General features: G+C 25.0%; 215 protein-coding genes, 11 tRNA genes, 2 rRNA genes, 1 other RNA gene and 6 pseudogenes (2 of these 235 only partly in view). 112 read left to right on the plus strand and 123 right to left on the minus strand.

Annotation, left to right across the window (positions count from 1 at the left end; genetic code table 11):
* The 5 genes and pseudogenes from D9V63_RS01535 to D9V63_RS01555 form a co-directional block, all read left to right on the plus strand.
* Positions 1-865, plus strand: the 3' end of a protein-coding gene (locus tag D9V63_RS01535; RefSeq protein ID WP_158368759.1) for a 2-oxoglutarate dehydrogenase E1 component. The gene continues 1,916 nt to the left of window position 1, outside the view; 865 of the gene's 2,781 nt are visible here — the last part of the coding sequence; its start codon lies beyond the left edge, outside the window; the stop codon is at positions 863-865.
* A gap of 16 nt (positions 866-881) precedes the next feature.
* Positions 882-2,096 carry a dihydrolipoyllysine-residue succinyltransferase gene (gene sucB / locus D9V63_RS01540; protein WP_158368761.1) on the plus strand — a complete coding sequence of 405 codons (1,215 nt, stop codon included), beginning with the start codon at positions 882-884 and terminating at the stop codon, positions 2,094-2,096.
* A gap of 250 nt (positions 2,097-2,346) precedes the next feature.
* Positions 2,347-3,036, plus strand: a complete 690-nt coding sequence (gpmA, locus tag D9V63_RS01545) for a 2,3-diphosphoglycerate-dependent phosphoglycerate mutase (protein WP_158368763.1) — start codon at positions 2,347-2,349, stop codon at positions 3,034-3,036.
* Positions 3,037-3,304: 268 nt separating this feature from the next.
* Entirely contained in the window at positions 3,305-4,267 is a 963-nt protein-coding gene (gene pfkA / locus D9V63_RS01550; protein ID WP_158368765.1) for a 6-phosphofructokinase, read from the plus strand.
* Between the two features lie 97 nt (positions 4,268-4,364).
* A pseudogene (locus D9V63_RS01555) lies at positions 4,365-5,152 on the plus strand (MIP/aquaporin family protein).
* On the opposite strand, the gene tpiA reads toward D9V63_RS01555, so the two are convergent.
* The 7 genes and pseudogenes from tpiA to serS form a co-directional block, all read right to left on the minus strand.
* Entirely contained in the window at positions 5,139-5,924 is a 786-nt protein-coding gene (gene tpiA / locus D9V63_RS01560) for a triose-phosphate isomerase (protein WP_158368767.1), read from the minus strand. The pseudogene D9V63_RS01555 and the gene tpiA overlap by 14 nt on opposite strands.
* 117 nt (positions 5,925-6,041) lie before the next feature.
* Positions 6,042-6,325: pseudogene (gene ihfB, locus D9V63_RS01565) on the minus strand (integration host factor subunit beta).
* Between the two features lie 80 nt (positions 6,326-6,405).
* On the minus strand, positions 6,406-8,079 hold the full coding sequence (gene rpsA, locus D9V63_RS01570; protein ID WP_158368769.1) for a 30S ribosomal protein S1: 1,674 nt from the start codon (positions 8,077-8,079) through the stop codon (positions 6,406-6,408).
* A 104-nt stretch (positions 8,080-8,183) separates the two neighbouring features.
* Positions 8,184-8,849, minus strand: coding sequence for a (d)CMP kinase (gene cmk / locus D9V63_RS01575; protein WP_158368771.1), 666 nt, complete (start codon positions 8,847-8,849; stop codon positions 8,184-8,186).
* A 69-nt stretch (positions 8,850-8,918) separates the two neighbouring features.
* On the minus strand, positions 8,919-10,202 hold the full coding sequence (gene aroA / locus D9V63_RS01580; protein WP_158368773.1) for a 3-phosphoshikimate 1-carboxyvinyltransferase: 1,284 nt from the start codon (positions 10,200-10,202) through the stop codon (positions 8,919-8,921).
* 40 nt (positions 10,203-10,242) lie between these two features.
* Positions 10,243-11,328, minus strand: coding sequence for a 3-phosphoserine/phosphohydroxythreonine transaminase (serC, locus tag D9V63_RS01585; RefSeq protein ID WP_158368775.1), 1,086 nt, complete (start codon positions 11,326-11,328; stop codon positions 10,243-10,245).
* Positions 11,329-11,358: 30 nt separating this feature from the next.
* Positions 11,359-12,642, minus strand: a complete 1,284-nt coding sequence (serS, locus tag D9V63_RS01590) for a serine--tRNA ligase (protein WP_158368777.1) — start codon at positions 12,640-12,642, stop codon at positions 11,359-11,361.
* A gap of 252 nt (positions 12,643-12,894) precedes the next feature.
* On the opposite strand from serS, the gene trxB reads away from it, so the two are divergent.
* The 3 genes from trxB (at position 12,895) to aspS (ending at position 16,140) form a co-directional block, all read left to right on the plus strand.
* Positions 12,895-13,860: a thioredoxin-disulfide reductase gene (gene trxB, locus D9V63_RS01595; protein ID WP_158368779.1), complete on the plus strand. Its 966-nt coding sequence runs from the start codon at positions 12,895-12,897 to the stop codon at positions 13,858-13,860.
* A 101-nt stretch (positions 13,861-13,961) separates the two neighbouring features.
* Positions 13,962-14,180: a translation initiation factor IF-1 gene (gene infA, locus D9V63_RS01600; RefSeq protein WP_158368781.1), complete on the plus strand. Its 219-nt coding sequence runs from the start codon at positions 13,962-13,964 to the stop codon at positions 14,178-14,180.
* 199 nt (positions 14,181-14,379) lie between these two features.
* Positions 14,380-16,140: an aspartate--tRNA ligase gene (gene aspS / locus D9V63_RS01605; protein WP_158368782.1), complete on the plus strand. Its 1,761-nt coding sequence runs from the start codon at positions 14,380-14,382 to the stop codon at positions 16,138-16,140.
* A gap of 5 nt (positions 16,141-16,145) precedes the next feature.
* On the opposite strand, the gene znuB is transcribed toward aspS, so the two are convergent.
* Together znuB and znuC are read right to left on the minus strand one after the other, a co-directional pair.
* Positions 16,146-16,943 carry a zinc ABC transporter permease subunit ZnuB gene (gene znuB / locus D9V63_RS01610; protein WP_158368784.1) on the minus strand — a complete coding sequence of 266 codons (798 nt, stop codon included), beginning with the start codon at positions 16,941-16,943 and terminating at the stop codon, positions 16,146-16,148.
* 34 nt (positions 16,944-16,977) lie between these two features.
* Positions 16,978-17,694, minus strand: a complete 717-nt coding sequence (gene znuC, locus D9V63_RS01615; RefSeq protein WP_158368786.1) for a zinc ABC transporter ATP-binding protein ZnuC — start codon at positions 17,692-17,694, stop codon at positions 16,978-16,980.
* A gap of 427 nt (positions 17,695-18,121) precedes the next feature.
* Between znuC and D9V63_RS01620 the strand changes: the two genes are divergently transcribed.
* Positions 18,122-19,201 carry a peptidoglycan DD-metalloendopeptidase family protein gene (locus D9V63_RS01620; protein WP_158368788.1) on the plus strand — a complete coding sequence of 360 codons (1,080 nt, stop codon included), beginning with the start codon at positions 18,122-18,124 and terminating at the stop codon, positions 19,199-19,201.
* A gap of 53 nt (positions 19,202-19,254) precedes the next feature.
* Here the strand turns inward: D9V63_RS01620 and pyk are convergent, their stop codons facing one another.
* Complete coding sequence (pyk, locus tag D9V63_RS01625) at positions 19,255-20,700, minus strand: pyruvate kinase (protein WP_158368790.1); 1,446 nt, start codon at positions 20,698-20,700, stop codon at positions 19,255-19,257.
* 280 nt (positions 20,701-20,980) lie between these two features.
* On the opposite strand from pyk, the gene zwf reads away from it, so the two are divergent.
* From zwf to tsaB, 5 genes are all read left to right on the plus strand, one after another.
* Complete coding sequence (gene zwf, locus D9V63_RS01630; RefSeq protein WP_158368792.1) at positions 20,981-22,450, plus strand: glucose-6-phosphate dehydrogenase; 1,470 nt, start codon at positions 20,981-20,983, stop codon at positions 22,448-22,450.
* Positions 22,451-22,607: 157 nt separating this feature from the next.
* Positions 22,608-23,483 carry a protease HtpX gene (gene htpX, locus D9V63_RS01635; RefSeq protein WP_158368794.1) on the plus strand — a complete coding sequence of 292 codons (876 nt, stop codon included), beginning with the start codon at positions 22,608-22,610 and terminating at the stop codon, positions 23,481-23,483.
* A gap of 302 nt (positions 23,484-23,785) precedes the next feature.
* Complete coding sequence (cspC, locus tag D9V63_RS01640) at positions 23,786-23,995, plus strand: cold shock-like protein CspC (RefSeq protein WP_158368796.1); 210 nt, start codon at positions 23,786-23,788, stop codon at positions 23,993-23,995.
* A 283-nt stretch (positions 23,996-24,278) separates the two neighbouring features.
* Entirely contained in the window at positions 24,279-25,832 is a 1,554-nt protein-coding gene (locus tag D9V63_RS01645) for a TerC family protein (protein ID WP_158368798.1), read from the plus strand.
* Positions 25,833-25,916: 84 nt separating this feature from the next.
* Positions 25,917-26,579 carry a tRNA (adenosine(37)-N6)-threonylcarbamoyltransferase complex dimerization subunit type 1 TsaB gene (gene tsaB, locus D9V63_RS01650; protein WP_158368800.1) on the plus strand — a complete coding sequence of 221 codons (663 nt, stop codon included), beginning with the start codon at positions 25,917-25,919 and terminating at the stop codon, positions 26,577-26,579.
* Positions 26,580-26,695: 116 nt separating this feature from the next.
* On the opposite strand, the gene minE is transcribed toward tsaB, so the two are convergent.
* The 3 genes from minE to minC are packed head-to-tail and all read right to left on the minus strand — an operon-like array spanning position 26,696 to position 28,528.
* Positions 26,696-26,947, minus strand: coding sequence for a cell division topological specificity factor MinE (gene minE / locus D9V63_RS01655; protein ID WP_158368802.1), 252 nt, complete (start codon positions 26,945-26,947; stop codon positions 26,696-26,698).
* Between the two features lie 2 nt (positions 26,948-26,949).
* A complete protein-coding gene (gene minD / locus D9V63_RS01660) occupies positions 26,950-27,762 on the minus strand; it encodes a septum site-determining protein MinD (protein WP_158368804.1) in 813 nt (270 codons plus the stop codon).
* Between the two features lie 25 nt (positions 27,763-27,787).
* Positions 27,788-28,528, minus strand: a complete 741-nt coding sequence (minC, locus tag D9V63_RS01665) for a septum site-determining protein MinC (RefSeq protein ID WP_158368806.1) — start codon at positions 28,526-28,528, stop codon at positions 27,788-27,790.
* Between the two features lie 234 nt (positions 28,529-28,762).
* Here minC and rsmC point away from each other — a divergent pair, with 234 nt between their 5' ends.
* A complete protein-coding gene (gene rsmC / locus D9V63_RS01670; protein ID WP_158368808.1) occupies positions 28,763-29,776 on the plus strand; it encodes a 16S rRNA (guanine(1207)-N(2))-methyltransferase RsmC in 1,014 nt (337 codons plus the stop codon).
* 5 nt (positions 29,777-29,781) lie between these two features.
* Here rsmC and D9V63_RS01675 read toward each other — a convergent pair.
* From D9V63_RS01675 to murJ, 4 genes are all read right to left on the minus strand, one after another.
* Positions 29,782-29,869: transfer RNA gene (locus D9V63_RS01675), tRNA-Leu, on the minus strand.
* 4 nt (positions 29,870-29,873) lie between these two features.
* Positions 29,874-29,944 (minus strand) — tRNA-Cys (locus D9V63_RS01680).
* Positions 29,945-30,211: 267 nt separating this feature from the next.
* Complete coding sequence (locus tag D9V63_RS01685; protein WP_158368810.1) at positions 30,212-31,237, minus strand: OmpA family protein; 1,026 nt, start codon at positions 31,235-31,237, stop codon at positions 30,212-30,214.
* Between the two features lie 236 nt (positions 31,238-31,473).
* Complete coding sequence (murJ, locus tag D9V63_RS01690) at positions 31,474-33,015, minus strand: murein biosynthesis integral membrane protein MurJ (RefSeq protein WP_158368812.1); 1,542 nt, start codon at positions 33,013-33,015, stop codon at positions 31,474-31,476.
* 151 nt (positions 33,016-33,166) lie between these two features.
* On the opposite strand from murJ, the gene pyrC reads away from it, so the two are divergent.
* Positions 33,167-34,210, plus strand: coding sequence for a dihydroorotase (gene pyrC / locus D9V63_RS01695; protein WP_158368814.1), 1,044 nt, complete (start codon positions 33,167-33,169; stop codon positions 34,208-34,210).
* Positions 34,211-34,519: 309 nt separating this feature from the next.
* Here the strand turns inward: pyrC and D9V63_RS03130 are convergent, their stop codons facing one another.
* A complete protein-coding gene (locus tag D9V63_RS03130) occupies positions 34,520-34,669 on the minus strand; it encodes a hypothetical protein (protein ID WP_187308573.1) in 150 nt (49 codons plus the stop codon).
* Between the two features lie 53 nt (positions 34,670-34,722).
* Positions 34,723-35,379 (minus strand): flagellar basal body P-ring formation chaperone FlgA, encoded by a 657-nt coding sequence (gene flgA, locus D9V63_RS01700; RefSeq protein WP_158368816.1) that lies wholly within the window; start codon positions 35,377-35,379, stop codon positions 34,723-34,725.
* Between the two features lie 291 nt (positions 35,380-35,670).
* Here flgA and flgB point away from each other — a divergent pair, with 291 nt between their 5' ends.
* The 10 genes from flgB (at position 35,671) to D9V63_RS01750 (ending at position 44,041) form a co-directional block, all read left to right on the plus strand.
* The gene (gene flgB, locus D9V63_RS01705) at positions 35,671-36,087 is read left to right on the plus strand and encodes a flagellar basal body rod protein FlgB (protein WP_158368818.1); all 417 of its coding nucleotides are present in this window, start codon (positions 35,671-35,673) and stop codon (positions 36,085-36,087) included.
* Between the two features lie 5 nt (positions 36,088-36,092).
* Entirely contained in the window at positions 36,093-36,503 is a 411-nt protein-coding gene (gene flgC, locus D9V63_RS01710) for a flagellar basal body rod protein FlgC (protein WP_158368820.1), read from the plus strand.
* Positions 36,504-36,513: 10 nt separating this feature from the next.
* Positions 36,514-37,191 (plus strand): flagellar hook assembly protein FlgD, encoded by a 678-nt coding sequence (locus D9V63_RS01715; protein ID WP_158368822.1) that lies wholly within the window; start codon positions 36,514-36,516, stop codon positions 37,189-37,191.
* Between the two features lie 50 nt (positions 37,192-37,241).
* The gene (locus D9V63_RS01720) at positions 37,242-38,438 is read left to right on the plus strand and encodes a flagellar hook protein FlgE (RefSeq protein ID WP_158368824.1); all 1,197 of its coding nucleotides are present in this window, start codon (positions 37,242-37,244) and stop codon (positions 38,436-38,438) included.
* 21 nt (positions 38,439-38,459) lie between these two features.
* The gene (flgF, locus tag D9V63_RS01725) at positions 38,460-39,200 is read left to right on the plus strand and encodes a flagellar basal-body rod protein FlgF (RefSeq protein ID WP_158368826.1); all 741 of its coding nucleotides are present in this window, start codon (positions 38,460-38,462) and stop codon (positions 39,198-39,200) included.
* A 12-nt stretch (positions 39,201-39,212) separates the two neighbouring features.
* Entirely contained in the window at positions 39,213-39,995 is a 783-nt protein-coding gene (flgG, locus tag D9V63_RS01730) for a flagellar basal-body rod protein FlgG (protein ID WP_158368828.1), read from the plus strand.
* 72 nt (positions 39,996-40,067) lie between these two features.
* Entirely contained in the window at positions 40,068-40,784 is a 717-nt protein-coding gene (locus tag D9V63_RS01735) for a flagellar basal body L-ring protein FlgH (protein ID WP_158368829.1), read from the plus strand.
* 180 nt (positions 40,785-40,964) lie between these two features.
* A complete protein-coding gene (locus D9V63_RS01740) occupies positions 40,965-42,074 on the plus strand; it encodes a flagellar basal body P-ring protein FlgI (RefSeq protein WP_158368831.1) in 1,110 nt (369 codons plus the stop codon).
* Positions 42,074-42,388, plus strand: a complete 315-nt coding sequence (locus tag D9V63_RS01745) for a rod-binding protein (protein ID WP_158368833.1) — start codon at positions 42,074-42,076, stop codon at positions 42,386-42,388. Before D9V63_RS01740 ends, D9V63_RS01745 begins: the two co-directional genes overlap by 1 nt.
* A 21-nt stretch (positions 42,389-42,409) precedes the next feature.
* Positions 42,410-44,041, plus strand: a complete 1,632-nt coding sequence (locus D9V63_RS01750; RefSeq protein WP_158368835.1) for a FlgK family flagellar hook-associated protein — start codon at positions 42,410-42,412, stop codon at positions 44,039-44,041.
* A gap of 138 nt (positions 44,042-44,179) precedes the next feature.
* Here D9V63_RS01750 and rne read toward each other — a convergent pair whose 3' ends face one another.
* Entirely contained in the window at positions 44,180-46,903 is a 2,724-nt protein-coding gene (gene rne / locus D9V63_RS01755; protein ID WP_158368837.1) for a ribonuclease E, read from the minus strand.
* A 309-nt stretch (positions 46,904-47,212) separates the two neighbouring features.
* On the opposite strand from rne, the gene rluC reads away from it, so the two are divergent.
* The 10 genes from rluC (at position 47,213) to D9V63_RS01805 (ending at position 54,862) form a co-directional block, all read left to right on the plus strand.
* Positions 47,213-48,157: a 23S rRNA pseudouridine(955/2504/2580) synthase RluC gene (gene rluC / locus D9V63_RS01760; RefSeq protein ID WP_158368839.1), complete on the plus strand. Its 945-nt coding sequence runs from the start codon at positions 47,213-47,215 to the stop codon at positions 48,155-48,157.
* Positions 48,158-48,218: 61 nt separating this feature from the next.
* Positions 48,219-48,383: a 50S ribosomal protein L32 gene (gene rpmF, locus D9V63_RS01765; protein ID WP_158368841.1), complete on the plus strand. Its 165-nt coding sequence runs from the start codon at positions 48,219-48,221 to the stop codon at positions 48,381-48,383.
* A 128-nt stretch (positions 48,384-48,511) separates the two neighbouring features.
* The gene (gene fabD / locus D9V63_RS01770; RefSeq protein ID WP_158368843.1) at positions 48,512-49,441 is read left to right on the plus strand and encodes an ACP S-malonyltransferase; all 930 of its coding nucleotides are present in this window, start codon (positions 48,512-48,514) and stop codon (positions 49,439-49,441) included.
* 6 nt (positions 49,442-49,447) lie between these two features.
* Complete coding sequence (gene fabG / locus D9V63_RS01775) at positions 49,448-50,179, plus strand: 3-oxoacyl-ACP reductase FabG (protein WP_158368845.1); 732 nt, start codon at positions 49,448-49,450, stop codon at positions 50,177-50,179.
* A gap of 42 nt (positions 50,180-50,221) precedes the next feature.
* On the plus strand, positions 50,222-50,461 hold the full coding sequence (gene acpP, locus D9V63_RS01780; RefSeq protein WP_158368847.1) for an acyl carrier protein: 240 nt from the start codon (positions 50,222-50,224) through the stop codon (positions 50,459-50,461).
* Positions 50,462-50,511: 50 nt separating this feature from the next.
* On the plus strand, positions 50,512-51,147 hold the full coding sequence (gene tmk, locus D9V63_RS01785; protein ID WP_158368849.1) for a dTMP kinase: 636 nt from the start codon (positions 50,512-50,514) through the stop codon (positions 51,145-51,147).
* Positions 51,123-52,127, plus strand: a complete 1,005-nt coding sequence (locus D9V63_RS01790; protein WP_261979534.1) for a DNA polymerase III subunit delta' C-terminal domain-containing protein — start codon at positions 51,123-51,125, stop codon at positions 52,125-52,127. The genes tmk and D9V63_RS01790 overlap by 25 nt, the downstream gene beginning before the upstream one ends.
* A gap of 41 nt (positions 52,128-52,168) precedes the next feature.
* Positions 52,169-52,942, plus strand: a complete 774-nt coding sequence (locus D9V63_RS01795; protein ID WP_158368851.1) for a YchF/TatD family DNA exonuclease — start codon at positions 52,169-52,171, stop codon at positions 52,940-52,942.
* Between the two features lie 57 nt (positions 52,943-52,999).
* Positions 53,000-54,436, plus strand: a complete 1,437-nt coding sequence (gene ptsG, locus D9V63_RS01800; RefSeq protein ID WP_158368853.1) for a PTS glucose transporter subunit IIBC — start codon at positions 53,000-53,002, stop codon at positions 54,434-54,436.
* An 81-nt stretch (positions 54,437-54,517) separates the two neighbouring features.
* Positions 54,518-54,862, plus strand: a complete 345-nt coding sequence (locus tag D9V63_RS01805; RefSeq protein WP_158368855.1) for a histidine triad nucleotide-binding protein — start codon at positions 54,518-54,520, stop codon at positions 54,860-54,862.
* A 753-nt stretch (positions 54,863-55,615) separates the two neighbouring features.
* On the opposite strand, the gene D9V63_RS01810 is transcribed toward D9V63_RS01805, so the two are convergent.
* The 3 genes from D9V63_RS01810 to pncB all read right to left on the minus strand — a co-directional run bounded on the left by D9V63_RS01810 (position 55,616) and on the right by pncB (position 59,471).
* Positions 55,616-56,725, minus strand: a complete 1,110-nt coding sequence (locus D9V63_RS01810) for a porin (protein WP_158368857.1) — start codon at positions 56,723-56,725, stop codon at positions 55,616-55,618.
* Between the two features lie 73 nt (positions 56,726-56,798).
* Entirely contained in the window at positions 56,799-58,199 is a 1,401-nt protein-coding gene (gene asnS / locus D9V63_RS01815; protein WP_158368859.1) for an asparagine--tRNA ligase, read from the minus strand.
* A 69-nt stretch (positions 58,200-58,268) separates the two neighbouring features.
* On the minus strand, positions 58,269-59,471 hold the full coding sequence (pncB, locus tag D9V63_RS01820; protein ID WP_158368860.1) for a nicotinate phosphoribosyltransferase: 1,203 nt from the start codon (positions 59,469-59,471) through the stop codon (positions 58,269-58,271).
* A gap of 266 nt (positions 59,472-59,737) precedes the next feature.
* Between pncB and pyrD the strand changes: the two genes are divergently transcribed.
* From pyrD to D9V63_RS01835, 3 genes are all read left to right on the plus strand, one after another.
* Positions 59,738-60,742, plus strand: coding sequence for a quinone-dependent dihydroorotate dehydrogenase (gene pyrD, locus D9V63_RS01825; RefSeq protein ID WP_158368862.1), 1,005 nt, complete (start codon positions 59,738-59,740; stop codon positions 60,740-60,742).
* Positions 60,743-60,810: 68 nt separating this feature from the next.
* Positions 60,811-62,904, plus strand: coding sequence for a bifunctional 23S rRNA (guanine(2069)-N(7))-methyltransferase RlmK/23S rRNA (guanine(2445)-N(2))-methyltransferase RlmL (rlmKL, locus tag D9V63_RS01830; protein WP_158368865.1), 2,094 nt, complete (start codon positions 60,811-60,813; stop codon positions 62,902-62,904).
* A 21-nt stretch (positions 62,905-62,925) separates the two neighbouring features.
* Positions 62,926-64,698 (plus strand): ATP-binding cassette domain-containing protein, encoded by a 1,773-nt coding sequence (locus D9V63_RS01835; protein WP_158368867.1) that lies wholly within the window; start codon positions 62,926-62,928, stop codon positions 64,696-64,698.
* A gap of 36 nt (positions 64,699-64,734) precedes the next feature.
* Here the strand turns inward: D9V63_RS01835 and D9V63_RS01840 are convergent, their stop codons facing one another.
* The 3 genes from D9V63_RS01840 to D9V63_RS01850 form a co-directional block, all read right to left on the minus strand.
* Positions 64,735-65,673, minus strand: a complete 939-nt coding sequence (locus tag D9V63_RS01840; protein WP_158368869.1) for a rhodanese-related sulfurtransferase — start codon at positions 65,671-65,673, stop codon at positions 64,735-64,737.
* A 53-nt stretch (positions 65,674-65,726) separates the two neighbouring features.
* Entirely contained in the window at positions 65,727-68,606 is a 2,880-nt protein-coding gene (locus D9V63_RS01845; RefSeq protein WP_158368871.1) for a valine--tRNA ligase, read from the minus strand.
* A 67-nt stretch (positions 68,607-68,673) separates the two neighbouring features.
* Positions 68,674-70,167, minus strand: coding sequence for a leucyl aminopeptidase (locus tag D9V63_RS01850; protein ID WP_158368873.1), 1,494 nt, complete (start codon positions 70,165-70,167; stop codon positions 68,674-68,676).
* Positions 70,168-70,368: 201 nt separating this feature from the next.
* Here D9V63_RS01850 and argF point away from each other — a divergent pair, with 201 nt between their 5' ends.
* From argF to D9V63_RS01870, 4 genes are all read left to right on the plus strand, one after another.
* Entirely contained in the window at positions 70,369-71,406 is a 1,038-nt protein-coding gene (gene argF / locus D9V63_RS01855; RefSeq protein WP_158368875.1) for an ornithine carbamoyltransferase, read from the plus strand.
* 81 nt (positions 71,407-71,487) lie between these two features.
* Positions 71,488-72,420 carry an aspartate carbamoyltransferase gene (pyrB, locus tag D9V63_RS01860; RefSeq protein ID WP_158368877.1) on the plus strand — a complete coding sequence of 311 codons (933 nt, stop codon included), beginning with the start codon at positions 71,488-71,490 and terminating at the stop codon, positions 72,418-72,420.
* Positions 72,421-72,430: 10 nt separating this feature from the next.
* Positions 72,431-72,889 (plus strand): aspartate carbamoyltransferase regulatory subunit, encoded by a 459-nt coding sequence (gene pyrI, locus D9V63_RS01865; RefSeq protein ID WP_158368879.1) that lies wholly within the window; start codon positions 72,431-72,433, stop codon positions 72,887-72,889.
* Between the two features lie 29 nt (positions 72,890-72,918).
* Positions 72,919-73,311: a Rid family detoxifying hydrolase gene (locus tag D9V63_RS01870; protein ID WP_158368881.1), complete on the plus strand. Its 393-nt coding sequence runs from the start codon at positions 72,919-72,921 to the stop codon at positions 73,309-73,311.
* A 58-nt stretch (positions 73,312-73,369) separates the two neighbouring features.
* On the opposite strand, the gene D9V63_RS01875 is transcribed toward D9V63_RS01870, so the two are convergent.
* From D9V63_RS01875 to greA, 13 genes and pseudogenes are all read right to left on the minus strand, one after another.
* On the minus strand, positions 73,370-75,169 hold the full coding sequence (locus D9V63_RS01875; protein WP_158368883.1) for a DEAD/DEAH family ATP-dependent RNA helicase: 1,800 nt from the start codon (positions 75,167-75,169) through the stop codon (positions 73,370-73,372).
* A gap of 364 nt (positions 75,170-75,533) precedes the next feature.
* The gene (gene pnp, locus D9V63_RS01880; RefSeq protein WP_158368885.1) at positions 75,534-77,657 is read right to left on the minus strand and encodes a polyribonucleotide nucleotidyltransferase; all 2,124 of its coding nucleotides are present in this window, start codon (positions 77,655-77,657) and stop codon (positions 75,534-75,536) included.
* 276 nt (positions 77,658-77,933) lie between these two features.
* A complete protein-coding gene (gene rpsO, locus D9V63_RS01885; RefSeq protein ID WP_158368887.1) occupies positions 77,934-78,203 on the minus strand; it encodes a 30S ribosomal protein S15 in 270 nt (89 codons plus the stop codon).
* Positions 78,204-78,300: 97 nt separating this feature from the next.
* Positions 78,301-79,221 carry a tRNA pseudouridine(55) synthase TruB gene (gene truB / locus D9V63_RS01890; protein WP_158368889.1) on the minus strand — a complete coding sequence of 307 codons (921 nt, stop codon included), beginning with the start codon at positions 79,219-79,221 and terminating at the stop codon, positions 78,301-78,303.
* A gap of 4 nt (positions 79,222-79,225) precedes the next feature.
* A complete protein-coding gene (gene rbfA, locus D9V63_RS01895; RefSeq protein ID WP_158368891.1) occupies positions 79,226-79,606 on the minus strand; it encodes a 30S ribosome-binding factor RbfA in 381 nt (126 codons plus the stop codon).
* A 51-nt stretch (positions 79,607-79,657) separates the two neighbouring features.
* A complete protein-coding gene (infB, locus tag D9V63_RS01900; RefSeq protein WP_158368893.1) occupies positions 79,658-82,264 on the minus strand; it encodes a translation initiation factor IF-2 in 2,607 nt (868 codons plus the stop codon).
* A 15-nt stretch (positions 82,265-82,279) separates the two neighbouring features.
* On the minus strand, positions 82,280-83,767 hold the full coding sequence (gene nusA, locus D9V63_RS01905; RefSeq protein ID WP_158368895.1) for a transcription termination factor NusA: 1,488 nt from the start codon (positions 83,765-83,767) through the stop codon (positions 82,280-82,282).
* 143 nt (positions 83,768-83,910) lie between these two features.
* Positions 83,911-83,992: transfer RNA gene (locus tag D9V63_RS01910), tRNA-Leu, on the minus strand.
* Between the two features lie 54 nt (positions 83,993-84,046).
* Entirely contained in the window at positions 84,047-84,376 is a 330-nt protein-coding gene (secG, locus tag D9V63_RS01915) for a preprotein translocase subunit SecG (RefSeq protein ID WP_158368897.1), read from the minus strand.
* Positions 84,377-84,505: 129 nt separating this feature from the next.
* Positions 84,506-85,839: pseudogene (gene glmM / locus D9V63_RS01920) on the minus strand (phosphoglucosamine mutase).
* Between the two features lie 244 nt (positions 85,840-86,083).
* On the minus strand, positions 86,084-87,916 hold the full coding sequence (gene ftsH, locus D9V63_RS01925) for an ATP-dependent zinc metalloprotease FtsH (protein WP_158368899.1): 1,833 nt from the start codon (positions 87,914-87,916) through the stop codon (positions 86,084-86,086).
* 83 nt (positions 87,917-87,999) lie between these two features.
* Complete coding sequence (locus tag D9V63_RS01930) at positions 88,000-88,620, minus strand: RlmE family RNA methyltransferase (RefSeq protein ID WP_158368901.1); 621 nt, start codon at positions 88,618-88,620, stop codon at positions 88,000-88,002.
* A gap of 60 nt (positions 88,621-88,680) precedes the next feature.
* Positions 88,681-89,160 carry a transcription elongation factor GreA gene (gene greA, locus D9V63_RS01935; protein WP_158368902.1) on the minus strand — a complete coding sequence of 160 codons (480 nt, stop codon included), beginning with the start codon at positions 89,158-89,160 and terminating at the stop codon, positions 88,681-88,683.
* Between the two features lie 513 nt (positions 89,161-89,673).
* Between greA and D9V63_RS01940 the strand changes: the two genes are divergently transcribed.
* From D9V63_RS01940 to cgtA, 5 genes are all read left to right on the plus strand, one after another.
* Positions 89,674-89,925, plus strand: a complete 252-nt coding sequence (locus D9V63_RS01940) for a BolA family protein (RefSeq protein ID WP_158368903.1) — start codon at positions 89,674-89,676, stop codon at positions 89,923-89,925.
* Between the two features lie 33 nt (positions 89,926-89,958).
* A complete protein-coding gene (murA, locus tag D9V63_RS01945) occupies positions 89,959-91,224 on the plus strand; it encodes a UDP-N-acetylglucosamine 1-carboxyvinyltransferase (protein WP_158368904.1) in 1,266 nt (421 codons plus the stop codon).
* 82 nt (positions 91,225-91,306) lie between these two features.
* Positions 91,307-91,627 (plus strand): 50S ribosomal protein L21, encoded by a 321-nt coding sequence (rplU, locus tag D9V63_RS01950; RefSeq protein ID WP_158368905.1) that lies wholly within the window; start codon positions 91,307-91,309, stop codon positions 91,625-91,627.
* A 1-nt stretch (position 91,628) separates the two neighbouring features.
* Entirely contained in the window at positions 91,629-91,883 is a 255-nt protein-coding gene (gene rpmA, locus D9V63_RS01955; RefSeq protein ID WP_158368906.1) for a 50S ribosomal protein L27, read from the plus strand.
* A gap of 107 nt (positions 91,884-91,990) precedes the next feature.
* Positions 91,991-92,992, plus strand: a complete 1,002-nt coding sequence (gene cgtA, locus D9V63_RS01960; protein ID WP_158368907.1) for an Obg family GTPase CgtA — start codon at positions 91,991-91,993, stop codon at positions 92,990-92,992.
* 131 nt (positions 92,993-93,123) lie between these two features.
* Here cgtA and rpsI read toward each other — a convergent pair whose 3' ends face one another.
* Positions 93,124-93,516, minus strand: a complete 393-nt coding sequence (gene rpsI, locus D9V63_RS01965) for a 30S ribosomal protein S9 (protein ID WP_158368908.1) — start codon at positions 93,514-93,516, stop codon at positions 93,124-93,126.
* A 19-nt stretch (positions 93,517-93,535) separates the two neighbouring features.
* Positions 93,536-93,964, minus strand: a complete 429-nt coding sequence (rplM, locus tag D9V63_RS01970) for a 50S ribosomal protein L13 (RefSeq protein WP_158368909.1) — start codon at positions 93,962-93,964, stop codon at positions 93,536-93,538.
* A gap of 288 nt (positions 93,965-94,252) precedes the next feature.
* Between rplM and D9V63_RS01975 the strand changes: the two genes are divergently transcribed.
* The 6 genes from D9V63_RS01975 to rplS all read left to right on the plus strand — a co-directional run bounded on the left by D9V63_RS01975 (position 94,253) and on the right by rplS (position 98,885).
* A complete protein-coding gene (locus D9V63_RS01975) occupies positions 94,253-95,398 on the plus strand; it encodes a chorismate mutase (protein WP_158368910.1) in 1,146 nt (381 codons plus the stop codon).
* A gap of 111 nt (positions 95,399-95,509) precedes the next feature.
* A complete protein-coding gene (gene ffh, locus D9V63_RS01980; protein ID WP_158368911.1) occupies positions 95,510-96,862 on the plus strand; it encodes a signal recognition particle protein in 1,353 nt (450 codons plus the stop codon).
* Between the two features lie 77 nt (positions 96,863-96,939).
* Positions 96,940-97,197 (plus strand): 30S ribosomal protein S16, encoded by a 258-nt coding sequence (gene rpsP, locus D9V63_RS01985; protein ID WP_158368912.1) that lies wholly within the window; start codon positions 96,940-96,942, stop codon positions 97,195-97,197.
* A 44-nt stretch (positions 97,198-97,241) separates the two neighbouring features.
* Positions 97,242-97,721 (plus strand): ribosome maturation factor RimM, encoded by a 480-nt coding sequence (rimM, locus tag D9V63_RS01990; protein WP_261979555.1) that lies wholly within the window; start codon positions 97,242-97,244, stop codon positions 97,719-97,721.
* Positions 97,722-97,735: 14 nt separating this feature from the next.
* A complete protein-coding gene (gene trmD / locus D9V63_RS01995) occupies positions 97,736-98,497 on the plus strand; it encodes a tRNA (guanosine(37)-N1)-methyltransferase TrmD (RefSeq protein WP_158369285.1) in 762 nt (253 codons plus the stop codon).
* Positions 98,498-98,537: 40 nt separating this feature from the next.
* Positions 98,538-98,885 carry a 50S ribosomal protein L19 gene (gene rplS / locus D9V63_RS02000; RefSeq protein WP_158368913.1) on the plus strand — a complete coding sequence of 116 codons (348 nt, stop codon included), beginning with the start codon at positions 98,538-98,540 and terminating at the stop codon, positions 98,883-98,885.
* A 77-nt stretch (positions 98,886-98,962) separates the two neighbouring features.
* Here the strand turns inward: rplS and tldD are convergent, their stop codons facing one another.
* The gene (gene tldD / locus D9V63_RS02005; RefSeq protein WP_158368914.1) at positions 98,963-100,417 is read right to left on the minus strand and encodes a metalloprotease TldD; all 1,455 of its coding nucleotides are present in this window, start codon (positions 100,415-100,417) and stop codon (positions 98,963-98,965) included.
* Positions 100,418-100,583: 166 nt separating this feature from the next.
* Between tldD and aroQ the strand changes: the two genes are divergently transcribed.
* Positions 100,584-101,039: a type II 3-dehydroquinate dehydratase gene (gene aroQ / locus D9V63_RS02010; RefSeq protein ID WP_158368916.1), complete on the plus strand. Its 456-nt coding sequence runs from the start codon at positions 100,584-100,586 to the stop codon at positions 101,037-101,039.
* Between the two features lie 86 nt (positions 101,040-101,125).
* Here the strand turns inward: aroQ and fis are convergent, their stop codons facing one another.
* Both fis and rluD read right to left on the minus strand, forming a co-directional pair.
* Positions 101,126-101,419, minus strand: a complete 294-nt coding sequence (gene fis / locus D9V63_RS02015; protein WP_158368918.1) for a DNA-binding transcriptional regulator Fis — start codon at positions 101,417-101,419, stop codon at positions 101,126-101,128.
* A 105-nt stretch (positions 101,420-101,524) separates the two neighbouring features.
* Positions 101,525-102,475 carry a 23S rRNA pseudouridine(1911/1915/1917) synthase RluD gene (gene rluD, locus D9V63_RS02020; protein WP_158368920.1) on the minus strand — a complete coding sequence of 317 codons (951 nt, stop codon included), beginning with the start codon at positions 102,473-102,475 and terminating at the stop codon, positions 101,525-101,527.
* A 126-nt stretch (positions 102,476-102,601) separates the two neighbouring features.
* Here rluD and D9V63_RS02025 point away from each other — a divergent pair, with 126 nt between their 5' ends.
* From D9V63_RS02025 to gshA, 6 genes are all read left to right on the plus strand, one after another.
* A complete protein-coding gene (locus D9V63_RS02025; RefSeq protein WP_158368922.1) occupies positions 102,602-103,336 on the plus strand; it encodes an outer membrane protein assembly factor BamD in 735 nt (244 codons plus the stop codon).
* Between the two features lie 136 nt (positions 103,337-103,472).
* Positions 103,473-106,127, plus strand: coding sequence for an alanine--tRNA ligase (gene alaS, locus D9V63_RS02030; protein ID WP_158368924.1), 2,655 nt, complete (start codon positions 103,473-103,475; stop codon positions 106,125-106,127).
* 172 nt (positions 106,128-106,299) lie between these two features.
* Entirely contained in the window at positions 106,300-106,482 is a 183-nt protein-coding gene (csrA, locus tag D9V63_RS02035; RefSeq protein WP_158368926.1) for a carbon storage regulator CsrA, read from the plus strand.
* A gap of 134 nt (positions 106,483-106,616) precedes the next feature.
* A tRNA-Ser gene (locus tag D9V63_RS02040) sits at positions 106,617-106,706 on the plus strand.
* 10 nt (positions 106,707-106,716) lie between these two features.
* Positions 106,717-106,790 (plus strand) — tRNA-Arg (locus D9V63_RS02045).
* A gap of 77 nt (positions 106,791-106,867) precedes the next feature.
* Positions 106,868-108,400: a glutamate--cysteine ligase gene (gene gshA / locus D9V63_RS02050; RefSeq protein WP_158368928.1), complete on the plus strand. Its 1,533-nt coding sequence runs from the start codon at positions 106,868-106,870 to the stop codon at positions 108,398-108,400.
* Positions 108,401-108,524: 124 nt separating this feature from the next.
* Here the strand turns inward: gshA and metK are convergent, their stop codons facing one another.
* Complete coding sequence (gene metK, locus D9V63_RS02055; protein WP_158368930.1) at positions 108,525-109,664, minus strand: methionine adenosyltransferase; 1,140 nt, start codon at positions 109,662-109,664, stop codon at positions 108,525-108,527.
* Between the two features lie 218 nt (positions 109,665-109,882).
* On the opposite strand from metK, the gene D9V63_RS02060 reads away from it, so the two are divergent.
* The gene (locus D9V63_RS02060; protein WP_158368932.1) at positions 109,883-110,545 is read left to right on the plus strand and encodes an endonuclease; all 663 of its coding nucleotides are present in this window, start codon (positions 109,883-109,885) and stop codon (positions 110,543-110,545) included.
* A 19-nt stretch (positions 110,546-110,564) separates the two neighbouring features.
* A complete protein-coding gene (locus tag D9V63_RS02065; protein WP_158368934.1) occupies positions 110,565-111,308 on the plus strand; it encodes a 16S rRNA (uracil(1498)-N(3))-methyltransferase in 744 nt (247 codons plus the stop codon).
* A 70-nt stretch (positions 111,309-111,378) separates the two neighbouring features.
* Here the strand turns inward: D9V63_RS02065 and rpiA are convergent, their stop codons facing one another.
* The 4 genes from rpiA to D9V63_RS02085 all read right to left on the minus strand — a co-directional run bounded on the left by rpiA (position 111,379) and on the right by D9V63_RS02085 (position 112,482).
* Positions 111,379-112,041, minus strand: coding sequence for a ribose-5-phosphate isomerase RpiA (gene rpiA / locus D9V63_RS02070; RefSeq protein ID WP_158368936.1), 663 nt, complete (start codon positions 112,039-112,041; stop codon positions 111,379-111,381).
* A gap of 157 nt (positions 112,042-112,198) precedes the next feature.
* Positions 112,199-112,273 (minus strand) — tRNA-Gln (locus tag D9V63_RS02075).
* A 29-nt stretch (positions 112,274-112,302) separates the two neighbouring features.
* Positions 112,303-112,384 (minus strand) — tRNA-Leu (locus D9V63_RS02080).
* 24 nt (positions 112,385-112,408) lie between these two features.
* Positions 112,409-112,482: transfer RNA gene (locus tag D9V63_RS02085), tRNA-Met, on the minus strand.
* Between the two features lie 178 nt (positions 112,483-112,660).
* Between D9V63_RS02085 and glnS the strand changes: the two genes are divergently transcribed.
* The 4 genes from glnS to queE all read left to right on the plus strand — a co-directional run bounded on the left by glnS (position 112,661) and on the right by queE (position 118,196).
* The gene (gene glnS / locus D9V63_RS02090) at positions 112,661-114,370 is read left to right on the plus strand and encodes a glutamine--tRNA ligase (protein WP_158368938.1); all 1,710 of its coding nucleotides are present in this window, start codon (positions 112,661-112,663) and stop codon (positions 114,368-114,370) included.
* 124 nt (positions 114,371-114,494) lie between these two features.
* On the plus strand, positions 114,495-116,144 hold the full coding sequence (locus D9V63_RS02095) for a CTP synthase (RefSeq protein ID WP_158368940.1): 1,650 nt from the start codon (positions 114,495-114,497) through the stop codon (positions 116,142-116,144).
* A complete protein-coding gene (eno, locus tag D9V63_RS02100; protein WP_158368942.1) occupies positions 116,137-117,450 on the plus strand; it encodes a phosphopyruvate hydratase in 1,314 nt (437 codons plus the stop codon). The genes D9V63_RS02095 and eno overlap by 8 nt, the downstream gene beginning before the upstream one ends.
* Before the next feature lie 92 nt (positions 117,451-117,542).
* A complete protein-coding gene (queE, locus tag D9V63_RS02105) occupies positions 117,543-118,196 on the plus strand; it encodes a 7-carboxy-7-deazaguanine synthase QueE (RefSeq protein WP_158368944.1) in 654 nt (217 codons plus the stop codon).
* A 13-nt stretch (positions 118,197-118,209) separates the two neighbouring features.
* Here the strand turns inward: queE and queD are convergent, their stop codons facing one another.
* The 12 genes from queD to D9V63_RS02165 form a co-directional block, all read right to left on the minus strand.
* The gene (gene queD, locus D9V63_RS02110; RefSeq protein WP_158368946.1) at positions 118,210-118,575 is read right to left on the minus strand and encodes a 6-carboxytetrahydropterin synthase QueD; all 366 of its coding nucleotides are present in this window, start codon (positions 118,573-118,575) and stop codon (positions 118,210-118,212) included.
* Positions 118,576-118,607: 32 nt separating this feature from the next.
* On the minus strand, positions 118,608-119,369 hold the full coding sequence (locus D9V63_RS02115) for a peptidoglycan DD-metalloendopeptidase family protein (protein WP_158368948.1): 762 nt from the start codon (positions 119,367-119,369) through the stop codon (positions 118,608-118,610).
* A 344-nt stretch (positions 119,370-119,713) separates the two neighbouring features.
* The gene (gene ispF, locus D9V63_RS02120; protein WP_158368950.1) at positions 119,714-120,190 is read right to left on the minus strand and encodes a 2-C-methyl-D-erythritol 2,4-cyclodiphosphate synthase; all 477 of its coding nucleotides are present in this window, start codon (positions 120,188-120,190) and stop codon (positions 119,714-119,716) included.
* A 20-nt stretch (positions 120,191-120,210) separates the two neighbouring features.
* On the minus strand, positions 120,211-120,921 hold the full coding sequence (gene ispD / locus D9V63_RS02125) for a 2-C-methyl-D-erythritol 4-phosphate cytidylyltransferase (protein ID WP_158368952.1): 711 nt from the start codon (positions 120,919-120,921) through the stop codon (positions 120,211-120,213).
* Positions 120,922-120,974: 53 nt separating this feature from the next.
* Positions 120,975-121,175: a septum formation initiator family protein gene (locus tag D9V63_RS02130; protein WP_158368954.1), complete on the minus strand. Its 201-nt coding sequence runs from the start codon at positions 121,173-121,175 to the stop codon at positions 120,975-120,977.
* 24 nt (positions 121,176-121,199) lie between these two features.
* Entirely contained in the window at positions 121,200-121,835 is a 636-nt protein-coding gene (gene cysC, locus D9V63_RS02135) for an adenylyl-sulfate kinase (RefSeq protein WP_158368956.1), read from the minus strand.
* 19 nt (positions 121,836-121,854) lie between these two features.
* The gene (gene cysN / locus D9V63_RS02140) at positions 121,855-123,273 is read right to left on the minus strand and encodes a sulfate adenylyltransferase subunit CysN (RefSeq protein ID WP_158368958.1); all 1,419 of its coding nucleotides are present in this window, start codon (positions 123,271-123,273) and stop codon (positions 121,855-121,857) included.
* Between the two features lie 31 nt (positions 123,274-123,304).
* Positions 123,305-124,213, minus strand: a complete 909-nt coding sequence (gene cysD, locus D9V63_RS02145; RefSeq protein WP_158368960.1) for a sulfate adenylyltransferase subunit CysD — start codon at positions 124,211-124,213, stop codon at positions 123,305-123,307.
* Positions 124,214-124,236: 23 nt separating this feature from the next.
* Complete coding sequence (gene cysG / locus D9V63_RS02150) at positions 124,237-125,640, minus strand: siroheme synthase CysG (protein WP_158368962.1); 1,404 nt, start codon at positions 125,638-125,640, stop codon at positions 124,237-124,239.
* Positions 125,641-125,786: 146 nt separating this feature from the next.
* Entirely contained in the window at positions 125,787-126,527 is a 741-nt protein-coding gene (locus tag D9V63_RS02155; RefSeq protein ID WP_158368964.1) for a phosphoadenylyl-sulfate reductase, read from the minus strand.
* A gap of 12 nt (positions 126,528-126,539) precedes the next feature.
* Positions 126,540-128,243 carry an assimilatory sulfite reductase (NADPH) hemoprotein subunit gene (cysI, locus tag D9V63_RS02160; protein WP_158368966.1) on the minus strand — a complete coding sequence of 568 codons (1,704 nt, stop codon included), beginning with the start codon at positions 128,241-128,243 and terminating at the stop codon, positions 126,540-126,542.
* A complete protein-coding gene (locus tag D9V63_RS02165; protein WP_158368968.1) occupies positions 128,243-130,057 on the minus strand; it encodes an assimilatory sulfite reductase (NADPH) flavoprotein subunit in 1,815 nt (604 codons plus the stop codon). Before D9V63_RS02165 ends, cysI begins: the two co-directional genes overlap by 1 nt.
* 1,470 nt (positions 130,058-131,527) lie before the next feature.
* Here D9V63_RS02165 and D9V63_RS02170 point away from each other — a divergent pair.
* A complete protein-coding gene (locus D9V63_RS02170) occupies positions 131,528-132,166 on the plus strand; it encodes a DsbA family protein (protein ID WP_158368970.1) in 639 nt (212 codons plus the stop codon).
* Between the two features lie 162 nt (positions 132,167-132,328).
* Complete coding sequence (locus tag D9V63_RS02175; RefSeq protein WP_158368972.1) at positions 132,329-133,204, plus strand: 5'-3' exonuclease; 876 nt, start codon at positions 132,329-132,331, stop codon at positions 133,202-133,204.
* A 14-nt stretch (positions 133,205-133,218) separates the two neighbouring features.
* On the opposite strand, the gene yihA is transcribed toward D9V63_RS02175, so the two are convergent.
* On the minus strand, positions 133,219-133,824 hold the full coding sequence (yihA, locus tag D9V63_RS02180) for a ribosome biogenesis GTP-binding protein YihA/YsxC (protein ID WP_158368974.1): 606 nt from the start codon (positions 133,822-133,824) through the stop codon (positions 133,219-133,221).
* A 181-nt stretch (positions 133,825-134,005) separates the two neighbouring features.
* Here yihA and typA point away from each other — a divergent pair, with 181 nt between their 5' ends.
* Positions 134,006-135,835 (plus strand): translational GTPase TypA, encoded by a 1,830-nt coding sequence (typA, locus tag D9V63_RS02185; protein ID WP_158368977.1) that lies wholly within the window; start codon positions 134,006-134,008, stop codon positions 135,833-135,835.
* Between the two features lie 143 nt (positions 135,836-135,978).
* Here typA and gmk read toward each other — a convergent pair whose 3' ends face one another.
* Positions 135,979-136,602 (minus strand): guanylate kinase, encoded by a 624-nt coding sequence (gmk, locus tag D9V63_RS02190; RefSeq protein ID WP_158368979.1) that lies wholly within the window; start codon positions 136,600-136,602, stop codon positions 135,979-135,981.
* A gap of 92 nt (positions 136,603-136,694) precedes the next feature.
* The gene (gene ygfZ / locus D9V63_RS02195; RefSeq protein WP_158368981.1) at positions 136,695-137,654 is read right to left on the minus strand and encodes a tRNA-modifying protein YgfZ; all 960 of its coding nucleotides are present in this window, start codon (positions 137,652-137,654) and stop codon (positions 136,695-136,697) included.
* 145 nt (positions 137,655-137,799) lie between these two features.
* Between ygfZ and prfB the strand changes: the two genes are divergently transcribed.
* The 12 genes and pseudogenes from prfB (at position 137,800) to tusA (ending at position 150,941) form a co-directional block, all read left to right on the plus strand.
* Positions 137,800-138,898 (plus strand): peptide chain release factor 2 gene (prfB, locus tag D9V63_RS02200; protein ID WP_187308574.1). Its coding sequence is split into 2 segments (ribosomal slippage): positions 137,800-137,874 and positions 137,876-138,898, totalling 1,098 coding nucleotides; the frame shifts between segments, so codons are not numbered across the junction.
* An 8-nt stretch (positions 138,899-138,906) separates the two neighbouring features.
* On the plus strand, positions 138,907-140,385 hold the full coding sequence (gene lysS / locus D9V63_RS02205; RefSeq protein ID WP_158368983.1) for a lysine--tRNA ligase: 1,479 nt from the start codon (positions 138,907-138,909) through the stop codon (positions 140,383-140,385).
* Between the two features lie 57 nt (positions 140,386-140,442).
* Positions 140,443-141,690: a diaminopimelate decarboxylase gene (gene lysA / locus D9V63_RS02210; RefSeq protein ID WP_158368985.1), complete on the plus strand. Its 1,248-nt coding sequence runs from the start codon at positions 140,443-140,445 to the stop codon at positions 141,688-141,690.
* Between the two features lie 40 nt (positions 141,691-141,730).
* Positions 141,731-142,574: pseudogene (gene lgt / locus D9V63_RS02215) on the plus strand (prolipoprotein diacylglyceryl transferase).
* A gap of 6 nt (positions 142,575-142,580) precedes the next feature.
* A complete protein-coding gene (gene thyA / locus D9V63_RS02220; protein WP_158368987.1) occupies positions 142,581-143,375 on the plus strand; it encodes a thymidylate synthase in 795 nt (264 codons plus the stop codon).
* A gap of 68 nt (positions 143,376-143,443) precedes the next feature.
* Positions 143,444-144,763, plus strand: coding sequence for a tRNA (N6-isopentenyl adenosine(37)-C2)-methylthiotransferase MiaB (miaB, locus tag D9V63_RS02225; RefSeq protein WP_158368989.1), 1,320 nt, complete (start codon positions 143,444-143,446; stop codon positions 144,761-144,763).
* Positions 144,764-144,927: 164 nt separating this feature from the next.
* Positions 144,928-145,233, plus strand: coding sequence for an rRNA maturation RNase YbeY (gene ybeY, locus D9V63_RS02230; RefSeq protein ID WP_261979556.1), 306 nt, complete (start codon positions 144,928-144,930; stop codon positions 145,231-145,233).
* 92 nt (positions 145,234-145,325) lie between these two features.
* Positions 145,326-146,189 (plus strand): CNNM family magnesium/cobalt transport protein CorC, encoded by an 864-nt coding sequence (gene corC, locus D9V63_RS02235; RefSeq protein WP_158368993.1) that lies wholly within the window; start codon positions 145,326-145,328, stop codon positions 146,187-146,189.
* Positions 146,190-146,397: 208 nt separating this feature from the next.
* Complete coding sequence (leuS, locus tag D9V63_RS02240) at positions 146,398-148,980, plus strand: leucine--tRNA ligase (protein WP_158368995.1); 2,583 nt, start codon at positions 146,398-146,400, stop codon at positions 148,978-148,980.
* A 135-nt stretch (positions 148,981-149,115) separates the two neighbouring features.
* Entirely contained in the window at positions 149,116-150,024 is a 909-nt protein-coding gene (holA, locus tag D9V63_RS02245; protein WP_261979557.1) for a DNA polymerase III subunit delta, read from the plus strand.
* Between the two features lie 6 nt (positions 150,025-150,030).
* A pseudogene (gene nadD, locus D9V63_RS02250) lies at positions 150,031-150,659 on the plus strand (nicotinate-nucleotide adenylyltransferase).
* Between the two features lie 45 nt (positions 150,660-150,704).
* Positions 150,705-150,941 (plus strand): sulfurtransferase TusA, encoded by a 237-nt coding sequence (tusA, locus tag D9V63_RS02255; RefSeq protein WP_158368999.1) that lies wholly within the window; start codon positions 150,705-150,707, stop codon positions 150,939-150,941.
* Between the two features lie 108 nt (positions 150,942-151,049).
* On the opposite strand, the gene asd is transcribed toward tusA, so the two are convergent.
* On the minus strand, positions 151,050-152,165 hold the full coding sequence (gene asd / locus D9V63_RS02260) for an aspartate-semialdehyde dehydrogenase (RefSeq protein ID WP_158369001.1): 1,116 nt from the start codon (positions 152,163-152,165) through the stop codon (positions 151,050-151,052).
* A gap of 302 nt (positions 152,166-152,467) precedes the next feature.
* Here asd and D9V63_RS02265 point away from each other — a divergent pair, with 302 nt between their 5' ends.
* From D9V63_RS02265 to recD, 7 genes are all read left to right on the plus strand, one after another.
* A complete protein-coding gene (locus tag D9V63_RS02265) occupies positions 152,468-153,055 on the plus strand; it encodes a YhgN family NAAT transporter (RefSeq protein ID WP_158369003.1) in 588 nt (195 codons plus the stop codon).
* Positions 153,056-153,202: 147 nt separating this feature from the next.
* Positions 153,203-154,375: a phosphoglycerate kinase gene (locus D9V63_RS02270; RefSeq protein WP_158369005.1), complete on the plus strand. Its 1,173-nt coding sequence runs from the start codon at positions 153,203-153,205 to the stop codon at positions 154,373-154,375.
* A gap of 44 nt (positions 154,376-154,419) precedes the next feature.
* The gene (fbaA, locus tag D9V63_RS02275) at positions 154,420-155,505 is read left to right on the plus strand and encodes a class II fructose-bisphosphate aldolase (protein WP_158369007.1); all 1,086 of its coding nucleotides are present in this window, start codon (positions 154,420-154,422) and stop codon (positions 155,503-155,505) included.
* 136 nt (positions 155,506-155,641) lie between these two features.
* Positions 155,642-156,493 carry a small-conductance mechanosensitive channel MscS gene (mscS, locus tag D9V63_RS02280; protein WP_158369008.1) on the plus strand — a complete coding sequence of 284 codons (852 nt, stop codon included), beginning with the start codon at positions 155,642-155,644 and terminating at the stop codon, positions 156,491-156,493.
* A 65-nt stretch (positions 156,494-156,558) separates the two neighbouring features.
* On the plus strand, positions 156,559-159,789 hold the full coding sequence (locus D9V63_RS02285) for an exodeoxyribonuclease V subunit gamma (RefSeq protein WP_158369010.1): 3,231 nt from the start codon (positions 156,559-156,561) through the stop codon (positions 159,787-159,789).
* Positions 159,764-163,249, plus strand: a complete 3,486-nt coding sequence (recB, locus tag D9V63_RS02290) for an exodeoxyribonuclease V subunit beta (protein WP_158369012.1) — start codon at positions 159,764-159,766, stop codon at positions 163,247-163,249. Before D9V63_RS02285 ends, recB begins: the two co-directional genes overlap by 26 nt.
* Before the next feature lie 15 nt (positions 163,250-163,264).
* Positions 163,265-165,067 carry an exodeoxyribonuclease V subunit alpha gene (recD, locus tag D9V63_RS02295; RefSeq protein ID WP_158369014.1) on the plus strand — a complete coding sequence of 601 codons (1,803 nt, stop codon included), beginning with the start codon at positions 163,265-163,267 and terminating at the stop codon, positions 165,065-165,067.
* Positions 165,068-165,071: 4 nt separating this feature from the next.
* Here the strand turns inward: recD and argA are convergent, their stop codons facing one another.
* Both argA and D9V63_RS02305 read right to left on the minus strand, forming a co-directional pair.
* Positions 165,072-166,400: an amino-acid N-acetyltransferase gene (gene argA, locus D9V63_RS02300; RefSeq protein WP_158369016.1), complete on the minus strand. Its 1,329-nt coding sequence runs from the start codon at positions 166,398-166,400 to the stop codon at positions 165,072-165,074.
* Positions 166,401-166,618: 218 nt separating this feature from the next.
* A tRNA-Met gene (locus D9V63_RS02305) sits at positions 166,619-166,695 on the minus strand.
* 788 nt (positions 166,696-167,483) lie between these two features.
* On the opposite strand from D9V63_RS02305, the gene ribE reads away from it, so the two are divergent.
* The 4 genes and pseudogenes from ribE to nusB all read left to right on the plus strand — a co-directional run bounded on the left by ribE (position 167,484) and on the right by nusB (position 170,516).
* Positions 167,484-167,963 carry a 6,7-dimethyl-8-ribityllumazine synthase gene (gene ribE / locus D9V63_RS02310; protein WP_158369018.1) on the plus strand — a complete coding sequence of 160 codons (480 nt, stop codon included), beginning with the start codon at positions 167,484-167,486 and terminating at the stop codon, positions 167,961-167,963.
* Positions 167,964-167,966: 3 nt separating this feature from the next.
* Positions 167,967-168,938 carry a thiamine-phosphate kinase gene (thiL, locus tag D9V63_RS02315; RefSeq protein ID WP_158369020.1) on the plus strand — a complete coding sequence of 324 codons (972 nt, stop codon included), beginning with the start codon at positions 167,967-167,969 and terminating at the stop codon, positions 168,936-168,938.
* A 47-nt stretch (positions 168,939-168,985) separates the two neighbouring features.
* A pseudogene (ribD, locus tag D9V63_RS03165) lies at positions 168,986-170,068 on the plus strand (bifunctional diaminohydroxyphosphoribosylaminopyrimidine deaminase/5-amino-6-(5-phosphoribosylamino)uracil reductase RibD).
* A 25-nt stretch (positions 170,069-170,093) separates the two neighbouring features.
* On the plus strand, positions 170,094-170,516 hold the full coding sequence (gene nusB / locus D9V63_RS02330) for a transcription antitermination factor NusB (protein WP_187308577.1): 423 nt from the start codon (positions 170,094-170,096) through the stop codon (positions 170,514-170,516).
* Positions 170,517-170,576: 60 nt separating this feature from the next.
* On the opposite strand, the gene dxs is transcribed toward nusB, so the two are convergent.
* Genes dxs through D9V63_RS02345 form a run of 3 tightly spaced genes read right to left on the minus strand, consistent with a single transcriptional unit; the run spans position 170,577 to position 174,506 of the window.
* Complete coding sequence (gene dxs, locus D9V63_RS02335; protein WP_158369026.1) at positions 170,577-172,337, minus strand: 1-deoxy-D-xylulose-5-phosphate synthase; 1,761 nt, start codon at positions 172,335-172,337, stop codon at positions 170,577-170,579.
* Between the two features lie 19 nt (positions 172,338-172,356).
* Positions 172,357-173,241 carry a polyprenyl synthetase family protein gene (locus D9V63_RS02340; RefSeq protein WP_158369028.1) on the minus strand — a complete coding sequence of 295 codons (885 nt, stop codon included), beginning with the start codon at positions 173,239-173,241 and terminating at the stop codon, positions 172,357-172,359.
* Positions 173,242-173,300: 59 nt separating this feature from the next.
* Positions 173,301-174,506 (minus strand): MFS transporter, encoded by a 1,206-nt coding sequence (locus tag D9V63_RS02345; RefSeq protein WP_261979536.1) that lies wholly within the window; start codon positions 174,504-174,506, stop codon positions 173,301-173,303.
* A gap of 51 nt (positions 174,507-174,557) precedes the next feature.
* Between D9V63_RS02345 and D9V63_RS02350 the strand changes: the two genes are divergently transcribed.
* The gene (locus D9V63_RS02350; RefSeq protein WP_410051811.1) at positions 174,558-174,899 is read left to right on the plus strand and encodes a TusE/DsrC/DsvC family sulfur relay protein; all 342 of its coding nucleotides are present in this window, start codon (positions 174,558-174,560) and stop codon (positions 174,897-174,899) included.
* Between the two features lie 3 nt (positions 174,900-174,902).
* Here D9V63_RS02350 and cyoE read toward each other — a convergent pair whose 3' ends face one another.
* The 5 genes from cyoE to cyoA all read right to left on the minus strand — a co-directional run bounded on the left by cyoE (position 174,903) and on the right by cyoA (position 179,636).
* Positions 174,903-175,757 carry a heme o synthase gene (gene cyoE / locus D9V63_RS02355; protein ID WP_158369032.1) on the minus strand — a complete coding sequence of 285 codons (855 nt, stop codon included), beginning with the start codon at positions 175,755-175,757 and terminating at the stop codon, positions 174,903-174,905.
* Positions 175,758-175,785: 28 nt separating this feature from the next.
* Positions 175,786-176,112, minus strand: a complete 327-nt coding sequence (cyoD, locus tag D9V63_RS02360) for a cytochrome o ubiquinol oxidase subunit IV (RefSeq protein ID WP_158369034.1) — start codon at positions 176,110-176,112, stop codon at positions 175,786-175,788.
* The gene (gene cyoC / locus D9V63_RS02365) at positions 176,112-176,726 is read right to left on the minus strand and encodes a cytochrome o ubiquinol oxidase subunit III (RefSeq protein WP_158369036.1); all 615 of its coding nucleotides are present in this window, start codon (positions 176,724-176,726) and stop codon (positions 176,112-176,114) included. The genes cyoD and cyoC overlap by 1 nt, the downstream gene beginning before the upstream one ends.
* Complete coding sequence (cyoB, locus tag D9V63_RS02370) at positions 176,723-178,702, minus strand: cytochrome o ubiquinol oxidase subunit I (RefSeq protein WP_158369038.1); 1,980 nt, start codon at positions 178,700-178,702, stop codon at positions 176,723-176,725. Before cyoB ends, cyoC begins: the two co-directional genes overlap by 4 nt.
* 94 nt (positions 178,703-178,796) lie before the next feature.
* Positions 178,797-179,636 (minus strand): ubiquinol oxidase subunit II, encoded by an 840-nt coding sequence (cyoA, locus tag D9V63_RS02375; protein WP_158369040.1) that lies wholly within the window; start codon positions 179,634-179,636, stop codon positions 178,797-178,799.
* A 280-nt stretch (positions 179,637-179,916) separates the two neighbouring features.
* On the opposite strand from cyoA, the gene D9V63_RS02380 reads away from it, so the two are divergent.
* The 6 genes from D9V63_RS02380 to D9V63_RS02405 all read left to right on the plus strand — a co-directional run bounded on the left by D9V63_RS02380 (position 179,917) and on the right by D9V63_RS02405 (position 188,176).
* Complete coding sequence (locus tag D9V63_RS02380; protein ID WP_158369042.1) at positions 179,917-180,246, plus strand: BolA family protein; 330 nt, start codon at positions 179,917-179,919, stop codon at positions 180,244-180,246.
* Positions 180,247-180,365: 119 nt separating this feature from the next.
* Positions 180,366-181,670, plus strand: coding sequence for a trigger factor (gene tig / locus D9V63_RS02385; RefSeq protein WP_158369044.1), 1,305 nt, complete (start codon positions 180,366-180,368; stop codon positions 181,668-181,670).
* A 73-nt stretch (positions 181,671-181,743) separates the two neighbouring features.
* Complete coding sequence (clpP, locus tag D9V63_RS02390) at positions 181,744-182,337, plus strand: ATP-dependent Clp endopeptidase proteolytic subunit ClpP (RefSeq protein WP_158369046.1); 594 nt, start codon at positions 181,744-181,746, stop codon at positions 182,335-182,337.
* 92 nt (positions 182,338-182,429) lie between these two features.
* Positions 182,430-183,710, plus strand: coding sequence for an ATP-dependent Clp protease ATP-binding subunit ClpX (clpX, locus tag D9V63_RS02395; RefSeq protein ID WP_158369048.1), 1,281 nt, complete (start codon positions 182,430-182,432; stop codon positions 183,708-183,710).
* A gap of 169 nt (positions 183,711-183,879) precedes the next feature.
* Positions 183,880-186,213, plus strand: coding sequence for an endopeptidase La (lon, locus tag D9V63_RS02400; RefSeq protein ID WP_158369050.1), 2,334 nt, complete (start codon positions 183,880-183,882; stop codon positions 186,211-186,213).
* A 121-nt stretch (positions 186,214-186,334) separates the two neighbouring features.
* Positions 186,335-188,176, plus strand: coding sequence for a SurA N-terminal domain-containing protein (locus tag D9V63_RS02405; protein WP_261979537.1), 1,842 nt, complete (start codon positions 186,335-186,337; stop codon positions 188,174-188,176).
* Positions 188,177-188,258: 82 nt separating this feature from the next.
* Here D9V63_RS02405 and queC read toward each other — a convergent pair whose 3' ends face one another.
* Positions 188,259-188,969, minus strand: coding sequence for a 7-cyano-7-deazaguanine synthase QueC (gene queC / locus D9V63_RS02410; protein ID WP_158369054.1), 711 nt, complete (start codon positions 188,967-188,969; stop codon positions 188,259-188,261).
* A gap of 161 nt (positions 188,970-189,130) precedes the next feature.
* On the opposite strand from queC, the gene D9V63_RS02415 reads away from it, so the two are divergent.
* Both D9V63_RS02415 and D9V63_RS02420 read left to right on the plus strand, forming a co-directional pair.
* Entirely contained in the window at positions 189,131-190,870 is a 1,740-nt protein-coding gene (locus D9V63_RS02415; RefSeq protein WP_158369056.1) for a SmdA family multidrug ABC transporter permease/ATP-binding protein, read from the plus strand.
* Between the two features lie 22 nt (positions 190,871-190,892).
* Positions 190,893-192,635 (plus strand): SmdB family multidrug efflux ABC transporter permease/ATP-binding protein, encoded by a 1,743-nt coding sequence (locus tag D9V63_RS02420; RefSeq protein WP_158369058.1) that lies wholly within the window; start codon positions 190,893-190,895, stop codon positions 192,633-192,635.
* Between the two features lie 18 nt (positions 192,636-192,653).
* Here D9V63_RS02420 and ffs read toward each other — a convergent pair.
* Positions 192,654-192,748: signal recognition particle sRNA small type (gene ffs / locus D9V63_RS02425), an RNA gene on the minus strand.
* Between the two features lie 135 nt (positions 192,749-192,883).
* On the opposite strand from ffs, the gene dnaX reads away from it, so the two are divergent.
* From dnaX to adk, 4 genes are all read left to right on the plus strand, one after another.
* Positions 192,884-193,975 (plus strand): DNA polymerase III subunit gamma/tau, encoded by a 1,092-nt coding sequence (gene dnaX / locus D9V63_RS02430; protein WP_158369060.1) that lies wholly within the window; start codon positions 192,884-192,886, stop codon positions 193,973-193,975.
* Between the two features lie 72 nt (positions 193,976-194,047).
* Positions 194,048-194,380 carry a YbaB/EbfC family nucleoid-associated protein gene (locus D9V63_RS02435; protein WP_158369062.1) on the plus strand — a complete coding sequence of 111 codons (333 nt, stop codon included), beginning with the start codon at positions 194,048-194,050 and terminating at the stop codon, positions 194,378-194,380.
* A gap of 70 nt (positions 194,381-194,450) precedes the next feature.
* Positions 194,451-196,325, plus strand: coding sequence for a molecular chaperone HtpG (gene htpG, locus D9V63_RS02440; protein WP_158369064.1), 1,875 nt, complete (start codon positions 194,451-194,453; stop codon positions 196,323-196,325).
* Between the two features lie 68 nt (positions 196,326-196,393).
* Positions 196,394-197,047 (plus strand): adenylate kinase, encoded by a 654-nt coding sequence (gene adk / locus D9V63_RS02445; RefSeq protein WP_158369066.1) that lies wholly within the window; start codon positions 196,394-196,396, stop codon positions 197,045-197,047.
* Between the two features lie 8 nt (positions 197,048-197,055).
* Here adk and D9V63_RS02450 read toward each other — a convergent pair.
* Positions 197,056-197,129 (minus strand) — tRNA-Arg (locus tag D9V63_RS02450).
* Positions 197,130-197,254: 125 nt separating this feature from the next.
* Here D9V63_RS02450 and folD point away from each other — a divergent pair.
* The gene (gene folD, locus D9V63_RS02455; RefSeq protein WP_158369068.1) at positions 197,255-198,112 is read left to right on the plus strand and encodes a bifunctional methylenetetrahydrofolate dehydrogenase/methenyltetrahydrofolate cyclohydrolase FolD; all 858 of its coding nucleotides are present in this window, start codon (positions 197,255-197,257) and stop codon (positions 198,110-198,112) included.
* 9 nt (positions 198,113-198,121) lie between these two features.
* On the opposite strand, the gene cysS is transcribed toward folD, so the two are convergent.
* The gene (gene cysS / locus D9V63_RS02460) at positions 198,122-199,516 is read right to left on the minus strand and encodes a cysteine--tRNA ligase (RefSeq protein ID WP_158369070.1); all 1,395 of its coding nucleotides are present in this window, start codon (positions 199,514-199,516) and stop codon (positions 198,122-198,124) included.
* A gap of 256 nt (positions 199,517-199,772) precedes the next feature.
* Between cysS and ybeD the strand changes: the two genes are divergently transcribed.
* Positions 199,773-200,036, plus strand: coding sequence for a DUF493 family protein YbeD (gene ybeD, locus D9V63_RS02465; protein WP_158369072.1), 264 nt, complete (start codon positions 199,773-199,775; stop codon positions 200,034-200,036).
* A 129-nt stretch (positions 200,037-200,165) separates the two neighbouring features.
* Here the strand turns inward: ybeD and cspE are convergent, their stop codons facing one another.
* The 7 genes from cspE to D9V63_RS02500 all read right to left on the minus strand — a co-directional run bounded on the left by cspE (position 200,166) and on the right by D9V63_RS02500 (position 206,075).
* Positions 200,166-200,375: a transcription antiterminator/RNA stability regulator CspE gene (gene cspE, locus D9V63_RS02470; protein WP_009874442.1), complete on the minus strand. Its 210-nt coding sequence runs from the start codon at positions 200,373-200,375 to the stop codon at positions 200,166-200,168.
* 279 nt (positions 200,376-200,654) lie between these two features.
* Positions 200,655-200,770 (minus strand): 5S ribosomal RNA (gene rrf, locus D9V63_RS02475).
* Between the two features lie 116 nt (positions 200,771-200,886).
* Positions 200,887-203,797, minus strand: a 23S ribosomal RNA gene (locus D9V63_RS02480).
* Positions 203,798-203,950: 153 nt separating this feature from the next.
* Positions 203,951-204,022, minus strand: a tRNA-Glu gene (locus D9V63_RS02485).
* 144 nt (positions 204,023-204,166) lie between these two features.
* Positions 204,167-204,997 carry a shikimate dehydrogenase gene (gene aroE / locus D9V63_RS02490; protein ID WP_158369074.1) on the minus strand — a complete coding sequence of 277 codons (831 nt, stop codon included), beginning with the start codon at positions 204,995-204,997 and terminating at the stop codon, positions 204,167-204,169.
* Positions 204,990-205,562 (minus strand): Sua5/YciO/YrdC/YwlC family protein, encoded by a 573-nt coding sequence (locus D9V63_RS02495; protein ID WP_158369076.1) that lies wholly within the window; start codon positions 205,560-205,562, stop codon positions 204,990-204,992. The genes aroE and D9V63_RS02495 overlap by 8 nt, the downstream gene beginning before the upstream one ends.
* Positions 205,563-205,601: 39 nt before the next feature.
* Positions 205,602-206,075, minus strand: coding sequence for a DUF494 family protein (locus D9V63_RS02500; protein WP_158369078.1), 474 nt, complete (start codon positions 206,073-206,075; stop codon positions 205,602-205,604).
* A 162-nt stretch (positions 206,076-206,237) separates the two neighbouring features.
* Between D9V63_RS02500 and def the strand changes: the two genes are divergently transcribed.
* Together def and fmt are read left to right on the plus strand one after the other, a co-directional pair.
* Positions 206,238-206,747, plus strand: coding sequence for a peptide deformylase (def, locus tag D9V63_RS02505; RefSeq protein WP_158369080.1), 510 nt, complete (start codon positions 206,238-206,240; stop codon positions 206,745-206,747).
* 16 nt (positions 206,748-206,763) lie between these two features.
* On the plus strand, positions 206,764-207,711 hold the full coding sequence (gene fmt, locus D9V63_RS02510) for a methionyl-tRNA formyltransferase (protein WP_158369082.1): 948 nt from the start codon (positions 206,764-206,766) through the stop codon (positions 207,709-207,711).
* Positions 207,712-207,796: 85 nt separating this feature from the next.
* On the opposite strand, the gene rplQ is transcribed toward fmt, so the two are convergent.
* From rplQ to fkpA, 36 genes are all read right to left on the minus strand, one after another.
* Positions 207,797-208,207 (minus strand): 50S ribosomal protein L17, encoded by a 411-nt coding sequence (gene rplQ / locus D9V63_RS02515; RefSeq protein WP_158369084.1) that lies wholly within the window; start codon positions 208,205-208,207, stop codon positions 207,797-207,799.
* A 62-nt stretch (positions 208,208-208,269) separates the two neighbouring features.
* Positions 208,270-209,259 carry a DNA-directed RNA polymerase subunit alpha gene (locus D9V63_RS02520; protein ID WP_158369085.1) on the minus strand — a complete coding sequence of 330 codons (990 nt, stop codon included), beginning with the start codon at positions 209,257-209,259 and terminating at the stop codon, positions 208,270-208,272.
* Between the two features lie 32 nt (positions 209,260-209,291).
* Positions 209,292-209,912, minus strand: a complete 621-nt coding sequence (rpsD, locus tag D9V63_RS02525; RefSeq protein WP_158369087.1) for a 30S ribosomal protein S4 — start codon at positions 209,910-209,912, stop codon at positions 209,292-209,294.
* A 25-nt stretch (positions 209,913-209,937) separates the two neighbouring features.
* The gene (rpsK, locus tag D9V63_RS02530; RefSeq protein WP_158369089.1) at positions 209,938-210,330 is read right to left on the minus strand and encodes a 30S ribosomal protein S11; all 393 of its coding nucleotides are present in this window, start codon (positions 210,328-210,330) and stop codon (positions 209,938-209,940) included.
* 17 nt (positions 210,331-210,347) lie between these two features.
* Positions 210,348-210,704: a 30S ribosomal protein S13 gene (gene rpsM / locus D9V63_RS02535; protein ID WP_158369091.1), complete on the minus strand. Its 357-nt coding sequence runs from the start codon at positions 210,702-210,704 to the stop codon at positions 210,348-210,350.
* A 106-nt stretch (positions 210,705-210,810) separates the two neighbouring features.
* Positions 210,811-210,927: a 50S ribosomal protein L36 gene (gene rpmJ, locus D9V63_RS02540; RefSeq protein WP_071880116.1), complete on the minus strand. Its 117-nt coding sequence runs from the start codon at positions 210,925-210,927 to the stop codon at positions 210,811-210,813.
* A gap of 26 nt (positions 210,928-210,953) precedes the next feature.
* A complete protein-coding gene (gene secY, locus D9V63_RS02545) occupies positions 210,954-212,273 on the minus strand; it encodes a preprotein translocase subunit SecY (protein ID WP_158369093.1) in 1,320 nt (439 codons plus the stop codon).
* A gap of 10 nt (positions 212,274-212,283) precedes the next feature.
* Positions 212,284-212,718 carry a 50S ribosomal protein L15 gene (gene rplO, locus D9V63_RS02550; RefSeq protein WP_158369095.1) on the minus strand — a complete coding sequence of 145 codons (435 nt, stop codon included), beginning with the start codon at positions 212,716-212,718 and terminating at the stop codon, positions 212,284-212,286.
* 3 nt (positions 212,719-212,721) lie between these two features.
* A complete protein-coding gene (gene rpmD / locus D9V63_RS02555) occupies positions 212,722-212,901 on the minus strand; it encodes a 50S ribosomal protein L30 (protein ID WP_158369097.1) in 180 nt (59 codons plus the stop codon).
* Positions 212,898-213,410, minus strand: coding sequence for a 30S ribosomal protein S5 (rpsE, locus tag D9V63_RS02560; protein ID WP_410051814.1), 513 nt, complete (start codon positions 213,408-213,410; stop codon positions 212,898-212,900). Before rpsE ends, rpmD begins: the two co-directional genes overlap by 4 nt.
* Before the next feature lie 22 nt (positions 213,411-213,432).
* On the minus strand, positions 213,433-213,798 hold the full coding sequence (gene rplR / locus D9V63_RS02565; RefSeq protein WP_158369101.1) for a 50S ribosomal protein L18: 366 nt from the start codon (positions 213,796-213,798) through the stop codon (positions 213,433-213,435).
* 1 nt (position 213,799) lies between these two features.
* Positions 213,800-214,336 carry a 50S ribosomal protein L6 gene (gene rplF / locus D9V63_RS02570; RefSeq protein WP_158369289.1) on the minus strand — a complete coding sequence of 179 codons (537 nt, stop codon included), beginning with the start codon at positions 214,334-214,336 and terminating at the stop codon, positions 213,800-213,802.
* An 11-nt stretch (positions 214,337-214,347) separates the two neighbouring features.
* Entirely contained in the window at positions 214,348-214,740 is a 393-nt protein-coding gene (gene rpsH / locus D9V63_RS02575; protein WP_158369103.1) for a 30S ribosomal protein S8, read from the minus strand.
* A 17-nt stretch (positions 214,741-214,757) separates the two neighbouring features.
* Positions 214,758-215,063 carry a 30S ribosomal protein S14 gene (gene rpsN / locus D9V63_RS02580; protein ID WP_158369105.1) on the minus strand — a complete coding sequence of 102 codons (306 nt, stop codon included), beginning with the start codon at positions 215,061-215,063 and terminating at the stop codon, positions 214,758-214,760.
* A 28-nt stretch (positions 215,064-215,091) separates the two neighbouring features.
* On the minus strand, positions 215,092-215,631 hold the full coding sequence (gene rplE, locus D9V63_RS02585; protein ID WP_158369106.1) for a 50S ribosomal protein L5: 540 nt from the start codon (positions 215,629-215,631) through the stop codon (positions 215,092-215,094).
* 22 nt (positions 215,632-215,653) lie between these two features.
* On the minus strand, positions 215,654-215,971 hold the full coding sequence (gene rplX, locus D9V63_RS02590; protein WP_158369108.1) for a 50S ribosomal protein L24: 318 nt from the start codon (positions 215,969-215,971) through the stop codon (positions 215,654-215,656).
* A 21-nt stretch (positions 215,972-215,992) separates the two neighbouring features.
* Positions 215,993-216,361, minus strand: coding sequence for a 50S ribosomal protein L14 (rplN, locus tag D9V63_RS02595; protein WP_158369110.1), 369 nt, complete (start codon positions 216,359-216,361; stop codon positions 215,993-215,995).
* Positions 216,362-216,470: 109 nt separating this feature from the next.
* Positions 216,471-216,725 (minus strand): 30S ribosomal protein S17, encoded by a 255-nt coding sequence (gene rpsQ / locus D9V63_RS02600; protein WP_261979558.1) that lies wholly within the window; start codon positions 216,723-216,725, stop codon positions 216,471-216,473.
* Complete coding sequence (gene rpmC, locus D9V63_RS02605) at positions 216,722-216,919, minus strand: 50S ribosomal protein L29 (RefSeq protein ID WP_158369114.1); 198 nt, start codon at positions 216,917-216,919, stop codon at positions 216,722-216,724. Before rpmC ends, rpsQ begins: the two co-directional genes overlap by 4 nt.
* A complete protein-coding gene (gene rplP, locus D9V63_RS02610) occupies positions 216,919-217,329 on the minus strand; it encodes a 50S ribosomal protein L16 (RefSeq protein ID WP_158369116.1) in 411 nt (136 codons plus the stop codon). The genes rpmC and rplP overlap by 1 nt, the downstream gene beginning before the upstream one ends.
* A gap of 12 nt (positions 217,330-217,341) precedes the next feature.
* Positions 217,342-218,046 carry a 30S ribosomal protein S3 gene (gene rpsC / locus D9V63_RS02615; protein WP_158369118.1) on the minus strand — a complete coding sequence of 235 codons (705 nt, stop codon included), beginning with the start codon at positions 218,044-218,046 and terminating at the stop codon, positions 217,342-217,344.
* Between the two features lie 23 nt (positions 218,047-218,069).
* Entirely contained in the window at positions 218,070-218,402 is a 333-nt protein-coding gene (gene rplV / locus D9V63_RS02620; protein ID WP_158369120.1) for a 50S ribosomal protein L22, read from the minus strand.
* A gap of 15 nt (positions 218,403-218,417) precedes the next feature.
* A complete protein-coding gene (gene rpsS, locus D9V63_RS02625) occupies positions 218,418-218,696 on the minus strand; it encodes a 30S ribosomal protein S19 (RefSeq protein WP_158369122.1) in 279 nt (92 codons plus the stop codon).
* A 17-nt stretch (positions 218,697-218,713) separates the two neighbouring features.
* Positions 218,714-219,535: a 50S ribosomal protein L2 gene (gene rplB, locus D9V63_RS02630; RefSeq protein ID WP_158369124.1), complete on the minus strand. Its 822-nt coding sequence runs from the start codon at positions 219,533-219,535 to the stop codon at positions 218,714-218,716.
* An 11-nt stretch (positions 219,536-219,546) separates the two neighbouring features.
* Positions 219,547-219,855 carry a 50S ribosomal protein L23 gene (rplW, locus tag D9V63_RS02635; RefSeq protein ID WP_158369126.1) on the minus strand — a complete coding sequence of 103 codons (309 nt, stop codon included), beginning with the start codon at positions 219,853-219,855 and terminating at the stop codon, positions 219,547-219,549.
* Positions 219,852-220,457 carry a 50S ribosomal protein L4 gene (gene rplD, locus D9V63_RS02640; protein ID WP_158369128.1) on the minus strand — a complete coding sequence of 202 codons (606 nt, stop codon included), beginning with the start codon at positions 220,455-220,457 and terminating at the stop codon, positions 219,852-219,854. Before rplD ends, rplW begins: the two co-directional genes overlap by 4 nt.
* A gap of 17 nt (positions 220,458-220,474) precedes the next feature.
* Positions 220,475-221,104, minus strand: a complete 630-nt coding sequence (rplC, locus tag D9V63_RS02645; protein WP_158369130.1) for a 50S ribosomal protein L3 — start codon at positions 221,102-221,104, stop codon at positions 220,475-220,477.
* A gap of 26 nt (positions 221,105-221,130) precedes the next feature.
* Positions 221,131-221,442 carry a 30S ribosomal protein S10 gene (rpsJ, locus tag D9V63_RS02650; RefSeq protein WP_053940444.1) on the minus strand — a complete coding sequence of 104 codons (312 nt, stop codon included), beginning with the start codon at positions 221,440-221,442 and terminating at the stop codon, positions 221,131-221,133.
* 256 nt (positions 221,443-221,698) lie between these two features.
* Complete coding sequence (gene tuf, locus D9V63_RS02655) at positions 221,699-222,883, minus strand: elongation factor Tu (RefSeq protein ID WP_158369132.1); 1,185 nt, start codon at positions 222,881-222,883, stop codon at positions 221,699-221,701.
* A gap of 47 nt (positions 222,884-222,930) precedes the next feature.
* Positions 222,931-225,039, minus strand: coding sequence for an elongation factor G (gene fusA / locus D9V63_RS02660; protein ID WP_158369134.1), 2,109 nt, complete (start codon positions 225,037-225,039; stop codon positions 222,931-222,933).
* An 88-nt stretch (positions 225,040-225,127) separates the two neighbouring features.
* Complete coding sequence (gene rpsG, locus D9V63_RS02665; RefSeq protein WP_158369136.1) at positions 225,128-225,598, minus strand: 30S ribosomal protein S7; 471 nt, start codon at positions 225,596-225,598, stop codon at positions 225,128-225,130.
* A 38-nt stretch (positions 225,599-225,636) separates the two neighbouring features.
* Positions 225,637-226,011, minus strand: coding sequence for a 30S ribosomal protein S12 (gene rpsL, locus D9V63_RS02670; RefSeq protein ID WP_158369138.1), 375 nt, complete (start codon positions 226,009-226,011; stop codon positions 225,637-225,639).
* A 117-nt stretch (positions 226,012-226,128) separates the two neighbouring features.
* A complete protein-coding gene (tusB, locus tag D9V63_RS02675) occupies positions 226,129-226,416 on the minus strand; it encodes a sulfurtransferase complex subunit TusB (protein WP_158369140.1) in 288 nt (95 codons plus the stop codon).
* 12 nt (positions 226,417-226,428) lie between these two features.
* Entirely contained in the window at positions 226,429-226,788 is a 360-nt protein-coding gene (gene tusC / locus D9V63_RS02680) for a sulfurtransferase complex subunit TusC (RefSeq protein ID WP_158369142.1), read from the minus strand.
* A 17-nt stretch (positions 226,789-226,805) separates the two neighbouring features.
* On the minus strand, positions 226,806-227,186 hold the full coding sequence (gene tusD / locus D9V63_RS02685) for a sulfurtransferase complex subunit TusD (protein WP_158369144.1): 381 nt from the start codon (positions 227,184-227,186) through the stop codon (positions 226,806-226,808).
* Between the two features lie 29 nt (positions 227,187-227,215).
* Positions 227,216-227,971, minus strand: coding sequence for an FKBP-type peptidyl-prolyl cis-trans isomerase (gene fkpA / locus D9V63_RS02690; RefSeq protein WP_158369146.1), 756 nt, complete (start codon positions 227,969-227,971; stop codon positions 227,216-227,218).
* Positions 227,972-228,096: 125 nt separating this feature from the next.
* Between fkpA and D9V63_RS02695 the strand changes: the two genes are divergently transcribed.
* The gene (locus D9V63_RS02695) at positions 228,097-228,309 is read left to right on the plus strand and encodes a hypothetical protein (protein ID WP_158369148.1); all 213 of its coding nucleotides are present in this window, start codon (positions 228,097-228,099) and stop codon (positions 228,307-228,309) included.
* Positions 228,310-228,340: 31 nt separating this feature from the next.
* Here D9V63_RS02695 and D9V63_RS02700 read toward each other — a convergent pair whose 3' ends face one another.
* Positions 228,341-229,552 (minus strand): aspartate aminotransferase family protein, encoded by a 1,212-nt coding sequence (locus tag D9V63_RS02700; protein ID WP_158369150.1) that lies wholly within the window; start codon positions 229,550-229,552, stop codon positions 228,341-228,343.
* A 322-nt stretch (positions 229,553-229,874) separates the two neighbouring features.
* On the opposite strand from D9V63_RS02700, the gene tsgA reads away from it, so the two are divergent.
* Positions 229,875-230,686, plus strand: the 5' portion of a protein-coding gene (gene tsgA, locus D9V63_RS02705) for an MFS transporter TsgA (RefSeq protein ID WP_158369152.1). 358 nt of this gene lie beyond the right edge of the window; the window shows 812 of its 1,170 coding nt (coding positions 1-812); it begins with the start codon at positions 229,875-229,877; its stop codon lies off the right edge, out of view.

The following is a 230,686-nucleotide window of genomic DNA, read 5'->3' on the forward strand; positions in this document are numbered from 1 at the left end:
TCAACAAGGAAAATTTGAAATTTGGGATTCTGTTTTATCAGAAGAAGCTGTTTTAGCTTTTGAATATGGATATTCTTTATATCCTTCAAATACTTTAACTATTTGGGAAGCGCAATTTGGAGATTTTGTTAATGGAGCACAAGTAGTTATTGATCAATTTATTAGTTCTAGCGAACAAAAATGGAATAAATTATCTAATCTAGTTATGTTTTTGCCTCATGGTTACGAAGGACAAGGACCAGAACATTCATCAGCTAGAATTGAAAGATTCCTTCAACTTTGTTCACAAAATAATATGCAAATTTGTATCCCTACTTCATCTTCACAAATATTTCATTTATTAAGAAGACAAGTTTTAAATAATATCTATAAACCATTAATTATTTTTACTCCTAAATCTCTTTTAAGAAATCCAAAAGCTGCTTCTTCTTTAGAAAATTTAATAAATAATCATTTTATAAAAGTAATAGATGAATTTAATGATAATCTTCAGAAGATTAAACGTGTTATTTTTTGTTCTGGTAAAATATATTATGATCTTTTAGAATATAGAAAAAGAAATAATATTATAAGTATTGTTATAATTCGAATTGAACAATTATATCCATTTCCAATTAACGAAATATCAAATATATTGAAAAAATATTTTTATATTAAAGATTTTATTTGGTGTCAAGAAGAACCTTGTAATCAAGGGGCATGGTTTTATATAAAAAATTATTTATACGATATGTTACCATTGTCTTCTACATTAAATTATATTGGTCGTTTATCTTCTTCATCTCCCGCAGCAGGTCATATTGTTTTACATAAAAAGGAACAAGAACAATTAATATACCAAGCATTAAATTTCATACATACTTAAATAATAGGAATAAAAAATGAATAAAATTAATATTCTTGTTCCAGATCTACCAGATTCTGTAAGTGATGCAACAATAGCAAAATGGCATAAACAAGTAGGAGAACAGGTATATTGTGATGAAAATATAGTTGATATTGAAACGGATAAAATTATGTTAGAAATATCATCTCCATGCAATGGAATATTAAGTGTTATTTTAGAAAAAGAAGGTTCGATTGTTAAATCATCTCAAATAATAGGAAATATAAATAAATCAAATAATATTGAAAAAAAAAAAATAAATCCAATGATAGATGAAAAACATATTTCCATAAAAAACAATGACACTTCTGACGATAATCATCACATCCAATTCGATATAAATAAATTTTCAAATAATTGCTTGACACCTTCTGCTAGACGCTTTATCAAAAGTAATAATATTGATAAACATTCAATTATATCTAATAATCTAAATTATACGTTTAGAAAACAAGATATTGAAAAAAATATTCAAGATAACTCTAGTTCAAATGATATTTTTGACAAACCGAATAATACATATAGAGTCAAAATGACTAGATTACGTCAAAAAATATCGGAAAGACTATTACACACAAAAAATAATACAGCTATGCTTACTACTTTTAACGAAGTAAACATGCAATCAATTATTTCTTTACGAAACAAATATAATAAATTTTTCGAACAAAAATATAGTGTTCGTCTTGGATTTATGTCTTTTTTTGTAAAAGCAGTGGTAGAATCATTAAAAACTTTTCCAGAAATAAATGCTACTATTGATAAAACAGATATTGTTTTTTATAAAAATTTTGATATTAGTATTGCTGTTTCAACACCGAGAGGTTTGATAACTCCAGTATTAAGAGATGCTGATAAAATGTCAATGGCAGATGTAGAAAAAAAAATAAAAGAATTTTCTATTAAAAGTCTAGAAAATAAAATAAGCATAACAGAACTAATTGGAGGAAACTTTACGATAACTAATGGTGGTGTTTTCGGATCTTTAATTTCTACACCAATTATAAATCCACCGCAAACAGCTATATTAGGAATGCATGCTATTAAAGAACGTCCAATGGCGGTAAACGGAGAAATTAAAATTCTTCCCATGATGTATTTAGCATTATCTTATGATCATCGTTTAGTTGATGGGAAAGAATCTGTTAGTTTTTTAAATAAAATAAAAAACATATTAGAAGATTTTAATCGTATTTTAATTGATATTTAAAAAAATTAAAAAATTTAAACAATTCATTTTTATATATTAAAAGTACAGTTTTTAAAAAATAATAATCTGTACTTTTATTAACGTATATTTGAATTATTTTACTTTTAAAATATAACATTTAATATTTTAATATATTATAACAGTATATAAGAATATTTTATTTTAAAGAAATAATGACAGAGTAAAAAAAATTGATTAAAATATTTTCATAAAACATATATCTTACATATATAATATAGAGAATACAATCATGAATAAAGTAGTCTTAATTAGACATGGTGAAAGTAAATGGAACCAACTAAATAAATTCACTGGATGGCATGATGTAGAACTAAGTGAAAATGGAAAAAATGAAGCTAAAAAAACAGGTTTTCTATTAAAAAAAGAAAAATTTTTTTTTGATCACTCACACACTTCGATGTTAAAGAGAGCAATATATACTTTACAATATATTGCAAAAATATTAAACCAACCTTGGTTATCAGTACAAAAATCATGGCGTTTAAATGAAAGACATTATGGTGCTTTAGAGGGGTTTAATAAAGACGAAATAATACAAAAATATGGATATGAAAAAGTTCTCTTATGGAGACGTAGTTTCGATGTTATCCCTCCTCAAATTGATATAAAAGATAAACGATTTCCAGGAAATGATATACGTTATGCTAATATTGATACTAATCAACTTCCCATAGGAGAAAGTTTAGCAATGACTATAACAAGAGTTATTCCTTATTGGGAAAAATTTATTTACCCACAATTAAAACAAAGAAAAAAAATACTAATTGTAGCACATGGAAATTCATTACGAGCATTAATACAATATTTACATAAAATTGATAATAAAAAAATTATAGAATTAGAAATTCCAACCGCAGTTCCAATTGTTTTAGAATTCAATGAAAAATGCATTCCTACTAAATGGTATTACTTAAAATAAATTATTTTAGATACATTTTTTATTCAAAATCAATATGTATTAATATTTTTTTATCTCTAATGTAAATAAGAGAAAATGTGATTTTGATAAAATATATTTATTTTCAATTATACAATCAGAATTAGTTAAAATTTGTTCATATTTTTAGTTCTCAATTTTAATATAAAATTAATATATTATTTACAATGTAAAAAATATATTTATAGAAATATATTTTTCAAATTAAATATAGAAAATAGTTTTTTATAGTAGTTAAAACGAGATTATCATGATTAAAAGAATTGGAGTATTAACCAGTGGTGGAGATGCTCCTGGAATGAATGCGGCAATTAGGGGAGTAGTAAGAACAGCATTAAGCGAAAAATTAGAAGTATTTGGAATTTATGATGGATATTTAGGATTATATCAAAATCGAATGACTAAGTTAGATAGATATAGTGTATCCGATATGATTAATAGAGGTGGTACATTTCTCGGTTCCGCTAGATTTCCCGATTTTTATAAAAATAAAATACGAAGTGTTGCTATTAATAATCTTCAACAAAGAAAAATAGATGCACTTGTTGTTATTGGCGGAGATGGATCATACATAGGTGCTAAAAAATTAACCAAAATGGGCATGCCATGTATCAGCATTCCTGGAACTATAGACAATGATGTAGCAGGAACTGATTATACTATTGGTTACTTCACTGCTTTAGAAACAGTTGTTGAAGCTATTGATAGATTAAGAGATACTTCTTCTTCTCATCAACGTATTTCTATTGTAGAAGTGATGGGCAGGTGTTGTGGTGATTTAACTTTAGCTGCTGCAATTGCAGGTGGATGTGAGTTTATTGTGCTTCCAGAAATTAAATATACTAAAGAAGAATTAGTTTTAGAAATAAAAGCAGGTATTGAAAAAGGTAAAAAACATGCAATAGTTGCAATTACAGAATATATATGTGACGTAGAAGAACTAGCTAAGTATATTGAAAATGAAACTAATCGAGAAACACGAGCTACTATATTAGGTCATATCCAGAGAGGAGGAGCTCCAGTAGTATATGATCGTATACTAGCTTCTAGAATGGGCGCTTATTCTGTAGAATTATTAATTCAAGGTTATAAAGGTAAATGTGTAGGTGTGCAAAATGAAAAAATGGTTTTTAATGATATAACAAATGCGCTTAAAAATATGAAACGTTCTTTTAAAAAAGATTGGTTAATTACTGCTAAAAAACTTTATTAATATAAAATTAGTGCCGGTTTTTCCGGCGCTCTTAATTTAAATTATAAAATTTTAATTAAAAAATAATTTTATAATAAAATTATATAGGTATTTAAAAATGAATATATGTATTAGAAAAAACATATTTCAACAATGCATTTTTGAATTTTTAGGAACAGGTTTAATAATGTTTTTTGGAGTAGGATGTTTAGCGGCGTCAAAATTAACAAATATTTATTTTAACAGATACGAAATCAGTCTTATTTGGGGTTGTGCAGTATCTTTATCAATTTATTTAAGCATTTCAATATCTGGCGCTCATTTAAATCCAGCTATTACTATTTTGTTTTGGTTATTCTATAAATTTAATAAAAATAAAGTATTTCCATATATTATTTCTCAAATTTCTGGTGCTTTTTTTTTTACAATGTTAATATATTACATGTATTACAACATCTTAATATCATTTGAAAACAAATATCATATTGTTCGAGGAACTAAAGAAAGTCTTCAATTAGCTTCGATTTTTTGTGTTTATCCTCGAAAAAATTATATTGTTATACATGAATTTATAATAAATATAATTATTTCGATAATTTTTGTTATTTTACTTATGAGGATTAACGATAAAAAAAAAATATTTTTATTAAATCAGAATTTAATCCGTGTTTGATAGGAATATTAGTTACAATTATTAATATTTTTTTAGGGTCTAAAAATAATATTATTTTAAATCCAGCGCATGATATAGGTCCTAGAATATTTTTAAGTTTAATCGGATGGGGTAAAATAGCTTTTACTGGTGAAAGTAATAGTTATTTTCCATATTTTTTAATACCAATAATTACACCAATATTAGGTATAAATTTAGGTGGATGGATATATAAAAAATTTATGAGTAATTAATTTGTTCACATGAAATTTCATGTGATATTTTAATAATTTTTAAAAATTCTTCATAGATTAAAGAAGCGCTACCAATTAAAAGACCATCAATATTAGGTTGTTTAAGAAAACTTTTAGCATTTTTAGAATTCACAGAACCACCATATTGAACAATTATTTTTTCTAGATTATTTGCACTTTGTTTATTAACATAATCTTTGATAAATTTATGTATTGATTCTACGTATATAGGATCTGCTGATAAACCTGTTCCGATAGCCCAAATAGGTTCATATGCAATTATTGTATTTAAAAATGCTTTTTTACCTAAATATTCGAAGATAGAATTTAACTGATTTTTTATAATTTCTTTAGTTTGATTTTGTCTTTTTTCGCTTTCACTTTCTCCAATACATAAAATAGGGATTAAATTTAAGCTTTTAATTAAACCAAACTTTTTTGCAATTAATTTATTGCTCTCATGATGGAATAAACGTCTTTCAGAATGCCCAACAATTACATATTGAACGCCAACATCTTGAAGCATTAATATAGATGTTTCTCCTGTAAAAGCTCCTTTTTTATTTATGCCTACATCTTGGGATCCAAGGAAAATATTTATATTTTTTATATTTTGATAAACTCTTTCAAGATATATCGTTGGAGGCGTAATTATAACAGTATTATATTTTAAATAAAGTGATATATTTAATTTTAAATTTTTTAAAAAAATAGTAATATTTTTAATATCACCATTTAATTTCCAATTTGCTACAATAAATTTTTTTTGCATGTTAGTATTCTTTAATAATATTTAAGTAATTTTTATATAAAATATAGTAAATTATAGAAACTAAGTTTTTTATAAAAATCTATTTACTTAGTTTCTAAAATAGGATGTTAAAATATGTTATTTATATATATTAGCTCGATCTCGTAATTGTTTACCTGGTTTAAAGTAAGGTACGTATTTTTCACTTAATTTAACTATTTCTCCAGTTTTAGGATTTCGACCTATACGAGAATTTTTGTAATGTAAAGAAAAGCTTCCAAATCCTCGAATTTCAATTCGTTTTCCATTAGCTAATGCAAGAGACATATGTGCCAAAAGTTCTTTTATAGCAAGCTCTATTGTTTTTTTTTCAATATGAATTTTTTTTTAGCAATTATTTTGAGTAATTCTGACTTTATCATACATCCTCTATTTTAAAAATGCATTTACTTTGGATTGTTTTAATTGTACATATAAAAAATATATTTTTATTTTTAAGTAATTATTCAGTATTTTGAGCTGCTTTAAAAGCTTCTGTCATTACATTAGAGAATCTTTCGTCTTTTTGTTTATGATTCAATTTATTTTTTATATCTTTTTTATCATTGTTATCTACAATATGAATATTTAAACTAATACTTCTGTTTTTGCGATCAAAATTAGATATCTTTACTGAAATATTATCATTAATTTTAAATATTTTTATAAAGTCTTCATATTGGATAGAAGAATCAGAAAATTTGACAGTTCCATCTACACCTTCTGATAATTGTACAATAACTTGTTTATTATCAAAAGATTTAATTTTACCATGAATGATGCTGCCTTTTTTATAGTTTGTAATATATGTATTAAAAGGATCTTCTTCTAATTGTTTTATACCCAATGAGATACGTTCTCTTTCTGCATCTACTTGTAATACTACTGCTGAAATTTCATCACCTTTTTTATAATTTTGAACTGCTTCTTCTCCAGAAAATTTCCAAGAAATATCAGATAAATGCACTAATCCATCAATACCTCCTTTTAAACCGATAAAAATACCAAAATCTGTAATAGATTTAATTTTACCAGCTACATGTACTCCTTTTTTATGGTTTTCAGAAAACTCTTGCCACGGATTAATTTTACATTGTTTTAATCCAAGTGAAATACGACGACGATCTTCATCAATATCCAAAACGATAACATCTACTACATCATTCACAGCAACTACTTTTGAAGGATGAATATTTTTATTAGTCCAGTCCATTTCTGATACATGAACTAATCCTTCTACACCTTCTTCAATTTCAACAAAACAACCATAATCTGTAAGATTAGTAACACGACCACTTAATTTAATTCCTTCAGGATAACGTTTTGAAATAGCTACCCATGGATCTTCTCCTAATTGTTTTAATCCAAGAGATACACGTGTTTTTTCTTTATCAAATTTTAGAATTTTAACATTAATTTCATCACCAACATTTACTATTTCACTGGGATGTTTAACTCTTTTCCACGCCATATCTGTAATATGTAATAATCCGTCTACACCTCCTAAATCTACAAATGCTCCATAATCTGTAAGATTTTTTACAATTCCCTTAATCTTCATGCCTTCTTGTAAGTTTGCAAGTAATTGATTTCTTTCGGCACTGTTTTCCGATTCAATAACAGCTCTACGTGAAACAACTACGTTATTTCTTTTTTGATCTAATTTTATTACTTTAAATTCTAATTCTTTACCTTCAAGATGAATAGTTTCTCTAATAGGTCTAATATCAACTAAAGAACCAGGTAAAAATGCACGTATATCGTTTAATTCAACAGTAAATCCGCCTTTAACTTTCCCGTTAATTACCCCAGTTACTGTTTTTGATGTTTCATGTGCTTGTTCTAAAACTAACCATGCTTCATGTCTTTTTGCTTTTTCACGAGATAAAAGTGTTTCTCCGAATCCATCTTCGATAGCATCTAACGCAACATCAACATAATCTCCAACTTTTACATCAATTAAACCTTGAGGATTTTTAAACTGTTCTAATGGAATTGAAGATTCAGATTTAAGACCAGCATCAACTAAAATTATATCTTTTTCTATAGAAACAATAATCCCTCTAATAATAGAACCAGGGCGTGTTTTAATTTCTTTTAGTGATTCTTCAAATAATTGAGCGAAAGATTCATTCATATTAATAATATTAACAAATTTTTATTAATGTTCATTTTAACTTCATGCCAAAATGAGCTTGTTTTATATATCTTATAACAATCCTTATTATAGGAGTTTATTTTTTAGATTTTAATTTTTATATCATGTAATAATTGTTTTTTAATTTCTGTCATAGAGTATTCAATTACTTCAGAAAGTGTCATATTAGTAGAATCTAATATTATAGCATCTTTCGATGGGTATAAAGGAGAAATTAATCGATTTTGATCACGTTCATCACGAATTTTTAGTTCTTTAAATAATTCTTTATAATTAGTAGATAATCCTATTGTTTTAAATTGTTTAATTCTTCTATAAACGCGCGTTTTTAAGTTAGCTTTTAAAAAAAATTTAATAATAGCATCGGGAAATACTATTGTACCCATATCTCTTCCCTCTGCTATCAAACCAGGTAATTTACGAAAATATCTTTGCTTATAAAGTAAAATTTTTCGAATTTCAGAAAAAGTAGCTAACTTAGAAGCTGTTTCTCCAACTATTTGCAACTGAAGTATTTGAGAAGCATTATGTTTTTTTAATAAAGAAAAATCTAAATTTTTTAAAAAAAAAATTATATTTTTTTCAATAATAGGAACATTCTTGTGTAATATGAACACTGCTAATAGTCTATATATCATACCGGATTCTAGAACATGCCAGTTTAATTTATTTGCTATTATATTACACAAAGTACTTTTTCCAGCGCCACTTGGCCCATCAATTGTAATTACAGGAATTTTATTATTCATATTTTTATATATAAAACATTTCAATAAAAAACATTACTTCTAAGCGTTTTATTTTAAAACTTTATTATATTAGCTTTTACAAATAGTTGAAAAATCTTGAAAATATTTTGGATACGTTTTTATAACACAACTAGGATTAATTATTTTAACACCTACCTTAGACAAACATAACAACGAAAAACACATTGCCATACGATGATCATTATATGTATTAATTTCAGCTAATTTAAAACAATTTGGAGGAGTAATAGATAAAAAATCTCTTCCTTCTTTAACAATTGCACCAACTTTTTTCAATTCATTTGTCATGGCAGATAATCGATCTGTTTCTTTGACTCTCCAATTATATATATTTCTAATAATAGTAGTGCCTTTAGAAAATAAAGCTACTATGGCAATAGTCATAGCTGCATCAGGAATGTGGTTCATATCTAAATCTATTGCGTTTAATTTATTTCGAGTAGATATAATAAAAGAATCACTCCAAGTAATAATTGCTCCCATTTTTTCAAGAACATCAGCAAATTTTATATCACCTTGAATGCTTTGTTTTCCAATTCCAAGAATTTTAACCGATCCCCCTTTGATTGCAGAAGCTGCCAGAAAATATGAAGCTGAAGAAGCATCTCCTTCAATTGTATAATTTCCTGGTGTTTTATATCGTTGATTACCTGTAATATAAAAAGCGGAATAAGAATCATGCTGAATATGTATACCAAATAATTTTATTAAGTTTATTGTAATATCTATATATGGTTTGGAAACTAAATTTCCTTTTATAAATATAGTTGTATTTTTTAATGCTAACGGAGCTATAATTAATAATGATGTTAAAAATTGACTAGAAATACTTCCATCTAAAGTAATCGTGCCGCCTTTAAAACCGCCTTTTGTAGAGATTGGAGGATATCCTAAATTATTTTGGTATTCAATAACAGCACCACCTTGCTGTAAAGCATTAACAAGGTGTTTAATAGGTCTTTCATTCATTCTATTATTTCCAGTTAATAAAACATTATTTTTATACAAAGAAAAAACAGAAAGAAGTGGTCTAATAGCTGTACCTGCATTTCCTAAAAATAACGAAATAGGATGCGATACTTTAAATTGTTTGTTATTGCCTTCGATATGACAAGTTGTGTTATTGTCTGATAAGGAATAACAAATTCCAATTTTTTTTAGAGCATCTAACATGTATTGAGTATCTTCACTATCTAGTAAATTATGAAGAGTAGTAACACCACTAGATAACGCTGCTAATAATAGCGCTCTATTTGAAATACTTTTTGATCCAGGAATATAAACAACACCATTTATATAAGACACTGGATTTAATTTTAAAATTTTTTGCATAATACATCAACACTCTTTATTTTAGAAATAAATAATATTCTTATCCGTATTTCTGTTCAAAAAACAACATAAATTTTACTAATTTTTTTACACCCTCAAGAGGCATAGCATTGTAAATTGAAGCACGTATTCCACCAACTACCAAATGTCCCTTTAAAGCATATAAGCCATTTTTTTTTGATTCTTCTAAAAATATTTTATCTAATTCTGGATTAAATAAATGAAAAACAACATTCATCTGAGATCTATTTTTTTTATTTATATTGTTAATATAAAAATCACTATTATCTATAACTTGGTATAATAAATCTGATTTTTCTTTATTTAATTGTGCAATTTTTTTTATCCCACCTTGTTTTTTAAGCCATTTAAAAACCAACCCTGATAAATACCAAGCAAAAGTAGGTGGTGTATTAAACATGGAATTATATTTATAAATGATGTTATAATTAAAAACAGATGGGCATAGTTTAGAAGCATATCCTATTAAATCTTTTCTAATAATAATAATTGTAATTCCTGAAGGGCCAATATTTTTTTGAGCACTAGCATAAATAAGTCCATATTGTTCAATATCAATTGGTCGAGACAAAATAAATGATGAAAAATCTCCGATCACTATTTTTTTATGAAAGCTAGGTTCTTCATATAACGACAATCCATCTATCGTTTCGTTAGGACAATAATGAATATACGCAGAAATATCACTAATATTCCATTGCGAAGGTTTTAAAAGATAAGTTTGATTATTTTTTATTTTTCTAATTAATATACTCTTAGAAGTACAATATTTTTTTGATTCTAAAAATGCAGAATTAGACCAATAACCACTGTTAATATAATCAGCTCCTGAAAAATTTCTTATTAAATTCATAGGAATAGCTGAAAATTGACCTCTAGCTCCACCTTGACATAATAATATTGTATAATTATCAGATATATTTAATAAATCTCTTAAATCTTTTTCTGCTTCTTTAATAACTTCATAAAACTCTTGAGTACGATGACTAATTTCCATAATGGAACATCCTAAATTATTCCAATTTTTTAATTCTTTTTGAGCTTTACAAAGAACATCTTGAGGAATCATGGCTGGTCCGGCACTAAAATTGTAAATTACATTCATTGTTTCACCAATAATTATCATTAAATATAATTAATTTATAAATTTCATGTTTTTCATATATTTAGTTCGTAATATTTTTGGAATTTTTACTCGACCATCTTCTTGTTGGTAATTTTCTAATATTGCTGCTAATGTTCTTCCTATAGCTAAACCAGACCCATTTAATGTATGAACAAAATTATTATTTTTTTCTAGCTTGTTTCGATATCTCGTTTGCATCCGACGCGCTTGAAAATCACCCATATTAGAACAAGAAGAAATTTCTATATATCTATTTTCCGAAGGAAACCATACTTCTAAATCATATGTTTTAGTTGCAGCAAAACTCATTTCTCCACCGCATAATAAAACTTTTCTATATGGTAATTCTAAAAGTTGTAAAATTTTCTCTGCATGATTAGTTAAAATTTCTAATGTTTGCATAGATAATTCTGGTTTAACAATTTGTACAAGTTCTACTTTATCAAATTGATGTAAGCGAATTAAACCTTTGCTATTACGCCCATAAGAAGAAGATTCTGATCTAAAACAAGGTGTACAAGCAGTTAACATAATAGGTAAATTTTTTTCATCTAATATTTCATTTCTAAATAAATTAGTTAAAGGAACTTCTGCGGTAGGTATTAATACGTACTTTTTTTTATCTATACTACTAATATGAAATAAATCATCACTAAATTTAGGTAATTGTCCTGTACCATATAAAGCATTATGATTTACTAAACAAGGAACATATGTTTCTATATAGCCATGTTGAGTAGTATGAAAATCTAGCATAAATTGACTTAATGCTCTGTATAAAAGTGCAATATTTCCCTGCATAACAACAAATCTTGAGCCTGATATTTTAACTGAAGATTTCCAATCTATTTGATTAATTTTTTCTCCTATTTTTACATGATCTTGAACAATAAAATTATACTGTTTTTTCTCACCCCAATATTTGATTGCTTTATTATGATCTGATTTAGTTCCTTCCGGAACATCTTCAGATGGTATGTTAGGTATAGAAATAGAAAAATTATAAATTTTTTCTTTTAAAATACTCAATTTATCTTTTAATATATTTAAATTTTTAATAGATGTAGAAATCTTATTTTTTAAAGTTTCATTGCTTTCTTTTAAAATTTTTGATTTTTTGAACAAATCTGATAATAATTTATGTTGATATTGTAAATTCTCAGTTTGAACTTGTAATATTTTTCTTTCCTTTTCCATTTTAGATACTAGTGAAATATCTAGTTGAAAACCTTTTTTTAATAATTTTTTTGCAACTACAGATAATTCTTTGCGTAATAAATAAGGATTTAACATGGTTTTATATCTTTTTTAAAATGATAAAATTTTTTTAACTTTTTAACTAATAGATTATATTTTATAATTAACGATTTAATTATATTAATCAAATAAATATTTAAAATTTTTTTCTTTAAAATTTTTTATAAAAAATCATAATAATATTAAAATGAAATGATAAAATTTTTTATGAATTTTATATAATAATCATAAAAATAATTATATTAATAAATTTAATATTTTTAATTTTTATTAAAAAACAGGAATAATATGCAAACTAAAAAACATACTAAAGTAATTATTTTAGGATCAGGTCCAGCTGGATATACTTCAGCTATATATGCAGCACGAGCAAATTTACATCCTATACTAATTACTGGAGATAATAAAGGCGGTCAATTAATGAACACCAATGAGATTGAAAATTGGCCTGGAGATAAAAATAAAATTACTGGCTCAGAATTAATGAATCGTATGTATGAACATGCAATGAAATATCAAACAGAAATTATATACGATAAAATTGTTTCAGTAACATTTGATAAAAAACCATTTTTTTTATTAGGTGAACAAAATAAATATACAGCTGATTCGGTAATTATTGCTACTGGTTCAAACCCTCGTTATTTAGGATTAAATTCAGAAGATAAATTTAAAGGAAGAGGCGTTTCTACTTGCGCTATATGTGATGGATTTTTTTATAAAGATAAAGAAATAGCAGTAGTAGGAGGAGGAAACACAGCTATAGAAGAAACACTATATTTATCAAATTTTGCAAAAACAATACATTTAATACATCGAAGAAATAATTTTAAAGCAGAAAAAATACTAATAAATCGATTGCTAGAATTAGTAAAAAATAAAAAAGTTGTACTTTATTTAAATTATACTATAAAAGAAATATTAGGAAACAGTTTAGGTGTAACACATGTAATAATAAATAATATTAACCCGATAAAAGCTATTCAAAAAAAAATAATTGTATCTGGATTATTTGTTGCAATAGGACATATTCCAAATACAGATATTTTTATAAATCAATTAGAAATAGAAAATGGATATATTAAAATTAAAAGAGAAAAACATGGAAACTACACACAAACAAGCATTCCAGGTATTTTTGCAGCAGGTGATGTTGCGGATCATGTATATAAACAGGCTATCACATCTTCTGCTACTGGGTGTATGGCAGCAATAGATAGTGAACGTTACTTAAATTCTTGTAATCAAATATGAGATCTTTTTATCTTTGGAAAAACATACTAGTCAAAATGACTAGTATCAGTTATAATTAAAATATAAAATTTTTTTATAATTTGTCATTTTAGAGAAAAAAAATGCCTAAAGAAGATAATATTGAAATGCAAGGAATAGTTATAGATACACTACCAAATACAATGTTTCGTGTAGAATTAGAAAATAAACATGTTATTACTGCTCATATATCAGGAAAAATGCGAAAAAATTATATTAGAATATTAACGGGTGATAAAGTCACTGTGGAATTAACACCATATGATTTAACAAAAGGTAGAATTATTTTTAGAAGTCGTTAATTATAAACTTTTAATAATCATTTAATAAATCTCACAAAACTAAGTTGTAAATACATACTATATATATGATAATAATTAATTAAAAATTTTTAATTACATTTTTCATCGTTTCTTCTAAAAACTAATTTCATAAAAAATCAAAAATAAAAACTATATTTTAATAAAATATTATTAAAAAATAAATTTTGACAGAGAATTTATGCGTACTAAATATTGTGGAAATATTAAAATAATTGATTTACATAAATCCGTAATTATATCCGGTTGGGTAAACAAAATAAGAAATTTTGGTCAATTTATTTTTGTAGACATGAGAGATTGTACAGGTATTATTCAAGTTATTTTTGAATTAAATAATCAATTTGTCTTTAAAAAAGCATTAAGTTTGAAAAATGAATCATGCATTCAAATTAAAGGAATTGTAAAAGAAAGAAACGTTAAAAATAAAAATCCCAAATTAAATACCGGAGAAATAGAAATATTAGCTCAAGAAATAAATATTTTTAATATTTCGGATCCTATTCCATTAGATTATTTAAATAATAATAGTGATGATTTAAGATTAAAATATCGTTATTTAGACCTTCGAAAATTTACTTTAATTGAGAATTTAAAAATTAGAAACAAAGTTACTTATTTAATAAGAAATTTCATGACAAAAAGACATTTCTTAGATATTGAAACACCAGTTTTAACCAAATCTACTCCTGAAGGCGCTAGAGATTATCTAGTTCCTAGTCGAAACTATCCAGGAAAATTTTATGCTTTACCACAATCACCGCAATTATTTAAACAATTATTAATGATTTCTGGAATTGATAAGTATTATCAAATAGTTAAATGTTTTCGTGATGAAGATCTAAGATCTGATCGACAACCTGAATTTACACAAATTGATATTGAAGCTTCATTTATGAATAGTAAAAAAATTCGTAATATTATAGAGCAATTAATAAAAAAAATTTGGTTAAAAATATTAAAATATAATTTAAATAAATTTCCTACAATATCTTTTAATGAAGCAATAAAGCGCTATGGATCAGATAAACCCGATTTACGTAACCCCATAGAAATAATTGATATATTGAATATTTTGAATAAAAAAAAATATTTTGATTTTTTTAAAATTAATTCATCAAAAAAAAATAGAATCGCTTTATTATGCTTTCCTGAAGGTGAAAAAATAAGTCGGAAAAAAATTGAAAAATATTGCAATTATGTCAACCAATTTGGTGCAAAAAATTTATTTTATATAAAAATTAAAAAATATGAAATGGGATTAGAAGGTATTCAAAGCTCGATAAAAAGCATTTTAAATGAAATAATTTTAAATAAAATTGTGAAAAAAACAGGAGCTAAAAATGGAGATATTTTATTCATCGTAGCTGATATAGAAGAAGTTGTAAATAAATCTCTCGGTATGTTACGTATAAAACTAGGAAATGATTTTCAAATCTGTAAAAAAAATGTTTGGAAGCCATTATGGGTAATACATTTTCCTATGTTTAAAAAAGATAACTTTGGAAACTTTTCCTCTGTTCACCATCCTTTTACTGCATTTAAAAAAAATCACGAAAATAAAATTTTTAATGATTTAGAACATGCTATGTCAGATAGTTATGATTTAGTAATTAATGGGTATGAAATTGGTGGTGGTTCAGTTAGAATTCATAATGCTAAAACACAAAAAAACATTTTTAATGTTATTGGATTAAATAAAAAAGATCAAGAAGAAAAATTTGGGTTCTTAATAGAAGCATTAAAATATGGAGCTCCACCTCATGCAGGAATAGCTTTAGGATTAGACAGAATAGTCATGCTATTAAGACAAACAAATAATATTCGAGATGTTATTGCTTTTCCTAAAACAACATCTGCTTCATGTCTTATGACTAAAGCTCCGAGTCGAATAGAAAATAAAGATTTAAATGATTTAGGTATAAAGATCTCTCAAGAATAAAAATATTATAATTTTTTATAAAAAAAATTTTTTATAGTGCTTGATAAATAAAGAAAAGAAGAAAATAACACAATAGATGGACTTGTCGGAATATTAAAAAATATAGATAAAACTATTCCTCCTGTAATAGAAATAATACTAACTATAATTCCAATAATCACCATTTTTTCTGGAGAATTAGAAAAATATTGCGCAGTAGCAGGGGGGATAACTAATAAAGAAGTTATTAATAAAGCTCCTACGAATTTAATTGCAATAGAAATAGTTAAAGCAGTCGTTAACATTAAAGTTAAACGTATATAAAAAAGATTAATACCATCAATTTGAGCCAATTCGGGATTAATTGTTACTAATAAAATTGAATTCCAACGAATAATTAAAACAATTAAAACTGTTAAACTTCCTAAAAAAATAACAAATAAGTCAGATATTTGCATGGACAATAAATCACCAAACAAATAATTATTAAAATTTATTTGTTTTGAATTAGAAACAAAACTAATCAATACCATACCTAAAGATAGTGAACTATGTGATATTATCGTTAATATAGTTTCTAACGAAATTGGTAATATTTTTTCTAAAAAAGCTAAAAAAATAGCAAGTAAACTCACAAAACCTAGAATAATATAAAATGAATTCGTTTGTAATATTATAGACATCGCTAATCCAAGTAAAGATGAATGCGATAATGTGTCACCAAAAGATGACATACGACGCCAAACTATAAAAGAACCTAAAGGCCCTGTGGCAAAAGAAAGAAATACTCCAGACAACCATCCAGGGAAAATTAATGCAAACATAATGTAAAATACTCTAAAATTTTATTTAATAACTTTAATATTGATGAATATGATCATGATTATGATGATAAATTGCTATTTCTTGAATTCGTTCTAAACCAAATATTGAAATAAATTCTAAATTTTTGAATACTGTTTTAGGACTACCAGAACAACAAATATGTTTGTTTAAACAAATGACATGATCAGTTCGGGCCATAACAAAATTTAAATCATGAGACACTATTAAGATAGTACAATTTAATTCATCGCGTATAGAATGAATTAAATTATATAAATCTAGTTGACCCATTACATCTACTCCTTGTATTGGTTCGTCTAAAACAAGTAAATTAGGATTATTTAATAAAGCTCTAGCTAATAAAACACGCTGCATTTCTCCACCAGATAATGTTTGCAATGAAAGCTGTCTAAGTGATTCTGCTTTTACGCGTTTTAATATTTTTAAAATATTTGTGGTTTTTTTTCGACAAGACAACTTCATAAATCGTTCAACTGTAATAGGCAATAAATTATTAAGATATAATTTTTGAGGTACATAACCAATAGAGATATATGGAGAACGTAAGACTATTCCTGAATTAGGTTTTATTAATCCTAAAATAACACGTATTAAAGTAGACTTACCAGCTCCATTAGGACCAATTAATGTAATTATACGGTTGGCATTTAAAGATAATGATATATTATGAAGAATAGGTCGATCAGAAAAATTAACATATATATTTTTTAAAACGATAAATTCTAACATAATAAAATAAGCTTTTATATTATATTGTAATTTTTTATATTATAAAATATTTTTTTATAAATGAACATAATTTTTATTTTAAAAATAAAAAATTAAAAAATTCGTAATGTATATTTATAATTATAAACTTATACTTCAATATGATTTAAAGATATAATAATTTTAATCAAAAAATCATAAATAATTTATCAAATTGCATATAAAGTTGATATAATACTTCAAGTATATCTTTAAAAAAATTTTAAAAATTAAATAAATTTTATTTTTGATAAAATATGAAACAGAATAATAAAAGAAAAATTAAATATTTTGTTATTTTTGAGATATTTATATTATTATATCTGTATTATTTAGTTATATTTTGAAATTTATTAAAATTTTCTAATCAACATATCATCTAATCAAAATTATTTAAGGAATTCAAGCAGTGCGGTATATTTATAAAAAAATTTTTTTATATTTAAATGATTTAAATTTAAATTATATATTTAATTTTTATAATATATTTACATTTTTTATAAAAACTATCATTATTTCTTTAATTTTATTAGGTTTTAGTATTATACCAAAAGAAAAAAAAATATTTTTTAATCAATGTTTTAATCTTATAAAAAACAATCAACTAATAAATAATTCGCAAGAAAATATTATATTAAAAAAAAATAAAAAAATTAATGCTCAATGTAATAAAGACTCGAAAATCATTAAAAATGAATCTAATTTAATGCCATATTTACCAAATAATACATTTTTTAAAAAAATAATTTATATTAAAAAAAATTCTAATTTTTTTCAAAGCGCACTTGAATCAGGATTAAATTTTTCTGATATTCAAACTGTTATTAAGGCTATAGAATGGCAAATAAGTTTTCGTAAAATAAATGCTAATAGTATATTTAATTTAATTTTTTTAAAAACAAAAAAAAATTTAAATATATTAGAAGCTATAAAATTAAATAACATAGGAAAAACATACTATGCTATACGAGCAATTAATGGAAACTTTTATGATATCAATGGTTGTAATAAATCAACTATGGTGATGAATTTTTCATTTTTAAAAAAATATCGAGTATCTTCTTCCTTTAATTTACATCGTATTCACCCAATTACACATCGTATAAGTCGTCATTTGGGAATTGATTTAGCAATGCCCAAGGGAACTTTAGTGCTAGCTACTAGTAATGGTAAAATAATAAAAACGGGATTTAATCAAATCGCAGGTTTTTATATAGTTTTAAAAAATTTAAACCAATATATAACTAAATATATGCATCTTAAAAAAATATTAGTTCAAGTAGGTCAGGACATTAAAATAAACCAAAAAATTGCGTTATCTGGAAATTCTGGAAGAACAACTGGACCACATTTACACTATGAAATATGGATTAAAAAACATGCGATTAATCCAATATATGCTCGATCTAATTTTATAGAACCACTGACACACAAAGAATTAATTTCATATTTGAAAATGTCTAAAATAATTTTATCAAAATTAAAATAATATTTTAACATACTTATATTAAATACTGATATTTAATCAATGTAGATTAAAAATTAATAGATAACCTTCAAAATTCTGGTGGTATTTGTTTTTCCTGTTTTTCCCATAATGTCTCCTTGCGTTACAATTACTAAATCATTATTAAATAAAAAACCTCTTTTACATAACAATAATATAGCTTCATTAGCAGCCTCAACTCCATCATGTTGGCTATTGAAATAAATAGGTACTACACCTCTATATAAAGTTGATAAATTTAACGTTTTTTTGTGTTTTGATAAAGCAAAAATAGGAAGTCCAGATGTAATACGAGAAGTCATTAAAGCAGTCTTACCAGATTCTGTCATAGTAATAATCGCTGTAATGCCATTTAAATGATTTGCTGCGTACATAGTTGACATAGCAATTGCTTCTTCTATATCATTAAATTTTATATTAATACGATGTCTAGAAACATTAATACTAGGTATTTTTTCCGCGCCCATGCAAACTTTTGCCATATTTAAAACAGTTTCTGACGGATATTTACCAGACGCAGTTTCAGCGGACAACATAACTGCATCACTTCCATCTAATACAGCATTTGCAACATCCATTACCTCTGCTCGAGTAGGTGATGGATTTAAAATCATAGATTCCATCATTTGCGTTGCAGTAATAACTACTTTATTTAATTTTCTAGCGCTTCTAATTAAATTTTTTTGAATACCTACTAGCTCTGCATCTCCAATTTCTACTCCTAAATCTCCTCTAGCAATCATAATAGCATCGGAAGATAATATTATATCTTCTATTGCGTTTTGACTACTTACAGCTTCTGCACGCTCTATTTTTGCTATAATTTTAGCTTTACTACCAGATTGATTTAATAAATATCTTGCTTTTTTCAGATCTTTTCCACATCTAGGAAAAGATACAGCTAAATAATCTACATCTATTGTAGAAGCAAGTATAATATCCTTTCTATCTTTTTCCGTTAAAGCATGCGCTGATAATCCTCCACCTAATTTATTAATACCTTTGTTATTTGATAAAATACCTCCTATAATAACTTGAGTATATATTTCTAAATCTGTAACTTTTAACACTTTTAGTTGTATTTTACCATCATCTAAAAGTAAGATATCATTAATATTTAAATCGTATGGTAATCTTTTGTAATCAATTCCTACTCTTTCTTGGTTGCCATCAGTGTCTTGTAAACTTGCATCTAATATAAAAATTTCATTTTTCTGAAGTAAAACACTATTTGTTTTAAATTTAGAAATTCTAATTTTAGGTCCTTGTAAATCACCAAGTAAAGCAATATTACAATTTAAATCTAGCATTATTTCTCTTGCTTTTTTAGCTCTGTTTATATGTTCGTTAGGATAACCATGAGAAAAATTTAAGCGAAGAACATTTGCTCCGGATTCAATAATTTTTTTAAGATTATCACCTTTATCTGTAGAAGGACCTAAAGTAGCAACAATTTTAGTTCTTCTTAAACGAGTCAACATAAATACCTCTAATAATTTATTTTATTATAATGTAATTAATTATCTTTTATTTTAAAAGCTACTCTAAAATACAATATAAATAGCATCAAATATTTATTTATATTTATTTATTTAGTAAAATTAATGAAAAATTTTATATTTAATAATCATGATAGCTGATATCAAATAAAAAATCTTAAACAAATTTATTTTAATACATAATTATTTTTAAAAATAGTTTATTAATTGTTTTACATTTTTAAAAAATATAAAATATTATATTCTAAAAAAGAGAAAATTTATGATAAAAATCACTCAAGCTTGCGATTTAGTTATTTTTGGAACTAAAGGAGATTTAGCTCAAAGAAAATTATTACCTGCTTTATATAAATTAGAAATATTAAACAAAATACATCCTAATACGCGTATTATTGGAGCAGGTCGTGCTGATTGGACTCAAGATGAATATATAAAAATAGTAAAAACAGCTATTAAAAAATTTTCAAAAGAAAATATAGATGAAAATACTTGGAATAAATTGAGTTCACGTTTACATTTTTGTAACATTGATGTTTTTAAAGAAGTGTTTTTTAAAAAACTAAAAAAAATATTACATCAAACAAAAAATACAATTATTTATTATTGCGCTGTGCCTCCAAGTGCATTTAATGCCATTTTTCAAGGATTAGGAAAAGTTAATTTAAATTCATTTCCTTCAAGGATAATAATAGAAAAACCATTAGGTGTATGCTTAAAAACATGTAAAAAAATTAACGATCAAATATCTAAGTATTTTTTAGAATCACAAATTTTTAGAATTGATCATTACTTAGGAAAAGAATCAATATTAAATTTACTTTCTCTACGATTTGCGAATGCATTATTTTTTAATAATTGGAATAATAAAATTATTGATCATATTCAAATTACTGTATCTGAAGAAATAGGTATTGAAAACAGGTGGAACTATTTTGACGATATGGGACAAACAAAAGATATGGTCCAGAACCATCTTTTACAAATATTAACTATTATTGCAATGGATCAACCAAAAGATATTTCATCTAAACATATTCAAAATGAAAAAATTAAAATTTTACGAGCATTAAAAAATATTAATATAGAAAACATAAATACAAAAACTGTTCGAGGTCAATATACTGAAGGTAATATTCATGGGAAAAAAGTGCCTTCATATTTAGAAGAAAACGGAGCAAATTCAATTAGTCAAACTGAAACATATGTATGTATTAAAGTTGATCTAAAAAATGATCAATGGTTTGGTGTACCTTTTTATTTAAGAACTGGTAAAAGATTAGCGCAGAAATATTCAGAAATAGTAATTGTTTTTAAAAAAATACCAATCAATCTATTTAAAGATTATAATCATAATTTATCTCAAAATAAATTAATTATACGATTAGATCCTAATGAAAATATTCAAATAGATTTTTTAAAAAAACTATCAGGATTAAATGAAATATATCAATTAAAAAATGAAACAATGCAATCAAATTTGTCGATAGAAAAGCAACACCATCAAATTGATGCTTATGAGCGACTTTTATTAGAAGTAATGAAAGGAGCGCAATCTTTATTTGTATGTCGCGAAGAAATAGAAGAATCATGGAAATGGATTGATCCTATTATAAATGCTTGGAAAAATAATAAAAAAAACACTCTTCAATTATATGCTGCAGGCACATGGGGGCCAAAACATGCAGATGAAATGATTATGAAAGATGGAAGAAATTGGCATAAATTTCGTTAAAATATAATTAATTCATTTATCTTGACTTTTTTGAAAAGAATATGTTAAATTAAAAATATTTTTACATATTTAATTTAAAATTAAATTTTTATATAACTATTATTTAAAAATTAATTTCAAAATACTATTTTTCCTGGATTGAGGAAGATAATATCTTATGATACGTATTATTCTTTTCTTATTAACTAACTTAGCAGTTACATCAATATTTTCTTTAATTCTTGCGTTAACAGGAATTGCTTCGGATAGTATTTATGGTATATTTATTATGTCCAGTTTATTTGGTTTTAGTGGATCTATTGTATCACTTCTTATATCTAAATGGATTGCATTGCGTTCAGTCAATGGAAGAATAATCAGATCTGCTAGTAATGATACAGAACAATGGCTAATTAAAACTGTGCGTAAACAATCAATTCAGAAAGGAATAAAAATACCTCAAATTGCAACATACGATGCTATAGATATTAATGCGTTTGCAACAGGTCCTCGACGTAACTCAGCATTAATTGCAGTATCGTCAGGACTACTAGAAAAAATGACTCGCGATGAAGCAGAAGCAGTTATTGGTCATGAAATTAGTCATATTGCTAATGGAGATATGATTACAATGAGTTTAATACAAGGAGTGGTAAATACTTTTGTTATTTTTATATCTCGTATTATTTCACAAATATTGAATAGTGTACTATCAAGTAATAACGATGAAAACAACACGAATGAAAAAAATTCATTTGTTTTTTTTATAATTTCAACAATATTAGAAATAACATTTGGAATGTTTGCAACTATTATCACTATGTGGTTCTCGAGGCATCGAGAATTTTACGCTGATGCTAGTTCTGCTAAACTAGTTGGTCGCGAAAAAATGATTTCTGCATTAAATAGATTAAAATCAAGTTATGAACCACAAGAATCTGAGAGTATTATTGCTCTTTGTATTAACGGGAAGTCTAAATCAGTAAAATTATTCGCATCTCATCCTTCTTTAGATAAGAGAATACAAGCTTTGAAGAGCGGAAAATATATGTAAAAAAATCGCAAAAAATTTCTCTTAGTAGAAGTATATCTATTAAGAGAAAATATTAAAATAAAAATTATTTTTTATTAAATTCTTTTAAGCTTGTTTTTTTATATAAAAACGTTTATAATCGTTATAAAAATTATAGTTGAAAAAAGCAACAATTCTGTTTATGCATGGAATTTTAAAATTAAACAATTTTAGAGTAGAAGACGTTAAAAACTTTTCTTAAAAATCTTAAATTCATGTTTTACACAGTAATGTTTCTAATTTCTGAAAATAATCAAAAAATTAATAATTTTAAAGGAAAAAAGATGAGCAAGATTAAAGGTCAAGTTAAGTGGTTTAACGAATCTAAAGGTTTTGGTTTTATTACTCCATCAAATGGAAGTAAAGATGTATTTGTGCATTTTTCATCTATTCAAGGAAATGGTTTTAAGACACTATCAGAAGGACAACATGTCGAGTTTGAAATTCAAGATGGACAAAAAGGTCCCTCTGCAATTAACGTGTATTCTATATAAAAATAAATAAAAGATTTTATAAAGACCTCTGTTAAATACCAGAGGGCTTATTTTTAAAAGATAAATTTAAACAACTAAAAACTGTTAAATAATTAGTCATCTATAAAAATTAAGTAAAAATATTTTAACTTCACAGATAAATTCTCTCAAAATCTGTTCATTCAAACATATGATTTAGATGTATCTAAATTATTTTTTAATCTTCTCGAAAATAAAATATGTAATATTTATATAAAATAAATTAAATACTATGCTGTCCTATTTTTTTTACGGAGTTTTGCTGATGGATTTTTTTTTAGAACCGTCAACTTGGGCCGGCTTATTAACACTAGTAGTTTTAGAAGTAGTACTAGGAATTGATAATTTAATTTTTGTAGCAATTTTATCAGAAAAGTTACCTCCCAATCAAAGAGATAAAGCTCGATTAATTGGATTGGGATTAGCACTAGTAATGAGATTGGGATTATTATCGTTAATATCTTGGGTAGTAACTTTAACTACTCCTATTATTAATAATAGATTTTTTTCTTTATCAGTTCGTGATTTAATTTTACTGATTGGTGGTTTATTTTTATTATCCAAAGCAACAATCGAACTACATGAGAGATTAGAAAATGAAGATCATGAAAATACAGAAAATAAAAATTATGCTAGTTTTTGGGCTGTAGTTATTCAAATTATTGTACTAGATGCAGTGTTTTCATTAGATGCTATCATTACAGCGGTTGGAATGGTTAATCAGCTATTCATTATGATGATTGCAGTTATATTAGCTACGACGCTTATGTTATTAGCTTCAAAAGCATTAACTAATTTTATTAATTTACACCAAACGGTGGTAGTTTTATGTCTTAGTTTTTTATTAATGATTGGATTTAGTTTGGTTTCAGAAGCGTTAAAATTTTATATTCCAAAAGGATATTTATATACAGCTATAGGATTTTCGATTTTAATTGAAATATTTAATCAAATCGCTCGACATAATTTCATGAAAAATCAATCTAGAAAACCTATGAGGCAAAGAGCTGCTGAAGCAATTTTACGATTAATGATAAGAGAAAAAAATAAAAACAAAAATATAAAACACAAACCATTTAACAAAAATGAAAAAATACCTATTATTCCTTCATCAGAAACAGAAACTTTTAAAGATGAAGAGAAGTACATGATTAATGGAGTTCTTACATTAGCAGGGCGATCGATTAAAAGCATTATGACACCAAGAAGTAATATATCTTGGGTTAATACAGAAAATAATACTAATGAAATTCGATCTCAATTGCTAGATACACCGCATAGCTTATTTCCAGTTTGTAAGGGTGAATTAGATGAAATTATCGGTATTGTACGTGCTAAAGAATTATTAGTAGCTATTGAAAAAAAAATTGATGTTTATAAATTTGCTTCCCAAATACCACCTATCATTATACCTGATACTCTTGATCCTATAAATCTTTTAGGCGTTCTTCGTCGTGCTCAAGGAAGTTTTGTAATTGTGAGTAATGAATTTGGTGTAGTACAAGGTCTTATTACCCCACTAGATGTATTAGAAGCTATTGCTGGAGAATTCCCAGATGCTGACGAAACACCAGATATTATAAAAGAACAGAATAGCTGGTTAGTTAAAGGAGAGACAGATTTACATTCGTTACAACAATTACTCAACACAAAAGAACTTATTAAAGAAGATGATTGTGCTTCTTTAGGTGGTTTACTAATAGCTCAAAATGGGCAATTACCTATCCCAGGAGAAATAATTAATATTAATTCTTTTTCATTTCATATCGTTAAAGCAACAGAATATCGTATTGATTTAGTTCGTATTATTAAAAACTAAAATATTTATGAAATTTAAAAATAGTTCTAATTTTACAAAAATTTCCAGTTATAAAACAAATAGATTTTTAATATTGAGAAAAGTATGTCTAATACAATTTTAGCAATTGATACTTCAATGAATTATTGCTCGGTAGCTATATATAGAAAAAAAATATATTCATTATCAGATCATTGTAATAAAGAACATACTATAAAAATATTACCAATGATTAAAAAAATACTATTACTTTCAAAAATAACGTTTAAAGATCTTAATTATATAACTTTTTCAAAAGGACCAGGTAATTTTACTGGTATACGGATTGCTATAGGAATTGCTCAAAGTTTATCTTTAAGTTTAAATGTTCCTATTTTGGGAATTTCAACTTTAGCTATTATGGCTGAACAAGCATGGCGCAAGTATCATCAAAAAAAAATATTAGTTGCTGTTCGTGCTGGAGCTGAAAAAATATATTTTGCTCAATATATTAAAGATAAGAAATTATTATGGATTGGGGGAGAAACAGAATCTTTGATCAATTTTTATGAAATTGAAACAAAAATAAAGAATTTAAATAATGATTGGTTTTTCATCGGAAATGGACTTGAAAAATTTAATGATCAAAATTATTTGAACTTTAAAACAATAAAAATCATATCACCTCATGCACAAGATATAATCCCATTTTCTCTATTTAATATAAAAAACAAAAAATTTTTATATACTACTGAAGTAGAGCTTAATTATTTAAATTGTATTTTTTAAATAATGTCAATACTGAAATACTAAAGATACTTCAGTATTGATCTCATCTATTATTATCTATAATATCAATGAAATTTGATAAAACATTTTAATTTTTATATAATTATTTTCAGTTATTAATCTGGCAAAACAACATTCAACTCTAATATCGAAATATCTTTATTTTTTTGTTCTAACTGTATTGTTACCATATTAGGATCTATGTTTACATATTTACAAATTACAGAAAGGATTTCACGTTTTAATTGTGGAAAATAATCTGGTTCATTTTGAAATTTTCTTCGTTCTGCAACAATAATTTGTAATCTTTCTTTAGCTACATGAGCAGTATTTCTGTTCCGGGATAAAAAAAAATCTAATAAAGCCATATCTATCTCCCGAATAAACGTCGTAAAAAACTTTTTTTTTCTTCTTCAATAAAACGAAATTTATGATTTTCACCTAACAATCGATTAACTGTATCAAAATAAGCACGTCCTGCATTTGAACTTTGATCTAAAATCACAGATTCTCCTTGATTTGATGCACGCAATACAGAAGTATCTTCAGGAATAACACCAATAATAGGTATACGAAGTATATCTAATACATCATTCATACTTAACATTTCACCATTTTTAACACGAGTCGGATTATAACGTGTTAATAAAAGATGCTCTTTAATAGGAGTTTTGTTCTGTTCAGATCTTTTTGATTTAGATGATATAATTCCTAATATTCGATCGGAATCTCGAACCGAAGAAACTTCTGGGTTTGTAGTAATAATAGCTTCATCTGCAAAATATAATGATAAAATTGCTCCTTTTTCAATTCCAGCAGGTGAATCACAAATAATAAAATCGAAATCCATTTTAATTAGCTCATTTAAAACTTTTTCGACTCCTAAATATGTCAGAGCTTCTTTATCTCTAGTTTGAGATGCTGGTAAAATAAATAAATTTTTTGTTTTTTTGTCTTTAATTAAAGCTTGATTAATTTTCGCTTCACCTTGAATAACATTCACAAAATCATATACTACTCTACGTTCACATCCCATAATTAAATCTAAATTTCTTAAACCTATATCAAAATCTATAACAACAGTTTTTTTCCCTTTTTTTGCAAAACCAGTTGCAATAGCAGCACTTGAAGTAGTTTTACCTACACCTCCTTTCCCTGAAGTAACTACAATAATCCGTGTCATATAAAAAGTTCCTAAAAATACACTTTTAACTAAGAGAATTTATAGTTAAAATTTTATTACGTAAATAAATTTGAGCTGATTTTCCAACAAATTTTGTTGGTATTTGATCTGATAACCAATATTCACCGGATATTGATAATAATTCGGCAAATAATGCTGTACAAAATATATTACTTGTAATATCTCCGTTAGCACCTGCAAGTACTCTGCCTCGAACTGATCCGTAAACATGAATATTACCATCCGCAACTAATTCAGCTCCTGCGCTGACATTATTTGTGACGATCAAATCAGAATATTTAGCATATATTTTCTGTCCTGAACGTACAGGGGTGTTAATAATATGTGTTTTTTCTTTTTTTTTCTTTATTTTTTTATTAATTGTGTTTGTAAAATTATGAGTTTTATAAAAAAAACTAATATTTTTATTAATATGATTTTCTGTATTTTCTATTTTTTTTCCTTCTAATAATACAGGCAAACCTGAATCAACAATAATTTTTTTAAGATAGTTATCTTTACAACCGGTTACACCTACAATAAAAAAACTATGCGAAATAATAACTTCTTGTATTTTTATCCAATTTGTTTGATTTAATGATAAATCTGATATATTAAGAATAATAGGCGCATTTTTAAAAAATTGAGGATATTCTTGAATTTTTTTATATAACGACTTATCAATTAAGTCTATATTATTACTTTTTAGATATAATACTAATAATGTAAAATTACTACCTTTTATTTCAATGGACGTTTTTTGCATATATATTGCTCAAGTAATTTATATTTATATGCATATTAAATGTACATGTATTATCTTTTAAAAACTAAAAAAATGAATTTAATTAAATTATAGTATAAATATCATTTGATAACAATTTCTATTTTTTAGAGTTTTTAGATAATTGAAAATATTTCAATACAACTAATATAAAATTTTTAATTAATAAAAAATATTAAATATTTCAATATAAAATTTACAAGGAAAATTAAAATTTTGCTTTTTTCTCAAAATAGCCAACTTATATTACGTTATCAAAATATTTTTAAAAATAAAAAAATTTTTTTTTCAGGAAATATACAAGATGAATTACCAAGATATTTATCTAGTATAGAAACAAGCGTGCATGTTAGTGTAAAAAATGATTTCTATACGAATAAAAAAGATAAGATGAACAACATTCATATATATTATGATTTACTTATCTCAAAAAAAGCTGTAGAAAATTATAATACACTTATTTACTATTGGCCTAAAAACAAATCAGAAGCAAGGTTTCAATTATGTAATCTATTATCTTGTTTTGATATCGGGACTGAAATTTTTATTGTAGGAAAAAATTCAAGTGGTGTAAAAAGCGCAATCAAAATACTAAAAAAATGGACCAAACTAAACAAATTAGAAAGTGCAAAACATTCTATTTTATTTACAGGTACTCTCAAATACAACACGAAATTTATATTACAAGATTTTTTTAAAACACATATTTGGAAAGGTTTGTACATCAAATGTTTACCAGGAGTTTTTGGTTATAAAAAAATAGATTTAGGTAGCCAACTACTTGCTTGTACTTTTTCCAAAAAGATGTATGGTGAAATATTAGATGTTGGATGTGGTTCGGGGTTTTTATCAGTATCTCTACTTAGCCAGTCACCAAATTCTTTTGTTACTATGGTAGACAATAAAGAATCTGCGATAATATCTAGCCGAGAAACACTTTTTTCTAATCAACTAACAGCAAAAATTTTGTCTAGTAATCTTTACTCAAGTATATCTAATAAATTTGATTTAATTATATCGAATCCATCATTTCATAATGATTTAGAAGTAGATTTTAATACAATTACAAAGATTATACTTGGTGCTTCAAAACACTTAAAAAAAAGAGGTGAACTAAGATTTGTTGTTAATAGCTGTTTTAATTATGATATTCTTTTAAAGAAAAATTTTAAAAAATTTAATACTATTAAAAAAACAAATTTATATAAAGTATATCAAGCTTTTTGTTAAATTTATGGTACCCGGAGCGGGACTTGAACCCGCAAAGCTTTTAAAGCCGAGGGATTTTAAGTCCCTTGTGTCTACCGATTTCACCATCCGGGCGTTTAGGCGTATCCCGGAATCGAACCGGGTTATACGGATTTGCAATCCGCTACATAGCCAATCTGTCAACACGCCTTTTATGTTTTTTATTATAGAAAAAAAAAAATAAAATTACAAATAAAATTTGATGAATATAAAAATATTTATATAAAAGTTTTAATAAAATAAAAAATTATCTTTACATTCATCAACAGAATGTTTTAACATTGCAATGTTTCATAATTAAAATATATATTTTAGAAGGCAGCGGTCTTGAAAACCGCCGATGAGAAATCATCCGAGAGTTCGAATCTCTCTCTCTCCGAAAAATCAAACAACTAAAAATTTATACCTCAAAAAAAATTATTGATCAGCAGAAACTTCAATTTCTACACGACGATCGGGTGCTAAACAACTAATTAATAAAGGCCTACTCTCTATATCTTTACATATTTGATCAGTTAAAGGATATTGATTACCCATTCCTTGGATATTTATTGTATTTTCAGGCACTCCATGAGAAGTAAAATAATTTTTAATACTATATGCACGATCTTCAGATAACTTTTGGTTATATTCTTTATTACCTATTCTATCTGTATGCCCTGAAAGTGTAATATAAACTTTTTTCGATTTAATATTATTTATTTCATCATTAATTTTTTTTAACTTGTCATAAGATATAGGTCGTAATTCGGTACTGTTGAAAGGAAAATTAATATTTTCATTAAGTGCAATATATTGTTGATTCGATGTTTCTGGTGAATATGATGTAAACATATCATTAATTTTAGACTTTCCAAATTTCCATGCAAAAGAAATCACTGCATCTCCTAAGGTAGGTTTTGATAAGTTCATTATTTTTTCAACACTACTTTTCCATGTGTAATCAAATCTCGTAATAAATTCATCATTAAAAATATATTCGGCACCTAAAGATAAACTAGGGAATACACAACTATGCTTGGTAAAAGTCTTTTTTAAATCTTCTTTAGAAGCTAGATTTTCCCAAAACATCATTCCTCCTAATCGTGTATATAGTCGGAAATCATCTGTAATAGGATAAGATAATTTTGTTGAAATTTGAACATTATTTGCTTGCATATTTTCTTTGGATTTTTGAAACATTAGATGCGGAGAAAATCCAGTTGTGTCATTTTCTATTTCCAAACCAAAATATGGATTAAATTCATATCCTAAAAATAATCCAAACATAGGAGCATTAGTGCTTTGCTCATTTTTTAAACCTTGAATTTCTTTATAGTGTAGAAGATTGAAATTCGACCATCCAACTTTAGCACCTAAGTACCATCCATCATTACTTTTTGATTGAACGCTACTGACTAAACTTACTAATAAAATTAGAATAGTAAGAGCTTTTTTTTTCATTTGAAAACTCCGTTTTGAGATAAATTACTAATAATAAAAACAATTTAAAAGTCTAAAAAACTTAAAACAATCATGATAAATCAAATTATAATATAATCTATTATATAATAAATATTATATTAATAATATAAATCTATATATTTATATTATTTATATAACATTTATAATTTATATATATCTTAAATTATTTATATATATTTTAAATTAGTAAATTTATACATACTTGATTAATAATTTTATTTATTGTTAATAATATTACAATTATTTAAAAAAGATATACCTAAAAAATGTAGACTAATTAAATAAATTATTCCAGTAAAAAATAAGATTGTAAATAAACATATTATTTTAATAAAAAAAGAACTTATATCATACAGAGGTATAAAATATAACATAAAAATTAAAAAAAATGTCATAGAAAATGTTGCAGTTAATAAACGAAAAATAAAAATTAATTGATTAAAATTAAAAGAAATTAACTTTTTTTGATATAATTTCCAATATAATAAAAAAAAGTTGATCCATCCAGCTATGCTAAAAGATAAAGCTAAACCTGCATGTTGTAAATAATAAATTAGAAATGGATTTAAAATTTGTGTTACAGATAAAGTAAAAAGTGCAATGCGTGTTGGGATCTTTATTTCTTGAGATGCATAAAAAGCTGAAGATAAAATTTTAACTAAAATAAATGCAATTAAACCAATAGAATATAATTCTAAGGCTTTTTGTGTCATTAAAACATCAAAATCTGTAAATTTTCCATGTTGGAATAGTATAATAACTAAAGGTTTAGCAAGAATAAATAATATGATAGAAGTAGGTAAAGATAAAATCAAAGCTATTCGACCCCCCCAATGGAGTAATTTTTTATATTCTTTAAATCTGTTTTTTGAATAACTTTTTGACAGAGATGTGAATAAAATTGTACTTAAAGAAACACCTAATACACCTATGGGAAATTCAATTAATCTATCAGCATAATACATCCAAGATATCGAACCTGAATTTAACAATGAATTAAAAATAGCATTAAAAATCAAAGAAATTTGATTTGCAAAAGCTCCAATCAAAGATGGTCCTATTTTTTTTACAACTTTTAAAAGACCAGCATTTTTAAAATTAAATTTTGGAATTATTAGCATTTTTATTTTCAACAAATATGGAAACTGATATATTAATTGGATAACTCCACCTACGATAACAGACCATGCTAATATTAAAATTGGAGGATTAAAGAAATTATTAAAAAAAATAGAAAAAATAATCATAGTAATATTTAAAATACTTGGTGACATCGCAGGAATAGAAAAATAATTCCAACTATTTAAAATAGTAGAATATAACGAAGATAGAGAAATTAATAAAACATAGGGGAACATAATTTCCAATAAAGTAAAAGATACTTGAAATTTGTGAAATGAATGAGTAAAACCTGGCGCACTGAATTCAATTAAATAATTAGAAAATATTATCCCTAATATTATTATAATAGATAAAACTAAAATAATTAAACCTAACAAAGATGCGATAAAATCTTTTGTATGATTTATTTTTTCATTTGATTTATAATATATTAAAATAGGAATAAAAGATTGTGAAAAAGCACCTTCAAAAAATAAGCGACGTAATAAATTTGGAATTTTAAAAGCTAAAAAAAAAGCATCAGTATAAATAGAAACGCCAAAAATATGAGCGATTACAAGATCTCTAAAAAAACCTAATATACGTGAAATTAATGTCATAAAACTAAGAGAAAATAAAGATTTTAAAATATTCATATTAAACTAAAACCTAAACAAATTAAAACACTATAATTTAGAAGATATTTTATTTAAATACAAAAAAATTTTCTTACTTATAAAATATTTACATACTATAAAAGCAAATGACTCTTAAACACATTTACTACATTTAAATTAAATTTGAAAAATGTCTTGTTTAAAAAAAATAAAAATAATCAAACCTGATGATTGGCATGTTCATCTCAGAGATGAGAAAATTTTAAAAAAAATTCTAAGATACACTGAAATGTTTTATCAACGTGCAATAATCATGCCTAATCTTAATCAACCGATTATAGATTATAAGAAAGCTATTTTCTATAAACATAGAATTATAAATGCGACTCAGTTAAATACTAAATTTGAACCATTAATGATTTGTTATTTAACCAAAGAAACATGTTTAAAAGAACTACAATATGGTTTTTTACGAAATATATTTATAGGAGCAAAATTATATCCTAATCAATCCACAACAAACTCAAACACAGGTATAAGTAAAATCAGTGAAATTTTTCACGTATTAGAATTGATGCAAAAAATGAAAATGCCATTATTAATACATGGTGAAGAAAGCAATATTAATATTGATATTTATGATAGAGAAGCTAAATTTATTGAAACAACGATGATCCCATTACGTAAAACATTTCCAGAATTAAAAATCATATTAGAACATATTACTACTAAAGAAGCTGTTGATTATATCGAAGAAAATAATTCATCATATTTAGCAGGAACTATCACACCACATCATTTAATGTTAAATCGAAATAATATGTTTATTAACGGAATTCAACCTAATCTATATTGTTTACCTATTTTAAAAAGAAAAGTACATCAAAATGCTTTAAGAAAAGCTATATCTAATGGAAGCACAAGATTTTTTTTAGGCAGCGATAGTGCTCCACATCTTTATAAGCATAAAATTAATATATTTGGATGCGCAGGAATATTTAATGCTCCATCATCTTTGTTATGCTACATCACTGTTTTTGAAGAAATGAAAGCATTAAAACATTTTGAATCTTTTTGTTCAAAAAATGGACCAAATTTCTATAATTTACCAATAAACCAAAAAACTATCACATTAATAAAAAAACCTTATAAAATTTTAAAAAAAATCAGTATTGGGAAAGATTTTATCATGCCTTTTTTATCTGGAGAAACCTTGGAATGGTCTATTTTATAAATATTAATTCTTAAAATATTACTCATACAATGTTTCAGACTTAATGACATTAATTCTATAATTCCCCATTAATATCATAAATAGTATTATTGTTATAAGATTTATAAAAATTTAAAAAATTCTGATTTAAATAAAATTTATGTTTTATTAATTTTTTATTTTTGAGATTTATTTTATTTAAAGATATACATTTATTTTTTATCTTATTTACATAATAATTTCTTGATTTATTAAATTGCAAATAAGAGGAAGTAATATGATATGTTTTTTCAAGAGATAGCTGTATTTTTTTTAAGCAATTTAATTTATTTAAAAAAAATTTTTTTTTTCTACAATATAAGATAACTTTTTTATATCAGTATGAGAATTTAATAAAATTTCATGTTCTTCATGCATAATTTTATCTAATGTAAGAAGAACATTATCTATTTTTTGAAATACATCAATTAATTTTTTCATTTTTCTATCCATCTTTTAATTTATATTATTACTAAAATATAATATTATTAATTTTATAAAACAACTATTACCTCTCCATTATCATTAATTATTCCAGTAAAAATTTTCCTATCTTTAATTTGTACGCGTATTTTTTCTTTAATACCACCATTACCTAATGCTTTTCCAGTAGTAATAATTTCAAAATTTTTGCCTTCAAACTTAATAGTAACCTCTTTATTTAATGTAACTATCCAAAATGCACGCGTCATAGAAGATGTAATTGGTTGAAAAGGAAGAATATCGTGTAAATTTACTCTATTTATAACATCTTTTTTATTCAGATAAATTCCATTAGGAAGTTTATCTAAACGTCCAAATATAACTTTTAAATCTGATTCACTTATTTTTGTACCGCGAAAAATTTTTTTCTTCGCTACAATATAATGTCCCTTAACTTGTAATTCTAATTTTAAAAATTGATGTTGTTTCCCACAAACATATAAAATATCAAATAAACTAAAATTATAAAAATGATTTGATAATAAAAAATATGGTTTTTTACAAATTTGTTTTTTTTTAAAAGGGGTACGTATTAATATTTTAAAATTTTTTGGATTAAGAGAATATTCTTGCTTGAAAAATTCGTTTAAATGATTTATTAAATCATTAGCATTAATTTTAAAAGATAAAAAAAGTAATAAAATAAAAAAAATTTTTAATAATTTCATTTTTTTCCCTTATTAACTGAGAAAAACTAAAATTTAATCTATTAAAGTTAATTAATAAGTATAATATGTTTTAAAATTTTATAAATTTTATTTTAATATGGAGAAGATTTAATAAAAGTTTAATATAAATCTATTTTAAGTTTAAATTTTTTAGGAATTTATAATATAATCATATTTACAAATTAAATTTTTAAATTTAAATTTTTACAAGTAATTTAAAATAAATTTTTAATACCACTAACAAATATAATTTTAAAAATTTTAAATTCACAATAAAACAAGGATATAAATATGTTTGAAAAAATAAATAAAATGTTTAACTTAAATGAAAAATTATTGAATTTATATGCTACAAGAGAAGAAATTTTATCATCGAATATAGCTAATTCTGAAACACCTCAATACAAAGCAATGGATATTAACTTTAAAGACGCGTTTAAAAAAATACTACAACAAAATAAATCTAATGCTTCAAAAGTTACATTACAAAAAACTTCTCAATATCATTTAACACCAAAACTTAAAAAAAATAATATTCCTTTATTCACAATTAAACCTATTCAAACTAAAAATATTAAAATTGATGGGAATACAGTAGATATGAATCGTGAACGTGTGGAATTCATAAAAAATACTTTAAAATACGAAGAAAATTTAATGTTCATAAAAAATGAAATTAAAAACATCATGCATGTATTAAAAGGATAAAAAATATGTCTTTATTTAATATACTTAATATTGCAGGTTCAGCAATGACTGCACAATCAGAAAAAATAAATATTATTGCTACAAATTTAGCAAATGCAGATAGCATAATATATAAAAATGGAAAATATTATCCATATATTGCAAAAAAAGTTATTTTTAAAGCATCTAATGCAAATCAACAAGGAGTAGGAGGGGTTAAAGTAGCTTTAATAGTTAACGATAAAAATCCTATACAAATGATATATGATCCTAATCATCCTCTTTCTAATGAAAAAGGATATGTTTTAAAATCTAACATTAATCCAATTACAGAAACAATAGATCATATTTCTGCTTCAAGAGCTTATCAAGCTAATATAGAAGTATTAAAAACAGCGAAAAATATGATATTAAAAACGCTTTCTATTGGAGAATAAGGAAGAAGAAATGAATAATATTAATACTAATTCTTCTATAAATAATAATGTTAATGAAAAAAAGACTAATGATTTTAATAACACTACAAATCCATTAGATTTACAAAATAATTTTTTAAGTTTATTAATTGCACAAATTAAAAATCAAGATCCTACTGATCCTATTAAAAACACTGAGTTAACATCACAGTTAGCCCAAATTAATACAGCAACTGGAATTGAAAGGTTGAACAATACCGTAGGAAATTTTTCCGATAAAATAAATCAGAATCAAAATATTCAAATCTCGTCATTAATTGGTCATCGAGTTATGATACCTAGTTCACAAATTGTGCATACTAAAAATATGAATACAGAATTTGGAATAGATCTGATTAGCCAAGCAACATCAGTTGAAATAAAAATATTAGATGGAAATGAAAAAGTTTTACATGTAAAACAAATAAAAAATGTAACACCTGGAATATATAGCTTTACATGGGATGGTTTAGATTTAGACAAAAAAATTGTTTCTACTGGAAAATACAATGTCAATGTAACAGCTAAGAATAAAGACAAAGATGTTCCTGTAGAAATTTTATGTGAAGCATTAGTACATAGTATTATTACGTCTTCTAGAGATCCTATAATAGATTTAGGAGCAATGGGTACTACAACATTATCAAAAATTCGTAAAATTTTTAAATAAACATTCATATATTTAAAAATTTTTAAGATTAATTATTAAGGAATAAAAATATGTCAACAATGGAAGCTATTAGTGGATTAATGGCAAATAGTAACAACATAGATGTTGTATCTAACAATATAGCAAATGCTTCTACTATTGGGTTTAAATCTAGTACTCTTTCTTTTTTTGATATAGTATCTAACTCATTTTATTCTACTCAACTCATTGGATCTGGTGTCGGGGTCTCTAATATGAGGCAAAATTTTAGCAATGGAATATTAATGCAAACAGGTAGAGATTTAGACTTAGGTATTGTACAAGATGGTTTTTTTAGAGTATTAAATTCTAAAGGTTATGTATATTATACGCGGAATGGACAATTTTTATTAGATAAAGATAAAAATATTGTAAATATGGATGGAATGTACTTAACTGGTCAAAATCAATTTGATTTACAAAATAATTTAAACAATATATCTAAATTAGAACCTATTAATTTAAAAAAATCTGATATTCTTAAAGCAAAACAAACAAATACTATTACATTACATGCAGATTTAATTGAAAATAATCATCCTTCTACTAATACTATAACAGGTTCTAATGATGATATATCAAATTCAGAAATAAATAATATTACTGTATATGATAATAATGGACAAGCTCAAAATATAAATATTTCTATTGATAAAAACGAAAATGAATGGACTGTCAAAATTGAGTCAAATGATGAAAAAATAAATGATACTGTTCATTTAAAATTTGATTCTCAAGGCAAATTAATTTCTAATTCAAGTGTGCAGATTAAATCAAAAGCATTTAAAAATCTTGTGTTAAACATGGAATGTACATTAAAAAAATCAGAAAATGATAATAATACAATACAACTTTCTCAAAATGGATATCCAGAAGGTCATTTACAATCTTTTGAAATTTTAAACAATGGTGAAATTATAGGTCAGTATACAAATCAAAAAGTAGAAAAAATTGGACAAATATTTTTATCTAAATTTGTTAATCCAGAAAAACTAAAACCTGAAAGTGGAAACGTTTGGTCTGCTACTCAAGAAGCTGGTAATGAAAATATTGGCATTGCAGGAGACAAAGGATTTGGAATTATGATCTCCAAAACTTTAGAATCATCTAATGTTAATTTAAATAAAGAATTAATTAATATGATTGTAGCACAACGTAATTATCAATCTAGCGCACAAGCTTTCAAAACAGAAGATAAAATAATTAATACATTAATAAATTTAAGATAATTTTAAAAATTAGGTATTTTAATGGACAACACAATTTATCAATCAATGAAAGCAGCTATGCGATTATTAGAAAATCAAAATATTATTGCAAATAATTTAGCAAACATATCCACTAATGGTTTTAAAGAAACATTTAATCTTTTTATAATCGATGAAAATGTAAAGAATTTATATAAAACTCGAACACAAAAATATTATAATTTTTTAGAAGGTATGATAACTAATACGCAAAGAAAACTTGATTTAATTATTAAAAATAATGGTTGGTTAGTAATAAAAGATGCAAATGGAAAAGAAGCATATACAAAAAATGGACATTTACAAACAAATGCACAAGGACAGCTTACTATTCAAAACTATAAAGTAGTTGGCAACCAAGGAGATATAAAAATACCAAACAATGTAAATATAAAAATTTTATCTAATGGTACTATTACAGAAATGCAAGAAAAACAAAATAAAATTTTTGAAAAAACAATAGGATCATTAAAATTAGTATGTTTTAAAAAAAATGATCTTATTCAAAAAGATAATGGATTATTTTACTTAAAAAATAGTATGTTTAATCAGAATTTACAAGTACCACATGATAAAACTGTACGTGTACAATCAGAAATGCTAGAAGACAGTAATGTTAATCCGACTAAAAACATGGTTGACATGATATCCAATGCTCGGCAATTTGAAATGAATATGAAAATGATATCAATGTACGATCAAAACGTAGAACGTGCTAACCAACTATTTAATGTAAACAATTAAAAGGATAAAAGTATGATTCCTTCTTTATGGATTTCTAAAACAGGTCTTGATGCCCAACAAATTAATATGAACGTTATTTCAAATAACTTAGCAAACGTTAGTACAAATGGATTTAAACGGTCTAGAGCAGTTTTTGAAGATTTAATGTATCAAACAATACGACAAGCAGGAACAAATTCATCTATTGATACAACTTTACCTTCTGGATTGCAAATAGGTACAGGAGTAAGACCTGTTGCGACCGAAAGAATTCATAGCCAAGGAAACTTATCTAAAACAGATTCTTCAAAAGATGTCGCTATTAATGGACCAGGATTTTTTCAAGTACAATTACCAGATGGAAATATAGCATATACACGAGATGGTTCGTTTCAATTAGATCAGAATGGTCAACTAGTAACTAATAGTGGATTTGCAGTAGTACCTGAAATTAACATTCCTCCAAACTCTACAAATATTAATATAGCAAGAGATGGCATTGTTAGTGTTACTATACAAGGTCAAACACAACCTATTTCTATTGGTCAATTAAATTTAATTAATTTTATTAATGATTCTGGACTAGAAAGTCTAGGAGAAAACTTATACCAAGAAACACAAGCATCTGGAAGCCCAATAGATACTACACCAGGTCTAAATGGTACAGGTTTGTTGTATCAAGGATATGTTGAAACATCAAATGTTAACGTTGCTGAAGAATTAGTAAACATGATTCAAACTCAACGAGCTTACGAAATTAATAGTAAATCTATAAATACTTCAGATCAAATGTTACAAAAATTATCTCAACTATAAAAATTGATTTTAATACTAAAAATAAATTTAAAATTTATATATTAAAATTTTTTTATTAAGGATTATTTTTCCGTGGTAAAGTTATTTAGTTATAAAATTAAATATTATTTAACTATTCTTGCTTTATTAGCTATTCAAAGTTGCTCTTCTATGGAACATCAGCCTTTGGTTAGTGGAATTACTACTGCTATAGCTCCAAATGTTTTTCCTACAACTGCAAATGGCTCACTATTCCAAGAAACTACACCTATTAATTATGGTTATCAACCACTATTTGAGGATCATCGATCCCATAATATTGGAGATACAATAACTATTGTATTACAAGAAAATATCAGTGCAAGCAACAGCTCTTCTTCTAATATGACTCGAAATGGTACAGCAAATTTAGGAATGACAATCACACCAGGACAATTAAATCCTATGTTAGGCTTTAATATTAATGAAAGTAAAACCGGGTTTGATAGTATAGGAAAAAATGATTTTTATGGAAAAGGTAGTCATTCAGCTAAAAACACATTTACTGGACTTATCACTGTAACTGTAAAAAGAGTACTACCAAATGGAAACTTACAAGTAGTTGGTGAAAAACAAGTTGCTATTAATGAAGGAATAGAATTTATTAGATTTTCAGGAGTAGTCAATCCTCATAATATTAATAAAAATAATTTAGTTGCTTCAACTCAAATTGCGGATACACGTATTGAATATGTAAGTAATAGTCGTATTAATGAAACTCAAAAAATGGGTTGGTTACAACGATTGTTATTAAAAATTTCTCCGATTTAATATTAAAAATTAAAAAATAAAATTCTTAATATCATTTAAACTCATAAAGGATTAAAAAATCCTTTATGAGTAAAATTTTTGTATACAGTTAAAAATTATTGATAAATGACATATTATATATTTTGTATATAATATATATTAAAAAAATAGAACTAATAAAGTAAATGTATAAGGTATTTTATGTTTAAAATAATATCGTTATTAAAATTTATTATTTGTATTTTAATAAGTTTTTATTCTTTTGCTCATGCTGAAAAAATACGTGATTTAACTAGTATTGAAGGTATAAGAGATAATCAGCTAATTGGTTATGGTCTAATAGTTGGACTTGATGGAACTGGTGATCAGTCCACACAAGCTCCATTTACTAATCAATCATTATATAATATGCTTTCTCAATTAGGTGTAACTATACCTCCAGATACTAACATGCATCTAAAAAATGTAGCAGCTGTAATAGTTACAGCAAAATTACCGCCATTTAGTCATGCAGGAGAACAAATAGATGTAGTAGTTTCTTCTATGGGTAATGCAAAAAGTCTTAAAGGAGGAACACTATTAATGACTCCTTTAAAAGGTACTGATAATCAAATTTATGCAATTGCTCAAGGAAATATATTAGTATCTGAAAAAATTAATTCTCAAAAAAAAAATAATTTCATTATGCTTAATCAAGTAAATTCAGGAAGAATTAATCATGGAGCTACTATTGAAAAAGAAGTGAATACTGATTTTGGTAGGAAAAAAATAATTAACCTACAATTAAATCAAGAAGATTTTAGCATTGCACAAAAAATAAGTGATATGATTAACACAAAGTATCCTGATACAGCTATAGCAATAAATTCTAAAACAGTACAATTAAACACATATGCTAATAATACAATACAAGTTCATATGCTTTCTAATATTCAAGATATAGATATTTCTATACCATCACAAGAAGCTAGGGTAATAGTTAACCCTAGAACTGGTTCAATTGTAATGAACAAAGAAGTAAGGTTAGGAACATGCATTATTGCTCATAAAAATTTATCTATAATTATTAATAAAATAATTAAAAAAAATAGTCATTTAAACTTTTTGCAATCAGTTCAAAATAACAAATCAGATTTATTAAAAAATATTAATAATAAAAATTATATTGAAAATGAAACATATAATAATGATAGTTTAAACAACATAATACAAGCATTAAACGCTTTAGGAACAAAACCAGATGAATTAATATCTATTCTTCAATCAATGAAAAGTGCAGGTTGTCTCCATGCTAAATTGGAAATTATTTAATGAAAAATTATTTATCTTTATTTAATATAACAAATTACCATGCTAAATTAGTTGACGATTTAAAATATCAAGTCAAAACCAATCCTAAAAAATATATTTTAGAAACAGCTAAACAAGTAGAAGGTATTTTTATTCATATGTTATTAAAAAGCATGCGATATTCTATCACAGAAGGAAATTTATTAGATAATAATCAAAGTCGCTTATATACTGAAATATATGATGAACAAATTTCAAAAGAATTAACTAAAAAAGGCATTGGATTAACAAATATTATTTTAAAACAAATCGAACAAAAAAAATTATATATATAACAATTTCTTAAGGGAGACTATATGAGTTCTATACTAACTGCTACTATTTCAAGTATTGATGCTATTAAAATATTAATTGACAATACATCAGAAAAAGTTTTAAATCCAAATTATAGAAATTCATCAGAACGTATTTCAATAGAAAATAATGTAGATTCATCTAATGCTAATGCAGGAGTAAAAATACAAAAGGTATATGATGAATATAACAATTTTATTGAAGAAGAAAAGCGAAGAACCAGTGAACGAGTGCAAGATGAAGAAACAAGAATTGAACAATATATAAAACTAGAAGATTTATTTGTTAAAAAAATACATATTTTTAATGACTTAATGAACAAATTATATTCTTCTATTCAAGAAAATATTTCAAATCGAAATCAAAACGTATTTAATGAAGAAATAGAGAGAAATTTAAAAAATGTTGTAGATGAATTGAAAAATTTTAATACCGAATTAACATTTTTAGAAAATGACATTAAAAATATTATATCAGAGAAAATAAAAAAAGCAAATATCTTAATTAATCAAATTTATAATCTTAATATTGATATTCATTATTTTCCAGTCAAGCAAGCTCCTAACGGAATTTATAAATACATTGATCAAAGAGATAAACTAGTTGATGAATTAAATGACATTATCGGTGTTACAGTAGTTAAAGAAAATGATAACTTTGAAGTACGTTTGAATAGTGGAATGTGTCTTATTAATAATGATAAAAAGAAAAATTTAATGATCCTTACATCTGATACTGACAAAAAATATATTAGTGTTGGATATTGGGATGATAACGAAAAAACACTGAAAAAAATGGAACATATGATTCCAAGCGGATCTTTAGGAGGTCTTCTTGCGTTTCGAAGAGAAGAATTACAAAATGCTAGAAACAAGCTTGGACAACTAACTGTAAATTTTGCTGACAGTATTAATGAAAATCATACATTAGGGTATGATATGCTTGGTAATATTGGGAAACAAGTATTCAATATTAGTACACCTGAAATTATATCTAGCTCAAATAACAAATCTAATCCTTTTACATCTATCCAATGGATATCCACAAGTAATGCACAAGATAGTAACTATATAGTATATATGAGAAATAATAATTGGACGGTGCAAAGATTAAGCGATAAAACAACATTTGAACCAGAAATATATCACAATAACAATAATGTATATCTTACCTTTGACGGCATGGAGTTAAAAATTGAGGGAAATAATAATGAAGGTAATATGTATATGATTAAACCATATGATAAAACATTAGATGAACTAGAGTTGTTAATTGTAGAAAATAGTCCATTTGCATTTTCTTCAACAGATGACGTAAGCCAGCAAAATAGAAACAATGCAATTATTATATATAATTTAAACAAAGATAAATTGGTAAATAAAAAAGATACGTTAGGTATGTCTTACCTGAAATTTTTAAAATCTATATCTTATAAATGCAATGACCTTGAAGAAAAAGTTCCCTTTAAGCGTCAAATGATTCAAATATTAAAAAACAAAAAATTGTCAATGTCTGATGATATCAATGAGGATTATCAAAATCTTAGTTACGAACAAAAATGCTATATTGCAAATGTTAAAATTTTAAAAATGGCTGAAAGTATTTTTAATGATATTATTGATTGTTATAGTTAATGTTTATAAAATTTTTTAAAATAAAAACTTACTTTAAAAGTAAGTTTTTATTTTTTTATTTAATGCTTTATATAAAAAATTAATTTTTTAAACAATATTACATATAAAAATCATTAATCTATCAAAAAAATAATTTTGTTAAATTTTAGTAATAGGTGAAGTAGAAACATTAGTTGCAGAATGTGCTCCAGCAGAACTCTTTTTTTTATTTGATTTTTTTAAAAAAATTGAAGATTTTATTGTTTTTTTATTGTTACTAGAAAAAGTATTATTAAAAATTTTAGTAATAGGTGCATGAGCTTTATTTTTTGTTGTTTCTTTTCTAAAATTTTGATTACTTAAAATTTTTTTTTGATTTAATATTAATATATGATTTTTCTTAAGAGATAAGTGAAATTTTTTTCGTTTTCGAATTATGTTTTCATTTGTAAAGTTTTTTTTAATTTTATAAAAATGGCTTTTTTTATTTTCTTTTAAATTATTAATTTTTTTCAATGATATATTTTTTTGAATACTTTTATCGTTTATACAGATAGATGAAATATTTATTTTTTTTTTAATATTTAAGATGTATTTTTGATTTATCATATTCACTGTTATTAATGAATTGTTCAACCAAATTTTTTTCAGCGCTAATTCTAATAAAAAAATAATATTATTTATTTCTTTTGAAGAATTAATAAAATATAAATCAATAAATTGATTTTTTAAAGATGTAATATTTTTAATATTATATTTTTGATAAGTTTTTAAAATAATAGCATTTTCATTTTTAATGAAATTAATATTTTGATTTTTGTTATCACAAGCATTATTTTTCTGAGCAATAATATTTTTAAATAATTTCTCTTTTTTTAAAAAAATATTATTTTTTGTATTATACGAATTCAATTTAAAAAAATTAAATTGTTTTATATAATAAATAATATTATTTTTTTTTAAATACTTATTATTAAAAGGTAATTTATATTTATCATAAAACAAATTTAATTTATTTTCACAATCATTTTTATTATCTATATTTTTTTTAATTTTATTATTTTTAGTATTGTTTATTGAAAAATGCTTTTCTTTCTTAAAGAAAATGTTGTTTTTATAATTAAAAATATTTTTTTTTAATATTTCACTTTTGATAAAAATATTTTTTATAAAACAAGATTCTTTTATCCAAGATATAAAATTAATAAAAACATTATTGTTAATATTTTTTTTAGAAAGCTGGTTTTGAATAATTTTTTTTGAATTAACAGAATAATTAAATAATTTATGATTTTTTAAAAATGGTTTAGATTTAATTTTTTTTTCTACGATGTCCTTTTTATTAATTTTTAAATTTTTGTTCTTTTTAATGCCAGAAAGGTAATAACTCATTGATGGTATCTGTTCTCCTTTTCTAATTCTGGAAACAAGATAATGAGGAGTTTTCATATTTTTGTTAGGAACAATGATTGTTTTTCCACCTGCTTGTCGTTTTTCAATTGCATGTACTGCGTCTCTTTTTTCATTTAATAAATAACAGGCAATTTCTATGGGAACAATCGCATGCACTTCATATGTATTTTCTTTTAATGCTTCTTCTTCAATTAAACGTAAAATTGATAGAGACAAAGATTCATTATCTCTGATAGTACCTGTTCCTGTACATCTAGGGCAAATATGATGACTAGATTCACCTAAAGATGAACTTAATCTTTGTCTAGACATTTCTAATAGGCCAAATCTAGAAATATTTCCAATTTGAATACGTGCTCGATCTTCACGAACAATCTCACGTAGTTTTTTTTCAATAGCTTTTTGGTTACTTAAAGGAGTCATATCTATAAAATCAATTACTATTAAACCACCTAAATCTCGTAATCTCAATTGTCTTGAAATTTCTTCAACTGCTTCTAAATTTGTATTAAATGCAGTTGATTCAATATCTACACCACGTGTAGAACGAGCTGAATTAATATCAATAGCTGTTAAAGCTTCTGTACTATCTACCATAATTGAACCACCAGAAGGAAGTCGTACTTTTCTTTGAAAAGCAGAATTTATTTGAGATTCAATTTGATAATAACTAAATAAAGGAACATCTCCAGTATAAAGTTTGATTTTATTAATAAAATCTGGACGCCCTAAAGCAGCAATATGTTCTCGAGCTATATTTAATATTGAAGGATTATCGATTAAAATTTCACCAATATCTTGGCGTAAATAATCTCTAAAAGCACGAAAAATAACATTGCTTTCTTGGTGAATTAAAAATGGTGCAGATTTTTTTTCTGCAGCTTTTTGAATCGCATCCCAATGTTTTAATCTAAGCGATAAATCCCATTGTAAGGATTTTATAGATTTTCCAACTCCTGCTGTTCTAATAATCAAACCCATATGTTTAGGTAATTTTAAAGATAATAGTAATTCTTTTAATTCGATTCGATCATTTCCCTCAATTCGTCTAGATATACCAGCAATATTAGGGTTGTTAGGCATTAAAACTAAATAACTTCCTGCTAAAGCAATAAAAGTTGTTAAAGCTGCACCTTTATTACCTCTTTCCTCTTTATTTATTTGAACTATAAGTTCTTGTCCTTCTTGTAAGATATTTTTAATATTTAAACGGATATTGCTATTATAATTTCTTGGAAAATATTTTTCAGAAATTTCTTTTAACGGTAAAAAACCATGCTTTTCTATTCCATAGTCTACAAAAGCAGCTTCTAAACTAGGTTCTATTCGGGTAATTTTTCCTTTATATATATTTGATTTTTTTTGTTCTGATCCAGTATTTTCTATATCAAGATCATATAAACGTTGACCATCAACAAGAGCTACGCGCAACTCTTCCTGCTGAGTTGCGTTAATTAACATTCTTTTCATTATAACGTTTTCTCGCTTATTTTTATAAATAAGTAAATGCATCAACAGCAAATATATACTTTTAAACAAATTAATATTTTTTATCTAACTATGATTTTTATTTAAAATATATATAAAAATAAGTTGTTTTAAAATATCATAAAAAATAACTTAAAATTAATGAATAAAATTTTTAAAAAATTAAAAAAATTATTTTTTATAATTTAAAATTATAAATAATTAAATTATTTATACTAATATATTTATATATTTAATTATATTATAATTAATAAAAATTAAAAAAATGACTTAATTACAGAGATTTTTTTAATGACATATAAAATATTATCTTCATCTATTATATATATTAATGAAGACATGATAAATCAACGAATTGATAATTTTTTGAAAAAAAAATTTAAAAATATACCCAAAAGTATGATTTATCGTATTATTAGAACAGGAAAGATTCGAATTAATAAAAAAAGAATTAAACCAAATTATAAATTAAAAATTGGCGATAATCTAAAAGTTCCTTCGATAAAAATTTTTATAGAAGAAAAAAAATGCTTTTATATTAATAATTATGAAAAAAAATTATTAAATAATATACTTTATGAAGATAACTATTTATTAATTATAAATAAACCTTCTGGTATTGCAGTACACGGTGGCAGTGGTATTAATTTTGGAGTTATAGAATATTTCCGAAGTATTCGTCCACTAGACAAATTTCTCGAACTTGTCCATCGTATTGATCGAGATACATCGGGTATATTAATTTTAGCAAAAAAAAGAACATCTCTTATATCGATGCATCAACAAATAAGAGAAAAAAAAATAAAAAAAGAATATATTGCATTAGTGCATGGTTTATGGCCTCATAATTTAAAAAAAATATCAGAACCTTTATTAAAAGTTTGTTTGAAAAATAAACAAAAAAAAATGTTTATTAATAATAATGGAAAAATTTCTGAAACTTATTTTAAAATAAAAAAACAATATTCCTGTACAACATTAATGTCTATTTTCCCAAAAACAGGTAGAACACATCAAATTCGAGCACATACATCGCATGTAGGGCATCCAATATTATTTGATCAGCGTTACGGAAATTCAAATTTAGATCAAATAATAAAAAATAAAATAAATTCTACTAGACTTTTATTACATGCTTTTTCAGTTGATTTTGTACATCCAAGTAGCAGCAATATATTACATATAGAAGCGCCATTAGATATGAATGTTAGAAATTTTTTACAAAATCTTGTATAATGTATTACATATTAAAAAAAAAATTCATTTTAATTTATAAATATGTATAGAGAAAAATTATATGGCTGTTCAAAAAAATAAACCTACTCGCTCTAAAAGAGGAATGCGTCGATCACATGACAGTTTAAAATATATGACATTATCTATAGATAAATCGTCTGGAGAAACACATATTCGACACCATATCACTCAAAAAGGGTTTTATAAAGGTAAAAAAGTTATTTAAAAATATATAATAACGGTATTTTAAAAAGTACCGTTTTATAAAAATAAATTATTCGATTATAATTTATTTTACTCATAAAATTTACTTACTTATTTTAAAAAAATTTTTTTCAATAAAAAGGTTATCTAATGTATTTATTTGCTATGTTATTTCCAGGACAAGGTGTTCAATATGTAAATATGTTATCTTGTTTTTTAAAAAAAGAAAAAATTTTTCAAAATATCTTTGAAGAAGCATCAGAATACATAGGATGTAATTTACTAAAATTAATCAAAGAAGGTCCATTAAACAAAATAAATCATAGTAAATATACACAACCAATAATATTAACTTCATCAATTGCTATATATAAATTTTGGAGAAAATGTAACGGAAAAAATCCATCATTTATGTCCGGGCATAGTTTAGGTGAATATTCTGCATTAGTTTGTTCTAAAGCTTTAAAATTCAAAGATGCATTAAAAGTTGTTTCTTTACGTGGAAAATACATGCAAAAGGTAATTTTAAATAGATCATGCTTAGTAAAAGCCATAATTGGTTTGAATAAAGATACTATTAAAAAAATTTGCCAAAAATATATATCTAAAACTGTTTCTATTGCAAGCATAAACTCAGACAATCAAATAATAATTTCAGGAGATAAATTAGATGTATACCAAGCAAGTTTAGATTGTAAAAAACATGGGGCTAAATTTATCTTTAATGTTAACCTTGACATACCAGTACACAGCTATTTAATGAAGCCAGTTGCTAAAAAAATGGAAAATATACTAAAAAAAATAAAAATTCAAAAACCTAAAATACCAGTTGTTAATAATGTAGATGTAAAATGCGAAAATAATAGTGAAAATATTAAAAAAGCATTAATAAAACAAATATATAAAACAGTAAGATGGAAAGAAATAATAGATTTTATACAATCAAAAAGTGTTTTCACTATGCTAGAAATTGGACCAAATAATATTCTAACTAATTTAAATAAAAATAATATTAATTTAATCTCTCTTAATACAAGTAATAAACAATGTTTTTCACAAGCTTTTAAAATAATTAACTAAAAAATAATGAAGACTATTAAGAAAACAGCTCTAGTAACCGGTGCAAATAAAGGGATTGGAAAAGCAATAGCTATAAAATTAGCAGAAAAACGGATAAGAGTTATTGGTACATCTACTACTAAATATGGGGTAGAAATAATTAATAAATATTTAAAAAAAAACGGTTTTGGTTTGATTTTGGATTTAAAAGATACTGATTCTATCACAGAAACAATTAAAAAAATTTATAAAAAAAAATATTCTATTGATATATTAGTTAATAACGCTGGAGCAAAATCAGACAAATTATTCATTAAGATGAATGATAAAGAATGGGAAGATATAATAAAAATTAATTTAACGTCTATATTTTATACTTCCAAAGCAGTTATTCGTTCTATGATTAGAAAAAAAGAAGGACGAATAATAACAATTAGTTCTATCATTGGTTATACAGGGAATAAAGGTCAAATTAATTATAGCGCTTCAAAAGCAGGCCTTATTGGATTTCATAAAACATTAGCGCTAGAGGTTGCTTCAAAAGGTATTACTGTGAATATTATTGCCCCAGGGCTTATTAAAACAGATTTCATTAAAGATTTAAACATATTTCAATACAAAAATTATTTATCTAAAATTCCAATGAAACGATTGGGTACAGCGGAAGAAATAGCAGATGCTGTAATATTTCTATCTTCTCAAAAAGCAGCTTATATTACTGGACAAACATTACATATCAATGGTGGTATGTATATGTAATGTAAAATATTATTTTATATAAAATATTTAAAAGTGAAAAAAATGAAAAATACTGAAAAAAAAATAAAAAATATTATTTCTCAAAAATTAGATATAAAAACAGAAAACATTACTAATAACGCTTCATTTTTAGAGGATCTTGGAGCTGACTCATTAGATATTGTTGAATTAATTATGACTTTAGAGGAAGATTTTAATATAGAAATATCTGATCATGAAGCAGAAAAAATTAAAACTGTACAAAATGCCGTGGATTTAATTCATAGTAAAATTAAAAAATAAAATTATTAAATACCACTTAAAATGAATTTATATTAGATATCTTAAAAATAATGATAAAAAATAAATTTATTGTCATTGAAGGATTGGAAGGCGCAGGAAAAACACACGCATGTACTTATGTAAAAAAAATTCTAAAAAAACATAATATTAAAAATGTTATATTAGTTCGCCAACCAGGTAGTACGCCTGTTTCAGAAGAAATAAGAAAAATCATTAAAACATATTATACTGAAAAAATTACAAAAAAAACAGAGCTATTATTAATATACGCAGCAAGAATGCAGCTAGTTGAAACAATTATAAAACCTGCATTAAAAAGAGGAGACTGGGTTATTTCAGATCGTCATGACTTGTCTTCATTAGCTTATCAAGGAGGAGGATTAGGTATTAGTGAAAATATGATTAATCAATTAAAAAATTTATTATTAAAAGATTTTATCCCTGATTTAACATTATATTTAGATGTAACACCTGAAATTGGTTTAAAGAGAGCATTCAAACGAAATACACTAGATAGAATAGAAAATCGATCTTTAAAATTTTTTAAAAAAACAAGAAAAAGTTATTTAAATAATGTCAAATTCGATAAAAAAGTTATTAAAATTGATGCTAATTTAGATATTAAAAATGTTAATCAAAATATTAAAAAACAACTATTAAAATGGCTTCAAAAACAGTCCACATGAAATGCTATCCTTGGCTAATAAATCCATATAAAATAATTATCAAACAGCATCAAATTAAAAAAACACATCATGCATTTTTAATAAAAACTATAAAAGGATTAGGAGTATACAAATTAGTTTGGAAAGTTAGCAAATGGTTGTTATGTAATCAAAAAGATGGAATTAAATATTGTAAAAAATGTCATAGTTGCGAATTAATGTCATCTGGGAACCATCCAGACTGGCATCATTATATTAAAAATAAAAATGAAATGATTACTGTTGATCATATTCGAGAAATTAATGAAAAAACATTTAAATATCCAAAACAAGGAAAAAATAAAATAATATTTTTATCAAATATTAAAAAATTAACAGAATCTGCAAAAAATGCATTATTAAAAACCTTGGAAGAACCACCAGAAAACACTTGGTTTTTTTTAATAGATTATAGCAATATAACAGTAAATTCTACACTACATAGTCGTTGTTTGATATATCAACTATTTCCTCCACGGGAAAAAAAGAGTTTACATTGGTTAAAAAATCAAAATTTATTGAATAAAAAATTGAATTTAATTTCATTACGTATCAATCAAGGCTCACCAATATCTGCTAAAAAATTTATTAATAACGGTCTTTGGGAAGAAAGAAAAAATTTATTTTTATGTTTTTTCAAATCTATTAAAAATCAAAATCTACTAAAAATATTACCAATCTTATCTATAAATAATACTTTAATAAAAATAGATTGGATTTGTCTATTGTTATTTGATGCTATACAACTATATTTTAATCAAAAAAAAAAATTAACTAATTTTGATGAACTAGAATTAATTCAATTTTTTTCCCATAATTATAATTATTCTACTTTAAATAAAAGTATTTATACATGGAATAAATGTAGATATAGATTGTTAAATATACCTGGTATTAATAACGAATTATTATTATTAGAACAGTTGCTTAAATGGGAAAAAATTTTAAGTTTTATTGTTTAATTTTAATTTCTATATAATTTTTAAATGAAAGAGATAAAATTATGTTTTTAATTGACTCTCATTGTCATCTTGATCAATTAAATTATCATTCATTACATAAAAATATAGAAGATATGTTAAAAAAGTCAAATAAAAACTACGTAAAAAAATTTTTAACAATATCTACTTCTATTAATAATTTTTATAATATAAAAAAATTATTTGATGAATATAATTTCATTTTTTATTCCTGCGGTGTACATCCTTTACATTGTCAAGAGGAAATAAACAATTTTAATAAATTAGAATCACTATCAAAGAATAATCGTGTTATCGCATTAGGTGAGACAGGTTTAGATTATTATTACTCATATGAAACAAAAAAAATACAACAATATTTTTTTCGGAAACATATACAAATTGCAATAAAATTAAATAAACCTATTATAGTACATACAAGAAATGCTATAAACGATACAATAAAAATATTAAAAGAAGAACATGCAGAGAAATGCGGAGGTATTGTACATTCATTCACTGAAAATCAAGAAACAGCATTTAAATTATTAGATCTAGGATTTTATATTTCTTTTTCTGGAATTATTACTTTTAAAAATTCAATTGAATTACGAAATACATTAAAGCAAATACCATTAAAAAATTTACTAATCGAAACGGATTCTCCATACTTATCACCCATTCCATATAGAGGAAAAGAAAATCAACCGGCGTATTTAATTGATATAGCAAAATATATTTGTTTAATAAAAGCAATACATTTAGAGAAATTTGCTGAAATTATAAAAAATAATTTTTATACATTATTTAGATTTTAAAATAAAATATATTATTTAATTAATTTTATATTTTATATATGCTTAGGAGTTTTTAATATGTTTAAAAATATATTTTCAAGCCTTCAAAAAATTGGCAAATCACTTATGTTACCTGTTTCAGTATTACCAATAGCAGGAATATTACTTGGTATAGGATCAGCTCATTTTAGTTTAATACCAGATACTATTTCTGAAATTATGGCACAAACAGGAGGGTCTGTTTTTTCAAATATGCCATTAATTTTTGCAATTGGAGTCGCTTTAGGTTTTAGTAATAATGATGGCGTAGCAGCATTAGCCGCGGTAGTTGCATATAGTATTTTAATTAAGACTTTATCTGTAGTTGGATCCAATACTATATTACATGAAAATATTGATGCAATAAAAAATAACAATTTTTCTGATATAGGAATATTAGGAGGTATTATAGCAGGAGGAATTTCTGCATATATGTTTAATAAATTTTATAAAATTCAATTACCTGAATATTTAGGGTTTTTTGCGGGAAAAAGATTTGTTCCTATCATTTCAGGTTTGTCTGCGATATTTATAGGATTAATATTATCTTTTATTTGGCCATCAATTGCTAAAAAAATTCAAATATTCTCTCAATGGGCTGCCTATCAAAACCCAATTTTTGCTTTTTCTTTATATGGTTTGGTAGAAAGAGCACTAGTACCATTTGGCTTGCATCATATATGGAATGTTCCATTTCAAATGCAAATTGGAGAGTATACTAATTCTATTGGACAAGTATTTCACGGTGACATTGCAAGATATATAGCTGGAGATGCTACTGCTGGAAATTTATCAGGAGGATTTATTTTTAAGATGTATGGCCTTCCTGGCGCTGCTTTAGCAATTTGGCATGCAGCAAAAAAAGAAAATAAAAAGAAAATAGGTAGCATTATGGTTTCTGCTGCATTAACGGCTTTTTTAACTGGAATTACAGAACCAATTGAATTTTCATTTATATTAGTTGCCCCAATACTATATGTTATTCATGCTTTTTTAGCAGGTTTATCTTTTCCATTATGTATTTTGTTGGATATGCGCGCAGGAACTAGTTTTTCTCACGGATTTATAGATTTTATAGTACTAAGTGGACATAGCAGTAAATTGTTTCTTTTTCCAGTTGTTGGTATTTTGTATGGTACTTTATATTATATTATATTTTATTTCTTAATCATTACATTTAACTTGAAAACTCCGGGAAGAGAATATCATAGTAATAATACTGTTATAAAAAACAATATTGAGATAGCACCTTATATTATTAATGCTTTAGGGGGAAAAGAAAATATTAAAAATTTAGACGCATGTATTACTAGATTACGAATCACAGTATTAGAATCATCCAAAGTAAATACAGTTGCTTTAAAAGATCTAGGAGCAGCAGGAGTAGTAGTATCAGGATCAGGAATACAAGCTGTTTTTGGAACTAGATCTGAAAACATTAAAACAGCGATGGATGAATATATAAAAAATAGATAAAAAAAGGGGGTGAGTAACGCTTCACTCGCCCAATAACTAGTATTTTTTATGCAAAACATATTTAAATAAGAATATTTTATTATGAATAATGATTTAATTTTTCAAAAAATTATAAAAAAAGAAATTGCGTCAAATATACTATATCAAGATAATATAGTAACCGCTTTTGACGATATACATCCAAAAGCTCCTATACATATATTAATTGTGCCAAACTATTTAATAAAAACAGCAAATGATATAAATAAAAAAAATAAAAATATTATTGCACATATGTTTTATATTGCAGTTAAAATTGCTAAACAAAAAAATATTAGTGAAGATGGATATAAGATAGTTATTAATTGCAATAAAAATGGGGGACAAGAAATTAATTATTTCCATATGCATTTATTAGGTGGAACTAAACTAAAAACATTATATTAAAATATAATTTTTTTAAAAGGTAATAATTTGAATGAAAATGTAGTATTTTATTTAATTATTTTATTTTTTACAAATAGCTGTTCACTTTTTTAAAAAGTAAAAAGTTTTTTAAAAAATAAATAGCACTGAAGAAAATACAAATTTTTTTTCTAAACTTTAAAAATGTTGTAAAAAGTATTATTTTAGAAATATCTCACAATAAAAAGTATCTTTTTTCTAAAAAAATATCGTTGTACATTAATATTTTAAAAAATAAAAGCAATATTTTTTTAGAAAATAAAAAATTAATAAATGCTATAAAAAAATTTTTAAAAAATCAATGTATGTCATATTATTGATAATAATTAAATTAATAAAAACAAAAAAATAGGGTTATCTAAAAAATCAAGTTTTAAATACGAATACTATAATATCAATAGTTCAAAAAATAATAAGCCAACATAACTACCTTGATAAGTAGTATTTCTAGTAACAATCAATGATTATTGTTAACGATTCAATTAATACTGATAAAAACAGGAAAAATCATATTTCAAAAAAAATTTTTATTTTTTAAAACATATATTGATTGCATATCATTATTGTAATATTTAATAAAGTAGATCTTTCTACTGAAATACATGGTATAAAACATATATTCAGTATTTAAAAATATATTTTACTTATTATAAATCAGTAGAAAGTTCTAATTATTAATTATTAATACGAAAAATTTTTTAAAAAATTTAATTAAAAAATTACTTAATATAACAGTTAAAATTGATAAACTAATCCAGCACCAATAATATTATCTGTAGAAATTTTATTTGTTTTAATAAAATTATTTTCTTTTAATAAATTAATTTTATAATTCATATAAGTTGAAATATTTTTATTAAATGCATAACGAGTTGAAATATTAATTTGTTTCGCTAAACCTAATTCACTTTTTCCAGAACCATGCATATTATAACCTTTAGAATCTAAATAACTTAAAGAAGGACGAAATCCAGATTTAAAAGTATATTCCGCAATTGCTTCAATATTTTGTGTTTCATTGATATAACTACTACCACGCACATCGTGAGGTGTTAAATTTCTTGCAGCACCATAGAAAGCAGCAACATATACATTATTAGCATCATATTTAAAACCCAATCCATATGAGTTGACAGATTCATGTGTTAAACTTTTATTATTTGTTGAAGAGTGAGTTCTTTTAGATGTAAAACAAGATCCAATAGCAGTTAATCCTGAATCACTTTCGTATTTTAAAGATGCACCCCAACCTGAATTATTTTTTTGATTTGGCTGTCTATTTTTAGTTTCATCTTGATATTGCAACGCAAAACTAACACCATCAACTAAACCAAAAAAATTATCATTTCTATAAGTTAACAAACTACTATTTCTACCTACCATGTAATTATCATTATATGCAAAAACACTATCATTCGTAATGTATGGAGCATGATTAGTTAAAGACTCTACATCATGAATAACACCATAATTTCTACCATAATCTATGGATCCTAGATTACCATATTTTAATCCAGCATATCCTAAACGTATAGTACTGGGTTGTTGCTGATTCATTAATTCTTCAGGCATAAAAAAATCAGTTTTATATTCAATTTTAGCATAACTAGAAAGTTTATTAGTAATATTAATTTTTCCTGATAAACCTAAAACAGCGTTTGTATTATCTTCTTTGGAAGTAATTTTAGTAGATAAAAAACTATTAGAAAATTCATGATTAGGATTTATCATTCCATACAATTCTAATTTATTACCATTTTTATTGAAAACTTCTGCAGCTTGCACTGCGCTGCTAGTGGCAAATAATATCGGTATTAAGATTGATAAAGATTTTTTTTTGTTCATACTTTTAAATTACCTTATTAGTAAATGTAATATAAATTAAACAATTATAAAAATAATTTGATATAAAATTTATTTAAAAATGAGAGTTTTTAACAGTACGTGGGAATGGAATTATATCTCTTATATTCGAAACCCCAGTAATATAAGAAACAAATCGCTCAAATCCCATACCAAAACCTGAATGTTGAACAGTACCATAGCGTCTCAGATCTCGATACCACCAATACTCTTCTTTTTTGAGCCCTAATTCCAATAAACGTAAATCTAAAACTGAAATACGTTCTTCACGTTGAGAACCACCTATTAATTCACCAATAGACGGCACTAAAAGATCCATAGCTGCAACAGTTTTTTTATCGTCATTTAATCTCATATAAAATGCTTTTAATTCTTTAGGATAATCAGTTATTATTACAGGTCTTTTAAAGTGCTTCTCAACAAGAAAACGTTCATGTTCAGAATTTAGATCAATCCCTGCACAAACAATTTTATCAAATTTATTTTGAGAATTTATTAAAATATTTATCGCTTCAATATATTTTATACGTATAAAATCTAATGATATAAACTTTTGAAGACGATTAATTATATCACTATCAATATAATTTTTAAGAAATTTAATATCTGTAATACAGTTTTTTAAAACAGACTTACAAACATATTTTAACATTTCTTCTGAAAATTGAGATATCTCATCTAAATTTAAAAAAGACGATTCAATTTCTAACATCCAAAATTCCGCTAAATGACGAATAGTATTTGAGTTTTCAGCTCTGAAAGTTGGTCCAAAAGTATATACTTTAGATAAAGAACAAGCATATGTTTCTAAATTAAGTTGTCCCGAAACAGTTAAAAAAGATTCTTTTCCAAAAAAATCTTTTTTAAAATCAACGGAACCATTATCTCTTTTAGGAATATTTTTCATGTTTAATGTTGAAACATTAAACATTTCTCCAGCGCCTTCAGCATTAAAACTAGTGATGATAGGTGTCGGAATCCAATAATAACCTTTATTATGTAAAAATTTATGTAATAATTGAAATACATGGTTCCGAATTCTTACTATAACCCCAATTAAATTTGTCCTACTACGTAAATGTGCTACTTCTCTCAAATATTCTAAACTATGTTTTTTAGCAGAAATAGGATAAGTATCTGGATTTTCAACCCATCCTAATACTTGAATTTCTATAGCTGTGATCTCATATTTTTGTTTACCTCCTAAAGATAAAGCAAGATTGCCTTTAATTAACACAGAACACCCAATAGTTAAACGAAGTATTTCTTTATAATAATTACATAAAATATTCTTAGCAATAACTTGTATAGAATGAAAACAAGAGCCATCATAAACTGTAATAAAAGAAAACCCAGATTTTGAACTTCTACGACTTCGAACCCATCCACATACAGTAATTAAATCATTTAACATAATATCATTTTGATATATTTTTGATATTGATACTGTATTCATAATTTTTTCCCTTATACCTTATTTCTTAAAGAATAGCTATAGAAATAAGTTTAATCAAAATTACTAATATTATTTTATATTTTTTAAAGGTAAATTAAATGCTTTAAATAAAGATTTCATAAATTCTTGATCTAAACAAAACATTTTACCAGGGCTATCAGATATTTTTGCCACTGGTTTTCCATTACATTTAACTAATTTAATTACAATATTTAGCGGTTTTACATGTGGAATATCACAAGTTAATTTGGTTCCAATACCAAATATAATATTAATTTTCTTATCAAATTTTCTATATAAAGTTATAATTTTCTTAAAATTTAAATTATCTGAAAATAACAATGTTTTAGTAGAGGGATCGATACCCAAATTTGTATAATGCTTTAAAGCTTTTTCAGCCCATTGTATTGGATCACCTGAATCATGCCTCATTCCTTGATATGATTTCGATAAAGATAAATTAAAGTCACGTAAAAAAGCATCCATAGTAATACAATCTGTTAAAGCAATACCTAAATGATTATTATATTGACATAACCATATTTTTAAAGCTAAAGATTGACTATGTTTTAAATTAGAACTAATTTGCTGATGTGCTTGAAACCATTCATGTGCTTGAGTTCCTACTGGGGATAATTTTAAAATACGAGAGATATGATAATTACTAGATCCAACTAAAAAAGGAAATTGTTTTTTTAATCTTTTAATAATAGAATATTGTACATCATATGAAAACCTACGTCTTGTCCCAAAATCAATAATTTTCAAACGAGATAGATCCAAATTTTTAGTATAATTAAAAAATTTTTTTAACTTTACGTTTAAGTAATCTACTGCAATATCTGGTGTGACTTTAGGATAATGATTTTTATGAAAAATTTCGCTAATTAAAGACAAAATAGGAACTTCCCATAAAATTACTTCTTTCCATAATCCAGTAATTCGAATATGTAATTGACCATAATAATTATTTACTTTGACTTGTGTAATATTATAACGAAAATTTTTTAACCAATGTAAATATTCTTTTTTAAAGAATGGAAAAGAATTCATATATAGATATTCTTCATTACTCAGAGATAAAGACTCCATCATATTAATTTGATCCAATAAAACATGTGAATAAGACCCTAGAATATTAGGACCTCTACAAATAAATTCTGCAACAACATTAACATTTTTATAATAAAAAAATACAGCTTGCTGCATATGAAGTTTATATGCATCAGTGTCTAGCAATGTTTTTACTATTGGATAATTATATTTTTTCATAGTATATCTATTTTATAGTGCTTTTTTATATTACGATAATTACTATATAATCTTTAATATCAAATTATGTATAAATTCATATAAAAATATAACATAAATTAAAAAGTTATCAATTTTGAAAAAATATCTGTTCTATTATAATTTAATAATCATGTCAAATTTTTAATGTTTATTAGAATTATAATAAAACAATTATAATTTTTTTCAATATCAATAAAAAATAGTTAAAAACACATATCTTATGTAATAATTAAAAAGGAATTATAATGTTTTACTATTTAATACGTAAACTTTTATTTTTAATAGATCCTGAAAAGTCACATACATTAGTATTCAAATATCTTAATGTGAAGTATATACAAATATTAATAGGTTTATTTTTAAAACCTATTCCATCAATTCCTATTAAATGTATGGGATTAAAATTTCCTAATAAAGTTGGTTTAGCTGCTGGAATGGATAAAAATGGAGAATATATAAATTTTTTTTCTAAATTAGGGTTTGGTTTTATTGAACTAGGAACAGTTACGCCATTACCTCAAATAGGCAACCAAAAACCAAGAATGTTTCGAATATTTCAATCGGAAGCAATTATTAATAATATGGGATTTAATAATCTTGGTATAGATAATCTTATTTATAATATTAAAAAATCAAAATTTAAAGGCATAATTGGGGTAAATATAGGAAAAAATAAAAATACTTCTATTAAAAATGCAACAAATGATTATTTAATATGTATAGAAAAAATATATTATTATGCTAGTTATATAGCTATTAACATTTCTTCTCCTAATACAAAAAATCTAAGAAATTTACAATATGGAATATTATTTAAAAATTTACTAAAAAATATTAAAATAAAACAAAAAGAAATGCATCAAAAATATTCTAAATATGTACCAATAGCTATTAAAATTTCACCAGATTTATCAAAAAATGAAATAATTTATATTTCTAACCAATTAATTAAATTTAAAATAGATGCAGTGATCGCAACAAATACAACTTCAGATCATTTATACAAAAAAAACAAAAAAAAAATTAAAGGAGGGCTAAGTGGTCTACCTTTACAAAAAAAGAGTAATGATGTAGTGTCAATACTTCACAAGCAACTCAAAAGAAAAATTCCTATAATTGGAGTTGGAGGAATTAATTCTTTACATTCAGCAAAAAAAAAAATTAAATTAGGAGCTGAATTAATACAAATATATTCTGGACTAATATATCATGGTCCAAAACTTATTAGAAATATAATTAAAAAATTATAAAATATTTTATATTTAAAAAAATTATATTTTTTAAAAATAATTTATACTATAAAGAAACAAAAAAGATAATGAACTATTTATATGCTAGTACAAATTTAGGATGTGAAAAATTATTAGAAAATGAACTTATTTTTTTAGGAGCAAAAAACTTACATATTATTAAAGGAGGTATTTATTATGAGGGTGAAGATTTATTATTATATCGAAGTTTAATATGGAGTCGAATTGCTTCTAGAATTTATCTATGTATTAAAAATTTTATTATTAATAGCAAAAGCGATTTATATAGTAATATTGCTCAAATTAATTGGGATAAAATTTTATATTTGCATAATACATTTTTGGTAAAATTTAAAGGACAAAATAATATTATTAAAAATAGTTTATTTGGATCATTAACTATAAAAGATGCAATTGTGGATCAATTTTACAAAAAATATTCCATGCGCCCTAATATTGACCTTATTAATCCTAATATTCGCATTAAAGCGTTATTAATTAAAAATAAAATAAATATTATGTTAGATTTATGTGGTAATTCTTTACATCAAAGATGTTATCGAAAATTTTCTCATATAACACCGATAAAAGAAAACTTAGGTGCAGCAATTGTATTAAGTTCGACGTGGACAAAAAATATTCCTTTAATAGATCCCATGTGCGGTTCTGGAACGTTGTTAATTGAAGCAGCAATGATTTACTCTGATAGAGCGCCAGGACTCAAAAGAGATAAATGGAGCTTTAAATTTTGGAAAGGATACAATAGTTTTTTATGGAATAAGATTCTTAACGAAGCAAATACAAAATTTAAAATAAGAATAAAAAAATGTAATAAAAATTTGTTTATAGGATACGATTATAACAATACAATTATAAAACAAGCAAAAGAAAATGCATTTAATGCCAATGTACTAGAAATTATTCAATTTTCAACATCTAATTTAAATAACCTTACTAATCCATATAAAAATAAGGAAATAGGAACATTATTAAGCAATCCACCATATGGAGAAAGAGAGCACACTGAAAACTCACTAGTAGCATTATATGTTCAAATGGGATTTATATTTAAAAAACATTTTAAAAATTGGAAACTATCAATATTTACTGCATCAAAATTTTTATCAAATTTTTTACAAATGCAAGCTTATGAAGAATTATTTTTTAAGAATGGTCCATTAAATTGCTTTTTAAAAAATTATAAAATATTTTCAGAGATACTAAATCAAGAAAATAAAGAATATGAAAATAGATTAAAAAAAAATATTCAAAAATTAAAAAAATGGAATGACTTAAAGCAAATAGAATGTTTCCGTATATATGATAGAGATATACCTAATTATAATATTATTGTAGATATTTATAAAAATTGGTTAGTAATTCAAGAGTATCAAGCGCCGAAAAAAATAAATATACATTATTCTTACAAAAGACTATGTTATGCTATTTATTGCACTAAAGAAATACTATCTATTCCAATTAATAATATAGTATTTAAGACAAGAAAAAAACAAAAATATAAATTACAATATCAAAAGCTTTTTAATAGTAAAAAATTTTTTATAATTCAAGAATATCATGTCAAATTATTAATAAATTTATTTGATTATTTAGATACTGGGATATTTTTAGAACATCGATGCACAAGAAAACTAATAAGTACAATGTCTCATAATAAAGATTTTTTAAATTTATTTGCATATACTGGTAGCGCAAGTGTTTATGCAGGACTAGGAGGTGCTAAAAGTACAACTACTGTAGATATATCTAATACATACATAAAATGGTCTATAAAAAATATGTCAATTAATAATTTAATTGGTAAGCAACATTCTTTTATTCAATCAAATTGTTTAGAGTGGATTGAGTCAAATTATCAAAAATTTGATTTAATATTTATTAATCCACCAACTTTTTCAAATTCAAAAAAAATGAAAAAATTTTTTGAATTAAAAAAAGATTATCTTAATTTACTAAATAGTTTAAAAAAAAATCTACGAAAAAATGGTTACATTATTTTTTCAAGTTCTACAAATAATTTTAAACTAAATTTTAATGAAATTAATAAAATAAAACTGCATGTTAAAAACATCACTAATTCAGTTCAATCAAAAGATTGTTTTAACAAAAAGTATTACTCCTGGTTAATAAAACATATATAAAAAATTTTAAATGAGAAAACTATGAATTTAATTAGCATGCAAGATGCTTCTTTATCATTTAGTAATTTAGAAATACTGAAAAACGCTTCTTTTTATTTAAACAAAAACGAACGCGTTTGTTTGACTGGTAAAAACGGCGCTGGAAAATCAACTTTGTTGAAAGTAATTAATAAAAAACAAGACTTAGATAAAGGTTTTGTTGTATATAGAAAAAATATTAATATATCATATTTATCACAAAATAATTTAAATGATTTAAATATTTCTATTTTTGAATTTATTAAAAAAAAATTTAAAAAAATTTACACCAATGAAACAATAAAAATAGAAAAAATAATTGATGCATTAGAATGTAAAAAAGATACTTTACTTTCAGAATTATCTGGTGGATTTTTAAGAAAAGTTGCGTTAGGCGCTGCCTTAGTAAATCAACCTGATATATTGTTACTTGATGAACCTACTAATCATTTAGATATGAATACAATTCAATGGCTAGAAAATTTTTTAAAAAAATTTTCTGGAAGTATTATATTCATATCACATGATAGATGTTTTATTCATAATATATGCACAAGAATTGTTGATCTTGATCGAGGAAAGTTAATGTCTTTCCCAGGAGATTATAAAAATTTTATTACATTAAAACAAAAAAATTATCATATTGAAAAAATTCAAAAAAAATTATTTGATCAAAAATTAGAAAAAGAAGAAATTTGGATTAAAAAAGGAATTAAAGCACGTAGCACAAGAAATGAAGGTAGAGTGAAAAATTTAGAAAAATTAAGAAAAGAAAATGAAAATTATAAAAAAATAGAAAAATTTCAAAATATTCAAGTTAACGAAACCCAAGATTATGCTGGAAAAATTATGTTTAATTTAAAAAACATAAATTTTTGTATAGCAAATAAAACTATTATTAAAAATTTTTCTTCAGTAATACAGTATGGTGATAAAATAGGATTAATTGGTAAAAATGGTTCTGGCAAAAGCACTATGATAAAAATACTTACAGGAGAAAATAAAATTCAAACAGGATATTTTTATTCAGGTCAGAAACTAAAAATAGCATATTTTGATCAAAATCGATCAATATTAAACTCTCAAAAATCTATTTTAGATAATGTAAATGAAGGACAAAATAAAATTTTAATTCATGGAAAAGAACAATATTTAATAGGCTATTTAAAAAAATTTTTATTTCAACCAAATGAGTTAAAACGATTAGTAAAAACTTTATCTGGAGGAGAATGCAACAGGCTGCTTTTAGCCAAATTATTTTTAAAGGAAAATAATATATTAATTTTCGATGAACCTACAAATGATTTAGATTTAGATACATTAAAATTATTAGAAAAAATTATTATTCAATATTCTGGAACTGTTTTAATAGTAAGCCATGATAGAAATTTTATTCAAAATACGGTAAACAAATATTGGTTATTTAAAGGAAATGGATTAATTACTACACATTTAGGTATCTATAATGAATTAACAGAACAAGCAATTAATAAAAATAAAACCAAAAAAAATATATATAATTTAAATAAAAAATTAAAATTACCAAATAAAAGTACACTAAAGAAAGCAATAGAAAAAATATTATATCAAATTGAAAACATAGAAAAAAACATTAAAATTTTGCAAGATGAAATAAACGAACCTAAATTTTTTAAAAAAAATATTGTTAATAAATTGCCTCTATTAAAAGAACTAAATTCCGAAGAAAAGAAACTAAAACAAAAAATAATATGCTGGGAAAATTTAGAAAAAAATATCAGAAACTTAGATAGATAATATATAATTAAATATATTATTTATCTTCATAAAATATTATATATGTTGCATACAATTAAAAGAACAACAATTCTTAAAATTAATTGCGCAATTATGACATTGAATAAACAATGAATGACATAAATCAAAAGTACAATTGACATAATTATCTGAAGGTTTATTACATTGCTTACAAAAAGATAAAACATCTTCTGATATTTTTTCACGCATACGATTATCAAATACAAAATTACTACCTTTAAATAAAATAGGTAATCCAATTTTTTTTGCTTGATTTACATATCCAATAATTCCGCCTTCTATATGATAAACATTCTTAAAACCATTGAAGATCATCCAAGATGTTGCTTTTTCACAACGAATTCCACCTGTACAATACATTACTATACTTTTGTTTTTAGCATAACTCATAATTTTGATTACATTTGTTAACTGTTCTCGAAAAGTATTACTTTTAATTTCTAAAGCATTAGGAAATCGACCTATTTTATATTCATAGGAATTTCTCATATCAACAAATATTGTTTCTTTATCGTGCAACATTAAATTAACTTTTTTTGCATTAATATATACTCCAACATTTTGAAATTTAAATAAAGGATTTTTAATGCCATCGTTTACAATATTCTTTTTAACTTTTACAGAAAGAAGCCAAAATGCATGTATATTATTAAAATTAAATGTTTTATTAATACGTAAATTATTTAATTGTAGGTCAAACTGATATAAAAATCTTTTAAAACTCGAATACATGTAAATAGGAATACTAATTTGAGCATTTATACCTTCATGAGCGATGTAAACTCTACCTAATATATTATATTGTACAAAATTTTTATATATTTTATCCCTAAAATCTTTCGGTGTTTTAATATGAAAATACTTATAAAATGAAAGAATTAAACGAGGTTCATTTTTTAAAAACATATCATTTTTTAATTTTTTTTTATTGTTATTATTATGCAAAGTTAGCATGATCAACCTACAATTTTTTTCAAAATAAATATCGTATTTAATTAAAAGAGTAATTATTTTTCACTTTTATAAAATAAATTGTTAAAAATTTTTATTTTATGAGATAATTTTGAATATATTTGATGTAAATTTTTTAATTTTTCTTGTTCTTTTTTTATAATATGTTGAGGAGCGCAACGTAAAAAATTTTTATTTAAAGTTCTTTCTTCTGTAGCTATAATTTTTAATTTTATCTTATTTATTTCTTTACTCAATCTTTTTAATTCTATTTTTTTATCTATTATTTCAAGCATAGGAATAAAAATTTCTACTTTATCAATTATTTTTTTTATAGATAATAAAGGTTCTTTATATTTTATAGAAACAATTTCAATTTTTTCTAAATAAGCTATGTTTTTTAATAATAAAAAATTTTCTTGAATAATTTTTTCTCGATCAAAAGAAACATTTTTTAAAAATAAAGATAACAATTTTTTGGAACCAATATTCATTTCAGACCTAATATTTCTTAAAAAAATTATTACTTTTTTTATCCAATCCATATGTAATAAAATTGTTTTATTAAAAAACAAATTATTATATTTTGGAAAAGGCTGAAGCATAATTGTTTTTTCTTTAATATTTTTAATTATTTTGATACGTTGCCAAATAGTTTCAGTAATAAAAGGAATAATTGGATGTAACAATTTCAAAAGTCGCTCTAAAATATCAACTAAAACATTTTTAGTGGAATACACATCTTTAGACGGATTAAATTTTATAATTAATTTTACAAATTCTAAATACCAATCACAAAAAGTATTCCAAGTAAAATCATATAAAATATTTGCTGAAATATCAAATCGATAGCTATCTAATGAATTTCTATATAATTTTATTACATTATTAAACTCTATTAAAATCCATTTATTTATAAAAAGCATATTATTATTTATTTTCAACTCGGAAAAATGATGATTTTTTGTATTGATTAAAACAAATCGACTAGCATTCCAAAGTTTATTACAAAAGTTTCGATATCCTTTCAATCGACTCATATCCCATTTAATATCACGTGTATTAGAAGCCAGAGCACAAAACGTAAAACGTAATGCATCTGTACCTGTTGGGCTAATTCCATTAGGAAATTGATTTATAGTACGTGCTTTAATTTTCTCGGATAATTGTGGTTGTAATAAATTATTTGTTCTTTTTTTAATTAAATTATCTAATGAAATACCATCTATCATATCTAAAGGATCAATAACATTTCCTTTCGACTTTGACATTTTTTGACCTTCTTCATCACGTATTAAACCGGTAATGTAAACATTTTTAAAAGGTACCTGAGATATACCAAAATTATCTTTAACAAGATACATAGTTAGCATAATCATTCTAGCAATCCAGAAAAAAATAATATCAAAACCACTAATTAATACATCAGTTGAATGAAAAATATTTAAAAATTTTGTTTTTTTAGGCCAACCTAATGTAGAAAAAGTCCACAATCCAGAAGAAAACCAAGTATCTAAAACATCTTCATCTTGAGTTAATTGTATATTATGTAATATATTGTAATTTTTTCTTATTTCACTTTCATTATGTCCAACATATATATTTTTTTTACAATCATACCAAACTGGAATACGATGCCCCCACCATAATTGACGTGAAATACACCAGTCTTCAATATTATTCATCCAAGATAAATACATAGTTTCATATTGTGATGGAATAAAATTAATTTTTTTTTCTTTAACTGCAGAAATAGCTAAATTAGCTAATTTTGATGTTTTTAAATACCATTGATTAGTTAGCATAGGCTGAATAATTACACCACTTCTATCACTATGAGGTGTAAGAATCTCACATTCTTCTACTTTTTCTAAAAGTCCGATTTTTTTTATTTCCTTAATAACTTCTATTCTTGCAGCGATAATATCTAAATTTTGAAATTTAATTGGTACCAATGCACTATATGTATCAGATATCTGACCTTTATAATCATAAATATCAAAATTATTTTTAATTTTTCCATTAAATGTAAAAATATTAATCATTGGTAACTTATGGCGTAATCCAACTTTATAATCATTAAAGTCATGTGCAGGTGTAATTTTTACACAACCTGTTCCTTTTGTTATATCCGCATATTTATCTCCGATAATAGGTATAATTCTATTAACTAACGGACATACAACAAATTGACCAATGAACTGATTATAATTTTTATCTTTTGGATTCACAGCTAAAGCTGTATCACCTAGTAGTGTTTCAGGTCTAGTTGTAGAAACTGTTAAGTATTGGATCTTATTATTATTTTTTTTTGAGTTTAAAAAAATAGGATATCGAATAAACCATTTTTTACTTTTTATTAAACGATGCTCTACTTCTAAATCTGAAATAACTGTTTCTAATATCGAATCCCAATGTACTAATCTTTTTTTTTGATATATTAAATTATTTTTATAGAAAATAATAAAAGCTTCTTTAACAGAATTACAAATATCAGGATCTAAAGTAAATTTTTCACGATCCCAATCCACAGAATTACCTAAACGTCGCATTTGTTTTGTAACAATTAAATTATATTTATTTTTCCATGACCATATTTTTTGAATAAAATCATCTCTATTATAATCTTTTTTAGTTTTACGTTCTGTACGATATATTTGACGTTCAACTAAAACTTGCGTTGCTATTCCAGCATGGTCTGTCCCAACTTGCCATAATGTATTTTTTCCTTGCATTCTATTGTAACGAATTAATATATCCATAATAGTTTGTTGAAATGCATGCCCCATGTGTAAATTTCCAGTAATATTAGGAGGTGGCATCATAATACAAAACGATGATTGAGTTAAATCGTTACTAGGTTTAAAATATCCATTTTTTTCCCAAAAATTATACAAAGATTCTTCAATGTCTTTAGGGTTATAAGTTTTTTCCATTTTATTTAGTCGTTTTTCTATTAAAAAAGTAATTTTTTAATCCAGTGTAAAATATTTAAATTATTATTTAATATTTAGTTAAGTTTGATATATTTAATAAAAATTGAGATAATAACTCAACAGGACGTCCAGTTGATCCTTTATTTTTACCAGATTCCCAAGCAGTACCAGCGATGTCTAAATGTGCCCAAGAATATTTTTTTGCAAATTGAGATAAAAAAGAAGCGGCTGTGATTGCTCCAGCTCCTTGATTTCCAACATTAGAAAAATCAGCTATATTAGAATTTATATCTTTTTCATATTCTTTCAATAAAGGTAATTGCCAAACTTTATCATCTGTTTGTTGAGCAGCTTTTTTTAAATCATTCAATAAATCTTTATTATTTGAAAATAAACCAGTAGCATAATGCCCCAATGCTACAACACAAGCTCCAGTCAATGTAGCAACATCAATAACTATGTCAGGTGAAAAACGTTCTATATATTTCAAAACATCACATAAAACTAAACGTCCTTCAGCATCTGTATTTAACACTTCTACTGTTTTACCAGACATAGTAGTTAAAACATCGCCAGGTCTAAAAGAACTTCCTCCTGGCATATTTTCACATCCAGCTAAAACTCCAATAATATTTAAAGGTAGATTTAATTCTGCAGCCATAATTAACGTCCCATAAACAGCAGCTGCACCACACATATCATATTTCATTTCATGCATCTTCTGGGATGGTTTTATAGAAATACCTCCAGAATCAAATGTTAATCCTTTTCCTATTAGTACAATAATTTTTTTATTAAAAATATTTGTTTTATTATATTGAATAACTGACATATATGGTTTATTTTTTGAACCATTACCCACTGCTAAATACGCATACATACCTAAACTTTTCATTTTATTCATATCAATAGTTTTTACTTTAATATGATCTTTGTATTTTTCAGATAATTTTTCTGCTTGTAAAGATAAATATAGCGGATTACAAATATTAGGAGGTAAATTACTTAATTTCTTTGCAGCAGTTAATCCTAAATTAATAGCTATAGAATGTTTTAAAGCGATTTGAGCTGATAAAAAACAGTTGTTATTTATATTAAATGCAATGTAATTTAAGTAAATATCTTTTTTAAAAAATGTATGTATTTTAAAAACTTCTTTTTGAATATCACTAATTATTTTTCGAATAAACCAATATATTTGATCTTTATGAGAACTTAATTCAGTTAAAGCAAAAATCACATGTTGAATAGAACTTTTATTTAATATCTGAATAGTATTTTTCATAATTTTAGTTAAAAAGCACAAACTGAAATTATTTTTTTCTCCACACCCTACTAGTAATATTCTCTTAGATGTAACATTTGGAACATCATACAATAATAAATATGTTCCTATTTCACCATCGATATCTCCTTGCTGAACTAATTGAGTGATATAGCCGTTACTTTGTGCATCTAAAATACGTGCAGAACTTGTTAATTCGCAAAATTTAAAAACACCAATAATTATACAATCTGTTTTTGCTGCATTTAAATCAAAGTGTTTTAAAAAAAATTTCATAATATATCTCTATAATTTTATTTTTTAAAGTTTATAATATATAAATGATTATAAATAATTTAATTAAGCAAAAAAAACAATAAAATATTATATACTATAATAGTATTAAAAATTTAAATCGTTTAATATTTTTTATTATTTTTATTTATAATTTTAATTGTTATATATAAATTTTCATCTAATTTTAAGAGAACTTAAACTATGAATTATCTTTATCAACGTGATTTTTTAAGATTATTAGACTTTTCTGATATAGAATTAGAAAATATTATCACACTATCTGAAAAACTAAAAAAAATAAAAAAAAATAATCAAGAAATTCAGTTATTGAAAAAAAAAAATATTGCTTTAATTTTTGAAAAAGAATCAACTCGTACAAGATGTTCATTTGAAATTGCTGCATTTGATCAAGGCGCGCATGTTACTTATCTTGGACCAGGAAGTACTCATCTTGGTACAAAAGAATCAATTGAAGATACAGCAAGAGTTCTTAGCCGTTTATATGATGGAATTGAATATCGAGGTCATAATCATAAAGTAATAGAAATTTTAGCAAAATACTCTAGTGTTCCCGTATGGAATGGATTAACTGAAAAATTTCATCCTACACAAATAATAGCAGATTTATTAACAATGAAAGAAATTTTTCCAAAAAAATCATTTTTTGAAATCAAATGCGCATATGTCGGTGACTCACATAATAATATAGCAAATACCTTGTTAGAAGCTTCATCAATTTTAGGAATAGATCTCCGTTTAGTTTCTCCTAAAAAGTATTGGCCTGAAAAAAATATTTTAAATGTATGTCAAGAAAAAGCAAAAAAAAATAAAAGCAAAATAATATGTACTGAAAATATAAAAGAAGGTGTAAAAAATGTAGATTTTATTTATACAGATGTTTGGGTATCTATGGGAGAACCAGAAAAAATATGGAAAGAAAGAATAGCATTATTAAAAAATTACCAAGTCAATCAAAACATGATAGATCTAACTGATAATCCTTTTATAAAAGTATTACATTGCCTTCCTGCGCTACACGACCAAAAAAATACTATAGTTGCATCGATGTTAAAAGAATATTATTTAGAAGATGGAGTAGAAATTACAGATAGTATTTTTCAAAAAAATAAAGATATTATTTTTGAGCAAGCAGAAAATAGATTACATACTATAAAAGCTATTCTCATATCTACTCTTATTCAAGATATTGGTTTTAAAACACAAATATATGATTTATAAAAAATTATTTATTATTGTTTCTCATCTTTTTATAAAAAATAACACTAACTACTTTTTTTCTATAATCAAGGAATTTAGAAGTTGAGAAATTCTCTATATAAAAAAAACATAATCTCGATAAATGATCTTCAACGTGATGAACTAGAATTAGTTTTAAAAAAATCCGCTATTTTAAAAAAAAAACCGGAACCTAGTTTACTAAAAAATAAAATTATTGCTAGCTGCTTTTTTGAAGCATCTACTCGTACACGATTATCTTTCGAGGCAGCAATTTACCGATTAGGTGCTTCAATAATAGGTTTTTCTGATGGAAAAAATATATCTTTAGGAAAAAAAGGAGAGTCGTTAGCAGATACTATTTCAGTAATTAGTTCATATGTAGATGCTATTATTATTCGTCATCCTCAAGAAGGATCAGCTCGTTTAGCTGCAAATTTTTCTAATAATGTACCTATATTTAATGCTGGAGATGGATCAAATCAACATCCTACTCAAACACTTTTAGATTTATTTACTATTAAAGAAACTCAGTATCGACTTAATGGTTTAAATATTGCAATGGTAGGAGATTTAAAATATGGAAGAACTGTGCATTCTTTAACACAAGCATTAGCTAAATATAATAAAAATAAATTTTTTTTTATTTCCCCTGATGCATTAACAATGCCAAATTATATTAATGATATGCTTTTAGAAAAAGATATTAGTTGGACAAGATGTCAAAATATAGAAGAGATTATATCTGAAATTGATATTCTTTATATGACGCGTGTTCAAAAAGAAAGACTTGAATCCACCGAGTATGCAAATGCTAAATCAAAATTTATTTTAAATACTAAAACCTTAAAAAATGCTCGTAGTAATTTAAAAATATTGCATCCCTTACCTCGTATAGACGAAATTGATTATAATGTTGATCATACACCTTATGCTTGGTACTTTAAACAAGCAGCAAATGGAATTTATGCCCGTCAAGCAATATTATCATTAGTATTAATAAAAAATCATTTTTAATAAGACAAATATGCAAATAAATAAGCTACAAGTAGAAGCTATAAAATGTGGCAGCGTAATTGACCACATTCCATCTCAAATCGGTTTTAAACTATTATCTTTATTTAGATTTACAGAAACAGACAAACGAATAACCATTGGTTTAAATTTGCCTTCTCAAAAATTAGGTAAAAAAGATATTATCAAAATTGAAAATACTTTTTTAAGTGCAGATCAAATTAATCAATTAGCTATTTATTCACCCTGTGCTACAGTAAATTATATTGACCAATACAACTTAGTAGGAAAAATATTCCCAAAATTACCTAAAAAAATAGATCGTGTTTTAGTTTGTCCAAATAGTAATTGTATTACTCATGATAATTTTATCAATTCTAGTTTTATTTTTATAAAAAAATTAAATAACAATATGAATTTAAAATGTCAATACTGTGAAAAAGAATTTTCTAAAAACATAGTTTTATCATAGATAAATTTGATTAAAAATAATGGTGTCATATGAATATTATTAATACAAAAAAAGCTCCTCAACCAATTGGTCCATATTCACAAGCTATACAATTTGATAATTTTTTAATTACATCTGGTCAAATACCAATTGATGTAAAATCTGGCATTATACCGGACAGCATTCATGAACAAACATATATAGTGTTAAAAAATATAAAATATATTCTAAAAGAATCAAAATATCAAGTAAACGAAATTATTAAAATAACAATTTTTACTATTGATTTAAAAAAAATTCAGATAATCAATGAGGTATATAAAAACTTTTTTTTAAAAAATGAATCTTCTTTTCCTTCAAGATCTTGCGTAGAAGTACAAGCATTGCCAAAAAATGTTAAAATTGAAATGGAAGCTATTGCATATAGAAAAAAAAAGAAATAACCATTAATATTTGAAATTATTTATCATTCTTCGATATGCCGCTAAGCGGCATAAAAAATTAAATATTTTTACGACGAAAAAAAGATGATCTTATTTCATTTTTAGTAGAATGAGATTTTGCTAAACAATTTTCAGAAAAACGACGATTAGTATTAATATCTTTATTTGCGATGGATCGATTATATGATCTATTTTGATGATACCTAGAATTTCTTAATAATTTTATATTTATTGGTTTATTTAAAATTCTGGTTTTTACTAAATGCTGTAATAATTCTTTAGATAAACCTGTAGGTAATTCAATAATAGAATATGAAGAAAATAATTTTATATTACCAATATTACGACTATTTATATTCCCTTCATTAGCAATAGCACCAACTATATGACGTACTTCAACTCCATCATTACGACCAATTTCAATACGATATAAGTCTATATTTTTTATATCTTTTCGATCACGACGATATCGATTATTTCTATTTTCTTCTCGTCTACGATCATCTTTATAAAAACTTTCTTTCATAGGACGCTTTAATAAATCTTTTTTAATAATTAAAGGACGACCTCCTTGAGCCATTTTTAATAAAGCTGCTGCAAGAGTTTTTAGATCTAAATCATCAGAAAAATATAACTTATCTAATAAAGATATATATTCATTTAAATCTTTACTTTCAAGTTGTTGTTGTACTTTTTTTGAAAATTGTTGAATACGTTTTTCACATAATAACTCAATTCTTGGCAATTGCACTTCTGGAATAGATTGATTAATTGTACGCTCAATATTACGCAATAATCTACGTTCACGATTTTCAACAAATAACAATGCTCGTCCTGCTCGTCCTGCTCGTCCTGTCCGTCCAATACGATGAACATAAGATTCAGAGTCCATTGGAATATCATAATTAATTACAAAACTGATTCGATCAACATCTAAACCTCGAGCTGCAACATCTGTAGCAATTAAAATATCTAATTTACCGTTTTTTAAACGTTCCAAAGTCTGTTCGCGCAATGCTTGGTTCATATCTCCATTTAATGCTGCACTATTATATCCATGTCGTTCTAATGCCTCGGCAACTTCTAAGGTAGCATTTTTCGTTTTTACAAAAATAATTGTAGCTGAAAATTCTTCTACTTCTAAAAAACGAATTAAAGCATCTGTTTTTTTACCATATACCATCCAATAACTTTGTTTAATATCAGGACGTGTAGTTATATTAGATTTAATTTTTATTTCTTCAGGATTGTTCATAAATCTTTTAGAAATACGTCGTATTACTTCTGGCATAGTTGCTGAAAATAGAGCGGTTTGATGTTCTTTTGGTATTTTTGACATAATTGTTTCTACGTCTTCTATAAATCCCATTCTTAACATTTCATCTGCTTCATCTAAAACTAAACCATGTAAATTAGAAAGATTAAGAGTGCCTCTTTTCAAATGATCTAGTAAACGTCCTGGAGTACCTACAACAATTTGAGGGCCTTGTTTTAATGCACGTAATTGCAATTCGTATCGTTGACCTCCGTATAAAGGTAATACATTAACTCCTACTATATATTTAGAAAAAATAGAAAAAGCTTCAGCTACTTGAACAGCTAATTCTCTTGTAGGAGCTAAAACTAAAATTTGTGGTGCCTTTAAATTAATTTTTAAATTATGCAATAATGGTAATGAAAAAGCAGCTGTTTTTCCACTTCCAGTTTGTGCCATACCTAATACATCTTTTCTTTGTAAAAGTAATGGAATACAAGCAGCTTGAATAGGAGATGGTTTAACATATCCCATCTCATTTAAAGATTGAATAATAAAAGGATTTAAACCAAGAAAAGAAAATGTTTTTTCAGTATGAGTCATGCAATAGATATGCCTTTTAAGTTACATTAGCCAGTCTACATAGCTCATTATGAAAATATATATATTATTTATTCTCATTGAAAAGTGTGAACCGGCTCCAATTAAATAATCTAATAAATAAGATACAAAATAAATAAAATTTATTACTAATAATCAATCAAGATATGACATTAGCAAATAATTTAAAATTTTAAAAAATAAAGTATATATTTATTAGACAAGAAAAATCAACTAAACGAATAATAACACTATTAATTGTATATTATATTTTAAATATAGTATTTTAAAAAATAAATTTAAGTTTTATGAAAATAAACTTTTTATTTAAAAAATTTAAAAGTAATTTATTTTTACAATAATTATATCAGATAAAAATATTATTTATAGATTTATTAGATACAATAGAATCTTTTACTTCTTTAATGCTAAGTCTTAAACGTCCTTGTCGATCAATTTCTAATACCTTTACAGGTATAATTTGATCTAATTGTAAATGATCAGAAACTTTTTCTACTCTTTTGTCAGAAATTTGAGAAATATGTACTAATCCTTCTTTTCCAAAACCTATTGCAATAAAAGCACCAAAATCAACAATTCGAGTTACCTTTCCTGAATAAATACGTCCAACTTCAATTTCCGCGGTAATTTCTTCAATTCTACGAATTGCATTCTTTGCTCTTTCTCCAATTGCAGCAGATATTTTTACTGTTCCATCATCTTCAATTTCAATGATTGTTCCTGTTTCTTCTGTGAGCATTCTAATTACAGATCCGCCTTTTCCTATTACATCTTTAATTTTTTCTGGATTAATTTTAATTGTATGAATTCTTGGTGCAAATTCAGAAATTTCTTTTCTAGGCTTACTTAACGCTTGTTGCATAACATTTAAAATATGTAATCGAGCAGACTTAGCTTTACTTAAAGCAATATGCATAATTTCATTAGTTATACCTTCTATTTTTATATCCATTTGCAAAGCTGTAATACCTTCTTTGGTTCCGGAAACTTTAAAATCCATATCTCCTAAATGATCTTCATCACCTAAAATATCTGAAAGCAAAACATAATTATCACCATCTTTTACTAAACCCATAGATATTCCAGCTACAGCAGATTTTATTGGCACTCCAGCATCCATTAAAGCTAATGATGCACCACAAACAGAAGCCATAGAAGATGAACCATTAGATTCAGTAATTTCAGATACAATTCTAATAGTATATGGAAAATCATCAATTTTAGGCATTACTGCTAATAGACTTCTTTTAGCTAAACGACCATGTCCAATTTCTCTTCTTTTAGGCGACCCTACCATACCTATTTCCCCTACAGAATAAGGTGGAAAATTATAATGAAATAAAAAATTATCTATTTTATCACCTAATAATTCATCTAAATTTTGTGCATCTCGAGATGTTCCTAAAGTAACAGCAACTAAAGATTGTGTTTCACCTCGAGTAAACAAAGCAGAGCCATGTGTACGAGGTAAAACACCTGTTCTCACATCTAATGCTCGAATCATATCTTTTTCTCTACCATCAATGCGATGTTCATTATTTAATATACGTTTTCTTACAACATTTTTTTCGATTTTTTGAAAGATTTCATCAATTTCACTTATATCAATGTTTGAATTTTCATTCAAAAGCAACTTAGTTACATTATCCTTCAGAAAATTTAATTTTTCATGTCTGTCTTGTTTATTAAATATTAAATAAGCATTACTTATATCTTTTTCAACTAATGTTATAAGTTTAGATTCTAATGCGGTATTTATTTCAGGATAAGATATAGTCCACGGCAGTTTTCTAGCTTCATTTGATAAAGATCGAATATTATTAATAACTACTTGTTGTTGTTGATGGCCAAAAATAATGGCTCCAAGTACTTTTTCTTCACTTAATATTTTTGATTCTGCTTCTACCATTAAAACAGCATTTTGAGTTCCCGATACAACTAGATCTAAAAAACTAGATTTCATATCTTCAGTAGTAGGGTTTAAAATATACTGATTGTCAATTAAACCAACTCTAGCAGCTCCTACTGGACCATAAAATGGGATTCCGGATAAACTAAGCGCTGCTGAAGCGCCAATAATAGAAATAATATCAGGATTTATTTGTGGGTTAACTGATACTACTGTAGCAATAATTTGAATTTCATTAAAAAATCCTTTAGGAAATAAAGGTCGAATTGGTCTATCAATTAATCGAGCAGTTAGTATTTCACTCTCACTAGGGCGACCCTCTCTCCTAAAAAAACCGCCAGGTATTCGACCAACAGCATATGTTCTCTCTTGATAATTAACTGTAAGAGGAAAAAATTTTTGCCCAGGATGAACTGTTTTATCCCCAACAACAGTAACAAAAACAGCAGTATCATCCATACTTGCCATTACAGCTGATGTTGCTTGTCGCGCCATTATACCTGTTTCTAACGTGATTGTATGTTGGCCATATTGGAATTTTCGTACAATGGGATTCAGCAAAATAATATCCTTAATATAAAATTAATTTTGTATTAATTATAAATTAATTGATTCAAAAATAAAAATATCAATATATTTTATAAAAATTATCTACGAATTATAAATTAAATATCTATTTTTAATGATAATAAATTTATTTTCATTGTTTTATTAAAAAACATTTTAATTAGATTACAAAAAAAAGGGCTAATCAAGCCCTTTATAAAAAAATTTTATATCTGATAAATTAATTAAACAATTAAAATATTTTCATAATCTTATAAAATCAAAAATTATTTACCGTCTCAAATGTAACTTGTCAATTAATAAACTATAACTAGATATATTTTTTTTCTTTAAATAATTTAATAATTTACGACGTTTAGAAACCATTTTTAATAAGCCTCTTCGACTCGAATGATCTTTTTTATGTTGAGAAAAATGTAATTGTAGATGATTAATTTGATATGTTAACAATGCAATTTGAACTTTAGTATTTCCACTGTCTTTATCGTTTTTTCCATATTTTAAGATTTTTTCTTTTATATTTAATGTACTAAGAGACATGCAATACCTCATATATTTTAAATGATATTAAACTAATATTTTAGTAAAATTATTTAAAAATAATATCATGCTACTCTTAAATTGAATAGAAAATAACTTAATTAGTACATGTAGATATTAATCGATATGGAATTAATTTTTCTTGAGTATCAATCTTTCCTAACCCAAGAAACACTTTTTTTTCTTTTTCTAAAACACGCACCAAACTATTTTTAATATTAGATTCAAAACCAATTTCTTGTCCTAATTTAAAATTAAAAGACTGTTTTTTAGATAGATATACTTTTGGTAAAAAACAAACAGGAGTATCAATAGGCATTAATAAATTATCTAATTCTTTGATATTATTTTTATGCAATAATGTTTTTAAATAAGGTATTTTCACTAACTTAGAACAAGAAAGTAATCCTACTTGTATGCGACGCAATGAAATAACATGAGCACCGCAACCTAATTTTTCCCCTAAATCATCAATAAGCGTTCTAATATATGTTCCTTTTGAACAATGTATATTTAATCTAATTAAATTATTTTTTTGTTCAATAAGATTTAATTGATATATTTTAACCTGTCTTACATTACGTGGAATATCAAATCCTTTTCTTGCGTATTTATATAACGGAACACCGTGATACTTAATAGCTGAATACATCGAAGGTATTTGATCAACTAAACCGGTTAATTCTTTTAAAGCTTTATATAATTCAAGACATGTAAATGAAATCGTTCTTTTTTTTATAATAATTCCATCAGAATCAAATGTAGATGTTTTTTCACCTAATTTAGCAGTAACAGTATATCTTTTGTCAGAACTATTTAAATAATGAGCAAATTTTGTACTTTCTCCAAAACAAACTGGTAAAACTCCCGACGCTAATGGATCTAAGGTCCCAATATAACCTGCTTTTTTAGCATTAAAAATACTTTTTACTTGTTGTAAAGTATTATTAGAGGATATTCCTATAGGTTTATCTATTAATAAAAAACCATTAATATTACGTTTTTTATAAAAGAACATTGAACTATCCTTTGTTAAATAATATTTTTTTTTCCGTCAATTTATTTAATAATAAAGAAATTCTACTACCTTTTATAAAAGAATCATCATGATAAAAAACAATATTCGGTATAATTCTTAATTTTAATTGTTTACACAATAGTTTTCGAATATAACCAGATGCTTTATTTAATAAATTTAATAATTTCTCTACACTTAAGTTATTATGTATTTCTAAGAAACTTACAAACACTTGAGCATAAGATAAATCTTTAGATACAATAACTTCAGATATCGTGATAAGGGTTTTAAAACGTGGATCTTTAAGAAAATGCTGTATAATAATTGCAATTTTTTTTTGTAATTCTTGAGATATCTTAGAAGATCGACTAAATGATTTTTCCATTTTTATTACCAATATTTTATATGTATTAAAAATATGAATTTATCTATAAATTTATAATATTCTTTTAATCTCTTTTAATTCAAATACTTCTATATTATCTTTAACTTTTATATCATTAAAATTTTTTATTCCAATACCACATTCCATTCCATTGCGTACTTCGTTTACATCTTCTTTGAAACGACGTAAAGATTCTAAATCACCTTCATAGATTACTATATGATCTCTGAGTACGCGAATTGGATTATTTTTTTTAATAATACCATTAATTACCATACATCCAGCGATCAATCCAAATTTAGGTGATTTAAATATATTTCGTACTTCTGCTAAACCAATGATATTATGTTTATACTCAGGAGATAATAATCCTGTCATAGCAGATTTTACTTCATCAATTAAATCATAAATAACAGAGTAATAACGAAGATCTAAGTTTTCTACTTCAATAATTTTTTTAGCAGAGACATCTGCTCGAACATTAAAACCTAAAATAATAGCATTTGATGCTAATGCTAACGAAGCATCTGTTTCTGTAATTCCCCCTATACCTGAACCTATTATAGTAATCTTTACTTCTTGAGTAGATAATTTTAATAAAGCTCCACAAATAGCTTCTAAAGAACCTTGAACGTCAGATTTTATAATAACTTTTAACTCTGAAAAATTAGATTTTTTAATATTATCAAACATACTTTCTAAGCTTGATCTATTTTGATTAGCCAACTTTAGTTCACGAGATTTATTTTTTCGATAGCATGCAACTTCTTTAGCTTTTTTTTCATCACGTACAACAGTGACTTGATCACCAGCAAAGGGAACTTTAGATAAACCTAAAACTTCTACAGGTATAGAAGGTCCTACATTTTTTAATAATTTTCCAGTTTCATTGCGTAATAATCTAATACGACCATATTCTAAACCGCATAATATTACATCTCCTTTTTTTAAATTTCCTTTTTGAACTAATACAGTTGCTATTGGTCCTCGACCTTTATCCAAACGAGACTCTATTACAATACCTTCTGCCATACCTGTAGATATTGCTTTAAGTTCTAGCATTTCTGCTTGTAATAAAATTGCATTTAATAATTTATCTACACCTTGTCCAGTTTTTGCAGATATAGAAACAAATATATTTTCACCACCCCATTCTTCTGAAATAATATTATGTTTTGTTAAATCATTTTTGATTTGATTAATATCAGAACCTGTTTTATCTATTTTATTAATAGCAACAATAATGGGAACATTAGCTTCTTTCGCATGTTGAATAGCTTCAATAGTTTGTGGTTTTACTCCATCATCAGCAGCAATGACTAATATAACAATATCAGTCACTTTTACCCCTCGAGCACGCATGCCAGTAAAAGCTGAATGACCTGGTGTATCTAGAAAAGTAATTGATCCTAATTCTGTTTTTACGTGATAAGCACCAATATTCTGAGTAATTCCACCTGCTTCATTAGATGCTATTTTCGTAGAACGAATATAATCTAATAATGATGTTTTACCATGATCTACATGCCCCATAATAGTAACTACTGGAGATCTCATGATAGATATAGAATTACCTAAATCACGATCTTGCATGATTAATTCTTCTAATTCATTTTCTTTGTATACAATGACTTTATGACCCATTTCTTCTGCAATTAATTGTGCGGTATCTTGATCAAGTATGTGATTAATTGTTCCCATAATACCCATATGCATCATAGTTTTAATAACTTCAGAGCTTTTTACTGCCATTTTATTAGATAAATCAGATACTGTAATAGTACTATGAATAATTATATCTCTATTAATAGAAGATTCAGGTTTTTTAAAAACTTGTTGTAGCAAAATAGATTGATTTTTTTGTTTAATATTTTTTTTGTTTTTATAAATTCGATTATCTTCTTTTTTATTTTTTGTGTTAATATTTTGTTTATTATTTTTCTTTTGACGATAATTTTTTAAATTTCGATTGTAATTTTTTTTATTTTTTTCAACTGCGTTACTAGTTTCATCATTTTCTATGTTATGAGTATGAAAAAGTGTAGTTAAATTATAATCTTTTTTTTCTTCATGAAATTTTTTATGTACCGCAGTTTCTTTGATTATTTTTTTTGAAGTAGACAAATATTTATTCAAATCTATACTTCTTTTTAAAACTTTATTTTTTTCATTTTTTTGAAGGTTATAAGAATGATTCAATCGATTTAATTTATTTGTAAAATCTTTACTAGATTTATGTTTTGATAAAGGATTAATATTTTCTTGAAAATTTTTTTCTTTTACAGATTCATGTAAAAAGGGTTTTAAAAAGTTTTTTTCTGTATTTTGAGATAACTTTTTATCTTTTAATAAGTCTTGACTTTCTGGTATAGTATTTTTAGTGTATGTTCTTTTTTTTCGAACTTCTACTTGAACAGATTTATTTTTTCCTCCAGATAAAGCAACATTTAAAGTACTACGAGTTTTTCTTTGTAAAATAAAAGTATTTTCGTAAACGTGTTCTTTTTTTCTTAGATGTTTCAATAAAAATGCTTTCTCTGAAGTACTAATAAAATCATTTTCATTTTTAGAAATTCCAATTTCAGAAAAATTTTTTATCAACTCTTTTACTGATATTTTAATTGTATTAGACAATACTTTTAAACTCATATCAATCATACTATTTTCCTATTATTAAACTTTATTATCAAACCAACAAATATTACGAGCAGTCATAATTAACATTCCAGCTTCTTCAGAATTCAGATTTTCGATATCAATAAGATCATCTATTCCTTGATCAGCTAATTCTTCTAAAGTAAATATATTTTTTTCAGCTAGTTTTAGCGCTAATGATTCATTCATACCTTGTATATTTAAAAGCTCTTTTTCTGTTTGTTGTTTATTTATCATATTTTTTTGATCTAATTCAATTAAATTTAATCCATTTTTTGCGCGTTCTCGAACTAATTTTACTTCTGCTTCAGTTAAATTATTAATTGATGATAGTTCATCAATAGGTATGTAAGCTAATTCTTCAAGAGAAGAAAAACCTTCTTTAACTAAAATAGTAATAATTTTTTCACTAACATTTAAATATTTTTTAAAAATATTAAATGCAGCAGATGCTTCTTCTTTATATTTGATTTTTAAATCTTCTGTAGTCATTACATTTAACTCCCACCCACTAATTTGAGAAGCTAAGCGAACATTTTGACCATTTCTACCAATAGCTTGAGCTAAATTATTAGAATCTACAGCAATATCCATAGTATGACGATCTTCGTCAACTATAATAGAGGTAACGTCTGCAGGAGCCATTGCATTAATAACAAATTGAGCTGGGTTATCATTCCATAAAATAATATCAATACGTTCACCACATAATTCGCTAGATACTGCCTGTACCCGAGCTCCTCTCATTCCTACGCATGCACCTACTGGATCAATACGTTTGTCATTAGTTTTTACTGCAATTTTCGCTCGAGATCCAGCATCACGTGCAGCTGCTTTAATCTCAATAATTTCCTCACCAATTTCAGGAACTTCTATGCGGAATAATTCTATAAGCATTTCAGTTTTTGAGCGACTCATGAATAATTGAGCACCACGAGCTTCAGGATATACTCCATATAAAATACCACGAATACGATCTCCAGGACGAAAATTTTCTCTAGGTAACATACCTTCTTTTAAAATAATAGCTTCAGCATTATTACCTAGATCTAACGTAAGATTATCTCTATTAATTTTTTTTACAACACCAATTACAATTTGTCCAATATGTTGTCGAAATTGATCAACTAACATAGCACGTTCTGCTTCTCGTACTTTTTGAACAATTACTTGTTTAGCAGTTTGTGTTGTAATTCTATCGAAATTAACAGAATCAATTTTATCTTCTATGTAATCATTGAGTTGCACTTTATCACCTTCAAAAGAAGCTGCTGCTAAAGTAATTTCTTTTGTTGGATGATTGACAATATCTACTACCATCCATCGTCGAAAAGTACTAAAATTACCAGTTTTACGGTTAATACTAACTCGAACATCAATTTCTTGTTCGTGTTTTTTCTTTGTAGCTGTTGCTAATGCAACTTCTAAAGCTTCAAAAATTTTTTCACGTGGTAGTGATTTTTCATTAGAAACAGCTTCTACAACAGCTAATATTTCTTTATTCATCTTAGTAAACCTCTGAATAAATATTTGTAAATGTTCTAATAAAAAACCCCGAAAATTCGGGGTTCTAGGTAATACCACCCTTTTTTTAATATAATATGTTATTAATATATTTAATATAAAATATTTTATCTTTTGAAAAATAATACCGAGGATGGGATTTGAACCCATATGCCTTAAGGCACTACCCCCTCAAGATAGCGTGTCTACCAATTTCACCACCTCGGTGTATGCAATATTTTTTATTATAGTTAAAAAATTTTAAAAACTTAACATTTAAATCTAATGAGGTATTTCAGTATTTAATATCTTATTTTTTTTTAAATTTAACATTGTTTTATTTAAGCTATTATCTTGATTTTCAAATACACTTGAATTTATTTTTTTATCATTAATGTTACATAAAATAAGACTAATTATTAAAAATAAACAAGCACATAATCTAATAATATTTGTTGCAAAACTATTGTTTCGGAAGTTATTAAAAAATTTAATATTAGTAGATGTATTTGAATGTATAATATTGCTGACATTTTTTCCTGGTTGTAATAAAATTAAAAAATTTAAACAAACAGAAATAAAAATTAAAAAGACTAAAAAAAATAAATACATAAAAAAAAATTTTTCCTTTTTATATAAAATTGAAATAATTATTTATTGCTATTTTATTAAAAAAATTTTATCAAAACTTATAAATGTTTTTTAAATTTTTACATTAACAACTAATATTTTATATATTTATCAAATTAACTTCATTACATTTTCAATTGTACGAGCGACTTTTTTTATCTTACTATAATCTTGATCTTCTAGCATAATACGAAGACAAGATTCAGTTCCAGATTTTCGTATCAAAATACGACCAGTATTTCTTAAAATATTTTTTGATTTTTTAAGAACAGACTGGAATTTTTTATTTTCTTCAAAATTTTGATCTTGTTTTAAAAAAAAACTTAATAATATTTGAGGAAACAATGTTACTTGATTAGATAAACAGTATAAAGATGCATTGTTTTGAATCATACTTAATAATACTTGTAAACTAGCTATAATACCATCACCAGTAGAATGTTTATCTAATAAAATAACATGTCCTGATTGTTCAGCACCAAGTATCCAATTTTTTTCTTTAATTTTTTGATATATATAACGATCTCCTATTTTTGTAGCACAAAATGGTATTCCAATTTTTTTAAAACCTAAGACAATACCCATATTAGTCATTACAGTACCTACAACACCGCCATTTAACTTATTATTTTTTAAATATTGTTTTGCAATTATATAAATTATTTGATCTCCATTTATTTCGTTACCTAAATGATCTATCATGATAACACGATCTCCATCTCCATCAAATGCTAATCCAATATCAGCTTTATTTAAAATAACTAATTTTTTTAATTTAGAAGTATTAGTAGATCCTGATTTTTTATTAATATTAACGCCGTTAGGATAAATAGAACAAGTTATAACATTTGCTCCTAAATCTTGAAAAACTTTAGGTGCTATATTATAAGTTGAACCATTAGCGCAATCTAACACAATAGTAAATTTAGATAAATTCATACTTTTAGGGAAAGTGTCTTTACAAAAATTAATATACTTTTTTTCAGCATTATTAACTTTGTTAGGAATACCAAAATTTTTCAAATAAGAAAAATCATAAAAAATATCATTTAATTTTTTTTCAATTAAAATTTCAATATCTCTAGTTATTTTAATTCCATGTTTAAAAAATATTTTTACCCCATTGTCCTCAAAAGAATTATGAGAAGCAGAAATGATAATACCTGCTGAAACATTTAAAGATCTTGTTAAATATGCAATTGCAGAAGTAGGTATACAACCAGCTGATAAAGTAGAAATTCCTTTTGATAAAATTCCAAACTCTAAAGAATACTGTAACATGCATCCTGAAATACGCGTATCTCGCCCAATAACAATTTTTTTTTATCTTCACCTAAAATAGTTCCAATAATTTGTCCTAATTTTAACATAAAATCTGGAGTAATTGGTTTTTTGCCTACTATCCCACGTATACCATCTGTTTTAAAGTATTGCAAATATTTCATATCAATTGATCCTTGTTTTAAAATATTTATAGAATAAAAAATTATAAAATATTTAATAATTTTTATAAAAAATTTGATTTTTTTAAAAACAAGATGAAGTTATAATCGTTTTTATTACTTCATCTCATTTTAGTATTGTATTAAAATATAAGATTAACTATATTAAATTTTTATATAATTTAATATATACTTAATACTTAATATAACGACATTATCTATATAATTATAATATTAATAATATATTTCAATGTTGCGTTATTTCAGACCATTCTTTTGGTTTTCTAACCTCTCTTCTTGCCATTAAATCATCAATTTGAAAGGAATCAATTGTTTCATATTTTATTAAAGCATCTTTCATAGAATGTAAAATATCAATATTATCATTTAAAATATTTCTAGCTCGATTATAATTTACTTCTATTAATAACTTTACTTCTTCATCAATAATTCTAGCGGTTTCATCAGACATATGTTTTGCTTTTGCTACTGTTCGACCTAAAAATACTTCTCCTTCTTCTTCTGCGTACAATAAAGGACCTAATTTATCTGAAAAACCCCATTGAGTTACCATATTTCTTGCTAAATTTGTAGCTACTTTAATATCGTTAAAAGCACCAGTAGATACTTTTTTAGAACCATAAATAATTTCTTCTGCTAAACGACCACCATATAAAGTTGATATTTGACTTTCTAATTTTTGCCTACTAATGCTAAATGTATCTGATTCTGGTAAAAAAAAAGTAATACCTAATGCTTGACCTCTAGGAATAATCGTAACTTTATGAGCCGGATCATGATCTGGAACTAATCTTCCAACAATGACATGTCCAGCTTCATGATATGCAGTAGATTCTTTTTGAAAGTCACTCATGACCATTGATTTACGTTCAGAACCCATCATAATTTTATCTTTTGCTTTTTCAAACTCAATCATAGAAACAACACGATTATTTAAACGAGCTGCAAATAATGCTGCTTCATTTACTAAATTAGCTAAGTCTGCACCTGAAAAACCTGGTGTTCCACGAGCAATAATTATTGGATCAACATCTTGAGACAAAGGAACCTTACGCATGTGTACTTTCAAAATTTGTTCTCTTCCACGTATATCTGGAAGAGCGACAATAACTTGACGATCAAATCGACCTGGACGCAATAAAGCCGGATCTAATACATCAGGTCTATTAGTAGCAGCAATTAATATTACGCCTTCATTTCCATCAAAACCATCCATTTCTACTAACATTTGATTAAGTGTTTGTTCTCTTTCATCATGCCCTCCACCTAAACCAGCGCCTCTTTGCCGGCCTACTGCATCAATTTCATCAATAAATATAATACATGGAGCATTTTTTCTAGAATGTTCAAACATGTCTCTAACTCTAGATGCACCTACTCCCACAAACATTTCAACAAAATCCGAACCGGAGATTGTAAAAAAAGGAACTTTTGCTTCTCCTGCAACTGCCTTAGCAAGTAATGTTTTTCCAGTCCCAGGCGGGCCAACCATAAGTACGCCTTTAGGTATTTTTCCTCCTAATTTCTGAAATCGACTAGGTTCTTTTAAATATTCAACTAATTCACTTACTTCTTCTTTGGCTTCATCACATCCTGCAACATCATCAAAAGTAGTTTTAATTTCATCTTCTGATAGCATTCTAGCTTTACTTTTACCAAAAGACATAGCTCCTTTTCCACCGCCCATTTGCATTTGGCGCATAAAAAAAATCCAAACACCAATGAGCAATAACATAGGAAACCAGGAAACAAATATAGAAAATAAAATACTTGGTTCTTCTGGAACTTCCCCTATCACTTTAATGTTTTTTGTTATCAGATTATCTAATAGCTTAGGATCATTCATTGGAATGTAAGTAGTGTATTTATTACTATCTTTTTTAGTAACACTAATTGTCCGTCCATTTATATATACTTCACGGATCTGATCTTGATTAACTTCTGATAAAAAAGTAGAATAATCAATTCTGTGATTATTAGAATCACTAGCATTAAAGTTTTGAAAAACAGACATTAAAATTACTGTAATTACTAACCAAAATATTAGGTTTTTAACCATATCACTCAAGGGAACAACCTCTCATTACATCTATTTTAAAAAATAACATAGATTTAAAATTGTATTAATAAAAAATAATATTTTTATTTAGTCGCTAGGATAAATATTTCTCGTGATCTTGATCGAGAAGTTTTTGGTTTGCAAATTTTAATTCTTGAAAATAACGTTTTAATTTCTGTGTACAATTCATTTAAACCTTCTCCTTGAAAAGATTTTACTAAAAAAATACCGTGTTCTGATAATAAATATGTAGATATTGTAAGAGCAATTTTACAAATTTCTATGATACGTGGCATATCAATAGACCAATAGCCTGTAATATTAGGAGCCATGTCAGACATAACTATATTAAAAGTATTATTAGATAAGTTATTTAATATAAAATTTAATGTATGTACATCACGAAAATCTCCTTGAAAAAATTTAACGCCTTTTATTTTTTCCATAGGCAACATATCAAATGCTATAACCGATCCTGTTTTTCCAACTTTATTAATAGCATACTGTGACCAACCTCCTGGAGCTGAACCTAAATCAATAATATTCATTCCAGGTTTAAATAATTTATTATGCTTATCCAGTTCTTCTAATTTAAACCAAGATCTAGACCGAATTCTATTTTGTTTCGCTTTTTTTACACATGAATCTTGAAAATGTTCTAATAACCAACGCTTAGAACTATTTGATTTATTCTTAGCAATCATATTATTTAATTGTTTTATTATTTATAACAAATTTAATTTTTTTATCTAAATAAATTATTTTTAAACATAATCTACTTTTAAAATTTTATATTCAACATTACCAGAAGGTGTCAATATAGTAGCAATAGTATTAATATTTTTACCGATTAAACCTCTTGACATTGGAGAGTTAATTGAGATTAAATTTTTTTTAAAATCAGATTCATCATCACCAACAATTTGATAAGTGAATATTTCATTATTTTTTATATTTAAAACAGTTACTGTAGAACCGAATACAACTCTTCCATCATTAGGTATCTTAGTGATATCTATGATTTGACAATGAGATAATTTTAATTCTATTTCTTTTATTCGTCCTTCACAAAAACTTTGCTCTTCACGGGCTGAATGATATTCAGCATTTTCTTTTAAATCACCATGCTCCCTAGCTTTTGCAATTTCAATAATAATACGAGGACGTTTTTTATTTTTTAATTGTTCAAGTTCTTTACGAAGTTTTTTGGCGCCTCTAATAGTCATTGGAATTAAATTAACCATGTAACATATACCTCGTCTTTTTTGTTCAAGAATATAAAAATATTATTTAAACAATACTAAAAATATTTATTTAATTTTTTTTAAAATAAAATATATTTTTGAAAAAGATTCAATTTTTTTTTAAAATTAAATTATTCATATATTTTAATAAAGAAAGTTAGTAATATTAGTTTATCGTTGATAAAATCTAATAAAATTAAAAAATTAAAAATTTTCATACTTTTTGTTACATACTAGATAACATTTAAATTATTTCCTATTAAATTGTTTTAAATCTAAATAATTTATAATCTTTTTAAAAGCATGAATTTTTTAATAAAATATTAACCGAAAAATAAATGTATCTATCTTAATGTAAAAAATAAAATTTATCAAAAATTTCAATTTTTTTAAGAACAAGCTATTTATTGAGCCTGAGTAAAGAAGTTGACGAAAAAGATTTAAAATATATTCCTATATATAAAATTGAAAAATTTTTATATTTTAACAAAATTAATTTACAGTATATTTAAAATGAATAATGAAAAAATAATATCAATATTAAATCAAAAATTAACCTTAGAAAAAATATATGCCACAGGAGATAGTAATCATATCAAAATAATCGCAGTAGGAGATATATTTAAGGGAATGAACCAAGTAAAAAGACAACAAATAATTTATTCGCCTTTAATAAATATGATTATAGAAAAAAAAATTCATGCTGTATCTATCACAACATATACAATAGAAGAATGGAAAAAAAACAAAAAAAATCTTAGTTAAGTATTTTAAAAATTAATAGAGATTCGATAATGAATGAATAAAATATACATAGAAGGCAATAAAAAATTAAATGGTAATGTTTTAATTTCTGGTTCTAAAAATGCTGCTTTACCTATTTTATTTATGACAATATTAACAAAAGAAAAAATTGAAATAAATAATGTTCCACAAATCCAAGATATTAGCATAGCAGTTAAATTACTTAAATCTTTAGGAGCAAAAATAAAAAATAAAAATAAAATTTTATATATTGATACAAGTAATATTAATATATATTACGCGCCATATCATCTAATAAAACAAATAAGAGCATCTATTTGGATGTTAAGCCCTCTTTTAATGCGTTTTGGTAAAGCTAAGATATTTTTTCCGGGCGGGTGTGACATAGGTTTTAGACCTATTGATCTTCATTTAAAAGGTTTAATAGCACTAGGAGCTAAAATCATAAAAAAAGAGAATTGTATTATTGCAATTGCTCAAAAACCTCTTCAGGGAAAGCATATTTATATGGAAAAAATTAGCGTTGGAGCAACTATTACTGTTATGAGCGCAGCAACGTTAGCAGAAGGTTTAACAATTATCGAAAATGCCGCTCAAGAACCGGAAATTATTGATGTAGCGACGTTCTTGAATACCTTAGGAGCTAATATTAGTGGTGCAGGAAGTAATAAAATATATGTAACAGGTGTTGTTAGGTTGCGTGGAGGTTATCATAAAGTGATGCCAGACAGAATTGAAACAGGAACTTTTTTAATAGCTGCTGCAATTTCTAAAGGATTAATTATATGCAACAAAACTGAACCAAAATACTTAAAAAATGTGTTAAAAAAACTATCTGAAACTGGCGCAAATATTACAATTGGAAAAGATTGGATTAAATTAGATATGAAAGGAAAAATACCGAAAGCAGTAAATATTTCAACATCTCCATATCCAGGATTTCCAACTGATATGCAACCACAATTCACTTTATTAAATAGTATTTCTCAAGGTAAAAGTATTATTATTGAAAACATATTTAAAAATCGTTTTACTTATGCGAATGAATTAATTCAAATGGGTGCTAAAATAGAAGTTAAAAAAAATTATATTATTTGTAAAGGAGTTTCAAAATTATCTTCTAAAAATCTTTTCTCTACTGATTTAAGAGGTTCCGCTACATTAATTTTAGCCGGATGTATTGCAAAAGGAATTACAGTAGTGAATAATATTCATCATTTCAAAAGAGGATATGAATCATTTCCGAAAAAATTAAATCAATTAGGTGCAAATATTCAATATGATATGAAATATATATAATAATATTTCAACTTTCTAATTTATACAAGGAATTATTAATCTTTTATTAATTAAAAACAAATAAACATCATTGGAGTGTTATATGTATGCAGTTTTTTTAAGTGGCGGTAAACAATATCGAGTTAAAAAAAATCAAGTAATTCAAATAGAAAAATTAAACGATCCAACGGGTTCAATAGTTGAATTTAAAAATGTACTAATGGTTTCAAATAAAGATAAAACAGAAATAGGATGTCCTTTTTTAAATGGAACTAAGGTTGAAGCGTGTATTGAAAATCATGGGAGATCTAAAAAAATTAAAGTAATAAAATTTAATCGTCGTAAACATTATAAAAAACAACAAGGGCATCGTCAACATTTTACTAGTGTAAAAATTATAAATATTAATCATATAGAGAAATAACATGGCACATAAGAAAGCTGGTGGTTCTACAAGAAACGGAAGAGATTCTCATGCTCAACGATTAGGAATAAAACATTTTGGAGGTGAATTAGTATCAGCAGGCAGTATTATTGTAAGACAAAGAGGAACTAAATTTCATCCCGGAAAAAACACAGGTTGTGGCAAAGATCATACTATTTTTGCAATGATTAAAGGAAAAATAGAATTTAAAAAAAAAGGAATAAAAAAAAGAACATATATTAATATTATTAACTAAAAAACATCAAAAAATTACTATTTCCAAAAACCCCTTTGCTGAGGGGTATTATTTTTTTTCTAAATACTTTTTAAAATTATAATTATTTTTTAAAATAAGGAATTTACATGAAATTTATTGATCAAACTATTATTCAAGTTATAGCAGGTAATGGGGGAAATGGGTGTATTCATTTTAGAAGAGAAAAATATATTCCTAAAGGGGGTCCAGATGGTGGAGATGGCGGAGATGGAGGAAATATTTGGATAGAATCAAATAATAACTTAAATACTCTTATAGATTTTAGATTTAAAAAAATATTTCAAGCTGAACATGGAACAGATGGATTTAAAAGAAATTGCTCTGGAAAAAAAGGACATGATATCACCATTTATGTTCCTATTGGTACTAAAATAATTAATTATCAAACACGTGAGATAATAGATGATTTAATACAAAATAAACAAAAAATACTTATCGCAAAAGGAGGTTGGCATGGTTTAGGTAATTCTCGGTTTAAATCTTCAATTAATAGAACACCAAGACAAAGAACATTAGGTTCAATAGGAGAAAAAAGACATATACAACTAGAATTATTGTTAATAGCCGACGTTGGGACATTAGGTATGCCCAATGTTGGAAAATCAACTTTGGTAAAAAATATATCTGGTGCTAAAACAAAAATTTCAGATTATCCATTTACTACACTAAGTCCTATTTTAGGAAGTGTTGAAATAGAAAATAAAAAGTTTATCATAGCAGACATTCCAGGTATTATTCAAGGTGCATCTATGGGAAAAGGACTAGGTATTCATTTTTTAAAGCATTTAGAAAGATGTAAAATATTACTTCACATTGTTGATTTGTTTCCTTCGGACTTTTCTAATCCAATAGAAAATATTAAATCTGTATTATATGAATTAAAGCAATATAGTATAAAATTATACAAAAAACCAAGATTCTTAATCTTTAATAAAATTGATTTAATGACAACTTTACAAATAAATGAATTTATAAAAAAAATTAAAAATGATTTAAATATACAAGAACCATACTATTTAATTTCTTCTCTCCAAAAAATAGGAACAAAAAAATTATGTTCCGATATCCTGTATTATTTAAAAAAATAAAATTTTTTTAAATTCATTTGTTTAATTTTTAATTTTTTAAAATAAAAATATAAAAATTATGAAAAATCAATGAAAGAACTCGGTTTATTATAAAAAACCAAGTTCTTTAAGATAACTATTATTATTTAATTTTAACGTTTAGAAAATTGTATTCGTTTCCTGGATTTACGAAAACCGACTTTTTTTCGTTCTACTTGTCGTGAATCACGTGTAACAAATCCAGACTTTCTTAATTCACTACGTAATAATTGATCATAATCAATTAAAGCACGAGTAATTCCTTGTCTAATTGCACCAGCTTGTCCAGAAATTCCTCCTCCCTTTACTGTAATATAAAAATCAAAATTACTCATCATATCTATTAACACTAAAGGTTGCCGAACAATCATACAAGAAGTTTCTCGACCAAAGTAATCCTTCAACAAACGTTTGTTTACAACTATTTGACCTGTTCCAGGTCTCAAAAAGACTCTAGCAGAAGAGCTTTTACGACGACCAGTTCCATAATTTTGAATTTTCATCATGTATTTTAATATAACCCTATTAAATATTTAAAAATTGAGGACATTGCGCTATATGATTATGTTTTTCATCTGAAAAAACTTTTAACTTTTTTAACATTAAGCGCCCCAAGGGTCCTTTTGGTAACATCCCTTTTACTGCTACTTTAATAATTTTTTCTGGATTTTTTAATATAACTTCTGCAAATGTCAATTTTTTTATCCCACCAATATAACCTGTATGATGATAATAAATTTTATTGCTCTTCTTTTTTCCTGTAACTAATACTTTAGAGGCATTTAAAACTATAATATAATCCCCAACATCAAGATGCGGTGTATATTGAGCTTTATGTTTTCCTCTAAGACGTAAAGACAAGGCACTAGCAAATCTTCCTAGGACTTTATTAGTAGCGTCAACATAAAACCAATCTCTCTTAATATTTTTTTCTTTGATTGAAAAAGTTTTCATTACATCACCAATTAAAAATAATATATTTAAAAATAATACTATGATTAAAGTTAATAAGATAGAGCAATTATATTATCATCTATAATACCTATTAAAATATTTTTAAAAAAATATTTAACATTTTTTTTAAAAAACAACACATTTTTTTATATAAAAAATAGTATATTATATATTCTATTGTTATTTTTATATCAAAAAATGAACACTAATTAAGTAAAAAATATTTTATTTTAATTTTAATATGAAACATATTAGATATTTAATAGGTGAAAACAGGTAAAATATACTATGTTGTCTAAAAATGATTTATTAAACTTTCGCAATGAAATTAACAATATTGATAAAAAAATAGTTATGTTACTTGCACAAAGAAAAAAATTAGTATTAAAAATTGCTCAGTCTAAAATACAAAATAATCAACCTATACGTGATATAGATCGTGAAAAAAATTTACTATCTAATCTAACTAGTTTAGGAAAAAAACAATATTTAAACACTAATTATATAAAACGTTTATTTCAATTAATAATTGAAGAATCTATACTTACTCAAAAAATATTATTAGAGAAATTTCAAAATAAAAAAAACACTAATACAATTATTGTTTCATTTCTTGGCTCTAAAGGATCTTATTCACATAGTGCTGTATCTAAATATGAAAAACAGAATGCACAAAAAATTATTAGAAAAGAATGTTCAAATTTCGAAGAAGTTGTTCAATCGGTTGAAAACAATGAGTCAAATTATGCTATTTTACCAATAGAGAATAATTGTTCCGGTCCTATTAATGAGATAATTAACATTTTAAAAAGTACAAATTTGTTGATTGTTGGAGAAGTTCATGTTGATATAAATCATTGCTTATTAGCAATAGAAAACGTTGAATTTAATATTATTAAAAAAGTATATAGTCATCCTCAACCATTCAAACAATGTAGTAATTTTATTAGTAAATTTCCAAATTGGAAAATTAAATATACTGATAGTACAACTGATGCAATGAAAAAAATTATTAAACACAATAAAATTACTAATGCTGTTTTAGGAAGTGAAATAGGAAGTCAAATTTATAAATTAAAAATTTTATGTAAAAATATATCAAATAAAACCAATAATGTAACTAGATTTATTTGTTTATCGAAAAAACCTTGCAAAATTTATTCAGATATACAAGTCAAAACTACAATTGTATTTGCTTTAAAAGAAAAAACAAAAGAACTTTCTGAAATAATTTTAACTTTAGAAAAAAAAAGAATTATTGTAAAAATATTAACTTTTTATAATCCTAATAATAAAGAAAAAATATTTTATTTTGATATTGAAAAAAATTTATCATCTAATACAATACAAAATATTCTTAATAAAATACAAAAAATTACTAAATTTATAAAAATATTAGGTTGCTATCCTAACAGAAGCAAACAACTATTTTAGTTATATAATTCGTAAACATTTATAAATTTAAAATATTTTAAAAATTAATTAAAATACTTTAATTATAACACTACAAATAATTTAATATTAATTTATCAAAGAGTAAGAAATATGTTTAGTAGCTTAACTGAACGTCTCTCAAAAAGTTTTCGTAATATTATCAATAAAGGAAGACTCACAGAAGGAAATATTAAAGATACCATAAGAGAAGTAAGAAAAGCATTTTTAGAAGCTGATGTTACATTATCAGTAATAAAAACATTTATAAAAAATGTTACAAATAAATCAATCGGTCAGGATATCAACAAAAGCCTTACTCCTGGACAAGAATTTATAAAAATTGTACGACATGAATTGATTTTAGCTATGGGTGAAAAAAACAATGATTTAAATCTATCTATTTGTCCACCAGCAGTAATATTAGTAGTTGGTTTACAAGGAGTAGGGAAAACTACTACTACAGCAAAAATAGCTAAATGGATACAAGATAAACATAAAAAAAAAATACTTATTACATCAACTGATGTTTATCGTGCCGCTGCAATCAAACAACTTGAAATTTTATCTAATCAAATTAATATAAATTTTTATGCATCTAATATTCATCAAAAACCAATTAATATAACAGAAGAAGCAATTCAATATGCAAAACTAAAACTATACGATATTTTATTAATAGATACAGCAGGACGTTTACATATTGATGAAATAATGATGGAGGAAATACAGCAAATACAAAATTTTTCTCAACCTATTGAAACATTATTAATAGTCGATGCCATGATGGGTCAAGATGCAATTAATATGGCAAAAAATTTTAGTAAATATTTATCTATATCAGGTATTATATTAACTAAAACTGATAGCGATGCAAGAAGTGGAATTGCATTGTCAATGCGATATATTACTAAAAAACCTATTAAATTTATAGGAACAGGAGAAAAATTAACAAATTTGGAAATATTTAATTCAGAACGTATAGCTGATAAAATTTTAGGGATGAACCAAGTTATATCTATTATTAAAGATATTGAAGAAAAAATTAATCAATCTCAAGCCAAAATTTTAACTAAAAAATTACAAAAAGGTCATAATTTTAATTTAAATGATTTTTTAGTTCAAATTAAAGAAATGAGGAAAATAGGAGGATTAAATTATTTTATAGATAAGTTTACGAATAATAATATACCACATAACAACCCATTATTACAAAACGATAAAAATAATCTAAATAAAATAGAAGCAATAATATATTCAATGACACCTAAAGAAAGAAGTGATCCATCAATTATAAAAGGCTCTCGTAAACGTAGAATTGCTTTAGGATCTGGAACAAAAATTCAAGATGTAAATAAATTATTAAAAAATTTTAATGATATACAAAAAATTATGAAAAAAATTAAAAGTAACGGAATTGGAAAAATTATTCGAAATATCAAAAATATGTTGCCCAAAAGTTTTTAAAATATATTAAAATAATTGAATTTATTAATTAAACGAAAAGTATATTTTCATTATTAAACAAGTTTAAGGAGAAAAAAATGGTAAGAATTCGATTAGCTCGATATGGAAATAAAAAACGTCCTTTTTATAAAATAGTAGCAGCAGATAGTCGTTTTTCTAGAGATGGTCGTTTTATTGAACAATTAGGTTACTTTAATCCGCTATCGAAAGATATCACTACTTCTATAAAATTAAATATTAATCGTATTATGTATTGGATCAAAAATGGAGCACAATTATCAGATCGATCTAAAAAACTAATTAAATCATTCAAAAAAAATAAGGAAATATTATAAATATAAAATTAAATAAACTAATCGATCCTATTTTAGTTGGTAAGATTGGAAAAGTTTACGGAATACTAGGTTGGATAAATTTTTTTTCTTTTACAGAAACTAAAGAAAAAATATTTAGTTATCTTCCCTGGTTTATTTTAAAAAATAAAACATGGGAAACTATTCAACTAAAAAATTGGAAACAACATAATAATCATTTTATTATTCAAATTAATAATATTGTAGATAGATCATTAGCTAGTAAATGGACTAATACTGAGATTTTTATTGATAAAAGTCAACTTCCAAAACTTAAAAAAAATGAATATTATTGGAATGATATTATCAAATGTAAAGTATTTAATATACAAAATAAATACCTAGGAATAGTAACTGATTTAATCAGTCATGAATATAATGATACTCTTCTTATAAAGAATGATTTTACAAAAAATAATAAAAAAATAATGATTCCATTTATTGCTGAAAAAATAGTAAAAAGTATAGATATCACAAATAAAATTATAAAAGTCCAATGGAATTAAAATATGATATATCAATCAAAAAAAAAGACAATCAAACATTAATATCATTTTATATCATTACCATTTTCCCAGAAATGTTTACTGCAATTTCAAATTATGGGGTAACTGGAAAAGCAATTCAAAAAAAAATTATTGATCTTAGTTTTTTAAATCCAAGAGATTTTACTGAACACAAATATAAATCTATAGACGATCGTCCTTACGGAGGAGGGCCAGGAATGTTAATGAGTGTAAAACCATTATATCTATCAATTAAACATGCAAAATCTTTGTTACAAGACGCTATAGTGATTTATTTATCTCCACAAGGAGTAAAATTAAATCAAAATAATATTTTTCAGTTAATTCAAAGAAAAAAAATTATTTTTGTATGTGGAAGATATGAAGGTATAGATGAAAGAATCATAGATTCTTTAATAGACGAAGAATGGTCGATAGGGGATTATATAATTAGCGGTGGAGAGCTTGCTGCGATGGTAATGATAGATGCTATTTCCAGATTTATTCCTGGTGTGATTAATACAAAAAAATCACTAGAAAAGGAATCTTTTTATGATAATTTACTTGATTACCCACATTATACTCGACCAAAAAAAATTTATAATATGACAGTTCCAAAAATATTACTTTCTGGTAATCACGATAAAATTCGTTTATGGCGTTTAAAAAAATCCTTAGAAAAAACTTTAGAAAAACGACCAGATTTATTAGAAAAAAAAATTTTACAGAAAGAAGAAAAAATTATTTTAAATACATTTAAAAAAAACAAAAAATAAAAATATCATTCACTTTTAATAATTTTATTTAGAGGTAAAAATGACAAATATAATAAATAATATAGAAAAAGAACAACTCAAAAAAAATATACCTAATTTTCGTCCTGGAGATACAGTAGAAGTGAAAGTATGGGTAATTGAAGGAGCTAAAAAACGTTTGCAATCTTTTGAAGGTATAATAATTGCAATAAAAAATCGATCTTTAAATTCATCTTTTACTATACGTAAATTTTCAAATGGAGAAGCTGTAGAACGAGTTTTTCAAACTCATTCTTATAACATTGATAATATTATTGTAAAAAGAAAAGGATTAGTTAGAAAATCAAAATTATATTATCTTAGAACACGTACTGGAAAATCTGCTAGAATTAAAGAAAAAATTAAGTAAATTTTTTAAAATAATTAATATGCAGTCACGACGTTATTCTTGACTGCACTAGAGTAATTTTATATTTTTTTAAAATTCTAAATAGTTCCACCTATAGTTAATTCATCTACTTTAATAGAAGGTTGTCCTATACCTACTGGAATATTTTGACCCTCTTTTCCACACATTCCCATACCTTGATCCATTTTTAAATCATTACCAACCATAGATATTTTTTTCATAACTTCGATACCAGATCCTATTAATGTAGTATTTTTAATAGGAGTTGAAATTTTTCCTTTTTTAACTAAAAATGCTTCTGATGTCGAAAAAACAAATTGCCCAGAAGTTATATCTACTTGACCACCTGAAAAATTAACAGCATATATTCCATAATCAATACTTTTAATAATATCTTCTATTTTAGATGTACCAGGTAACATATATGTGTTTGTCATTCTTGGCATTGGTAAATGAGAATAGGATTCACGCCGACCGTTACCAGTAGATTCAGTGCCCATTAAACGAGCGTTAAGTTTATCTTGCATATACTTATTTAAAATACCATTTTTAATTAATATATTGCACTGACCGAAAACTCCTTCATCATCAATATTCAACGATCCACGTTGGTTTTTTATTGTTCCATCATCAATAATAGTGCATAATTCTGAAGCAACTTTTTTCCCCATCATATTAGTAAATACTGATGTTCTTTTTCTATTAAAATCACCTTCTAAACCGTGTCCTACAGCTTCATGGAGTAAAACACCGGGCCATCCCGCTCCTAAAACTACCGGAAAAGTACCAGAAGGAGCTTCTTTTGAAGATAAATTTAATAAAGCTATACGAACAGCTTCTTTAGTCCAATAATCAACTCTAGTTTCTTCAAAAAAATCATCTTTATTTAAGAAAAAATTATAATTAGTACGGCTCCCCCCTCCGCTTCTTCCTCGTTCTATTTTTCCGCGTTCTTCAACTAAAACACTAACTCTAAACTCAACTAATGGTCGTATATCTGTAGATAAATTTCCATCAGTAGAAACAACTAAAATTTTTTCATAAGATCCAGTTAGAGTAGCGTTGACTTGTGCTACACGGCTGTCAAAATTACGAGCAATATAATCTACTCTATGAAGTAAATTAATTTTTTCACTAGAAGTGAATTTTTCTAACGGATTTAAAACATCATAAAAAGAATTTTGTTTTTGATCTACAAACATTTTCAATTTTATTTTTTTCTGTTTTCCATCAATTATACTTTTCGCCATTTGAGCGCTTTTTCTAACAGCTTCTATTGATATTTGATCTGTATATGCAAATCCTGTTTGTTCTCCGGAAATAGCTCTAATACCAACGCCTTGATCGAAATGATAGAATCCTTCTTTAATAATTCGATTTTCTAAAACCCAAGATTCACAAATACGAGATTGAAAATATAAATCTCCATAATCTAAACTATGAGAAGAGATATCTTCCAATATTTCAAAAAGATCTTGACGATTTAATTTATTTAAAGTCAATAAAGATTCGCTAACTGATTCCAATGTCATTTGAACTCACTTAAATGTTTAAAATATTATTATATTTGTATTATAAAATATAAAAATAAAAAATAAAAAATATTTTTTATAAAAATATTATATATAATCTTAAAAATTTGTTATAAAATATAATTTTAAAATTTTAAATTAATTTAATTACTTTATCGAGTCGAACATGAAAGAAAAAATAAATGTTTTACTAATAAATGGACCTAATTTAAATCTTTTAGGAACGAGAGAACCTCATATATATGGAAATAATACTTTATCAGACTTAATAAAAACATTAATAAAAAAATCAGAAAAATTAAATATATTATTAAGTCATATACAATCAAACGCAGAACATAAATTAATTGAAAAAATACACTCTGCTAAAAAAAACAATATTAATTATATTATAATTAATCCGGCAGCTTTCACACATACTAGTATAGCAATAAGAGATGCTTTAATTGCAATTTCCATACCATTTATTGAAGTTCATATTTCTAATATTTATAGTAGAGAAAACTTTCGTTCTCATTCATGGTTTTCTGATATCTCACAAGGTGTAATTACAGGATTAGGTTTAGAAGGTTACTATTGGGCATTAAAAACCATTTCTAAAAGATGTTTAATAAAAAAATAAAATTTTTATTTTAATTTTTGCACCTTCTTTGTTATAAACTTGTCGAAAGTGCAATTAAATCTACAACCTATAAAACTTTCAAAAAATTAATTCATACCGTATTTTTTTAATTTTTTTCGTAAAGTACTTCGATTTATACCCATCATTAAAGCAGCTTTTGTTTGGTTTCCGCGTGTATACTGCATAATTACATCTAATAATGGTTGTTCAAGTTCAGATAATATTAATGGATATAAATTATTGATATATATAGTATTATCTAAATTTAATAAATAATTTTCTAAAGATTTTTTAATTAATAAACGTAAAGGCTTTTTTATATTTTGATTATCTTTAGTATAATTTACTAAAAATTTTGTATCTATTAAATTTTCTGACATAAAATTATCAACTCTTTAATCTTTTTGTATATTTTAAATGAAATTAAGATTATTCAAACATTTAAATGTGTTCTATAAAAAATAATATTTTTATTATATAAAAATTTATAGTTCTTGCTCTAGATCTAAAATAAGAGCTTCCATGTCTTTAGGTAAACTAATTTCAAAACTCATTGTATTTTTAGTAGTAGGATGTAAAAATTTAATATAATGCGCATGTAGTGCTTGACGAGAAAAAAATTGATTTTCATAAAAACATTTTTTTTTTAAATAATTATTAGAATAGTTAATCCCGCTATATAACGGGTCGCCTAACAAGGGATACTTAATATGTAGCATATGAGTTCGAATTTGATGAGTTCGACCTGTTTCCAATTTTAATAAGATATGTGTATAAAATTTAAAACGCTGAATTATTTTATAATGTGTAATAGCAGGTTTGCCTGATGCATGGACTATCATAGATATTCTATTTTTAGGGTTACGCATTATAGGGCAGTTAACAATCCCACCAGAAATCATATTTCCTTTAACAATAGCTTGATATTTTCGAATAACTTTTTTATCTTTTAATGATTGTACTAAATAATAATATGCACAAACTGTTTTTGCTATGACCATTAAACCGCTTGTATTTTTATCTAATCGGTGAACAATACCACATCGAGGTAAATACTGGCTATTTTTATAATAATGCAATAATCCATTTAAAACTGTACCAGTTTCATTTCCAGCCCCAGGATGTACAACTAAACCAGAAGGTTTATTTATGACTAATATATTATTATCTTCATATATAATATTTAAAGAAATGTTTTCTGGTAAATTAGAGGTGATTTTTTTGATAATGGGATAAATAGTGATTATTTCACCTCCTAATAGTTTTTTATCAGGTCTTTTTTCTATTTGACCATTAATATACACGAGATTCATAAGAATCCAATTTTTTAAGCAAGAACGAGAATACTGTGGAAATAATTTAGAAATAGTTTGATCTAATCTCTTTCCCGAAATCGAAGAATAAGGAGCTAGTATACTTATTTTTTTTTTCAATATAAAACCCTTATTTTAAAAATATATTTAATCTAAACCTTGAATTTTTATAGAATATGATATTCTAATATATATTAATATAGTAAATATTATTAATATAAAATTTTATTAAATTATAGAAAACATATTATGATACTTAAAAAAAACATTTTAGTCATGTTAATACTGCTATTTATATATTCTTCAGCGAATTCTCAAAATACGCAACAAAAAATATTTATTCAAGAAAAAATATTTTATGAATATTGTCGCAAAGAACTCAAAGAAAATAAATTTAATAGTGCAATATTTCATTTAGAAAAAATGAAAAAAAAAAATATTTCTAATTTTTACTCAGATAAAATTCAGATTAATTTAATTTATGCTTATTATAAAGTTGAAAACTTTAATATGGCGCAAAAAAATATAGATGAATTTATAAAACTATATCCGAAACATCCAAATATTGATTATATTTTTTATCTACAAAGCTTAATAGATATATCACTTGATAAAAATATTTTTTTAAAATGTTTAACTATCAAAAGTTATAAAAGTGATCCTATTTACGCAAAAAAAGCTTTTTTTCAATTAAAAAATTTTTTATATCGTTATCCTAAAAGTATTTATATTGTAAATGTAAAAAACGATTTATTTACTTTAAAACAACGTTTGTCAAATCATGATTTGAAAATATTAAAATATTATTTCAAACAAAAAGAATATATAGCGGTTATTAACCGAGGTGAAGAAATACTTCAAAAATATCCAGAAATTCTATGTGCAAAAGAAGCATTAAAGTATATGCAAGAATCTTTTATTAAATTAAAAATATTTAATACTGCTCAAAAAATATCTAAAATTATTTTACTAAATAAAATTTAAAATTTTTTATGAAATAAAATATAAAAATATTTTTATATTTTAATTTTTAATAAAATAATTTTAATTTACAATAAATTGAAATTATATTTTAAAATACTTTAATAGCGTAAATATTATTTTTAAAAAATTAAAAAATATGAAAAATACAACAAATGAAATACGAAAAAAATTTTTACAATTTTTTCAAAACAAAGGGCATACTATTCTTCCAAGCAGTTCTTTAATTCCAAAAAATGATTCTACATTGCTATTTACTAATGCAGGAATGAATCAATTTAAAGATTTTTTTTTAAATCCTAAAAAAAAAAAATATTCTCGTGTCACTACTTCACAACGTTGTTTGAGAACAGGAGGAAAACATAATGATTTAGAAAATGTAGGATATACCGAAAGACATCATACATTTTTTGAAATGCTTGGTAATTTTAGCTTTAATGATTATTTTAAAAAAGAAGCGATTATATATGCATGGGAATTATTAACATCTGAAAAATGGTTTAATATTGATAAAAATAAGCTATGGATCTCAGTATATCAAAATGATGAAGAAACATATGAAATATGGCTTAATATTATTAAAGTTTCTCCTAAACATATCATTAAAATAGGTGATAAAAATAATTGTAAATATAATTCTGAAAATTTTTGGCAAATGGGTGAAACCGGACCATGCGGTCCATGTACTGAAATATTTTATAATTATGATATAAAAAAAAATCATGATTTTTCTAAATTCTTAGAAAATAAAAACGAATATTTTATTGAAATTTGGAATATTGTTTTTATAGAATATAATCGTGTATCTTCAAAAAAAATAATTCCTCTAAAATATAAATCTATAGATACAGGCATGGGGTTAGAAAGAATCGCTTCTGTTTTACAAAACGTAAAATCAAATTATAAAATTGATATTTTTAAAAAATTAATCGAAAAAATCTCGTATTTTAGCAAAACAACTAATTTAAATAATATATCTTTAAAAATAATTTCAGATCATATTAGATCCTGTATATTTCTTATTTATGAAAATGTAATCCCATCAAATGAATATCGAGGATATATTTTAAGAAGAATTATTAGAAGAATGTTAAGACATGCTTACAAAATTGGCATAAAGAAAAATTTTTTTTATAAAATTGTTCCTTATTTTGTTGAAAATATCAGTGAAAATTTTAATTTTTTAAAAGGAAAAGAAAAAAAAATTAAAGAAATATTAAAAATAGAAGAAATGCAATTTTCAGAAACTCTTGAAAAAGGATTAAAAATATTAAATATAGAAATAAAAAAAGCATCTAATCAAGAAATTTCTGGAAATACTATTTTTTATCTTTATGATACTTTTGGGTTTCCTGTAGATTTAACATTAGATATTTGTCGTGAAAAAGGAATAAAAGTAGATCTTAATAGTTATTATTTAGAAAAAGAAAAACAAAAAAAACGATCGAATATAGGAAGTAAATTTTATAAAAATTGTAATCAAATAATAAATATTAATGATACTTGCAATTTTGAAGGCTATAAAAAAAATACAATTAAAGCATTGATCAAACATATTTATATTAATAAAAAATCAGTTTCATCAATTTCAGAAGGTGAAAAAGGTATTATTTTTCTTGATAAAACGTGTTTTTATCCAGAATCTGGAGGACAAATAGGTGATATCGGAAAATTACATTATAAAAGTTCATGTTTTATAGTTGAAAATACAAAAAAATATGGAAATACAATTGGACATATTGGAAAAGTAATTATAGGAAAATTTGAAATTAATAATTTTTTATATACTAAAATTAATAAATTTTATAGGAATCAAATCCAAATAAATCATTCTGCTACTCATTTACTTCATGCTGCATTGCGTCAAGTTTTAGGGAATATAGTTACTCAAAAAGGATCTTTAATTACTAATGTACGTTTAAGATTTGATTTTTCTTATCCTAACATTATACGCTTATCTGATATACAAAAAATTGAAAATATTGTAAATGAAGAAATATGCAAAAACAATTTAATCAAAGTTCAATATTGCAGTTTAGAAGAAGCAAAAAAAACAAAAGCAATGGCATTATTTGAAAATAAATATGATGCTATTGTTCGAGTTATATCAATTAAAAAATTTTCTATAGAACTTTGTGGGGGGACACATACTAGTAGAACTGGGAATATTGGATTATTTAAAATAATAGAACAATCAAGTGTATCGTCTGGTATAAAAAGAATAGAAGCTATAACATCATCCCAAGCAATAAATTTTTTACATATCAAAGAAAATGAAATAGAAAATATATCCACTGCTTTAAAAACTAAAAGTATCAACTTTAAAGAAAAAATAAATAAATTAATAACACAAGTTAAAAGCTTAGAAACCCAAGTAAATATTTTTCAAGAAAAAGAAAATACATATCAAGTTCAAAAAATAATTAATAATATTGAAAATATAAAAGGAGTAAAATTATTAATTAATATATTCAATAATTATAATCATAAATCATTAAGATTCATGATTGATAAATTAAAAAAAGATTTTCAAAATATAATTATTATTTTTATAAATAAAAATAATAATCATTACAACATCATTACCGGAGTGACTAAAAATTTAACTAATTATTTAACTGCACTCGAAATTATTAAAATCTTTATTAAACATACTAATGGAAAGGGAGGAGGAAAAAAAGAAATTGCTGAAGGTGGAAGTTTTAATATAATAAATCTATCTAAGATTTTAAAAATTATTAAATTATGGGTTACTTTAAAGTTAGAAAATAAAAAAAATCATGTTCGTGAATAATTATATTGAAAAATATACTTAATTTAAAACTACATTAATATATAATCATGTAATATATTTCAATATAATATAATACTATATTATTTGAGTATTTTAAAGTTTAAATTTAGTTCTATATTATTTAACTCAAGGAATCAGATAGGATGAACTCTTTTATTTCAAGGAACAAAGAATGCTTATTCTAACTCGTCGAGTTGGCGAAACATTGATAATTGGCGATGAAATCACTGTAACAGTATTGGGAGTAAAAGGTAACCAAGTTCGTATTGGTGTAAATGCTCCTAAAGAAATTTCAGTACATCGCGAAGAAATATATCAACGTATTCAAGCTGAAAAAAAACAACAAAAAAATTAATAGTAAATATTGCATCTTACTATAATCAAGTAAGATGCATTTTATACGTTAACAATTTTTTGTAGTTTTTTATTTGTTTAAAAAAAAAATTGACTTATACTTAAAAGAAAGTAAAATTAAAATAATAAAAAATAGGTGAAATGGCCGAGTGGTTTAAGGCGCTCCCCTGCTAAGGGAGTATGCAGAAAAACTCTGCATCGAGGGTTCAAATCCCTCTTTCACCGGCGGAAAATTGCATCCGTAGCTCAGTTGGATAGAGCACTCGGCTACGAACCGAGAGGTCGGAGGTTCGAATCCTTCCGGATGCAAAAATCTAACCAAGAATTTATTATCCTTGATAAAAACGTTTTTTAAAAAATTAAAAATTGAAACTTAGGAGAAAAAGTTGATAGAGGATATCTCAAAAAAAATTACTTGGCTAGAAAAAAATTCATCAATATTAAAAAATATTTGTCGGGGCATTGAACGAGAAACTCTAAGAATTAAAAAAAATGGAGATTTTTCAAATGATCCACACCCATATCAAATTGGTTCTGCATTAACTAACCCATGGATTACAACTGATTTTTCTGAAAATTTATTAGAATTTGTTACACCAAATACTAATAATATAAATGATTTATTAACATTTTTGAAAGATCTTCATTCTTTCGTAGCATATAAAAACCCAAAAGAATTCATGTGGCCTTTTAGTATTCCATATAACTATAAAAAATCAACAAAAATTCAAATAGCAAGGTATGGAACTTCAAACTACGGAGCATTAAAAAGTCTTTACAGGAAAGGTTTGAAAACAAGATATGGTGATTTAAAAAATACTATTGCAGGCATACATTACAATTTTTCATTACCAATAACATTTTGGGAAACAACAAACAAAAATAACATAGATAATATCTCATCAGGTTATTTAAATTTAATTCGTAATTACTATAGATTTGGATGGATTATTCCATACTTATTTGGATCATCCCCTGCAATATTAGAACATTTCTTACAAAATAAAGAATATAAATTTCAAAAAAATAAAGAAGGTATATTATATTTACCTTGGTCAACCTCATTGAGGCTAAGTGATATAGGATATACAAGTACTTCTATTGAAAATCTAAATATCACATTTAATGATCTAGAGTCGTATATTCGATGTTTAAAAAAAGCAATGCAAACTCCATCTAAAAAATTTTCTAATTTAGGGTTAAAAAATAAACGTGGAGAATTTCAACAATTAAATACTAATATATTACAGTTAGAAAATGAGTTATATACGCAAATAAGACCTAAAAGACAAACTAATCATGGAGAATCACTTTTAGATGCTCTAAAAAATAGAGGAATCGAATATGTAGAAATACGTTCTTTAGATATCAATCCATTTTCATCAATTGGAATTAATAAAAATCAAATACTTTTATTGGATTTATTTTTAATTTGGTGTTCTTTAATAAATGCTCCTAAGGTAAAAAAAACAGATTTTTATTTTATTACGGAAAACTGGAAAAAAACTATTTTTGAAGGAAGAAAACCAAATCAAAAAATTTATGTGAATGCAAATAAACAGTATAAATTAAAACAAATTGGTAAAAGAATATTTCAAGATTTAAAAAAAATTGCTACTATTCTTGACGATCAACTAAAAAGTTCAGAATATCAAAAAGTATGTGATAAAAAAATACTTTTCTTTGAATATCCAGAATTAACTTATTCAGCTAAATTTTTAAAACTATTTATTGAAAATAACAAAACAAAACAAACAGGGTTAAATTTAGCTAAAATATATCACAATAAATTTATACATCAATTTTTTTATAATTCACATAAAAAAATTTTTGAAGACGAAGCTATGAATTCTCATCAAAAACAAATAGAAATAGAAAAAAATGAAAAATTATCTTTAAAAGATTATCTAAAAAAATAAATTTCTCCCATGCTGAATTAACATGGGAAATTATTAATAATTTAATATAATTATCCATGTTACTATTAAGATATCAACAGAAATGATTTTTCCGAAAATATATATATTAAATCTTATAAAATTTTTATCGAGATAATTCATCTACTTTATCTAACTTTTCCCATGGAAATTCTTCTCTTCCAAAATGTCCATATACAGATGTTTTAAGATAAATAGGTTGAAGTAAATTAAGCATTTTAATTAATCCGTATGGACGTAAATCAAAAATATCTCGTACTAAATTAATTAACGCTTTATTACTAAGTTTTCCAGTTCTAAATGTTTCAATCATAATAGAAGTAGGTTCCGCTATTCCAATAGCATATGACAATTGAATTTCACAGCGATCAGCTAAACCTGCTGCTACAATGTTTTTAGCTACGTATCTAGCCGCATATGCTGCAGATCGATCTACTTTAGATGGGTCTTTTCCAGAAAAAGCTCCTCCACCGTGTCTAGACATTCCACCATAGGTATCGACAATAATTTTTCGACCTGTTAAACCACAATCTCCCATTGGTCCTCCAATAACAAATCTTCCAGTAGGATTAATAAAAAATTTAGTATTTTTTGTTAACCATTTCTTTGGTAAAACTGGTTTAATAATTTCTTCCATAACAGCTTCTTTTAAAATATTTTGATTAATATTTTCTTTATGCTGAGTTGAAAAAACAACTGTATCAATTCCCATTATATTTCCATTTTTATATTTAAATGTTACTTGGCTTTTAGCATCAGGTCTTAACCAAGATAAAATATTTTTTTTTCTTAATTCAGATTGTTTTTTAACTAATAAATGTGCATAAGTAATTGGAGCAGGCATGAACACTTCCGTTTCATTAGTAGCATAACCAAAAATAATACCTTGGTCTCCAGCACCTTGTTTTAAAGGATCAGAGTGATCAATCCCTTGATTAATATCAGGTGATTGTTTACCTATAGCGCTTAATATAGCACAAGAATTAGCATCAAAACCTGTTTCCGAATTAATATAACCAATATTATTAATAGTATTTCGAGTAATTTCTTCAACATCTACCCAAGCAGTCGTTGTAATTTCACCTCCAATTAAAACCATTCCTGTTTTAACATAAGTTTCACAAGCAACTCTTGCTTTGACATCTTGTCTAATAATTTCATCTAGTAAAGCATCAGAAATTTGATCTGCAATTTTATCTGGATGACCTTCTGAAACTGATTCTGATGTAAATAGGTATTCATTCATTATATTTTAGATTCCTTTTAATTAAATAATTTAGTATTTTTAAACAAAACACTTTTTTTCAAATATATGTTAATATATATTTTAAATATTTTTATCTGAAATAACACTCAAATAAAATATTCTTAAAATAAAAAATAAACAATAACAATTTAATGTAACTTTTAATATAAAATGATTAAAAAAATATTTCTTATCTTAATTAGTATGTTTTTTTTTTAATTATTATTAAGAAAAATGACATAAAAAAAAATAATATAAAAAATTTTTATCAAGCTAAAATTTTAGCGATTAAAATACATAAAAACGCCCCTGGAACATTCTATTGCGGATGTAAAATTATTTGGAATAATAAAAAAGGTATTCCTAACTTATCATCATGTGGATATAAAATCCGTAAAAATAAAAATCGAGCAATGAGAATTGAATGGGAACATGTTGTTCCAGCATGGAAATTTGGACATCAAAAAAAATGTTGGAAAAAAGGAGGTAGAAAAAAATGCATTAAAGATAGAAACTATCAAAATATTGAATTTGATTTGCATAACTTACAGCCTTCTATTGGGGAAATCAACGCAGATCGTTCTAATTTTATGTATAGTGAATTTAGCAGCGATATTAAACAATATGGAAAATGTAGCGTGAAAATAGATTTCAAAAAGAAATTAGTAGAACCACCTAAAAAAGCTCGTGGTGCAATAGCTAGAACTTATTTTTATATGAGTGAAATATATAATATTAAATTATCTGCGAAAGAAAAAAAACTATTTATAAAATGGAACAATACCTTTCCAGTCACTAAATGGGAATGTATAAGAGAAAATTTAATATTTAAAGTACAAGGTAATCATAATAATTATGTTTATAAAAAATGTCACAAATAAAGAGTGATTCTTTTAAAAAATGAAAAATCGAATTCCACGTATTTATATTAATAAAGATTTAAAAATTCATGAAAAAGTGATATTAAATGTATCTAATACGCATTATATCATCAAAGTATTACGTATGAATATTCAAGAGAAATTAGAAATATTTAATGATACAAATTATGTTTTTTTATCTAAAATTATCGAAATTAAAAAAAAAATAGCAACTATTTTAGTATTAGAAAAAGAAAAAAAAAATATTGAATCTTTATTATTAATTCATCTAGGATTAGCTATTTCAAAAAATGAAAAAATGAATTTTGCTATTCAAAAGTCTGTTGAATTAGGTGTTCATATGATTACGCCGATACTGTCAAAATATTGTAATATTAATAGAAATAAAAAAAATATTTTGAAAAAAAATATTTATTGGAAAAATATAATCATTTCCGCATGTCAACAATGTAAACGTAATATTATTCCTAAAATTAATAATGCAGAAGATATTAATATATGGTGTACAAAATCAAATACAAATGAAATAAAAATTGTTTTAGATCCGAGATCTTCAACTAATGTTAATCAATTACCAAAAAATATTAATTGTATACGATTATTAATTGGTTCTGAAGGTGGGTTTTCATCATTAGAAATGGAAAAAATTATTAAACATAAATTTATCCAAGTAAAATTAGGACCAAGAATTTTAAGAACAGAAACAGCTGCAATTGCAGCAGTCACTGCTTTACAAATGAAATTTGGTGATTTATCCAATTAATCACATAAAAAAATTTAATAAAAACTATTAATTAATAATATATCAAAAAAATACTTGATATGTAAAAAATCTATTTTTCTATAATTTTTACGTTATCTTTAGTACCCATTAATATTATATCTGCTCCTCTTAAAGCAAATAAACCAACAGTAACAACTCCTGGTAATAAACTAATCTTTTTTTCTATAGCAATAGGATCGTAAATATTTAAATTATATATATCTATAATTATGTTACCATGTTCTGTAATAACATTTTTTCTAACTTTAGGCTTTCCGCCTAATTTAATTATTTCATTTAAAATAAATGATAAAGCTATAGGAAGAATTTCAATAGGTAGTGGAAAAGATCCTAATATGTTTACTTTTTTTGTCTCATCTATAATACAAATAAACTTTTTAGCAATAGCCGCAATAATTTTTTCTTTAGTTAAAGCCGCGCCTCCACCTTTAATCATTTGCATATTGTTATTTATTTCATCAGCACTATCAATATAAACTTCTAACGAATTAAAGTCGTTTAAATGTAAAATATTATTAATTCCGTTATTTTTTAATAAATTTGTTGAAGAAATTGAGCTAGAAACTACTCCGGATATTAAATGCTTTATTGTACTTAAAGCTTCAATAAAATAAAAAACAGTACTTCCTGTTCCTATTCCAATAATAGTACCAGGAGAAATATAATCTAATGCAGCCCATGCTGCTTTTTTTTTAAATTCATTTAGATTCATAATAATAAAAACCTATTTTATTTTACATAAATATTCTAAAATAAAATGGAGAAATGTTCTGTAAAAATAAATATACTAGAAGCTATATCAAATAAAAACAGTTTTTATTTTATTTATAAAATTATTTTTATTGAAAAATTAAAAAGAATATATCAGATGGCTGGGGTACCTGGATTCGAACCAGGGATGCCGGTATCAAAAACCGGTGCCTTAACCACTTGGCTATACCCCAAAAAATCAGCAAAGGATAAACATGAAATATACGGGAGGCGAGATTTGAACTCGCATACCTTTCGGCGCCAGAACCTAAATCTGGTGCGTCTACCTATTTCGCCACTCCCGCATAAAATTTTACTAATTATAGTAGTAGCTACGACGGGATTTGAACCCATGACCCCAGCGTTATGAGTGCTGTGCTCTAACCAACTGAGCTACGTAGCCGTATTAAATATAATATAAATTATTATTTTAACATTTTTGAAATAATTATTTTTTTTATTCTATAATAAATAAAATAGATTATCAATATAATTAATGAATTTATCAATATTTTTATATTAAAAAAAATATTAATATTTGCTTTTAAGTGTATGTTAAACAAATTACATTGTAGGAAAAAATGAATAATAAAAATAATAAATATAATAATAACTTTATTTATAATATTGTTAAACAAGATTTAAAAGAAAATAAATGCTTGTTATTACATACTCGTTTCCCTCCAGAACCAAATGGTTATCTTCATATTGGACATGCTAAATCAATATATTTAAATTTTGAACTTGCAAATTTATACAATGGATATTGTAATCTTCGTTTTGATGATACCAACCCCATTAAAGAAAATATTAAATACATTAATTCTATTAAAAATGATATTAAGTGGTTAGGTTATCAATGGAATAAAAAAATTCATTATTCTTCTGAATATTTTTTACAATTATATAGATATGCAGAAGAACTAATTAAAAAAGATTTAGCTTATGTAGATCAATTAACAAAAGAACAAATACGTAAATATAGGGGTACATTAATTACTGCAGGTACAAATAGTCCTTATAGAAACAGAAATATTGAAGAAAATTTAAAATTATTTGAAAAAATGAAAAAAGGACATTTTAATGAAGGAGAAGCGTGTTTACGTGCTAAAATTGACATGAGTTCTCCATATATTATTATGCGCGATCCTGTTTTATATCGAATTATTTATAAAAAACACCATCAAACAAACAATCAATGGTGTATTTATCCTATGTATGATTTTGCACATTGTATTTCTGATTCAATAGAAGGTATTACACATTCCTTTTGTACTTTAGAATTTCAAGATAATAAACGTTTATATAATTGGATTTTAGAAAACACTAGTGTTTCACATTACCCTAAACAATATGAATTTGCTAGATTGAATTTAAAATATTCAATTTTATCAAAAAGAAAAATAAAAATACTTATTGAAAAAAAAATAATTAATAATTGGGATGACCCTAGAATACAAACTATTTCTGGGTTAAGAAGAAAAGGATATACGCCATCTTCTATTCGAGAGTTTTGCAAAAAAATTGGTATAACTAAACAAAATAATTTAATAGAGTTTTCTATGTTAGAATATTGCATTAGAAGCGAACTAAATGCTAAAGCTATACGCACAATGGCTGTATTAGATCCGATAAAGTTATATTTATATAACATTGATGATAATTATCAAGAAATTTTTACTGTTCCTAATCATCCTAAAAAGCCAGAATTAGGTACTCATGAAATTATTTTTACTAATACAATATATATTGAAAAAGAAGATTTTAAAGAAAAATATGAAAAAAATTATAAAAGATTAAAAATTGGATCAGAGATACGTTTAAGATATGCATATATAATTAAAGCAGAAAAAATAGAAAAAGATATAAATGGAAATATTACACAAATAATATGCTTTTGCGATCTTAATACATTAGGAAAAAAACCAATTAACAGAAAAAATCCAGCAGTCATTCATTGGATTTCAGTAAAAAACTCACATATATCCGAATTTAGATTATATGAAAAATTATTTAATATACATAATCCAGAGCAAGAAAAAAACTTTTTGTCTTTTTTAAATCCTAACTCAATGATTGTTAAAAATGGTTTTATTGAAAAAAAAATAAATGAAAAAATACAAACAAAAATAAATAACATTGAAATAAAAAACAAAAATTTATTTTTTCAATTTGAAAGAGTCGGATATTTTTGCGTAGATTTAGTTGATTCAAAAAAAAATAAATTAATTTTTAATAGAACTGTTAGTTTACGAGATACATGGAATAACAAAAAAGCAAAAAACAATTAATATAATTTTTTAAAATTATATACATAATTCAATGAATAAACTAATTTTGTTTATCACAATTAATTCAGTTAAAGATTTTAATCTTTAAATTACTTTTATTTTAACTAATATTTTTACATTTGGCATGACTAAAAATTATATTTTCATTACTGGTGGTGTTGTTTCATCTTTAGGAAAAGGTATTGCAGCAGCTTCTTTAGGGGCTATATTAGAAGCAAGAAATCTTAAAATAACAATTATGAAATTAGATCCATATATCAATGTGGATCCAGGAACTATGAGTCCTATTCAACATGGAGAGGTGTTTGTTACTGAAGATGGAGCTGAAACTGATTTAGATTTAGGACATTATGAAAGATTTATTCGAACAAAAATGACATATTTGAATAGTTTCACGACAGGTAGTATTTATTCTGAAGTATTAAGAAAAGAAAGAAGAGGAGATTATTTAGGTGCTACTATTCAAGTAATACCTCACATTACCAACGCTATTAAGGAAAGAATTATTTTATGCTCTAAAAACAGTGATGTTATTCTTGTAGAAATAGGTGGAACAGTTGGAGATATTGAATCTTTACCATTTTTAGAAGCGATTCGACAAATAGCAGTAGATATTGGTAGGAAAAATGTAATTTATATACACTTAACCCTTGTACCTTATATCGAAACAGCTGGAGAAATTAAAACTAAACCTACACAACATTCAGTAAAAGAACTGCTATCTATCGGAATACAACCAGATATTTTAATTTGTAGATCTCAAAAAGATATACCAATCAATGAAAGAAAAAAAATCGCACTTTTCTGTAATGTACCAGTTAACGCAGTAATATCATTAAAAGATGTTAATTCGATATATACAATTCCAAAATTGTTAAAAGATCAAAAATTGGACAATTATATTTGTAAATATTTTAAATTGAATGTTCCTGAAGCTAATTTAAAAGAATGGGAAAAAGTTATCTATGAAGAAAAACATTCTAATAATACGATTATTATCGGTATAATTGGAAAATATGTTAAATTACCAGATGCATATAAATCAGTTATAGAAGCACTGAAACATGCAGGTTTAAAAAATAAAATTAAAGTAAATATAAAATTAATTAATTCCCAAGAAATAGAAAATAAAAATTTTCAATGTTTGAAAAATCTTAATGGTATTTTAATACCTGGTGGTTTTGGAGATCGAGGTGTAATAGGTAAACTATTATCAGTAAAATATGCTCGAGAAAATAATATTCCATATTTTGGAATATGTTTAGGAATGCAAATAGCAATTATAGAATTTGCACAAAATGTCATAGGAATTAAAGATGCAAATTCTACAGAATTTGATCCTAAATGCAAATTTCCTGTAATTGATTTAATTAAAAAACAAAGTGATAATATAAAATATATTATCAATAACCCTAATTTGGGAGGTACTATGAGATTAGGTAGTCAACCTTGTAAATTAACTTTTAATAGTTTATCTCGAAAGTTATATAAAAAAGATATTATTTTAGAACGACATCGCCATCGTTATGAGGTAAATAATATTTTATTAAAAAAAATTGAAAAATTTGGATTAAAAATTACAGGAAGATCAGAAAACAATAACGTTGTTGAAATTATAGAAATATCTAATCATCCATGGTTTCTTGGTTGCCAGTTTCATCCGGAATTTACTTCTACACCACGTGATGGACATCCATTATTTATAGGATTTATAAAATCAGCAGAACAATATAAAAATCAACATAATAAATACATGAAGGCAAAAAATGTCTAAAATAATAAACATAATAGGTCGAGAAATTATAGATTCTCGGGGTCATCCTACAGTAGAGGCTGAAGTACATCTTGAAAGCGGTTCATTAGGTTTAGCATCTGCACCTTCTGGTGCTTCCACCGGATCTTTTGAAGCTTTAGAATTACGTGATAAAGACGAAAATCGTTTTATGGGTAAAGGCGTACTTAAAGCAGTTGAGTTCATTAATAATGATATTCGAAACGCTTTAATCAATAAAAATTCTTACGATCAAAACTGTATTGATCAAATTATGATTGATCTTGATGGCACTAAAAATAAATCTAAATTAGGTTCTAATGCTATCTTATCTGTATCTTTAGCTGTAGCAAAAGCAGCTGCATCTTCTAAAAGAATACCTTTATATCAACATATAGCAGATTTAAACAATTCAACAAGCACCTATTCCATGCCGCTTCCAATGATTAATATTATTAATGGTGGAAAGCATGCAAATAATAATATTGATCTTCAAGAATTTATGATACAACCTATTGGTGCAAAATCAATTAAAGAAGCAATACGTATGGGCTCAGAAATATTTCATGCATTAGGTAATTTGCTTAAAGATAAAAACATTAGCACAACAGTAGGTGATGAAGGTGGATATGCTCCTAATTTAAAATCTAATGAAGAAGCTTTAAATATGATTCAAGATGCAGTAAATAAAACTAAATATCAATTAGGAAAAGACATTGTATTGGCTATAGATTGCGCTGCTTCTGAATTATATAATGCAAGTAATAAAAAATATCAATTTAAGGGAGAAAAACAAGAATTTAATTCAGTAGAATTAACTCATTATTTACAAAAATTATGCAAAAAATATCCTATTGTTTCTATCGAAGATGGTCAAAATGAATCTGATTGGGAAGGTTTTTTATATCAAACTAAAATTTTAGGAAATACTATACAATTAGTAGGGGACGATTTATTTGCTACAAACGTAGAACTTTTAGAAAAAGGAATTAAAAAAAGAATTGGAAATGCTATTTTAATAAAATTAAACCAAATTGGTACATTAACTGAAACAATCAAAACTATAAAAATGGCTAAAAAATTTAACTATGGTACTATTATTTCTCATCGTTCCGGTGAAACTGAAGATGCTACAATAGCAGATTTAGCAGTAGGAACAGCATCTGGACAAATTAAAACAGGATCTATATGTCGTTCAGATCGAACATCAAAATATAACCAACTAATAAGAATTGAAGAACATTTAGGTATAAAAAATGTTCCTTTTTATGGCTTGAAAGAAGTAAAATCATCTTTTTCAAAATTATAATTTTTAAAGAGAATCAGGTATTTAAAAATAAATATACCTGTTTCTCATTTATTGAATAGAGCTTTAATAATTAATTTATGGATATAAATACCATGCATTATCCAATTAACGAAATTTTTCAAACCATACAAGGTGAAGGATATTATACTGGTACACCATCAATTTTTATTAGACTACAAGGGTGTCCAGTACATTGTCACTGGTGTGATACTAAATATACATGGATTTGTTCTGATAAAGACAATGTTTCTATAAAAGAAGTGATTAACAAAAACAAAGCTAATAAAAAATGGAGTTTGATAAATGTAAAAGACATATTAAAAATTTTAAAAAAGTGGACTGCTAAACATGTAGTTATAAGTGGAGGCGAACCATGCTTATATAATCTTTCGCATATAACAAGAACATTAGAAACAGAAGGTTATCGATGTCAAATAGAAACTAGTGGTATACAAAATATTATATGTTCTTTTAATACTTGGATTACTCTTTCTCCCAAACAAAATATAAAACCATTAAATCAATCTATAATACGTTCTAATGAAATAAAATTTCCTATTTTCAAAAAAGAAGATTTATTATATGTAAATAATATTTTATTAAATATAAAAGATAAAAAAAAACGTATTATTTCCTTGCAACCTGTTAGTCAAAATCAAGAAGCGTTAAATATATGTATCAGTGCATGTATCAAAAATAATTGGAAACTATCAGTACAATTGCATAAATATCTTAACGTACAATAAAATTTTTATTGTTTTAAAATCCTTTATAAATACATCCAGATGTACACGTTTCTTTAATTATAACAGCACTTAATATTAATAAATTCGGTTTTAAACGATCCCAAATCCATTTTGCTAAAACTTCACTTGTAGGATTTTCTAATCCTTTAATATTGTTAAGAAAATAATGATCTAGTTGCTTATAAATAGGTTGAAATAATAATTTTATATCATTAAAATCTATTATCCAACCTTTTTCTTTATCAATTTGACCCTTCAGTTTTAATCGGACGAAAAAAGAGTGACCATGTAATCTTCTGCATTTATGTTCTTTAGGAAGATTTGGTAAATAATGTGCAGCTTCGAATTGAAAGTCTTTAAATATAGTAGTATTTGTCATATTTTATATATCTTATAAAACTAATTAAATTATTAATGTTTTTTTAATTTTATCTTAGGAAACAAATTTAATAAATTAACTGGATTTCCTTTAAATCTTATTTCAAAATACAATTTGGTTACACCATCTTTTAAATCTCCTATAGTGGATATTTTTTGATACGCATATACTTGTTCATTTAATTTAACAAAAATCTTTTTATTCAATCCATATATGCTTAAATAATCATTATTATGTTGAATGATAATTAATTTACCATAATTTTTAAAAACATCATTGATATAAATTACTTTTCCTTTATCAGCAGCAAAAACTGTTTGTCCTTCTATACCTTCTATTTCAATGCCTTCGTCGTCAGTAGAATAATTATAAAAAAATTGCATATTAGAATTTTTTATAGGCCAGTACCAATTTTTAGAAAAAATATTTTTTTCTGTAATATAGTTTTTATTGTAAAAAAAACATATTTCAGTTAATGAAGTATCTTTATTTAAGATATCCATGATATTGGATTTTTTATTAAAAAAGCTTGTATATAAAATATGTTTTTTATATTTATTATTATAAATTATATAATTTATATTATTATTAATCATGGAAATATTATTTACTAATATTTTTTGACCGACTAATATTTTATAAGGTTTATGAAAATTATTATATTTTAATAATGTATTAAAATTTAATTGAAGACGTTTTGAAATAGAATATAGAGTATCATTTTTTTTAACAATATAAAATATACTAAAATTGTTATTTTTTAAAAAACCAATACAATTTTTATTTTGAATCATAACTAAATGTTTTTTAGAGTCTTGTTTATTTATCTTTAAAAATGAAAAACATTCTTTTTTTATATTTTTTTTTTAAACTATTTTTGATATATAAAATTTTTTTACAATTGAAGCAAAAATTTTCTTTTTGTATTGATATGTGATTTGAAAACGTATATTTATTATAAAAAAATAATATAAAAATTGATAAAAATAATTTATTTTTAAAAAAATTAACTTTCATTAAATTACACCATTTGGTTATATAAATAATATATTTTGATAAAATATTATTGTATATAAAATACAACTAAAACACATTTAATAAATAGCACTTTTAATAAAATTATTTCAAATAAAATATTCTATTTATGTTTTAAAAGCATCACAATAGATTGACATGCGATTCCTTCTTTTCTTCCAATACATCCTATTTGCTTAGAAGTAGTTGATTTAATACTAATATTATTTATTTTAGTATTTAAATCAATTGCTAAATTAGACTTCATCAAAAAGATGTAAGATAACATCTTAGGAGTTTCTGCAATAATAGTAATATCTATATTAGATATATAATAATTTTTTAAATAAATTTTTTTCCAAATTTTTTTTAATAAAATTCTACTATCAATATTTTTATATTCTTTTTGACTACTTGGGAAAAACGTTCCAATATCCCCCATTGCAACTGCTCCTAATAATGCATCTATTAAAGAATGTATTAATACATCACCATTAGAATAAGCTATTAAACCTTCATGATTGGGAATATTTACACCTCCAATAATTAATGGCTTTAAGCCTCCAAAAGCATGTAAATCAAAACCATATCCAATTCTCATATTATAAAAACAACATCCTTCTAAATATTAAATAATTCTTTAAGATAAATTTTAGCAAAAACAAGATCTTCAGGAAAAGTAATTTTAATATTTTTATAACTACCTAAAACTATCAATGGATGATATCCGCAATATTCTAGTGCTGAAGACTCATCTGTTATATCAATGTTATCTTGAATAATTTTTTCTAAACAAAATCGTAATAAATGTATTGGGAATACTTGAGGAGTTAAAGCATGCCATAATCTTTCTCGAGAAATAGTATGCGATACTTTTTTATTTTCGTGCATAACATATTTTATAGTATCACACGTAGGTCGAGCTAAAATACCACCTATTGTATTTTTTCCAATAATAGAAATTAATCTCTCTAAATCTTTATAACTTAAACAAGGTCGAACAGCATCATGTACTATCACCCAATGCGCATTGGTAGGTACAATTAATCCTGATAAAACTGAATGAATTCTTTTTTTACCCCCAATTACAGATGTAATTCGTATATTAGATGCGATAGATAATGTATGAAAATAATTATCTTGTTTATGCAAACTAACAACAATATGAGCTATGCTAGGATGTGATAATAATGTTGTTAAGGTATATTCAAGAATAGTACGATTTTTAATTTTTATATATTGTTTTGGAGTATCTAATAGCATTCTTCTACCAATTCCTGCAGCTGGAACAACAGCTAAGATTGTAGGTTTGCAACTATTCTGAAATATCATTTTATACCTAATATTTTACATTTTAAAATATAATTTTATAAAAATAAAAAATTTTAATCTTTAATTTTATCATTTAAATCTTGAATTTCTAGTAATAATTTATTATTTTCTATTTCAAGATTCTTATTTATTTTTTTTTGAATTATAATTTTTTTATAAATTTTAATATAATCTAAAACACCATTTTTCCCAATCCAAAGAGAATATTGCAACCAAAAAAATAATAATAGTAAAAATACTTTTAATATTCTCATATCATAACTCTAAATAATTTTATTTTAATATTCAAATAATTTATGAGTATATGGAAAAAATATAATATGATTTTCATATAACTTTGTAATTAATTTTTTGATATTTTCTTTTATTGGGATTGTTCCGTCTAAATAAATATCAGGATGTTCTGGGATTTCGTATAAAGAATTTATACCAGTAAAATTTAATATTTCATTAGAACGAGATTTTTTATATAATCCCTTAGGATCACGTTTTTCACATATATTAAGAGGAGTGTCAACAAAAACCTCTAAAAAGTTATCTTTTCCTAAAATATTAGAAGCCATTAATCTTTGTTTTTTATATGGGGAAATAACAGATACTAAAACCATAATATTTGCATCTAACATTAGTTTAGCTACTTCTGAAATACGTCGAATATTTTCATTTCGATCAATAGAACAAAAAGTTAAATCTGAACATAATCCAGATCTAACATTATCTCCATCTAATACATAGGTATAAATATTATTTTTAAATAATATTTTTTCTAATATATTAGAAATAGTAGATTTTCCTGATCCAGATAATCCTGTAAACCATATCACTTTAGATGCATAACCATTTTTTCTTTCTCGCTTTGTGCGAGTTATTTCATATTTTTGAAAAATAATATTTTTTTTAAAACTATTATTCATATTAATAAAAACCTATCATTTATTTGTTTATTTTCCAATGTGGAAAATATTTTAAAATTAAATTATATAAATCCAATTCAAAATCTTTGATTTTATTTTTAAAAATAATATTTTTATCATTTAATAATTTTTTTATCATACCTGCTCCTACAGTAGTGTTTGTTAAAAAATCAATAAAAATTAAATTACCTGTAAATTTGTTTTTTTCATAATCATCAAATAACATAGGCTCACTGAATATTAGTTTAACTCTACCAATACTGTTTAATTGTAATGCATCACATTTATTTTTCACTAAAGTGTTAACATTAATCTGAAATAAAATTTCTTTAACATAAGCACGTGTTTTTTTACCTGATAATTTGACATTATATGACTCGCCTATTTTTAAAGGATCATTAGACATCCAAACCACATTAACAATCGCTTCCTGAGAAGGTTGCAAACTAGAATCGACATTTACAAAAAAATCACCACGACTAATATCTATTTCGTCTTTTAAAACTAATGTAATTGATTGTCCAACATTTGCTATTTTTAAATCTTGATTAGACATTAAGATGCGAGAAATAGATGAAGTTATGTTAATAGGTAATATTTTTATTAATTGACCTACTGCAATCGTTCCAGAAAATAGAGTACCTGAATAACCCCGAAAATTTGCATTGGGACGATTTACATATTGAACTGGAAATCTTATTTCTTTTGAACAAAGATTATCTTTAATTTCTATTGTTTCTAGCAAACTTAATAATGTCTCACTTCTATACCAAGACATTAATTTACTTGCAAAAACAATATTTTCACCTGTTAAAGCAGATATAGGAATAAAAAAAATTTTTAAATTTTTAGGAAGTTTTCGAGCAAATATAAGAAAATTTTTTTTTATACTCAAAAATATTTTTTCATTATAATCAACTAAATCCATTTTATTGACAGCAACTACTAAATATTTTATTCCAAGTAACGAAGATATAAAACTATGTCGATAAGTTTGTTCTGATAAACCTTTTTTAACATCAACTAAAATAATAGATAAATCACAAGTAGATGCGCCTGTAACCATATTCCGCGTATATTGTTCATGACCTGGTGTATCTGCTATGATGAATTTACGTTTATCAGTTGAAAAATAACGATATGCTACATCAATTGTTATACCTTGTTCTCGTTCTGATTGTAATCCGTCGACTATAAGAGCAAGATCAATATCTTCACCTTGTGTTCCATGACGTTTACTATCTTTTTTTAAAGAAGATAATTGGTCATCATAAATTTGCTTGGTATCATGTAATAAACGTCCAATTAATGTACTTTTACCATCATCTACACTACCACATGTTAAAAATTTTAATAAAGTTTTTTTCTCATTTAAATATATCCAGTTTTGAAAATTATCTAATAAGTTGATATTGTTTATATTAACATTAGTATTCATTTTTTAAATTTCACCTATATTAAATATGTTTTTAAAAATAACCTTGTCTTTTTTTAGATTCCATGGAATTTTTTTGATCATAATCAATAGATCGACCTATTCGTTCGCTAGTTTTAGTGGTTATTGTTTCTGTAATAACATCTTGAAGAGTTTTAGCGGTTGATTCAATTGCACTAGTTAAAGGCCAGCATCCTAATGTTCTAAATCGAACCATTTTATAAGTAATTTTTTCGTTTTCATTAATTTTAATACGTTCATCATTCACTACTAAAAGAATATTATTTCTTTTTACAACTGGTCGCATAGCTGCAAAGTATAAAGGGACAATTTCAATTTTTTCTAAAAAAATATATTGCCAAATGTCTAATTCAGTCCAATTTGATAATGGAAAAACACGAATATTTTCTCCTTTATTGATTTGGCTATTATAATTCCACCATAATTCTGGACGTTGTTTTTTTGGATCCCATTGATGAAAAGAATCACGAAACGAATAAATTCGCTCTTTAGAACGAGATTTTTCTTCATCTCTTCTAGCCCCTCCAAAAGCAGCATCAAAATGATATTTATTTAATGCATCTTTTAATCCCTCTGTTTTCATTATATCGGTATATTTCGAATTATTATCTTGAAATGGGTTTAATCCTAATAACTTTCCTCTCGGATTATAATGTATAATTAATTCTAGGTGATTATTTTTAGCAATATTATCTCTAAATGTATACATTTCTTTAAACTTCCATCCAGTATCCACATGTAAAAGTGGAAATGGTAAACGTCCCGGATAAAAAGCTTTTTTTGCAAGATGTAACATAACAGAAGAATCTTTACCAATAGAATAAAGCATTACAGGATTTTCAAATTCTGCTATTACTTCTCTCATTATGTAAATACTTTCTGATTCTAGTTGACCTAGATGAGTAGTATTTTTTTTAAACATTTGATTTCCTCGTATTTTACTATTTAAAAGATAGTTTCAGTATTGTTTAAATTAGTAAGATCTTTAAACCACGCTAGTTTTTGATGTAATAAAACTACTTGTCCAATGATTAGTAAAGATGGACTTATAGTAAGTTTGAATAGTTTGTTAATTTCATCTAAGCGTCCTATAATAACTTTTTGATTTATAGTAGTACTTTGACTAATAATTGCTATTGGAGTAGATCGTAAACGACCATATAAAATAAGTTTCTCAGAAATTTCTAAAGCATTTAAACTTCCCATATAAACTACTAATGTATAAGAAGGATCGCATAGTATAGACCAATTATTAGCAGTATTATTAACACATTTATGACCTGTAATAAATATTACTCCTTGAGCATAATTACGATGTGTTAATGGTATACCAGAATAAGCAGATGCACCAATTCCAGAAGTAATTCCGGGAACAACTTGAAAATTAATATTTGCATTTTTTGCAGCTTCTAATTCTTCACCTCCGCGACCAAATATAAAAGAATCTCCTCCTTTTAAACGAACTACTTTTTTACCTTGATTAGCTAAAAAAATTAACAATTTTATAATTTTTTCTTGAGTAATATTTTTTAATCCAGCACGTTTTCCAACATAAATACATTTTGCATCTCTTCGAATCAAATTTAATATCTCTTGAGAAACTAAATTATCATATAAAACTACATCTGCTTCCTGCATTACCTGTAAAGCTCTTAAAGTTAATAAATCACTATTTCCAGGGCCAGCGCCAACTAAAATAATTTCTCCTATTAATACATTCGGTTTTTTAATAATACTTTCTAAAAAAGAAACTGCTTTTTTCTCTTTTCCATTAATAATATATTGAACAAAAATACTATTGAATAATTTTTCCCAAAAACGTTTTCTCTCTAATAAATTAGAAAATTGTTTTTTAACTATTGATCTCCAACATCCAGCAATTTTAGCAACATTACCTAATCGTATTGGAAGTATTGATTCAATTTTTTTACGTAATAACCGAAGTAACACTGGTGCTGTTCCACCTGAAGACATAGCTATTATTATAGGAGAACGATCAATAATAGAAGGAAAAATAAAAGAACATTTTGATTGATCATCTACTACATTAACTAACATTTTTAATTTATTACATTTTTTAAAAATTGTTTGATTTAACTCAGTATTACTAGTAGCTGCTATTACTAAAAAAATATTTTTTAAATAAGATATTTGAAATTCTTTAGATAGCCAAAATACTTTTTTTTGTACTAATAAAGATCTAATTTCTGAACACATATCTTTTGCAATGATATTAACTACAGCATGTGCACGTAATAATAATTTAATTTTGTTGAAAGCAACTTCACCAGCACCTACTACTAATATATTTTTGTATTTTAAATCTAAAAAAACAGGTAAATAGTCCATGTTAAACCTATAAATATAATAAAAAATTTATATTAATTGTAAAAGAATAATTGTTAATTATCTCTTTAAAAATATAAACATTAATATTTCATAAATACTTAAAAAGTATTTGAAATATTAATGCATAAAATTAAATATTTTAAATTTTAGTCTTTGTTATTATGCAATCCACATTCACGTTTTAAACCAAAAAATCGTGTTTCTTCTTCAAGCATACCAGGTGTATATTTTTTAGTAGTATGTACATCTCCTACAGATATATAACCTTCTTCTAATAAAGGATGATTATCTAAATTATTGTTTTTTATATATTCATAGATTTTATGATTAGACCAATCCAAGATTGGAAAAATTTTAAAAACTCCGTTTTGAATAGAAACGTATGGCAAATTACTTCTACTTTTAGACTGTTCTCGACGTAACCCTGAAAACCATGTTTGGACTGATAATTTTTTTAACGCTAGATTCATGGGTTCTATTTTGTTAATTTTATTGTATAAGTCAATACCTTTTAATCCTTGTTTCCATAACTTTCCGTATCTTGCTTCTTGCCATGCCGGTGAAATATTTGAGCGAAAAACTTGTAAATTTAAATTTAATTTCTTTTGAATTAAATCAATAAAATGATATGTTTGAGGAAACAAATATCCTGTATCAATTAATACAATCGGAATATTTGGTTTTTGTTTAACTACGAGATGTAATAAAACAACTGATTGAATACCAAAACTAGATGACATTATATGTATACCAGGTAACTTTTTAAATGCCCAAGATATACGTTTTTCTGCTGAATATTGTGATATTAACATATTACATTTAGACAAAAATTCTTTTTTTTTTTCAAAATTTAGCAGATTGATATTTTTATGATCAAAATAAGACATTTTTTCTCGCTATTAATTCCAGAAATCATGAATAGGATTGATAACTTCTTTTACAATTTTTTTTCTAATAACAAAATCACCGAAATCTTCATTTGCTTTACGGTATATAGACCAATTTTTTATTAAAAAATCTAAATGAACTAAAATTTCTTTTTCTGTAATATTTTCTTTGTATATCTTAGGAATTCTATTTCCTATTCTATTACCACCTATATATAAGTTATATCTACCTATAGATTTTCCAATCAAACCAATTTCTGCTAGTAAAGATCGCCCACAACCATTAGGACATCCTGAAACACGTAAAATAATTATTTCTTTTTCCATCTTATACTTTAACATGATATTTTCTACTTCAGTGATGAAGTTAGACAGCATGCGTTCAGCTTCTGCCATTGCTAAAGGACAAGTAGGAAAAGATACGCATGCCATAGAATTTTCACGTAATTTACTGGTATTTTTAATTAACCCATAAGATAGAGCAATTTTTTCAATTTGATTTTTATTTTCACTTAATATTTCTGAAACAATTATATTCTGATTAGATGTTAGTCTAAAATTCCCTTTATGAACAGTTGCGATTTTTAACAATCCTGATTTTAACAATTGATTATCATTATCATATATACGTCCATTCTGGACGAATATTGTTAAACTCCAATTACCATTGATATCTTTTTTCCATCCTATTTTATCTCCTCTAGTATCAAAAAAATACGAACGAATAGGTTCAAAAGTTATATTGGATCTTTTTTCCACTTCTTTTTTAAATAAATTTAACCCCATGTTTTCTATAGTATATCTAGTTTTTGCATTTTTACGATTACTTCGATTTCCCCAATCTCTTTGTGTTGTAACTATTGACTTAGCAACAGACAAAGTTTTATCAAGAGTAATGTAACCTAATTCCAAAGCAAGAAAAGGCCAAGTTTGTTTATTTCCATGAGTAATTGATAAACCTCCTCCTATTAATACATTAAAACCTATTATTTTTTTATTTTCTATAATAGCTATAAAATTCATATCATTTGCATATAAATCTACATCGTTATGAGGAGGTATAACTACTGTTGTTTTGAATTTTCTTGGTAAATAAGTTTTTCCAAGAATCGGCTCATGATCAGTACTAAGAATTTTTTTTTGATTTAACCAAATTTCCGCGTATGCTTTTGTATGAGGTAATAAAAAATTAGAAATTTTTTGAGCCCATTCATAACATTCTTGGTGAACTTCAGATTGCATGGGATCAGATGTACAAAGTACATTTCTATTAACATCATTTGCCGTTGCTAAAGAATCTAAACCTATTTTATGTAATATTTGATGAACACTTTTTAAGTTTTTTTTTAGAATTCCATGTAATTGGAAAGTTTGACGATTAGTTAATCGAATTGTTTTATAGAATGTATTTTTACTAGCAAATGAGTCAATTTTTATCCATTGTTTAGATGATATAACTCCACCAGGTAGTCTACAACGCAACATCATTGCATAACGAGGTTCTAATTTCTGTTGATTACGTTCTATTCTAAGATCACGATCATCTTGTTGATACATACCATGGAATCGAATTAATGAGAAGTTATCCCCACTAAAACCATTAGTAGTCTCATTCTTTAAATCATCAACAATAGTTCCTCGAAGATAATTGCTGTTTTCTTTAATATACTCTTCTTTAGTAAGATTTAAAGATGATTTTTTAAAATTTTTTATCATTAATAAACATCTCTTTGATAACGTTTTTTTAAACGTAAATTATTTAAAAATTCATTTGAATGTTCTATATTCATATTGCCATTTTCACTAATAATATCTAATAATGCTGCTTCAACATCTTTTGCCATTTTAGACGCATTACCACATATATATATATGTGCATTTTCTTCTATCCAATTCCATATTTCTTTTCCATACTCTCTTATTTTATCTTGTATATATATTTTTTTTTCTTGATCTCTCGACCATGCTAAGGTCATTTTAGTAAGCAGCCCTTTGTTTAAATATTTTTGCCATTCTATTTGATATAAAAAATCTTCAGTAAAATTAGGGTTTCCAAAAAAAATCCAATTTTTTCCAGTAGCATTATCATTATCTCGTTGCTGTATAAATGATCGGTATGGAGCTATTCCTGTTCCTGATCCAATCATAATAATTGGTGCTCGTGTATCTTGAGGTAATCGAAAATTATTATTTTGCTCAATAAAAATTTTTACTGGATCATCAATGTTTAATAATTCTGATAAGTAACCTGATGCCCCACCTAAATGTATATACCCAGATATAATTTTTTTTACAACACTAACTGTAATATGAATTTCATCGTGAGTTTCATTTTGCGATGAAGAGATAGAGTATAATCTAGGAGTTAAAGGTCGAAGAATATTAATAAACATTTGAGAAGAAATTTTCTGAGGATAATCACTAATCATATTGATTAAAGGAGTTTGTTTTACGTAATTTTCTAATTTTTTATCATTTAACATTATTTCTTTTAAAAATTTATTTTGTGTAATATCTGCATATTTTTTTACGATATTTTTGGTATTATTAGTTAATTCAAAATAATTTTTTAAAGCATCAGTAATACTTATATTTTTATTTTTAATATTAACTACGTCAGATGTTTTTATAGATAATAATTGTAATAATTTTTCTACTAAATCATTATTATTTTGATACCATACTCCTAATGCATCTCCAGGTGTATATTTAATATTTAAGTCAGTGATATCTAATTCAATATGACGTACATCTTTCGTTGAATTTCGACCCGTGATTTTTTGATTAGTTAGTATGTGAGATATGGCGGGATTATATTTTGTATACATACTAATTTTATCGGAAAAATAATCTTGTTTCAAAGGACTAGAAGAGCAAGAAGCAATATCTATTTTATCAATTAAAATTAATAATTCTTTAGACCATTGAACATAGTCGTCTTCATATTCAATATCAGCATCTAACCGATTAAGTAAATTTTTACCACCTAATTCATTAATTCTTTTATCAAAATCTTTTCCAGCTTGACAGAATAAATTATAAGAACTATCTCCTAATGCAAATACACTGTACTGAAGATCATATAGTTTAGGAGCTCTTTTTGACATAATAAATTTATATAAAGATAAAGCTTCTTCAGGAGGTTCTCCTTCACCTTGGGTAGAAATTATTAATATTAAAAATCTTTCATCTTTAATTTTTTTAAAATTATAATCAGCAGCGCTAACTAAATGAGTTTTTTTATTATTTTCATTCAAATACTTATTAAGACGCTCTGCAAGCATTCGAGCGTTACCAGTTTGAGAAGCTGATATAATTGTAATTGAATGATTATCTATTTTTTTTTTCTCTAAAGAGAAAATATTTTTTTTTGTTTTAAGATCAGAAGAATCTTGATAAGCTAAATGCCAAAAATAACCTGAAAGCCAAGCAAATTGAATATTAGAACATTCTTTTTCAAATTTTTTTAAAATATCTATTTGCTCTAAGCTGAATGGAAACATAGAGTCAAAAGGATTTGCATTCTTCATTATACTAAATACCTAAATTTCATTAAATTAAAATTAAAATAACTAATTTAATATAATTTACAGAAATTATTAATTTTTATCTACTAATAAAAAACTCACACCTTACAGATAAAAATAAAAATTATATTATTTTTATTTATATTTTTAAAAACTAAAAGATATTAATATGAAAATTTATTTCCTTTTTAATCTAATTAATTCAATTAATTTTAATTTTTACTGATATATTATGAAATTTAAATAATTAATGAACTGATATATAATTTATTTAATACTAGATTATAGAATTTATATAAAAGATTTGATTATATTAATACATAATTTTAAAAAAAATAAATTATAAAAACTTATAATATGATTATATTCAAGATTAAGATTATTGATAAATTATAATTTATTGATTTTTAGATATATAAAATAAATTATTTATCAGTGCTCTTACTAAAATAGTAAGAAATATAAAACTTTTAAAGTAAATATTGAATTTTGACATAAATAACTTTTTTTATGTTAAATATAGCGCGATAATTTTTATTTTTTAAATATTTTACTTTTAATACTGTATGAAATAGCATTATATTTAGCTAATTAAATAAAAAATTAAAATTATTACTAGTTAAATAAAAATAACTTTAAAATTTTGAAATAAATAACTTCGTCAAGACAGTATTTAATATCCTTTAAAGATTTAATATTTTTTAATAAAAAATAACTAAATATACTAAAAATATTTTTTATATTTTAATTATCTTATATTCCTATAAAATCTTATCTTTTGTTTAACACAGAAAATAGAGTATTATGCAGAAAATCAAATATTATTATTTTTTCTTCAAAATTTTTTAGGAATTTTAAGATGTTTACAAATGCTGAATTATAGAAATATCATTTTTTATATTAATTTCTTTTTAAATTAATTTTTCTAAAATTAAATAAAAATTTATATACATTAATTTAGTATTTTTCAAGAAATAACTATTAAGAATAATAAGAGTAATAAAAAATATTTTCTACAAATTAATTTAATTTTAAAAGATTTATCTTTATTAAAATAAATTCTCTTAATTTTATATATTTAGACAGATAATATTCTTTAATATAATAAAAAATATCATTTATCAATATAAAATTTTTATTTTCAATATTTTTTTAATTAAATTTTTTAAAATCTTAGCAATATATTGATCGTAATTATAAAACAATTTATATAAATTAATTATTTAATAACAAGTGATATATTAAAATATTTTTATTTTTCAAGTAAATATTATTTATATAAAATATCAATGTTATTTTAAGAACAAACTTATTTCATATTATTTAACATTTAATTAACATTAAAATTCTCAAATACATATTGATTTAAAAAAAAATGTTAAGTTAAACTATTAAAAATATAAAATATTTTTTTGAATAAATTATTTTAAATAATATTTATTTTTCTAAGAATTAAAAAAATTTGGATAAAAAATGAAAAAAATATTAATTTTTTTATATATCATGCTTTTTTCTCACACCACTTTTGCTTTAGAATTAAATCATATAAAAGAATACAAAATAAAAAAAAAATATATTTCTCAAACCCCTCAAATAATGCAATTTTTCTCTTTTTTATGCCCATATTGTTATGAACTTGAAAAAACATATAATATTAGCAATTTAATACGAAAAAAAATAAATAAAAATATAAATATCAAAACGTATCACGTTAATTTTTTAGGAGGAGATTTAGGAAAAATTTTAACAAAAATATGGATAATATCTGAACAAATGGGAGTAGAAGACAAAATAATAATGCCTATTTTTAAAGGAATTCAAGAAACGCGTACAATAAGTGATATTCATGATATTAAAAATATATTTCTAAAAAAAACAGGAATCAGTATTCATCAATACAATCAATTTTGGAATAGTTTTTTTATAAAAATATTAATTCAAAAAAATAATTATGATATAAAAAAAGTAAAATTAGATTATGTTCCAGCTATGTTAATAAACGGAAAATATACTATTAAATATTCTACATTAGAAATGTTATTTAAAAATAATTTTTCAAGCAAGTATATAGCATTAATCAAATTTTTGTTATTAAAAAATCACAAAAATTAGAATTATTTAAATAGATTTAAAAATTTTATTTTTTTATTAATAAATTTTTATATACAATTAATTTGATATAACATGATTTAATTATAAAAATATTTTTACAAAAATTACTTTATAATTAAAATCATATTTTTTCATAACATTATTAACTACTATAAGATAAAAATGCATCATATAACAAATAAACCAGTGATTATAATAGATGGAACCTTGTATTTATATCGATCATACTTTACATTCCAGTTTTTTAACAATGATCAAGAAAATCCATATGGAGCTATATATGGTACATTAAAAACAATAAAAAATATTTTATTAAAATACTATAATTCAAAAAAAATTATTATTGTATTTGATTCATCTAAAAAAACTTTTAGAAATAAAATATTTAGCGCATATAAAAATAATAGACCTAAAATGCCTAATTCGCTTTATATTCAAATACAACCTCTTTTCAATATATTAAAAAATATTGGCATCAAAACTTTAAGCATTCCTGGTGTAGAAGCGGATGATATTATTGGTAGTTTTTCGCATAAACTTGAGCAATCTGGAGAAAAAGTATTAATTGTAAGTCATGATAAAGATATGATACAACTTATAACAGATAATATTAGCGTATTAAATATAAGTAATAATGAAATTATTACTCCAAAAAAAATACAAAAAAAATATGGTATTAATCCTCAAGAATTTATTGATCTTTTAGCTCTTATGGGAGATAAATCTGATAATATTCCAGGAATTCCTAAAATCGGTATAAAAACTGCACTATTTTTGCTTCAAAAATTTTCAAATATTCGAAATATTTATAATAATATTGAAAAAATACAACTTTTATCTTTAAGAAATGCTAAAAATATATCAAATCAACTAAAAACGTATAAAGATACTGCTTTTCTTTCGTACAAGTTAGCTAAAATAAAGTTAGATATTCCTATCTGTATAAATTCTAATGATATTATTTTAGAAAAAATGTGTTTTTCAAAATTATCTAATACAATTGAACAATATAATGTTAAGCAAAAAAAACACTTTTAATGCATTGTGTGAAGTTATTTATACATTTGATACCAAATATTTAATTGAGATTGTAATTTTTTAATACCTATTTTCTTAAATGACGAAAACAATTCAATCTTGACTTCTTGTAAAAAAACTTTTAACTTTGCATACACAATTTGAAATTGTATTTTCTGCTGGCTTAATGTAAGCTTATCACATTTAGTTAACAATATAAACATAGGTATGTTCTGATCTAAAGCTATATTAATAATATATTGATCGTAAACTTTCAAAGGATTTCTAATATCCATTAAAAACACTAAACCTTTTAAAGATTTTCGTGTTTTTAAATAACTATATATTAATTTCTCCCATTTTAATTTTATTGATATCGGACATTTAGCATAACCATAACCAGGAAGATCAACTATTCTAAAATTCGAAACAACCTGAAAAAAATTAATTAACTGAGTCCGTCCAGGAGTCTTACTGCATCTAGCTAGTTTTTTTTTATTTGTTAAAGAGTTAATAGCACTAGATTTTCCTGAATTAGAATATCCAATAAAAGCGATTTCAATCCCATGTCCAATATTTATATCAGACACTTGAGAAATGCTTTTTAAAAAAAAAGTTTTATTATAGTTTATAATACTCAAAATTTAACCTTAACTTTTCAAAAGTAAAATTTATTAAAACATTCTATTTATACACTAAAAATATAATTTTTATTAATTAATATTAAAAATAATCCTCAAAATTTAATCTTTTCTAATACTTTATCAAAAAAATCTAAATTATATCTATATGTCTTAAAAGTAAAATTTTAAAGGAGAAGAAATGCATCAAAAAATAAGAAATATCGCTATTATAGCACATGTTGATCATGGAAAAACTACACTAGTTGATCAACTATTACAACAATCAGGTACTTTTAAAAAGCATGAAGAAAAAACTGAACGAATTATGGATTCAAATGATTTAGAAAGAGAAAGAGGTATTACAATAATATCCAAGAATACTTCTATAAAATGGAAAGAATATAAAATAAATATTGTGGATACACCTGGTCATGCTGATTTTGGAGGAGAAGTAGAACGAGTCATGTCTATGGTAGACTCAGTTTTACTGGTAGTTGATGCATTAGATGGGCCAATGCCTCAAACACGATTTGTTACTAAAAAAGCTTTTAAATATGGTCTTAATCCTATTGTAGTAATTAATAAAATTGATCGAAAAAATTCTCGTCCTGATTGGGTTGTAAATCAGGTTTTTGATTTATTTGTCAGTCTTGATGCTAATGATGAACAACTTGACTTTCCAATTATATATACTTCTGCAATTTTTGGAACTTCTGGAACTAATCATCTTAAGCTAGAAAGCAATATGATACCGCTATATGAAGCAATTATTAAACATGCACCTGCTCCTAATGTAGATCCTAATGAAAAATTTCAAATGCAAATTTCACAACTTGATTATGATAATTACTTAGGATTAATAGGAGTAGGTAGAGTTAAACAAGGTTATATAAAAAGTAATGAATTAGTCACTGTTATTGATTATTTAGGTAATCATAAAAACGGAAAAATTAGTAAAGTACTGAATTATTTTGGAATGCAACGAATAGAAGTAGGAAAAGGAGGAGCTGGCGATATAATCGCTATTACAGGTATCAATAAACTAAATATTTCTGATACAATTTGTCATCCAGAAAATTTAAAACCTCTTCCGATATTAAATATCGACCAACCTACAGTTAATATGTTTTTTTCAGTTAATACATCACCTTTATCTGGAAAAGAAGGCAAATATATTACATCCCGTCAAATATTAGAAAGATTGAAAAAAGAAACTATGCACAATGTCGCTTTACAAATAAAAGACACAAAAGATGCTAATATTTTTTCTGTATCTGGACGAGGCGAATTACATTTATCTATATTGATTGAAAATATGAGGCGTGAAGGATTTGAATTAGAAGTATCTCGTCCTAAAATCATTTTACGTGAAATAGATGGTTTTATGCAAGAACCTTTTGAGTATCTAACTTTAGATATCGAAGAAAAACATCAGGGTAATATTATGCGATTTATAGGAGAAAGAAAAGGTGAGTTAAAAAATATGATTATAGATAAAAATAAAAGAGTACGTCTTGAATATATTGTATCAAGCAGAGCGCTTATAGGTTTTCGTTCAGAATTCATGAATATAACTTCTGGAACTGGAATATGTTATACATCTTTCAGTCATTACGCAAACAAACAAAACAATGAAATTGGGCAAAGAAAAAATGGTGTTTTAATTTCTAATGGAAAAGGAATAGCTGTAGGATTTGCTTTATTTAATTTACAAGAAAGAGGAAAATTATTTTTAGGTCATGGAACTGAAGTATATGAAGGTCAAATCATAGGATTACACAATCGTTCTAATGACTTAACTGTAAACTGTTTAACAGGGAAAAAACTAACTAATATGAGAGCTTCGGGAACTGATGAGGCTATAGTTTTAACAACTTATAAAAAGTTTACTTTAGAAGAAGCGTTATCATTTATTAATGACGATGAATTAGTTGAAATTACACCCAGTTCGATACGTTTGCGTAAGAAATATTTAAAAGAGAACGAAAGAAAAAAATCAAATCGAGATAAAAATAATTTAATTAATTAAAAATATTAAATTGAAAAATTTTTATTAATTATATAATTCTATTTCATCAATAGAATTATATAAATAATCTTGAATTCAAAACATATGAATATAAAATATTAAAATCTAAAAATTATTTTTTCAATAGTTTAATTTTTATAAAATTAATTATTTAATAATTGCGAAATTAATATATTATATTTCTTTTTTTGATGTAATAAACATAAATGTTCAGCAATAATAATAGTTTTTAAGTCATTTATAGCTTTTTCAAAATTATCATTAATAATTAAATAATCATACTCTGAATAATGATTCATTTCATCTACAGCTTTTTCCATCCTCTTTGAAATAACTATATCACTATCCTGCCCTCTTGATCGCAATCTTTTATATAATACATCTTTAGATGGAGGTAGTAAAAAAATACTTCTCGCATTAGGTATTTTATATCGAATCTGATTAGCTCCTTGCCAATCAATATCAAGAAAAACATCAATTCCAGAAATTAACATTTTTTCAATAAATTTGCGTGAAGTTCCATAATAATTATTAAATACTTTCGCATATTCTAAAAAAGATTTTTGTTGAATCATAAATCTAAATTCTTTTTTAGATATAAAATAATAATGTTCTCCATGAGATTCGCCAGGTCTCATAATCCTAGTGGTATGAGATATAGAAACTTGAATGTTATATAAACATTTTGTTTTTAATAATCCCTTAATAAGGCTCGATTTTCCTGTTCCACTGGGAGCTGAAATAATAAAAAGAATACCTTGTGACATGATATTTTTAAAAGTATCTTCTAAATTTTGAATAAATTTTTTAATTAATATAAAATATTATATATAATAAAACTAAAATGTTTAAAAAAATATTAGTATTTAATTAAAAAAATTGTTTTAAATCCATGAACTCTAAAAATATTTTGGACATTAATAGATTTATTTAACACTGCTTGTATCCAGATTTCATTAGAATATAAATGCACTATTGATAATAAAAAACCAATTCTTAACCATTTTTTTGATATTTTTGTTTCAATAATAGAACCAATTTTAGGCTGTATCGTTCCTTTACTTGATAATAAATATAATCCATGTTTATTTAAATTTTTATAAAACACTCGAGCTATTATTTCTTGTCCATAATAACATCCTTTATTAAAACTAATTGCTTGAAGTTTATCTAGATTGATAGATTGTGGCAAAAACTTTTGAGACATAGTTTTTCCAATTATTGGGTATCCCGCTTCTATATCCAACGAAATCCATTGTTTACTATTATTTAGTAGAATCTTTGTGTTAATTTTTTTTTTAAATAACAAAAAATTTTTTAAAGACAAAACTAATAAAAATCGTTCACATGGATTTGAAAGCCAAAGTATGGTTGCTTCTTGATTAGAAACAACAGGTTTACTATTATTCGGTATTTCTTTAAATTGTTTCGATAAAAATAATTTAGAATCATTTCCAGATAATCCTAATAAGAAAATATCATTTAATTGATGTATTTGAACTTTTAAAAAAACAGTATATTTTATAAACGCTTGAATTTGTAAATCAAATAAACTTTTTTTTATAATACAAGCATATCCTTTTTTATAATGAAATAACAACATAGTACTATAAACTCTACCGTTTAAATTACAATAAGCACATATTTTATGAAGTTTTTTTTCTAGAGAATTTATATCAATTGTTAATTGATTTTGAAGAAATTTTTTACTATCAATACCATCTATATAGATAATAGACCATTCTTCAAGAGACATTAATGTTAAAGGTAATCGAATTGATGGATAAACAACATTTTTTGAAAAATTAAATAGTGACATTATTTTTCCTAAGTGTTAATAAAATATATCAATTAAAAACAAATAAATTTATACGATTAATATATAATAAAAAATCAATTAATTTTTATATTAAAACATCTTATAAATTATTATTTATAATTAATTTTAGAAGAATAATAAAATCATGATAGATATTAATATCATAAGTAATAAAATTGAAACATTAAATCATCGGAAAAATGATTTGAAGAGGTATCTTTGACTATAATACAAAAAAATTAAGAATTTTAGAAATTAATTTAGAACTATTAAATCCTGAAATATGGAAAATACAAAAATCTATATATAAATTAAATAAAGAAAAAAATTTATTAAATATCATTGTTGATAATATTAATAGAATTGAAACAAAATTAAAAGAAACTAATATTTTTCTAGAGTTAGCTAAGGAAACCAAAGACAATACAGTCATGCAAGACATTATTAAAGAAGTCAAAAAAATTGAACAAAAAATTAAAAAACTTGAATTTTATCGTATGTTTTCAAAAAAATATGATAATTGCAATTGTTATATTGATATACAATCTGGATCTGGTGGAACAGAATCACAAGATTGGTCAAAAATATTATTAAGAATGTATTTAAAATGGTGCGATAAAAAGAAATTTAAAACTGAAATTATTGAAGAATCTATCGGTGAAATAGTGGGTATAAAATATGCTACAGTCCAGGTATTAGGAGCATACGCTTTTGGATGGTTAAGAACTGAAACTGGAATTCATCGTCTTATTAGAAAAAGTCCATTCGACTCGGGAAATAGAAGACATACTTCATTTAGTTCAGTTTTTATATATCCAGATATAGAAGAAAAAGTTAATGTTGAAATTAACTTATCTGACTTAAGAATAGATGTTTATAGAGCTTCTGGAGCCGGCGGTCAACATGTAAATCGAACAGAATCTGCAGTGCGAATTACTCATATCCCTACTAATCTTGTTACTCAATGTCAAAGTAACAGATCTCAGCACAAAAATAAAGAACAAGCAATAAAACAAATGAAATCAAAATTATATAAATTACAAATGCAAAAAAAAAGAAAAGAACAAAATAAAATAGAAAATAATAAATTAGATATTAGCTGGGGTCATCAAATACGTTCTTATATACTAGATCATTCAAAAATTAAAGATCTTAGAACAGGAATAGAAAAACATGATGTACAATCTGTATTAAATGGTGATTTAGATGATTTCATTGAGCATAGTTTAATATTAGGATTATAGAGGTTAAAATGTTTAAAGAAAAAACAATAAGAAAAGAAAAATTAACTGAAATGAAAAAAAATGGATTTTCTTATCCAAACCATTTTAAAAAAAAAATAAATTCTATAACAATTCATAAAATATATGGAAATAAAACAAATGATGAACTAAAAATAATGAATGTTCAAGTTTCTATTGCTGGTCGTATGATTAAAAGAAGAATTATGGGAAAAGCTGCTTTTTTTATATTACAAGATATAGAAGGACAAGTACAAGTATATATACAAGAAAAATCAATTACATCTGAATTTTATCATAACGATTTTAAAAAATGGGATATTGGAGATATTTTAGGAGTAGATGGTTACTTATTTAAGACACAAACAAAAGAATTATCTGTTTATGCTAAAAATATTATAATACTCACCAAATCGTTAAAATCTTTTCCGGATAAATTTCACGGGCTATTAAATCAAGAAAAACGTTATAGACAAAGATATTTAGATTTAATTAGTAATAATCAAATATACAATATTTTTAAACATCGTTCAAATATTATTCAATTCATTCGAAAATTTATGATAGAAAATAAGTTTTTAGAAGTAGAAACTCCTATGCTACATAATATTCCTGGTGGCGCTTCTGCTCGTCCATTTAAAACTCACCATAATGAAATAAATAAAACAATGTATTTAAGAATAGCGCCAGAACTGTATTTAAAAAAATTAATTATTGGAGGGTTTGAACGTATTTTTGAGCTAAATAGAAATTTTAGAAATGAAGGAGTTTCTACTAGACATAATCCTGAATTTACTATGATGGAAGCATATATCGCTTATTCAGATTATCAATATATGATGAAATTTACAGAAAAATTATTAAAAAATATAATAAATTATCTATTTAATAGTAATAAAATTATATATAAAGAACATTATATAAATTTTGAAATACCATTTTCTAAATTAACTATGAAGGAAGCTATTTTAAAATTTCATACCAATATTTCTTTTTCTGATTTAAAAAATTTAAAAAAAATTAAAAAAATTGCGAATAACATCAATATAGAAATAAACGAAAATTGGAATATCGGTCAAATAGAAAATGAAATTTTTGAAAAAACAGTAGAAAAACATTTAATCCAACCAACTTTTATTACTGAATACCCAGTAGAAGTCTCTCCGTTAGCTAGACGTAATAATATTAATCCGAAAATCACTGATAGATTCGAGTTATTTATTGCAGGATATGAAATAGGTAATGGATTTTCAGAATTAAATGATGCAGAAGATCAAAAAGATAGATTTTTAAACCAAATAAAAATGAAAAAAAAAGAAGAAAATAAAGATATTTTTTATGACGCAGATTATATAGAAGCATTACAATATGGATTACCTCCTACTTCAGGGCTAGGAATTGGAATAGATCGTTTAATTATGATACTAACTAATCAAAAAAGTATTCGAGAAGTAATTTTATTTCCTACCTTACGTTCATCTTTAAAATAAAAATTATATATTTAAAATAAACTTATATGAATTTTAAAAAATTTAATAGGAGTAAAAATGCCTCAATTAATCAACACAACTACAAGTAATCTTAATATTAAAAATATTAAATATCTCATAAAAAAATATCAATCTCCATTTTGGGTTTATGATGCAAATATCATTTATAATAAAATTCAATTATTAAAACAATTTGATATTATTAGATTTGCTCAAAAAGCTTGTTCTAATACTCATATTTTACAATTAATGAGAAAAAATAATTTGAAAGTAGATGCTGTATCATTAGGGGAAATACAACGAGCTTTATCAGCTGGATTTAAAAAAAATAGTGATGAAATTATTTTTACTGCAGATTTATTTGATAAAGAAACGCTATCTAAAATTATTAAATATAATATCCCAGTAAATGCAGGTTCATTAGATATGTTAAAACAGTTAGGAAGTATTTCTCCCGGTCATCATATTTGGTTGCGAATTAATCCTAAATTTGGTTATGGTCATAGCAAAAAAACAAATACTGGAGGAGAAAATAGCAAACATGGAATTTGGGATCCTAGTTTAGCAATTCCTATTATAAAGAAATATAATTTAAAATTAATAGGTTTACATATGCATATTGGTTCTGGTGTTAATTATGAACATTTAAAAAAAGTTTGTCATGCAATGATAAAAAGTGCAATTCAAATAAATAAAAAAATAATATTTATCTCCGCAGGAGGTGGTTTGCCAATACCTTATAAATTTAACGAAAAACCTATTAATATAAAAAAATATTTTGCTTTATGGGATCAAGCAAGAAATAAAATTTCTCAATTTTTAAAAACACCAATTCAATTAGAAATCGAGCCAGGTAGATTTTTAGTAGCAGAATCAGGAGTATTAGTCTCTCAAGTAAGAGCAATTAAAAAAATGGGTAATAAAAATTTTGTTTTAATCGACGCAGGATTTAATGACTTAATGAGGCCAACAATGTATGGAAGTTATCATCATATATCTGTGATACCATCAAATAATAGAAAAATTAATGAATATAAAACCATCGAAACAGTTATAGGAGGTCCATTATGTGAATCAGGAGATATATTTACGCAAAAAGAAGGAGGAAATATAGAAACAAGAACATTACCTATAATGCAAATAGGAGATTATTTAATTTTTCATGATACAGGTGCATATGGTGCATCTATGTCATCTAATTATAATACTAGACCACTTATTCAAGAAATATTAATAGAAAATAATACTTTTAAAACTATTAGAAGAAGACAAACCATTGAAGAATTATTAAGTTTAGAACAATAATCTATTTTATACAGATCTATTAATAAAAAGAGAATAAAAAATGTATATTAATTTTCCAAAACTCAATCCTATTATTTTTTCTATTGGCCCTTTTTCTGCACATTGGTATGGTCTTATGTATGTTATTAGTTTTATTTTCGCTCTTGTGTACGGGAAGAAATTATTAAAAAAAAACGAAAAAAATTAAAATAGAATCTTATCTATACACTATTTTTTTAGGTTCTTGCATTGGAGGTAGAATAGGATATATAATTTTTTATAATTTTTCATATTTTTCTCATCATATATTATGTTTATTTCATATTTGGGAAGGTGGGATGTCTTTTCATGGGGGATTGATAGGGGCTATTATTAGTATGTATTATATTTCTATAAAAAATAAAATTAAAATTTTAACTCTTTCAGACTTTATAAGTCCTCTTATACCTTTTGGTTTAGGTGCTGGAAGATTAGGAAATTTAATCAATGAAGAATTATACGGACGTATTGCGCTAAATTTTCCATATGCAGTCATTTTCCATAGCACACAAAATCAAGATTTAGCATTAGCATTAAAATATCCTCAGTTACTATTAATAATAGAAAAATATGGAGCATTACCTCGTCATCCTTCTCAAATTTATGAATTTATGTTAGAAGGCGTTTTATTATTTTTAATAATATACTTATATAATCAAAAAAAGAGACCTACAGGGAGTATTAGTGGTTTATTTTTAGTTAGCTATGGAATATTAAGGATTTTTTCTGAAGTATTTCGTGAACCTGATCCTCAAATTGGATTAATTCAAAATTGTATTACAATGGGTCAAATTTTGTCAATTCCAATGATTATATTTGGATTAATTATTATATTTATATCTTTTTATAAAAAAATTAAATTTTGAGATATTATGAAAAAATACTTACAGTTAATAAAAAAAATAATTAAACATGGAAAACCAAAAAATGATCGAACTGGAACAGGAACGTTATCTATTTTTGGACATAATATAAGATTTAATTTAAAAAAAGGATTTCCTCTTGTTACAACAAAAAAATGCTACATACCTGCTATTATTCACGAGCTTTTATGGTTTTTAAAAGGAGATACTAATATCAAATATCTTAATAAAAATAAAATATTTATTTGGGATAATTGGGCTGATCAATTTGGTGATCTTGGACCTATTTATGGGAAGCAATGGCGAAGTTGGAACGCATCAGATGGAAAAAAAATTGATCAAATAAAAAATATAATAAAACAATTAAAAAACAATCCTGATTCTCGTAGATTATTAGTATGTAGTTGGAACGTCGGAGAAATAGGTCAAATGTCTTTACCTCCTTGTCATATATTATTTCAATTTTATGTATTTCAAAATAAGTTAAGTTGCCAACTATATCAACGTTCTTGCGATGTTTTTCTAGGATTACCATTTAACATTGCAAGTTATTCAATGCTTACACATATGATAGCACAACAATGTAATTTTGAAGTTGATGAATTTATATGGACAGGTGGCGACATTCATTTATATAAAAATCATATTTCATTAGCAAAAAAACAACTTCTTCGAAATCCTCGAAAATTACCAAAATTAATAATATTAAACAAACCTAAGTCATTGTTTAATTATACTTTTGAAGATTTTAAAATTATTAATTATAATCCTCATCCCTCCATTCATGGCGTAATATCTGTATAAACATCTTAAAAAATTAACTTCTTTATTTAAATTAAATATTGTAATAGTAGGATTAATATAATTAAAAAATGAAAAATATATATATTAAAACTTGGGGCTGTCAAATGAATGAATATGATTCATCTATGATAGCAAGAAATTTAGAAAAAACAGGTAAATATTTTATCACTACAAAATCTGAACAAGCAGATATTTTAGTTTTGAATACTTGTTCAATCAGGGAAAAAGCTCAAGAAAAAGTTTTTCATCAATTAGGAAGATGGAAAAAATTAAAAGATACAAATCCCAATATTATCATTGCTGTTGGAGGCTGTGTAGCAACTCAAGAAGGTGAAGAAATTTTTAAAAGATCTAGATATGTAGATATTATATTTGGTACTCAAAGTTTACATAAATTACCTAAAATGATTAATGAAGTAGAAAAAAACAAAAAATTTGTCATTGATATTAGTTTTCCACAATTAGATAAATTTAATTATTCTTTACCAATTAAAAATAAAGGATACACAGCATCTATTTCAATAATGGAAGGATGTAATAAGTATTGTTCATTTTGTGTAGTACCATATACAAGAGGGAAAGAAATTAGTCGACCATCTGACGATATTTTATTTGAAATTTCAAATTTAGCTGAAAATGGTATAAGAGAAATTAATTTATTAGGGCAAAATGTAAATGCATATGAAGGATCGACTTTTAATGGAAAAATTTGTTTTTTTTCCGAATTATTAAGATTAATTTCAGAAATAGATGGTATTGAAAGAATTCGTTTTACGACAAGTAATCCACTTGAATTTAGTGATGATATTATCGAAGTGTACAAAGATACTCCTAAACTAGTTAGTTTTTTGCATTTACCGGTACAAAGCGGATCTAATAAAATATTACAACTTATGAAAAGATCATATACTACTGAAGAATATGAAAAAATTATTGAAAAACTAGTTAAAGCACGTCCAAATATTCAAATTAGTTCTGATTTTATTGTCGGTTTTCCAGGTGAATCTAAAGAAGATTTTAAACAAACTATAAATTTTATAAAAAAAATTAATTTTGATATGAGCTATAGTTTTATATATTCAAGTAGACCAGGAACACCTGCATCAGAAATGAAAGATGAAATTAGTCTACAAGAAAAAAAAGAACGTTTGTATACATTACAAAATTGTATTAATAAACAAACTATGTCTTGGAGTAGAAGAATGTTAGGAAGTAAACAGTGTATTTTAGTAGAAGGTCAATCGAAAAAATATCCTATGAAATTATATGGAAAAACAGAAAATAATAGAATTGTGAATTTTGACGGAGAATCAAATATGATTGGAAAATTTGTCAAAGTAAAAATAAATGAAGTACACACTCATATTTTAAACGGTATATTATTGTAAAAATATATGAAAAAAAAAGATTGTTTTATTTTAAACATACAAATAAATTGTAAAAACAAAGAAAAAATACCAAAAAAAACAATGTTTAAAAAATGGATAAGAAAACTTTTATATAAAAAAAAAATATTAAAGTTATTACAATTAGAATTGTAGATGAAACAGAAATAAAGAATTTAAATTTCAAATACAGAGGAAAAAATTGCTCAACAAATATTTTATCTTTTCAATTCAACTTTTTTGTTCAGAAAAATATAAAATTATTAGGAGATGTGATTTTATGTAAAAACATTATAGAACAAGAATCTATAAAATATAATAAAACATTAGAATCTCGTTGGGCGCATATGACTATACATGGAATACTTCATCTATTAGGATATGATCATAAATATTATACAGAACAAAAAATTATGGAAAACATAGAAAATAACATTATGTTATCTTTGAATTACGAAGATCCATATTATTAAAAAATTAATAATTATTGAGAAAAATTATTTTAACCTAAGATTTTCTAACATAGAATAGTAAAATATATTTTTAAAATAGATAACTAAATATTATGAGTGAAAAAGATGCAAAAAACTTAGAAAAAATTAATAAAAAAGGTTTTTTCTCTATTTTGTTCCATCATATCTTTCATGATGAACCTAAAAATAGAGAAGAATTACTCGCGTTAATTAGAGATTCGGAACAAAATGAACTTATTGATCAAGATACATGTGATATGTTAGAAGGAGTTATACACATTGCAAAGAAAAAAATTAAAGAAATAATGATACCTAGAACGCAAATGATAATATTAAAATTAAATTATAATTTAAATAAATGTCTTGATGTTATCTTAGAATCTGCACATTCACGTTTTCCAGTAATGAATAGCGATAAAAACTATGTAGAAGGATTCTTAATTGCTAAAGATTTATTACCATTTGTAAGAAACTCAAATAAAAATTTTCATATTAAAAATATATTAAGACCAGCAGTTGTTGTTCCCGAAAGTAAATATGTAGATAGAATGTTAAAAGAGTTTCGTTTAAAACGAACACATATGGCAATAGTAATAGATGAATTTGGAGCAGTGTCTGGATTAGTTACTATAGAAGATATTCTTGAATTAATAGTTGGAGAAATTGAAGACGAATACGATGAAGAACAAAAAATAAATATTCGCAAATTACAAGAAAATCTATTTTCTATTAAAGCACTTACAGAAATAAAAGAATTCAATGATTTTTTTCAAACTCATTTTAGTAACGAAGAAGTAGATACTATTGGCGGATTAGTAATGAAAGCATTTGGACATTTACCTAGCCATGGAGAAGATATTAATATTCATGGATATAATTTTAAAATATCTTCAGTAGACAGTAGAAAAATTATACAAATACATGTAACTATTCCAGAAAGTAAGATTTTAAAATAAAGTAAACACATTTTTAAAAGATATCTTATCATTTTACATTTATTTAAAGTATTTATATCTAAAAGAAATTGTTTTTTAATATGAATCAATCCTTAAAAAATTTTAATTTTTTATTAAAAATTCACTGAAAATAAAATTTTATTTTTAATATAAAAAGTTGAAATTTCAATCTATTTTAAAACAATGTAAAATTATTATAGAGAAAATCATGGAACAAGAATATTGCCCAAAAAATATTGAAATATATGTACAAAAATATTGGAAAAAAAATAAAACCTTTCATGTTGATGAAGATAATACAAAAGAAAAATATTATTGTCTTCCGATGCTTCCATATCCGTCTGGAAAGTTGCATATGGGTCATGTTAGAAATTACACTATTAGCGATGTGATCGCAAGATATCAAAGAATGTTGGGAAAAAATGTTTTACAACCTATTGGTTGGGACGCATTTGGATTACCTGCAGAAGAAGCTGCTATTAAAAATAATACAATCCCATCATCTTGGACATATAACAATATTAAATATATGAAAAAACAGCTAGAATTATTAGGTTTTAGCTATGACTGGGATAGAGAAATAACTACATGTAAACCAGAATATTACAAATGGGAACAATGGTTTTTTATTCAGTTATATAAAAAAAAATTAGTTTATAAAAAAAATAGCTTTGTAAATTGGTGTCCTCACGATAAAACTGTATTAGCTAATGAACAAGTAATTAATGGGTGTTGCTGGAGATGTCAAAGCACTATAACAGTAAAAAAAATACCACAATGGTTTATAAAAATTAGGTATTACGCTGAATCTTTATATAAAGATTTAAAAAAATTAAAAAACTGGCCTGAAAAAGTTAAAAATATGCAAAAAAATTGGATTGGAAGATCAAAAGGATTTGAAATTTTTTTTAATATTCAAAATAGCAACAAAAAAATTAAAATATTTACTACTAGAATAGATACTATAATGGGAGTTACATATATTGCTATATCTCCTTCACATAAATTTTCTATATATCTTGCAAAAAAAAATAAAATATTAAAAACATTTGTTAAAAAACAAGAGAATAAAAAATTCTCTAAAGAAGAAATAGAACAAACAAAATTTCAAGGAATAAACACTAATATTTTTGTTATTCACCCTATAACAACAAAAAAAATACCTATTTGGATAGCAAATTTTGTTGTTAATGATTATGGTTTTGGCGCAGTTATGTCAGTTCCAGGGCACAATGAAAATGATTGGCATTTTGCTATAAAAAATAATTTAAAAATTAAGTATGTTATCAAACATTCGAAAGATATAAAATTAGTTAAAAAAAATTTTTTTCCTGAAAAAGGAAAACTAATTAACTCAGGAGAGTTTAATCAACTTAATTACGATGATGCTACTAAAAAAATAAAAGAAAAATTATCAGAGAAAAAAAATATAAAAACAAAAATTGTTTATAAATTACAAGATTGGTGCATATCTAGACAACGTTATTGGGGAACGCCAATTCCTATGGCAACAACAAAAAATGGACAAATTGTACCAATACCAGAAAAACATTTACCTGTTTTGCTACCAGAAATAAAAAAAAATTTTAATTTTTTAAAATACTCTTCGAAAAACCAATTAAATTACTACACTACTCAAATTAATAATCAAACTGTAACTCGAGAAACAGATACTTTTGATACATTTATGGAATCTTCTTGGTATTACGCAAGATATACTTGTCCTCACTTTAAGGCAGGAATGATTGATCCTATAGCATCAAAATATTGGTTGCCTGTAGATCAATATATTGGGGGGATAGAACACGCTATTATGCATTTAATGTATTTCAGATTTTATCATAAATTACTACGTGATTTTAAGTTTGTAAAATTTGATGAACCAGTAAAAAACTTAATATGTCAAGGGATGGTATTATCAGAAGCATTTTATCAAATTGGTAAAAATAACGAACGTAATTGGATTCATAAATCTAATGTATATATTAAAAAAAATATAAAAGGAGAAATTATTAAAGTACAAGATAAAATGGGTAAAAAAGTTATATATGCCGGAATGATTAAAATGTCTAAATCTAAAAACAACGGGATTGAACCAGAATTAATTATTAATAATTATGGAGCTGATACAATCCGATTGTTTATTATGTTTGCTGCTCCTATAGAATCATCATTAGAGTGGAATGAATCTGGACTAAAAGGAATTTATCGATTTTTAACAAAATTATGGAAATTATCTTTTAATTATATTCAAATAAAACACAAATATAAAAATATAGATTTTCATTCTTTAAGTAATAAGCAAAAAAAAATGTATCATGTATTGCATGAAACAATATTCAAAGTTTCTGATGATATTAGTCGTAGAAAATCATTTAATACTGCTATCGCTAAAATAATGGAGTTAGTAAATATATTGAGAAAGTTTCAATTAGAAAACGAGGAAGATAAATGTGTTATGAAGGATTCATTAATATCAATTGTAAAAATGCTTTACCCATTTACACCCCACTTATGTTTTATATTATGGAAATATTTAAATAAAAATTGTTTCATAGATAATGAAAAATGGCCTGTTTTTCAAAAAAATTTTTTATTAAATATAAGTGATATATTAGTTGTTCAAATTAATGGGAAAAAACAATTTACTATAGAAATTCCAGATAATTTAACAAAAAAAGAAATTTTTTCTTATATTCAAAATAGTTCATTATTGAAAAAAAAATTAGAAAATAAAAATATAAAAAAAACAGTTTATGTTCCTAAAAAAATAATTAATTTTGTAATATAAAAAATTTTAAAATGGTATTTTATCTATGCAACTTATATATACAGAAGAATTAAAAAAAAAATAATTAAAAAGTTAAATTTTTTTTATATTCTCTTAGGAGAAGATTTAATTTTATTAAATACGAATGAAAAAACAATATTAAATTTTGCAAAACTAAAAGGTTTTAAAGAAAATTATATTATTAATATCGAAAAAAATACAGATTGGAATAAAGTCGTAAACTTTTATAATACAAATAGTTTATTTTTTGCAAAAAAAATTTTAGTTATAAATTTAACTATAAAAACTTTCAATTCTGTATTGATACAAAATATCAAAAAATTATTTTTTATTAAGAATGTAGATATCATAACAATAGTTAAATCTAATCAGTTATCTAACAATTTTAAACATTATCTATTAACATACAGAAAAAAATTAAATGCTGATATTATATCGTGTTTTACACCATATGGTATAAATTTTATAAATTGGTTGAAATATGAAATAAAAAACAAAAAAATAGAAATTAATGAAAATGCTTTTTTATTACTATATAAATATTACGAAGGTAACACTTTATGTATACATCATATATTACATATGATAAAACTTATATGGAATCATGAAAATATTACTTCAAAAAAAATAAAACATATCGTCAATGAATTTGCTATTTTTACTCCATCAGATTGGATAAATGCAGTTTTTTATAATGAAATAGAAAAAGCTTTTTATATATTGGACGTATTTCAAAAACAAAAATACAATCCTCTTATTTTAATAAGATCCTTGCAAAAAGATTTATTAAAATTAATTTATATGAAACGTGAAAAAATAATAAATATAAATTTATTTTTTAAAAAAAATAAAATTTTTTTTAACAGATTTAAATTTTTTAAATTTGCAATTAATTCAATAAATTTTGATAATTTTCTGAAAGTAATCAGAATTTTATTACAAATAGACATCAAAATTAAAGTAGAATATAATTATGATATATGGATAGAATTAAAAACATTAATATTATTATTATCTTCGAAAACACAAAAAATAAAAATATAATAAAAAATGAAAGAAATATATGCAATATTCGGGGGTAATTTTGATCCTATTCATTATGGACATATTCTTTCTGCAGAAAAACTAGCAAAAGAAATTTCAATAAAAAAAATAATATTATTACCTAATCAAAACCCTCCTCATCGGATTCAAACTAAAACATCTCTAATACATAAACTAAAAATGATCGAATATGCAATTAAAGATAATAATTTATTTGAAATTAGTTTATTAGAGACTAAAAAAAAAAATTTTACACTATAGAAACATTAAAAAAAATAAGGCTAAAAATCGGATTTTTCAAATCATTATGCTTAATAATAGGAGAAGATAATTTAAATAAATTAAATATCTGGAAAAATTGGAAAGAAATATTATTATACGCTCATTTATTAATTATTCCAAGAATAAGTATAAAAACACATAGCGATGAACTCAAAAAATGGATTACGTTACATACAATAAACAATAAAAGTTATCTACGTCAGAAATCACATGGATATATTTTCTTTTCATCTATACCAACTATAGAAATTTCTTCTACTCAAATAAGAAACAATTTTGCTAATGGAAAAAGTTTGCATAAATTATTACCTATAGAAGTCGAAAAATATATTCTTTTAAAAAACTTATATTAAAAATTAATTCATTTTCAACATATTAAATAATTAAATTAATGCATAATGAACACAAAAAATATTATATTAAATTTAATTGGACTTAAATGCCCAGAACCAATTATGGTAATTCGAAAAACAATTAGAAAAATAAAACAACATGAAACTATATTAGTTTTATCAGATGATCCATCTACTAAAAGAGATATCCCATATTTTTGTAATTTTATGAAACATCAACTGATAGAACATTTTACTCACGTAAAACCATATCGTTATTTATTAAAGAAAGGAATAGTTTAACATATACTACATAAAGCCAATTCAAAAATTTTAATAATTGTATTTTAAAAAATTTAATATACACACTATGTGTGTATATTAATTAAATTTTTATAATGTTTTTTAAAATTAAATATTAGTTAATAAATTTAACATTCTTCTTAAGGGTTCTGCAGCTCCCCATAATAGTTGATCGCCAACAGTAAAAGCTGAAAAATATTTATTGCCTATACTTGATTTTCTCAATCTTCCAACTGGTATGTTTAATGTACCAGTCACTGCCGATGGAGTTAATTTAGATATTGTTTCTTCAATATTATTTGGAATAAAATTAACCCATTGATTGTGATTAAAAATTATTTCTTCTATATTTTTTAATGAAATATTTTTATTTAATTTCATTAAAATTGACTGACTGTGGCATCTTATTGAACTTATACGAACACATATCCCATCTATTTTTACTATATTTTTAGAATCTAATATTTTATTTGTTTCAAATTGCCCCTTCCACTCTTCTCGGCTTTGTCCTGTTCCTATATCACTATCTATCCACGGTATTAAACTTCCAGCTAAGGGAACAGAAAAATGTTTTAATGGGAAGCTATTATCTTGAATTATTTTTGTAACTTTTTTTGTAATTTCTAAAATGGAACAAAAATCATTTGATAAATCTTCAGATACAATATTATACAACGAACCCATTTGTTTTAATAATTCAATGACATAATTAGCACCTGCACCTGATGCTGCTTGATAGGTAGATACAGAAATCCATTCTATTAATTTTTGTTGGAATAAGCCCCCTAAAGCCATTAACATTAAACTCACAGTGCAATTACTTCCTACAAAAGTTTTAATCCCATTATCTACAGCTTGCTTAATAGCTTTTAAATTGATAGGATCTAATACAATAACAGAATCATTTTTTACTCTTAAAGTAGATGCCGCATCTATCCAATATCCATTCCAATTTTTTTTACGTAATTTAGGATAGATAGTATCAGTATAAAATCCTCCTTGACATGTTACAATAATATCCATTTCTTCTAATAAACTAAGATTATAAGCATCTTTAACATTTTTAAATACTGTATTATTTATAGTAGGTCCATCTTTACCAAATTGAGAGGTGGAAAAAAAATGAGGAGTAATTTTTAAAAAATCATTTTCTTCTATCATTCGATTTAACAAAACTGAACCTACCATACCACGCCAACCAATAAATCCAACAGATTTTATCATTAATAAATATACGGAGTTTTTAAAAATACAAATTTTTATTGAAAATAATAAAAATTTTTAGTAAAAACTTTCCGACCTCCGAAAATAAATATAATTATTGTATAATTTTATAAGCAATAGTTGTGTATGAAAAAATTAAATTTTATTTAAATTTTTAATATACTATAAAATTATATATTTATTTTAAAAAAAATATTGATATATATATTAAAATATTTGTATGGTGTAGAAAATTTATATTATTTTTATATAGACTATATAGTTAAAAAATTCATATCTGCACAAGGATATAATAAATTAAAATGACCGAAATAATCTCTACAACGATATTATTAATCTTAATAATGGATCCTTTAGGTAATCTTCCTGTCTTTATGACAATATTAAAAAATTTAAATGCAAAAAGAAGAAGAATAGTAGTTATTCGAGAAATGATTATAGCTTTAATTTTTATGCTATTATTTTTATTTGCTGGAGAAAAAATACTTAACATTCTTAATTTAAAAACAGAAACAGTATCAATATCTGGCGGAATTATTTTATTTTTAATTGCTATTAAAATGATTTTTCCTTCTGAAGAAAATAATGGAATATCTTCGAATGAAGAACCTTTTTTAGTACCATTAGCAATTCCATTGGTTGCAGGACCATCTTTATTAGCTACATTAATGTTATTATCTCATCAATATTTACATCATATATCATATTTAGTCGGGTCTTTACTAATAGCATGGTGTTTTACTATCATAGTACTATTATTATCAGGTTTTTTTTTAAAATTATTTGGTTCTAAAGGTGTCAATGCTTTAGAGCGGTTAATGGGTTTAATATTGATTATGCTTGCTACTCAAATGTTTCTTGATGGAGTTAGAACATGGTTTCAAAATTAAATAAATTTTTATTTTAAAACTTAATTTTTTTTTAACAAATAAAATATTATATATTTTTATATCACCTGTTATTACAATCATTAATAACAGGTATAAATAAATTTTTACGAATTTAATAAAAAAATTGCATCTAAAAAAGAGGTTTTTATGCAAGTACGAAATATAAATGAAATAAACATATCAGAAAAAAGAGTTTTAATAAGATGCGATCTCAATGTTCCGATTAAAAATGGAGTTATTCAATCTGACGCTAGGATATTAGCTTCACTTCCTACAATTGAATTAGCGCTTCAAAAAAAAGCAAAAGTAATTGTTATGTCACATTTAGGACGACCAAAAAATGAATCTTATGAAAAACAATATTCATTGTTTCCTATATTTGAATATTTAAAAAAAAAAATAAACTATACTAAGGTATATTTTGCAAGTGATTATTCGAAAGTTATACCAATTAATTCTGGAGAGCTATTAATTTTAGAAAATGTTCGTTTTAATCCAGGAGAATTAAAAAATGATAATATTCTATCTAAACGATATTCTACATTATGCGATATTTTTGTTATGGACGCTTTTGGTACTGCACATAGAAAACAAGCATCAACATATGGAATTGGGAAATTTGTAAAGATTGCGTGTGCTGGTCCGCTTTTGATATCTGAAATAACTATGCTCAAGAAAGCACTAAAAAATCCAAAACGTCCTATGGTATCTATAATAGGAGGATCTAAGGTATCAACTAAATTTAATGTATTAAATAATTTGGCTAATATTTCAGATATTGTAATAGTTGGAGGCGGAATCGCAAATACTTTTTTAGCTATTGATTATGACGTAGGTAAATCATTACATGAACCACAATTTATATCAAAAGCAAAAAAATTACGTGATAACTATAACAATATCATTGTACCAATTGATTCTCGTGTAGGAAAAAATTTTTCTGAAAGCGAAAAATCTATAATTAAATTACCGTCAAATATTAAAAAAAATGAAGAAATTATGGATTTTGGTGATAACACTATAACAAAAGTTGTTAAGATAATTGAAAAAGCAAAAACAATTCTTTGGAATGGACCCGTAGGAGTATTTGAATTTCCGAATTTTCGAAAAGGAACAGAAAAAATTGCCCAAGCAATAGCAAATAATTCTAATTTTTCAGTAGCTGGGGGCGGTGATACACTATCTGTTATTGATATGTTTCGTATTAAAAATGAAATTTCTTATATTTCAACAGGAGGCGGTGCGTTTCTAGAGTTTATTGAAGGTAAAAAATTACCTGCAATAGATATGTTAGAAAAAAATTTTTTCAACAACAACTAAACAATATTTTTTAATTTAAAAAAATTTAAATAATAGGAAATAATTTGAATAATTTAAACTCTATTCAACCTGGTGTTGTAACAGGTGATGAATGTAAAATGATATTTGAATTAGCTAAAAAAAAACAATTTGCAATACCAGCAGTCAATTGTATCGGTACTGATTCCATTAATTCTGTATTAGAAACAGCTTCTAGAATAAAATCTCCTGTTATTATACAATTTTCTTATGGAGGAGCTTCTTTTATTGCAGGTTCTGAAAAAATATTTAAAAAAAATCAAGAACAAGCTATTAAAGGTGCTATATCAGGAGCTAGACATGTGCATTTAATTGCAAAAAACTATAATATTCCGGTTATATTACACACTGATCATTGTCATAAAGAAATATTACCATGGATCGATGGTTTAATCGAGGAAGGGAAAAAACATTATAAAATTTATCAAAGACCTCTTTTTACATCTCATATGATTGATTTATCTAAAGAATCATTAAAAGATAATGTTTCAATTTGTGCTTTATATTTAGCAAAAATTAATCAAATTAATATGATGTTAGAAATTGAATTAGGATGTACAGGTGGTGAAGAAGATGGAATAGATAATAGTAAAATGAATAAAAAATTACTTTATACACGACCTGAAGATGTTAACTATGCATATGAAAAGTTAATTAAAATTAGTCAAAATTTTACTATAGCCGCGGCATTTGGAAATGTACATGGAGTATATCAAACTGGGAATATTCATTTAAAACCTATTATTCTAAAAAAATCACAACAATATGTTAGTTTGAAACACAACTTAAAAAAACTACCATTAAATTTAGTATTTCATGGCGGATCAGGATCAAATCTAAAAGAAATCCAAGAATCTATCAAATATGGTGTAGTAAAAATGAATATTGATACTGATATACAATGGGCTGCTTGGAAAGGTGTATTAAATTTTTATAAAAAAAATAACGAATTTTTACAACAACAAGTAGGAAATAAAAAAAATAAAAATCAACCAAATAAAAAATATTATGATCCAAGGTCTTGGATAAATCAATCAAAAAAATCAATGTCTATAAGACTAGAAAAAACATTTCAAGAACTTAACGCCTTAAATATTTTAGAAATAAAATAAATAACTTCTTTTAAAACCCGGGGAATAAATATAAATATTCTCCGAAAATTATCAATAGTAATTAACATAATAAAAATTTATGAAAAATCGATTCTGTATAATTCAGATATTTTAAACCATATATAAAGAGATGAAAATGGATGAACTTAATGTAGTCAGTGATATTAATCACGCAGGTAATTGGCTAATACGAAATCAAGAATTATTGTTTGGATATATAATTAATTTAACATCATCTATTGTTATTTTAATTTCTGGTATGTTTTTAGCAAAAATAATATCTAATGGAGTCAATAAAATATTAATCACTCGCCATATTGATGCTACTATTGCGGGTTTTCTTTCTGCGTTAATGAGATATATTATTATTACTTTTACATTAATTGCTGCATTAGGAAGAATAGGAGTTCAAACAACTTCTGTTATTGCTATACTAGGTGCTGCTGGAATGGCTATTGGATTAGCATTACAGGGCTCTCTTTCAAATTTTGCAGCAGGAGTTTTATTGGTTACGCTAAGACCTTTAAAGACAGGAGAATATGTAAATTTAGGAAATGTCTCAGGAACGGTTTTAAATATTCATATTTTTTATACAACATTACGTACTTTAGATGGGAAAATAGTAGTTGTTCCAAATAATAAAATCATTTCTGGAAACATTATTAACTATTCAAGAGAACCTGCTCGAAGAAACGAATTTTCTATTAGCGTTGCATATAATACAGATATTGATTTAGTTATAAAAGTATTGAGAAAAGTTATAGAAAATGAAGATAGAGTTATAAAAGATCGAGATATTATAATTGGTTTAAGTGAATTAGCGCCATCTTCTTTAAATTTTATTATAAGATGTTGGAGTAATACGGAGGAATTAAATTCAGTATATTGGGATTTAATGGCTGCATTTAAAAAAGCATTAGATCAAAATAATATTAACATTCCTTACCCACAAATAGATGTTCATCTTTATAAAAAAAATAAACATTAAATTAAATATTAATATTTTAAAATTTTATCTTTTTAAAATATTTATTTTCAAATAAAAGGCTTTTTATGTTTTTTTTATATAAATTTAATCAATTAAATACATTATTTTTAAAAATATGTCAAATTATTCAAAAAAATCCACTTAAACATATTTTCACAAAAGAAATGATTATTCATGATAACGAAATATTATTTCAATATCTAAATATGTTCACAGCAAATCATACAGGGATTTCATCAGATTTTAAACTCATTCATCCACAAGTTTTGATTTGGAAAATACTTACACAAATAATACCCGAAAATGAAATAAAAAATATTTTAAAAAAAACAACTAATATTTGGAAAATAATGAAGATTATTGAAGAAAATGATTTTTTTGAAAATATTAAAAAAAATGATAATCAAATAAAAAAATTTAAATTTTCATATTTAATGGAAAATCTATTTCAACAATATATTTTATATAGACCACAGTGGATTCAAAAATGGGGAAAAAAAGATAATAAAATATCAACAATGAATTCAAAAAAATTATGGCAAATAAAATTATGGAATAAAATAATAAATGATAATCATGATAATATTACTCAACCTATTAATAATTTTTCCAATTTATTTTATAAATTTAAACATGTAATTCAAAAAAAAAAAATAATACTTCCAAAAAGAATCTTTATTATCTGGTCATTTAATATCAATCCATCATATATAGAAATCTTTCATAAAATTAGTATATTTACTGATGTATATTTTTTATATTTAACAGCTTATAAAAATAATATAATTAATGATACAATTGATTCATATAATAAATCATTTAATATAAAAATAAAAAATCGTGCTTCTAATTCATTAGAAACATTATGGGGTAAATATGAAAATGTTTATTTACTTTTTATAAAAAATTTAAAAGACATTAAAATTAATAGTTATTTTAAAAAATATGATATAAATAATTTATTAAATAATATTAAAAATAAAATTTTAAATTTTAAAGAAAATAAAAAATCATTAAAAAAAACTTTAAATCCCAAAGATAACTCAATTTCTATAAATATCTGCTATAATAAACAGCATGAAATTGAAGTTTTATATAAAACATTAATAAAAATTCTAAATAAAAATCCAAATATCAAACCTCATGATATTGTTGTTGTTTCTTTTTCGCTAAATGACTATACAAAACATATTAATTCTGTGTTTAAATTACAGCATGAAGAAGAACAAATATCTTTTTATATTTCTAATAAAAATTCTAAAAGTACACAAAAAATATTTTATTTATTTAATAAAGTATTAAATTTATCTCATATCCGATTTAATAATGAAGAAATATTAGAATTACTAGATATTCCTATGATATCAAAAAATTTTAATATTTCAGAAGAAGAAATAAAAATTTTGTATAATTGGATTCAAGCTACAAATATTAGATGGGGTGTAAATAACAAACATAAAAATGATTTATGTTTTTTAGAAATTAATCAAAATACTTGGTTTTATGGCATTGAAAAATTATTACTGAGTTATGCAATAAATGAAAAAAATAAAATTTGGAATCATATTTTTTCAATGATTTCTATTGATTTTTCTAAATCAGAATTAATAGGAAAATTATCTCATTTAATTAATATATTAAACAAATGGCGTTTAAAACTATCTAAAGCAAAAAAAATTAAATGTTGGCGTTCATTATTTAAATCTTTTATAAATGATTTTTTTTATGAACAAGTAAAATGGGATGAAATACTGACAGCAATTAATAAAAAATGGGAAAAAATGATTGATGAAATTATATTATCTGAATATCCCAAAAATATAACTATTAATATCTTACAAAAAAATTTTTTTCATATTATAAATTACACAAATAAAACAAAATTTAAGCTAGGATATGTAAATTTTTGCCATCCTTCTGTAATATGTTATATACCATTTAAAGTAATATATATAATAGGATTGAGCTCTAAAGAACTATCAAAGAAAAAAAATTTAGATTACATCAATCTTTTAACACAATATCCATTAATTACTGATATTAATTGTCATGATACAGAATATCATTTATTTTTAAAAAATTTTATAGCTGCTAAAGATTATTTTTATATGAGTTATATTGGATATTCATTGAAAAATGAAACCAAAATATATCCGTCTATACTCATTGAACAACTTATCAATTATATAACGTTATATTTTTGTTTTAAAGGAGATGAAAAATTAAAAATAGAAGATAATAAAAAAAAAATATCACAATTTCTTTGTAAAAAACATAAAAAAGAACATAATTATAGCATAATCCATGTAAAAAAAAGAAAAAATATAAAACAAAATAAAATAAAAAACATTCATCAAATATTTTTTAAAAATATCATACAATTAAAAAGTTCTAAAAAACAAAATCGTTCAATTCATTTGAAAGACTTAATATATTTTTGGAGGAATCCAATACGATATTTTTTTAATTTTACATTAAATACAAAATTTTCAATAAAAAAGAAATTATTAATAACTGAGCCTTTTGTAATTGATACACTAGAAAATTTTAAAATAAGTAATCTATTATTAAAAGCAATGATAAATAAAAAAGATTTAAAAAATATCTTAAAAAAAATAGAACTATCTGGAATAGTACCATATAAAAATTTTGGGAAAATAGCTTTAGAAAAAAAATGTCAAGAAATCGAAGAAATAGTAAAAATAATTAATCAATATAGAATACTTCCTCAAGAAAAAAATTTTCTTTTTCAAATAGAAAAATATTATGTTAAGGGCACTATAAAAGAAATACAAAATACAGGTTTACTACGATGGAAAGCAAATAAAATTAACTATTCTGATCGAATGTCATTATGGATAGAACATTTAGTTTACTGTATATTAGGAGGTGTTGGAGAAAGTAAAATGATAGGATGTAATAAAAAAATATTTTCATTTCAATCTCTATCGTACAATAAAGCATATAATTATCTTATAACATATATTAGAGGATATATAAAAGGCATTAATAATCCTTTATTATTAACAAATTCGGGTGCGGCTTGGCTTGATAAAGTATATGATGTAAAAAATAATTGTATTTATAAAAATTATAATATTAAAAAAGAAGGATACAAAATATTGTATAAACAATGGATGGGTAATGCTTATGTAAAAGGAGAGAAAGAAGATATTTATATACAAAAAATAATTTCAAAATTAGATGTAAAAAAAATTTGTCATATTTCTAAAAAATGGTTAACTCCTTTATTAAAATATAAAAAACATAATGAAAAAAAAATTAAATGTATTTAATATACCTTTCAATGGTATCAATTTAATTGAAGCTTCTGCTGGAACTGGTAAAACTACTGCAATAGTAATCATGTATTTGCAATTATTGCTTGGGATAGAAAAAAAGAAAAATACTAGACCATTGTTAATACAAGAAATATTAATAGTGACTTTTACTAACTTTGCTAAAGATGAAATATACAAAAGAATTAAAACAAATATTGAACAATTATACTTTTGCTGTATTAATAAAAATACTAGTAATGTTATTTTAAAACCATTTTTAAAAAAAATAAAAAATTTAAAAGAAGCGATATATATTTTAGATCGAGCTAAACATAATATAAATAAAATTGCTATTTATACAATACACGGATTTTGTAAAGATATTTTACAATTAAATTTTTTTAATATTAATGAAAAAATAATTGAAAATGAGAGATCGTTATATTTACAAGCAATAGAAGATTTTTGGAGAATTTATTTTTATGAATTACCAAAAAATATAATTAAAATAATTTTACAAGATTATAAAAACCCAGAATCTCTTTTATCTGATTTACAACCAATATTCAATTTTAATATAGTACATTTCAAAAAAAAATTCACTAAAAATCAAACTCTTATAACATGTCATCAAAAGAATATTAAAACCATAAATATTTTTAAAAAAAAATGGTTAAATTACAATCTAATTATTATAGATATTATTAAAGAATTAAAACCTAATAAAAAAATATACAATGAATTTAATATAATGAGATGGAAAAAAAATATTACAAAGTGGGCTGAATCAAAAACTGAAAACTACCAAATACCAATTGTATTAAAATATTTTTCACAAGAGATAATTAAGAAAAATATAAAACATAATCAAATTCCATGTCATATTTTTTTTAAAGATATTCAAGAAATAATTAAAAAAAAAATTTCTTTAAAAAATATTATTTTATTTAAAGCTATAAAAATAATAACTAGACTTTTAAAAAAAGAAAAAAAAAAGCAATTTTTATTAGGATTTAATGATTTATTAGATAATCTTTTGAAGTACATTAAAAAAGATACACAATTGAAAAAATTAATAATTAAAAAATATCCTGTAGCATTTGTTGATGAATTTCAAGATACTAATATTCAACAATACCAAATTTTTAATATTTTATATAATACAAATAATGAAAAAACGGCATTATTTCTTATAGGAGATCCAAAACAATCAATATATAGTTTTAGAGGAGCAGATATTTTTTCCTATTTATACGCTAAATCTAAAATTAAAAAATGCTATTATCTTGATACTAATTGGAGATCTTCAATAAATATGTGTCAAGGTATAAATGATTTGTTTTCACGTAATAAAAATCCATTTTTTTTTAAGAATATTCCATTTATAAATATTTCCTCATCATTAAATAACAAAAATATGCAATTTAAAATACGAGGAAAGATTCAAAAAGCTATAAGTTTTTTCTTTAAAAAAACAGAAAAGATATATATTGAAGACTATCAAGAATGGATAGCAAAACAATGTGCAAATGAAATTTGTTATTGGTTAGTTTGCGCTAAACAAGGTGAAGCAATATTAATTAATGAAAAGAAAGAAAAAATTTTAAAAGAAAGCGATATTGTAATATTAGTAAGAAATAAAAATGAAGCGAATATTATTCAAAAATCATTAGAAAAAGTTAATATTCATTCTATTTATTCCTCTTCTAATAAAAATATATTTCAAACTAGTGATGCCTATGAACTTCTTTTGATACTTCAAACTATTTTACAACCAACTAATATAGAACTATTGAAACAATCTATTTTTACACATATTTTTTATAAAATTTTATTACAAGGACAAAAACAAAAAAATATAGAACAATCATATTTTATGATAAAAAAATTATATAAATATCGTCAAATATGGAAAAATATAGGAATTTTTTATACTATTAAAGTTATAATATTAGATTATCAAAAATATTCTAATAATTTAGATCAATATAAAAATTATCAAAAAAATATAAATTTTTTACATATAGCAGAATTATTAGAAGAACAATCAGAATATCTTTACAAAAAATCGTCTTTAATAAGATGGTTTGAAAAAAAAATATTAGAAAAAAACAATATATTAGAAAATGAACATATTAGAAACTTCAATCAATCTAAATCAATCAAAATTATTACAATACATAAATCTAAAGGATTAGAATACCCTATAGTTTGGGTCCCTTTTGCGATAACTTACAAAAAATCAAAATCATATTTGTATCACGATCAAAAAAATTTAAAAATATTTTTTGATTTAGATCAGAGCAAAGAAACTGAAGAAATCGCAGAAAAAGAACGATTATCAGAAGATTTACGTTTTTTATATGTTGCTATAACAAGATCTATTTATCATTGTAGTTTAGGAATAGGAGATATTATTCACAAAAAAAATCAAAAAAAAAATAATAACCATGATAGTGCTTTAGGATATATTATACAACGTGGATGTTATATGGATTATCATAGTTTAAAAAAAGAAATAAATTTATTAAATATGAAACCATATATATCAGTTAAATATGATACAATGAATATTAAACTTCCTGAAGCTAAAAAAGATATATATTTACTATCTCCACCAGAGCATTTCATAAAAAAAACAAAAAATTATTTTCAAATAACAAGTTTTACAAAATTAAAAAAAGAAAATTTTTCTATTAATAAAAATCAAAAAAATCAAAATATAAATTATATTGTACATCAAAAAAATATTAATCAAGAAAAAATAACGTTTGAAAATTTTCCAAGAGGAGAAAAAACAGGTATTCTTATACACTATATATTGAATAAAATTAATTTTTCAGAAAAATTAAATATTGATTTTTTTTGTAAATCTTTAAAAAGATATAAATTTTCAGAAAAATGGACTCCAATATTGATGTCTTGGATAGAAAATATTATTAATGTAAAATTAAAAAACATAAATTTTAATTTATCTATGTTGCAAAAAAATCAATACATCAAAGAAATGCAATTTTTTTTGCCTATACAAAAAATATTATATAGCACAGATTTTAATCATATTATTAAATCTTTTGATTCAATTTCTTCTCCTACTCCTAAAATTTCTTTTAATCCAGTTACTGGAATTTTAAAAGGATCTATTGATTTAGTTTTCTTTTGGAAACAAAGATATTACATAATAGATTATAAATCTAATTATTTAGGTGATAAAAAAGATGCATATTCTTTTGATAATATAAAAAAAGAAATAATTAAAAATCGATATGATCTTCAATATCAAATATATACAGTCGCATTACATCAATATTTAAATAAAAAAATAAACAAATATAAATATGAAAATAATTTTGGTGGAATATTTTATATGTTTTTAAGAGGAATAGATCAATCAAAAAAAAATAATAGTATTTTTTATATCATGCCAAATTATTTATTAGTTAAAAAATTAATTGATTTATTAACAAAAAATTAAATAAATGTTATTTGTATGAAAAATTTATTAAAAAATTTAGTCAAAAATAAAGTTATACGTATAATTGATTTTATTTTTTCACAATTTATATCTAAAGAAAATAATATTGTTATGTTGGTTGCAGCATGCATAAGTTTTGAAAGCAATAATGGTTATCGTTTTTTATCGCTTAAATATTTTAAAAAAAATAATTTTTTTTCTATTAACAATAAAAAAACTATTAAAAAAATATTATTTATTTTAAACAAAAAAAAAATAAACTGGTCATTAGAATTATCAAACCATCATGCTTTTAGTAATGGAGAAATAATCACGCCTTTAGTCTTTGTTGAAAAAAAAATTTATCTTTATAAAATATGGAAATCTGAAAAAAATATTTTAAAACATTTATATGAAAAAAAAATATATAATACATTAAATTTAAATCATTTTAAATTTTTGCAAGAATTATTTCCTAAAAAAGAATATAATGCTCAAAAAGTAGCTGTAGTATTAAGTTTAATAAATAAAATAATTTTTATCTTAGGTGGACCGGGTACTGGAAAAACTACTACAATAATAAAAATTATTATTGCATTAACAAGATATTCAAAAAAAAATATTACAATACAATTATCAGCGCCAACAGGAAAAGCTACATCACGTTTAACTGCGCTATTACACGATAGTCAGATATTGAATTTATATTCATCTCAAGAAGAAAAAAAACAATTTCTCTTAGAACCTGTAACTGTTCATCAATTGCTAGGTATATCAAAAATATCTGACAAAATTTTTTTTAATAAACAAAATCCTTTGAATGTAGATGTTTTAATTATTGATGAAGTATCTATGATAAATATTTTGATGATGAATAATATTTTATCTGCTATTAAAAAAAATACTAAAGTTATTTTTATCGGAGATCCTAATCAATTATCACCAATAGGTATAGGTTCTATTTTAAAAAAAATTTATAATTATGCTAATTATGGTTATAGTTTAGAAACTATATCTATTTTAAAAAAAATTACACAATACGAAAATTTATATAATAAAGAAAATAAAAATAATACTTTTTCAATAAGTGATAAAATATGTGTTTTAAAGAAGAATTATAGATTTAAAAACAATTCAGAAATCCATATATTATCAACAGCAATTAATCAAAATAAAAAAGAAATTTTTATTAAATTATTTAATAATTTAATGAAAAATATTTTTTTTAATGAAGTTAATTGTACAAGCCAATATGAAAAAATGATAGAAAAAATTATTTGTTATACTCACGAATATTGGGATAAAATAAAACAAAAAAAACATATAAAAGAAATTATAAAAACATTTCAAAAATATCAGATATTATCTATGATTAAAGATGGTATATTTGGAGTAAATAGCATAAATAAAATTTTAGAAAAAGTAATGTACGGAAAAAATATTATTAAAAAATATTTTTATATTAATAATCAAATATGGTATATAGGAAAACCTATTATTATAAACAAAAACAATAAATATTTAAATTTATCTAATGGTGAAATAGGAATTACTAATTTAGATGATCAAAATAAATTACAAGTATGTTTTCTAAAAAATAATAATATACAATGTATTCCCGTTAATTTATTAGAAAACTATACAACTGCTTGGTGTATTACTGTTCATAAATCGCAAGGTTCTGAATTTGATCATATCACACTAATACTTCCAGATAAAAACTTAGGAATATTAAATAAAGAAATTCTTTATACAGCTATCACCAGATCCCGAGAAAAATTAAGTATTTTTTCAAACAAACAAATGTTTATTAAAACAGTAAAAAAACAAAATTTTTAATTTATTAAAATAAGTCTATCATTAAAATTTTAGAACAACGTTGATAATTATACATTTTTTTCTTACTTTCAGGTAACATATCAACATTAACAATGATAAAACCTCTTTCTTGAAACCAATGAATGCTATGTGTAGTCAGTACAAATATTTTTTTTAAATTTATTTTTTTAGCATTTAACTTAATTGTTTTAAGTAACGAATCACCTCTAGAAGAATTACGATAATCAGGATGAACTACAACACAAGCCATTTCACCTAAACTTTCTTTAAAAAAAGGATATAACGCAGCACATGCAATAGTTAAGTTATCACGTTCAATAATTGTAAATTTATCTACTTCCATTTCTAATTGTTCTCTTGATCTACGAACTAAAATTCCCTTTTTTTCTAAAGGTCGAATTAACTCTAAAATTCCTCCAATATCATTAATATTAGCTTGTCTAATTTTTTCCGCAGATTCCATAACTATCTGTGTTCCAATACCGTCGCGAGAAAACAACTCCTGCAATAAAGCTCCATTTTTATGATAACTAATCAAATGACTTCTATTTACGCCATTTTTACAAGCTTTTATAGATCCTTTTAAAAAACGAACTGTTGAAGAAATATCATCTTCATTTTTTTTAAGTTTGTTAATTTTAACATTTATATCATTAGGCAATAATTCTGAAATAGTATTTCCCTGGTCATTAAGAACACCTTGATTACTGCAAAAACCTATCATTTTTTCTGCTTTTAATTTAATACTAACTTGTGTAGCAATATCTTCAGAAGTTAAATTAAAACTTTCTCCTGTAACAGAAACAGCGACAGGACCAATTAAAACTATAGCGCCATTTTTTAATTGACAATCAATAGCTTTTTTATCAATTCTTCTGATACGACCAGTATGAATATAATCTACACCTTCATCGACTCCTAAGGGTTGTGCAATAATAAAATTTCCACTTACAACATTAATATTAGCTCCTTGCAAAGGGGTATTACTTAAGCTCATAGAAAGTCGCGCAGTAATATCGAGTTGTAATCTTCCTGCTGCTTGTTTAACTTGTTCTAAGCATGCTAAATTAGTAATACGTACATATTTGTGATATTTTATTTTTATTTTTTTTTCATTTAAATTTGAATTAATTTGAGGACAAGCTCCATATACCACTATTAATCTAATACCTAAACTATGTAGTAAACCAATATCATTAATAATACCAGAGAAATTTCCATATTTAATCGCTTCACCACTTAACATAATGACAAATGTTTTTCCACGATGAGCGTTAATGTAAGGAACACTATGGCGAAAACCCTGAACTAATTCAGTAGCGCATTCTTTCATGATAATCCTCTTGCTTTTTAACTCGAATATATATATTATTTTTTAGTAGACTAAAATTTATATTGTTTAAAAAAATAAAATAAAATTTATATTAGTAAAAAATAATCAAAGATATCTGTAAACAAAAGTTATTAATTTTTAAAAATATAAATTTTATCATTAAACATGATATAAAATATTATAAAATTTGGAAGATTTTCTTGATGGGTTTTATATTTTGGTTGCGGGGGCTGGATTTGAACCAACGACCTTCGGGTTATGAGCCCGACGAGCTACCAGACTGCTCCACCCCGCTTCAGTCAATAAAGAATACATCTTTAACAAAAAAAATGCAACCTTTTTTTAAAAAATTTTTTTTAAATATGTATTTTTAAAAAATAATAAATATTAAATAATATCACTATAATCAATTGCAACATTTTAAAAGTTAAAAAATAGTACTAAATATAATACTTGTATTTATAATTTTATGTAATAATTATATTTTAAATAAAAGTCAAACAAATTTTATCTTTTAAATAATATTAAAATATAAAATTGTAATAAATTTATTATTAAAATATTTCAAATAAAAAGATAACTTTCATTTATTCAACATATAAAAACCGTTTATAATTTAAAAAATAACGTTCTATGACAAATAAAAGATATATAATGACTGTTTAGAAATGTATTTTCGTCAAACATATTGAGAACTTATGACAAATATATCAACTTAAAAAATAGAAATTCACTTGAAGAAAATAAATCTTTTATCTTTTAAAAGAGACTGAAAAATAAAAATTAAGATTTAATTTTGTACTATTAGTTAGACAGTAATTAATAAGTGTAGAGAAATCTGCAACTAAAAATTAAAATATATTTTTCGTGAAAATAACTTTACTTAATAAGAAAAGTATTTTGTTCAAAAAAATATAAAATGTAATTATTATTTATATTTGATTTATGAAAAATCATTAAATAGAAGTACTTGAATATTTATCAAGGCTTGATAAAAAACGAGTATACAAGAACTTTTTTATTAATACTATAAAAATACTTAAATACTAAAGATAAATCTTAAAAACAACTGAATATTACAAAATGAAAATTATTCAATCAGGCATCATAAATAAAACAGCATCAATTGCAATAATTATTTCTAGATTTAATCAATTTATTAATAATAACTTATTGTCTGGAGCACTCGATACTTTAAAAAGAATAGGCCGAATAAAAGAAGATAATATTTTACAAATATATGTACCTGGAGCTTATGAAATACCTTTAATAGCAAATTATATTTCAAAATATAAAAAATATAATGCTATTATTGTAATAGGAACAATAATCAAAGGCAGCACAGATCATTTTAAATACATTGCAAGTGATACATATAATAATCTTTCAAAAATTAGTATGAAATATTTTATTCCAATTACATTAGGAATATTAACTACAAATAATTTAGAAGAATCTATTGAAAGAGCGGGCTTAAAAATGGGTAATAAGGGTTCCGAAGCAGCATTAGCAGCATTAGAAATGATTAATGTTATAGAAACATTAAAAAAAAATAATGATTAAATTATGAAATATAATGAATTTGAAATTATTTCTAATTTTTTCAATAAGTATCAAAAAAAAGAAAAAAATCTCATTAAAGGTATTGGAGACGATAGCGCATTAATTAAAATACCAAAAAATAATATCCTTGCAATTAGTACTGATACTTTAGTAGAAGGAACACATTTTTTTCAAAACATAGATCCGAAAAATTTAGCATATAAAACAATTGCAGTAAATCTTAGTGACCTAGCTGCTATGGGAGCTCTTCCTAAATGGGTAATATTATCTATTACTATGCCTAAAATAGACGCTACATGGTTAAAATGCTTTAGTAATAACTTCTTTAGAATTTTAAATCAATATAAAATTACACTTATAGGTGGAGATACTAACTGCGGTCCTTTAAGTATTACATTAAGTGTTTATGGATTAATTCAAGGAAAAAAACAATTATTAAGACAAAATGCTAAAGAAGGAGATTTAATATATATTACAGGATCTCTTGGTGATAGCGCTGCTGGTTTTTTTTTACTTCAAAGAAAAAAATATTTTATAAATATAAAAATACGTAATTATTTAATTCAAAAGCATCTTAACCCTATTCCAAGAATTTCTGAAGGGATAATAATAAAAAATTTTGCCAATGCAGCAATAGATATATCAGATGGGTTAGTTTCTGATTTAGGACATATATTAGAAAAAAGTAAATGCGGAGCTAATATCGATTTAAATAAATTACCTATTTCTAATTATTTAATAAATAATTTTAAAAAAAATAATTATTTTGATTGGGCGTTATACTTTGGAGAAGATTATGAATTATGCTTTACAGTTTCTAAAAAAAATATTAATAAATTAAATTTAGCTATTAAAAAACGTTTAATTCAATGCAAACATATTGGATATATTACTTCAAAAGAAAAAGGTTTTAATTTAATAAAAAATAATAAAAAAATTAATTTTAAAAAAACAGGTTTTAATCATTTTAATTGAAAAATAATATTTAAAAAAATTTAGAAAATATGAAAAATATATTTTATATGAAAAGAGCAATACAACTAAGCAAATTAGGAGAATTTACAACTGCTCCAAATCCAAATGTTGGTTGTGTAATTGTTAATAAAAATTATATTGTTGGAGAAGGATGGCATAAAAAATATGGAGATCATCACGCTGAAATTAACGCATTAAGTATGGCAGGAGAAAAAGCGAAGGGAGGAACTGCATACATCACATTAGAACCATGTAATCATTTTGGGAAAACTCCTCCATGCTGTGACGCACTAATTAACGCTGGGATAAAACATGTAATAATTTCAAATTTAGATCCTAATCCGAAAGTATCTGGCAAAGGCATTATGTATCTTAAAAAAAATAATATTTCTGTAGAATTAGGATTATTATCAAAAGAATCTAAAAAATATAATAAAGGTTTTTTTAAACGAATGAAAACTGGTTTTCCATGAATCCAACTTAAATTAGCAATGTCATTAGATGGAAGAATTGCAATGAAAAATGGTGAAAGTAAGTGGATTACTTCTAAATATTCACGCCAAGATGTGCAAATGTTTCGAGCAAAAAGCTCAGCTATTTTAAGCAGTAGTAAAACTATTTTACGTGATAATGCAAAATTAACTGTAAGAAAAGAAGAATTCAATAAAAAAACACTATTTAAATTTCCTGAAAAAGATTTTAATCATCCAATAAGAGTGATTATAGATAGTCGAAATAAAATGCGAAAATCACATCCAATAATGGATACAAAAGATAAAATTTTATTAATTAGATTAAAACCAGATAACGAACTTTGGCCAAAAAATATAAAACAAATTATAACAAAACCGTATAAAAATCAAATTAATATTATTTCTACATTAAAATTTTTGGGAAATTTAGAAATTAATAATTTATGGATAGAAGCTGGTGGGCATTTATCTGGTTCTTTGTTAAAGATGAAATTAATAGATGAAATAATTATATATATTGCACCTAAAATATTAGGGCATGAAGCAAAACCATTATTTTTTTTTAAAAATCATTTAAAATTATTTGAATGTGTTAAATTTAATTTATTACATTTTAAAAAAATAGGACCAGATATAAGATTAATACTAAAACCGTAAAAAAATAAAAAATTAGGTAGATTTTATGATAAATCGATATTTTCGAAGAAAAGCTCGTGCTTGTGCTTTGCAAATGCTTTATTCCTGGGAAATTTCTCAAAATAATATCAAAGAGAATACAATAGAATTTTTAAAAGAAAAAAATAAACGAAATATTGACTTAGAATATTTTTATGATTTAATTTTAGGAGTTACTCATGACTGTAAAAGAATAGATAATTTAATGAAACCATATCTATCTCGATCACTTAAAAAACTAGGACAAATAGAAAAAGCAATTCTTAGAATTTCATTTTATGAACTATATAATAGAAATGATATACCTTACAAAGTATCTATTAATGAAGGTATTGAACTAGCTAAATTATTTGGATCAGAAGATAGTCATAAGTTTATTAACGGAGTTTTAGATAAAGCTGCGTTAAAAATTATCAAAGAAAAAAAATAATATTTTTAGATTTTAAAATCTTGAGTTTTAAAAATTATCTATTAAAAGTATTTTAAAATTTCAACACGATGAAATCCAAGAAAAAATTTTTTTTTCGATTCCTTCAGCGTGTAATTCATAATTATATTTAATTTCATTTCGACTACCTTGAGAAATAAATGTATCTGGAAGTCCAATATTTAATACTGGAACTAAAATTTTTTTTAACATGATAAATTCATTAACTGAACTACCTGCTCCACCAGAAATAATTCCTTCTTCAATAGTAACTAAAAATTGACATTGAGAAGATAACTTTAAAATCATATTTGTATCTAACGGCTTAACAAATCGCATATCAACTAAAGTTGCATTTAAATTATTCGCTGCTAATACAGCAGAATCTAACAAAGTACCAAAATTTAAAATAGCTATTTTATGGCCTACTCTTTTTAAAACAGATTTACCTAGTGGTATTATACGCATGGGCATTAATAATTCCCCGATTCCTTTTCCTTTAGGATATCTAACGACAGTAGGGCCTTTTTTATACATATATGCAGTATATAACATTTGCTTGCATTCGTTTTCATTACTTGGAGTCATGATTACAATTCCAGGTATACATCTTAAATAAGCTAAATCAAATATGCCTTGATGTGTTGGTCCATCATTTTCTACTATTCCACCTCTATCAATGGCGAACAAAACAGATAATTTTTGTAATGCAACATCGTGTATAATTTGATCATAAGAACGCTGTAAAAAAGTAGAATAAATTGCAACAACTGGACTATATCCTGCAGCAGCTAAACCAGCTGCAAAAGTAACTGCATGCTGTTCCGCAATAGCAACATCAAAATATTGATTAGGAAATAAACGAGAAAAATTAGACATACCTGAACCTTCACACATAGCAGGTGTGATAGCTATTAGTTTCTTATCAATGCTTGCTACTTCGCATAACCAAGAACCAAATATTTCTGAATAAGTTGGAATTCGATCAGAAGATAAAGAAGTATTTTTTGGAACTGTATGCCACTTAATAGGATTTAATTCCGCTGGGGGATAACCTTTTCCTTTTTTTGTAATCAAATGCAATAAACAACTACTTTTTTTGTTTTTTATATCTTTTAAAAGGTTAATTAAATTAAAAATATTATGTCCATCATAAGGTCCTAAATACTGAAAAGATAAATTTTCAAAAAATGAATTTTTTAATATATTACTGCATTTAGCACTTTTTAAAATTTTTAAATGTTTATTTAATGCACCTATATTTTTAGAAATAGACATTTCATTATCATTTAATATAACTAGTAAGTCAGATTGTATTATTCCTGCATGATTCATCGCTTCAAATGATATACCAGCAGTTATTGCTCCATCACCAATAACGCAAATAGTTTTTCTATTTTTTCCTTCTTTTTCAGCAGCAATAGATAAACCTAAACCTGCACTAATTGAAGTAGAAGAATGACCAGTACCAAATGTATCATATTGACTTTCTTCGCGAAAAGGAAATGGATGTAAACCATTTTTTTTTCTAATACTAGTAAGTTTTGCTGCTCTTCCAGTTAAAATTTTATGAGGATAGGATTGATGCCCTACATCCCATAGTAAATTATCAAACGGTGTATTATATACATAATGTAAAGCCACTGTAATTTCAACTACACCTAATCCAGATGCACAATGTCCTTCAGTAACAAAAATTATATCTAATAAATATTTTCTTAATTCACAACATAATTGAGGTAATTTTTTTATTGGCAAACATCTTAAATTTTTCACTGAATCAGCTAGGGATAAAATTGGATACTTTTTAATATCAAAATTCATTATGAACTCATTATTAAATTTATTTTGAACGTTGAATTATAAAATTTGTTAATAATTCTAATTTATCGACAATAAAAGATTTTTTTTTAAAAATTTTTAAAATAGACAATGCTTCCTGATACAAAATTTTTATTTTTTTTTGAGATGTTTTTATTCCAATTAAATTTGGATATGTATTATATATATTTTGATTATTTTTTATCTTGTTAATATCTTTTTGAAAATCAAAAATATCATCTTGAATTTGAAAAGCTAAACCAATACAAATAGAAAAACGATCTAATAATGATAAAATTCTTTTAGAAAAAAAATTTGAAGATAAATATGACAATCGAACAGAAGATCTAATTAAAAATGCAGTTTTATATAAATTAATTTTTTCCAATTCACTAACATTCAATTTTTTTATATCTTTTTGCAAATCTAATGTTTGTCCTATGCACATACCAGAAATGCCAATGGAATGAGATAATTCAGAAATTATTTTTATACGCTTTCTGTCAGAAACTCCAGGCATAATATATGTAGATAAAATATTAAACGCTAAACTTTGTAATGCATCTCCAGCAAGTATAGAAAAACTTTCGCCATATTTTATATGACAAGAAACATTTCCTCTTCGAAAAGAATCATTATCGATACATGGCAAATCATCATGAATTAAAGAGTATGCGTGGATTAATTCAATAGATATAGATATTGCATCTAGCGTAATGATATTAACTTTAAACATTTCTCCAACAATATAAACTAAACATGCACGTAATCTTTTACCTCCTATCAATGTTCCATATTTCATAGATTTTAAAAGAATCGAATTCTGAAAAGGTAAATTATTAAACATATCAAGTAGTTTTTTATTTATACGATTTTGATAAAAATCATAAAAATTATAAACATTCACATCTAAATACCCATAAAATGAAAAACGATATAAAAATCCTATCAATTATACTATAAATATTATTTTCTACAAAAACAATTAAAAATAAACCATATAAAAACTAAAAAAACTTCAAACAAAAAAATATGTGAAATATGTAAAAAAGTATACAACCATCCATTTAAAATGCCACCTAAAGATATCCCTAGATATTGACTAGTAGAATAAATACTCATAATACTGCCTTTATAAATATTGCCTTGATAATCATTAATAGATATGTTTTGACTTAAAAATGATGGAAGAAATACTTCTAGTATATTAAAAGCAATAAAAAAAATCTGTAAAGACAATATTAAATATATTACATGATTATATAAAAAAAACAAAAATAACGATGACAAAAAAATCAAGAAAACACATATTTCAATAATATTTTTTAAATGAGCATTAAACTTAGCATAAAAAATTATCAAATATAAAATAAAAAAAGAAATTACTATTGTAGTTAAATAAACAATCCAGTGATAATTTAATATAAGTCCAGAAATCTCTAATTGATGAGGTATTATTAAAAAATGCATTGTTAATAAAAAATGCAAAAAAAATATGCTAAAATAAAATCTACAAAAACTTATATTAAATAAATATTTAATATTTTTACCATAAAAAAATTTTATATCTTTTTTTAATTTTTTTTCTTGATTATTTTGGTTTGTATAAGAAGGAACTATAAAAAGAACAATTAAAATACAAATAATTGAAAATATAGAAGAAAACCAAAAAATAAACGAAAAACCAAATTTCTCAATAACCAATGAACCAAAAAGAATCGAAATTAAAAAAGAGACAGCAAAACTTGCACCTATAGCAGAAATAGATTTAATACGATTTTCTTTTCTTATTAGATCAGATAATAATGCGATAGAAACACCAGAAATAGCTCCAGAACCTTGTACAGCTCTTCCAACTATCAATCCCCAAATAGAATTTGTATTTGCAGCTATAATACTACCGATTAAAAAAACACAAAGACCGAATATAATAATTTTTTTCCGACCAAATTTATCAGATAAAATACCAAATGGAATTTGAAATATCATTTGAGAAAAAGCATAAACACTAACAGATAATCCAATTAAGAATTTGTTTCCGTCATTTAAATCCAATCCATATTTACTTAATACTGGAAGAATACCAAAAACACCTAACATACGTAATAAAAAAATAATACAAAAACTTAATGTTACTTGTAATTCAAAAAAATTCATTTTATAATTATTCATTTTACACCAAATATTTTTAAAAAAAATTTTATATTATAAAAAATTATGTTATTGAAAAAAAATACCAAAAAATATCTAAATTACGAAGCAATAGAAAAAGATTTAGAAGGATATCTAAAAAATAATAAAGATTGGAATGTTTTTCTCGCAGAAGAAATTGCAAAACAAGAAAAAATTATACTTACCAAAAGTCATTGGGAAATAATATATTTTATAAGAAAATTTTATTTTAAATATAATATCGCGCCATCTATGCGAATGTTAATATGTGGAATTAAAAAAAAATTAGGTAAAAAAATTCATAGTGTTTATTTATTTCAATTATTTCCTAAAGGCCCAGCAAAGCAAGCTAGTAAAATAGCTGGAATACCGAAACCTTCACAATGTTTATAAAAACTATTTAAATTGAAAATCAATTGCAATCAAAAAATTAAAACATACAACTATTATAATAGATAAATAAAATATTTGCTTAGAAAGCTTTAAATTATCCTTTGTTTTGATATTTAAATAAGATATATACAACCAATAGAAATTTAAAAGAGAAATTAAAACAAGAAAAATATAACTAAGATAACCTAACAAAGTTAATATAAAATTAAATATAATAAAACACATTATATAATAAAAGATGTGCTGTTTGGTTTTTAAAACACCTTTTACTATGGAAAAAAGACGCAAATTTGCATTTCTATAATCTTCTATATACACAATAGAAATAGCATAAAAGTGAGACATTTGCCAAAATATAAACACAATAAACAATAAAACAGCAACTAAACTAATAGTATTATTAACAGCAGTATAACCAATTAACGATGGAATTGATCCTGAAAAACTTCCAATAAAAGTAGAATATATTGATGTTCTTTTTAAGAATGTGTAAATAAAAACATAAATAATAAACCCTATTATTGATAAGAACATTGATAAATAATTTACTAAAAAACCTAATATAAATATACCTACAAAACCTATAATAATTCCAAAAATATAAGCTGACATAGGTCGAAGTAATTTTTTTACTAAAGCTCTATTTTTCGTCCTATACATTTTAGAATCTATTTCTATATCAATTAAATTATTAAACACACAACTAGATGCAATAATTAAAGATGTTCCTACAAGAGTAGATATAAATAAAAAAAAATTAAAATAAAAACGAGATGAAAATAAAAAACTTCCTATAATTAAAACCATGTTTCCTAGAATAATTCGAGGTTTTATAATTTCTAAATAATGTTTCAACATATAAATAAATATATTTTTAAGTGATTTGTCATGTCATAACATGATGATTTAAATTAAACATAATCCAAATAGAACCAAAAACTACAATAAATATAATAATTAAAATAAATAATAAAGATATTAAATACCAATGATTTTTTGAAATATTATTTAAATGTAAAAAATATATGAAATGTATAATAATTTGAAAAAAAGCACAAAATAAAATAATTAATTGACTAATTTTATAAGAAAAAAAATGATTTTTAGCAATTAAAAACGGAATTATAGTTAATAATATAGAAGATAAAAAACTAAATATATAAGATTGTACTTTTTTATTAAAATAAAGTTTTAATTTAAGATATTTACTCATTAAACTACTCCATTTAAATAAACAAAAGTAAAAATACAAACCCATATAATATCTAAAAAATGCCAAAATAAACTAAAGCATAATATTCTAATTTTAATAGTATCAGTTAAACCTAATTTAAAAATCTGATAAATAATTGATAATATTAAAACTAAACCAAAAATAATATGAATACCATGTGTTCCTATAATCGTAAAAAAAATAGAAAAAAAAGCATGTTTATTTGGTGTATAATTTTCTATCAACAAATTATAAAATTCATTAATTTCTATTATAAGAAAGATAATACCTAAAAAGAAGGTAATCATAAAATAAAAATAAAGCATTTTTATATTTTTTTTATTTTGTTCTATAGTTAACATAGCGCATGTTAATGAACTTAATAATAAAACACATGTTTCAAAAAAAACAGAAGACAAATTAAAAAACTTATGGTTAATAAAATTTTTAGGTAAATTATTAAAAATGATTGCATATACAGCAAATAAAACAGCAAACATAATGCAATCACTCATTAAATATATCCATACTCCAAATAATTTATTACTTTTCGGACTATATTGTTGTGTATTAAAAAAAGGATATAATATTTGATTTTGTATTTTTTTTATCATTTTAAACCTGCTTTTCTCATATTTAAAAATTTTTGATTTTCTATTTCTTTAATTTCTTTTATAGAAACCAAATAATCATCATCTTCGTTAATACTTTTTTGAACTAAACTTAAAATTATAATAAGAAAAGATAAAACACATAACCAAGAAATATGCCAAACAGCAGAAAAACCGAATATTAAAGATAAAAATCCAATTAACAATCCTAATTTAGTATTTTTCGGCATATGAATTTCATGATAATTAATATTTGTTATATTTTTATTTTGTTTTTTTGTTTCCCAAAAATCATCTTTGTTTTGAACATAAGGAATAATAGCAAAATTATATAAAGGCGCAGGCGAAGAAGTAGACCATTCTAAAGTTCTACCATCCCATGGATCACCTGTGACATCTAAATTATCATGACGATGTTTTATTGAAACAATAAATTGTATTATTTGACAAATCATACCTATACCAATAAAAACAGCTCCAATAGCTGCAATACATAATAAAAAATGAAATTCTACATCAATGTTTTGACTTAAACGACGAGTCATACCCATAAAGCCTAAAAAATACAAAGGCATAAAAGCAGTGAAAAAACCTATTATCCAAAACCAAAATGCACGTTTACCCCAAGTTTCGTTTAATATGAAACCAAATAATTTTGGAAACCAGTAATTAATTCCAGCAAAACAACCAAAAACAACACCACCAATTATAACATTATGAAAATGAGCAACTAAAAATACACTATTGTGCAAAATAAAATCAGCGGGAGGAATAGATAATAATACACCAGTCATTCCACCAATAGAAAAAGTTAATAAAAAACCGATTGTCCATAACATTGAGGAATGCATATAAATACGACCTTGATACATAGTAAATAACCAATTAAAAATTTTTACTCCAGTAGGAATTGCTATAATCATTGTAGTAATTCCAAAAAAAGCATTAACATTCGATCCTGCTCCCATAGTAAAAAAATGATGTAACCAAACAATAAAAGATAAAATAGTAATAGCTAAAGTAGCCCATACCAAAGAAACATATCCAAATAAACGTTTTTTAGAAAAAGTAGCTACTACTTCTGAAAAGATACCAAATACTGGGAGAACTAAAATATATACTTCTGGATGTCCCCAAATCCATATTAAATTAACATACATCATAGCATTTCCACCAAAATCATTAGTGAAAAAATGAAAATTAAAATAACGATCTAGAGTTAATAACAAAAGAGTAACGGTTAATACTGGGAAAGATATTACTATTAATATATTTGTGCATAAAGATGCCCAAGTAAAAACAGGCATTTTAAAAAAATTCATCCCAGGAGCTCTCATTTGTAGAATAGTTACTAAAAAATTAATTCCTGTTAAAGTTGTTCCAATTCCAGAAATTTGAAGACTCCAAATCCAATAATCTACTCCAACTCCAGGGCTATATTTAATACCAGATAAAGGTGGATACGCTAACCATCCAGTTTGTGCAAATTCACCAACTCCTAAAGAAATAGTTAATAATATAGCACTACTTACATTTAACCAAAAACTTAAACTATTAAGAAAAGGAAAAGCTATATCACGAGCTCCAATTTGCAATGGAACTACTAAATTCATTAATCCAATTACAAGAGGCATTGCTACAAAAAAAATCATTATCACACCATGTGCTGTAAATATTTGATCATAATGATGTGCAGGTAAAAAACCATTACTACCTGAAGATGATATTACTTGTTGAGCACGCATTAATATCGCATCTACAAATCCTCTAAATAACATAACAAAAGCTAATATTCCATACATAATAGCTATTTTTTTATGATCAACAGTAGTAAACCATTCAGACCATAAATATTTCCATTTTTTATAATAAGTAATACCTGAAATTAAAGACAATCCAATTAATATAATAAAAGTATAAGTAACCATTATAATAGGTTCATTATAAGGAATTGCATTTAATGTTAATTTTCCAAACATATTTTAATTCTCCTAGAATGATGAAAGAATTATATTCATATTTAATACTTATTTTCATATTTAATACTTATTTAAAAAAATATATTTTAAAAAATTAATAAAATATTTTATCAAATAGTGTTTTATCTACATTAGAAAAATATTCTACATAATGATTTTCATTAGGCAAAGATACTTTATTAAACATTTTTACAGTACTTAACTTTTTTGGAGAATTTTTTATTTTGTTAATCCAATTGATAAACATTTTTTTATTTGGTAATGAAATTGCAGTAAATTTCATATTAGAAAAACCTTTACCGCTATAATTTGAAGATATTCCTTTATATGTTCCTGAATCATTAGAAATTAGATTTAATTTTGTTACCATTCCAGGCATAGCATATATTTGACTTCCGAGAGAAGGAATAAAAAAAGAATTCATAACAGAGTTAGAAGTTATACTAAAAACCACTGGTGTATTTGTAGGAAATGCTATTTCGTTAATACTTGCTATATTATAATCTGGATAAATAAACAACCATCTCCAATCTAATGCAATAACATTTATTTTTATAGGATTATATTCAGATGATATAGGTTTTTTAGGGTCTAATATATGACAATAGTTCCATGTTAAAAATGCTAAAAAAGAAATTATTAAAATAGGTATAATCCATACTATTATTTCTATTCTTTTAGAGTCAGACCAGTTTGGTTTATATATTTGATTTACATTAGAAGAACGATATTTAACTGAAAAATATATTGTCATAAAAAATACAGGTATAATAACAAACAACATCATTATAAATGATATGAAAATTAATGAATATTCTTGTTTGGCAATTATGCCATGTGAAGTTAATAATACGTTATTACAACTATTTAATACAAAAATAATCGAAGTTAATAATAATATCTTAAAAAATTTATTAAAATTTGCATATATCATTTTTCAAACCTCAAATTTAATATTTATGAATTAAAATGTTAATAATTATTTTTAATTGCTTGTAAATCTTATATTGCAAAAAAGTAATAATTTTTGAAAGAATTGAATTATTTCTCAAAAATTGATAAAATTTAAAATAAAAATATGTTTTATATAAGTATTTTATTATTTAAACAGAATTGTTGATTTATAGAAATTATTTTAGAATAGTTTTACAAAATCTAATATAAAAATTTTTAAAACTATTTTTTTATATTAATTAGGATATACAATTAATCTTATGTGTTTAGAAAAAATAAAAAATTATTTAATATCAAAAATGAACATAAGTAATATTGAAATTTATAATAACAGTAAATTTCACAAACACGATAACAATACTCTTACACATTTAAAAATCATTATTATTAGCGATGATTTTAATAATAAACAAAAAATTAATAGACATCGTTTAATATTTCAAAGATTAAATGAAGTATATAAAAAAAATATATATTCAATTACATTATATACTTATACTTTATACGAATGGAAACATAAAAAACATAAAAATAATAATTTTTTACAATGCTTTCAAAAAGATAATAAAAACAAAAATTTTAATTTTTAAATTAAAAAATTAAAAATTTTATTATTTGCAAGATATTTAAAATAGTTTATTCAATTTAACAACCATTAAAGAGTAATATCTAAAATGGACTGATAAATGTAATAGTTTAAGGTAATAAGATGAAATTTTTTTTAGAAAAAACGCAAGATGCAAGTCATCGTGTTACAATTAATATTCCTAAAAGCATCATAGATAATGCTGTTTTTCAAGAGTTTTCTAAAATAAATCAAAAAACTAAGATTAATGGTTTTCGAAAAGGAAAAGTTCCTATTAAAATAATAGAACAAAAATATGGAAATAATATTTATTATGATGTATTTAATAAACTAATGCAAAAATTTTTTTTTGAATTTTTAAACAAAGAAAAAATTAATATTATTGGTCAACCTAAATACTACATAAGTAAAACGGAAGATAAAAATGAAAATTTCAAATATTCTGTTACTTATGAAGTATATCCCATTATAAAAATACAAAAAATAAATTCAATTAAAGTAGAAAAAATTATTGTTAATATCACTGACGAAGATATAAAAAGAAATATAGAAAAAAAAGAAACTATTTGGTATGAAGTTAATAGAGCCATTAAAATCAATGATCGAGTCACAATTCATTACACAATATATGAAAACAATAAAAAAATATATCAATTTGAAAATCAAAATACTCAGTTTATTGTATTTAGAAATTATTTTTTAAATGAATTAAACAACAAAATAATTAATCATTATGTTAATGATATTATTTTTTTTAAAACATTTTTTTCTCCATGGCATCCAGAAAAAAAACTTAATAATAGAAATATAACATTTAAAATTAAGATAATAAAGGTTGAAGCAAAAGAAGAATTACACATAGATCAAAATATCCAAAATGTTAAATTTTTTGAATTAAACTTTAAATCTATAAAAAATAAGATAATTCAAGATATTCAAAAATTTACTCAAAATCATTTAAAAAATCAAATGATATGTGAATTAATAAAAGAAAATCCAATTAAAATACCTCCTATTTTATTACAAGAAGAAACAATAAATTTACATAAAAAAATTACAGAAGAATATAAATCCAAAAAAGGAAATATTTTAGATAAAAAATATCATATTAACCTTCAATTACAAGCTAAAAAAAGATTGTGTACTAAGTTAATTTTAGAAAAAATTATTAATGATAACAAAATTGTAGTAGATGAAAAAAAAACACAATCAATAATTAAGGAAATATCTTTAAAATATAAAAAACCATTGGAAATTATTAATATATACAATAAAAATAAAATATTAAAAAAAGCAATACAAGATCTAGAATTAGAAAGGGAAGCTATAACATTTTTAAAAAATCAGATGAAAATTATAGAAAAAAAATATACTTTTAATGAATTTATAAATTATAACTTAAATTATTCAGAAGAATTGTATTTTTAAAAAATTCTAAATTATAAAAAGATTTAATCTTTTATCTTTTAAATGCAATTTTGTATCAAGAGAATACTAAATAATGTCTAATTCAATATTAATTCCAATGGTTGTTGAGCAACATTCAAGAGGAGAGCGTTCATATGATATATATTCAAGACTATTAAAAGAACGTATAATTTTTATGAGCGGTAATATAGAAGATAATATGGCAAATACTATTATAGCTCAAATGCTTTTTTTAGAAGCTGATAATCCTAAAAAAGATATATTTTTATATATCAACTCACCAGGTGGTATTATTACTTCAGGTATGTCTATTTATGATACTATGCAATTTATTAATCCAGATGTAAGAACTATTTGTATAGGTCAAGCATGTTCAATGGCTGCTTTTTTATTAGCATCTGGAGCACATGGTAAAAGATCTTCCTTGGCAAACTCTAGAATTATGATTCATCAACCATTAGGTGGGTTTCAAGGTCAAGCATCGGATATTGCTATTCACGCACAAGAAATCATTAAAATGAAAAAAAAACTAAATCAATTATTTTCTTTACATACTGGTCAATCTATTAAAAAAATAAATAAAGACACAGAAAGAGATTGCTTTTTATCGGCTGATGAATCTATCGAATACGGATTAATTGATGCGATATTGACTAAACGGAAATAAAAATTTTCACAAGATATTCTTTTTATCAAAAAAATACAATAGAATCTATTTACTCAAAATAAAATCAATAAATACCAAAAGAGGTTTAAAATATGACAGATAAGAGTAAAGATGATTCTGAAAGATTACTTCATTGTTCTTTTTGTGGGAAAAATCAAAAAGAAGTCGAAAAGCTTATCGCTGGACCATCAGTATGTATATGTAATGAATGTATTAAATTATGTAGTAATATTATTGAAGAAACAAAAGTTTCAAAAGATATTCAAAATCATGATTTAAAAGATTTACCTACCCCATATGAAATAAAAAAGCATCTTGATAATTATGTAATAGGACAAGATCATACAAAAAAAGTTTTATCTGTTGCTGTTTACAATCATTATCAACGTATTAGAAATATCAATGACAATAAAGACAAAACTGAACTTGGTAAAAGCAATATTTTATTAATCGGCCCTACTGGAAGTGGAAAAACATTATTAGCTGAAACACTAGCAAAGTTATTGAACGTGCCATTTAGTATTGCAGATGCGACTACTTTAACTGAAGCAGGATATGTAGGAGAAGATGTTGAAAACGTAATACAAAAATTATTACAAAAATGCAAATATAATGTCAAAAAAGCAGAATTAGGTATTATATATATAGATGAAATCGATAAAATTTCAAGAAAATCTGATAATCCTTCTATTACCAGAGATGTATCAGGAGAAGGAGTCCAACAAGCTTTACTAAAAATCATAGAAGGAACTATAGCGTCTATTCCGCCACAAGGTGGTCGTAAACATCCACAACAGGAGTTTTTACAAATTAATACTGCAAATATTTTATTTATATGTGCAGGAGCGTTTTCTGGATTATCTAATATTATTGCTAAAAGAGTTAATATAAGTAGTGAAATCGGATTTAATGCAAAAATTAATAATAAAAATCAAAAAAAACCAGAAGAATACTTATTAAAACAAATTGAACCAAAAGATTTAATAAAATTCGGATTGATTCCTGAATTTATTGGTCGTTTACCTATCATTACTATAGTCAACGAATTAACAGAAAACGCATTAATTGAAATATTATGCAAACCTAAAAACGCTTTAATTAAACAATATCAAACGCTATTTAACTTTGAAAGAGTCAAATTAGAATTTGATAAAAAATCAATTAAAGCGATCGCAAAAAAGGCAATGTTAAAAAAAACAGGTGCAAGAGGATTAAGATCTATTATTGAACAGGTTTTATTAAATATCATGTATGAATTACCATCAATGAAAAATGTAGAAAAAGTACTCATAACTGAATCAGTAATACATGCAAAATCATTACCTAAAATAATATATGAAAAGAATAAATCAAAAAAAGCATCTGGTGAATAAGTAATAAAAATCTTAATAAAGTTTAATTCTAGCTTTATTTACTTTTAAAAATCTATATATTAAATATAAAACGATTATTAAATCGATTATAAATATAACTGTATATTTTTATATCTTGCAGTTTTCAAATTTAAAAACAGCAGCGGAAATTCAACTAAGAGAGAGCTCTATGAATTCTGAGCGTTCTGAACGCATTAAAATTCCCGTTTTACCATTAAGAGATGTAGTTGTATACCCTCATATGGTTATTCCATTATTTGTAGGTCGAGCAAAATCAATTAAATGTATTGAAACATCTATGAATAATGATAAAAAAATTATGTTAATTGCACAAAAAGAAGCATCAAAAGATGAACCTAAAACAAATGATTTATTTAATATAGGAACCATTAGTTCAATTTTACAAATGTTAAAACTTCCAGATGGAACAGTAAAAGTGTTAGTTGAAGGTTTACAACGTGCTTGTATTAAGAATTTAATTAATACAGGGGAGCATTATATTGCTGAAGTGGAATTAATTAATATTTCTAATACTTTAAATAAAGAACATAAAGTATTAATTAAAACAACAATTAATCAATTTGAATCTTATATTAAACTGAATAAAAAAATTCCATCAGAAATATTAAATACTCTTAATAATATCACAAACTCAGAAAAACTAGCAGATACAATTGCAGCACATATGCCATTAAAATTAACAGATAAACAATCAGTACTTGAAATAAATAACGTAAATAAAAGACTAGAATTTTTAATGACTATAATGGAGTCAGAAATTGATTTGTTACAAGTAGAAAAAAGAATTAGAAATCGTGTTAAAAAACAAATGGAAAAAAGTCAAAGAGAATATTATTTAAATGAGCAAATAAAAGCTATACAAAAAGAACTCGGTGATATGGATGAAATTCCAGATGAAAATAAAATTTTAAAGCAAAAAATTAAATCTTTAAAAATGCCTAAAGAAGCTAAAGAAAAAACAGAATCAGAATTACAAAAACTAAAAATGATGTCACCAATGTCTGCTGAAGCAACTGTAGTAAGAAGTTATATTGATTGGATGATACAAGTTCCATGGAATACAAAAACAAAAATTAAAAAAGACATTAAAAAAGCTAAAAAAATTCTTGATATTGATCATTTTGGGCTTGAAAAAGTAAAAGAAAGAATATTAGAATATTTAGCTGTACAAAGCAGAACAAACAAAGTTAAAGGACCTATTCTATGTTTAATTGGGCCTCCAGGTGTAGGAAAAACATCGTTAGGTCAATCTATTGCGAGATCAACAGGTAGAAAATATGTAAGAATGGCATTAGGCGGAATAAGAGATGAAGCAGAAATAAGAGGGCACCGTCGTACGTATATAGGATCAATGCCCGGAAAACTAATTCAAAAAATGATTAAAGCAAAAGTGAAAAACCCATTATTTTTACTTGATGAAATCGATAAAATGTCTTGCGATGTTAGAGTAGATCCAGCTTCTGCACTATTAGAAGTACTTGATCCAGAGCAAAATGTTAATTTTAATGATCACTATTTAGAAGTAGACTACGATCTTTCTGATGTCATGTTTGTAGCAACTTCAAATTCTATGAATATACCTACTCCACTACTTGATAGAATGGAAATTATTAGGCTATCTGGTTACACAGAAAATGAAAAATTAAACATAGCAAAATCTTATTTATATCCTAAACAAATTGAAAGAAATGCTTTAAAAAAAAATGAACTAACCATTACTGATTGCGCTATAATGTATATTATCCAATATTATACAAGGGAAGCTGGGGTTCGTAGTTTAGAACGTGAAATATCTAAAATATGTAGAAAAGTAGTAAAAAAATTAATTTTAAATAAATCTTTAAAACATATTGAAATAAATAAAAAAAATATACATCAATTCTTAGGAATAAAACGATTTGACTATGGTAAGACAAACCATAGAAATCAAATTGGACAAGTAGTTGGGTTAGCATGGACAGAAGTTGGAGGAGAGTTATTAACAATTGAAACAGCATGTGTTCTAGGAAAAGGAAAACTTACCTATACCGGTTCTTTAGGTGAAGTTATGCAAGAATCAATTCAAGCTGCACTAACAGTCGTTAGATCACAAGCTAATAAGCTAGGAATTAAAAAAGATTTTTATGAAAAGCATGATATACATGTACATGTACCAGAAGGAGCTACTCCTAAAGATGGACCAAGTGCAGGTATTGCAATGTGTACTGCTATAGTCTCTTCTTTGACGAATAATCCTGTTAAATCTAGTGTTGCTATGACCGGAGAAATTACATTACAAGGTAAAGTACTTACTATTGGAGGGTTAAAAGAAAAGCTATTAGCAGCGCATCGTGGGGGTATAAAAAAAGTCTTAATACCCTATGATAATCAACGTCATCTGGAAGAAATACCAAAAAATATCATTGATGGATTAAAAATATATCCAGTAAAACATATTAAAGAAGTTTTAAAGTTAGCATTAGAAAAAACACCTTATATATAATTATAAGATATGTTTATATTATATAAAAAGTAAATTTGGCTGGCAAAAAATTGTCAGCCTTTATAAAAAATTAAAATATTACAAAAATTTTTAATATAATATTTAGGATCGTTGTATAATGATGAAATTTTTTAAAATACGATCAAAGCGCATTATAGTTCAATGTATTTTAGGTATAATTATTTTATCAATAATATTTGGTACTTTAAATAATTATATTCATAAAGATACAACAAAATATATTGCAGAAGTTAATAAAGAAAAAATTAGTTTTGAAACAATGAAAAATATTTTTGATATTGAATTAAATAAACAAAAAAACATATTAAAAAAAAATTTTAATACAATAAACAAAAAAATATTTAGACAAAAAATATATAATTACGTATTATCTCAATTAATAAATAATATTTTATTAGAACAATATACAAAAAATATTAATTTTAGCTTAGATGATAATGAAATTAAAAAAGTAATATTAAACTCTGATATATTTCAAGAAAATAATAAATTTGATAATAAAAAATATTTAAATTATTTAGAATCAATTAATTTAACAAATCATGAATATATAGAATTAATTAAAAAAAAATTAAGCACAATAAATTTAATTAATACTATTGCAAAAACAGATTTTATATTAGATAGTGAAAAAAAATATATACTAAACTTATTATCTCAAAAAAGAATAATAAAAAAAGCGATTTTTGAAATCAATTCTATAAAAAATCAAACTGTAAGCAATATAGAAGCTTTCAATTATTTTAATAAAAACAAAAATAAATTATACATTCCAGAACAATTTAAAATTAGTTATATTCATATACAACCAAATGAATTAAATATAAAATGCAATAACGAAGAAATTAAACTTTGGTATAAAAACAACATAAACAAATATTCAACAAAAGAAAAAAGAAATTATAGTATTATTCAAGTAAAAACTGAAAAAGAAGCTTTATTGATATTATCAAAATTAAAAAAAGGAGAAAATTTTTCACAGATAGCAAAAGAAAAATCAATAGAACCAATATCTTCTAAAAGAGGAGGAAACATTGGATGGCTAACAATCAATTTCATTCCTGAAGAGATAAAAAAATCAAATTTAAATCAAGAAAATCAAATTTCCAATATTATTAAATTTAATAATGAATTTTTAATTATAAAGTTAAATAAAATTATACCCACACACACAAAAAAAATTTTTGAAGTATCCGATATAATTGAATCTGAAATAAAACATAAAAAAGCTTTGTCTATTTATTATAATATCAAAAATAAACTCTTATTATTATCTCAAAAATACAAAAATAGATTTGATTTAATTGAAAAAGAATCCAATATTAAATCTAAAGAAACCCCCTGGTTTAACAAATATTCTATTCCAAAAATATTACAAAACTCTATATTAAAAAAAATCATTTTTACACAAGGATTATTAGATAGAGAAAAAAAAATGCAATCACATTCAGGATTAATTCAGTTAAAAAATAATCAATTGTTCCTACTAACTATAAAAAATTTTAAAGTAAAAAAATTACAAAATTTTGAAGATGTCAAAAGTAATATTATAAATATTTTAAAACACACAAAAGCAGTTAAAGAAACAAAAGAAAAAGTGAAAAAAATTTTATTTGACTTAAATAATGGAAAAAAAGAAATTTTAAGTAAAGAAAATATAATTTTTAATGCATCAGAGATCGTGTCTAGGTATGATCATAATTCAATTGTGCATAAAATTTTTTCAATACCATACAGAAATCATGAGAAAAAAATTTATACTATGTATCAAGATAAAAACAAAAATTTTATAATTGCATTTGTCTCAAAAATTTATAATGAAAAATTTTCAAAAAATGAAGAAGCAATGATTCTAAAATATTTAGAGAAAAATAATATAGAAAAAATATTTAATTGTATTATTAAGGATCTTCATAAAAAATCTAAAATTATATATAATTAAATAAAACATATATAACTATATTTACAGATTTATAATAAATCATTGTTATATTTAAAATTGTAAATATTATTTAACAGTCCAATTAATCATAAAAGTTAAATTTTTCTTTTAATTTTTTCATATAATATGAAGGATTAGATTTCCATTTATTAAATCCTTCAAGACGAATAATACATGCTTGACATTGACCGCATCCATTACCTATTAAACCTTTATAACAAGTTACTGTATGATTATAAATAAATTCACTTGAATTCCAATAATGCGATAAAGACCATATTTCTGCTTTACTTAAATTCATTAAAGGAACTTTAAAACTAATTTGACAATCCATTCCGATTTGAATGACACGATTCATTGTTTGAATAAATTCATTTCTGCAATCCGGATAACCGGAAAAATCAATAGTGTTTACACCTAAAATAACAGAATCAATGTGATTATTAAAAGCATATATAGAAGATAAAGTTAAAAATAAAATATTTCTACCTGGAACAAAGGTGCTAGGCAATGAAGAATTTAATTGATGATTATTAAAAATAGAAATATTTTTATCTGTTAAACTACTTTTAGAAAGATCTTTTAAAAATTTAATATCTATAAATAGATGTTTTTTCACTTTAAAATATTTTGATATAAAACGAGAAGAATCAATCTCAGATTTATGTATTTGATCATAATCAAAAGTAATACAATAAATTTCTTGATATATATGAGAATAATGTATTAAACAAGTTGTTGAATCTTGTCCACCACTAAATACTATTAGTGCTTTTTTCTTATTTTTATTCATATTTTATTTTTTATACGTCTATATTTGGAAATATTATAATTAATATTATATATTAAGAATAAAAAAAATGTTTTTAATTTATTAGTTTTAAAAATAAAATCAATTAAAAATATATAATATTACAAAATATATTTTTAATATTTAAATGCTAGGATTATTTTGTGAGATTGTTTAAACAATTAAAATGGTATTTTATACAAGAATGGAAACGCTATTTAGGATCTATTATTTTATTAATAACAATAGCATTTTTACAGTTAATACCACCGAAGATAATTGGAATTTTAACAGATTTAATTATTAAAGAAAAAATAAGTAGTATAAAAATACTACCATGGATTTTAATAATTATTTTAATTGCAATTGCTGTATATATATTAAGATATTTATGGAGAATTCTTTTATTTGGAGCGTCTTATAATCTTGCAACAGAATTAAGAGTAAAATTTTATTCCCATCTTAGCAATCAAAGTCAAATATTTTTTTTAAAAAATCGAACTGGAGATTTAATTGCTAGAGCTACAAATGATGTAGATCGTGTTGTATTCGCAGCAGGAGAGGGTGTTTTAACACTTATAGATTCATCTATTATGGGTTTATCTGTATTAGTTATTATGATTACTCAAATCAGTTGGTTATTAACAGTAATTTCTCTTATACCAATGCCCTTTATGGCTATTTTAATTAAAAAATATGGGAAAGAACTGCATAATAAATTTAGAAAATCACAACATTTATTTTCTTTATTAAACAATCAAACACAGGAAATATTAACTAGTATTCGCATGATTAGATCATTCGGGCTAGAAAAAAATCAATTAGAAAAATTTAATAAAATTGTTCATAAAGCTGGAAAAAAAAATATGCAAGTAGCAGAGATAGACGCACGTTTTGATCCAGTCATTTATTTATCAGTAGCATTTTCTAATGTACTAGCTATTACTGTAGGTGGATATTTAGTATGGAATTACACAATTACTATAGGTCAATTAACAAGTTTTATTATGTACCTAGGTTTAATGATTTGGCCAATGTTAGCGCTAGCATGGATGTTTAATATAGTTGAAAGAGGTAGTGCGGCATGGGAAAGAATCTATTTAATTATTAATAAAAAACCATATATTGAAGATGGTACAAAAAAAACAACTAATATTACAAAAATAATACATGTGCATATTAATTCTTTCTTTTACCCAAAAAGAAATATTCCATCTTTAAAAAACATCTATTTTACTCTTTTACCAGGAAAAACTTTAGGTATCTGTGGGCCTACTGGTTCTGGAAAAAGCACTTTATTAAAACTAATTCAAAGACAATTTAAAATCACTGACGGAGAAATAACTTATGATTCAACTTCATTATTACAATTGAAAATTGATTATTGGAGAAGTAAAATTTCTGTGGTTAATCAATCTACATTTTTATTTTCAGATAACATATACAATAATATTGCTCTAGGCAAGCCTAATGCCTCTGCAGCTGAAATTGAACAAGTAGCAAAATTAGCAGATATACATAAAGATATTATATGCTTACCTAAAGGATATCAAACAGAAGTTGGAGAACGAGGTGTAATGTTATCTGGTGGTCAAAAACAGCGTATTTCTATAGCTCGAGCATTGTTATTAAATACAGAAATATTAATTTTAGATGATGCTTTATCTGCAGTAGATGGAAATACTGAAAATAATATTTTAAATAACTTAGAAAAATGGAAAAAAACTGGACGTTCAATAATAATCGTAGCGCATCGTTTGTCTGGATTGATTAATGCAGATGAAATTATTGTTATTGAAAAAGGTATGATTCTTCAAAAAGGAAATCATACAAAATTAATACAAGAAAAAAATTGGTATCAATCTATGTATAATCAGCAAGCAAAAAAAATTGCGGATAATTAAAAATATATGAGAAATTTATAATATGGATCATTTCATAGAATTTTGGCCAATTTTAAAACGTTTAATACAATATGCAATGCCTTGGAAAAAAAAAATTATATTAGCGTTTTTTTTACTTATAAGTGGTGCAACTTCAGAGGTCTTAGGACCTATTTTAATTAGTTATTTTATTAACAATATTTTATCTAAGCATGAATTTCATTTTGCATTAACACTTATAATTTTAGTTACATTTATCATGCTACAAATATTAGCGGTTTTTTTTAATTATTTTCAAAGTATTTATTTTAATAAAATAGCTGTTAGAGTAATTAACAAGTTACGCAATGATGTTATGAGTTCAGCAATAAAACAACCTATTTTTGAATTTGATTTACAACCTATTGGTCAAATAATTTCTAAAGTCACTAATGATACTGAAGTAATTAAAGAATTATACGATACTGTTGTTCCGACTTTATTAAGAAGTATAACATTAATTATTGTTATATTGTTCGCAATGTTTACCCTTGAGTGGCATATGGCAAGCATTGCAATTTTTATTATACCATTAGTAATAATTATTATGTTAATTTACCAAAATTATAGTACTCCATTACTTCGTAACGTTAGGTATTATTTAGCTAATATTAATAACAAATTTAATGAAACAATTAACGGAATGAATGTTATTCAACAATTTAGACAAGAAAATAGATTTAAAAAAAGCATTGAAAATAGTAGCCAATTACATTATTCAGCACGTATGAAAATATTAAAATTAGATGGTTTTCTGCTACGACCATTATTAAGCCTAATATCATCTCTAGTATTGTGTAGTTTTATATTTTCATTTAGTTGCTTAAAAAATAAAGTACCTGAAATAGGTATATTGTATGCTTTTATTACGTATTTAGGACGCCTCAATGAACCCTTGATTTCAATAACTATTCAGCAATCTATATTGCAACAAGCAATTGTAGCTGGAGAAAGAATATTCTCTCTGATAAATTCAAAAAAACAAAAATATGGAAAAAACAAAGAAAAATTAAATACTGGAAAAATTAATATTAAAAATCTTACATTTAGTTATTTAAACAATCAAAAAAATATACTTAATAATATTAATATAGATATTCCATCTAAAAGTTTTATTGCATTTGTAGGTCACACAGGTAGTGGAAAAAGTACTTTAGCTAATTTATTAATGGGACATTATCCGATTGAACATGGACAAATATATCTTGATGACAAACCTATTAACTCTATAAGCCATTGCGTTTTAAGAGAAAACATATTAATGGTTCAACAAGATCCGATAATTCTTGCAGATACTTTTTTCGCTAATATTACATTAGGCAGAGACATATCAGAAGACAAGATATGGAAAATATTAAAAATTGTTAATCTTTTTTCTTTAGTAAAATCTATGCCAAAAGGTTTACATGCTGTTTTAGGAGAAGAAGGTAATACTTTATCTGCAGGACAAAAACAATTACTATCAATTGCTAGAATACTAGTAAAAAATCCTAAAATACTTATATTAGATGAAGCAACTGCTAATGTTGATTCTGGCACAGAGAAATTAATTCAAACAACTTTAACTTCTATAAAACAAAATACTACATTGATTGTTATAGCTCATCGACTATCTACAATAGTTAATGCAGACTTTATTGTCGTATTAGATAGAGGTTGTGTTGTAGAATGTGGAAAACATAAAGAATTATTAAAAATAAAAGGTTTTTATTCAAAAATGTATAATTTTCAGTTGTCTAAATATTAAAATCTTTAATTTAGAAGATTCTGTTAGTTATACTAAACACCTGTCTGCATTGATTTAGCTGCTTCTTTCCAGATCTGACTCATTTTTCAATTCAACAGCGTTGAGGTCTAACAGAATCTTCTTTACTATAATATTAATATAAAAAATTGAATGTAATATTTTATATACTAAATGTATAATTTACAACTAATATTTAAAAATTTTTAATTTTAAACAAAATTAATATCATAATGATATTTAAAAAAAATATGAACTATCAAATAATAGCAAGAAAGTATCGCCCCCAATCTTTTAAAGAAATAATTGGTCAGAAACATATTATAACTGCAATATGTAATGCAATTGCCATGAAAAGAATACATCACGCATGGTTATTATCTGGAACCAGAGGTGTAGGAAAAACTACTATTGGTCGTCTATTAGCTAAGAGTTTAAATTGTCAAAAAAATATCAGTTCTATACCTTGTAGAAAATGCACTAATTGTAAAGAAATAGAAATAGGAACTTCAATAGACTTTATTGAAATAGATGCTGCTTCAAGAACAAAAATAGAAGAGATGAGAGAAATTTTAGATCATATTTATTACGCTCCAAGTAAAAGTAGATTTAAAATATATTTAATCGATGAAGTACATATGCTTTCTAGACATAGTTTTAATGCACTTTTAAAAACTCTAGAAGAACCACCTAAACATATTAAATTTATTTTAGCAACAACAGATATAGAAAAAATACCTAAAACCATTACATCTCGCTGTTTATGCTTTAAACTTAATATACTATCCGAAGAAAATATTTTAAATTATTTAAAATTTATTTTAAATAATGAAAATATTAATTTTGATATAGATGCTTTAAAAATTATATCTGAATATTCTAAAGGAAGTATGAGAGATGGGTTGAATTTATTAGAACATGCTATTAGCTTTAGTAAAAATAACATTAATTTAAAAAAAATTAACATAATGTTAGGTATTCCAAGTAAAAAAAACATTTATTTATTAACTAAATTTCTATTAGAAAAAGATTCTAAAAAAATGATGTTTTTATTAAATAAAATGGATAATATAAACATAGAATGGGAAAATATTCTGATAGAAATGTTGCGTATATTATACGATATTGCTATGAAAAAAATATATCCCTTAGAATGGCATGAAAATATTTATAAAAATTATCAATACGATATTCAAGAAATAGCATATAAAAAAAATAAAAAAGATATTCAAATATGTTATAAAATTTTATTAAACGGAAGAAAACAGTTAATTTTTTCACCTAATCATAAAATAGGTGTAAAAATGACTTTACTTCAGGCGATTACACAAATAAAAGAATAAAACTTATAAAATATAAATAATAGTTTTATTTCTATTTAAATATTTTTAAAAAATTTTAAAAGTGAGAAAAATATGTTTAGTAAAGGTGGATTAGGGAATTTAATGAAACAAGCTCAACAAATGCAAGAAAAAATGACACAGGTACAAGAAGAAATAGCTAAAATAGAAGTAACAGGGGAGGCAGGAGCAGGATTAGTAAAAGTTACTATTAATGGGTCACATAACTGTAGACGAGTCGAAATAGATCCAAGCTTATTAAAAGATGATGATAAAGATATGATAGAAGATTTAGCAGCGGCTGCATTTAATGATGCGACTAGAAGAATTTCTGAAGTTCAAAAGAAAAAAATGTCTGCTATATCTAGTGGCATGCAACTTCCACCAGGATTTAATATGCCGATATAAATTTTGAATATTTTTAATTTTTAAAATTTTTAAAAATATTTTATATTTTAAATTAATAAAGGATATACCCATGAATATACAAAAAAAAGAAACATATAGTTTTCAATCTGAAGTAAAACAATTATTGCATTTAATGATTCATTCTTTATATTCTAACAAAGAAATTTTTTTAAGAGAATTAATATCTAATGCGTCAGATGCAATAGATAAACTACGATTTGAATCTATTTCATCACCAGAGTTATATAAAAATACACCAAAAATTCAAATTTCTATTAATAAATCACAAAGAACACTGATTATTAATGATAATGGAATTGGAATGACACGTGAAGATATAATTGAAAATTTAGGAACAATTGCAAAATCAGGTACTAAGTCATTTTTAAAATCCTTAGAAAATAAAAACAATAGTATAAAAAATGAATTAATAGGCGAGTTTGGAGTTGGTTTTTATTCATCTTTTATAGTTTCAGACAAAGTATTAGTAAGAACAAAATTTGCTGCAAATAAATCTAATAACGGAACATTGTGGGAATCTTCTGGAGAAGGTGAATATAACATTACAAATGTTACAAAAAAAACACCAGGTACAGAAATTACATTATTTTTGAAAAAAGAAGAAGATGAATTTTTAGAAATATGGAAAATTAAAAACATTGTTAATAAGTATTCGGATCACATTACTGTACCAGTAGAAATACAAACATATGATGAAAAAAACAAAACATATTTTTGGGAGCAAATAAATAAAGCTCAAGCGTTATGGACTAAAAATAAATCTTCTATTAGTGAAAAAGAATATCAAGAATTTTATAAATACCTAACTAATGATCAAAATAACCCTATTACTTGGAGTCATAATCACGTAGAAGGTAATCATGAATACATTAGTTTATTATACATTCCAGAAAAAGCAGCTTGGGATATTTGGAATAGAGAGAACAAACACGGTTTAAAACTATATGTGAAACGTGTTTATATTATGGATAATTCTCAAGAATTTCTACCAAATTATCTTAGATTTATCAGAGGAGTAATAGATTCAAATAATTTACCTTTAAATGTTTCTAGAGAAATATTACAAAGTAATTCTATTACTCAAAATTTAAAAAAAGCATTAATAAAAAGATCATTAAAAATGTTAGATACACTATCTAAACAACATAAAGAAAAATATCAATCTTTTTGGAATGAGTTTGGACTAGTTTTAAAAGAAGGACCAGCAGAAGACAGTGAAAACTTAAATTTAATTGCTAATCTTTTACGTTTTACATCAGTTAAAAATAACAGTCCAGAACAAAAAATATCGTTAAAACAATATGTATCTAATATGATTGAAAAACAAGAAAAGATATATTATATAACTTCTGATAGTTATATATCTGCTAAAAATAGTCCTCATCTTGAACTATTTAACAAAAAAAATATTGATGTTTTATTGTTATCAGATAGAATTGACGAGTGGATGATGAATTACCTAGTTGAATTTGAAGGTAAAAAATTTCAATCTATTAGTAAAGAAGATTCTTCATTAAATAAATTTATCAAAGACAAAATAATAGATAAAGAAGAAACATCAAAAGACATAGTTAATTTCTTAAACAAAGTCAAAAAAGTACTAGGTGATAAAGTAAAATCTGTTAGATTAACAAATAGATTGACAGAAACCCCATGCATTGTTTTAAGTGATTCCAATGAAATGAGTACACAAATGGCTAAACTTTTCACTGCTGCAGGACAATCTATTCCTGAGTTAAAATATATATTTGAAATTAATCCAAAACATGAATTAATTAAAAAAATATGTAAAATTAATGATAATACAATATTTGACGAATGGATCAAACTATTATTAGATCAATCATTATTAGCTGAAAAAGGCAGTCTAGATAATCCCCATGAATTTATTTCTAGAATGAATAAACTATTAATAAAATTATAAAAATATGATTACTACTTTTTTATAGTAGTAATCTGGATCTTACAACTATTTGAAAAATAAAAATAATTATGCATATTATTTTATTAGGTGCGCCAGGCACTGGAAAAGGTACTCAATCTAAATTTATTGCAAAAAAATATAAAATTCCACAAATATCTACGGGAGATATATTGCGAGAACATATTGAATTAAAAGATGCAATTGGAAAAAAAATATTAAATATTCTAAAAAACGGCGAATTAGTTTCAGATGATATTGTTTGTAATCTTATCTATAAAAAAATCAACCAAAAAAATTGCACTAAAGGTTTTTTATTAGATGGGTTTCCTAGAACCATTACACAAGCAAAATATATATCAAATTTAGGTATTAAGATACATTTTGTTTTTGAATTTATTGTGCCAGATGAATTAATCTTTCAAAGAATATCAGGAAGAAGAATACACATACAATCAGGTAGAACCTATCATATCTTTTTTAATCCTCCTAAAGAAGAAGGGAAAGATGATATTACTAAAGAACAGCTTATTATAAGAGAAGATGATAAAATTGAAAGTATTAAAAATAGACTTAAACATTATAAAAAAAATAATAATGAATTAACTAAATATTACTTAGAAGAAAACAAATTAAAAAAATTGAAATTTTTTCAAGTTGATGGAACAAAAAAACCTGATATTATTAAAAAAGAAATAGAAACATTAATAGAAAATAAAAATTAATTTATTTTTGCGTTCTACAGGATTCGAACCTGTGACCTACGGCTTAGAAGGCCGTTGCTCTATCCATCTGAGCTAAGAACGCATAAAATATAATATAAAATTTAACATTAAAATAATATATATGCAACTAAATTAACATTATGCTTTAAAAATATATTAATGCTAAATAATTTTTGAATTATATAAATAAATATGAGTTATTAAACAATGCCAGCAATAATTATAGATGGTAATAAAATCGCAAAAATTTTGGAAATAAACATTTCAAAAAAAATAAAAAACAGAAAAAAAAATGGAAAAAGAATTCCAGGATTAGCAATGATTATCATAGGGAACAACTCTGCTTCTCAAATTTATGTAAATAAAAAAATATTAGCTTGTAAAAATGTTGGATTAATTTCTAAACATTGGCATTTCCCAAGTACTATCAACGAAGATTCAATATTAAATCTTATTGATAAACTGAATCATGATACAAATATAGATGGTATTTTAATTCAATTACCTATCCCGAAGAAAATAAATCATTTTAAAATTTTTACAAGTATTAGACCGGACAAAGATGTAGATGGATTTCATCCATATAATACAGGATTATTATGTCAAAGAAATCCTACCTTAAGATCTTGTACACCCAAGGGAATAATTACAATGTTAAATTATATGAAGATTAAAACACATGGACTTAATGCGGTTGTGGTAGGAGCATCTAATATAGTAGGAAGACCTATGAGCATGGAATTATTACTAGCAGGGTGCACAACAACTATTACCCATAGATTTACTAAAAATTTAAAAAATCATGTAAATAACGCTGATTTATTAGTTGTTGCTGTTGGAAAACCAAAATTTTTAAAAGGACATTGGATAAAGAAAAATGCTATTGTAGTTGATGTTGGAATTAATCGATTACCAAATGGTACGATAGTTGGTGATGTTGACTTTAAATCAGCATTTTTAAAAGCATCTTATATAACTCCAGTTCCAGGAGGAGTTGGTCCGATGACTGTTGTAACGTTACTGCAAAACACATTAGAAGCTTGTGAAAAATATCATGATATGTAAAATTTTCAATTAACTATTTTTGTATCTCCAAAATGTTTTATCATTATAATCTTCTAAAATTACATTTAATTTACTTATTTCATTACGTAATTGATCTGCTTCTTTCCAAAGTTTTAGTTGTCTAGAAATATTTCTTTTTTCAATCAAAATTTCAATTGTTTTTATTTTATCTTGACTAAAAAAAGATTTCTTTTGTAAAAAATCTTCAGGTGTTTCCAATAAAAAATTTAAAGTAATAGCTAATTTTTTTAATCTAAAAGCAAGTAAATTAGATTTATATAAGTTACTTTGTTTAAAGTAGTTAATTTTTTTAGCTAATTTTATTAAAATAAAAAATGCTTTTGGAGTATTAAAATCATCATTAATTGCATCATAAAATAATAATTCTAAATCTATACCTTCTGTAGAATTAGAAATAGGATCTGTATTATATAATGCGTTATATAAATATCTTAACGATGATTCCGCTATTTTCAAATTTTTTTCAGAATAATAAATAGGATGACGATAATGCGTGGATAAGAAAAAATAACGTAATACTTCAGATTGATATTTAAGTAAAACATCTTTTAAGAAATATGCATTACCTAAAGATTTAGACATTTTTTGATCGTCTATTATCACCATTCCAGAATGCATCCAAAAATTAATTCTGAATTTATTATTAAAACATTTTGATTGAGATATTTCATTTTCATGATGAGGAAATAAAAGATCCGAACCACCTCCATGAATATCTATATAATTTTTAAAAACAACATTTGTAATAGCTGTACATTCAATGTGCCATCCAGGTCTACCCTTTCCCCAAGGGGATTCCCAGAAAAATTTATCTTTTTCTTTAGATTTTTTCCAAAGTACAAAATCTAATGGATTTTTTTTAATTTTACTTGAAGTAAAACATGTTCTAGAAATTAGATCTTTTAAAGATTGACGAGACAAAGAACCATATGATTTATCACTATCTATTGAAAAAACAACATCACCTTCACTATTGATATATGCATTTTGATTTTTGATTAATTTTGTAATAATCTCAATTATATCATGAATATGATCTGTAACTCGTGGTTCTTGATCAGGTAAATCAATTCCTAAACGAAAAAAATCTTGTTTCATTGCATTAATCATTTCATTTGAAAAATGTTTAATATCTATATTTTTTTCTAAAGATTTTAAAATAATTTTATCATCAACATCTGTAATATTCCTGATATATTTTACTTTTAAACCTAAATGTCTTAAATAACGTACTATCATATCAAAAACAACAAAAGTACGTGCATGACCAATATGGCAAAAATCATAAACAGTAACACCGCAAACATATAAATTAATTTGTTTATTTTTAATAGGTATAAATTTTTCTTTTTTTCTAGTTAATGTATTAAAAATTTTTAACATAATTTTCCTATAAAAAAATTTAAAAAAATAATATAAAATATATTATTTTCTATATTGTCAATATGATAAACTAATTATATTATCCATAATTTTAATAGATTAAAATTTTTATATATTTTAATTAAATTTTAAAATAGATAAAATACTTTAATATATATTAAATTTTTAAAATAATTATATATCTTTTATAGAATGTTTTATGAAATTTATTCTAAAATTAGAAATATTTTATGAAAAATAAAACCAGGATTAATTAATGAAGACAAAATTACGAGAAATGTTAAAATTCCCTTGTTTTTTTACTTATAAGATCATTGGTTTAGCAAAACCTGAACTTATTGATCAAGTAATAAAAGTCATTCAAATTCAGATTCCTGGAGATTATACACCTCAAGTTAAATCAAGTAACAGGGGCAATTATATTTCTATTTCAATTACAATATGCGCTAAAAACTTCAAACAAATTGAAAGATTATATCATGATATTAGTCAGATAAATATGGTTAGAATGGTCTTATAAAGAAATATATAAATAGCATATGAATTATAAAATGTATTTTCATATAGTACAGCTCGATAAAGAGCCGTACTAAAAAAGATATGTAATTGTCATCTACATTTATTTTATATTTAAAAAAATATAGATACCCTACAAACTAATAACATTAGCAGCAGATGGTCCTTTTGCTCCTTCAGTAATTTCAAACTCAACACTTTGACCTTCTGCTAAAGTTTTAAATCCATTACTTTGTATAGCTGAAAAATGAACAAATACATCTTTACTTCCATCTTCTGGAGTGATAAAACCAAAACCTTTAGATTCATTAAACCACTTAACATTGCCTTTAATCTTGGACATCTATATTACCTTCACATAAAAATATACTAAATTAAAAAACGAACTAAAATAATTATAAATGATTTTTATCACAACAAGATAAAAAATCAAAAATAACAGAAAATTTTTAATAGATTAACATGTAAATCTATTGTTAGCTAGAAAGTAATGTATTTAAAAAATAATTTTTATAAAAATTTCATTTTTTATATAATATTAAATATTTTATAATGACTTATTTTTTAAAAAATCTTTTTTTAAATATAAAAAAACCCGAAAAAATTTTTTCGGGTTTTTTATACCTGGAACTTACCTACTCTCACACGGGGAGACCCCGTACTACCATCGGCGATGCAGCGTTTCACTTCTGAGTTCGGAATGGATTCAGGTGGTACCACTGCACTATTTTTACCAGGGAATTTTATTTTTATAATGCTATTATAATATATATATATATTAATACAACAATAAATTCAGCAAAACAAGCTTTATTATTAAATTTATTTGATTTAAAAAACACCTCTGGTGTTGTAAGGTTAAGCCTCTCGGGTCATTAGTACTAGTTAGCTCAACATATTACTATGCTTACACATCTAGCCTATCAACGTCGTAGTCTTCAACGTCCCTTCAGTAAACATTTCTGTTTCAGGGAAGATTAATCTTGGGGCAAGTTTCGTGCTTATATGCGTTCAGCACTTATCTTTTCCGCATATAGCTACCGGGCGATGCCATTGGCATGACAACCCGAACACCAGTGATGCGTCCACTTCGGTCCTCTCGTACTAGAAGCAGCCCCCCTCAATCTTCCAACGCCCACGGCAGATAGGGACCGAACTGTCTCACGACGTTCTAAACCCAGCTCGCGTACCACTTTAAATGGCGAACAGCCATACCCTTGGGACCTGCTTCAGCCCCAGGATGTGATGAGCCGACATCGAGGTGCCAAACACCGCCGTCGATATGAACTCTTGGGCGGTATCAGCCTGTTATCCCCGGAGTACCTTTTATCCGTTGAGCGATGGCCCTTCCATTCAGAACCACCGGATCACTAAGACCTGCTTTCGCACCTGCTCGCATTATCATGCTCACAGTCAAACTGGCTTATGCCTTTGCACTAAACTCACGATGTCTGACCGTGATTAGCCAATCTTCGTACTCCTCCGTTACTCTTTGGGAGGAGACCGCCCCAGTCAAACTACCCACCAGACACTGTCTCTACACCGGATAACGGCGCTAGGTTAGAATACCGAATTTTCAAGGGTGGTATTTCAAGGTTGGCTCCACTAGAACTAGCGTTTTAGTTTCTTAGCCTCCCACCTATCCTACACATGAGAATTCAGAATTCAGTGTCAAGCTATAGTAAAGGTTCACGGGGTCTTTCCGTCTTGCCGCGGGTATACTGCATCTTCACAGCAATTTCAATTTCACTGAGTCCCAGGTGGAGACAGCCTGGCCATCATTACGCCATTCGTGCAGGTCGGAACTTACCCGACAAGGAATTTCGCTACCTTAGGACCGTTATAGTTACGGCCGCCGTTTACCGGGGCTTCAGTTCAGAGCTTTAAGTTTCCTTTAACTCCTTCGATTAACCTTCCGGCACCGGGCAGGCGTCACACCGTATACTTCCACTTTCGTGTTTGCACAGTGCTGTGTTTTTAATAAACAGTTGCAGCCAGCTGGTATCTTCGACTAACTTTAGCTCGAGGAGAAAATCCTTTCACTTAAATTAGCGTGCCTTCTCCCGAAGTTACGGCACTATTTTGCCTAGTTCCTTCACCTGGGTTCTCTCAAGCGCCTTAGTATTCTCTACCTAACCACCTGTGTCGGTTTTGGGTACGATTTAATTTTATCTGAAGCTTAGAGGCTTTTCTTGGAAGCGTGGTATTAGTTACTTCATCACCTTAATGATTCGTCATCGTGCCTCAGATTAAAGATAACCGGATTTGCCTAATTATCATACCTACACACTTAAACCAGGATAACCGTCACCTGGATAACTTAACCTTCTTCGTCCCCCCTTCGCAATAAAAATAAGCACAGGAATATTAACCTGTTGTCCATCGACTACGCTTTACAGCCTCGCCTTAGGGGTCGGCTTACCCTGCCCCGATTAACGTTGGACAGGAAACCTTGGTTTTTCGGCGAGCAGGTTTTTCACCTGCTTTATCGTTACTCATGTCAGCATTCGCACTTCTGATACCTCCAACATACTTTACAATATGTCTTCGACGGCTTACAGAACGCTCCCCTACCCAGCAAAAAATTAATTTTTGCTGCCGCAGCTTCGGTGCATAGTTTGAGCCCCGTTACATCTTCCGCGCAGGCCGACTTGACCAGTGAGCTATTACGCTTTCTTTAAATGATGGCTGCTTCTAAGCCAACATCCTGGCTGTTTATGCCTTCCCACATCGTTTCCCACTTAACTATGACTTTGGGACCTTAGCTGGCGGTCTGGGTTGTTTCCCTTTCCACAACGAACGTTAGCACCCGCTGTGTGTCTCCCGTGATAACATTCTACGGTATTCGGAGTTTGCATCGGATTGGTAAGCCGGGATGGCCCCCTAACCGAAACAGTGCTCTACCCCCGAAGATGAATTCACGAGGCGCTACCTAAATAGCTTTCGGGGAGAACCAGCTATCTCCCGGTTTGATTGGCCTTTCACCCCTAGCCATAGGTCATCCGCTGATTTTTCAACATCAGTCGGTTCGGTCCTCCAGTTGGTTTTACCCAACCTTCAACCTGCCCGTGGCTAGATCACCGGGTTTCGGGTCTGTATCCTGAAACTTAACGCCTATTTAGGACTCGGTTTCCCTTCGGCTCCCCTATTCGGTTAACCTTGCTACAGAATACAAGTCGCTGACCCATTATACAAAAGGTACGCAGTCACATTTCATAATTCCAAATGCTTCCACTGCTTGTACGTGCACGGTTTCAGGTTCTATTTCACTCCCCTAGCCGGGGTTCTTTTCGCCTTTCCCTTACGGTACTAGTTCACTATCGGTCAGTCAGGAGTATTTAGCCTTGGAGGATGGTCCCCCCATATTCAAACAGGATTTCTCGTGTCCCGCTCTACTTTTCGAACCCACAAAATATTTTATTTCGTATACTGGGCTATCACCATGTATCGCTGAATTTTCCAAAATCATTCTACTATAAAATATTTTGATTATGGTTCTGGGCTGTTCCCCTTTCGCTCGCCACTACTAAGGGAATCTCAGTTGATTTCTTTTCCTCAAGGTACTTAGATGTTTCAGTTCCCTTGGTTTGCTTTATTAATCTATTTAATTCAATTAATAATGATACGAATGTATCGGGTTTCCCCATTCGGACATCGACGGTTATATCGCTTCATATCAGCTTACCGACGCTTTTCGCAGATTAGCACGTCCTTCTTCGCCTCTGACTGCCAAGGCATTCACCATACACGCTTATTTACTTAACCTTACAACCCACAGGTGTTTTTTAAAATAAAAAATTATATGCTTGTTTTCCGAATTTTTAAAGAGCTTTATTTATATATGTTTTAACACTTTTTAAAGAATAACACAATAATTTAAATTAGTACATAATTAATTTTAAAAAATTATTTTTATTTCGTCCCCTAGGGGATTTGAACCCCTGTTGCCGCCGTGAAAGGGCGATGTCCTAACCTCTAGACGAAGGGGACTTTATAGATAAAAAATTAGGTTTTAATAAGTTTATAATAATACAGATCGAAAAAAAAGAGTCAAGTATTTTCTTTAATATACAGTAAATATATAAAAATTTTATTTATATATTATTAATATTTCAAATAACTTTATATAAAAAACTATTTTTTATTTAATAAATCAATAATATAATCTATCTTTGGTAAAATACCATGCCATTTTAGAAAAGAATGAGCTGCTTGAAAAACCAGCATTCCTGTCCCGTCTGAAACATACTTCGAATTCATATTTTTACACCAATTAATAAAAGATGTACTTTTTGATCCATAATTCATATCGTAAAAAAAAGTTTTAGAAGAAAATAAATATGATGGAATAAAGATATTTTTATATCGAATATTTCTAGATAATCCATTAATTACTAAATCAAAACAAGTATTTTTTAAACTATCTTTTTTAAATATTTTAATATTTCCATATTTTCTGAATTGATTAACTAAATTGATGGCATTTAAATCTGTTCTATTCAAGATATAAACTGAACATCCAAGTGATAAAATTGATAAAAGAATACCCTGAACTGCGCCTCCTGCTCCTAATATTAATATAGAAAAATTTTTTTTTATGAATTTTAATCTAGTCAAATCAGATAATAATCCAATACCATCAGTATTATCTCCTAAAATATATCGATTATTTACTTTTTTTAATGTATTTACAGATTTAGCAATCTGCGCTCTTTTACTTAATTTATCACAAAAAAAATATGCTTCTTGTTTAAAAGGAGAAGTAATATTTGCCCCTTTAACATTACTTTTAAAAAAATTAGAAACTAATAAAGAAAATTGATCTAATGGAATATTTATAGCTTTATAAAAATGTAAAATTCCAGTTTGTTTAGCGAAAAGATTATGAATTTCTGGAGATTTACTGTGATTAATAGGATTTCCAAATAAAGCATAATTAAAGTTTTCATTTTGATATTTACGCATAACGAACTAACTTTCCATTCATAATATTAATTATTTTCGAAGGATTTTTCTCGTTTCCTATATTACCGTTTAACAATGGAAAATGTTTTCCAAAATTTTCTAAAACACTTTCCCTAGTAAGACATGGGGGCATGTTAGTGAAATTTGCACTTGTTGATATTAATGGTTTTCCAAATACAGTGCATAATTTAACTATACTTAAATGATTGCTGATACGAATTGCTACAGTATTATATTTACCAGTTAACCAATAAGGAGTTGAAGAATTTGATGGAACTAAAAGCGTAAAAGGTCCTGGCCAATAATTAAACATATTTTTTTTTTGTTCTACTGATATTTGAGTTTCATCGATATATTTATTTACTTGACTATAATTTGCAGCTACTAATATAAAACCTTTCTTTAAACTTCTTTTTTTTAAATTTAATAAGTTTTTAACAGCTATTTGACTATCAGGATCGCATCCCAGTCCAAACATAGATTCTGTAGGATATGCAATAATTTTTTTGCAATATAATTGTTGTATACAATGTATTAATGAATTTAAATGAAAACTTTTTCTCATTGAATAATTCTCATATAAAAATATTATCTATTTACAAGCTTAATGTATTATTTTTGTAGTAAAATTAAATAATAATTTTTCAAGTCTTCTATAAACTATTTCGCATCCTGGAGTGTTAAATAAAACAATTAAAATAATCCATTTTAAATCTTCTAAATTTAACTGATTAATCTCTAAATCCATGATTTTTTCAATAATTATCTCTCTTGTATTTAAAGTTAATATTTCTAATTGCTCTAAAAATAATATAAAACCACGACAATCAGCGTTCAACTTGAACAATTCTGCTTTATTATAAATTCGTGTTGAAATTTGATCTGAAGTCAAACTTATAGATAAAAAATTATTTTTTTTATAAGAAGATAAATTTTTTAACCATCTTAATGCATTATAAATATCTTTTTTTTGAAAACCTATATCTGATAAATCATTGATTAAATTATCATAATCAATAGATATTTCTGATTCACTATACACGCAAGTTTCAAATAAATATATTAATATTTCAAACATTATATCCTCAATTAAATATTAAAAAAATTTGCATATTTAATAACGCTTTATATATTAATTTTTATCAAAACTTTAATTATTTAATATATAAAACTTTATAATATATTAAAAGAGTTTATACTATAAAATTAAATAATTTTACATAATAATATAAATAAATATATGTCTGTTTTAAAAATATTACAATATCCAAACCCAAAATTAAGACTTATTGCAAAACCAGTTAATATAATTACAAAAGAAATAAAAAAATTAACTTGTAATATGCTAGATACTATGTATGAAAAAGAAGGAATTGGTTTAGCAGCAACACAAGTGAATGTACAATTACAAATTGTAGTTATTAGCAAGGAAAATTTTAAAAAAGATCATTTAATACTTATTAATCCTAAAATTATTGAAAAAAAAGGAAATATTAGTATTCAAGAAGGATGTTTATCTATTCCAGAATACCGTGCTTTTATACCGAGATCAGATTATATCAAAGTCAAAGCTATAAATTTATTCGGAAAAGAAATAGAAGTAGAAGCAAAATCAATATTATCTATTTGTATACAACATGAAATTGATCATTTACAAGGAAGATTATTTATAGATTATTTATCGTTGTTAAAAAGAGAAAGAATTGAAAAAAAATTTAAAAAATATAGAAAAAAAAATAAGATATCTTAAAAGGATATGAACTAACTTGAAAACACTAAAAATTATTTTTGCTGGAACGTCAAATTTTTCTGAAAAATATTTATCTGCTTTAATATATTTACAATATAGCATCCAAGCTGTAATTACTCAGCCAGATCGTCCATGTGGAAGAGGACAAAAAATAATTTTTTCTCCTGTAAAACAAACAGCAATTAAAAAAAATCTTCCTATTTTTCAACCATTAAGACTAAATGATAAGAATTTTCAAAAGATATTATCAAGTTTTTCTGCAGAATTGATGATAGTAGTTGCATATGGACAAATAATACCTCAAAAAATATTATCTATGTTCCCAAAAGGATGTATTAACGTTCATGCTTCGCTATTACCTCGATGGAGAGGAGCATCTCCTATTCAATCAGCTATTTTATTTGGAGATAAAAAAACTGGTGTAAGCATTATTAAAATGAATAATAAAATTGATTCTGGAAATATAATAATGTTAAAGGAATGCTTAATATCTCCTCAAGAAACATCAGAAACATTATCTTTAAAATTAATTAAAATTGGTATTAAAATATTAATAAAAACTTTATTTCAAATTAAAAATAATATTTTTACAGAAACTCAACAAAATGAAAAATATGCAACTTTTTCAAAAAAAATTCTTAAAACAGATGCATTATTAAATTGGAACAAAAACGCTGATTTTTTAGAACGAATAATACGTGCTTTTAATCCTTGGCCAATATGTTATTTTATTATGGATAAAATACCTATTAAAGTTTGGCAGGCAAAAGTCATAAAAAATACTCATCATAATTGTTCGATAGGAGAAATTATTTCTATTAACAAATATGGTATGCAAATAAATACAAAAAATAATATATTAAATATTGAAAAAATACAGCTACCTGGTAAAAATATCGCAAACATACAAGAAATAATACTTTCAAAAAAACATAATTTTAGATGTGGGAAAATACTATTATAGAAATATTTTCATTTATTTTTAAATTAAAAAACCAGCAAACGGTCAATTTCCGTTTGCTTACTGAATATCATTAATAATATTTATTTTATCTAGAATCAATTTTTAATGTTTTAATATCGCTTTTCTTTGTATTTTTTTTAACACGATCAACAAGTTCAATATAAGCCATAGGAGCTTTATCTCCAGATCGAAATCCGCATTTTAAAATACGAGTATATCCACCACATCTATTTGAAAAGATAGGACCTAAATTTTGAAATAATTTAGCGACTACTTCATTATTTCTAATTCTTGAAAAAACTAATCTTCTACGAGCAACATTATCTATTTTTGATAAAGTAATCATAGGCTCGACAACACGACGAAGTTCTTTTGCTTTTGCTAATGTAGTTTTTATAATTTCATTAATTAATAATGCACATGCCATATTTTTAAATATGGCACTACGATGACTACTATTGCAATTGAGATGACGACCGATTTTACGATGTCTCATAATTTTATACCTTTATAAATCGTATTAATAATAAATTAACGTACAAGTGTCATAATAAAAAATTATTCTTCTATAATATTTAATGGAGGCCATTTTTCTAATTTCATTCCAAGAGATAAATTGCGCGAAGCTAATATATCTTTGATTTCAGTTAATGATTTTTTTCCTAAATTAGGCGTTTTTAAAAGCTCTACTTCAGTTTTTTGTACTAAATCACCTATATAGTGTATAGATTCAGCTTTAAGACAGTTAGCAGATCGTACAGTTAATTCTAAATCATCTACAGGGCGTAATAAAATAGGTTCAAATTCAGGTTTTTCTTCTTTTACTTCCGGCTCTTGAACATCTCTTAAATCAACAAATGCTTCTAATTGTTCTGATAAAATAGTTGCTGCACGTCTTATAGCTTCTTCAGGATCAATTGTTCCATTTGTTTTCATTTCAATAATTAATTTATCTAAATCAGTTCTTTGTTCAACTCGTGCAGCTTCAACATTATAAACGATTCGATTTATAGGGCTGTAACATGCATCTACTAATAAACAACCGATTGGTCTTGATTCATCTTCTATATGTACTCGAGATGAAGCTGGAATATAACCTCTTCCACGTTGCACTTTAATTCTCATTTGAATAGAAGCATTTTTATCTGTTAAATGACAAATAACATGATGTGGTTTTATAATTTCAACATCATTATCATGTATAATATCTGAAGCAGTAACACAACAAATACCTGTTTTTTGGAGAGTGATAAAAACTTCGTCTTTTCCATGTAACTTAACTGCTAATCCTTTTAAATTTAATAAAATTTCTAAAATATCTTCTTGAATTCCTTCTTTAGTACTATACTCGTGTAATACACCATCAATTTCTACTTCTGTTACAGCACAACCTGGCATGGAAGATAATAAAATTCTTCGTAATGCATTGCCAAGTGTGTGACCAAAACCTCTTTCTAATGGTTCTAATGTAACTTTAGTATGAGTTGAAGTAATTTGCTCAATATCAACTAAACGTGGCTTTAAAAACCCTATAATAGAACTCTGCATAATAAACCTCTATATCTAACAGTAAACTCTTATTACTTAGAATAAAGTTCCACGATCAAATGTTCATTAATTTCTGCAGACAAATCTGAGCGCTCAGGAAATCGTTTAAAAATTCCTTCCATTTTGATCAAATCTACTTCCATCCAAATAGGTTTTTCTCGTTGTTCAGTTAGTTCTAAAGCGGCTTTTATGCGAGATTGACTCTTTGATTTATCTCTAATAGATATACGATCATTAGGAGACACTTGATATGATCCAATATTAACAATATGATTATTTACTTGAACAGATTTATGATTAATTAATTGTCTTGATTCAGAACGTGTACATCCAAATCCCATACGATATACTACGTTATCAAGTCTTCTTTCTAGAATTTGTAATAAATTTTCTCCAGTATTACCTTTTAACCGTGAAGCTTTCTTATAATATATTCTAAATTGTCGTTCTAAAACACCATAAAGACGACGTACTTTCTGTTTTTCGCGTAATTGAATAGCATAGTCAGATAACCTAGGTTTTCGAAGACCATGTTGTCCAGGTGGATGTTCTAATTTACATTTTGATTCTATTGAACGAAATCCAGATTTTAAAAATAAATCGGTTCCTTCACGTCGACTTAATTTTAATTTAGGACCTAAATATTTTGCCATTTGATTCTCCAATAATTACTAAAATTTACACACGACGTTTTTTAGGAGGACGGCAACCATTATGAGGAATAGGTGTCACATCAGTAATATTTGTAATACGAAATCCAGCAGCATTTAAAGCTCTAATAGTAGATTCTCTTCCTGGACCAGGACCTTTTACCATAACTTCTAAATTTTTTATACCATAATCTTTGACTATTTCTGCACAACGTTCAGCTGCAATTTGTGCTGCAAAAGGAGTTGATTTTCTTGATCCTCTAAAACCAGAACCTCCAGAAGTTGCCCATCCTAAAGAATTTCCTTGCCGATCAGTAATAGTTACAATGGTATTATTAAATGAAGCATGAATATGAGCAATACCATCGATTATTTGTTTTTTTACACGTTTACGTGTCCGAACAACTGAATTTTTTACCATAATTAAAATTACCTAAATTATTTTTTTATCGCTTTTCTAGGGCCTTTACAAGTACGAGCATTTGTTTTAGTTCGTTGTCCTCGCACTGGAAGACTCTTACGATGACGTACACCACGATAACAATTAAGATCAACTAAACGTTTAATATTTAAAGTTTTTTCTCTTCTTAAATCACCTTCGACAACATATTTACCTACATTTTCTCTTAATAATTCAATATCTGACTCTTTTAAATCTATAATTTTTACAGTTTCTGGAATATTTGAATTCATACAAATAATTTTAGATCGTTTTCTTCCAATTCCATATATTGCTGTTAATGCTATTATGGTATGCTTATTCTCAGGAATATTAATACCTGCGATACGTGCCATTTTATATAATCCTTAAAATTTATTAAGATAAACTAACGTAAGAAATTTATCAATATATATAAAAATATTAATAAATTTTAATGTGTTCTCTTGCTCTTATTTAAATTTAACCTTGACGTTGTTTGTGCTTCGGATCATTACTACAAATAACTCTTACTACATTATTACGTCGTATAATTTTACAATTTCGACAAAGTGTTTTCACAGAAGCTTTAACTTTCATTAAAAAATCCTTAACTATTGAAAAATTTAATTTAACTTAGCTTTTTTCAATATAGAGTCATATTGACTCGACATTATTAAAGTTTGGATTTGCCCAATAAAATCCATAATAACTACAACTACAATTAATAATGAAGTGCCACCAAAATAAAATGGAACATTCATAGCACTTCTCATAAATTCTGGTACTAAACAAATAAAGGTAATATATAAAGAACCAAATAATGTTAATCGCAACATAATTTTATTAATATATTTAGCTGTTTGTTCACCTGGTCTAATTCCTGAGATAAAAGCACCTGATTTTTTTAAATTATCTGCTGTTTCACGTGGATTAAAAACCAGTCCAGTATAAAAAAAGCAAAAGAAAATAATAGAAGTTATATATAAAACTAGATATAAAGACTGATTTGGCTGAAAATAAAATAAAATAGTTTTAAAAAAACTATATTTTTTCTCTATTCCAGACCAAGATATAATAGTAGCAGGAAATAAAACAATACTAGAAGCAAATATTGCAGGTATTACACCAGACATGTTTACTTTTAAAGGTAAATGAGTACTTTGTGCTGAATAAATACGACGACCTTGTTGACGCTGAGCATAATGAACAATAATTTTTCTTTGACTACGTTCAATGAAAACAACTAAAAAAACAACTAAAAAAATTAATACTAAAACCGATAAAAATAATAATAAATGTAAATGTCCTTGTCTCGTTTGTTCAATGGTATGTGTAATTGCAGCTGGAAGACCTGCTATGATACCTGTAAAGATTATAATTGAAATACCATTACCAATACCGCATTCTGTAATTAATTCTCCTAACCACATTAAAAACATAGTACCAGTTACTAATATAATAATAGCGGTAAAATAAAAATAAAAATCTGCATTAACTATAATCGGACGTATACTAGATATACTAGATAAACTTGTTACAACACCAACTGATTGAAAAAAAGCTAATATCAAAGTAGCATATCGTGTATATTCATTAATTTTATGTCGACCCGATTCCCCTTCTTTTTTTATTTCAGATAAAAAAGGAACTGCTAAAGTTAATAACTGAATAATAATAGAAGCTGATATATAAGGCATAATACCTAATGCAAAAATAGAAGCACGATTCAAGGCTCCACCAGAAAACATATTAAACATTTCAAAAATAGTACCTTTTTGATTATTTAATATTCTAGATAAAATTGTAGTATCGATTCCAGGTATAGGAATAAAGGAGCCAATACGAAAAATAATTAATGAAATTATTACAAAAATAATTCTATTTTTAAGTTCATTAATACCTTTTTGAGAATTTTTAAAATTCATTCCGGATTTATTAATCATTATTTGCTAATTATCCTTCAATTTTACCACCACAATTTTCAATTGCTATACGAGCATTTTTAGTAACACCTAAACCACGTAATGTGATAGGTGCTGTTAGTTTTCCCGAAAAAATAATTTTTACATATTTAATATTCTTATTAATAATATTTTGTTCTTTTAAAGTCTTTAAATCAATTATATTAGTTGATAATTTTGATATTTGAGATAATCTTACTTCAGTAGTAATATTTGTTTTTCTAGACTTAAACCCAAATTTAGGAAGCCTTCTATAAAAAGGCATTTGTCCACCTTCAAAACCACGATTGATGCTACCACCAGATCTAGATTTTTGACCTTTATGTCCTCTACCAGCTGTTTTACCAAAACCAGAACCAATGCCCCGACCTAATCTTTTTCGATTTTTTTTAGATCCACACGACGGAGATAAATTATTTAGATGCATAAATTATTTCTCTTGTATTTTTAAAATATACGATACTTTGTTAATCATACCTCGAATTGAAGGAGTATCTTCAAGAATAACGGTATGCCCAATATGACGTAATCCCAAACCAAATAATGTTCTTTTATGTTTAGGTATTCTTCCTATTGAACTTTTAACTTGAGTAATTTTAATAGTTTTCATTGATGAGAATTTACCTTCCTAATAATATCTTCAACAGATTTATTTCTTTTAGCTGCTATCATTTCTGGAGATTTCATATTAATTAAACCATTCATAGTAGCTCGAACTACATTGATTGGGTTAGTTGATCCGTATGTTTTAGCCAGTACATTATGTATACCAGCAACTTCTAAAACTGCACGCATAGCACCTCCTGCAATAATGCCAGTACCATCTGAAGCTGGTTTCATAAATATATTAGATCCAGTATGCGATCCTTTTAAAGGATGTTGTAAAGTTTTATTTGATAATGGTATAGTAATCATATTACGCCTCGCCTTTTCCATAGCTTTTTGAATAGCTGCAGGAACTTCACGAGCTTTACCGTATCCAAAACCAACACGTCCGTTTCCATTACCTACCACTGTTAGAGCTGTAAATGAAAAAATACGACCACCTTTAACTGTTTTTGATACACGGTTTACAGTAATTAATTTTTCTTGTAATTCATTATGACTTTTTTTATCCATATTAACCATTTTATATTTCACCTTAAAACTTTAATCCAAAATTTCGAGCAGAATCTGCTAATGCTTTTATACGACCATGATATTTAAAACCAGAACGATCAAACGAAATAGAAGATATGCCTTTTGATAAAGCTCTTATAGCAATATTTTTTCCGATCATTTCTGCAGCTTTTTTATTTCCAGTATATTTTAAATCACATTTAATTTTTTTTTCTAGAGTAGAAGCAAAAACTAAAACTTTTGCTTCAGAGGAAATGATTTGAGCATAGATATGACGAGAAGTACGATGTACTACTAAACGAGTAACTCCTAATTTTTTCATTTGACAACGTGATTTTTTTAATCGACGTATGCGAGAGTTTATTTTAAAATTTTTAGAAACAATCATTTTACTTTTTTTTAGCCTCTTTTACACGTACAATTTCATCTTCATATCGAATACCTTTTCCTTTATAAGGTTCTGGTTTGCGATAAGATCTTAAGTTGGCTGCAACTTGCCCGACTAATTGCTTATCTACTCCTTTGATGATAATTTCTGTAGGAGACAAATATTCGACTTCTATACAAGGCGGTAAAGAATATAAAATAGGATGAGAGTACCCTAAAGACATATTGATAATATTATCTTGTGTGATAGAAACACGATACCCTACACCAGAAAACTGTAATTTTTTACTAAATTTTTTTGAAACTCCTGTAATCATTGAATAAACTAAAGCTCTTGATGTACCAGCTTGTGCCCAGCCATCAGAAAATCCTAAACGAGCGGTAAAAGTAATGATATTATTTACATATTTTACTTCAACCGAACGATGAATAATACGTGAAAGATGACCATATTTTCCTTCAATAGATATTGATTGAGAATTTAATTCAACTTTAATATCTTTTGGAATAGAAATTGGACGTTTAGCAACACGAGACATTTTTTCTCCTTTTAAGCCACGTAACATATAACTTCGCCGCCAAGACCAAGTTTTCGCGCCATGTGATCTGTCATAATACCATGAGAAGTTGAAATTATAGCAATTCCTAATCCAGACATAACTTTAGGTAAATCATGCTTTTTTTTATATACACGTAAACTCGGTCGACTGACCCTTTGTATTTTTTCTATTACAGATTTACCTTTAAAATATTTTAAAATCACTTCTAATTCTGATTTATTTTCACTATTTATATTATAATTATTAATATAACCTTCTTTTTTTAATAATTTTATTATAGAATTTTTTAATTTAGAAGCAGGCATTTTAACAGAATATTTATTAGCTGCTTGACCATTTCTAATGCGTGTCAACATATCAGCTACTGGATCTTGTATACTCATTTTTAACTCCTCAAAAATTACCAACTAGCTTTTTTTAAACCAGGAATTTCACCTTTCATAGCGGCTTCTCTAACTTTGATACGACTAAGACCAAATTTTCGTAAAAAAGCATGTGGTCGACCTGTTTGACGACATCGATTTCTTTGTCTTGATGGACTAGAGTCACGAGGAAAAACTTGCAGTTTAAGTACAGCATTCCAACGTTCTTCTTTTGAAATTTTAATATTATTGATAATAGTTTTCAGAGCTATACGTTGAGCATAAAATTTATTAGCTAATTTTATACGTTTCACTTCACGTGCTTTCATTGATTGTTTAGCCATTGGATAACCTTAAATATATTAACTTATATTATTTACGAAAAGGAAAATTAAACGCAGATAACAATAAATGACCTTCATGATTTGATTTTGCAGTGGTCGCAATAGTTATATCTAATCCGCGAACACGATCAATTTTATCATAATCAATTTCAGGAAAAATAATTTGTTCTCGTATTCCTAAACTATAATTTCCTTGGCCATCAAAAGAATTAACTAATAAACCCCTAAAATCTCTAATACGAGGAATTGCAATACTAATTAAACGTTCTAAAAAATCCCATTTTCTTTTTCCGCGCAATGTTACTTTGCAGCCAATAGGATAGCCTTTCCGAATTTTAAAACCAGCTACAGACTTCCTTGCTTTAGTAATTATTGGTTTTTGTCCAGATATCGCAGTTAGATCTAAAACAGCATTGTCTAAATTTTTTTTATCAGAAGCTGCAGATCCAACACCCATATTCAAAACAATTTTATCAATTCTAGGTACTTGCATAATAGAACTATAATTTAGTGTTATCATAAGATTTTTAACTATTTTTGTTTTATAATAACTATGTAATTCAGTCATTTATTACTCCAAAATATCATAACTATTTTTTAATAGTTTTTCCATTTGATTTAAAAAAACGTACTTTTTTACCATCTTCAAATCTAAAACCAACACGATCTGATTTTTTAGATTCTGGATTTAAAATAGCAATATTTGAAATATGTATAGGAGCTTCTTTTTCAAGAATACCACCATTTTTATTTTGAGAAGGAACGGGTTTTTGGTGTTTTTTAACTAAATTTAAACCTTGAATAATTACTTTGTTAGTTGATAAAATACATTTAATAAAACTTTTCTTCCCTTTTTCCTTTCCTGTTAAAATTACTACTTCATCATTTTGACGAAACTTTAATGCCATCTTATATTCCTCAAATATTTATTATAAAACTTCAGGAGCTAATGAAATAATTTTCATAAATTTTTCATTTCTTAGTTCTCGAGTTACAGGGCCAAAAATACGCGTACCTAGAGGTTGTTCATTATTATTTAAAATAACACAAGCATTTTTGTCAAAACGAATAGTAGAACCATCAGATCTTCTAACCCCTTTCTTTGTTCTTACAACTACAGCTTTTAAAACTTCTCCTTTTTTTACTTTTCCTCTTGGTATAGCTTCTTTTACTGTAATTTTAATTATATCACCAATTCTAGCGTAACGACGACGAGAACCACCTAATACTTTAATACACATAGCTGAACGCGCTCCTGAGTTATCAGCTACATTTAAAATAGTTTGTTCTTGAATCATATTTTTATTATTCCAAATAAAATAAAATTATCATTGATTATAACATCAGTGATCTTTGATTAATAGAAAACATGAACAGACCTAAGTTTGATCATGTTTTAAAATATTTTTAAAAAATAGTTTTTTCAACAATACGAACTAAAACCCAAGATTTAGTTTTAGAAATTGGTCTCGATTCTCTAATTTCTATTATATCACCTATAGAACATTCATTTTTTTCATCATGAATATGAAGTTTTGTAGTTTTTTTTATAAATTTTTTATAAATTGTATGTTTTATAAAACGTTCAATTGAAACAACAGCTGATTTATTCATTTTATTACTTATAACACGACCTTGTAAGGTACGAATTTTTTCCATTATTTAAGGCGCTCCTTTTCAGTTAATATCGTTTTTACTTGCGCAATACTTCGTCTAACTTTTCGTAATAAATGTGGTTGTTTTAATTTTCCTGATGCAGATTGCATACGAAGATTAAATTGTTCTCTTAATAATTGTAATAATTCTATATTAAGATCTTGAAAATTTTTTTTTCGTAATTTTAACAATTTCTTCATTACATCACCATTTTAGTTACAAAAGTGGTTTTAATAGGTAGTTTTGACGCTGCTAACTTAAACGCTAAACGAGACTCTTCTTCAGATACACCATCTAATTCGTAAAGAATTTTACCAGGTTGTACTAAAGCAACCCAATACTCAACATTACCTTTTCCTTTTCCCATTCTAACTTCTAATGGTTTTTGTGTAATTGGTTTATCAGGGAAAATACGTATCCAAACTTTACCTTGCCTTTTAATAAAGCGTGTAATAGCTCTTCGTGCAGATTCAATTTGTCGAGCTGTTAAACGCCCTCGATCCACGGCTTTTAACCCAAAAATACCGAAGTTAATATTAGTACCAATTGCAAGTCCTCGATTACGTCCTTTGTGCATTTTACGAAATTTAGTACGTTTTGGTTGCAACATTAGCAAATCCTCCTACTTTCGATGTTTACGATGTTGCTTTTTTGATTGAATAGATGGTTTTTTTTCTAATTGTTCAATAGCTGACATACCACCTAGTATTTCTCCTTTAAAAATCCAAACTTTTACACCTATTACACCATAAGTTGTATGAGCTTCTGAAACACTATAATCAATATTAGCGCGAAGAGTATGTAGTGGTACTCTACCCTCTCTATACCATTCTCTACGAGCTATTTCAGCACCACCTAACCTACCACTTACTTCTACTTTAATACCTTTTGCTCCTTGTCTTATTGCATTTTGAACAGATCGTTTCATAGCTCTTCGGAACATAACTCTTCGTTCTAATTGGGAAGTAATATTATCCGAAACAAGCTTTGCATCTAATTCAGGTTTTCTTACTTCAGAAATATTAATTTGAGCTGGAACACCAGTAATCTTTGCAATAACAACTCTTAATTTTTCAACATCTTCGCCTTTTTTACCTATTACAATACCTGGTCTGGCTGTGTAAATAGTAACACGAATACTTTTTGCAGGTCTTTCAATGATAATTCGAGATACTGATGCTTTTATTAGTTCTTTCATGAGAAATTGACGAACTTTATAATCGCTATCTATATAATCTGCAAACTCTTTAGTATTTGAAAACCACACAGAGTTCCATTTTTTAATTATACCCAATCGCATGCCATTAGGATGAACTTTTTGACCCATTCCTTATCCCCTACAAAAAAAAACTAACAATCAGAAACAATTACAGTTATATGACTAGTACGTTTTAAAATACGATCTGCTCGTCCTTTAGCGCGAGGCATCATTCGTTTCATTGTAGAACCTTCATCTACAAATATATTTTTAACCTTTAATTGATCTATATCAATACCGTTATTGTGTTCTGCGTTTGCTATTGCTGATTCTAATACTTTTTTAACTAAAACCGCGGCTTTTTTATTATGAAAATTCAATATATTTAATGCTATTGGTACTTTTTTACCTCTAACTAAATCTGCTATTAAACGAATTTTTTGAGCAGAAGATCGAACTTTTCGACATTGAGCTAAAGTTTCCATTTATTCCTCTTTTTTCTAACGTTTTTTTACTTTTTTATCTGCAGTATGTCCTCTGTAGGTACGAGTTAAAGAAAATTCACCTAATTTATGCCCAACCATTTCTTCAGTAATAAAGACTGGAATATGGTTTCGACCATTATGAACAGATATTGTTAAACCAACCATATTTGGAAATACCGTTGAACGTCTAGACCAAGTTTTTAAAGGTTTTTTATCATTTAACTTTACTGCTTGTTCTACTTTTTTTAATAAACTTACATCAATAAAAGGGCCTTTTTTCAAAGAACGTGGCATAAAATGATTCTCTAAAGTTATTTGTGACGATGACGTAAAATAAATTTTTCAGTACGTTTATTTCTTCGGGTTTTCTTTCCCTTTGTTTGAACGCCCCAAGGAGTTACTGGATGTTTTCCAAAATTTCTTCCTTCACCACCTCCATGAGGATGATCAACTGGGTTCATAGCAGTGCCTCGTACAGTAGGTCGAATTCCAACCCATCGCGAAGCACCAGCTTTTCCTAATACTTTTAACATATGTTCTGCATTACCTACTTCACCAATCGTACCTCTACAATTAGATTCAGTTCTTCTCATTTCACCAGATCGTAATCGTAAAGTAGCGTAATCTTTATCACGCGCTACTAACTGTACATAACTTCCTGCGGATCGCGCAATTTGACCGCCTTTTCCTGGTTTTATTTCGACATTATGAATAAATGAACCAACAGGGATATCTTTAATTGGTAAAGTATTTCCTATCTTAATAGGAGCGCTTGATCCTGAAGTAACAATATCACCTATCTTTAAACCTTTAGGCGCTAAAATATAACTTCTTTTTCCATCTTTATATAGTATTAAAGCAATGTTAGAAGAACGATTAGGATCGTATTCTAATCTCTCTATTACAGCATCTATATTATCTTTATTTCTTTTAAAATCTATTATACGGTACGCTCGCTTATGACCTCCTCCAATATGTCGAGTTGTAATTCTACCATTGTTATTGCGTCCTCCAGTTTTACTTTTTTTTGTAATAAGTGAAGCATATGGGTTTCCTTTATACAATTCCTTATTGACAACTTTAATAACATGACGTCGACCTGGGGATGTCGGCTTACATTTAACAATTGCCATTTTTATTTCCTCTAACTACTTTCTATATTACTTATAAAATCTAAATTTTGACCTTTTTTTACTTTAATATATGCTTTTTTCCAATCTTTTCGAAAAACAACACGGTTAGATTGACGCTTTTTTTTTCCTTGAACATATACTGTTTTGACACTGTCTACCTGTATATTAAATAATTTTTGTACTGCAGATTTAATTTCATATTTAGTAGAGTTTTTTAAAACTTTTAAAACAACAGTATTAAATTTTTCCATTAATATAGATGATTTTTCAGAAATATGGGGAGAGAGTAATATTTTGAACAAACGCTCTTCAGAAATCATGAAAGTATTTCCTCTATTTTTTTCAAAGCTTCAACAGTAATTAAAATATGCTCAAAAGCAATCAAGCTTACTGGATCTATCGAATATACATCTTTTACATCAACGGAATATAAATTTCTAGAAGCAAGAAATAAGTTGTTATCTATTTTGCTTGTAATAATTAAAACATTTTTTAAATTTATTTCTTTTAATTTTTCAACTAATAGCTTTGTTTTAGGTAGCATTAATGAAAAATCTTGAAAAACAATTAATCGTTTTTGACGTATTAATTCAGAAAAAATACTTTTTAATGCACCACGATACATTTTCTTGTTAATTTTTTGAGAATGTTCTTGAGGTTTTGCGGCAAATGTCACGCCTCCTGAACGCCAAATAGGACTTCTAAAAGAACCTGCACGAGCACGTCCAGTTCCTTTTTGACGCCATGGTTTTCTACCTGAACCAGAAACATCAGCACGACTTTTCTGTGCTCTCGTACCTTGACGAGTAGACGCTGAATAAGCAACAACCACTTGATGAATTAGAGCTTCATTAAAATCTCGAGCAAAAATGATTTCAGAAACACTAAGAAGGTTTTGCACGTCTTTAACTACTAATTCCATGCTTAATTCCTTATTCCTCAAATCTTAATAGCTGGTTTAACAATAAGATCACTACCTGTAAACCCTGGAACGGCGCCTTTTACTAAAAGTAAATTACGATTTTCATCAATACGTATTATATTTAAATTTTGTACTGTAACACGTTTATTCCCTAATTGTCCTGCCATTTTTTTTCCTTTAAAAACTCTTCCAGGAGTTTGATTTTGACCAATAGAACCTGGAACTCTATGAGATAATGAATTTCCATGTGTTGCATCTTGAGTACGAAAGTTCCAACGTTTGACAGTACCAGAAAAACCTTTACCTTTAGAAACGCCTGTAATATCTACTTTTCTAACATCATTAAAAATATTAACTTTAATAATTTGACCTAATTTAAAATTATCATTTATATTTATTTTAAATTCCCATAAACCATAACCTGGAGTCACACCTGCTTTTAAAAAATGACCTGATTGTGGTTTTTTAAGTTTATTTAACTTTTTTATGCCTGTTGTAATTTGAATAGCACAATACCCATCAGTTACTACGTTTTTTATTTGTGTGATTCGATTGTCTTTAAACTCAATTACAGTAACAGGAACCGAATACCCTTCCTTAGTAAAAATACGAGTCATACCAAGTTTTTTACCAATTAAACCAATCATTTTAAAAACCTTATATATCTATCTAATTAACCTAAACTAATTTGAACATCTACACCAGCGGCAAGATCAAGTCGCATTAGTGCATCAACAGTTTTTTCAGTAGGTTCTACTATATCAATTAATCTTTTATGTGTACGTATTTCATATTGATCACGTGCGTCCTTATTAACATGTGGAGAAATTAAAATAGTAAATCGCTCCTTACGAGTGGGTAATGGAATAGGACCACGCACTTGTGCTCCAGTTCTTTTCGCTGTTTCAACGATTTCTGTAGTTGATTGATCAATTAATCTATGATCAAATGCTTTTAAACGAATACGAATTCTTTGGTTCTGCATTATACCAGAACTCCAATTTTATTAAAAAATAAAAATTTCGCCCTCTCTCTATATATTAGAGATTGGATGTAATTAATAATAACTTCTATATAACTCCTATATTAGGAGTATTTTAAAATATTTGAAATTAAACAATATCTTTAATTCTATAAAATTATTTCATTTTAGATATTATTTATAGTATTTATTGCAATACCAAGAAAAGAGCATTGTATACTCTTTTCTTAATAAATTCAACCAAGTACAATATAAAACATTAAGCTAAAACTTTAGACACAACACCAGCGCCAACAGTTCTACCACCTTCACGTATAGCAAATCGTAATCCATCTGTCATAGCAATAGGATGGATTAGATTAACAGTCATTTTGATATTATCTCCTGGCATTACCATTTCTACGCCTTCAGGTAATTCAATAGAACCTGTCACATCAGTAGTTCGAAAATAAAACTGAGGACGATACCCTTTAAAAAATGGAGTATGTCGACCGCCTTCTTCTTTAGATAAAACATATACTTCGGACTCAAATGTTGTGTGCGGATGAATACTACCAGGTTTAGCTAAAACTTGACCTCTTTCAATTTCATCACGTTTTGTTCCTCGCAGTAAAACACCTACATTTTCGCCAGCACGACCTTCATCTAATAATTTTCTAAACATTTCTACGCCAGTGCAAGTGGTTTTAGTTGTTTTTTTAATTCCTACAATTTCTACTTCTTCACCAACCTTAATAATTCCTTTTTCCACTCTTCCAGTAACAACAGTACCTCTTCCTGATATAGAAAAAACATCTTCTATAGGTAATAAAAAAGATTGATCAATTGCTCTTTTGGGTTCTGGAATATAGCTATCTAAAAATTGAGATAGTTCTAATATTTTCGATTCCCACTCAGGATCACCTTCTAACGCCTTTAATGCAGATCCACGAACAATAGGAGTATCGTCACCTGGAAAATCATATTGAGTTAATAAATCACGCACTTCCATTTCTACTAACTCTAATAATTCTTCGTCATCTACCATATCACATTTATTTAAGAAAACAACAATGTAAGGAACACCAACTTGTCTACCGAGTAAAATATGTTCACGCGTTTGAGGCATAGGGCCATCAGTAGCTGCAACCACTAAAATAGCTCCATCCATCTGAGCAGCACCAGTAATCATATTTTTAATATAATCTGCATGACCTGGACAATCAACGTGCGCATAATGCCTTAATTCAGTATCATATTCTACATGCGAAGTATTAATTGTTATACCCCTAGCTTTTTCTTCTGGAGCATTATCTATTTGATCAAAAGCACGTGCAGAACCTCCATATTTTTTTGATAATACAGTAGTAATTGCTGCAGTTAATGTTGTTTTTCCATGATCTACATGACCAATAGTTCCTACGTTGATATGAGGTTTTAAACGTTGAAATTTTTCTTTTGACATTTTTTTATCCTTTATAATTTTAGTTATAAAAATTTTTTAAAATAAAATTATTTACTTTTTTTATGAATAATTAAATCAGAAACACTAGATGGTGCTTCTACATATTTTAAAAATTCCATTGAATAAGAAGCTCTTCCTTGTGTTTGAGAACGTAAATCAGTTGCATAACCAAACATTTCAGATAAGGGCACACAAGCATTAATAATTTTACCTATAGCTAAATCTTTCATACCTTCAATTACACCTCTTCGACGATTTAAATCGCCAATAACATCGCCCATATAGTCATCTGGTGTTTCTACTTCAACTTTCATAATAGGTTCTAATAAAACAGGTTTAGCTTGTTTAAAACCATTTTTAAATGCTAAAGAAGCAGCAAGCTTAAATGCTAACTCTGAAGAATCAACATCATGATAAGAGCCAAAATAAAGACGAACTCCTATATCTACAACAGGGTAACCTGCTAAAGGTCCATATTTTAATTGTTCTTGAATACCTTTATCAATAGCAGAGATGTACTCACTAGGTATTACACCGCCTTTAATATCATTAATAAAGGAATACCCCAAACCTCCAGGTTCTAATGGAAACAATTCTATAACAACATGACCATACTGACCTCTACCACCAGATTGTTTAATATGTTTACCTTCAATATCAGTAACTTTATTTAAAATTGTTTCACGATATGCTACTTGTGGTTGGCCAATATTAGCATCTACACTAAATTCTCGTTTCATTCGATCAACGATAATTTCTAAATGTAGCTCACCCATTCCAGAAATAATTGTTTGATTAGATTCTTGATCAGTATGCACTCTAAAAGAAGGATCTTCTTTGGCTAATCTATTTAATGCTAAACCCATTTTTTCTTGATCAGCTTTTGTTCTAGGTTCTACTGAAATTGATATTACTGGATCTGGAAATTCCATACGTTCTAATATAATAGGTTTATTTAAATCGCAAAGCGTATCTCCAGTAGTAACGTCCTTTAATCCAATAGCTGCTGCTATATCGCCTGCATATACCTCTTTTATTTCTTCTCTTTTATTTGCATGCATCTGAACAATTCTACCAAATCTTTCGCGCTGAGATTTAACAGAATTAAATACAGTATCTCCTGATTTTACTATTCCAGAATATACTCTAAAAAATGTTAAATTACCTACAAATGGATCACTAGCAATTTTAAATGCTAAAGCTGAAAATGGAGCATTATCATTTGACGATCTAATAGCAGGAATATTTGTTCTTTTATTTAAAACACCTTTAATATCTTGAATATCATTAGGAGCAGGTAAATATTCAATTATTGCATCTAATAACGCTTGTACACCTTTATTTTTAAATGCCGAACCACAAGTAATCAGTGTAATTTCATTATTTAAAGAACGGTTCCTTAAAGCTGATTTTATTTCTTTTTCAGATAATTCTTGTCCATTTAAGTATTTTTCCATAAGATTTTCATTAGATTCTACAGCAGATTCAATTAAATTTTGATGCCATTTTTCAGATAGCTCATGCATATCTGAAGGAATATCTTTATAAGTAAAAGTAATTCCCTGATCAAGATCTTGCCATTCAATTGCTTTCATTTTAATTAAATCTATTACACCTGTAAAATATTCTTCTGAACCAATCGGTAACTGCAAAGGTACAGGATTACCTCCTAATCGTGTTTTAATTTGTTTTACAGATTTTAAAAAATTTGCACCCATACGATCCATTTTATTTATAAAAGCTATACGCGGTACATTATATTTATTAGCTTGTCTCCAAACAGTTTCAGATTGAGGTTGAACACCTCCAACCGCACAATAAACCATAACTGCACCATCTAAAACACGCATAGAACGCTCTACTTCTATCGTAAAATCTACATGCCCAGGAGTATCAATAATATTAATTCTATGAGGTTGAAATTGTTTACCCATACCAGACCAAAAAGCAGTAGTAGCGGCAGACGTAATTGTAATCCCTCTCTCTTGTTCTTGCTCCATCCAATCCATTGTTGCTGCTCCATCATGTACTTCACCAATTTTATGATTGATTCCAGTATAAAACAGAATTCTTTCTGTAGTAGTTGTTTTACCAGCATCTATATGAGCACTAATTCCAATGTTACGATATCGAGAAATAGGTGTTGTACGAGACATAATAAATTTTACTTTTAGTTTTAAAGGTTATTGTTATTGAGTAAAAGACTAAAATACTTGATAAGTATAAAGTAAAAAACTTTAAAACTTACCAACGATAATGAGCAAACGCTTTATTTGCTTCTGCCATACGATGCACTTCTTCTTTTTTTTTGACGGAAGCTCCTTTATTATCTAATGCATCATATAATTCATTTGATAAGCGTAAAGCCATAGATTTATCTGATCTTTTTCGAGCAGAATCTATAATCCATCGCATAGCTAATGCATTTCTACGTACTGGACGTACTTCGACGGGAACTTGATATGTAGAACCTCCAACTCGACGCGATTTAACTTCTACACTTGGTCGAACATTCTCCAAAGCAATTTCAAATGCTTCTAATTCATCTTTTTCTGTTCGTTTCGATAAATTTTTTAAAGCAGTATAAACAATCACTTCAGCGATAGATTTTTTCCCATCTATCATTAAAATATTAATAAACTTAGCTAATAAATCCGAAGAAAATTTTGGATCAGGTAAAATTTTTCGAGCAGTAATAATACGGCGACGAGGCATAAAAACTCCTTAAAATTTATATTATTATTTTTAAGTAATTAAACTTTTGTTTTTTTAACACCATATTTAGAACGACTTTTTTTTCTATCTTTAACACCAGCACAATCTAAAGAACCTCGAATGACATGATATCGAACCCCAGGCAAATCTTTTACTCTTCCACCACGTATTAAAATAACAGAATGTTCTTGTAAATTATGACCTTCTCCACCTATATATGCTGTAACTTCAAATCCATTAGTTAATCTTACACGACAAACTTTACGTAACGCAGAATTAGGTTTTTTAGGAGTAGTTGTATAAACGCGAGTGCAAACTCCTCTTTTTTGAGGGCTATTTGACAAAGCAGGTACATTTGTTTTAATTGCTTTGCGTAAACGAGGTTTTCGGACCAATTGATTAACTGTGGCCATATAAGTTCCTATTGATAATTGATTTTATGATTAATTTTACCATAATAAAAAAATTGAGATTATATTATAATGTAGAATTTTAGACTGGATATGTAAATTAAAACAACTAAACGTACTTTACCAAGCCATCTGTGTTTTATTTTTAAGTGTTAATGAAACGAAATGAATATAACTAATCAATATAAAGTCGCTAGAGATATTATTTATAATTCCTCGAGCGTTAACATCTTCTTTTATGAGATATAAATTTGCTGAAGTAAAAACAATACTATCTACAAAAACACTATTTTTTAAAGCAATCAAAACACCATCTTGTAAAGCTAAAAAATCATCTTGTTTCTTTAATATACTTGTAAGAAGAGGTATATTAGTTTTGTAAGGAGATTGTATTAAAGTATGTAACATAATAAATTTTCTTTAAAAATTAATAATTGCATCATAATTGTCTAACTTAGCGCGTAAAGAATATGAATTTAATATATTCACCGGTAATATAAATTTAGTGTTAACATTAAATCCCTTTTGCAATAAAGATAATTTACAACAATAAAAATCTTTTATTTCATATAAAGATAATAAATAAAACAAAGACGTATAATTTCGAGTTAAAATTTTTTCTGATTTATAACTTTTAAATAATTGCAAAATACCATCACCAATAAAAAATATACTGATTTTTTTTAAAACAGCTGAAGTTCCTAAAATAGCATCTAATCCTTCTTTTCCAAAGGTTGTTCCATGTGGAGCATGAGACAACACAAAAGCAATTTTTTTCATAAAATTATTATATTAAATTAAAATTGTATTATACGATCTGAAATATATATAGCATTTCCAAGTTCTAGTAACCCGCTTAATTGAAAAAAAGGAGCTAAATTTCCTTTCTTTAAATTAGATATAGTATTATCTTCTGCTACACCTCTTCTTTCAGCTGAACTAGTGCATACATATAACTTCACATCATATTTTTCATATAATGCTTGCCAACCTTGTATTAAGTTAAATTCATCAACAGGTGTTTTGTTTATAATATTTGCGTTAAGAACACCATCGCAATAAAAAAATACACTATTTAATACATGATGCATTTTTATTAATGATTTACAAAATAAAAAAGCTGTACTAGCATTTTGTGTTCCGTAAGCAGGTCCTGTAACTAAAACTGTATAGTTCATTGTATATTTTTACATTATGTTCCATATTCTCAATTATTTTTTGCATCAATTAACTCTATATCAAAAACTAAGGTAGAATTTCCTGGAATTCCATTTAACCCAGTATTGCCATATCCTAAAGAGGGAGGTATAACTAATTTAATTCTTCCGCCTTTTCTAATGTATTTTAGACCTTCTTGCCACCCTAATATTACATCCTTTAATATAAATACAACAGGCTTTCCTCGATTATATGAATTATCAAATTCTACTCCGTTAACGAAAAAACCCTTGTAATGTACAGTAATTTCTGTATTTTCTTTTATTTCTTCACCTGAACCTGGTTTATCTATAATATACATTAGACCGCTTTGAGTTTTATGCGAACCTTGAATATCGGAAAATTTTTTCATATATAATTGTCCTTGAATTAAATTTTCTTTTTTATTGTTTTCAATTTGTATTTTAGTTGCATGCTTAAGTCTGTTTTCTAGTTTCTCAAGAATCTCCGAAATTTCTTGATTAGATAATTTTAAATTATTTGAAATAGCATCTTCAATACCTGACAGTAGACTATATTTATCTAATTGAATGCCTAATTTTTTTTGTTTTTCAAAAGATTGATTAACATAATTACCTAAAGAAACACCTAAAGCATATCCTATTTTTTCATTTTCATTTTTAAAAACTTTTTTATTTTCTGAATAAGATTGCATTTTAGGGTTTAACTGTGTTTCTGAGAACACGCTAGGAATGTAAAATATTAAAAATAAAAACATAATTCTTTTTAGCAGAAAAGAAATCATTTATTGCTCCATTAAATAAATTTCTATTTTTAAAAATTTTATTAAATAATCTTTCACAAGATAAAATTATTTTATATAATATTAAATAGAAAATAAAAAAATTTTAAAATAACTAAGGATAAAAAATGAAAATAAATACGTTTAAAAATATACAAAAAAAAAATAAGAAAATTTGTAGTCAAAAAATATATTTTGATGAACTGAAAAATAATCTTTTATTGCATAAAATAGAAATAAAAAATATGCAAGCAAACATACAGAATTTATCAAAAAAAATAAATTATTTAAAATTATATATTAATCGAATGTTAGGGATACAAAAACCACCACATTATTAAATGAGATTTTATTTTAATCTACAAATAAACTTTAAAATTTTTTTAAAGCGCGATAAAAACGATTCATTCCTTCAACGATATCAGATTCACTAATAATTAATGAAGGAGCCATTCTAATTACATTTTTTCCTGCAGTTAAAAAGATTACACCTTCTAAAAATGAAAAATGTAAAATATCATGTATTTTTTTTACAAATTTTGACTCTAATACAATACCAATCAATAAACCCATTCCTCTGATTTCTGTAAATAATTTAAAACGTTTGTTGATAATATTTAATTCAAATAAAATTCTTTTTAGTTTTTGTTTGACACCAGATAAAATATTTTTTGTATTAATAATATTAATTGTTGCTTCGGCAATAGCGCAAGCAAGAGGATTCCCTCCGTATGTTGTTCCATGTATGCCTGGTGTAATTACAGATTGAATTTTACTAGTTGTTAACATTGCGCTAATTGGAAAACCACTACCTAAAGATTTAGCAATTGTTAAAATATCAGGTTCTATTCCATAATGTTCATATGCAAACAATTTTCCAGTTCTACCTATACCTGTTTGAACTTCATCAAAAATTAATAATGCATTATATTTATTACATAAACATCGAAGTTCTCTAACAAAAGATTTTGATGCGGGAATAATTCCACCTTCACCTTGAATTAATTCTAAAACTATTGCGCAAGTATTTTTATTAATTATGTTTTTTACGGTTTCAATTTTATTAAATTCCGCATGTTGAATTCCTAAAGGTTTAGGTCCAAAAAAATCGGAATATTTTGATTGTCCACCAACAGATACGGTAAATAATGTTCTACCATGAAATGAATTATAAAAGGAAATAATATTATTTTTTTTTACATCATACTTCTTAGTTGCATAGTAACGTGCTAATTTAAATGCAGCTTCGTTTGCTTCAGCTCCTGAATTAGCAAAAAATACATGAGATGCAAAACTTGATAAAACTAATTTTTTAGCTAATCTTAAAGCTGGTTCATTTGTAAAAATATTACTAGTATGCCATATTTTTTTACTTTGATAATTTAATACTTTATTTAATAAAGGATGACAATGTCCTAAAGATGTAACTGCAATTCCTCCAGAAAAGTCAACATATTCTTTACCCTGCTGATCCCAAATACGACTACCTTTTCCTTTTATAGGAATAAAAGAAGGAGGATTATAAAAAGGTAAAATGAAATTATTAAAACTATTTCTTGTAACCAATGTATTTTTTAATATCATTAAATATCCTAAAATATATACTTACTAAATTAATAAATTTTTAAAAAATATATTTTTTAAGTAATAATAAATCTAAAAAATAAAATTAAAAATTTATTCAATAAAATGTTTAAATTAATCAAATTAAAATATACATTATATTTTATTAAATTTAAACTTATTTTAGTAATAAAAATCAATATCTGATTTATATTTAATTGAGAAAATATTTTGGATTTTAACATCTGAATGAAATTATAATTATAACAAATAACATGTTAAAAATATAAAACAATTTTTAATACTTTAAAAATTTTAAAATTTATAAAAACAGGTGAAAAAAGTGAAAAACATTAACCAAATAGGACTTACATGGATTAGTTTTTTTTCATACGCTTTCACAGGTGCATTAATAGTAGTTACAGGAATGATAATGGGAGATATTGCTAATTATTTTAATTTATCGATTTCTCAAATGAGCAATATTTTTACTTTTTTAAATGCAGGCATATTAGTATCAATTTTACTTAATTCATGGCTAATTAATATTATTTCATTAAAAAAACAATTAATATATGGATTCATACTTTCTATTATTTCAATTTTAGGAATAATATTTTCTAAAAATATATTATTATTTTCTATTAATATTTTTATACTAGGACTAGTAAGTGGAATTACCATGTCTATTGGTACTTTCATTATTACAATATTATATTCTGGATCAAAAAGAGGATCACAACTTTTATTAACCGATTCTTTTTTTAGTATGTCTGGAATGATATTTCCTATTATCGCAGCATATTTGTTGGAAAATAAGTTTTTATGGTATTGGATATATGTATGTATAGGAATTATTTATTTTATAATTTTTATTTTATCAGTTAGCTTACATTTTCCAGAATCAAAAGAAAAATTTAAGTATACAGAAAAAATTAAAAAATGGAATTTTAATATAATTGTATTGTCTATATCTGCATTATTATATATTTTAGGTCAATTAAGTTTTATTTCTTGGGTACCACAATATGCAACAGAAATAATGAATATCAATATAAAAAAAACAGGAAATTTAGTAAGCGATTTCTGGATGGCATATATGATTGGTATGTGGTGCTTTAGTTTTGTAATAAAATTTTTTAATTTAAAACGTAT

It is taken from the genome of Buchnera aphidicola (Aphis nasturtii), assembly GCF_005083345.1.
Taxonomy (GTDB): Bacteria; Pseudomonadota; Gammaproteobacteria; order Enterobacterales; family Enterobacteriaceae; genus Buchnera; species Buchnera aphidicola_R.

What these genes read in the sequence shown, in the direction of transcription:
- def (WP_158369080.1), top strand. Translation starts at nt 206,238, where the DNA reads ATGTCTGTTTTAAAAATATTACAATATCCAAACCCAAAATTAAGACTT.
- aroQ (WP_158368916.1), top strand. Translation starts at nt 100,584, where the DNA reads ATGAAAGAAAAAATAAATGTTTTACTAATAAATGGACCTAATTTAAAT.
- lon (WP_158369050.1), top strand. Translation starts at nt 183,880, where the DNA reads ATGAATTCTGAGCGTTCTGAACGCATTAAAATTCCCGTTTTACCATTA.
- znuB (WP_158368784.1), bottom strand. Translation starts at nt 16,943, where the DNA reads ATGTTTGCATTAATTTTCCCTGGATGGTTGTCTGGAGTATTTCTTTCT.
- D9V63_RS02405 (WP_261979537.1), top strand. Translation starts at nt 186,335, where the DNA reads ATGAAATTTTTTAAAATACGATCAAAGCGCATTATAGTTCAATGTATT.
- tuf (WP_158369132.1), bottom strand. Translation starts at nt 222,883, where the DNA reads ATGTCAAAAGAAAAATTTCAACGTTTAAAACCTCATATCAACGTAGGA.
- nusB (WP_187308577.1), top strand. Translation starts at nt 170,094, where the DNA reads ATGATAAATCGATATTTTCGAAGAAAAGCTCGTGCTTGTGCTTTGCAA.
- D9V63_RS01795 (WP_158368851.1), top strand. Translation starts at nt 52,169, where the DNA reads ATGTTTTTAATTGACTCTCATTGTCATCTTGATCAATTAAATTATCAT.
- cyoD (WP_158369034.1), bottom strand. Translation starts at nt 176,112, where the DNA reads ATGAGTAAATATCTTAAATTAAAACTTTATTTTAATAAAAAAGTACAA.
- D9V63_RS02025 (WP_158368922.1), top strand. Translation starts at nt 102,602, where the DNA reads ATGATACTTAAAAAAAACATTTTAGTCATGTTAATACTGCTATTTATA.
- D9V63_RS01940 (WP_158368903.1), top strand. Translation starts at nt 89,674, where the DNA reads ATGAATAATGAAAAAATAATATCAATATTAAATCAAAAATTAACCTTA.
- D9V63_RS01645 (WP_158368798.1), top strand. Translation starts at nt 24,279, where the DNA reads ATGGATTTTTTTTTAGAACCGTCAACTTGGGCCGGCTTATTAACACTA.
- D9V63_RS01715 (WP_158368822.1), top strand. Translation starts at nt 36,514, where the DNA reads ATGAATAATATTAATACTAATTCTTCTATAAATAATAATGTTAATGAA.
- D9V63_RS02270 (WP_158369005.1), top strand. Translation starts at nt 153,203, where the DNA reads ATGCAAGTACGAAATATAAATGAAATAAACATATCAGAAAAAAGAGTT.
- greA (WP_158368902.1), bottom strand. Translation starts at nt 89,160, where the DNA reads ATGGTTAATTTAATTCCAATGACTATTAGAGGCGCCAAAAAACTTCGT.
- D9V63_RS01685 (WP_158368810.1), bottom strand. Translation starts at nt 31,237, where the DNA reads ATGAAAAAAAAAGCTCTTACTATTCTAATTTTATTAGTAAGTTTAGTC.
- zwf (WP_158368792.1), top strand. Translation starts at nt 20,981, where the DNA reads ATGATAAAAATCACTCAAGCTTGCGATTTAGTTATTTTTGGAACTAAA.
- D9V63_RS01975 (WP_158368910.1), top strand. Translation starts at nt 94,253, where the DNA reads ATGTTGTCTAAAAATGATTTATTAAACTTTCGCAATGAAATTAACAAT.
- rpiA (WP_158368936.1), bottom strand. Translation starts at nt 112,041, where the DNA reads ATGAATCTAAATGAATTTAAAAAAAAAGCAGCATGGGCTGCATTAGAT.
- D9V63_RS02115 (WP_158368948.1), bottom strand. Translation starts at nt 119,369, where the DNA reads ATGATTCAAAATAAAAATTGTATTGGTTTTTTAAAAAATAACAATTTT.
- D9V63_RS02495 (WP_158369076.1), bottom strand. Translation starts at nt 205,562, where the DNA reads ATGAGAAAAAGTTTTCATTTAAATTCATTAATACATTGTATACAACAA.
- fusA (WP_158369134.1), bottom strand. Translation starts at nt 225,039, where the DNA reads ATGTCTCGTACAACACCTATTTCTCGATATCGTAACATTGGAATTAGT.
- secG (WP_158368897.1), bottom strand. Translation starts at nt 84,376, where the DNA reads ATGTATTTATTTTTTTTAGTCTTTTTAATTTTTATTTCTGTTTGTTTA.
- D9V63_RS02265 (WP_158369003.1), top strand. Translation starts at nt 152,468, where the DNA reads ATGACCGAAATAATCTCTACAACGATATTATTAATCTTAATAATGGAT.
- sucB (WP_158368761.1), top strand. Translation starts at nt 882, where the DNA reads ATGAATAAAATTAATATTCTTGTTCCAGATCTACCAGATTCTGTAAGT.
- rpsD (WP_158369087.1), bottom strand. Translation starts at nt 209,912, where the DNA reads ATGGCAAAATATTTAGGTCCTAAATTAAAATTAAGTCGACGTGAAGGA.
- rpsL (WP_158369138.1), bottom strand. Translation starts at nt 226,011, where the DNA reads ATGGCCACAGTTAATCAATTGGTCCGAAAACCTCGTTTACGCAAAGCA.
- tmk (WP_158368849.1), top strand. Translation starts at nt 50,512, where the DNA reads ATGATAAAAAATAAATTTATTGTCATTGAAGGATTGGAAGGCGCAGGA.
- D9V63_RS02345 (WP_261979536.1), bottom strand. Translation starts at nt 174,506, where the DNA reads ATGAATAATTATAAAATGAATTTTTTTGAATTACAAGTAACATTAAGT.
- metK (WP_158368930.1), bottom strand. Translation starts at nt 109,664, where the DNA reads ATGAATGAATACCTATTTACATCAGAATCAGTTTCAGAAGGTCATCCA.
- cysN (WP_158368958.1), bottom strand. Translation starts at nt 123,273, where the DNA reads ATGAATACTAATGTTAATATAAACAATATCAACTTATTAGATAATTTT.
- rpsI (WP_158368908.1), bottom strand. Translation starts at nt 93,516, where the DNA reads ATGATGAAAATTCAAAATTATGGAACTGGTCGTCGTAAAAGCTCTTCT.
- recD (WP_158369014.1), top strand. Translation starts at nt 163,265, where the DNA reads ATGAAAAATTTATTAAAAAATTTAGTCAAAAATAAAGTTATACGTATA.
- cyoA (WP_158369040.1), bottom strand. Translation starts at nt 179,636, where the DNA reads ATGATATATGCAAATTTTAATAAATTTTTTAAGATATTATTATTAACT.
- D9V63_RS02170 (WP_158368970.1), top strand. Translation starts at nt 131,528, where the DNA reads ATGAAAAAAATATTAATTTTTTTATATATCATGCTTTTTTCTCACACC.
- D9V63_RS02155 (WP_158368964.1), bottom strand. Translation starts at nt 126,527, where the DNA reads ATGTCTTATTTTGATCATAAAAATATCAATCTGCTAAATTTTGAAAAA.
- argA (WP_158369016.1), bottom strand. Translation starts at nt 166,400, where the DNA reads ATGAAAGAATGCGCTACTGAATTAGTTCAGGGTTTTCGCCATAGTGTT.
- secY (WP_158369093.1), bottom strand. Translation starts at nt 212,273, where the DNA reads ATGATTAATAAATCCGGAATGAATTTTAAAAATTCTCAAAAAGGTATT.
- queC (WP_158369054.1), bottom strand. Translation starts at nt 188,969, where the DNA reads ATGAATAAAAATAAGAAAAAAGCACTAATAGTATTTAGTGGTGGACAA.
- D9V63_RS02435 (WP_158369062.1), top strand. Translation starts at nt 194,048, where the DNA reads ATGTTTAGTAAAGGTGGATTAGGGAATTTAATGAAACAAGCTCAACAA.
- htpG (WP_158369064.1), top strand. Translation starts at nt 194,451, where the DNA reads ATGAATATACAAAAAAAAGAAACATATAGTTTTCAATCTGAAGTAAAA.
- aspS (WP_158368782.1), top strand. Translation starts at nt 14,380, where the DNA reads ATGCGTACTAAATATTGTGGAAATATTAAAATAATTGATTTACATAAA.
- ispD (WP_158368952.1), bottom strand. Translation starts at nt 120,921, where the DNA reads ATGATATTTCAGAATAGTTGCAAACCTACAATCTTAGCTGTTGTTCCA.
- tig (WP_158369044.1), top strand. Translation starts at nt 180,366, where the DNA reads ATGAAATTTTTTTTAGAAAAAACGCAAGATGCAAGTCATCGTGTTACA.
- rpmJ (WP_071880116.1), bottom strand. Translation starts at nt 210,927, where the DNA reads ATGAAAGTTAAAGCTTCTGTGAAAACACTTTGTCGAAATTGTAAAATT.
- rluC (WP_158368839.1), top strand. Translation starts at nt 47,213, where the DNA reads ATGACATATAAAATATTATCTTCATCTATTATATATATTAATGAAGAC.
- rplR (WP_158369101.1), bottom strand. Translation starts at nt 213,798, where the DNA reads ATGATTGTTTCTAAAAATTTTAAAATAAACTCTCGCATACGTCGATTA.
- D9V63_RS01840 (WP_158368869.1), bottom strand. Translation starts at nt 65,673, where the DNA reads ATGCTAACTTTGCATAATAATAACAATAAAAAAAAATTAAAAAATGAT.
- serS (WP_158368777.1), bottom strand. Translation starts at nt 12,642, where the DNA reads ATGTTAAATCCTTATTTATTACGCAAAGAATTATCTGTAGTTGCAAAA.
- glnS (WP_158368938.1), top strand. Translation starts at nt 112,661, where the DNA reads ATGAATAATAAAAATAATAAATATAATAATAACTTTATTTATAATATT.
- cgtA (WP_158368907.1), top strand. Translation starts at nt 91,991, where the DNA reads ATGAAATTTATTGATCAAACTATTATTCAAGTTATAGCAGGTAATGGG.
- pyrC (WP_158368814.1), top strand. Translation starts at nt 33,167, where the DNA reads ATGTCTTGTTTAAAAAAAATAAAAATAATCAAACCTGATGATTGGCAT.
- D9V63_RS02175 (WP_158368972.1), top strand. Translation starts at nt 132,329, where the DNA reads ATGCATCATATAACAAATAAACCAGTGATTATAATAGATGGAACCTTG.
- cysD (WP_158368960.1), bottom strand. Translation starts at nt 124,213, where the DNA reads ATGTTTAAAAAAAATACTACTCATCTAGGTCAACTAGAATCAGAAAGT.
- rplQ (WP_158369084.1), bottom strand. Translation starts at nt 208,207, where the DNA reads ATGAGACATCGTAAAATCGGTCGTCATCTCAATTGCAATAGTAGTCAT.
- pyk (WP_158368790.1), bottom strand. Translation starts at nt 20,700, where the DNA reads ATGTTGACTCGTTTAAGAAGAACTAAAATTGTTGCTACTTTAGGTCCT.
- tusA (WP_158368999.1), top strand. Translation starts at nt 150,705, where the DNA reads ATGAACACAAAAAATATTATATTAAATTTAATTGGACTTAAATGCCCA.
- D9V63_RS01810 (WP_158368857.1), bottom strand. Translation starts at nt 56,725, where the DNA reads ATGAACAAAAAAAAATCTTTATCAATCTTAATACCGATATTATTTGCC.
- D9V63_RS02695 (WP_158369148.1), top strand. Translation starts at nt 228,097, where the DNA reads ATGAAAATAAATACGTTTAAAAATATACAAAAAAAAAATAAGAAAATT.
- rpsN (WP_158369105.1), bottom strand. Translation starts at nt 215,063, where the DNA reads ATGGCTAAACAATCAATGAAAGCACGTGAAGTGAAACGTATAAAATTA.
- tsaB (WP_158368800.1), top strand. Translation starts at nt 25,917, where the DNA reads ATGTCTAATACAATTTTAGCAATTGATACTTCAATGAATTATTGCTCG.
- ybeD (WP_158369072.1), top strand. Translation starts at nt 199,773, where the DNA reads ATGAAGACAAAATTACGAGAAATGTTAAAATTCCCTTGTTTTTTTACT.
- D9V63_RS01790 (WP_261979534.1), top strand. Translation starts at nt 51,123, where the DNA reads ATGGCTTCAAAAACAGTCCACATGAAATGCTATCCTTGGCTAATAAAT.
- infA (WP_158368781.1), top strand. Translation starts at nt 13,962, where the DNA reads ATGCCTAAAGAAGATAATATTGAAATGCAAGGAATAGTTATAGATACA.
- flgA (WP_158368816.1), bottom strand. Translation starts at nt 35,379, where the DNA reads ATGAAATTATTAAAAATTTTTTTTATTTTATTACTTTTTTTATCTTTT.
- D9V63_RS01750 (WP_158368835.1), top strand. Translation starts at nt 42,410, where the DNA reads ATGAGTTCTATACTAACTGCTACTATTTCAAGTATTGATGCTATTAAA.
- cyoC (WP_158369036.1), bottom strand. Translation starts at nt 176,726, where the DNA reads ATGATAAAAAAAATACAAAATCAAATATTATATCCTTTTTTTAATACA.
- nusA (WP_158368895.1), bottom strand. Translation starts at nt 83,767, where the DNA reads ATGAATAAAGAAATATTAGCTGTTGTAGAAGCTGTTTCTAATGAAAAA.
- adk (WP_158369066.1), top strand. Translation starts at nt 196,394, where the DNA reads ATGCATATTATTTTATTAGGTGCGCCAGGCACTGGAAAAGGTACTCAA.
- D9V63_RS02285 (WP_158369010.1), top strand. Translation starts at nt 156,559, where the DNA reads ATGTTTTTTTTATATAAATTTAATCAATTAAATACATTATTTTTAAAA.
- eno (WP_158368942.1), top strand. Translation starts at nt 116,137, where the DNA reads ATGTCTAAAATAATAAACATAATAGGTCGAGAAATTATAGATTCTCGG.
- D9V63_RS01875 (WP_158368883.1), bottom strand. Translation starts at nt 75,169, where the DNA reads ATGACTCATACTGAAAAAACATTTTCTTTTCTTGGTTTAAATCCTTTT.
- fabD (WP_158368843.1), top strand. Translation starts at nt 48,512, where the DNA reads ATGTATTTATTTGCTATGTTATTTCCAGGACAAGGTGTTCAATATGTA.
- asnS (WP_158368859.1), bottom strand. Translation starts at nt 58,199, where the DNA reads ATGAATACAGTATCAATATCAAAAATATATCAAAATGATATTATGTTA.
- tusB (WP_158369140.1), bottom strand. Translation starts at nt 226,416, where the DNA reads ATGTTACATACTTTAATACAATCTCCTTACAAAACTAATATACCTCTT.
- rpsE (WP_410051814.1), bottom strand. Translation starts at nt 213,410, where the DNA reads ATGGATAAAAAAAGTCATAATGAATTACAAGAAAAATTAATTACTGTA.
- znuC (WP_158368786.1), bottom strand. Translation starts at nt 17,694, where the DNA reads ATGTTAGAATTTATCGTTTTAAAAAATATATATGTTAATTTTTCTGAT.
- thiL (WP_158369020.1), top strand. Translation starts at nt 167,967, where the DNA reads ATGAAATATAATGAATTTGAAATTATTTCTAATTTTTTCAATAAGTAT.
- rpsS (WP_158369122.1), bottom strand. Translation starts at nt 218,696, where the DNA reads ATGCCACGTTCTTTGAAAAAAGGCCCTTTTATTGATGTAAGTTTATTA.
- rpmD (WP_158369097.1), bottom strand. Translation starts at nt 212,901, where the DNA reads ATGAAAACTATTAAAATTACTCAAGTTAAAAGTTCAATAGGAAGAATA.
- flgG (WP_158368828.1), top strand. Translation starts at nt 39,213, where the DNA reads ATGATTCCTTCTTTATGGATTTCTAAAACAGGTCTTGATGCCCAACAA.
- asd (WP_158369001.1), bottom strand. Translation starts at nt 152,165, where the DNA reads ATGATAAAATCTGTTGGATTTATTGGTTGGCGTGGTATGGTAGGTTCA.
- recB (WP_158369012.1), top strand. Translation starts at nt 159,764, where the DNA reads ATGAAAAAAAAATTAAATGTATTTAATATACCTTTCAATGGTATCAAT.
- gmk (WP_158368979.1), bottom strand. Translation starts at nt 136,602, where the DNA reads ATGTCACAAGGTATTCTTTTTATTATTTCAGCTCCCAGTGGAACAGGA.
- serC (WP_158368775.1), bottom strand. Translation starts at nt 11,328, where the DNA reads ATGAATGTAATTTACAATTTTAGTGCCGGACCAGCCATGATTCCTCAA.
- rplN (WP_158369110.1), bottom strand. Translation starts at nt 216,361, where the DNA reads ATGATTCAAGAACAAACTATTTTAAATGTAGCTGATAACTCAGGAGCG.
- rpsH (WP_158369103.1), bottom strand. Translation starts at nt 214,740, where the DNA reads ATGAGTATACAAGATCCAGTAGCTGATATGTTGACACGCATTAGAAAT.
- flgC (WP_158368820.1), top strand. Translation starts at nt 36,093, where the DNA reads ATGTCTTTATTTAATATACTTAATATTGCAGGTTCAGCAATGACTGCA.
- ftsH (WP_158368899.1), bottom strand. Translation starts at nt 87,916, where the DNA reads ATGGTTAAAAACCTAATATTTTGGTTAGTAATTACAGTAATTTTAATG.
- leuS (WP_158368995.1), top strand. Translation starts at nt 146,398, where the DNA reads ATGGAACAAGAATATTGCCCAAAAAATATTGAAATATATGTACAAAAA.
- rpsA (WP_158368769.1), bottom strand. Translation starts at nt 8,079, where the DNA reads ATGAATGAATCTTTCGCTCAATTATTTGAAGAATCACTAAAAGAAATT.
- pyrD (WP_158368862.1), top strand. Translation starts at nt 59,738, where the DNA reads ATGTTTTACTATTTAATACGTAAACTTTTATTTTTAATAGATCCTGAA.
- ygfZ (WP_158368981.1), bottom strand. Translation starts at nt 137,654, where the DNA reads ATGTCACTATTTAATTTTTCAAAAAATGTTGTTTATCCATCAATTCGA.
- tusC (WP_158369142.1), bottom strand. Translation starts at nt 226,788, where the DNA reads ATGAAAAAAATTGCTTTTGTGTTGTCTCATGCTCCACATGGAACAACC.
- queD (WP_158368946.1), bottom strand. Translation starts at nt 118,575, where the DNA reads ATGACAAATACTACTATATTTAAAGACTTTCAATTCGAAGCTGCACAT.
- tpiA (WP_158368767.1), bottom strand. Translation starts at nt 5,924, where the DNA reads ATGCAAAAAAAATTTATTGTAGCAAATTGGAAATTAAATGGTGATATT.
- aroE (WP_158369074.1), bottom strand. Translation starts at nt 204,997, where the DNA reads ATGCGTAAATATCAAAATGAAAACTTTAATTATGCTTTATTTGGAAAT.
- rplF (WP_158369289.1), bottom strand. Translation starts at nt 214,336, where the DNA reads ATGTCTCGTGTTGCTAAACGTCCAATTTCTATTCCAAAAGATATTAAA.
- rpmA (WP_158368906.1), top strand. Translation starts at nt 91,629, where the DNA reads ATGGCACATAAGAAAGCTGGTGGTTCTACAAGAAACGGAAGAGATTCT.
- clpX (WP_158369048.1), top strand. Translation starts at nt 182,430, where the DNA reads ATGACAGATAAGAGTAAAGATGATTCTGAAAGATTACTTCATTGTTCT.
- D9V63_RS02095 (WP_158368940.1), top strand. Translation starts at nt 114,495, where the DNA reads ATGACTAAAAATTATATTTTCATTACTGGTGGTGTTGTTTCATCTTTA.
- truB (WP_158368889.1), bottom strand. Translation starts at nt 79,221, where the DNA reads ATGTTCTTTTATAAAAAACGTAATATTAATGGTTTTTTATTAATAGAT.
- cysS (WP_158369070.1), bottom strand. Translation starts at nt 199,516, where the DNA reads ATGTTAAAAATTTTTAATACATTAACTAGAAAAAAAGAAAAATTTATA.
- rplS (WP_158368913.1), top strand. Translation starts at nt 98,538, where the DNA reads ATGACAAATATAATAAATAATATAGAAAAAGAACAACTCAAAAAAAAT.
- cyoE (WP_158369032.1), bottom strand. Translation starts at nt 175,757, where the DNA reads ATGTTGAAACATTATTTAGAAATTATAAAACCTCGAATTATTCTAGGA.
- D9V63_RS01870 (WP_158368881.1), top strand. Translation starts at nt 72,919, where the DNA reads ATGAATATTATTAATACAAAAAAAGCTCCTCAACCAATTGGTCCATAT.
- rpsO (WP_158368887.1), bottom strand. Translation starts at nt 78,203, where the DNA reads ATGTCTCTTAGTACATTAAATATAAAAGAAAAAATCTTAAAATATGGA.
- dxs (WP_158369026.1), bottom strand. Translation starts at nt 172,337, where the DNA reads ATGAATTTTGATATTAAAAAGTATCCAATTTTATCCCTAGCTGATTCA.
- cmk (WP_158368771.1), bottom strand. Translation starts at nt 8,849, where the DNA reads ATGAATAATAAAATTCCTGTAATTACAATTGATGGGCCAAGTGGCGCT.
- rpsM (WP_158369091.1), bottom strand. Translation starts at nt 210,704, where the DNA reads ATGGCACGTATCGCAGGTATTAATATTCCTGAGAATAAGCATACCATA.
- rpmC (WP_158369114.1), bottom strand. Translation starts at nt 216,919, where the DNA reads ATGAAGAAATTGTTAAAATTACGAAAAAAAAATTTTCAAGATCTTAAT.
- rplO (WP_158369095.1), bottom strand. Translation starts at nt 212,718, where the DNA reads ATGCATCTAAATAATTTATCTCCGTCGTGTGGATCTAAAAAAAATCGA.
- rplM (WP_158368909.1), bottom strand. Translation starts at nt 93,964, where the DNA reads ATGAAAACTTTTTCAATCAAAGAAAAAAATATTAAGAGAGATTGGTTT.
- rbfA (WP_158368891.1), bottom strand. Translation starts at nt 79,606, where the DNA reads ATGGAAAAATCATTTAGTCGATCTTCTAAGATATCTCAAGAATTACAA.
- D9V63_RS02165 (WP_158368968.1), bottom strand. Translation starts at nt 130,057, where the DNA reads ATGAAGAATGCAAATCCTTTTGACTCTATGTTTCCATTCAGCTTAGAG.
- cysI (WP_158368966.1), bottom strand. Translation starts at nt 128,243, where the DNA reads ATGATAAAAAATTTTAAAAAATCATCTTTAAATCTTACTAAAGAAGAG.
- acpP (WP_158368847.1), top strand. Translation starts at nt 50,222, where the DNA reads ATGAAAAATACTGAAAAAAAAATAAAAAATATTATTTCTCAAAAATTA.
- D9V63_RS01845 (WP_158368871.1), bottom strand. Translation starts at nt 68,606, where the DNA reads ATGGAAAAAACTTATAACCCTAAAGACATTGAAGAATCTTTGTATAAT.
- rpsK (WP_158369089.1), bottom strand. Translation starts at nt 210,330, where the DNA reads ATGGTAAAAAATTCAGTTGTTCGGACACGTAAACGTGTAAAAAAACAA.
- D9V63_RS02500 (WP_158369078.1), bottom strand. Translation starts at nt 206,075, where the DNA reads ATGTTTGAAATATTAATATATTTATTTGAAACTTGCGTGTATAGTGAA.
- cysC (WP_158368956.1), bottom strand. Translation starts at nt 121,835, where the DNA reads ATGAATAATAGTTTTAAAAAAAATATTATTTTTCAAAAATATGAAATA.
- typA (WP_158368977.1), top strand. Translation starts at nt 134,006, where the DNA reads ATGCATCAAAAAATAAGAAATATCGCTATTATAGCACATGTTGATCAT.
- argF (WP_158368875.1), top strand. Translation starts at nt 70,369, where the DNA reads ATGAATTATCTTTATCAACGTGATTTTTTAAGATTATTAGACTTTTCT.
- murA (WP_158368904.1), top strand. Translation starts at nt 89,959, where the DNA reads ATGAATAAAATATACATAGAAGGCAATAAAAAATTAAATGGTAATGTT.
- D9V63_RS02380 (WP_158369042.1), top strand. Translation starts at nt 179,917, where the DNA reads ATGTGTTTAGAAAAAATAAAAAATTATTTAATATCAAAAATGAACATA.
- clpP (WP_158369046.1), top strand. Translation starts at nt 181,744, where the DNA reads ATGTCTAATTCAATATTAATTCCAATGGTTGTTGAGCAACATTCAAGA.
- fkpA (WP_158369146.1), bottom strand. Translation starts at nt 227,971, where the DNA reads ATGATTTCTTTTCTGCTAAAAAGAATTATGTTTTTATTTTTAATATTT.
- aroA (WP_158368773.1), bottom strand. Translation starts at nt 10,202, where the DNA reads ATGCAAAAAATTTTAAAATTAAATCCAGTGTCTTATATAAATGGTGTT.
- queE (WP_158368944.1), top strand. Translation starts at nt 117,543, where the DNA reads ATGCATTATCCAATTAACGAAATTTTTCAAACCATACAAGGTGAAGGA.
- thyA (WP_158368987.1), top strand. Translation starts at nt 142,581, where the DNA reads ATGAAAAAATACTTACAGTTAATAAAAAAAATAATTAAACATGGAAAA.
- ffh (WP_158368911.1), top strand. Translation starts at nt 95,510, where the DNA reads ATGTTTAGTAGCTTAACTGAACGTCTCTCAAAAAGTTTTCGTAATATT.
- infB (WP_158368893.1), bottom strand. Translation starts at nt 82,264, where the DNA reads ATGATTGATATGAGTTTAAAAGTATTGTCTAATACAATTAAAATATCA.
- dnaX (WP_158369060.1), top strand. Translation starts at nt 192,884, where the DNA reads ATGAACTATCAAATAATAGCAAGAAAGTATCGCCCCCAATCTTTTAAA.
- ispF (WP_158368950.1), bottom strand. Translation starts at nt 120,190, where the DNA reads ATGAGAATTGGATATGGTTTTGATTTACATGCTTTTGGAGGCTTAAAG.
- cyoB (WP_158369038.1), bottom strand. Translation starts at nt 178,702, where the DNA reads ATGTTTGGAAAATTAACATTAAATGCAATTCCTTATAATGAACCTATT.
- minC (WP_158368806.1), bottom strand. Translation starts at nt 28,528, where the DNA reads ATGCAAAAAACGTCCATTGAAATAAAAGGTAGTAATTTTACATTATTA.
- htpX (WP_158368794.1), top strand. Translation starts at nt 22,608, where the DNA reads ATGATACGTATTATTCTTTTCTTATTAACTAACTTAGCAGTTACATCA.
- lysS (WP_158368983.1), top strand. Translation starts at nt 138,907, where the DNA reads ATGTTTAAAGAAAAAACAATAAGAAAAGAAAAATTAACTGAAATGAAA.
- D9V63_RS02420 (WP_158369058.1), top strand. Translation starts at nt 190,893, where the DNA reads ATGGATCATTTCATAGAATTTTGGCCAATTTTAAAACGTTTAATACAA.
- tldD (WP_158368914.1), bottom strand. Translation starts at nt 100,417, where the DNA reads ATGACATTGGAATCAGTTAGCGAATCTTTATTGACTTTAAATAAATTA.
- D9V63_RS01930 (WP_158368901.1), bottom strand. Translation starts at nt 88,620, where the DNA reads ATGATTGCTAAGAATAAATCAAATAGTTCTAAGCGTTGGTTATTAGAA.
- gpmA (WP_158368763.1), top strand. Translation starts at nt 2,347, where the DNA reads ATGAATAAAGTAGTCTTAATTAGACATGGTGAAAGTAAATGGAACCAA.
- rplX (WP_158369108.1), bottom strand. Translation starts at nt 215,971, where the DNA reads ATGGCATTAAAGTTTCGTCAAAATGATGAAGTAGTAATTTTAACAGGA.
- cspC (WP_158368796.1), top strand. Translation starts at nt 23,786, where the DNA reads ATGAGCAAGATTAAAGGTCAAGTTAAGTGGTTTAACGAATCTAAAGGT.
- pfkA (WP_158368765.1), top strand. Translation starts at nt 3,305, where the DNA reads ATGATTAAAAGAATTGGAGTATTAACCAGTGGTGGAGATGCTCCTGGA.
- D9V63_RS01740 (WP_158368831.1), top strand. Translation starts at nt 40,965, where the DNA reads ATGTTTAAAATAATATCGTTATTAAAATTTATTATTTGTATTTTAATA.
- flgB (WP_158368818.1), top strand. Translation starts at nt 35,671, where the DNA reads ATGTTTGAAAAAATAAATAAAATGTTTAACTTAAATGAAAAATTATTG.
- fis (WP_158368918.1), bottom strand. Translation starts at nt 101,419, where the DNA reads ATGTCAGAAAATTTAATAGATACAAAATTTTTAGTAAATTATACTAAA.
- D9V63_RS01745 (WP_158368833.1), top strand. Translation starts at nt 42,074, where the DNA reads ATGAAAAATTATTTATCTTTATTTAATATAACAAATTACCATGCTAAA.
- rpsG (WP_158369136.1), bottom strand. Translation starts at nt 225,598, where the DNA reads ATGCCTCGTCGCCGTATTATTACTGCTCGAAAAATTTTACCTGATCCA.
- rplW (WP_158369126.1), bottom strand. Translation starts at nt 219,855, where the DNA reads ATGATTTCTGAAGAGCGTTTGTTCAAAATATTACTCTCTCCCCATATT.
- trxB (WP_158368779.1), top strand. Translation starts at nt 12,895, where the DNA reads ATGCAAACTAAAAAACATACTAAAGTAATTATTTTAGGATCAGGTCCA.
- tusD (WP_158369144.1), bottom strand. Translation starts at nt 227,186, where the DNA reads ATGAACTATACAGTTTTAGTTACAGGACCTGCTTACGGAACACAAAAT.
- D9V63_RS02065 (WP_158368934.1), top strand. Translation starts at nt 110,565, where the DNA reads ATGAAAAATCGAATTCCACGTATTTATATTAATAAAGATTTAAAAATT.
- rpsC (WP_158369118.1), bottom strand. Translation starts at nt 218,046, where the DNA reads ATGGGTCAAAAAGTTCATCCTAATGGCATGCGATTGGGTATAATTAAA.
- corC (WP_158368993.1), top strand. Translation starts at nt 145,326, where the DNA reads ATGAGTGAAAAAGATGCAAAAAACTTAGAAAAAATTAATAAAAAAGGT.
- rplC (WP_158369130.1), bottom strand. Translation starts at nt 221,104, where the DNA reads ATGATTGGTTTAATTGGTAAAAAACTTGGTATGACTCGTATTTTTACT.
- rne (WP_158368837.1), bottom strand. Translation starts at nt 46,903, where the DNA reads ATGAAAAGAATGTTAATTAACGCAACTCAGCAGGAAGAGTTGCGCGTA.
- csrA (WP_158368926.1), top strand. Translation starts at nt 106,300, where the DNA reads ATGCTTATTCTAACTCGTCGAGTTGGCGAAACATTGATAATTGGCGAT.
- cysG (WP_158368962.1), bottom strand. Translation starts at nt 125,640, where the DNA reads ATGGACTATTTACCTGTTTTTTTAGATTTAAAATACAAAAATATATTA.
- D9V63_RS02700 (WP_158369150.1), bottom strand. Translation starts at nt 229,552, where the DNA reads ATGATATTAAAAAATACATTGGTTACAAGAAATAGTTTTAATAATTTC.
- pncB (WP_158368860.1), bottom strand. Translation starts at nt 59,471, where the DNA reads ATGAAAAAATATAATTATCCAATAGTAAAAACATTGCTAGACACTGAT.
- D9V63_RS01835 (WP_158368867.1), top strand. Translation starts at nt 62,926, where the DNA reads ATGAATTTAATTAGCATGCAAGATGCTTCTTTATCATTTAGTAATTTA.
- rplU (WP_158368905.1), top strand. Translation starts at nt 91,307, where the DNA reads ATGTATGCAGTTTTTTTAAGTGGCGGTAAACAATATCGAGTTAAAAAA.
- rpsJ (WP_053940444.1), bottom strand. Translation starts at nt 221,442, where the DNA reads ATGCAGAACCAAAGAATTCGTATTCGTTTAAAAGCATTTGATCATAGA.
- D9V63_RS02520 (WP_158369085.1), bottom strand. Translation starts at nt 209,259, where the DNA reads ATGCAGAGTTCTATTATAGGGTTTTTAAAGCCACGTTTAGTTGATATT.
- D9V63_RS02130 (WP_158368954.1), bottom strand. Translation starts at nt 121,175, where the DNA reads ATGAGAATATTAAAAGTATTTTTACTATTATTATTTTTTTGGTTGCAA.
- folD (WP_158369068.1), top strand. Translation starts at nt 197,255, where the DNA reads ATGCCAGCAATAATTATAGATGGTAATAAAATCGCAAAAATTTTGGAA.
- D9V63_RS01720 (WP_158368824.1), top strand. Translation starts at nt 37,242, where the DNA reads ATGTCAACAATGGAAGCTATTAGTGGATTAATGGCAAATAGTAACAAC.
- murJ (WP_158368812.1), bottom strand. Translation starts at nt 33,015, where the DNA reads ATGAATATTTTAAAATCTTTATTTTCTCTTAGTTTTATGACATTAATT.
- rplV (WP_158369120.1), bottom strand. Translation starts at nt 218,402, where the DNA reads ATGGAAACTTTAGCTCAATGTCGAAAAGTTCGATCTTCTGCTCAAAAA.
- rplD (WP_158369128.1), bottom strand. Translation starts at nt 220,457, where the DNA reads ATGGAATTAGTAGTTAAAGACGTGCAAAACCTTCTTAGTGTTTCTGAA.
- minE (WP_158368802.1), bottom strand. Translation starts at nt 26,947, where the DNA reads ATGGCTTTATTAGATTTTTTTTTATCCCGGAACAGAAATACTGCTCAT.
- minD (WP_158368804.1), bottom strand. Translation starts at nt 27,762, where the DNA reads ATGACACGGATTATTGTAGTTACTTCAGGGAAAGGAGGTGTAGGTAAA.
- cspE (WP_009874442.1), bottom strand. Translation starts at nt 200,375, where the DNA reads ATGTCCAAGATTAAAGGCAATGTTAAGTGGTTTAATGAATCTAAAGGT.
- rpmF (WP_158368841.1), top strand. Translation starts at nt 48,219, where the DNA reads ATGGCTGTTCAAAAAAATAAACCTACTCGCTCTAAAAGAGGAATGCGT.
- rplP (WP_158369116.1), bottom strand. Translation starts at nt 217,329, where the DNA reads ATGTTGCAACCAAAACGTACTAAATTTCGTAAAATGCACAAAGGACGT.
- fabG (WP_158368845.1), top strand. Translation starts at nt 49,448, where the DNA reads ATGAAGACTATTAAGAAAACAGCTCTAGTAACCGGTGCAAATAAAGGG.
- rplB (WP_158369124.1), bottom strand. Translation starts at nt 219,535, where the DNA reads ATGGCAATTGTTAAATGTAAGCCGACATCCCCAGGTCGACGTCATGTT.
- mscS (WP_158369008.1), top strand. Translation starts at nt 155,642, where the DNA reads ATGGATGAACTTAATGTAGTCAGTGATATTAATCACGCAGGTAATTGG.
- rpsP (WP_158368912.1), top strand. Translation starts at nt 96,940, where the DNA reads ATGGTAAGAATTCGATTAGCTCGATATGGAAATAAAAAACGTCCTTTT.
- rlmKL (WP_158368865.1), top strand. Translation starts at nt 60,811, where the DNA reads ATGAACTATTTATATGCTAGTACAAATTTAGGATGTGAAAAATTATTA.
- ptsG (WP_158368853.1), top strand. Translation starts at nt 53,000, where the DNA reads ATGTTTAAAAATATATTTTCAAGCCTTCAAAAAATTGGCAAATCACTT.
- pyrI (WP_158368879.1), top strand. Translation starts at nt 72,431, where the DNA reads ATGCAAATAAATAAGCTACAAGTAGAAGCTATAAAATGTGGCAGCGTA.
- D9V63_RS03130 (WP_187308573.1), bottom strand. Translation starts at nt 34,669, where the DNA reads ATGAAAAAATTAATTGATGTATTTCAAAAAATAGATAATGTTCTTCTT.
- D9V63_RS01850 (WP_158368873.1), bottom strand. Translation starts at nt 70,167, where the DNA reads ATGAAATTTTTTTTAAAACACTTTGATTTAAATGCAGCAAAAACAGAT.
- ribE (WP_158369018.1), top strand. Translation starts at nt 167,484, where the DNA reads ATGAAAATTATTCAATCAGGCATCATAAATAAAACAGCATCAATTGCA.
- flgF (WP_158368826.1), top strand. Translation starts at nt 38,460, where the DNA reads ATGGACAACACAATTTATCAATCAATGAAAGCAGCTATGCGATTATTA.
- D9V63_RS01805 (WP_158368855.1), top strand. Translation starts at nt 54,518, where the DNA reads ATGAATAATGATTTAATTTTTCAAAAAATTATAAAAAAAGAAATTGCG.
- alaS (WP_158368924.1), top strand. Translation starts at nt 103,473, where the DNA reads ATGAAAAATACAACAAATGAAATACGAAAAAAATTTTTACAATTTTTT.
- rplE (WP_158369106.1), bottom strand. Translation starts at nt 215,631, where the DNA reads ATGACTGAATTACATAGTTATTATAAAACAAAAATAGTTAAAAATCTT.
- miaB (WP_158368989.1), top strand. Translation starts at nt 143,444, where the DNA reads ATGAAAAATATATATATTAAAACTTGGGGCTGTCAAATGAATGAATAT.
- lysA (WP_158368985.1), top strand. Translation starts at nt 140,443, where the DNA reads ATGCCTCAATTAATCAACACAACTACAAGTAATCTTAATATTAAAAAT.